The 225,706-nt window shown below is 72.0% G+C and carries 217 protein-coding genes and 1 pseudogene (2 of these 218 cut by a window edge); 100 read left to right on the top strand and 118 right to left on the bottom strand.

Annotation, left to right across the window (positions count from 1 at the left end; genetic code table 11):
* From Aiant_RS37970 to Aiant_RS46735, 5 genes are all read right to left on the bottom strand, one after another.
* A protein-coding gene (locus Aiant_RS37970) for a hypothetical protein (protein WP_189331441.1) crosses the window boundary here: on the bottom strand, positions 1–16 show its beginning. 566 nt of this gene lie to the left of the window's left edge; the window shows 16 of its 582 coding nt (coding positions 1–16); the start codon lies at positions 14–16; its stop codon lies beyond the left edge, outside the window.
* Positions 13–867 (bottom strand): hypothetical protein, encoded by an 855-nt coding sequence (locus Aiant_RS37965; protein ID WP_189331442.1) that lies wholly within the window; start codon positions 865–867, stop codon positions 13–15. The genes Aiant_RS37970 and Aiant_RS37965 overlap by 4 nt, the downstream gene beginning before the upstream one ends.
* Complete coding sequence (locus tag Aiant_RS37960; RefSeq protein WP_189331443.1) at positions 864–1,238, bottom strand: hypothetical protein; 375 nt, start codon at positions 1,236–1,238, stop codon at positions 864–866. The genes Aiant_RS37965 and Aiant_RS37960 overlap by 4 nt, the downstream gene beginning before the upstream one ends.
* A complete protein-coding gene (locus Aiant_RS37955) occupies positions 1,235–1,867 on the bottom strand; it encodes a hypothetical protein (RefSeq protein ID WP_189331444.1) in 633 nt (210 codons plus the stop codon). Before Aiant_RS37955 ends, Aiant_RS37960 begins: the two co-directional genes overlap by 4 nt.
* Before the next feature lie 152 nt (positions 1,868–2,019).
* Positions 2,020–2,517 carry a DUF309 domain-containing protein gene (locus Aiant_RS46735; RefSeq protein ID WP_189331445.1) on the bottom strand — a complete coding sequence of 166 codons (498 nt, stop codon included), beginning with the start codon at positions 2,515–2,517 and terminating at the stop codon, positions 2,020–2,022.
* A gap of 131 nt (positions 2,518–2,648) precedes the next feature.
* On the opposite strand from Aiant_RS46735, the gene Aiant_RS37945 reads away from it, so the two are divergent.
* Together Aiant_RS37945 and Aiant_RS37940 are read left to right on the top strand one after the other, a co-directional pair.
* The gene (locus Aiant_RS37945) at positions 2,649–3,173 is read left to right on the top strand and encodes a flavin reductase family protein (protein ID WP_212846654.1); all 525 of its coding nucleotides are present in this window, start codon (positions 2,649–2,651) and stop codon (positions 3,171–3,173) included.
* Between the two features lie 10 nt (positions 3,174–3,183).
* Positions 3,184–4,380, top strand: coding sequence for a low temperature requirement protein A (locus Aiant_RS37940; protein ID WP_189331446.1), 1,197 nt, complete (start codon positions 3,184–3,186; stop codon positions 4,378–4,380).
* A gap of 136 nt (positions 4,381–4,516) precedes the next feature.
* On the opposite strand, the gene Aiant_RS37935 is transcribed toward Aiant_RS37940, so the two are convergent.
* Complete coding sequence (locus tag Aiant_RS37935) at positions 4,517–4,774, bottom strand: DUF3040 domain-containing protein (RefSeq protein WP_189331447.1); 258 nt, start codon at positions 4,772–4,774, stop codon at positions 4,517–4,519.
* Between the two features lie 115 nt (positions 4,775–4,889).
* On the opposite strand from Aiant_RS37935, the gene ctaD reads away from it, so the two are divergent.
* Positions 4,890–6,659, top strand: coding sequence for an aa3-type cytochrome oxidase subunit I (ctaD, locus tag Aiant_RS37930; RefSeq protein WP_189331448.1), 1,770 nt, complete (start codon positions 4,890–4,892; stop codon positions 6,657–6,659).
* 62 nt (positions 6,660–6,721) lie between these two features.
* Here ctaD and Aiant_RS37925 read toward each other — a convergent pair whose 3' ends face one another.
* A complete protein-coding gene (locus Aiant_RS37925) occupies positions 6,722–7,855 on the bottom strand; it encodes a pyridoxal phosphate-dependent aminotransferase (RefSeq protein WP_229830220.1) in 1,134 nt (377 codons plus the stop codon).
* A 675-nt stretch (positions 7,856–8,530) separates the two neighbouring features.
* Here Aiant_RS37925 and Aiant_RS37920 point away from each other — a divergent pair.
* The 4 genes from Aiant_RS37920 (at position 8,531) to Aiant_RS37905 (ending at position 12,818) form a co-directional block, all read left to right on the top strand.
* Entirely contained in the window at positions 8,531–9,064 is a 534-nt protein-coding gene (locus tag Aiant_RS37920) for a GNAT family N-acetyltransferase (protein WP_189331450.1), read from the top strand.
* Between the two features lie 232 nt (positions 9,065–9,296).
* Positions 9,297–10,415, top strand: a complete 1,119-nt coding sequence (locus Aiant_RS37915) for an NAD(P)/FAD-dependent oxidoreductase (RefSeq protein WP_189331451.1) — start codon at positions 9,297–9,299, stop codon at positions 10,413–10,415.
* Positions 10,416–10,539: 124 nt separating this feature from the next.
* Positions 10,540–11,469, top strand: a complete 930-nt coding sequence (locus Aiant_RS37910; protein WP_189331452.1) for an MBL fold metallo-hydrolase — start codon at positions 10,540–10,542, stop codon at positions 11,467–11,469.
* 77 nt (positions 11,470–11,546) lie between these two features.
* Positions 11,547–12,818, top strand: a complete 1,272-nt coding sequence (locus tag Aiant_RS37905; protein ID WP_189331453.1) for a M50 family metallopeptidase — start codon at positions 11,547–11,549, stop codon at positions 12,816–12,818.
* Between the two features lie 127 nt (positions 12,819–12,945).
* Here the strand turns inward: Aiant_RS37905 and Aiant_RS37900 are convergent, their stop codons facing one another.
* A complete protein-coding gene (locus Aiant_RS37900) occupies positions 12,946–13,671 on the bottom strand; it encodes an SDR family oxidoreductase (RefSeq protein WP_189331454.1) in 726 nt (241 codons plus the stop codon).
* A gap of 90 nt (positions 13,672–13,761) precedes the next feature.
* Between Aiant_RS37900 and Aiant_RS37895 the strand changes: the two genes are divergently transcribed.
* Positions 13,762–14,601: a LysR family transcriptional regulator gene (locus Aiant_RS37895; RefSeq protein ID WP_189331455.1), complete on the top strand. Its 840-nt coding sequence runs from the start codon at positions 13,762–13,764 to the stop codon at positions 14,599–14,601.
* A gap of 30 nt (positions 14,602–14,631) precedes the next feature.
* Here Aiant_RS37895 and Aiant_RS37890 read toward each other — a convergent pair whose 3' ends face one another.
* Together Aiant_RS37890 and Aiant_RS37885 are read right to left on the bottom strand one after the other, a co-directional pair.
* Positions 14,632–16,047 carry a glycosyltransferase family 39 protein gene (locus tag Aiant_RS37890; RefSeq protein WP_189331456.1) on the bottom strand — a complete coding sequence of 472 codons (1,416 nt, stop codon included), beginning with the start codon at positions 16,045–16,047 and terminating at the stop codon, positions 14,632–14,634.
* Positions 16,048–16,145: 98 nt separating this feature from the next.
* Positions 16,146–18,419: a putative bifunctional diguanylate cyclase/phosphodiesterase gene (locus Aiant_RS37885; protein WP_189331457.1), complete on the bottom strand. Its 2,274-nt coding sequence runs from the start codon at positions 18,417–18,419 to the stop codon at positions 16,146–16,148.
* A 170-nt stretch (positions 18,420–18,589) separates the two neighbouring features.
* Here Aiant_RS37885 and Aiant_RS37880 point away from each other — a divergent pair, with 170 nt between their 5' ends.
* Positions 18,590–19,069, top strand: coding sequence for an STAS domain-containing protein (locus Aiant_RS37880; protein ID WP_189331458.1), 480 nt, complete (start codon positions 18,590–18,592; stop codon positions 19,067–19,069).
* Here Aiant_RS37880 and Aiant_RS37875 read toward each other — a convergent pair.
* Positions 19,043–20,032, bottom strand: a complete 990-nt coding sequence (locus tag Aiant_RS37875) for a DNA topoisomerase IB (protein WP_189331459.1) — start codon at positions 20,030–20,032, stop codon at positions 19,043–19,045. The two genes, Aiant_RS37880 and Aiant_RS37875, sit on opposite strands and share 27 nt — an antisense overlap.
* 38 nt (positions 20,033–20,070) lie before the next feature.
* Positions 20,071–22,311 (bottom strand): catalase, encoded by a 2,241-nt coding sequence (locus tag Aiant_RS37870; RefSeq protein WP_189331460.1) that lies wholly within the window; start codon positions 22,309–22,311, stop codon positions 20,071–20,073.
* Positions 22,312–22,429: 118 nt separating this feature from the next.
* On the opposite strand from Aiant_RS37870, the gene Aiant_RS37865 reads away from it, so the two are divergent.
* On the top strand, positions 22,430–22,813 hold the full coding sequence (locus Aiant_RS37865; protein WP_189331461.1) for a hypothetical protein: 384 nt from the start codon (positions 22,430–22,432) through the stop codon (positions 22,811–22,813).
* A 47-nt stretch (positions 22,814–22,860) separates the two neighbouring features.
* Here Aiant_RS37865 and Aiant_RS37860 read toward each other — a convergent pair whose 3' ends face one another.
* Positions 22,861–23,631: a SigB/SigF/SigG family RNA polymerase sigma factor gene (locus Aiant_RS37860; RefSeq protein WP_189331462.1), complete on the bottom strand. Its 771-nt coding sequence runs from the start codon at positions 23,629–23,631 to the stop codon at positions 22,861–22,863.
* 290 nt (positions 23,632–23,921) lie between these two features.
* Here Aiant_RS37860 and Aiant_RS37855 point away from each other — a divergent pair, with 290 nt between their 5' ends.
* Positions 23,922–25,079 carry an RtcB family protein gene (locus Aiant_RS37855; protein ID WP_189331463.1) on the top strand — a complete coding sequence of 386 codons (1,158 nt, stop codon included), beginning with the start codon at positions 23,922–23,924 and terminating at the stop codon, positions 25,077–25,079.
* A gap of 1 nt (position 25,080) precedes the next feature.
* Here the strand turns inward: Aiant_RS37855 and Aiant_RS37850 are convergent, their stop codons facing one another.
* Together Aiant_RS37850 and Aiant_RS37845 are read right to left on the bottom strand one after the other, a co-directional pair.
* Positions 25,081–26,232: an ATP-binding protein gene (locus tag Aiant_RS37850; RefSeq protein ID WP_212846653.1), complete on the bottom strand. Its 1,152-nt coding sequence runs from the start codon at positions 26,230–26,232 to the stop codon at positions 25,081–25,083.
* Positions 26,233–26,260: 28 nt separating this feature from the next.
* On the bottom strand, positions 26,261–26,944 hold the full coding sequence (locus tag Aiant_RS37845; protein WP_212846649.1) for a GAF and ANTAR domain-containing protein: 684 nt from the start codon (positions 26,942–26,944) through the stop codon (positions 26,261–26,263).
* Positions 26,945–27,427: 483 nt separating this feature from the next.
* Here Aiant_RS37845 and Aiant_RS37840 point away from each other — a divergent pair, with 483 nt between their 5' ends.
* A complete protein-coding gene (locus tag Aiant_RS37840) occupies positions 27,428–28,495 on the top strand; it encodes a hypothetical protein (protein ID WP_229830222.1) in 1,068 nt (355 codons plus the stop codon).
* 872 nt (positions 28,496–29,367) lie between these two features.
* On the opposite strand, the gene Aiant_RS37835 is transcribed toward Aiant_RS37840, so the two are convergent.
* Both Aiant_RS37835 and Aiant_RS37830 read right to left on the bottom strand, forming a co-directional pair.
* Positions 29,368–30,099: a TIGR03943 family putative permease subunit gene (locus Aiant_RS37835; protein ID WP_425322730.1), complete on the bottom strand. Its 732-nt coding sequence runs from the start codon at positions 30,097–30,099 to the stop codon at positions 29,368–29,370.
* Positions 30,100–30,104: 5 nt separating this feature from the next.
* Positions 30,105–31,088 carry a permease gene (locus Aiant_RS37830; protein ID WP_189331466.1) on the bottom strand — a complete coding sequence of 328 codons (984 nt, stop codon included), beginning with the start codon at positions 31,086–31,088 and terminating at the stop codon, positions 30,105–30,107.
* Between the two features lie 94 nt (positions 31,089–31,182).
* Between Aiant_RS37830 and Aiant_RS37825 the strand changes: the two genes are divergently transcribed.
* Positions 31,183–31,644: an NUDIX domain-containing protein gene (locus tag Aiant_RS37825; RefSeq protein ID WP_189331467.1), complete on the top strand. Its 462-nt coding sequence runs from the start codon at positions 31,183–31,185 to the stop codon at positions 31,642–31,644.
* A 27-nt stretch (positions 31,645–31,671) separates the two neighbouring features.
* Here Aiant_RS37825 and Aiant_RS37820 read toward each other — a convergent pair whose 3' ends face one another.
* A complete protein-coding gene (locus tag Aiant_RS37820) occupies positions 31,672–32,553 on the bottom strand; it encodes an amidohydrolase family protein (RefSeq protein WP_212846647.1) in 882 nt (293 codons plus the stop codon).
* A 99-nt stretch (positions 32,554–32,652) separates the two neighbouring features.
* On the opposite strand from Aiant_RS37820, the gene Aiant_RS37815 reads away from it, so the two are divergent.
* Together Aiant_RS37815 and glxA are read left to right on the top strand one after the other, a co-directional pair.
* Entirely contained in the window at positions 32,653–33,441 is a 789-nt protein-coding gene (locus Aiant_RS37815) for an IclR family transcriptional regulator (protein WP_189331836.1), read from the top strand.
* Positions 33,442–33,564: 123 nt separating this feature from the next.
* Entirely contained in the window at positions 33,565–35,463 is a 1,899-nt protein-coding gene (gene glxA, locus Aiant_RS37810) for a radical copper oxidase GlxA (protein WP_229830224.1), read from the top strand.
* 12 nt (positions 35,464–35,475) lie between these two features.
* Here glxA and Aiant_RS37805 read toward each other — a convergent pair whose 3' ends face one another.
* Complete coding sequence (locus Aiant_RS37805) at positions 35,476–36,507, bottom strand: glycoside hydrolase family 6 protein (protein ID WP_229830226.1); 1,032 nt, start codon at positions 36,505–36,507, stop codon at positions 35,476–35,478.
* 243 nt (positions 36,508–36,750) lie between these two features.
* Between Aiant_RS37805 and Aiant_RS37800 the strand changes: the two genes are divergently transcribed.
* The gene (locus Aiant_RS37800) at positions 36,751–38,727 is read left to right on the top strand and encodes a glycosyltransferase family 2 protein (protein ID WP_189331470.1); all 1,977 of its coding nucleotides are present in this window, start codon (positions 36,751–36,753) and stop codon (positions 38,725–38,727) included.
* On the opposite strand, the gene Aiant_RS37795 is transcribed toward Aiant_RS37800, so the two are convergent.
* Positions 38,712–39,308 carry a TetR/AcrR family transcriptional regulator gene (locus Aiant_RS37795; RefSeq protein ID WP_189331471.1) on the bottom strand — a complete coding sequence of 199 codons (597 nt, stop codon included), beginning with the start codon at positions 39,306–39,308 and terminating at the stop codon, positions 38,712–38,714. The genes Aiant_RS37800 and Aiant_RS37795 overlap by 16 nt on opposite strands.
* A 138-nt stretch (positions 39,309–39,446) precedes the next feature.
* On the opposite strand from Aiant_RS37795, the gene Aiant_RS37790 reads away from it, so the two are divergent.
* On the top strand, positions 39,447–43,007 hold the full coding sequence (locus tag Aiant_RS37790; RefSeq protein WP_189331472.1) for an alpha-L-rhamnosidase: 3,561 nt from the start codon (positions 39,447–39,449) through the stop codon (positions 43,005–43,007).
* A 141-nt stretch (positions 43,008–43,148) separates the two neighbouring features.
* Here Aiant_RS37790 and Aiant_RS37785 read toward each other — a convergent pair whose 3' ends face one another.
* Positions 43,149–43,463 carry a winged helix-turn-helix transcriptional regulator gene (locus Aiant_RS37785; protein WP_212847305.1) on the bottom strand — a complete coding sequence of 105 codons (315 nt, stop codon included), beginning with the start codon at positions 43,461–43,463 and terminating at the stop codon, positions 43,149–43,151.
* Positions 43,464–43,577: 114 nt separating this feature from the next.
* Here Aiant_RS37785 and Aiant_RS37780 point away from each other — a divergent pair, with 114 nt between their 5' ends.
* Positions 43,578–43,973 carry a YybH family protein gene (locus tag Aiant_RS37780; protein WP_189331474.1) on the top strand — a complete coding sequence of 132 codons (396 nt, stop codon included), beginning with the start codon at positions 43,578–43,580 and terminating at the stop codon, positions 43,971–43,973.
* Positions 43,974–44,047: 74 nt separating this feature from the next.
* Here the strand turns inward: Aiant_RS37780 and Aiant_RS37775 are convergent, their stop codons facing one another.
* The 3 genes from Aiant_RS37775 to Aiant_RS37765 are packed head-to-tail and all read right to left on the bottom strand — an operon-like array spanning position 44,048 to position 46,226.
* Positions 44,048–44,491 (bottom strand): hypothetical protein, encoded by a 444-nt coding sequence (locus Aiant_RS37775; RefSeq protein WP_189331475.1) that lies wholly within the window; start codon positions 44,489–44,491, stop codon positions 44,048–44,050.
* Positions 44,488–45,060, bottom strand: a complete 573-nt coding sequence (locus Aiant_RS37770; protein ID WP_189331476.1) for an RNA polymerase sigma factor — start codon at positions 45,058–45,060, stop codon at positions 44,488–44,490. Before Aiant_RS37770 ends, Aiant_RS37775 begins: the two co-directional genes overlap by 4 nt.
* On the bottom strand, positions 45,060–46,226 hold the full coding sequence (locus Aiant_RS37765; RefSeq protein WP_189331477.1) for a S8 family peptidase: 1,167 nt from the start codon (positions 46,224–46,226) through the stop codon (positions 45,060–45,062). Before Aiant_RS37765 ends, Aiant_RS37770 begins: the two co-directional genes overlap by 1 nt.
* A 397-nt stretch (positions 46,227–46,623) precedes the next feature.
* Here Aiant_RS37765 and Aiant_RS37760 point away from each other — a divergent pair, with 397 nt between their 5' ends.
* The 3 genes from Aiant_RS37760 to Aiant_RS37750 all read left to right on the top strand — a co-directional run bounded on the left by Aiant_RS37760 (position 46,624) and on the right by Aiant_RS37750 (position 53,640).
* Entirely contained in the window at positions 46,624–49,005 is a 2,382-nt protein-coding gene (locus Aiant_RS37760) for a CHAT domain-containing protein (protein ID WP_229830308.1), read from the top strand.
* Between the two features lie 214 nt (positions 49,006–49,219).
* Complete coding sequence (locus Aiant_RS37755; protein WP_189331478.1) at positions 49,220–52,549, top strand: galactose-binding domain-containing protein; 3,330 nt, start codon at positions 49,220–49,222, stop codon at positions 52,547–52,549.
* A 113-nt stretch (positions 52,550–52,662) separates the two neighbouring features.
* Positions 52,663–53,640, top strand: a complete 978-nt coding sequence (locus Aiant_RS37750; protein WP_189331479.1) for a hypothetical protein — start codon at positions 52,663–52,665, stop codon at positions 53,638–53,640.
* Here Aiant_RS37750 and Aiant_RS37745 read toward each other — a convergent pair.
* On the bottom strand, positions 53,621–53,974 hold the full coding sequence (locus tag Aiant_RS37745; RefSeq protein ID WP_189331480.1) for a MerR family transcriptional regulator: 354 nt from the start codon (positions 53,972–53,974) through the stop codon (positions 53,621–53,623). The genes Aiant_RS37750 and Aiant_RS37745 overlap by 20 nt on opposite strands.
* Before the next feature lie 58 nt (positions 53,975–54,032).
* On the opposite strand from Aiant_RS37745, the gene Aiant_RS37740 reads away from it, so the two are divergent.
* On the top strand, positions 54,033–54,917 hold the full coding sequence (locus tag Aiant_RS37740) for an NAD(P)-dependent oxidoreductase (protein ID WP_189331481.1): 885 nt from the start codon (positions 54,033–54,035) through the stop codon (positions 54,915–54,917).
* A gap of 49 nt (positions 54,918–54,966) precedes the next feature.
* On the opposite strand, the gene Aiant_RS37735 is transcribed toward Aiant_RS37740, so the two are convergent.
* On the bottom strand, positions 54,967–55,896 hold the full coding sequence (locus tag Aiant_RS37735) for a TIGR03619 family F420-dependent LLM class oxidoreductase (RefSeq protein WP_189331482.1): 930 nt from the start codon (positions 55,894–55,896) through the stop codon (positions 54,967–54,969).
* A gap of 63 nt (positions 55,897–55,959) precedes the next feature.
* Between Aiant_RS37735 and Aiant_RS37730 the strand changes: the two genes are divergently transcribed.
* The 5 genes from Aiant_RS37730 (at position 55,960) to Aiant_RS37710 (ending at position 60,642) form a co-directional block, all read left to right on the top strand.
* Positions 55,960–56,352 (top strand): VOC family protein, encoded by a 393-nt coding sequence (locus Aiant_RS37730; RefSeq protein WP_189331483.1) that lies wholly within the window; start codon positions 55,960–55,962, stop codon positions 56,350–56,352.
* Positions 56,353–56,574: 222 nt separating this feature from the next.
* On the top strand, positions 56,575–58,158 hold the full coding sequence (locus Aiant_RS37725) for an ABC-F family ATP-binding cassette domain-containing protein (RefSeq protein ID WP_189331484.1): 1,584 nt from the start codon (positions 56,575–56,577) through the stop codon (positions 58,156–58,158).
* Between the two features lie 9 nt (positions 58,159–58,167).
* Entirely contained in the window at positions 58,168–59,229 is a 1,062-nt protein-coding gene (locus Aiant_RS37720; protein WP_189331485.1) for an alanine racemase, read from the top strand.
* Between the two features lie 36 nt (positions 59,230–59,265).
* Positions 59,266–59,601 (top strand): helix-turn-helix domain-containing protein, encoded by a 336-nt coding sequence (locus Aiant_RS37715; RefSeq protein WP_212846643.1) that lies wholly within the window; start codon positions 59,266–59,268, stop codon positions 59,599–59,601.
* A 54-nt stretch (positions 59,602–59,655) separates the two neighbouring features.
* Positions 59,656–60,642, top strand: a complete 987-nt coding sequence (locus Aiant_RS37710; protein WP_189331486.1) for a zinc-dependent alcohol dehydrogenase family protein — start codon at positions 59,656–59,658, stop codon at positions 60,640–60,642.
* Between the two features lie 7 nt (positions 60,643–60,649).
* Here Aiant_RS37710 and Aiant_RS37705 read toward each other — a convergent pair whose 3' ends face one another.
* The 3 genes from Aiant_RS37705 to Aiant_RS37695 form a co-directional block, all read right to left on the bottom strand.
* A complete protein-coding gene (locus Aiant_RS37705) occupies positions 60,650–61,033 on the bottom strand; it encodes a DUF6841 family protein (RefSeq protein ID WP_189331487.1) in 384 nt (127 codons plus the stop codon).
* Between the two features lie 33 nt (positions 61,034–61,066).
* The gene (locus tag Aiant_RS37700) at positions 61,067–61,678 is read right to left on the bottom strand and encodes a VOC family protein (RefSeq protein ID WP_189331488.1); all 612 of its coding nucleotides are present in this window, start codon (positions 61,676–61,678) and stop codon (positions 61,067–61,069) included.
* 150 nt (positions 61,679–61,828) lie between these two features.
* On the bottom strand, positions 61,829–62,620 hold the full coding sequence (locus Aiant_RS37695) for a metallophosphoesterase family protein (protein WP_189331489.1): 792 nt from the start codon (positions 62,618–62,620) through the stop codon (positions 61,829–61,831).
* Between the two features lie 86 nt (positions 62,621–62,706).
* Between Aiant_RS37695 and Aiant_RS37690 the strand changes: the two genes are divergently transcribed.
* Positions 62,707–64,167: a cellulase family glycosylhydrolase gene (locus Aiant_RS37690; RefSeq protein WP_229830228.1), complete on the top strand. Its 1,461-nt coding sequence runs from the start codon at positions 62,707–62,709 to the stop codon at positions 64,165–64,167.
* Here Aiant_RS37690 and Aiant_RS37685 read toward each other — a convergent pair.
* Positions 64,154–64,750 carry a TetR/AcrR family transcriptional regulator gene (locus tag Aiant_RS37685; RefSeq protein ID WP_189331490.1) on the bottom strand — a complete coding sequence of 199 codons (597 nt, stop codon included), beginning with the start codon at positions 64,748–64,750 and terminating at the stop codon, positions 64,154–64,156. The genes Aiant_RS37690 and Aiant_RS37685 overlap by 14 nt on opposite strands.
* Positions 64,751–64,800: 50 nt before the next feature.
* Here Aiant_RS37685 and Aiant_RS37680 point away from each other — a divergent pair, with 50 nt between their 5' ends.
* Entirely contained in the window at positions 64,801–65,346 is a 546-nt protein-coding gene (locus Aiant_RS37680; protein ID WP_189331840.1) for a GNAT family N-acetyltransferase, read from the top strand.
* Between the two features lie 9 nt (positions 65,347–65,355).
* Entirely contained in the window at positions 65,356–65,856 is a 501-nt protein-coding gene (locus Aiant_RS37675) for a metallophosphoesterase family protein (protein WP_189331491.1), read from the top strand.
* Between the two features lie 9 nt (positions 65,857–65,865).
* Here Aiant_RS37675 and Aiant_RS37670 read toward each other — a convergent pair whose 3' ends face one another.
* The 5 genes from Aiant_RS37670 to Aiant_RS37650 all read right to left on the bottom strand — a co-directional run bounded on the left by Aiant_RS37670 (position 65,866) and on the right by Aiant_RS37650 (position 69,899).
* Complete coding sequence (locus Aiant_RS37670; RefSeq protein ID WP_212846639.1) at positions 65,866–67,467, bottom strand: flavin monoamine oxidase family protein; 1,602 nt, start codon at positions 67,465–67,467, stop codon at positions 65,866–65,868.
* A 203-nt stretch (positions 67,468–67,670) separates the two neighbouring features.
* On the bottom strand, positions 67,671–68,492 hold the full coding sequence (locus Aiant_RS37665; protein ID WP_189331492.1) for a hypothetical protein: 822 nt from the start codon (positions 68,490–68,492) through the stop codon (positions 67,671–67,673).
* 123 nt (positions 68,493–68,615) lie between these two features.
* Positions 68,616–69,212, bottom strand: a complete 597-nt coding sequence (locus tag Aiant_RS37660) for a transglutaminase-like domain-containing protein (protein ID WP_189331493.1) — start codon at positions 69,210–69,212, stop codon at positions 68,616–68,618.
* A complete protein-coding gene (locus Aiant_RS37655; protein ID WP_189331494.1) occupies positions 69,209–69,427 on the bottom strand; it encodes a hypothetical protein in 219 nt (72 codons plus the stop codon). The genes Aiant_RS37660 and Aiant_RS37655 overlap by 4 nt, the downstream gene beginning before the upstream one ends.
* A 4-nt stretch (positions 69,428–69,431) precedes the next feature.
* Positions 69,432–69,899 carry a Dyp-type peroxidase gene (locus tag Aiant_RS37650; RefSeq protein WP_189331495.1) on the bottom strand — a complete coding sequence of 156 codons (468 nt, stop codon included), beginning with the start codon at positions 69,897–69,899 and terminating at the stop codon, positions 69,432–69,434.
* 138 nt (positions 69,900–70,037) lie between these two features.
* Between Aiant_RS37650 and Aiant_RS37645 the strand changes: the two genes are divergently transcribed.
* From Aiant_RS37645 to Aiant_RS37635, 3 genes are all read left to right on the top strand, one after another.
* Positions 70,038–72,779 (top strand): M14 family zinc carboxypeptidase, encoded by a 2,742-nt coding sequence (locus Aiant_RS37645; RefSeq protein WP_189331496.1) that lies wholly within the window; start codon positions 70,038–70,040, stop codon positions 72,777–72,779.
* A 148-nt stretch (positions 72,780–72,927) separates the two neighbouring features.
* Positions 72,928–75,576 carry a P-loop NTPase fold protein gene (locus Aiant_RS37640; RefSeq protein WP_189331497.1) on the top strand — a complete coding sequence of 883 codons (2,649 nt, stop codon included), beginning with the start codon at positions 72,928–72,930 and terminating at the stop codon, positions 75,574–75,576.
* 54 nt (positions 75,577–75,630) lie between these two features.
* Positions 75,631–76,524: a class I SAM-dependent methyltransferase gene (locus tag Aiant_RS37635; RefSeq protein WP_189331498.1), complete on the top strand. Its 894-nt coding sequence runs from the start codon at positions 75,631–75,633 to the stop codon at positions 76,522–76,524.
* Between the two features lie 196 nt (positions 76,525–76,720).
* Here Aiant_RS37635 and Aiant_RS37630 read toward each other — a convergent pair whose 3' ends face one another.
* Together Aiant_RS37630 and Aiant_RS37625 are read right to left on the bottom strand one after the other, a co-directional pair.
* On the bottom strand, positions 76,721–78,127 hold the full coding sequence (locus Aiant_RS37630; protein ID WP_189331499.1) for an FAD-dependent oxidoreductase: 1,407 nt from the start codon (positions 78,125–78,127) through the stop codon (positions 76,721–76,723).
* A gap of 58 nt (positions 78,128–78,185) precedes the next feature.
* A complete protein-coding gene (locus Aiant_RS37625) occupies positions 78,186–78,659 on the bottom strand; it encodes a TspO/MBR family protein (RefSeq protein ID WP_189331500.1) in 474 nt (157 codons plus the stop codon).
* A gap of 90 nt (positions 78,660–78,749) precedes the next feature.
* Here Aiant_RS37625 and Aiant_RS37620 point away from each other — a divergent pair, with 90 nt between their 5' ends.
* Complete coding sequence (locus tag Aiant_RS37620; RefSeq protein WP_189331501.1) at positions 78,750–79,289, top strand: type 1 glutamine amidotransferase domain-containing protein; 540 nt, start codon at positions 78,750–78,752, stop codon at positions 79,287–79,289.
* A gap of 57 nt (positions 79,290–79,346) precedes the next feature.
* Here the strand turns inward: Aiant_RS37620 and Aiant_RS37615 are convergent, their stop codons facing one another.
* The gene (locus Aiant_RS37615; RefSeq protein ID WP_189331502.1) at positions 79,347–81,041 is read right to left on the bottom strand and encodes a methyl-accepting chemotaxis protein; all 1,695 of its coding nucleotides are present in this window, start codon (positions 81,039–81,041) and stop codon (positions 79,347–79,349) included.
* Positions 81,042–81,122: 81 nt separating this feature from the next.
* Between Aiant_RS37615 and Aiant_RS37610 the strand changes: the two genes are divergently transcribed.
* Complete coding sequence (locus Aiant_RS37610) at positions 81,123–81,911, top strand: (2Fe-2S)-binding protein (protein WP_229830231.1); 789 nt, start codon at positions 81,123–81,125, stop codon at positions 81,909–81,911.
* A gap of 57 nt (positions 81,912–81,968) precedes the next feature.
* On the opposite strand, the gene Aiant_RS37605 is transcribed toward Aiant_RS37610, so the two are convergent.
* The 3 genes from Aiant_RS37605 to Aiant_RS37595 all read right to left on the bottom strand — a co-directional run bounded on the left by Aiant_RS37605 (position 81,969) and on the right by Aiant_RS37595 (position 83,495).
* The gene (locus Aiant_RS37605) at positions 81,969–82,286 is read right to left on the bottom strand and encodes a putative quinol monooxygenase (RefSeq protein WP_189331504.1); all 318 of its coding nucleotides are present in this window, start codon (positions 82,284–82,286) and stop codon (positions 81,969–81,971) included.
* 3 nt (positions 82,287–82,289) lie between these two features.
* Positions 82,290–83,102 carry a helix-turn-helix domain-containing protein gene (locus Aiant_RS37600; RefSeq protein WP_189331505.1) on the bottom strand — a complete coding sequence of 271 codons (813 nt, stop codon included), beginning with the start codon at positions 83,100–83,102 and terminating at the stop codon, positions 82,290–82,292.
* Between the two features lie 63 nt (positions 83,103–83,165).
* Positions 83,166–83,495 (bottom strand): hypothetical protein, encoded by a 330-nt coding sequence (locus Aiant_RS37595; RefSeq protein WP_189331843.1) that lies wholly within the window; start codon positions 83,493–83,495, stop codon positions 83,166–83,168.
* A 51-nt stretch (positions 83,496–83,546) separates the two neighbouring features.
* Here Aiant_RS37595 and Aiant_RS37590 point away from each other — a divergent pair, with 51 nt between their 5' ends.
* Both Aiant_RS37590 and Aiant_RS37585 read left to right on the top strand, forming a co-directional pair.
* A complete protein-coding gene (locus tag Aiant_RS37590) occupies positions 83,547–84,671 on the top strand; it encodes a sensor histidine kinase (RefSeq protein WP_189331506.1) in 1,125 nt (374 codons plus the stop codon).
* On the top strand, positions 84,668–85,333 hold the full coding sequence (locus Aiant_RS37585; RefSeq protein ID WP_189331507.1) for a response regulator: 666 nt from the start codon (positions 84,668–84,670) through the stop codon (positions 85,331–85,333). Before Aiant_RS37590 ends, Aiant_RS37585 begins: the two co-directional genes overlap by 4 nt.
* Here the strand turns inward: Aiant_RS37585 and Aiant_RS37580 are convergent.
* Positions 85,312–86,745, bottom strand: a complete 1,434-nt coding sequence (locus Aiant_RS37580; RefSeq protein ID WP_212846637.1) for a multicopper oxidase family protein — start codon at positions 86,743–86,745, stop codon at positions 85,312–85,314. The genes Aiant_RS37585 and Aiant_RS37580 overlap by 22 nt on opposite strands.
* Before the next feature lie 183 nt (positions 86,746–86,928).
* Here Aiant_RS37580 and Aiant_RS37575 point away from each other — a divergent pair, with 183 nt between their 5' ends.
* Both Aiant_RS37575 and Aiant_RS37570 read left to right on the top strand, forming a co-directional pair.
* Positions 86,929–88,068: an oxygenase MpaB family protein gene (locus Aiant_RS37575; RefSeq protein WP_189331508.1), complete on the top strand. Its 1,140-nt coding sequence runs from the start codon at positions 86,929–86,931 to the stop codon at positions 88,066–88,068.
* A gap of 47 nt (positions 88,069–88,115) precedes the next feature.
* Entirely contained in the window at positions 88,116–88,697 is a 582-nt protein-coding gene (locus Aiant_RS37570; RefSeq protein ID WP_189331509.1) for a hypothetical protein, read from the top strand.
* A gap of 2 nt (positions 88,698–88,699) precedes the next feature.
* On the opposite strand, the gene Aiant_RS37565 is transcribed toward Aiant_RS37570, so the two are convergent.
* A complete protein-coding gene (locus tag Aiant_RS37565; protein WP_189331510.1) occupies positions 88,700–90,127 on the bottom strand; it encodes a hypothetical protein in 1,428 nt (475 codons plus the stop codon).
* 71 nt (positions 90,128–90,198) lie between these two features.
* Here Aiant_RS37565 and Aiant_RS37560 point away from each other — a divergent pair, with 71 nt between their 5' ends.
* Positions 90,199–90,858, top strand: a complete 660-nt coding sequence (locus Aiant_RS37560; RefSeq protein ID WP_189331511.1) for a hypothetical protein — start codon at positions 90,199–90,201, stop codon at positions 90,856–90,858.
* Between the two features lie 9 nt (positions 90,859–90,867).
* Here Aiant_RS37560 and Aiant_RS37555 read toward each other — a convergent pair whose 3' ends face one another.
* Complete coding sequence (locus Aiant_RS37555; protein WP_189331512.1) at positions 90,868–91,716, bottom strand: Vgb family protein; 849 nt, start codon at positions 91,714–91,716, stop codon at positions 90,868–90,870.
* 22 nt (positions 91,717–91,738) lie between these two features.
* Positions 91,739–92,629, bottom strand: a complete 891-nt coding sequence (locus tag Aiant_RS37550; protein ID WP_189331513.1) for a TPM domain-containing protein — start codon at positions 92,627–92,629, stop codon at positions 91,739–91,741.
* Between the two features lie 73 nt (positions 92,630–92,702).
* Here Aiant_RS37550 and Aiant_RS37545 point away from each other — a divergent pair, with 73 nt between their 5' ends.
* Together Aiant_RS37545 and fxsT are read left to right on the top strand one after the other, a co-directional pair.
* Positions 92,703–94,229 (top strand): GGDEF domain-containing protein, encoded by a 1,527-nt coding sequence (locus tag Aiant_RS37545; RefSeq protein WP_189331514.1) that lies wholly within the window; start codon positions 92,703–92,705, stop codon positions 94,227–94,229.
* A gap of 140 nt (positions 94,230–94,369) precedes the next feature.
* Complete coding sequence (fxsT, locus tag Aiant_RS37540) at positions 94,370–96,958, top strand: FxSxx-COOH system tetratricopeptide repeat protein (protein ID WP_189331515.1); 2,589 nt, start codon at positions 94,370–94,372, stop codon at positions 96,956–96,958.
* 10 nt (positions 96,959–96,968) lie between these two features.
* Here fxsT and Aiant_RS37535 read toward each other — a convergent pair whose 3' ends face one another.
* The 5 genes from Aiant_RS37535 to Aiant_RS37515 all read right to left on the bottom strand — a co-directional run bounded on the left by Aiant_RS37535 (position 96,969) and on the right by Aiant_RS37515 (position 102,784).
* The gene (locus Aiant_RS37535; protein WP_189331516.1) at positions 96,969–97,559 is read right to left on the bottom strand and encodes a DivIVA domain-containing protein; all 591 of its coding nucleotides are present in this window, start codon (positions 97,557–97,559) and stop codon (positions 96,969–96,971) included.
* A gap of 130 nt (positions 97,560–97,689) precedes the next feature.
* Positions 97,690–99,462 (bottom strand): ATP-binding protein, encoded by a 1,773-nt coding sequence (locus Aiant_RS46165; protein WP_229830233.1) that lies wholly within the window; start codon positions 99,460–99,462, stop codon positions 97,690–97,692.
* Positions 99,463–99,473: 11 nt separating this feature from the next.
* Complete coding sequence (locus Aiant_RS37525; RefSeq protein ID WP_189331517.1) at positions 99,474–100,676, bottom strand: DUF1800 domain-containing protein; 1,203 nt, start codon at positions 100,674–100,676, stop codon at positions 99,474–99,476.
* A gap of 57 nt (positions 100,677–100,733) precedes the next feature.
* Positions 100,734–102,086 (bottom strand): NAD(P)/FAD-dependent oxidoreductase, encoded by a 1,353-nt coding sequence (locus tag Aiant_RS37520; protein WP_189331518.1) that lies wholly within the window; start codon positions 102,084–102,086, stop codon positions 100,734–100,736.
* A 152-nt stretch (positions 102,087–102,238) separates the two neighbouring features.
* Entirely contained in the window at positions 102,239–102,784 is a 546-nt protein-coding gene (locus Aiant_RS37515) for a P-loop nucleotide/nucleoside kinase family protein (protein ID WP_189331519.1), read from the bottom strand.
* Positions 102,785–102,831: 47 nt separating this feature from the next.
* Between Aiant_RS37515 and Aiant_RS37510 the strand changes: the two genes are divergently transcribed.
* A complete protein-coding gene (locus tag Aiant_RS37510; protein ID WP_189331520.1) occupies positions 102,832–102,990 on the top strand; it encodes a hypothetical protein in 159 nt (52 codons plus the stop codon).
* Here the strand turns inward: Aiant_RS37510 and Aiant_RS37505 are convergent.
* Positions 102,970–103,347, bottom strand: coding sequence for a DUF6010 family protein (locus tag Aiant_RS37505; protein ID WP_189331521.1), 378 nt, complete (start codon positions 103,345–103,347; stop codon positions 102,970–102,972). The genes Aiant_RS37510 and Aiant_RS37505 overlap by 21 nt on opposite strands.
* Before the next feature lie 108 nt (positions 103,348–103,455).
* Here Aiant_RS37505 and Aiant_RS37500 point away from each other — a divergent pair, with 108 nt between their 5' ends.
* From Aiant_RS37500 to Aiant_RS37485, 4 genes are all read left to right on the top strand, one after another.
* Positions 103,456–103,950: a 2Fe-2S iron-sulfur cluster-binding protein gene (locus tag Aiant_RS37500; RefSeq protein WP_189331522.1), complete on the top strand. Its 495-nt coding sequence runs from the start codon at positions 103,456–103,458 to the stop codon at positions 103,948–103,950.
* Positions 103,947–104,921 (top strand): FAD binding domain-containing protein, encoded by a 975-nt coding sequence (locus Aiant_RS37495; RefSeq protein WP_189331523.1) that lies wholly within the window; start codon positions 103,947–103,949, stop codon positions 104,919–104,921. Before Aiant_RS37500 ends, Aiant_RS37495 begins: the two co-directional genes overlap by 4 nt.
* 5 nt (positions 104,922–104,926) lie before the next feature.
* Positions 104,927–106,936: a xanthine dehydrogenase family protein molybdopterin-binding subunit gene (locus Aiant_RS37490; RefSeq protein ID WP_229830235.1), complete on the top strand. Its 2,010-nt coding sequence runs from the start codon at positions 104,927–104,929 to the stop codon at positions 106,934–106,936.
* A gap of 63 nt (positions 106,937–106,999) precedes the next feature.
* On the top strand, positions 107,000–107,671 hold the full coding sequence (locus tag Aiant_RS37485; protein WP_189331525.1) for a SprT family zinc-dependent metalloprotease: 672 nt from the start codon (positions 107,000–107,002) through the stop codon (positions 107,669–107,671).
* A gap of 194 nt (positions 107,672–107,865) precedes the next feature.
* Here Aiant_RS37485 and Aiant_RS37480 read toward each other — a convergent pair whose 3' ends face one another.
* Genes Aiant_RS37480 through mmsA form a run of 3 tightly spaced genes read right to left on the bottom strand, consistent with a single transcriptional unit; the run spans position 107,866 to position 111,827 of the window.
* Positions 107,866–108,948, bottom strand: coding sequence for a substrate-binding domain-containing protein (locus Aiant_RS37480; protein WP_229830237.1), 1,083 nt, complete (start codon positions 108,946–108,948; stop codon positions 107,866–107,868).
* Positions 108,949–108,993: 45 nt separating this feature from the next.
* Complete coding sequence (gene mmsB / locus Aiant_RS37475; protein WP_189331527.1) at positions 108,994–110,283, bottom strand: multiple monosaccharide ABC transporter permease; 1,290 nt, start codon at positions 110,281–110,283, stop codon at positions 108,994–108,996.
* Positions 110,280–111,827 (bottom strand): multiple monosaccharide ABC transporter ATP-binding protein, encoded by a 1,548-nt coding sequence (mmsA, locus tag Aiant_RS37470; RefSeq protein ID WP_189331528.1) that lies wholly within the window; start codon positions 111,825–111,827, stop codon positions 110,280–110,282. The genes mmsB and mmsA overlap by 4 nt, the downstream gene beginning before the upstream one ends.
* Positions 111,828–111,974: 147 nt before the next feature.
* Between mmsA and Aiant_RS37465 the strand changes: the two genes are divergently transcribed.
* Positions 111,975–113,150, top strand: a complete 1,176-nt coding sequence (locus tag Aiant_RS37465) for an ROK family transcriptional regulator (RefSeq protein WP_189331529.1) — start codon at positions 111,975–111,977, stop codon at positions 113,148–113,150.
* An 817-nt stretch (positions 113,151–113,967) separates the two neighbouring features.
* Here the strand turns inward: Aiant_RS37465 and Aiant_RS37460 are convergent.
* Complete coding sequence (locus Aiant_RS37460; protein WP_189331530.1) at positions 113,968–114,585, bottom strand: TetR/AcrR family transcriptional regulator; 618 nt, start codon at positions 114,583–114,585, stop codon at positions 113,968–113,970.
* 86 nt (positions 114,586–114,671) lie between these two features.
* Between Aiant_RS37460 and Aiant_RS47155 the strand changes: the two are divergent.
* Positions 114,672–115,157 (top strand): annotated as a pseudogene (locus Aiant_RS47155) (SDR family NAD(P)-dependent oxidoreductase); the annotation flags it as partial.
* A 1,160-nt stretch (positions 115,158–116,317) separates the two neighbouring features.
* Complete coding sequence (locus Aiant_RS37450; protein WP_189331532.1) at positions 116,318–117,934, top strand: sensor histidine kinase; 1,617 nt, start codon at positions 116,318–116,320, stop codon at positions 117,932–117,934.
* On the opposite strand, the gene Aiant_RS37445 is transcribed toward Aiant_RS37450, so the two are convergent.
* A complete protein-coding gene (locus tag Aiant_RS37445) occupies positions 117,886–118,254 on the bottom strand; it encodes a response regulator (RefSeq protein WP_189331533.1) in 369 nt (122 codons plus the stop codon). The genes Aiant_RS37450 and Aiant_RS37445 overlap by 49 nt on opposite strands.
* A gap of 230 nt (positions 118,255–118,484) precedes the next feature.
* Here Aiant_RS37445 and Aiant_RS37440 point away from each other — a divergent pair, with 230 nt between their 5' ends.
* Positions 118,485–118,883: a hypothetical protein gene (locus tag Aiant_RS37440; RefSeq protein ID WP_189331534.1), complete on the top strand. Its 399-nt coding sequence runs from the start codon at positions 118,485–118,487 to the stop codon at positions 118,881–118,883.
* A 142-nt stretch (positions 118,884–119,025) separates the two neighbouring features.
* Positions 119,026–120,633 (top strand): methyl-accepting chemotaxis protein, encoded by a 1,608-nt coding sequence (locus tag Aiant_RS37435; RefSeq protein WP_189331535.1) that lies wholly within the window; start codon positions 119,026–119,028, stop codon positions 120,631–120,633.
* Here the strand turns inward: Aiant_RS37435 and Aiant_RS37430 are convergent.
* Positions 120,623–121,663, bottom strand: a complete 1,041-nt coding sequence (locus Aiant_RS37430; RefSeq protein ID WP_189331536.1) for an LLM class flavin-dependent oxidoreductase — start codon at positions 121,661–121,663, stop codon at positions 120,623–120,625. The genes Aiant_RS37435 and Aiant_RS37430 overlap by 11 nt on opposite strands.
* Before the next feature lie 72 nt (positions 121,664–121,735).
* Here Aiant_RS37430 and Aiant_RS37425 point away from each other — a divergent pair, with 72 nt between their 5' ends.
* The 3 genes from Aiant_RS37425 to Aiant_RS37415 are packed head-to-tail and all read left to right on the top strand — an operon-like array spanning position 121,736 to position 123,688.
* The gene (locus tag Aiant_RS37425) at positions 121,736–122,542 is read left to right on the top strand and encodes an NADPH-dependent oxidoreductase (protein ID WP_229830239.1); all 807 of its coding nucleotides are present in this window, start codon (positions 121,736–121,738) and stop codon (positions 122,540–122,542) included.
* A gap of 25 nt (positions 122,543–122,567) precedes the next feature.
* Positions 122,568–123,200 (top strand): DUF2461 domain-containing protein, encoded by a 633-nt coding sequence (locus Aiant_RS37420; protein WP_189331537.1) that lies wholly within the window; start codon positions 122,568–122,570, stop codon positions 123,198–123,200.
* Positions 123,201–123,238: 38 nt separating this feature from the next.
* Complete coding sequence (locus Aiant_RS37415; RefSeq protein WP_212846635.1) at positions 123,239–123,688, top strand: VOC family protein; 450 nt, start codon at positions 123,239–123,241, stop codon at positions 123,686–123,688.
* Between the two features lie 49 nt (positions 123,689–123,737).
* Here the strand turns inward: Aiant_RS37415 and Aiant_RS37410 are convergent, their stop codons facing one another.
* Positions 123,738–124,076 (bottom strand): ArsR/SmtB family transcription factor, encoded by a 339-nt coding sequence (locus Aiant_RS37410; RefSeq protein ID WP_189331538.1) that lies wholly within the window; start codon positions 124,074–124,076, stop codon positions 123,738–123,740.
* The gene (locus Aiant_RS37405) at positions 124,073–124,522 is read right to left on the bottom strand and encodes an SRPBCC family protein (protein WP_189331847.1); all 450 of its coding nucleotides are present in this window, start codon (positions 124,520–124,522) and stop codon (positions 124,073–124,075) included. Before Aiant_RS37405 ends, Aiant_RS37410 begins: the two co-directional genes overlap by 4 nt.
* A 246-nt stretch (positions 124,523–124,768) precedes the next feature.
* On the opposite strand from Aiant_RS37405, the gene Aiant_RS37400 reads away from it, so the two are divergent.
* The 6 genes from Aiant_RS37400 (at position 124,769) to Aiant_RS37375 (ending at position 131,572) form a co-directional block, all read left to right on the top strand.
* Positions 124,769–125,569 (top strand): GntR family transcriptional regulator, encoded by an 801-nt coding sequence (locus tag Aiant_RS37400; protein WP_189331539.1) that lies wholly within the window; start codon positions 124,769–124,771, stop codon positions 125,567–125,569.
* A gap of 217 nt (positions 125,570–125,786) precedes the next feature.
* Positions 125,787–126,011, top strand: coding sequence for a 4Fe-4S dicluster domain-containing protein (locus Aiant_RS37395; protein ID WP_189331540.1), 225 nt, complete (start codon positions 125,787–125,789; stop codon positions 126,009–126,011).
* Positions 126,008–127,345, top strand: coding sequence for an ABC transporter substrate-binding protein (locus tag Aiant_RS37390; protein ID WP_189331541.1), 1,338 nt, complete (start codon positions 126,008–126,010; stop codon positions 127,343–127,345). Before Aiant_RS37395 ends, Aiant_RS37390 begins: the two co-directional genes overlap by 4 nt.
* A complete protein-coding gene (locus Aiant_RS37385; RefSeq protein ID WP_189331542.1) occupies positions 127,342–128,169 on the top strand; it encodes an ABC transporter permease in 828 nt (275 codons plus the stop codon). Before Aiant_RS37390 ends, Aiant_RS37385 begins: the two co-directional genes overlap by 4 nt.
* Positions 128,166–128,912: an ABC transporter ATP-binding protein gene (locus Aiant_RS37380; RefSeq protein ID WP_189331543.1), complete on the top strand. Its 747-nt coding sequence runs from the start codon at positions 128,166–128,168 to the stop codon at positions 128,910–128,912. Before Aiant_RS37385 ends, Aiant_RS37380 begins: the two co-directional genes overlap by 4 nt.
* The gene (locus tag Aiant_RS37375; RefSeq protein ID WP_189331544.1) at positions 128,909–131,572 is read left to right on the top strand and encodes a fumarate reductase/succinate dehydrogenase flavoprotein subunit; all 2,664 of its coding nucleotides are present in this window, start codon (positions 128,909–128,911) and stop codon (positions 131,570–131,572) included. The genes Aiant_RS37380 and Aiant_RS37375 overlap by 4 nt, the downstream gene beginning before the upstream one ends.
* Positions 131,573–132,508: 936 nt before the next feature.
* On the opposite strand, the gene Aiant_RS37370 is transcribed toward Aiant_RS37375, so the two are convergent.
* The gene (locus Aiant_RS37370) at positions 132,509–133,492 is read right to left on the bottom strand and encodes an ArsR/SmtB family transcription factor (RefSeq protein WP_189331545.1); all 984 of its coding nucleotides are present in this window, start codon (positions 133,490–133,492) and stop codon (positions 132,509–132,511) included.
* 66 nt (positions 133,493–133,558) lie between these two features.
* Here Aiant_RS37370 and Aiant_RS37365 point away from each other — a divergent pair, with 66 nt between their 5' ends.
* Positions 133,559–134,761, top strand: coding sequence for an MFS transporter (locus Aiant_RS37365; RefSeq protein ID WP_189331546.1), 1,203 nt, complete (start codon positions 133,559–133,561; stop codon positions 134,759–134,761).
* Here Aiant_RS37365 and Aiant_RS37360 read toward each other — a convergent pair.
* Complete coding sequence (locus Aiant_RS37360) at positions 134,742–135,056, bottom strand: antibiotic biosynthesis monooxygenase family protein (protein ID WP_189331547.1); 315 nt, start codon at positions 135,054–135,056, stop codon at positions 134,742–134,744. The genes Aiant_RS37365 and Aiant_RS37360 overlap by 20 nt on opposite strands.
* Positions 135,053–137,572, bottom strand: a complete 2,520-nt coding sequence (locus Aiant_RS46160; RefSeq protein WP_229830241.1) for an SNIPE associated domain-containing protein — start codon at positions 137,570–137,572, stop codon at positions 135,053–135,055. Before Aiant_RS46160 ends, Aiant_RS37360 begins: the two co-directional genes overlap by 4 nt.
* Before the next feature lie 160 nt (positions 137,573–137,732).
* Between Aiant_RS46160 and Aiant_RS37350 the strand changes: the two genes are divergently transcribed.
* A complete protein-coding gene (locus tag Aiant_RS37350; RefSeq protein WP_189331548.1) occupies positions 137,733–139,178 on the top strand; it encodes a phosphotransferase in 1,446 nt (481 codons plus the stop codon).
* Here Aiant_RS37350 and Aiant_RS46155 read toward each other — a convergent pair.
* Positions 139,135–140,022, bottom strand: coding sequence for a hypothetical protein (locus Aiant_RS46155; RefSeq protein ID WP_229830243.1), 888 nt, complete (start codon positions 140,020–140,022; stop codon positions 139,135–139,137). The genes Aiant_RS37350 and Aiant_RS46155 overlap by 44 nt on opposite strands.
* Positions 140,023–140,570: 548 nt before the next feature.
* Between Aiant_RS46155 and Aiant_RS37340 the strand changes: the two genes are divergently transcribed.
* Together Aiant_RS37340 and Aiant_RS37335 are read left to right on the top strand one after the other, a co-directional pair.
* On the top strand, positions 140,571–141,734 hold the full coding sequence (locus Aiant_RS37340; protein WP_189331549.1) for a coiled-coil domain-containing protein: 1,164 nt from the start codon (positions 140,571–140,573) through the stop codon (positions 141,732–141,734).
* Between the two features lie 274 nt (positions 141,735–142,008).
* Positions 142,009–142,347 carry an RNA polymerase-binding protein RbpA gene (locus tag Aiant_RS37335; protein ID WP_014689763.1) on the top strand — a complete coding sequence of 113 codons (339 nt, stop codon included), beginning with the start codon at positions 142,009–142,011 and terminating at the stop codon, positions 142,345–142,347.
* 87 nt (positions 142,348–142,434) lie between these two features.
* Here the strand turns inward: Aiant_RS37335 and Aiant_RS37330 are convergent, their stop codons facing one another.
* The 9 genes from Aiant_RS37330 to kdd all read right to left on the bottom strand — a co-directional run bounded on the left by Aiant_RS37330 (position 142,435) and on the right by kdd (position 152,386).
* On the bottom strand, positions 142,435–142,956 hold the full coding sequence (locus tag Aiant_RS37330; protein ID WP_189331550.1) for an FxsA family protein: 522 nt from the start codon (positions 142,954–142,956) through the stop codon (positions 142,435–142,437).
* Between the two features lie 70 nt (positions 142,957–143,026).
* Entirely contained in the window at positions 143,027–143,818 is a 792-nt protein-coding gene (locus Aiant_RS37325) for a polyprenol monophosphomannose synthase (RefSeq protein ID WP_189331551.1), read from the bottom strand.
* Complete coding sequence (lnt, locus tag Aiant_RS37320) at positions 143,815–145,434, bottom strand: apolipoprotein N-acyltransferase (protein ID WP_189331850.1); 1,620 nt, start codon at positions 145,432–145,434, stop codon at positions 143,815–143,817. The genes Aiant_RS37325 and lnt overlap by 4 nt, the downstream gene beginning before the upstream one ends.
* 504 nt (positions 145,435–145,938) lie before the next feature.
* On the bottom strand, positions 145,939–147,183 hold the full coding sequence (locus Aiant_RS37315) for a glutamate mutase L (RefSeq protein WP_189331552.1): 1,245 nt from the start codon (positions 147,181–147,183) through the stop codon (positions 145,939–145,941).
* Positions 147,180–147,545 (bottom strand): 3-aminobutyryl-CoA ammonia lyase, encoded by a 366-nt coding sequence (kal, locus tag Aiant_RS37310; protein ID WP_189331553.1) that lies wholly within the window; start codon positions 147,543–147,545, stop codon positions 147,180–147,182. Before kal ends, Aiant_RS37315 begins: the two co-directional genes overlap by 4 nt.
* Positions 147,542–148,276 carry a lysine 5,6-aminomutase subunit beta gene (gene kamE / locus Aiant_RS37305; RefSeq protein ID WP_189331554.1) on the bottom strand — a complete coding sequence of 245 codons (735 nt, stop codon included), beginning with the start codon at positions 148,274–148,276 and terminating at the stop codon, positions 147,542–147,544. The genes kal and kamE overlap by 4 nt, the downstream gene beginning before the upstream one ends.
* Entirely contained in the window at positions 148,273–149,820 is a 1,548-nt protein-coding gene (kamD, locus tag Aiant_RS37300) for a lysine 5,6-aminomutase subunit alpha (protein ID WP_189331555.1), read from the bottom strand. The genes kamE and kamD overlap by 4 nt, the downstream gene beginning before the upstream one ends.
* A gap of 12 nt (positions 149,821–149,832) precedes the next feature.
* Positions 149,833–151,368: an amidohydrolase gene (locus tag Aiant_RS37295; protein WP_189331556.1), complete on the bottom strand. Its 1,536-nt coding sequence runs from the start codon at positions 151,366–151,368 to the stop codon at positions 149,833–149,835.
* A gap of 4 nt (positions 151,369–151,372) precedes the next feature.
* Entirely contained in the window at positions 151,373–152,386 is a 1,014-nt protein-coding gene (gene kdd / locus Aiant_RS37290) for an L-erythro-3,5-diaminohexanoate dehydrogenase (RefSeq protein WP_189331557.1), read from the bottom strand.
* 139 nt (positions 152,387–152,525) lie between these two features.
* Here kdd and Aiant_RS37285 point away from each other — a divergent pair, with 139 nt between their 5' ends.
* On the top strand, positions 152,526–153,881 hold the full coding sequence (locus tag Aiant_RS37285) for a KamA family radical SAM protein (protein ID WP_189331558.1): 1,356 nt from the start codon (positions 152,526–152,528) through the stop codon (positions 153,879–153,881).
* 49 nt (positions 153,882–153,930) lie between these two features.
* On the opposite strand, the gene Aiant_RS37280 is transcribed toward Aiant_RS37285, so the two are convergent.
* Positions 153,931–154,122: a CsbD family protein gene (locus Aiant_RS37280; RefSeq protein WP_189331559.1), complete on the bottom strand. Its 192-nt coding sequence runs from the start codon at positions 154,120–154,122 to the stop codon at positions 153,931–153,933.
* Between the two features lie 136 nt (positions 154,123–154,258).
* Here Aiant_RS37280 and Aiant_RS37275 point away from each other — a divergent pair, with 136 nt between their 5' ends.
* Complete coding sequence (locus tag Aiant_RS37275) at positions 154,259–155,029, top strand: class I SAM-dependent methyltransferase (protein ID WP_229830245.1); 771 nt, start codon at positions 154,259–154,261, stop codon at positions 155,027–155,029.
* Here Aiant_RS37275 and Aiant_RS37270 read toward each other — a convergent pair.
* The gene (locus Aiant_RS37270) at positions 155,026–155,310 is read right to left on the bottom strand and encodes a putative quinol monooxygenase (RefSeq protein ID WP_189331560.1); all 285 of its coding nucleotides are present in this window, start codon (positions 155,308–155,310) and stop codon (positions 155,026–155,028) included. The two genes, Aiant_RS37275 and Aiant_RS37270, sit on opposite strands and share 4 nt — an antisense overlap.
* A 27-nt stretch (positions 155,311–155,337) precedes the next feature.
* Between Aiant_RS37270 and Aiant_RS37265 the strand changes: the two genes are divergently transcribed.
* Positions 155,338–156,198, top strand: a complete 861-nt coding sequence (locus Aiant_RS37265; protein WP_229830247.1) for an arylamine N-acetyltransferase family protein — start codon at positions 155,338–155,340, stop codon at positions 156,196–156,198.
* Between the two features lie 283 nt (positions 156,199–156,481).
* Positions 156,482–156,952, top strand: coding sequence for a hemerythrin domain-containing protein (locus tag Aiant_RS37260; protein WP_189331561.1), 471 nt, complete (start codon positions 156,482–156,484; stop codon positions 156,950–156,952).
* A gap of 3 nt (positions 156,953–156,955) precedes the next feature.
* Here Aiant_RS37260 and Aiant_RS46730 read toward each other — a convergent pair whose 3' ends face one another.
* The 3 genes from Aiant_RS46730 to Aiant_RS37245 form a co-directional block, all read right to left on the bottom strand.
* Complete coding sequence (locus tag Aiant_RS46730; protein WP_189331562.1) at positions 156,956–158,020, bottom strand: hypothetical protein; 1,065 nt, start codon at positions 158,018–158,020, stop codon at positions 156,956–156,958.
* A 74-nt stretch (positions 158,021–158,094) separates the two neighbouring features.
* The gene (locus tag Aiant_RS37250) at positions 158,095–158,505 is read right to left on the bottom strand and encodes a hypothetical protein (RefSeq protein ID WP_229830250.1); all 411 of its coding nucleotides are present in this window, start codon (positions 158,503–158,505) and stop codon (positions 158,095–158,097) included.
* 473 nt (positions 158,506–158,978) lie between these two features.
* The gene (locus Aiant_RS37245) at positions 158,979–159,905 is read right to left on the bottom strand and encodes a quinone oxidoreductase family protein (RefSeq protein ID WP_229830253.1); all 927 of its coding nucleotides are present in this window, start codon (positions 159,903–159,905) and stop codon (positions 158,979–158,981) included.
* A 122-nt stretch (positions 159,906–160,027) separates the two neighbouring features.
* On the opposite strand from Aiant_RS37245, the gene Aiant_RS46725 reads away from it, so the two are divergent.
* Entirely contained in the window at positions 160,028–160,729 is a 702-nt protein-coding gene (locus tag Aiant_RS46725) for a TetR/AcrR family transcriptional regulator (RefSeq protein ID WP_189331564.1), read from the top strand.
* Here Aiant_RS46725 and Aiant_RS37235 read toward each other — a convergent pair.
* The 7 genes from Aiant_RS37235 to Aiant_RS37205 all read right to left on the bottom strand — a co-directional run bounded on the left by Aiant_RS37235 (position 160,712) and on the right by Aiant_RS37205 (position 166,224).
* Entirely contained in the window at positions 160,712–161,083 is a 372-nt protein-coding gene (locus Aiant_RS37235; RefSeq protein ID WP_212846633.1) for an aminoglycoside phosphotransferase family protein, read from the bottom strand. The genes Aiant_RS46725 and Aiant_RS37235 overlap by 18 nt on opposite strands.
* A 524-nt stretch (positions 161,084–161,607) precedes the next feature.
* A complete protein-coding gene (locus tag Aiant_RS37230; RefSeq protein WP_189331565.1) occupies positions 161,608–162,393 on the bottom strand; it encodes an alpha/beta hydrolase in 786 nt (261 codons plus the stop codon).
* Between the two features lie 69 nt (positions 162,394–162,462).
* Complete coding sequence (locus Aiant_RS37225; RefSeq protein WP_189331566.1) at positions 162,463–163,029, bottom strand: maleylpyruvate isomerase N-terminal domain-containing protein; 567 nt, start codon at positions 163,027–163,029, stop codon at positions 162,463–162,465.
* Positions 163,030–163,088: 59 nt separating this feature from the next.
* Positions 163,089–163,550 carry an Lrp/AsnC family transcriptional regulator gene (locus Aiant_RS37220; protein ID WP_189331567.1) on the bottom strand — a complete coding sequence of 154 codons (462 nt, stop codon included), beginning with the start codon at positions 163,548–163,550 and terminating at the stop codon, positions 163,089–163,091.
* Between the two features lie 35 nt (positions 163,551–163,585).
* Complete coding sequence (locus Aiant_RS37215; protein ID WP_189331568.1) at positions 163,586–164,725, bottom strand: acyl-CoA dehydrogenase family protein; 1,140 nt, start codon at positions 164,723–164,725, stop codon at positions 163,586–163,588.
* 99 nt (positions 164,726–164,824) lie between these two features.
* Positions 164,825–165,469 (bottom strand): response regulator, encoded by a 645-nt coding sequence (locus Aiant_RS37210; RefSeq protein ID WP_189331569.1) that lies wholly within the window; start codon positions 165,467–165,469, stop codon positions 164,825–164,827.
* A gap of 38 nt (positions 165,470–165,507) precedes the next feature.
* A complete protein-coding gene (locus Aiant_RS37205) occupies positions 165,508–166,224 on the bottom strand; it encodes a sensor histidine kinase (protein ID WP_189331854.1) in 717 nt (238 codons plus the stop codon).
* A 240-nt stretch (positions 166,225–166,464) separates the two neighbouring features.
* Here Aiant_RS37205 and Aiant_RS37200 point away from each other — a divergent pair, with 240 nt between their 5' ends.
* From Aiant_RS37200 to Aiant_RS37185, 4 genes are all read left to right on the top strand, one after another.
* Complete coding sequence (locus tag Aiant_RS37200) at positions 166,465–167,154, top strand: ABC transporter ATP-binding protein (protein ID WP_189331570.1); 690 nt, start codon at positions 166,465–166,467, stop codon at positions 167,152–167,154.
* 73 nt (positions 167,155–167,227) lie between these two features.
* Positions 167,228–169,552, top strand: coding sequence for an FtsX-like permease family protein (locus Aiant_RS37195; protein WP_189331571.1), 2,325 nt, complete (start codon positions 167,228–167,230; stop codon positions 169,550–169,552).
* A gap of 72 nt (positions 169,553–169,624) precedes the next feature.
* The gene (locus tag Aiant_RS37190; protein ID WP_189331572.1) at positions 169,625–170,653 is read left to right on the top strand and encodes an aldo/keto reductase family protein; all 1,029 of its coding nucleotides are present in this window, start codon (positions 169,625–169,627) and stop codon (positions 170,651–170,653) included.
* 41 nt (positions 170,654–170,694) lie between these two features.
* Positions 170,695–171,603: a 5'-3' exonuclease gene (locus Aiant_RS37185; protein ID WP_189331573.1), complete on the top strand. Its 909-nt coding sequence runs from the start codon at positions 170,695–170,697 to the stop codon at positions 171,601–171,603.
* Positions 171,604–171,814: 211 nt separating this feature from the next.
* Here the strand turns inward: Aiant_RS37185 and Aiant_RS37180 are convergent, their stop codons facing one another.
* Positions 171,815–172,273, bottom strand: a complete 459-nt coding sequence (locus Aiant_RS37180; RefSeq protein WP_212846631.1) for a hypothetical protein — start codon at positions 172,271–172,273, stop codon at positions 171,815–171,817.
* Positions 172,274–172,293: 20 nt separating this feature from the next.
* Here Aiant_RS37180 and Aiant_RS37175 point away from each other — a divergent pair, with 20 nt between their 5' ends.
* From Aiant_RS37175 to Aiant_RS37165, 3 genes are all read left to right on the top strand, one after another.
* Entirely contained in the window at positions 172,294–172,569 is a 276-nt protein-coding gene (locus Aiant_RS37175; protein ID WP_189331574.1) for a hypothetical protein, read from the top strand.
* On the top strand, positions 172,566–172,763 hold the full coding sequence (locus Aiant_RS37170) for a hypothetical protein (protein ID WP_189331575.1): 198 nt from the start codon (positions 172,566–172,568) through the stop codon (positions 172,761–172,763). Before Aiant_RS37175 ends, Aiant_RS37170 begins: the two co-directional genes overlap by 4 nt.
* Positions 172,764–172,889: 126 nt before the next feature.
* The gene (locus Aiant_RS37165; protein ID WP_189331576.1) at positions 172,890–173,729 is read left to right on the top strand and encodes a DUF2382 domain-containing protein; all 840 of its coding nucleotides are present in this window, start codon (positions 172,890–172,892) and stop codon (positions 173,727–173,729) included.
* Positions 173,730–173,956: 227 nt separating this feature from the next.
* Here Aiant_RS37165 and Aiant_RS37160 read toward each other — a convergent pair whose 3' ends face one another.
* The 5 genes from Aiant_RS37160 to Aiant_RS37140 all read right to left on the bottom strand — a co-directional run bounded on the left by Aiant_RS37160 (position 173,957) and on the right by Aiant_RS37140 (position 177,852).
* Entirely contained in the window at positions 173,957–174,268 is a 312-nt protein-coding gene (locus Aiant_RS37160; RefSeq protein WP_229830256.1) for a DUF6401 family natural product biosynthesis protein, read from the bottom strand.
* Between the two features lie 109 nt (positions 174,269–174,377).
* Positions 174,378–174,734 (bottom strand): PRC-barrel domain-containing protein, encoded by a 357-nt coding sequence (locus Aiant_RS37155; protein WP_189331577.1) that lies wholly within the window; start codon positions 174,732–174,734, stop codon positions 174,378–174,380.
* 35 nt (positions 174,735–174,769) lie between these two features.
* A complete protein-coding gene (locus Aiant_RS37150) occupies positions 174,770–175,756 on the bottom strand; it encodes a TolB-like translocation protein (RefSeq protein ID WP_189331578.1) in 987 nt (328 codons plus the stop codon).
* Positions 175,757–175,760: 4 nt separating this feature from the next.
* Positions 175,761–176,990, bottom strand: a complete 1,230-nt coding sequence (locus Aiant_RS37145) for an MFS transporter (RefSeq protein WP_425322645.1) — start codon at positions 176,988–176,990, stop codon at positions 175,761–175,763.
* 19 nt (positions 176,991–177,009) lie between these two features.
* Positions 177,010–177,852 carry an alkaline phosphatase family protein gene (locus Aiant_RS37140; protein ID WP_189331580.1) on the bottom strand — a complete coding sequence of 281 codons (843 nt, stop codon included), beginning with the start codon at positions 177,850–177,852 and terminating at the stop codon, positions 177,010–177,012.
* Positions 177,853–178,026: 174 nt separating this feature from the next.
* On the opposite strand from Aiant_RS37140, the gene Aiant_RS37135 reads away from it, so the two are divergent.
* The 3 genes from Aiant_RS37135 (at position 178,027) to Aiant_RS37125 (ending at position 182,241) form a co-directional block, all read left to right on the top strand.
* On the top strand, positions 178,027–181,080 hold the full coding sequence (locus Aiant_RS37135) for a putative bifunctional diguanylate cyclase/phosphodiesterase (protein WP_189331581.1): 3,054 nt from the start codon (positions 178,027–178,029) through the stop codon (positions 181,078–181,080).
* A 149-nt stretch (positions 181,081–181,229) separates the two neighbouring features.
* A complete protein-coding gene (locus Aiant_RS37130; RefSeq protein ID WP_189331582.1) occupies positions 181,230–181,892 on the top strand; it encodes a GNAT family N-acetyltransferase in 663 nt (220 codons plus the stop codon).
* Positions 181,893–182,037: 145 nt separating this feature from the next.
* Positions 182,038–182,241 carry a hypothetical protein gene (locus tag Aiant_RS37125; RefSeq protein ID WP_189331583.1) on the top strand — a complete coding sequence of 68 codons (204 nt, stop codon included), beginning with the start codon at positions 182,038–182,040 and terminating at the stop codon, positions 182,239–182,241.
* On the opposite strand, the gene Aiant_RS37120 is transcribed toward Aiant_RS37125, so the two are convergent.
* On the bottom strand, positions 182,238–183,419 hold the full coding sequence (locus Aiant_RS37120; RefSeq protein WP_189331584.1) for an acyl-CoA dehydrogenase family protein: 1,182 nt from the start codon (positions 183,417–183,419) through the stop codon (positions 182,238–182,240). The genes Aiant_RS37125 and Aiant_RS37120 overlap by 4 nt on opposite strands.
* Before the next feature lie 84 nt (positions 183,420–183,503).
* Here Aiant_RS37120 and Aiant_RS37115 point away from each other — a divergent pair, with 84 nt between their 5' ends.
* From Aiant_RS37115 to Aiant_RS37105, 3 genes are all read left to right on the top strand, one after another.
* Positions 183,504–184,982, top strand: a complete 1,479-nt coding sequence (locus tag Aiant_RS37115) for a GGDEF domain-containing protein (protein ID WP_189331585.1) — start codon at positions 183,504–183,506, stop codon at positions 184,980–184,982.
* A 106-nt stretch (positions 184,983–185,088) separates the two neighbouring features.
* Positions 185,089–185,328, top strand: a complete 240-nt coding sequence (locus Aiant_RS37110) for a DUF4242 domain-containing protein (protein ID WP_229830258.1) — start codon at positions 185,089–185,091, stop codon at positions 185,326–185,328.
* 24 nt (positions 185,329–185,352) lie between these two features.
* Positions 185,353–187,197 carry an AfsR/SARP family transcriptional regulator gene (locus tag Aiant_RS37105; RefSeq protein ID WP_189331587.1) on the top strand — a complete coding sequence of 615 codons (1,845 nt, stop codon included), beginning with the start codon at positions 185,353–185,355 and terminating at the stop codon, positions 187,195–187,197.
* Here Aiant_RS37105 and Aiant_RS37100 read toward each other — a convergent pair.
* The 3 genes from Aiant_RS37100 to Aiant_RS37090 are packed head-to-tail and all read right to left on the bottom strand — an operon-like array spanning position 187,140 to position 188,785.
* Entirely contained in the window at positions 187,140–187,655 is a 516-nt protein-coding gene (locus Aiant_RS37100; RefSeq protein WP_229830260.1) for an NUDIX domain-containing protein, read from the bottom strand. The two genes, Aiant_RS37105 and Aiant_RS37100, sit on opposite strands and share 58 nt — an antisense overlap.
* A gap of 22 nt (positions 187,656–187,677) precedes the next feature.
* Positions 187,678–188,226, bottom strand: a complete 549-nt coding sequence (locus Aiant_RS37095; RefSeq protein ID WP_189331589.1) for a TetR/AcrR family transcriptional regulator — start codon at positions 188,224–188,226, stop codon at positions 187,678–187,680.
* A complete protein-coding gene (locus Aiant_RS37090) occupies positions 188,219–188,785 on the bottom strand; it encodes a sugar O-acetyltransferase (protein WP_189331590.1) in 567 nt (188 codons plus the stop codon). Before Aiant_RS37090 ends, Aiant_RS37095 begins: the two co-directional genes overlap by 8 nt.
* A 218-nt stretch (positions 188,786–189,003) precedes the next feature.
* On the opposite strand from Aiant_RS37090, the gene Aiant_RS37085 reads away from it, so the two are divergent.
* A complete protein-coding gene (locus Aiant_RS37085; RefSeq protein WP_189331591.1) occupies positions 189,004–190,677 on the top strand; it encodes a discoidin domain-containing protein in 1,674 nt (557 codons plus the stop codon).
* Positions 190,678–190,719: 42 nt separating this feature from the next.
* On the opposite strand, the gene Aiant_RS37080 is transcribed toward Aiant_RS37085, so the two are convergent.
* The 4 genes from Aiant_RS37080 to Aiant_RS37065 form a co-directional block, all read right to left on the bottom strand.
* On the bottom strand, positions 190,720–191,217 hold the full coding sequence (locus tag Aiant_RS37080; protein WP_189331592.1) for a pyridoxamine 5'-phosphate oxidase family protein: 498 nt from the start codon (positions 191,215–191,217) through the stop codon (positions 190,720–190,722).
* Positions 191,218–191,302: 85 nt separating this feature from the next.
* A complete protein-coding gene (locus tag Aiant_RS37075; protein WP_189331593.1) occupies positions 191,303–192,130 on the bottom strand; it encodes a CPBP family intramembrane glutamic endopeptidase in 828 nt (275 codons plus the stop codon).
* Between the two features lie 64 nt (positions 192,131–192,194).
* Entirely contained in the window at positions 192,195–192,926 is a 732-nt protein-coding gene (locus Aiant_RS37070; protein ID WP_189331594.1) for a hypothetical protein, read from the bottom strand.
* A 238-nt stretch (positions 192,927–193,164) separates the two neighbouring features.
* Entirely contained in the window at positions 193,165–193,797 is a 633-nt protein-coding gene (locus tag Aiant_RS37065) for an HNH endonuclease family protein (protein ID WP_189331595.1), read from the bottom strand.
* Positions 193,798–193,998: 201 nt separating this feature from the next.
* Between Aiant_RS37065 and Aiant_RS37060 the strand changes: the two genes are divergently transcribed.
* Together Aiant_RS37060 and Aiant_RS37055 are read left to right on the top strand one after the other, a co-directional pair.
* Entirely contained in the window at positions 193,999–195,543 is a 1,545-nt protein-coding gene (locus tag Aiant_RS37060; protein ID WP_189331596.1) for an alkaline phosphatase D family protein, read from the top strand.
* A complete protein-coding gene (locus tag Aiant_RS37055) occupies positions 195,540–196,289 on the top strand; it encodes a discoidin domain-containing protein (RefSeq protein ID WP_189331597.1) in 750 nt (249 codons plus the stop codon). The genes Aiant_RS37060 and Aiant_RS37055 overlap by 4 nt, the downstream gene beginning before the upstream one ends.
* On the opposite strand, the gene cutA is transcribed toward Aiant_RS37055, so the two are convergent.
* Entirely contained in the window at positions 196,279–196,605 is a 327-nt protein-coding gene (gene cutA / locus Aiant_RS37050; RefSeq protein ID WP_189331598.1) for a divalent-cation tolerance protein CutA, read from the bottom strand. The genes Aiant_RS37055 and cutA overlap by 11 nt on opposite strands.
* A gap of 23 nt (positions 196,606–196,628) precedes the next feature.
* Here cutA and Aiant_RS37045 point away from each other — a divergent pair, with 23 nt between their 5' ends.
* A complete protein-coding gene (locus Aiant_RS37045) occupies positions 196,629–196,988 on the top strand; it encodes an MmcQ/YjbR family DNA-binding protein (protein ID WP_189331599.1) in 360 nt (119 codons plus the stop codon).
* Position 196,989: 1 nt separating this feature from the next.
* On the opposite strand, the gene bluB is transcribed toward Aiant_RS37045, so the two are convergent.
* On the bottom strand, positions 196,990–197,604 hold the full coding sequence (bluB, locus tag Aiant_RS37040) for a 5,6-dimethylbenzimidazole synthase (RefSeq protein ID WP_189331600.1): 615 nt from the start codon (positions 197,602–197,604) through the stop codon (positions 196,990–196,992).
* 59 nt (positions 197,605–197,663) lie between these two features.
* Here bluB and Aiant_RS37035 point away from each other — a divergent pair, with 59 nt between their 5' ends.
* Entirely contained in the window at positions 197,664–198,158 is a 495-nt protein-coding gene (locus Aiant_RS37035; protein ID WP_229830262.1) for a hypothetical protein, read from the top strand.
* 182 nt (positions 198,159–198,340) lie between these two features.
* On the opposite strand, the gene Aiant_RS37030 is transcribed toward Aiant_RS37035, so the two are convergent.
* The 4 genes from Aiant_RS37030 to Aiant_RS37015 are packed head-to-tail and all read right to left on the bottom strand — an operon-like array spanning position 198,341 to position 200,802.
* Entirely contained in the window at positions 198,341–199,225 is an 885-nt protein-coding gene (locus Aiant_RS37030; protein WP_189331857.1) for an RNA polymerase sigma-70 factor, read from the bottom strand.
* Positions 199,226–199,245: 20 nt separating this feature from the next.
* A complete protein-coding gene (locus tag Aiant_RS37025; RefSeq protein WP_189331601.1) occupies positions 199,246–199,632 on the bottom strand; it encodes a DoxX family protein in 387 nt (128 codons plus the stop codon).
* A 49-nt stretch (positions 199,633–199,681) separates the two neighbouring features.
* Entirely contained in the window at positions 199,682–200,062 is a 381-nt protein-coding gene (locus Aiant_RS37020; protein ID WP_189331602.1) for a GntR family transcriptional regulator, read from the bottom strand.
* Positions 200,059–200,802, bottom strand: coding sequence for a hypothetical protein (locus Aiant_RS37015; RefSeq protein WP_189331603.1), 744 nt, complete (start codon positions 200,800–200,802; stop codon positions 200,059–200,061). Before Aiant_RS37015 ends, Aiant_RS37020 begins: the two co-directional genes overlap by 4 nt.
* A gap of 111 nt (positions 200,803–200,913) precedes the next feature.
* Here Aiant_RS37015 and Aiant_RS37010 point away from each other — a divergent pair, with 111 nt between their 5' ends.
* Positions 200,914–202,410 carry a HEAT repeat domain-containing protein gene (locus tag Aiant_RS37010; RefSeq protein ID WP_189331604.1) on the top strand — a complete coding sequence of 499 codons (1,497 nt, stop codon included), beginning with the start codon at positions 200,914–200,916 and terminating at the stop codon, positions 202,408–202,410.
* Between the two features lie 15 nt (positions 202,411–202,425).
* Here the strand turns inward: Aiant_RS37010 and Aiant_RS37005 are convergent, their stop codons facing one another.
* The 6 genes from Aiant_RS37005 to Aiant_RS36980 form a co-directional block, all read right to left on the bottom strand.
* Complete coding sequence (locus Aiant_RS37005; RefSeq protein ID WP_189331605.1) at positions 202,426–203,139, bottom strand: HAD family hydrolase; 714 nt, start codon at positions 203,137–203,139, stop codon at positions 202,426–202,428.
* Between the two features lie 382 nt (positions 203,140–203,521).
* Positions 203,522–203,950 carry a DUF1810 domain-containing protein gene (locus tag Aiant_RS37000; RefSeq protein WP_189331606.1) on the bottom strand — a complete coding sequence of 143 codons (429 nt, stop codon included), beginning with the start codon at positions 203,948–203,950 and terminating at the stop codon, positions 203,522–203,524.
* A 10-nt stretch (positions 203,951–203,960) separates the two neighbouring features.
* The gene (locus Aiant_RS36995) at positions 203,961–205,004 is read right to left on the bottom strand and encodes a glycoside hydrolase family 32 protein (RefSeq protein WP_189331607.1); all 1,044 of its coding nucleotides are present in this window, start codon (positions 205,002–205,004) and stop codon (positions 203,961–203,963) included.
* Positions 205,005–205,097: 93 nt separating this feature from the next.
* Positions 205,098–205,739, bottom strand: coding sequence for a DUF397 domain-containing protein (locus Aiant_RS47150; RefSeq protein WP_425322644.1), 642 nt, complete (start codon positions 205,737–205,739; stop codon positions 205,098–205,100).
* Positions 205,709–206,074: an LLM class flavin-dependent oxidoreductase gene (locus tag Aiant_RS36985; protein ID WP_212846629.1), complete on the bottom strand. Its 366-nt coding sequence runs from the start codon at positions 206,072–206,074 to the stop codon at positions 205,709–205,711. Before Aiant_RS36985 ends, Aiant_RS47150 begins: the two co-directional genes overlap by 31 nt.
* A 124-nt stretch (positions 206,075–206,198) precedes the next feature.
* The gene (locus Aiant_RS36980; RefSeq protein WP_189331859.1) at positions 206,199–207,014 is read right to left on the bottom strand and encodes a DUF72 domain-containing protein; all 816 of its coding nucleotides are present in this window, start codon (positions 207,012–207,014) and stop codon (positions 206,199–206,201) included.
* An 88-nt stretch (positions 207,015–207,102) separates the two neighbouring features.
* On the opposite strand from Aiant_RS36980, the gene Aiant_RS36975 reads away from it, so the two are divergent.
* From Aiant_RS36975 to Aiant_RS36965, 3 genes are all read left to right on the top strand, one after another.
* Positions 207,103–207,480 (top strand): MerR family transcriptional regulator, encoded by a 378-nt coding sequence (locus Aiant_RS36975; RefSeq protein WP_189331608.1) that lies wholly within the window; start codon positions 207,103–207,105, stop codon positions 207,478–207,480.
* Complete coding sequence (locus Aiant_RS36970) at positions 207,477–208,124, top strand: aggregation-promoting factor C-terminal-like domain-containing protein (protein ID WP_189331609.1); 648 nt, start codon at positions 207,477–207,479, stop codon at positions 208,122–208,124. The genes Aiant_RS36975 and Aiant_RS36970 overlap by 4 nt, the downstream gene beginning before the upstream one ends.
* A 106-nt stretch (positions 208,125–208,230) precedes the next feature.
* Positions 208,231–209,793 carry a GGDEF domain-containing protein gene (locus tag Aiant_RS36965; protein WP_189331610.1) on the top strand — a complete coding sequence of 521 codons (1,563 nt, stop codon included), beginning with the start codon at positions 208,231–208,233 and terminating at the stop codon, positions 209,791–209,793.
* A gap of 70 nt (positions 209,794–209,863) precedes the next feature.
* Here Aiant_RS36965 and glgX read toward each other — a convergent pair whose 3' ends face one another.
* Positions 209,864–211,972, bottom strand: a complete 2,109-nt coding sequence (gene glgX, locus Aiant_RS36960) for a glycogen debranching protein GlgX (protein WP_189331611.1) — start codon at positions 211,970–211,972, stop codon at positions 209,864–209,866.
* Positions 211,973–212,140: 168 nt separating this feature from the next.
* Here glgX and Aiant_RS36955 point away from each other — a divergent pair, with 168 nt between their 5' ends.
* Positions 212,141–212,782 (top strand): acetyltransferase, encoded by a 642-nt coding sequence (locus tag Aiant_RS36955; protein WP_189331612.1) that lies wholly within the window; start codon positions 212,141–212,143, stop codon positions 212,780–212,782.
* 34 nt (positions 212,783–212,816) lie between these two features.
* A complete protein-coding gene (locus tag Aiant_RS36950) occupies positions 212,817–214,187 on the top strand; it encodes an MFS transporter (RefSeq protein WP_212846620.1) in 1,371 nt (456 codons plus the stop codon).
* A gap of 136 nt (positions 214,188–214,323) precedes the next feature.
* On the opposite strand, the gene Aiant_RS36945 is transcribed toward Aiant_RS36950, so the two are convergent.
* On the bottom strand, positions 214,324–215,442 hold the full coding sequence (locus Aiant_RS36945; protein WP_189331613.1) for an alpha/beta fold hydrolase: 1,119 nt from the start codon (positions 215,440–215,442) through the stop codon (positions 214,324–214,326).
* 188 nt (positions 215,443–215,630) lie between these two features.
* The gene (locus Aiant_RS36940; protein WP_189331614.1) at positions 215,631–216,899 is read right to left on the bottom strand and encodes an erythromycin esterase family protein; all 1,269 of its coding nucleotides are present in this window, start codon (positions 216,897–216,899) and stop codon (positions 215,631–215,633) included.
* Between the two features lie 67 nt (positions 216,900–216,966).
* Between Aiant_RS36940 and Aiant_RS36935 the strand changes: the two genes are divergently transcribed.
* Positions 216,967–217,419 carry a group II truncated hemoglobin gene (locus tag Aiant_RS36935; RefSeq protein ID WP_189331615.1) on the top strand — a complete coding sequence of 151 codons (453 nt, stop codon included), beginning with the start codon at positions 216,967–216,969 and terminating at the stop codon, positions 217,417–217,419.
* On the top strand, positions 217,416–217,724 hold the full coding sequence (locus Aiant_RS36930; RefSeq protein ID WP_189331616.1) for an NIPSNAP family protein: 309 nt from the start codon (positions 217,416–217,418) through the stop codon (positions 217,722–217,724). The genes Aiant_RS36935 and Aiant_RS36930 overlap by 4 nt, the downstream gene beginning before the upstream one ends.
* A gap of 7 nt (positions 217,725–217,731) precedes the next feature.
* Here the strand turns inward: Aiant_RS36930 and Aiant_RS36925 are convergent, their stop codons facing one another.
* Complete coding sequence (locus Aiant_RS36925) at positions 217,732–218,463, bottom strand: hypothetical protein (RefSeq protein WP_189331617.1); 732 nt, start codon at positions 218,461–218,463, stop codon at positions 217,732–217,734.
* A gap of 108 nt (positions 218,464–218,571) precedes the next feature.
* Entirely contained in the window at positions 218,572–218,985 is a 414-nt protein-coding gene (locus tag Aiant_RS36920) for an RDD family protein (protein WP_189331618.1), read from the bottom strand.
* A 235-nt stretch (positions 218,986–219,220) separates the two neighbouring features.
* Between Aiant_RS36920 and Aiant_RS36915 the strand changes: the two genes are divergently transcribed.
* Both Aiant_RS36915 and Aiant_RS36910 read left to right on the top strand, forming a co-directional pair.
* Positions 219,221–220,138, top strand: a complete 918-nt coding sequence (locus Aiant_RS36915) for an ATP-binding cassette domain-containing protein (RefSeq protein WP_189331619.1) — start codon at positions 219,221–219,223, stop codon at positions 220,136–220,138.
* On the top strand, positions 220,135–220,890 hold the full coding sequence (locus tag Aiant_RS36910) for an ABC transporter permease (protein ID WP_189331620.1): 756 nt from the start codon (positions 220,135–220,137) through the stop codon (positions 220,888–220,890). Before Aiant_RS36915 ends, Aiant_RS36910 begins: the two co-directional genes overlap by 4 nt.
* Here the strand turns inward: Aiant_RS36910 and Aiant_RS46720 are convergent.
* Both Aiant_RS46720 and Aiant_RS36900 read right to left on the bottom strand, forming a co-directional pair.
* Entirely contained in the window at positions 220,849–223,866 is a 3,018-nt protein-coding gene (locus Aiant_RS46720; RefSeq protein WP_189331621.1) for an ATP-binding protein, read from the bottom strand. The genes Aiant_RS36910 and Aiant_RS46720 overlap by 42 nt on opposite strands.
* Positions 223,867–223,897: 31 nt before the next feature.
* On the bottom strand, positions 223,898–224,293 hold the full coding sequence (locus tag Aiant_RS36900; RefSeq protein ID WP_212846618.1) for an NUDIX domain-containing protein: 396 nt from the start codon (positions 224,291–224,293) through the stop codon (positions 223,898–223,900).
* A 45-nt stretch (positions 224,294–224,338) separates the two neighbouring features.
* Between Aiant_RS36900 and Aiant_RS36895 the strand changes: the two genes are divergently transcribed.
* The gene (locus Aiant_RS36895) at positions 224,339–224,806 is read left to right on the top strand and encodes a GNAT family N-acetyltransferase (RefSeq protein WP_189331623.1); all 468 of its coding nucleotides are present in this window, start codon (positions 224,339–224,341) and stop codon (positions 224,804–224,806) included.
* Here Aiant_RS36895 and Aiant_RS36890 read toward each other — a convergent pair.
* Entirely contained in the window at positions 224,771–225,409 is a 639-nt protein-coding gene (locus Aiant_RS36890) for a TetR/AcrR family transcriptional regulator (protein ID WP_189331624.1), read from the bottom strand. The two genes, Aiant_RS36895 and Aiant_RS36890, sit on opposite strands and share 36 nt — an antisense overlap.
* 87 nt (positions 225,410–225,496) lie before the next feature.
* On the opposite strand from Aiant_RS36890, the gene Aiant_RS36885 reads away from it, so the two are divergent.
* A protein-coding gene (locus Aiant_RS36885) for an MFS transporter (RefSeq protein WP_212846616.1) crosses the window boundary here: on the top strand, positions 225,497–225,706 show its 5' portion. It continues 1,248 nt past the right edge of the window; the window shows 210 of its 1,458 coding nt (coding positions 1–210); the start codon lies at positions 225,497–225,499; its stop codon lies off the right edge, out of view.

The following is a 225,706-nucleotide window of genomic DNA, read 5'->3' as shown; positions in this document are numbered from 1 at the left end:
GGAGAATGCGTTTCATGATGATTTGACAGCCTCCGGCCAATGGCCCCCGCTGGGAAGGCCGGTGTGATCGCCATACTCCACGGCGAGCTCATTGATTCTTTGCAAGACGTCGGCGAGCCGATTCCCCAGGTTCGTCAGGTATCTGCCGAGTTCCTCGACGACCGTCCCGAAGAATTCGGACAGGTGCAACATCGCTTGCTGCGCTGCGGGAACATCGCCCGCCGCGGTCTCCGCGAGATCGGCCGCGGCAGTGGTCAGCGCGGCGAAGATCGCGTTGGCCTGCTCGGCGAGCCCGGTCACATATTCCGTGTTCGCCCTGGCCACGTCTGCCAGCCACAAGCTGGTCGCCTTGACCTTGGACACGACCGCGGTCAGCGCGTCGTTCTGGTCCTGGACCCGGGTCTTGAACGTCAGGTAGGCCGGCGTCCGCCACGAGTCGATCTTCCCGGACGCGGAGAGATCCGGTCCGATCTCGGACAGCGGCTCGTTCACCTTGGTCGCCCAGTCCAGGCCGACAGTGAAGAGCGCGAGCACCGGCGGCGAATGGGCAAACGCGTTCCGCAGCGCCCGGAGAATCTCCTCGACCCGGTCATGCGCCGTCGCCAGATGCCCCCGGAAGGCCGCAATGCCCTCCGAGCTCCCACCGGTGAACCATTCCAGAACCTTGTCCACCATCGGTTCTGACTCGAGGTATTGCTGGGTACGTGCCAGGAAGTCATCGGCCCCCACCACGAGTGCGTTCCACAGCAGATCAATGTCGGTGATTCCCTGCTCGACGGTGTTCATGGCGGTCTGGAACGCGGCCAGGGTCCTCGAGTCGAACGGGTGGTCGTCGATGCCGGTACTGCCCGGCGCCGGCTGCGTCATGCGGTCCGCCTCCAGGATGCGTTGGTGGCGATGTCGTCGAAGGTCTTAGCCGACGTGTTGTCCCCGTTCTCATATTCGTCGGCATTACTCGACAGGGCGACGGCCATCGCATCGAACTGGTCGGAGGCCTCCCCGAACAACCTGCTCAGCCAGCTGTGCATCGCCTCGTATCCGGCCTGGAGATCGGCCGCCGTGGCACGGCCGGAGACGTCAGTGACGGCGAAGGCGACGCTGTCCAGTGCGAGGAGCCGGGCCTGAGAGGCAACGACGGTCATCCGGTCGGCCAGGCCGAACCACTTCTTGGACTCCTCGCGGAGACCGTCGACTGCGACCTCGACCACATCCGGGTCGTACCAATCGAAGTCGGTCATGTCTCCTCCCGCCGCGGGAGGCGGATCCGCGCGGCGACCAGGGCGTCGCGGGCATCCGCGGCCAGTTCACTCCCGGACGCCGGATGCACTCGGTGGCTCGCCGACGCCGAGACGATCCGTGCACCGCGAAGGGTCACGACGAACAGTCCGCGTGGACCGGCCACCGCGCGTTCTCGGTTGCTGTCCCGATCGTCGATGAGACGACGCAGCGCCGCCATCTCGGCCGCGGCCTTTTCCGCCCGATACAGCAGTTGTTCTCCGGAAACCGGGGCGTAAGAGCGCGGGGACTCCGCTTCCCGCCGCGCTTCGGATCCGAAGATGTCGAACGGCACCCGGCGGCGCTGCAACAGCGCGCAGGCCAGCGCGGACTTCCTCTTGGCGAGGCTGAGCGCCTCCAGCACCGCGGCGCCGGACCGGGCCGGCCCGACCGCGTCCCACCAGCCGTCGAAGAACGCCACCCGGATCAACTCTCCGCCGAGGCCCACCACGCAGTACACCGTCCCGGAGGCATCCGCACCTTCGACGGACGACATTCCCGTGACCGGCTGTCCAGGGCGGATGTGAGCGACGGCGTCTTCCAAGTCGCGCCTGAAGCGTGCCACGTCGCGCTCTTGCGCTTCACTGATCACCGTGTACCGCCGATTCCCCGTCTCGTGCGGATGCCGAGACTCCATCGATCGCTCGGGATACCTGACACAGGTGGGTACGCCGCCGGCCTCCGGGCGGTTCACCGGCTCGGTCGAGGATGCCGACAGCGATGGGCGGTGAAGGCGGTCCCGGCTCAGGCCTCGGACACCAGGCGTGGGGCGAGGCGGTCGGGTGGGATCGGGGTGGTGGCGATCTGGGGGGTGAGGTCTCGGGCCCAGGTGGTCAGGGCGGCGACGGCGATGCCGTGGGGAGGGTTCTCGGCGTAGGGGGCGATGCGGTCGGCGGCTCGGGTCAGCAGGCGGACCGCGCCCACCTCGTTGCCCCGGCGTAGGTGGGTGATGCCGACCGCCAGCTGGGCCAGGCCCTTCCACAATTCGCGGTTGTCGTCGTCGCAGGCTTTCCAGGCGCCTTCGAGGACCTCGTGGGCGTGGAACGGGCGGCCGGCGTCGAGCAGGCGCTGGGCTTCGCGGAGTGCCTCGTCCGGGGGCAGCACCACATCCTCCGGGGTGGTCGGCACGCCGGTCAGGCCGTGGGGCAGCGGGCGGCCCAGGCCGTCGCGCGGGCGGGAGTTCTTCGCGCGGCCGGCGGCGTCCCGGTCGCGGACGATGCGTCCCGGGGACTCGGGTGACATACCAGTGGGCGTACCGGAATCCATGCTCACATAGTGCCTGAGCCGGCGGACGAGAAGGCGGGGCGAGGACCGACCGGAGTGATCAACAACGCTTTGACATGAAGTCGGCTTGAGGTTTTACCGTTCTGGCCGTGGAACTGGAGACGGTACGGGACTCGGGTGTCGGCGAGCGGATGAAGGGCGCGTTCCGCCGATACCCGACGGGCGTGGCGGTGATCGCCGCCGCCGGGCCGGACGGGCCGGTGGGGCTGACCGCGTCCAGCGTCGCGTCCGTCTCGGTCGATCCGCCGGCGTTGTCGTTCTCGGTCATGGGTACGGGCACCGCCCGGCTGCTGCTCGCCGCGCCGAGCTTCGTGGTGCACCTGCTCGGGACCCGGCACGCCGGGCTGGCCCGGGAGTTCTCGCACAGCGGCGGTGACCGGTTCACCGCGGACCAGGGCTGGAGCGTGCTGCCGACCGGCGAGCCGATCCTGGTCGACGCGGTCGCCGCGCTGCGCGGGACCGCCCTGCACCTGCTGCCGGTCGGCGGCTCGACGCTGGTCGTCGCCTCGGTGCTCGAGGTGTTCCACGGGCCGGAGGACCGGCCGCTGATCCACCATGCCCGGCGGTTCACCACCGCGGCACCCGCTAACGAGACGCGGGCCGAAACGCGATAGGTTCCGGTCCATGTCGGAATCGGCCGCGGAAGAGCGGCATGCCACCTGGCTGGAGCTCTTCTTCGATCTGGTGATCGTGGCGGCGGTGGCCCAGCTGGCGCACCTGCTGCACGAGCCGGACGCCCAGCGGCTGCTGATCTTCGGGATCCTCTACTACGCGATGTGGAGCGTCTGGACCGGCTTCACCCTGTACGCGAACGTGGCCGCCACCCGCATCCGGCTGGTCACCATGCTGGGCGCGATGTTCGGCATCGCGGTGATGGCCGCCTCGGTGACCCCGCTGGTGGAGGACGACCGGCCGCAGCGGTTCATCATCGCGTACGTCGCCTGCCGGATGCTCGCGATCGCCTCGTGGAAGAAGTCCAGCGAGGTGATGACCGAGTGGCCGGGCGTGCACCAGGCGGTCGGGCTGATCCCGTGGGTGGCGTCGCTCGGCTTCGAGGCGCCGGTCCGGTACTGGCTGTGGCTGGCCGGCATCCTGTTCGACCTCGGATACACGATTCTCGCCTCGCGGCACCCGGACCGGCTGCTCGCCGAGGAGCGTGAGGAACGCGATCGCCGGCAGCGCCGGTGGACGGCCCGGCTGTCCCGCCGTTTCGGGACCACGGTCACTCCCCCGGTGCTGCCCGAGCCGCACGCGGTCACCGCGGACCGGCCGCACCTGGGTGAGCGGCTCGGGCTCTTCGTCATCATCGTGCTCGGCGAGGCGGTCGCGCAGCTGGTGAACGAGGCCGCGGGCGTGACGCTCTGGTCGTACGAAACCTGGCTCTTGGTGTTGACCGGTTTTGGTCTTCTGGTGGCGCTGTGGTGGCTGACCCTGCAATACGGCTCGGCGGCCGCGCCGGTCTCCGGGGCCTGGATCCGGGCGCTGCGGGCGACCATGCCGGTGCACTATCTGACCACCGCGGCGATCGTGGCGATCGCGGCCGGGCTGGGTGGGCTGGCCGGTGAGGCCGAGCATGCGGACCCGGCGGTGCGCTGGGTGATGTGCGGCGGCGCGGCGGTGTACTTCCTGGTGGCCGGACCGCTCGGGATCAGCGGGGCGGCGCTGCGGTGGACGCTCGGGTGGGCGCTGCCGCCGGCCGCCGGCGCGGTGCTGCTCGGCGCCTTCGGCGCGCACCTGCCGGTCTGGGTGCTGGTCACCGGGCTGCTGCTGCTCGCGCTGTGGCAGGTCGGCTACCGCCGGATCCAGGCGCGTCTGCGCTGATCAGCGGCGGCCCCGAGCAGTTCGCCGGGCCCGGAGGTCGCGACAAGCGGCCGGCGTCCCGGAGGCGGATCGACGAGATCGCGGCGGGGTGGGCGTACCGTCAATCGCTCTGACCGGTCCGGAAGCGGACCGTGAGTCAGAAGCGGTGGCGGCAGAGCAGGACCACCATGATCACCGCGGCGGTCACGTTGATCGCGATCAGGACCGCCCGCGGGCCGAGGAAGAGCCCCAGGAAGGGCAGCGACAGGAACGCTCCCACGCAGAGCACCGACACGGTCGGAAACGGACACGCAGGCGGGCCGCCGGAGCGCATCCGCCGGGCGAACGCCGGATCGCCGGCGGACAGGTGCTGCTCGATGTCCGCGAGGACGCGACGATCTCTCTCCTCCAGCACCACTCTCCCCCTGCCGGATAAAAGAGGAATAGCTGATCTGGCACGAATTAACGCGCTAGAAGCCTATAACAGAGGGTGAGCATTAGTTCTCCGTATGTGCAGCCGAGGAGGCTGGATGACCACCGTCGCCGCGAGGCCGACCCCTGTCCGGCCACATCCGGTCCGCCGGCAGGTGAGAGGATCCGCGCTGGCCCGGATCCTGCGCACCACCGATGCCAAGCAGATCGGCATCAACTACATGGTCACCTCGATCATCTTCTACATGGTCGGCGGGATCATGGCCCTGCTGATGCGCGCCGAGCTGGCCCGGCCCGGGATGCAGATCCTCTCCCCGGAGCAGTTCAACCAGCTGTTCACCATGCACGGCACGGCCATGCTGCTGTTCTTCGCCACCCCGATCGTCTTCGCGTTCGCCAACTACGTGGTGCCGATCCAGATCGGCGCGCCGGACGTGGCGTTCCCGCGGCTGAACGCGTTCGCCTACTGGCTGTACCTGTTCGGCACGCTGATCGCGATGGGCGGGTTCGTGATGCCGGGCGGCGCCGCCGACTTCGGCTGGTTCGCCTACACCCCGCTGAGCGACTCGCTGCACTCGCCGGGCATCGGCGGCAACGCCTGGGTGGTCGGCCTGGCCATCAGCGGTCTCGGCTCGATCCTCGGCGCGGTCAACCTGATCACCACGATCCTGACCCTGCGCGCCCCGGGCATGACCATGTTCCGTATGCCGATCATGACGTGGAACATGCTGGTCACCAGCCTGCTGGTGATCCTGGTCTTCCCGTTCCTGGCGGCGTCGCTGTTCGCCCTGGCCGCGGACCGGGTGGTCGGCGCGCACGTGTTCGACGTGGATACCGGCGGGCCGATGCTCTGGCAGCACCTGTTCTGGTTCTTCGGCCATCCCGAGGTCTACATCATCGCGTTGCCGTTCTTCGGCATCATCACCGAGGTCATCCCGGTCTTCAGCCGCAAGCCGCTGTTCGGCTACAAGGGCCTGGTCGCGGCCACCATCGGGATCGCCGCCCTGTCGATGAGCGTCTGGGCCCACCACATGTACGCCACCGGCCAGGTGCTGCTGCCGTTCTTCAGCTTCCTCACCTTCATGATCGGCGTGCCGACCGGCATGAAGTTCTTCACCTGGATCGGCACCATGTGGCGCGGCCAGGTCAGTTTCGAGACCCCGATGCTGTGGGCGATCGGCTTCCTGGTCACCTTCCTGTTCGGCGGCCTGACCGGCGTTCTGCTGGCCTCCCCGCCGCTGGACTTCCACGTCTCCGACTCGTATTTCGTGGTGGCGCACTTCCACTACGTGCTGTTCGGCACGATCGTGTTCGCGGTGTTCTCCGGCATCTATTTCTGGTTCCCCAAGATGTTCGGCCGGATGCTCGACGAGCGCCTCGGGAAACTGCACTTCTGGCTCACGTTCATCGGCTTCCACATGACGTTCCTGGTGCAGCACTGGCTGGGTACGCGGGGCATGCCGCGGCGTTACGCGGACTATCTGCCGACCGACGGATTCACCGGCCTGAACACGCTGTCGTCGATCGGATCGTTCATTCTCGGCGCCGCGACGCTGCCGTTCCTCTACAACGTGTGGAAGTCGTACAAGGTCGGCACGGTCGTCACCGACCCCGATCCGTGGGGACACGGGAACTCGCTGGAATGGGCGACGACCACGCCGCCGCCGCTGCGGAACTTCGACACCATGCCGCGGATCCGCTCCGAACGGCCGGCCTTCGACCTGAAATTCCCGCACCTGGCGGCCGGTGAGCAATCACTGGCCGGGCCGCCCGAGGGCGGCGCCCGGCCACTGACCAGGGAGTCGGACGGCGGGGCGACCTATGCCGAGGACATCGCCTCCGACAAGGACCGCAAGAAGAAGCGCTGACGGTCGGCCCACGCACTCACGGTGCGTGGGCCGATTTTTTCGTACGCCCGGAGCGCGCCCGGTCAGGCGGATTCGTTGACCAGGGTGGTGATGCGGGTGATGCCCTCGACCAGGTCGGCGTCGCTGAGGGCGTACGAAAAGCGCAGATATCCCGGGGTGCCGAAGGCCTCCCCGGGGACGACGGCCACCTCGGCCTCGTCGAGGATGATCTCGGCCAGCTCGGCGGAACTGGCCGGGCGGCGCCCACGGATCGGGCGGTCCAGCAGATCCTGCACCGACGGGAAGACGTAGAAGGCGCCCTCCGGCTCGGGGCAGACCACGCCCGGGATCTCGTTGAGCATGCGGACGATGGTCCGGCGGCGGCGGTCGAAGGCGACGCGCATCTCGGCGACCGCGGACAGGTCGCCGGTGACCGCGGCGAGGGCGGCGGCCTGGGCCACGTTGCACACGTTCGACGTGAGGTGGGACTGAAGGTTGAGGGCCGCGTTGATCAGGTCGGCGGGGCCGGCCATCCAGCCGACCCGCCAGCCGGTCATGGCGAAGGTCTTCGAGACGCCGTTGAGGATCAGGGTGCGGTCGGCCAGCTCCGGAACGACGGCCGGCAGCGAGTGGAACTCGGCGTCGCCGTAGACCAGGTGCTGGTAGATCTCGTCGGTGACGACCATCAGATCGTTGGCGACGGCCCACTTGCCGATCTCCTCGAGGGCCGCTCGCGGGTAGACGGCGCCGGTCGGGTTGGACGGCGAGCACATCAGCAGCACCTTGGTGCGGGGCGTGCGGGCCGCCTCCAGCTGCGCGGCGGTGACCAGGAAGCCGGTGGACTCGTCGGTGGCGACCGGGACCGGCACGCCACCGGCCAGCAGCACGCCCTCCGGGTAGGTGGTCCAGAACGGGGCCGGGATCAGCACCTCGTCGCCCGGGTCGAGGAGGGTGGCGAAGGCCTGGTAGACGCCCTGCTTGGCGCCGTTGGTGACGGCCACCTGGGACGGCGCGACACCGTGCAGGCCGGCGATCGCCTCGCGGAGCTTGGGGAGGCCGCCGGCCGGGGTGTACTTGTGGGTCCACGGCTCGCGGCAGGCCCGCACGGCGGCCTCCACGATGTAGTCCGGGGTGGGGAAATCGGGCTCGCCGGCCCCGAATCCGATCACCGGGCGACCGGCGGCACGCAGCGCCTTCGCCTTCGCGTCGACGGCCATGGTGGCTGATTCGGCAATGCTGGAAATGCGTTCAGAAATGCGACCCATAACCAGGATCCTGCCAGGCGGAAGGGCACCTGGACAACCAAAATGATTTGCTGTTCAGCGCGGTTTTCACCGGCGTTTTTTCAGGGAGCGGGTGTTGATGGCGCCAGGTTGCCAGCGAGCCGCGGGCTCGACACGGTTCGGTTGCCGACTGCCGGGCGGCGGTCACCGGCGTGCGGATCGGGCACACCGTTCCCAGCGGGCGGGGTGTGCGGAGCCTGCCGTTCGGGCATCCCGATCCGGACCTGCCCCGCGATCAGCAGGCGCCGCGGTCCACCCGAACGTCATCGCGGAGCGGGCCGGCGGCATCGAGCGGAATCGGTCCGTCACGCCCTGGGCGACGTCTCTGGAGATTGCCAGGGCGCTGGCCATTCCCGCGGTTGTCGCGGTCATGGCAAATAGAGCGGGTACCAGATATTCCCCATGATTTCCGCCGCCGCCCTGGCGCTGAGAAAAATGTATTCAAAGCACTGTCGAGTCGCGCAGCACGCCGCCCTTCCTCGGGCACGGCGCGACGGCCGGTCAGGTACGTCATCGACGGCTGGGCGGCGCAACCCGCGAATTTCTGGCGAGCCGGCACGGCGTTGACCACCACGGCCACCGCATCCCTTTCTCGGTAGGTTGACCCACATGGATCAACAGAACGTCACGCTGAAACCCGCGAGCGAGGGCGAACTCTGGATCTTCGAGAGACAGTCGGTCGAGCCGGACGCCGGCGGTATCTTCAACTGGTCCGGCTTCCGCAATTTGGCCGGGACCAGGCGGCGCCTGACCGAGGACGGACTGATCAGCGCCGACGGCGGCTGCCTGATCGTGTGGGCCGAGGGCACCGCGACCGGCACCGTCTCCTGGCGCCGGGTCCACTACGGCACCCCCACCCCGAGCTGCTGGAACATCGGCGTGCAGATCCTGCCGGAACACCGCCGCAGAGGAATCGGGACCGAGGGTCAGGCACAGCTGACGCGCTACCTGTTCGACACGTCGCCGGTCCACAGGGTCGAGGCGCACACCGATGTGGAGAACGACCCGGAGCAGCGGGCCCTGAGCCGCATCGGTTTCGTGCGGGAGGGCCTGCTCCGGGCGGTGCAGTTCCGTGAGGGCCGCTGGCGCGACATGTACCTGTATGCGATGACCCGCGAGGACTACAGCGGCGTCCCGTGGTAGGGACAACCTTCATCGTCGGCGACGGCTTCGCGGTGTACCGGGGCCCGTCCGGCGACGCGGCGTCGAGGTTGCCGATGCTGCCCGCCACCACCCGAGTTCCTCGGTCGGCCGCGGTGAAAGCGGCCGGATCGACGCCGAGCGCGCTCAGTGCCCGCAGATCCGGGGCGAAGACCGCCGGCCGGAGTGACCCAGGTCACCGTCACACGCCGGACAGGGGCGGTGTCTGATGGGCATGACAGCACATGCGCGTACCGAAATCGTGGTCCTGGGCGGCGGCTACGCCGGTCTCGCTGCCGCCCTCCGCCTCGCACCGCAGCACCGGGTGACCCTGGTCGAGCCGCGTGAGCGGTTCGTCGAACGTGTCCGGCTGCACCAGGTCGCCGCCGGGCAGGCCGGAGCGGTCCACCCGTACGAGAAGATTCTGGCCGGTACCGGGATCCGGCATGTCACGGGCCGAGCGGCCCGGCTCGATACGGCCGGCGGCCGGGTCGAGGTCGAGACGAACGACGGGCAGCACCTCGACCTCGGATATGACCGCCTCGTCTACGCCCTGGGCAGCCGGACCAAGGTTCCCGCGCTCGTCCCCGCCACGGCCGGCACCGGCACGACACGGGTGTACAGCGCGGAGACCGCCGCCGACCTCGCCACCCGCATGGCCGGGCGCAGCGGCAAGCGGAACGGACGGCTTGCGGTCGTCGGTGGCGGGCTGACCGGCATCGAGATGGCCACCGAGCTCGGCGAGGCGCACCCGGACTGTGAGATCCGGCTGCTCACCGCCGGCAGCTTGGCCGCCACCCTTTCCGAGCCGGCCCGCAGGCATCTGCGGTCGACGCTCGATCGTCTGGGCGTCAGGGTCCAGGAGGACGCACCCGTGGAGGATCCGGACGAGGTCGACGCCGATGCCGTGCTCTGGTCAGCGGCCATGACGCCGACCACCGGACTGGCCGCCGAGGCCGGGCTGGCGCTCGATGAGCACGGCCGAGTCCGGGTCGACGCGGCGCTGCGGTCGGTCTCCCATCCAGAGATCGTGGTGGCCGGGGACGCCGGGGCCGGATGGCGGATGGCCTGTGCGACCGCCATGCCGACCGGGGCACACGCCGCCGGCACCATCCTGCAAGAGGCCCGCGGTGCCGCAGCCCCACCGTTCCGCCTGAAGTATGTGCTGGTCTGCATGAGCCTCGGCCGGTCCGACGGGCTCGTGCAGGTGCTGCACACCGACGATCGGCCGCGGGATCTGGTGCTGACCGGCCGCCCGGCGGCGTGGGTGAAGGAACGGATCGTGAGCAGCACGATCGGCCTGCTGAGCTATGCCGCCAGGCATCCCGCCGCACTGAGGACGCTGCTGTTCTGACGGCGGGCTGACCGGACCCCTTTGTTCATTGACAACTCAACAGTGACACCGCACGGCGTCGGAGCGGCAACTGTCCGTCGTGGCTCCGCGCTCGCGGTCGATGATCGGGCGATAGCCTCGCGCCATGAGCGAAGACGTGGCGAAGCAGGCGGAACTGGTCGAGGTACGGCCCGGCATTCACGCCTGGGTGCAGCCGGACGGATCGTGGTGGCTGAACAACGCGGGCGCGATCACCACGGCGGCGGGGCAGCTCGTGGTCGACACGTGCGCCACCGCCACCCGGGCGCGGCGGTTCCTGGACACGCTGGCCGATACCACCGGCCAGGCGCCGAAGCTGGCGGTCAACACACATCAGCACGGCGACCACACGTACGGAAACAGCCTACTTCCGAGCACGACCACGCTGATCGGCCAGGAGAAGATGCGCGAGGGCCTGCGGGTCGACCCGATCATCGACGGCTGCCCGCCGTTCTGGAGCCCGGTGCCGGACTGGGGTGACGTGGAGCGGCGCCTGCCGGATGTCACGATCACCGACGCGCTGACCGTGCACCTTGGTGACAAGCGGGTCGAGCTGCGGCACCCGGGTGGTCCGGCGCACACCACCGGCGACCTGATCGCCTGGGTGCCGGACGATCGGGTGCTGTTCTCCGGTGACCTGGTCTTCGCCGGGCTGACGCCACTGGTCTTCATGGGTTCGGTGCCGGGGGCGCTGGCCGCGGTCGACTGGCTGGCCGGGTTCGGGCCGGAGGTGCTGGTCCCGGGGCACGGTCCGATCCTGAGCGGTGCCGAGATCGAGCGGGTGCTGGAGGAGCACAGGCGGTACTACGGGCTGGTTCTGCGCGCCGGCGCGCATGGGGTCGAGCAGGGTCTGTCCCCGCTGGAAGCGGCCCGCACGGTGGACCTGGGCGAGTTCGCCGGGTGGGCGGACGCCGAGCGGATCGTGCTCAACCTGCACCGGTACTACGCCGACCACCAGGGCACGGAGCTGGATCTGATCGCCGCGTTCTCGGACGCGGTCGCCTACAACGGCGGGCCACTGCCCACCCGCGTCTGACCCGGTACTCGAATGCGGTGGGCCGTTTTGTCGGACGGAGGCACCTAGACTTCGGGCCGACAGAGGGAGGGTTCCGCATGATCTGGGGTCTCGGTGCCGTCATCTTCCTGCTCGGGTTGATGCTGTCGATCGCGCTGCACGAGGTCGGCCACTTCGTGCCGGCCCGCCGGTTCGGGGTGAAGGTGACCCAGTGGATGGTCGGCTTCGGACCGACCGCCTGGTCCCGGCGGCGAGGTGAGACCGAGTTCGGCATCAAGTGGATTCCGGTCGGCGGCTACATCCGGATGATCGGGATGCTGCCGCCGTCGCCCGGCACCCCGCCCGGCAAGGTGCGCCAGTGGTCCACCGGACCCCTCCGCTCGATGATCGACGGCGCCCGTGAGGCCGCCTGGGAGGAGGTCGGGCCGGGCGACCAGGGCCGGCTGTTCTACCAGCGGCCCTGGTGGCAACGGGTGATCATCATGGGAGGCGGGCCGGGGATGAACGTCGTGCTCGGCTTCGTCTTCCTCTCCGTCGCTCTGACCGGCATCGGCATCACCACCGCTCAGCCGGTCGTCCAGCAGGTGCAGGCGTGCGTCCTGCCGGCTGCTGCGGGGCGCAGCGCCTGCGATCCGACGGTCCAGGTCACTCCGGCGGCCGTGGCCGGGCTGCGGCCGGGCGATCGGATCGTCTCCTACGACGGTGCGCCGATCCGGTCCTGGACGGAGCTCACCGATCGGATCCGCACCGACGGAGGCCACCGGATCATGCTGACGGTCGAGCGGGACGGCGCGACCCTCAGCGTGCCGTTGACCTTGGCCAGCGTCGAGCGGGATGCGCAGAGCGTCGGGTTCCTGGGGGTCCAACCCACGTTCGCCCGGCAGCGGATGAGCCCCGCCGAGGTGGCCGGGCTGGCCGGCACCGTGAGCCGGGAGGTCGCGACGAGCGTCTTCCGACTACCGGAGCGGATGGCCGGGATCTGGCGGGCCGCGTTCAGCGACGCGCCTCGCTCGGTGGAGAGTCCGATCGGTGTGGTCGGTGCGACCCGGCTGGGCGGCGACGTGGCCGCGGCCGACCTGCCGGTCACCGACCGCGTGGTGATCATGCTGCAGCTGCTCGCCTCGTTCAACATCGCGATGGGCATCTTCAACCTGGTCCCGCTTCTCCCTCTTGACGGCGGCCACATCGCCGCGGCGCTGCTCGAGGGACTCAAGCGCGGCGTCGGCCGGCTCTTCGGACGCCGCCTGGACCGCCCGGTCGACGTCGCCAGGACCATCCCGTTGACCTCGGCCGCCGCCCTGGTCATGGTCGCGATGGCTGCCCTGCTGGCCTATGCCGACTTGGTGAACCCGATCCACTTCGGCAGCTGACCCGCCAACTGCCGAACACCATCCGGCGGGCGCGCGAGTCCACCGGCCGCGCCCGGCCGTCCGCAGAACGGCCGAGCACGGAACAGCCGGCCCCGGACCGGCCGGACACGCGCCGCCGAACGGCGGATTACCAGGGGATGGGGCCGTCGTCGTCGAAGAAGGCGCCGGTGGGGCCGTCGTCGGGAAGCGTCGCGAGCCGGATCGCCGTGGCGGCGCCCTGCTCCGGCGTGCGATACCCACGGAAGCCGTTCAGATCGGTGGCGCAGTAGCCCGGGCAGGCCATGTTGATCAGGATGTTCGTCTCCGCGAGTTCCTTCGCGTACTGGATCGTCACCGCGTTCAGGAACGTCTTCGACGGCGAGTATGCCGCGGAGATCGGCCCGACCTCCGATCCCGGGACGCTCTGCCGGGTCAGCGACCCGACCGTGCTGGACATGTTGACGATCCGCGGGGACGCGGACCGGCGCAGCAGCGGCAGCAGGGCGTTGGTGACCCGGATGACGCCGATGACGTTCGTCTCCACCACCGCCCGGATGGTCTCCGGGGCGACCAGGGTCGGCTCCTGCGGCCTGCCGCCGGTGATCCCCGCGTTGTTGACCAGCACGTCCAGGCGGCCGAACCGTTCCTCGATCAGCCCGGCGGCCGCGCTCACGCTGGCATCGTCGGTCACGTCGAGCGGCACGCCGAACGCGTCCACCCCGGCCGCCCGCAGTTTCGCCACGGCGGTTTCCCGGCGTTCCGGGTCGCGGGCGCCGACGCCCACGGTCGCACCGAGGGCACCGAGGCCCGCCGCGATCTCGTAGCCGATGCCCTTGTTCGCGCCGGTGACCAGCGCAATCGTTCGTTCGCTCATGTCACCGATCCTGTCCGCGTCCGGACCGGAGCTCCAACACCGATCAGGTCGCCCTCGATACCCGCAAGGTATCGGCGCTAGCCTTGCCGCATGGAGACGCGGGAGCTGCGGTATTTCGTCGCGGTCGCCGAGGAGGCGCACTTCGGCCGGGCCGCTCAGCGGCTGGGGATGGCGCAGCCACCGCTGTCCCGGGCGATCAGCCAGCTGGAGCGGCGGCTCGGCGTCGAGTTGCTGGAGCGCACCAGCCGTGGGGCGACACTCACCGAGGCCGGCGCGGTGCTGCTGCGCGAGGCGCGGGCGGTGCTCGACGCGGTCGAGGCGGCCGAGCGGCGCACCCGCCGGGCCGCGTCGGCGGGGCCGGGGCTGGTCCTGGTCGCCAAGGCAGGCGCGTCCAGTGAGCTGCTCGCCAAGCTGCTGGACGCCTATGCGAGCGAGCCGGACGCGGTCCCGGTCGACGTGGTGCTCTGCGGTGTCGCCGAGCAGGAGCGGCTCCTGCGTGACGGCCGGGCCGACGTTGCGCTGCTGCACCGCCCGTTCGACTCCACGGCCGGTTTCGACATCGAGGAGCTGGGCACCGAGGGTCAGGTGGCGATCCTGCCGAGCGGGCATCCGCTGACCGTCCGGGACCACGTGCGGATGGCCGACCTCGAAGACCTGCCGGGTCTGCCGCTCCCCCGCTGGCCGTGCCCGGACGGCACCTATCCGGACGGCCCCGGCCCCCAGATCCGCGACCAGACGCAGCTGCTCCAGCTCGTCTCGCTCGGCCGCGTCTGCGTCGTCGTCCCGGAGTCCGCTCGCGCCCAGTTGCACGACGGCCTGTCCGCCATCCCGGTCCTCGACGCCCCGCTGGTCACCACCGTCATCGCGTGGCCCCCGCACAGCCGATCCCGCGCCCTCGCCGCCATGGTCCGCACCGCAACGCGCCTCTGACCAGCCAGTTCCACCGATCCGGCGCGCGGTTCAGCTTCTGCGCTCCAGCAGGGTGATGGTGAGGAGCGGGTACTTCCAGGTCCCGACCGGCCGGTAACCCCGGCTGATCCGCTGGCGCTTCCCCGGCGCCATGTCCTTGAGCGGGTCGCCGGCGTCGTCGACCCGGATCACCCAGATGCGCGGCGGATCACCGAGGCAGGCCGCGGCTGGGCACTCCCGGGCCAGCAGACGGCCGCCGGTGCGCTGCGGCGCGACCGCGAGCACGTCCGGGGGCCGCGGCGCGGGCAGATACCGCTGATAGATGTCGCGCGCCGCCCACGGGATGCTCGGGTGCGTGTCCGGAAAGACCGCCACGTCCCCGTCCCGATAACGGGGCCCGATCACCTGCGCGATCCGCGTCGAGTCCTCGGCATGCCCGGCCGGCTCGCGCAACTCCAGCTGAACCGGGAAGGAGACCAGCAGGGTCACCGCCACCGCCGCGATCGCCTGCGCCTGACCGGCCCGCAACGCGCCGACGGCGGCCAGCACGGCCATCGGCGCCACCGCGATCAGCACGTAGCGCCCGACCCAGATCGGATGGACAGTTCCGGTCAGCAACAGCAGCACCGGCGGGACGAAAGCCGCCCCCGCAAGAGCCAGGAACGCGGGCTCCCGCCGGGTGCCGAGCACCGCGAGGACGATGACGATGCCGCCGACCGCCGCGGACGCGAACACGTTCTGCGGCAGCCCCTGCCAACTGTTGACGTCGGCCAGGGTGATCCAGGAGACCTGCGCGTTCTGCCTGGCTCCCGCCACTGCGAGGAGCAGTGCGGGTACACAGCCGACCGCTGCGGGCACCGCCCACCACCAGCGCAGCCGCCGGGCCGTCAGAGCGTGCCCGGCCACCATCAGCAGGCCGCCGAGTGGATGCGCGAGCCCGGCCGCCGCGACCGCCGCCGCATAGCCGACCGCACCGCCGACGGACGGCCGCTCGATGATCCGAAGAAGACACCAGAGGGCCAGGGCCGCGAAGAACATGACGATCGCGTACGGGCGGGCCTCCTGCGCGTAGCGGGACACCGCCGGCACCGCGGCGAACAGCAGCCCGCCGAGCAGCCCGGCCCGGTCCCCGCCCACCCGGCGCCCGATGACCGCCACCAGGATCGTGGTCCCGACGATCGCGAGTGCCGACGGCAGCCGCAGCGCGACGGTCCCGGTCCCAGCCACGGCCGTCCACACTTTCATCGCCGCGTAGTACGGCGTCACCACCGCGTCGACCGCCCCGGACAACTGCCACAACTGCGACCAGGACAGTCGCACCGCGCCCCAGGTGGCCAGTTCATCGGCCCAGAGCGCGGGCCCGGTCAGCCGCCAGCCCGCGAGGGCCGCCACGGCCAGGGCGACCGGACCGACCGGGCCGATCGACCCGAACGTCGTGATCTTGGTGGGGCGCGGTGGCGCGAGCACGGTGATGGGGACGCTCCCAGGGGTGACGCGAGATCCAGGGCGCGCAGATGTTACGGAGGTCAGGCAAACGGGCGGTGGACGTACCGAAAAATGTCGGGTCAAGCCGCGACGCCGCACCGGGATCGGGCCTCGATCTCGGCCGCCGGCAGCGGCCGGGCGTAGTGGTAGCCCTGCGCGTAGCGGTACCCGAGCCGGTACAGCTCGGCCGCCTGCTCCGCGGTCTCCACGCCCTCGGCCACCGCCCGCAGGTGCAGCCCGTCGCAGATGCCGATCAGCGCGGCCACCACGACCGCGTTCTGCCCGCCCTCGGTGATGTCGTCGACGAACGACTTGTCCACCTTGAGGATGTCGGCCGGGCAGGTGCGCAGCAGGCCGAGCGACGAGTGCCCGGTGCCGAAGTCGTCGAGCGCGATGTTGACCCCGAGCTCGGCGATAGCCCGCAACTCGGTCAGCGCCGTGCCGCCGTCGAACACCGCGGTCTCGGTCACCTCCACGGTCAGCACGTGCGGCGGCAGCCCGGTACGCCGCAGCACCGCCTCCACCTCCTCGGCGAACCCGGCCTCCCGCAACTGGCGAGCCGAGACGTTGACCGTGACGGTCCGCGGCGCGTCGTCCTGGAGCGTGGCGAGCCAGTCGGCCGCCTGCCGGCACGCCTCCTGGAGGATCCACGAGCCGAGCGGGACGATCAGCCCGGTGCGTTCGGCGGCCGGGATGAAGACGCCGGGGCCGACCGGGCCGCGTTCCGGATGGGTCCAGCGGACCAGCGCCTCGACGCCGTAGAGCTCACCGCCGGGCATCGCCACGATCGGCTGGTAGAGCAGGTAGAGCTGGTCGGTGTCGAGCGCGGTGCGCAGGTCGGCGGCGAGCCGGGACTGCTCGGCGGTGCGCTGGTCCATCTCGGCGGTGTAACTGACCTGCCGGCCCTTGCCCTGCCCCTTGGCTTCGTACATCGCCACGTCGGCGCGGCGCAGCAACTCGTCGGCGGTCTCCCCGGCGCGGGCCGGGGCGAGCCCGACGCTGGCCTCGACGACCAGCTCGTGGCCGGCGGCGTGCACCGGCCGGCGGAGCTGGGCGGCGATCGCGCCGAGCGTCGCGGCGTGGTCGCCGGAGCGCAGCAGCAGCGCGTACTCGTCGCCGCCGAGCCGGGCGAGCACGGCGTCCGGTGGCAGCTCGGCGCCGATCCGCTCGGCGACCGCGACCAGCAGCGCGTCGCCGACGGCGTGCCCGAGGTCGTCGTTGATCTCCTTGAAGTCGTCCAGGTCGATGAGCACCACGCTGACCGCGCGTGGGTCGTCGGCCAGCGCGCCGGTGATCTCGTGGACCAGCACGGTGCGGTTCGGCAGGCCGGTCAGCCCGTCGTGGGTGGCCTGGTGGGCCAGTTCCCGCTGCCGGGCGTCGAGGTCGTCGAGCAGCAGCGCGTTGTCCCGCAGCGCGACCGCCTGCCGCAGCGCCACCAGGACCGTCACGCTGACCGACCCGATCGCGATGACCACCAGGTCGGCGGAGTGGGTGACCGCGCTGAACAGCAGCAGGCCGCCGGTGGCCAGGACCGCCGCATAAGGCATGACGCTCAGCCGGCGGGTCACCGGGCGGGGCTGCGGCATGCCGGCCCGGGTGGCCCGCAACTGCCGGTCGGCGGCGAAGCACAGGCACAGGCAGGTGGACGGCAGCAGCACGTGCGCGGTGTTCAGGTAGGGCTTGTCGGCGAGCAGCGGCGCCAGCGACCCACCGCCGGCCCCGACCGCGCCGGTCAGCGCGAGCAGGTGCAACGCACGCCGGTCGATCGGCCCGGTGCCGGTGAAGGCCACCTTGACGAAGGCGAAGACACAGATGACGCCGGCCGCCAGCACGATCAGCACGGTGATCGCACCGCCCACGCTGTCGCTGATCCAGCTCTCCCAGCGGGGATAGATCAGGTGCCAGCAGAAGGTCAGCACGGTGACCAGCACGGTGGCGATGTCCAGGCCGAACCGGATCCACTCGATCCGGGCCCGGCGGGCACCCGGGATGCGCATCAGGCCGGCCAGGAAGGCGACCAGGCCGGCGATGTAGACCGCCGCGGTGGCACCGCTGATGTGCTGACCCTGCTGGTTGCCGCTGAAGTAGTCGTAGGCGTTGCCCCCGGCGGCCAGACCGATCAGGGTGATGCCGACCGAGGCATAGCGCCACATGCCGCGGCCGAGGCCGGCGGCACGCCAGGAGGTAACGGCCGCGACCGGCACCGCGACCAGCAGCGGCAGCCAGCCGACCACCGGCGGGGTGGGGTGGATCAGGCCGATGCAGAACCAGATCGCCGCCAAGCCGACCAGCCCGCCGGCGGCCGCGAGGGTGCGCGTCAACCGCCAGGGCGGGACGACCGGCGGATGTGTCACGAAGATCTCATCGGCTGACCGGGGCCCGGGATGAGAAAGTCCGACCGATCCCGCCGACTTCGTTCCCTGCACAGTTCACAGCCGGATGTTCGCTTCGGGTAATGGCCGGAGCGCGGTTGCCACGCTCAGGATGGTGGTGCCACGGGAAACTCGCACCGACGGAAGCGATCATGGTGAACGCCGACCCGCCCGCCGCCCGGATCCGCACCCACGGACCGTCTGCCCGTGGTGTCTTCTGCCTGATCGCCAGCGGCGAGTTCGACCGGGACAACGCCGACCTGATCCAGACCGCCGTGTGCGCGGCGCTGGCCGCCGGTCGTCACACCATCGTCGTCGACCTGGGCCGGGTGACCTTCCTCGACGCCACCACGGTCAATGTCCTGGTCCGCTGCCAGAGCCTCGCCGCCGCGCATCGCGGCAGCCTGTACGTGCGCAACGCACGCCCGGTGGTAGTCCGGGTCCTGGACGGCACCGGTACCCACGAGATGCTCACCGAGGCCGAGGCCGCGGCCTCCGGGCCGGCGGAGCTGGTGGCGACGTCCCGGTTCCTGGTCGACCGCGCGCACACGCTGCGCGCCGAGACCCGGCGGATCATCGCCACCATCCACGCCGATCGCCGGCGGTCAGGACGTGGCCGAGTCGCCGAGTAGGCGGCGGACCTCGCGCTCGTCGCCGCGGCGGGGCGCCTCGCCCTTCTCGTACCGCTCCAGCAGGCGCGGGTCGACGTACGACGCCCGGGCCACCGCCGGAGTGTTGCCGAGTTTGTCGGCGACCTCGCGCATGGCCCGCGCGACGACCTTGCGGCGCTTGGTCTTCGTGGGTTGCGGGCCCGCCTCGGCGAGTTCCGCGGCGGCCGTCACGGTGCCGTGCCAGGTGCGGAAGTCCTTCGCGGTCATCGGGGCGCCGCTGATCTCCCGCAGGTAGTCGTTGACCGCGTCGGCGCGGATCTCCTGCCAGGTCCGCGTGGACGGGTTCCAGTAGGCGAACAGCCGCTCCTGCCCACGCCGGCGACGCTTGAGCGCGTCGAGCACCTGGGCGACCTCCCCGTCCTCGACCACCCGCGAGTGCTCGACGCCCGACTTACCCGGGAATTTCAGCATCAGCTCGCCGCGGCGCCGGAGGACGTGATCGGGACGCAACGTCGACAGCCCGTAGGACGGGTCCTCCTCCCGGCTCGCCGAGGCGTCCCCGCCGACCCGGAACATGCCCAGGTCGAGCAGTCGGACGATGGCGGCGAGGACCCGATCCCGGGTCAGCCCGCGACCGGTCGTCAGGTCCTCGCACAACCGGTCGCGGATCTTCGGCAGGCGGCCGGCGACCTCCCGCACCCGATCGAACTTCGCCTCGTCGCGGGCCGTGCGCCAGTCCTCGTGGTAGCGGTACTGCTTGCGCCCGGCCGCGTCGAGCCCGGTCGCCTGGATGTGCCCGCGCGGGTCCGGGCAGATCCAGACGTCCTCCCAGGCCGGCGGGATGACCAGCTCCTTGATCCGGCGCAGCGTCTCCGGATCCGTCACCGCAACCCCGTCCGGGTCCAGGTAGCGAAACCCGCGCCCGGACCGCCGCCGGCTGAGACCAGGCTTCTTCAGTACGCTGCGCCGCAACCGTTTCGTCATCGCCGGGGTGATTCCCGCAACGGCCGTCGATAAACGGGTCAGCCGATCGTCGCCGGGAACCGGTCCCAGACCCGGTGCGTGGCCATCAACTGCTGCACGGCGGCCAGCACGCCGGTCGCCGTGTCGTGCGTGACCACGCCCGGTGTCCCGGCCAGGCCGACCCGGCTCAGGAACTCGGCGCCCGGGCCCCAGGCGCCGATCGCCTTGGCGTGCCGCCAGCACTCGTCGACCAGCAGGTTGACCCGCGGGTCGACGGCAGCGTTGCGCGGCGCCCCGGCCTTCTCGTCCCGGGCCGGGATCGCGTCCGGGGCGGGCACCGGCGCGGCGGCCAGCAGCAGCGCGTCGTACTCCACGGAGCGCGCGGTGCCGAAGGTCCGCTGAACGGTCAGCCCACCGACCTTGCCGCCGTGCGGCGCGATGATCAGCGGCACCATCCCGGCGTCGGCGATCGCCTCCCGGATCTCGGCCACCCCGTCCAGATCGGTGTCGTCGACCACGATGCCGATGACCCGGCCGTCGCTCGGCCACTGCTCCCCGACCTGGGACAGCGCCGGGCTGGGCGCGACCTCGGGCAGTTCGCCGGCCGGCTGCGGCGCCGGCATGCCGAGCCCGGTGGCCACCTGCTCGCAGAGCACCGGGTCGATGTTGGCCAGGCACTGCAACTGACGCTCGCGGATCTGCTGGTGGTAGACCTTGCCGAGCTCGAAGGTGTACGCCCGGACGATGTGCTCCTTCTCCACCGGCGACATGCTCTGCCAGAACAACCGCACCTGGCTGAAGTGGTCGCCGAAGCTCACCGGGTTCGCGCGGATCTTGGGAGCCTCGGCCACCCGGACCGGGACGTCGACGAATCCGTCGTCGCTGGTGAACGGGTTCCCGCCGTCCAGCGAGTTCGGCCGGTAGGGCGCCACTCCGGCATGGACGGCCTGCTGGTGGAAGCCGTCCCGGAGCATGTCGTTGACCGGCGCGTGCGGCCGGTTGATCGGAATCTGGTGGAAGTTCGGACCGGCGAGCCGGGTGAGCTGCGTGTCGACGTACGAAAAGAGCCGCCCCTGCAACAGCGGATCGTTGGTGACGTCGATGCCGGGCACCAGGTTTCCCAGGTGGAAAGCGACCTGTTCGACCTCGGCGAAGAAGTTGGTCGGGGTCCGGTTCAGCACCAGCTTGCCGACCCGCTGCACCGGGGCGAGTTCCTCCGGCACCAGTTTGGTGGGGTCGAGCAGGTCGATCCCGGCGAACGTCTCGTCCGGCGTGTCCGGGAAGACCTGCAATCCCAGCTCCCACTCGGGGTACGCGCCGGCCTCGATCGCGTCGTAGAGGTCACGCCGGTGGAAGTCCGGGTCGACCCCGCCGGTCAGCTGGGTCTCCTCCCAGACCTGCGAGTGCACGCCGAGCTTCGGCTTCCAGTGGAACTTCACCAGCACGGTCTCGTCGGCGTCGTTGACCAGCCGGAACGTGTGTACGCCGAAGCCCTCCATCATCCGGTACGAGCGCGGGATGCCCCGGTCCGACATGTTCCAGATGGTGTGGTGCTGTGCCTCGGTGTGCAGCGAGACGAAGTCCCAGAACGTGTCGTGCGCGCTCTGCGCCTGCGGGATCTCCCGGTCCGGGTGCGGTTTCGCGGCGTGGATGATGTCCGGGAACTTGATCGCGTCCTGCACGAAGAAGACCGGCATGTTGTTGCCGACCAGGTCGAACGTGCCCTCGTCGGTGTAGAACTTGGTGGCGAACCCGCGGGTGTCCCGGACCGTGTCGGCCGAGCCGCGCGAGCCGAGCACGGTGGAGAAGCGGACGAAGACCTCGGTCTCCTTGCCCTTCTCCTTGAGGAACCCGGCCCGGGTCAGGTTCGCCGCGGTGCCGTAACTGGTGAACACGCCGTGCGCGCCGGTGCCGCGCGCGTGCACCACCCGCTCCGGGATCCGCTCGTGGTCGAAGTGGGTGATCTTCTCGCGGAAGTGGTGGTCCTGGAGCAGGATCGGGCCGCGCGGGCCGGCCTTCAGCGAGTGGTCGGTGTCGCGCAGCCGGGCGCCCTGAGCCGTGGTCAGGTAAGGGCCCTGCTGACCGTGCGCGGTGGACGGCGTCCCGGTCTCGGCGCCGGTCGGGGTACGGGTGTCCGGCTGTCCCTGCTCCGGGCTCGGCGGCAGCGGCTCCACCGGAGTGGTCGGCTCCTCGACCGTCGGCGTTCCGCTGCCGGGCGCGCCGGGCACGTCCGGGTGCTTGTCACTGGTCACCGCCGTGACGGCATCCTTGATCACTTCAGCGGGCGTACGGGATTCCATCCGGACAAACCTCCAAATAAGGGAGTGCGGCCGTCATCGCATACCCGAGCACGCGGGAGCCAAACGAATCACGTAAAGTGCTCGCACTCCGGTCCCGTCACCCCTTTGCGAGCGCCCGATGGCCGTCCTGTCGATCACCATGCGCCGCCCGGCCGGCGGCTTCATCTACGACCTCACCCAGCCGAAACTGTTCATCGACGGCATCGACCACCAGCTGCCGAGCTGGGGTCAGTACGCCTTCGAGGTCCCCACCGGCCCGCACAAGGTCGAGGTCTACGTGCCGTATGTCTTCCCCCGCAAGGCCGGCAAGGCCGCTGTCGAGGTGGTGATCCCGGAGCAGGGCGTCGCCATGGAGTACATGGCCCCGTCGATCACCTTCGCCAAAGGCTCCCTCGGCCCGGCCGGCCAGCAGAAATCCGCCGGCTTCAGGGCCATCTGGGCCGTCAACGCGGTCGTCATCGCCTTCGTCGTCATCGTCCTGGCGGTCAGACTCTTCTCCTGAGGCAGCCCAGCCAGGCCGGTGACGTCCGGCGCCGTCTCCATATCATTCTATGCCGGATAATTCATGGATTGTCGCAATTTGACGATGGCCTGCGACAAGATCCGTGACACGTGCATCTGGGACACCCCGATCCGCTCGCCGATCTGGGCCTGGGTGAGGTTCCCATGGAAGCGCAGCGCGATGATGTGCTGCTCGCGCTCGGTCAGCCGGGCCAGCGCGGGACCGAGCATCAGGTGCAGCTCGGCCTGCTCGTAACCGGGGTCGACGCCGCCCAGCGAGTCACCCAGTTCACCGTCACCGTCAGTTCCGATCGGGGCGGACAGCGAGGCCGGCCGGTAGGCATAGGCACCCTCCAGCCCCTCGATCACGTCCTCCTCGCTGATCCCCAGGTGCCCGGCGATGTCCGCGACGGTCGGCACCCGGCCCAGCCTCTGCACCAGGTCAACACGCGCCCTGTTGATCGCCATGTTGAGTTCCTGGAGCCGGCGCGGCACCCGGATGTTCCACATGCGGTCACGGAAGTGGCGTTTCAGCTCGCCGAGCACCGTCGGGATGGCGTATCCGGCGAACTCGCCGCCGCGCTCCGGGTCGAAGCCGTCCACCGCCTTGAGCAGGCCGACCGTGGCGACCTGGGTGAGATCTTCGAGGTCTTCGCCGCGGTTGGCGTACCGCCGGGCCAGCCGCCGCGCCATCGGCAGCCACGCGCTGATCACCCGCTCCCGCACCGCCGGCCAGGAGGGGTCCTCCCGCGGCGTCGCCATCATCGCTTCCAGCGATGCATCGTCGAGGTCGGCGAACGGAACGGTGGACGAGCGCATGACGCTCCCTCCTCGGGCGAGGGGCGCCACATGCCGGTTCCGCTGGCACCGCAGACGCACCCGATGCCCTGTTGCACACCCGGATGTCTCGGCGCCCTGTTTGACCGATGCCCGAAACCCTAACCGCACGGCCTACGTCCCGCCAGCCGAAAGTATGAGGTCCCCCAGATAGCACCCATAAGCAGGACAACAGCCCAACCCCACAAACCCGATTTGCGTACGCGAATAAATCGGACGTCCCGAGAGCGGGGGTCGTGGCAGGATCGCCTGGATCGCGGGAGGAGCCACACGTGCAGAAGATCAACGAACGCCTCGTCAACTGGGCCAGCATCCTGGAGGACGAGACCCGCCAGCAGGCGGAGAAGGCCTCCCAGCTCCCCTTCATCCACCCGCACATCGCCCTGATGCCCGACGCTCACCTGGGCAAAGGCGCCACCGTCGGCTCGGTGATCCCGACACTCGGCGCGCTCATCCCGGCGGCGGTCGGCGTCGACATCGGCTGCGGCATGGCCGCCGTCCGCACCCAGTACCGTGTCGAGGACCTGCGCCCGGACCGCAGCAGCCTGCGGGTCGCCATCGAGCGGGCCATCCCGCTCTCGGCCGGCGGCTACAACACCAAGCTGACCGACTCGGCCCGCAAGCGGGTCGAGCAGCTGACCGCCCAGGCCGGCTTCGACCCGGCGCACTACGCGCGCAACTGGGAGCTCCAGCTCGGGTCGCTGGGCAGCGGCAACCACTTCATCGAGGTGTGCCGCGACGAGCACGGCTGGGTGTGGCTGTTCCTGCACTCCGGTTCCCGTGGCGTCGGCAACAAGATCGCGAGCCACCACATCCGGGTCGCCCAGGAGCTGATGACCCGGCGCGGTATCACCCTGCCCGACCGTGACCTGGCCTATCTGGAGGAGGGCACCGACGAGTTCGCCGCGTACCTCGCCGAGCTGCGCTGGGCGCAGAACTTCGCGCTGGCCAACCGCGACGAGATGATGGACCGGGTGATCGCGTGCTTCGCCAAGTTCGCCGGCGGGCCGGTCGAGCAGCGCGACCGGGTGCAGTGCCACCACAACTACACCGAGCAGGAGACCCACTTCGGCAAGCAGGTCTGGGTCTCCCGCAAGGGCGCCATCAACGCGGAGAAGGGCCGGCCAGGGCTGATCCCCGGCTCGATGGGCGACGCCTCCTACGTGGTGGCCGGCAAGGGTGACGCCACCTCGCTGAACTCGTCGCCGCACGGCGCCGGCCGGGCGTACTCCCGGTCGAAGGCGCGCAAGACCTTCACCCGGGAGCAGCTCCGGACCGCCATGAAGGGCATCGAGTTCCGCGACACCGACGCCTTCCTCGACGAGATCCCGCAGGCCTACAAGCCCATCGACGTGGTCATGCGGGACGCCGCCGACCTGGTCGAGATCCGGCACACCCTGCGCCAGCTGGTGAACGTCAAGGGCGACTGACCTATCGCCCGGGCGGCGGCCCGGACAGGTCGGAGGTGCCCATGGGGTATCGCATCAACAGCCGGGTGCCGGTGTCGCCGGTGTCGATGTCGACGTCCGCGCACACGCTCCTGATCAGCCAGAGACCGCGGGCCGTGGCGGCGTCCCCGCCGGGCCGCTCCGGGATCCCGCGGCGGTCCTCGGGGATGCCCGGCCCCTGGTCGCTGACCTCGGCGAACAGGTTCCCGGCATGCCGCCACAGCACGAACTGGCCGAGGCCGCCGCCGTGCACCACGGCGTTCACGACCGCCTCGTGCACGGCCAGGACGAACTTCGCGGCGTCCGCCTCCGGCAGGCCGTGCCGGACGACGGCGGTGTGCACCATGCTCCGCAGCGCGGCCAGGGTCTCCCCGTCGAACCGGCGGATGAGCAGCATCCGCACCTGCCCCCAGGCACCGCTCGCCGGGTCGTCGTAGTCGCCCGCGGTCACCGCCGCCGCGACGTCGCTGAGCCGCTGCCCCACCCGGGCGGCGAGCCGGCGCAGCTCGGCGAACGCGGTGGCCATGTCCAGGCCGAGATACTCGGCGAGCACGCCCTTGGCCTGTTCCAGGACCACCCTGCTGTTCATCGCGTGCTGCACCTGTTCGGCCAGGACCTGCCGGTACTCGACGTCGCGGTGTTGCAGCAGGCCGAGCGTGGTGATGTTCGCCAGGGCACGTGCGGTCTGCGCGTCGACCGGATCCAGCAGGCCGGGATCGGTGGAGAACAGGTTGAGTACCCCGATGTTTTCGTCTCTCAACCGCACCGGTACCGCGTGTGCGGCCCGGAATCCGGCCTGCCGGGCCCGGGCGGCGAACCGCGGCCAGCGCGGATCCGGGTTGGCGAGGTCCGGGTCGGCCACCCCGGCGCCCAGCCGGTAGCAGTCGACACACGGCCCCTCGGACATCTCCACCTCGAACAACTCGAGCAGGCGAGCCTGTTCCGAGGAGGACGCCATCAGCCGCAACGCGCCGCGCTGGTCACCGATCATGATGCCGGCCGCCTGCACGCTGAGCAGGTCGACGCAGCGAGTGGCCAGCACGTGCAGGAAGTCGACGATGTCGAACTCGGCCACCAGGGTGTCGGAGAGATCAACGAAGGCCTGCGCCCAGCCCTGCCCTCGCGACGTGCTCACTGCCGCCCCCTTCTCCCCGTCGTCCTGATCAGTGGAGATCGTCATCATTGTCCGTCTCGGTGAACCGCAGCCGCCGGGCGACCACGTCGGCCGCGACGTCGTCCAGGTTGCGCTCGGTCACGTAGGCCTGGGCCCGTAGCCGCAGGAACGCCGCCTGCACGGGCACCTGGAGCTGCGCGCTGATCATGCCGGTGGCCTGGTGCACCACGGCCCGGTGGGCGTGCGGGTCGGCGCCGGACCCCGGCCCGCCGGGCAGTTGCTCGGCCAGCAGCAGTTCGGTGGCGGCGTCGGCGAAGGCCAGCGCCTCGGCCAGGTCGTCACCGGCCAGCCGGCCCGGCCCCGGCCGGTACAGGTCGATCACCCCGAGACAGATCGCACCGACCTGGAGCGGCAGCGCGAACAGCGCCCGTGCGCCGGCACTGACCGCGGCCGGCGCGAACACCGGCCAGCGGTTGCTCCACAGCTGGTCGTCGAGATCCTCGACCAGAACCGGCCTCCGCCCGTCGAACGCCTCCCGGCACGGCCCCTCACCGAGCACCACCTGGAGATCCTCGACCTCCGCACTGACCGCGTCGCTGGCGTAGCGAATCTGCTGAGCCGGCAGCGTCGTCATCAGCGCCATGCCCGCGCCGCCCACCCCGGGCAGCCCGGCCACGCAGGCGTCGCACAGCCGCCCGACATCCGGACCGAACTCCGCCACGAGCTGCGCCACCCGCCCACGATGACCCTCACCGACCATGGTCATCGCCGGTCCGCGACAGACTTCCGCACGGGGCCCGCATCACACGGCCCCCGGTCCTGCGCCGAACGCACCAGGCATCGGAACCATCGGCATCCCCCCGGCAACGGGCTGAACAACGACTGCTCACCTCCACCCTAGGCGCGCACCCCAGCCACAGCCCCGCCGATTATGTCCCACCCCAGCCCCCGACAACACAATCAACCCCCTTTCAGTACGCCGACAGCACGCCCCCACCGCCCCAGCCCTCCGCAGCCCGGTGCCACCCAGCCTCCCGCCCCGCCGCGCCCCACAGCCTCGGCCGATCCCCGAGCCGACGTCCGCGCCGCCGCCCACCCCTCCGCCTTCGCTCAACGCGACCGAGCGCCGCCCAGGCCGCTGTCTCAAGACCGCTGCCACGCGCCCCTGGCCACCGCACGGCCGGGCGCCGGCCGGGGCACCGGCTAACATCGCGGGGTGCCGGAGCGTGGACGCCTACTTCGTACGCTGGTGGGTCTCGGGGTGGCGCTCGCCGCAGGCGGGGCGCTGCTGTTCGGCGCGCCCGCACGATCCGGCGAGCCGCAGCCTCTCGCCCTCGCCGCCACCTGGCCGCAGGCGGAGCGGGGCAGCGTGCCGTCGAAGTTGCCGGACGGCAGCGAGTACTCCCCCGGCCTGTTCCTGGACGCGAAGACGTCGGCCGGAACCGCGCAGAGCCAGGACGGACACACCCTGCGCCTGGTGCTCCGCCAGGCCGACGGCACGCTGCGTGAGCTGCGCAAGGTGCCGTCCGCGGACCGGGCGCCGTTCGCCGCGCTGACCGGTTCCGCGGACGCGCTGGTCTGGGTGGAGAGCATCGACGGCAAGCAGCAGTTGTGGACCGGCGGACTCCGGCACCCCGCCCGGATGCTCACCGCCGACGTGGGCGCCATGCAGTTCTACGACTCGCAGTACGACCTGGTCATCGCGGACGGCACCGTGCACTGGGTGGCGAGCGGTCCCGGCGACCAGACCGAGTTCCGGTCGGTCGCGCTGGCCGGCGGCCGGGTCACGATCACCCGCGAGGCCGGCACCTGGGCGCTCTCGGCCTGGCCGTGGGCGGTCGACGGCCAGACCTCGGCTCGCGGCGCCACCACCCTGCGCAACCTGGCAACCGGCCGGCGCATCGCGGTGCCGTCCGCGGACCGCACGGTCACCGCGTGCAGCCCGGCCTGGTGCCAGATGGTCTCGCTGAACACGGACGGATACGCCCGGATGGAACTGTCCCACCCGGACGGCTCGGCCCGGCGCAAGGTAGCCGAGGGAACCGTGGCCACCGCGATCACCGACGTGGCCGTGCTGGACCGCTTCGAGGTACTGGCCCGCATCGGCCCCCAGTCCGAACTGAGCGGCAACCAGGAACTACTGATCCACGACCTGAAAACCCGTCAAACCGTCCTGATCAGCCCCGACGCCGGAAACATCGCCTACCGCGCCGGCGTCCTCTGGTGGTCCACCGGCGACCAGTCCTCCTTCATCCGCAACTCCCTGGACCTGCGCACCATCTGACCAGCCCGCAGGCCATCCCGAGCTACCCGTTCCCAGCGAGCCACCCCATCAGCACAGCCACAACCTGACCGCCACCCGGCCGCAAAGCTCTACACCTGATCAGGCGATGCCTGGGCCAGGGCGCGGCTGTGAGGGGACGACTCCGCGTACGCGGGGAAGTCGCGGCCGTCGGCCCGCCGGACAGCGCCGAGACCGCAGACCTGCCGCCGTGTCGCGCCGGTCGGGCGGCGTGCGGAGTCACGGACACCACGGCCGCCGTGCGATCGGGCAGCACCCAGACCGCAAAGCGGCGTGCGGCATCAGCGATGCCACGACTGCCGCACCGTCGCGAAGCACCCACACCGCAGACCCACGGCCACGCCGCGCCCGCCGAACGGCGTGCAGCATCAGCAATGCCACGACTGCCGCACCGTCACGCAGCACCCACACCGCAGACCCACGGCCACGCCGCGCTCGCCGGACGGCGTGCGGCATCAGCGGAGCCACGGCTGCCGTGCCATCGGGCAGCGCCCAGACCGCAAAGGCCGCGGCCACGCTGCGCTCGCCGAGCGGCGTGCGGCATCAGCGATGCCACAGCTGCCGCGCCCTCGGACAGCACCACACCGCAGACCCACGGCCACGCTGCGCTCGCTGGACGGCGTGCGGCATCAGCGATGCCACAGCTGCCGCGCCCTCGGACAGCGCCACACCGCAGACCCGCGGCATGCTGCGCTGGTTGCGCGGCGGGCGGCGTCAGCGATGCCACGACTGCCGCGCCGTCGCGCAGCGCCCAGACCGCAAAGGCCACGGCCACGCTGCGCTCGCTGGGCGGCGTGCGGCGTCAGGGGCGCCGCGGTTGTTGTCGCGGCCGGCTCGGCCCGGGTGCCGCCTGGTCAGGCGTAGGGTTGTTTGGGCTCGTCGATTTCCCGCCAGGATTTCACGTCGAAGTAGGCGACCTGGGCCTGGTTCACCGGGTCGGTGCCGACCTGGCTGCTGTAGACGCCGACCACCTCGACCCAGGCGTCCGCGGGCGCGTCGATCGGCGCGCCGGCCAGCCCGATTTTGATCGGCCGGCCGTCAGCGGCGCAGCAGGTCAGCACCATCCGCGCCAGCATCGGCTTGCCGTCCGGGCCCGGCGTGATGAAGCCGGTCAACTGCACGTTGCGCCCGGCCAGGCTCTTGCCCGCGTCGAACACCGCCCGGGAGGCGTAGTCGAGCAGGCTCACCTCGACCGGATCGCCGGCCGGCAGCGGTGGATAGTCCGACGCGGCGGCCGGACCGACGCTGCCCGCCTGCCCCGCCGCGAACGACCCCAGCGCCGGCGGCGACACCAGCAGCAGCCCCAGCACCGGGAGCAGCAGCAGCCAGCCGACCCGCGGCTCATGATGCCCGTGCCCGTCATCGTCGTGACCGTGGCCGTGGCCGTCGTCGTGCGCGGGCTCCGGGGCGCCACGGCCGGCGCGGAGGTCGTACCAGATGGTCATGACGGCGGCCGCGACCAGCAGGATGCCCGCGAGCAGCAGGAAAGGCCGCAGGCCTTCCTTCACGTATCGGAGGAAGGTGTCGGTGATCGTCGCCTTGAGGATCGCGCCGCCGAACAGCAGCATGATCACCGCCTGGGTCATCCGGCTCACAGCAGCACCACCCCGAACAGGCTGCCGAGCAGGATCGCCGCGACGAAGGTGGCCGGAGCGAACCGCATCGCGAACCGGCGGCCGAAGACACCCGTCTGCATGGAGATCAGTTTCAGGTCCACCATCGGGCCGACCACCAGGAACACCAGCCGGGAGGTGAGCGAGAACTGGGACAGCGACGCGGCCACGAACGCGTCGGCCTCGGAGCAGATGGAGAGCAGCACGGCCAGGGTCGCGAGGGCGAGCACCGAGACGACCGGGTTGTCGGCGAGCGACTGGAGCCAGGCGCCCGGGATCACCACGTTGATGGTGGCCGCCGCAGCCGCGCCGAGCACCAGGAAACCGCCGGCGTGCATGACGTCGTGCCGGCAGGCCGCCCAGAACGCCCGCGCCTTGGAGGAGTCGTCCAGGTCGGGCCGGTGTGGCAGCCGGATCCACTCGGGCTTGCCGAGACGCAGCCACAGCCAGCCCATCGCGACCGCGACGACCAGGCTGGCCAGCCCGCGGGCGACCGCCATCTGCGGCTGCCCGGGGAAGGCGATCACGGTGGCGGTCAGCACGATCGGGTTGATCGCCGGCGCCGCCAGCAGGAACGCGAGCGCGGCCGCCGGGGTCACGCCGCGCCGGATCAGCGACCCGGCGATCGGCACGCTGCCGCACTCGCAGCCGGGCAGGATGACCCCGGCCATCCCGGCGGCCGGCACCGCGAGGGCCGGGTGGCTGGGCAGCGCCCGGGCCCAGAAGCTGCGCGGCACGAACACCGCGATGACCGCGGACAGCACCACCCCGAAGACCAGGAACGGGACCGCCTGCACCAGCACCGACACGAACACCGTCGCCCAGGTCTGCAGCCCCGCCCCGGACAGCAGCCCGGCCAGATGCCCGCGCAGCAGGACCAGGACGACGAGCAGCCCGGCGAGCACCTCAAGAGACCCGATCCCGGTGTCCTGCTCCGGTTTGGTCTTGGTCGACACGCTCACCAGCGGCTCCCCCTTCGTCTCGGGCCGCGTTGAAACTTAGCGCGCCACCGGGACAGTGAATTCACCGCGAACCAAAACTGGTACCCATGAGCGCATGTCCTTGACGCTGCGCCACTCCGTGCGCGGGATCCTGCTGACCGATGACGGTCGGGTCCTGCTCTGCCGCAACCGTGCACCGGGATCGATCGACGACGCGGTCTGGACGGTGCCGGGCGGCGGGATCGAGCCGGGCGAGACCCGCTTCCAGGCGCTCCGGCGCGAGTTGATCGAGGAGGTCGGTCTGGCGATCGAGGTGGAGCCGCCGCACGTCTGGCGGCGGGAGATGATCGGGCCCGGTCTCATCCCGGGCTTCGACGGTGCGATCCACGACTATTACGTGGTGCGGACCGCGGAGTTCGCGCCCAGCCCGGCGATGACCGCCGCGCAGCTGGCCGCCGAGCACATCGACGAGCTGCGCTGGTGGTCACCCGCCGAGATGGCGTCCTACCCGGGCCCGGACCGATTCGCACCGCACGACCTCGCCGACCGGCTGAGGACCCTGATCAGTCCTGGCTGACGATGCCGCCGCGCAGCGGCGAAGCGCTCATCGGTCGAACAACCTTCGGGCGTTCTTGCTGGTCAACTCGCGCCACGAGTCGTCGATCGTCCGGATCTGGGCGAGCGCGAGGGGCGCCGGGGTCCAGCAGTAGTCGCTGCCGTAGACCAGCTTCGAGGTGCCGAACGCGGCCTCGAACGCCGGTATCTGCCGCGGGAACGGCGTGCCGGCCATGTCGAACCAGATCTCGCTGAGCTGATCGATGACGGACGGCCCGTCGTCGCCGGCCAGGACCGAGTGGAACATCTGCATGCGGTCGGCGAGCAGCGGCAGCACCCCGCCGCCGTGGGTGAGCACCCACCGGATCGCCGGGTATCGCGCCAGCACACCACGAAACACCAGGTCCGTGGCGGTGCGTGCGGTGTCGAACAGGAACTCCAGCATGGGCCGGGGCAGGCCGAGGGAGATCTCGTCGGCGTGCGGCGGCGAGGTGGGGTGGACGAAGACGAGGGCGCCGCGCCGATCAAGTTCGGCCCAGAGCGGCTCGAAGCTCGGGTCGCCGAGGTAGGCGCCTCGGTGATTGGTCTCGACCACGACGCCGTCGGCTCCGAGCATGTCCAGCGCGTGCGCCGCCTCGGCGAGCGCGCCGTCCACGTCCGGCAGCGGCAGTGCGGCGAAGTGCCCGAACCGCGACGGGTACCGGCGGCACACGTCGGCGCCGGCCTCGTTGACCTCCCGGGCCAGCGCACGGGCGGCCAGGTCGACGCCGAAGTGCACACCCGGCGAGGAGATCGACAGGTACGACTTGCCGATCCCGCCGTCGGCCATCAGCTGGAGATGTGCCTCGGCGCTCCACTGCGGCCAGCCCGGCATCCCGTCCGGGTGCTCGATCCCGGTGGCACGGGCCGCGGCCACGTAGCTGTCGGTCACAAAATGGGCGTGTACATCAATAAATCCGGTCATTTTATGGCTCCTCTCGTCACATGCGACCGTAAGATCCGTGACCACTGCTCGGAACCGCCCGTGCCGATGAATGAAACACCGAAACGCGGCGGCCGCCCGCCCACCGGCGACCCGGTGATCGAACGCGCCTTTGCCCTGCTCACCACGTTCGACGCGGACCACCGGGCGCAGCCCCTCGCGGACCTGGCCCGGCGCTCCGGCATCCCCCGCTCCAGCGCGCTGCGCCTGGCCCGCACCCTGGTCGACGTGGGCGCGCTGGAACGCCTCGACGACGGCCGCTTCGTCGTCGGCCTGCACCTGCTGGAGATCGCCTCGCTCGCCCCGCGTGGGCACGGGCTGCGCGCCGTGGCGATGCCGTTCATGGAGGACCTGTTCCACGTGACCCGGCAGCACGTGCTGCTCGCGGTCCGCGAGGAGAACGAGGCACTGCTGGTCGAGCGGCTCTCCGCCCGCGACGCCGGCCCGGTGCGGTACCGGGTCGGTGGCCGGCTACCGCTCACCTCGACCGGGGTGAGCCTGGTGCTGCTCGCCCACGCGCCGGCCGACGTGCAGGACGCGGCCATCGACGGGTACCGGGCCGGTGACGGCGAGAACGACCTGCACACCCCGGCTGACCTGCGGCGGGCCCTGGCCGAGGTGCGCCGGGGCGGCTATGCGTACGGCCGGCAGCGAACCCCGCGGGCGATGAGCACGGTGGCCGCCCCGATCCGCGCGTCCGGCGAGGTGGTGGCCGCCCTGTCGGTGGTCGCGCCCAGCTCCGGCTTCGAGGCCGCGGCCTGTGGCATCGCGGTGCGGGCGGCGGCACGGGCCGTCTCCCGCCAGTTGTCCGAGGCGCACGGGCCGGTGACCGACTAGTTCGTCCACTTTCGAGGGATTGATGGAGCCCTGTCGCAACTCTAGCGTGCTACGGGTTGTCGACTTCGAGAGGTTTGCACCTTGACGCGCTCTGCAAGGAACCGTTTTGTCCGAAAAACCGTGGTGCCGCTCCTGGCCTTGACCGCCGTCGGCCTGGTCAACGTGCCACCGGTGTGGTCGGCGGTCAGCCGATGGCGGCATGAGCGACTGGTCAACAGCATGCCGTACAAGACGACACACGGCTTCTGGCAGACGATCGAGTTGCCGAAGGAGGTCCGGCTCAACGCGATTCACGCCGCGCTGCTGCCGTCCGGCCGGATCCTGCTGATCGCCGGGTCCGGCAACAAGATCGACCAGTTCAAGGCCGGCACCTTCAAGACGGTGGTGTTCGACCCGGCGACCGGCGCGGCCACGCTGGTGCCGACGCCGACCGACCTGTTCTGCAGCGGGCACACGTTCCTCCCCGACGGCAAGTTGCTCGTGGCCGGGGGCACGCTGCGCTACGAGGTGCTGGAGCCGGAGGTGACCCATGCCGGCGGCAGCATGACGGTCAAGAACGAGTCACCCGACGGGCCCCGGTCCTTCCCGAAGGGGACCGTGTTCGTGGCCGCCAACGGCCTGCGCTACACCGCCGGCGACGCGTTCACGGTTCCCTCGGCCACCAAGACGGTCCGCGGCAAGGGCAAGGTGACCGTCACCGCCGGCGCCACCACGGTGTGGGTCGACGCGGCGGGCGGCGGCGACCGGTACGCGACGAGCACCCGGGGCCAGTACCGCATCGAGGGCCTGCCCCCGGGCGCCGACCAGCGCAACCTGTACGGGCTGGCCGAGAAGATCACCATGGCCAAGCAGGACTACCAGGGCCGCAAGGAGACCTACGAGTTCGACCCGGTCACCGAGCGGTACCAGCGGGTCGCGGACATGCACGAGAAACGCTGGTACCCCACGCTGACCGGGCTGTCCGACGGGTCGGTGCTCGCGGTGTCCGGGCTGGACGGCGCCGGCCAGGTGGTCGACGGCTCGCAGAACGAGATCTACGATCCGGCCACCAAGAAGTGGACGGTCCGCAAGGATCTGAACCGCTACTTCCCGACCTATCCGACCCTGTTCCAGACCGCCGAGCCGGGGGTCCTCTTCTACACCGGCTCCAACTCCGGGTACGGGCCGGAGGACAAGGGCCGGGACCCGGGGCTGTGGGATCTGAGCGACAACAGCTTCCGCCCGGTGCCCGGCATCCGTGCCGCCGACCAGCTGGAGACCAGCATGTCGGCGTGGGCCGGGCCGGTGCAGAACCAGACCGTGATGGTGGTCGGCGGTGGCGGCGTCGGCGAGTCCCGCAAGTCCACCCGGCGGATCGACCTGGTCGACCTGACCGAGCGCGAGCCGCGGTTCCGGCCCGGGCCCGACCTGCCCGAGGGAACGCGGTACCCGAACCTGGTCACGCTTCCGGACGACACGACGCTGATCACCAACGGCGCCCGGGACTACCGTGGCCGCGGCGCCACCGACAACCACATCGCCCGGATCTACCACCCGGACACGAACACGCTGGCGGAGGCGGCCGACCCCGCGGTCGGCCGCAACTACCACAGCGCGGCGCTGCTGCTGCCCGACGGCCGGGTGCTGACCGTCGGCTCCGATCCGCTGTACGCCGACCGGAAGAACACCATCAGCGGCTCGTTCGAGCAGCGGCTCGAGGTCTACACGCCGCCGTACCTGTACCGCGGCGAGCGTCCGGCGATCACCGAGGGTCCGGCCGCGGTCGGTTACGGTCGGCAGGCCACGTTCGCCACCTCGGCGCCGGCGGACATCGCTTCGGTACGCCTGATCCGCCCCAGCGCCGCCACCCACATGCTCAACGTCGATCAGCGCTCCGTCGGCGTGAACTTCACCCGGCAGGCCCAGGGGATCACCGTCACGGTGCCGGCGGAGCGCACCCTGCTGCCGCCGGGGCCGTACATGCTCTTCGCGATCGACCGGTCCGGGGTGCCGTCGATCGCGCGCTGGGTGACGGTGTCCTGATCGGACCGCGGCTCACGCCGGGCGGGCGAGCTCCAGCGCGTACTCCGGCCACCACTGGCCGGCCGCGGGCTCGCCGGCCCGGCAGGCGCCGTCGGAGTCACCCGGATTCTTGATCCACAGGTACGCGTCGACCCGGGCCCGGCCGGTCTCCGTGGTCGGCGCGACGCCGAGCGCCCGGCCCGGCGGATTGCACCAGCGCGGCCCGCCCGCGATCTCCGAGCCGGGCACCGGACCGGCGCCGTTGCGGCTGGTGTCGATGACGAAGTGGGTGGCGCCGCCCAACTCGTCCGAGACTCGGTGCCCGAACGCGATGTTCTCGGCCGTCCCGACGAAGTTCGACACGTTCAACGCGAAGCCGTCGGCCCCGGCCACACCGGCTCGCCGCAGCGCCCGGGCCAGCCGGTCGGTGTCGGTGATCCAGCCCGGGTTGCCGGCGTCCAGGTACACCACCGCGGATCCGGTGTCCTTGAGTACGGCGATCGCGTCCCGCAGCAGCGCCGCCCGCTGAGCGGCGTCGTCCGCGCACCCGTCGACCAGGTGCGCGACGGCGTCGGGCTCCACGACGACCACCGCCGGACGGTGGTCGATCCCGGCCGCGAACTCCCTGATCCACGCCCGGTACTCGGCCGCGGACCCGGCGCCGCCGGCGCTGAAGTTGCCACAGTCGCGGTGCGGGATGTTGTAGGCCACCAGGACCGGCACCCGGCCGCTGGTCGCGGCACGGCCGACCACCTCGTCGACGCGGGCCCGCACCGGCGTGGGACCGCCGGTCATCCAGGTGGCGATCGGCCGGTCCGCGATCCGGGCGAGGGTCCGGGCGTCGGCGACGCGTCCCTGGGCCGTCCACTGGGCCACCTGCGCCGCGGCGTCGCTCGCCGGATCGACGTAAAGAGTGCGGCCGGCCAGCGGGTTGCCGTTCGCGCCGGGCGTCCGGACAGGAGCCACGCTCGCCGAGGGCGACCCCACCGGGGGCGCGCCGGGCGCTGCCGGCTCGTCGCGGCCGCACCCGGCCACGGCCAGCGCGACGGCGGTGGTGCCCGCCACGGTCGATCCCCACCAACGGCGTTTGGACGCCATCGCCACGGCGTTACCCCTTCAGGTCCGGACACGGAAGAAACAACAGCGTATCGGATACACCTCACCGGGTGACCCATAACGGACATACGTTTCAATACGGCAATTCAGGCCTGTGGGAACCGGATCCGGCTGCCTACGCTCTCGCAGCGCATGCCAACCCTCCCCTGCGTTCCGAGCGGTGGATGGCGCGCGTCCAGAAAGGATTACGGGGTGCCCGCAACCGCATCACCTCCCCACGGCTCGTGGGAACGGCTGGAGCACTTCAGCCGTCTGGCCGGCCCGCTGACCGTCCCGCCGGCCGACCGGCCCTACCGCGTGGAGTTCCGCAATCAGCGGAAGGTCGACGGCCGGTGGCGGCACGCCAAGGCGCTGCTGATCGCGGTGCTCAACGTGTGCTTCGAGATCTTCTTCTTCACCTGGCTGCTGCGCCCGGACCACATCGGCCCCACGTACGCCGGACCGGCCGCCGAGCTGGCCCGGACGGCCAACCTCGTGGTCATCGCCTCGATCGCCGTGGTGGAGATGCTGCGACTGGTCAACGTGATCTCGCTGTCGCTGGCCTCGATCGCCGCCCGTGACCCGATCCCGGTCATCCCCGATCCGGGTGTCCGCGTCGCCTTCCTGACCACCATCGTGCCCAGCAAGGAGCCGATCGCGGTGGTCGCCGAGACACTGCGGGCGGCGACCCGGATCCGGCACGACGGCGTCTTCGACATCTGGCTGCTCGACGAGGGCGACGATCCGGCCGTCAAGGCGGTCTGCGCCGAGCTCGGGGTGCGGCACTTCACCCGGCGCGGCATCGAGCGGTACAACCAGCCCACCGGCGCGTTCCGGGCCAAGACCAAGCACGGCAACTACAACGCCTGGATCGACGCGCACGGCGACGGGTACGACGTGCTGCTCTCGGTCGACCCGGACCACGTGCCGCTGGCCAACTTCGCGGAGCGGATCCTGGGCTACTTCCGGGACCCGGACGTGGCGTACGCGGTCGGCCCGCAGTGCTACAAGAACAGCGAGCAGTTCGTCACCCGGGCCGCCGAGTCACAGCAGTTCCCGTTCCACAGCGTCATCCAGCGGGCCGCCAACCTGTACGGCACCCCGATGCTGGTCGGCACGAACAACGCGATCCGGATCGAGGCGCTGCGCAGCATCGGCGGCCTCAGCGACTCGATCACCGAGGACATGGCCACCGGACTGGCCCTGCACACCAGCCGCAACCCGGAGACCGGGCGCCGCTGGAAGTCGGTGTACACCCCGGACGTGCTCTCCGCGGGCGAGGGGCCGACCAGCTGGAGCGACTACTTCAGCCAGCAGCGCCGCTGGTCGCGGGGGACCTTCGAGATCCTTTCCGGTACGTACTGGCGGCGTTTCGGGAAGCTGTCACCGGCCGCGATGATGCACTACACGCTGATCACCACGTTCTACCCGTCGATGGCGATCGGCTGGCTGCTGGGCATCCTCAACGCGATCCTGTTCCTCGGCCTCGGCGTCACCGGCATGACCATCGCGCCGCAGACCTGGCTGGCGCTGTACACCGACGCGACCGCGTTCTCACTGTGGCTCTACATCCACAACCGCCGTTACAACGTCAGCCCGTACGAGCCGCCGGACTCGTGGGGCCTGACCGGCATGCTCATGTCGATCATCGCGGCGCCGCTGTACGCCGGGCAGCTGTGCAGCACGATCACCCGGCGGCCGGCCCGATTCGTCGTCACGCCCAAGGGCGACAGCAGCAGCCAGGACGGCATCCGCACGTTTCGCAACCACCTCGGCTGGTGTGCCGTCCTGCTGATCGCGATCGCCGTCTCGGTCGCCCGGCACTACGCCGGCGGGGCCGCGCTGCTCTGGCCCTGCACCAGCCTGCTGGTCTGCGTGCTCCCGATCGCGCTGAGCTACGCCGCCCCGCGGCTGGCCCACCCGGAGGCCACCACCCCGGCACCGGCCGCGGCGGCGGCCGGGCTGCTTCCCCTGCCCCGGCACCCCGGCGACATCACCAGGGAGATCCCGAAAGCCCTCATCCAGCAACACCTCACCGCCGACAGCCCGGCTCCCCGCACCGGCTCCGTCCCGGCCGGCGCCGCCACCGGCAGCGCCGCACCGCGAGCCCATCCCGTGGCGGCCACCTCCGGCCCCGGGCGGACCGTGCCCGAGCAACGGATGCCGGCGGAACCTCAGCGGACCGGCTGAGCGGTCGCGGCCGCGAGCAGCGCGCGGGCCGTCGACCGTACGGTCGCGGTCGCCTGCTCGCGGTCCTGACCCGCGACGTCGATCAGCCAGACGAGCGTCTCGATGCCGGTCGCCGACCGGATGGCGACCGCCAGGTCGTGGACGTCGACGTGCGGATGCGTGTCGCGCAGCGGCCGCAACGCGTCCTCGACCCACGCGATCGCGCGACCCTGGCGCATCGCCGGCCGGTCCGCCGCCGGATCCAGCGAGAGGCGCAGCGCGGCGCGCAGCTGGGGCTCCCAGGTGAAGTTGTAGTCGCAGAACGCGGTGATGAAGACGTCCAGCCGCTGCGGGAGGGTGTCCGGCGCGCCGGCGCCGAGCAGCGTCTCCGGTGAGATCTGCGGATGGGCGGCGAGCAACAGGGCCCGCTGGTTGGCGAAGTATCGGTACGCGGTGGTCCGGGAGATGCCCGCCGCCTCGGCGGCCTCCTCGACCTGCGGGGTCTCCCCGGCGGCCAGCAGTTTCCGGGTCGCCTCGACCAGCGCGGTGCGGGTGCGGGCTTTCTGCCCGGTGCGGCCGGTCTCCTCGTACGGTGTCGCCATCGCCCGCCATGGTACGCGGATCTTGAGGCCCCTTCCGCCGACGGCCACCGCGCCTGCCCTCTTGTTTCGTGCGCGTTAACAGCCATAGGATCGATGAGTGTCATTATGAAACGTTTCACGCACACTCAGGGGGTCCGGATGAAGGGTTTACTCGCGGCCGCGACGGCCGCGCTCCTGCTGGCACCGACGCCCGCGGCGGCGGCCGCGGATCCACCGGTCGGCCTCACCGGCGCGCACTGGATCTGGTATCCCGAGGGAGATCCGGTCACCAGCGCACCGGTCGCCACCCGATACCTGCGCCGCACCTTCACCCTCGCGGCCGGTGACGTCGCCGGCGCCCAGCTCGTGGTGACCGGCGACGACACCGTGGACGTCTGGGCCAACGGCACCCGGCTGGCCGGCTCCCCACGGGTGGGCGACTCCTGGAGACAGGCGATCGACGTCGACCTGGCCGGCTCCCTGCACGCCGGGTCGAACACGATCGCGATCGCCGCGCGCAACAGTGGCGGACCGGCCGGCGTCCTCGGCCGTCTGCACGCCGGCACGGTGGACCTGATCACCGACGGCTCGTGGCGCGCCGCTGCGGGCGTACCGGAAACGTGGTCCGACCCGGCGTTCTCCGATGCCGCCTGGACCACGGCGAAGGATCTCGGCGCCTATGGCGCCGGGCCGTGGGGCAGCAATGTGGCCCTGCCCGATCCGGCCGCGGCGTCGCCGGTGAGCGTGACCGACCTGACGGTGAATCGGCAGGTGGATCCGGTCGGAGTGGACAGTGCGCAGTTCGGCTGGCGGCTCGCGGCGACTGCCCGCGGGCAGATGCAGGGGCGGTATCAGATCACGGTGGGCAGCACGCCGGGCGCGGCCGACGTGTGGGACAGCGGCACGGTCGCGGCGACCAGGCAGACCGACATCGGGTACGGCGGTCCGGCGCTCGCCGCGAACCGGACCTACCACTGGCGGGTCCGGGTCTGGGACGCGCAGGGGCGGCCGAGCGGGTGGAGTCCGAGCGCCCGGTTCGACACCGGCATCGCGATGACCGCGGCGTTCGTCGGGGCGCCGCCGGCCGGCGACCTGAGCGGGGCGAACTGGATCTGGTACCCGGAGGGCGACCCGGCGTCGAGCGCGCCGGCGGCGACCCGGTACTTCCGCAGGACGGTCAGCCTCGCGGCGAGCACCACGATGGTGGTGACCGGCGACGACACAGCCGACGTGTGGATCGACGGGACCCCGGTCTCGACCAGCCCGCGGGTCACCGACTCGTGGAAGACCGCCGCAACGGTGACCGTGGCGGCCGGCACGCACACGATCGCGATCGCCGCGGCCAACACGACGGTGAGTCCGGCCGGTCTGATCGCCAAGCTCGGCGCGACGGTGACGGACGGGTCGTGGAAGTCGTCCACGTCCGGGCCGGGCGGCTGGCAGCAGTCCGGTTTCGACGATTCCGGGTGGGCCGCGGCCAAGGTTCTCGCCGGTTACGGCAGCGGCCCGTGGGGCAGCCAGGTCCAGATTCCCGGCCCCTCCCCTTACCTGCGGAAAGGTTTCACCATCGGCAAGCCGGTAGCGCGGGCTCGCCTGTTCAGCACCGCGCTCGGGCTGCACGACACCTACCTGAACGGGGCGAAGGTCGGCACCGAACGACTCGCGCCGGGCTGGACCGACTACAACAAACGGCTGCAGTACCGGGGATTCGACGTCACCCCGGCCATCAGGCAGGGCGCCAACGCGCTGGGCGCGCAGATCGGCCGAGGCTGGTATTCCGGAAACATCGGATTCGCGGGGAGTCAGCGCTATGGCACCCAGCCGTGGTACGCCGCCCAGCTGATCATCGAGTTCACCGACGGAACCTCGACCACCGTGCAGACCGATGGCAGCTGGCGCACCACATCGAGCAATGTCCGCGCCGACGACCTCTACGCGGGCGAGACGCAGGACGCCCGTCAGGTCATCACCGGCTGGAACAATCCCGGCTTCGACGACAGCGCCTGGACACCGGTGACGGTGCGGACCGGCACCCACCCGGCCCTGGTCCCCCAGCTCGACCCGGGCGTCACCGTGCAGCAGGAGCTGCGCCCGGTCGCCGTCACCCAGCCCAGGCCCGGCGTGTTCATCGCCGACCTCGGGCAGAACTTCACCGGCTGGGACCGGCTGCGGGTCAGCGGCCCGGCCGGCACCACGGTCACCCTGCGGCACGGCGAGATCCTCAACGCCGACGGCACGCTCTACACCGCGAACCTGCGGGGCGCCCAGGCCACCGACCGCTTCACCCTGGCCGGCGCCGGAACTGAAACGTTCGAACCCCGATTCACCGTGCACGGCTACCGCTATGTGGAAATCACCGGATACCCCGGCACGCCCACCGCGGACAGCCTGACCGGTCTCGCGGCGTGGACGAACGGCGCCGCCACCGGCACGTTCACCAGCTCCGACGCGACGCTCAACAGGGTGCAGCAGGCCATCCTGTGGGGCGCACGCTCGAACCTTCTCTCCATCCCGACCGACTGCCCGCAGCGGGACGAGCGGCTCGGCTGGACCGGGGACATCGCCGCGTTCGGCGCGACGTCGACGTTCAACTTCGACACGTACGGGCTGCTGAACAAGTTCGCCACCGACCTGGTGGACGCGCAGCACGGCGACGGCGCGTTCACCGACGTGGCGCCGGACGTGCTGGGCGGGGCCGGTAAGGCGGGCTGGGGCGACGCGGGCGTGATCGTGCCGTACACGATCTGGCAGCGCTTCGGCGACCTCGGTCCGGCCGACCGGACGTTCGCGGCGATGGCCCGCTGGGTGGACTACCTTCGCGGCACGGCCGGCGCCGATCTGATCCGCAACCAGGACACCTACGGCGACTGGCTCAACGTCGGCGACGGCACCGGCAACGATCTGACCAGTACGGCGTATTTCGGCTGGTCGGCGCGGCTGGTGTCGCGGATGGCGGCGGCCACCGGGCGTACCGCGCAGGCCGCGTCCTACGGCACGCTGGCCGACCAGATCGCGACCGCGTTCACCAACCGGTTCGTCGGCGCCGACGGGACCGTCGGCACCGGCAGCCAGACCGGGTACGTCCTCGCCCTCGCCTTCGGGCTGGTCCCGGCGAACCGGGCGCAGGCGGTCGCCGACAAGCTGGCCGCCAAGGTGGCGTCCCGCGGCGGGCATCTCTCGGTCGGCTTCATGGGCGTGGAGAACCTGCTGCCGGTGCTCGCCGACCACGGGCACGCCGACGTCGCCTACCAGATCCTCCAGCAGCCGGACTACCCCGGCTGGGGTTACATGATCTCGCGCGGCGCCACCACGATCTGGGAGCGCTGGGACGGCATCCGCCCGGACGGCAGCCTCCAGGACCCGGGGATGAACTCGTTCAACCACTACGGACTCGGCTCGGTCGGCGACTGGATGTACCGCCAGGTCGGCGGGGTTGCCCCGGCCGCGCCCGGTTACGCCCAGGTGCTGCTCGCGCCCAGGCCGGGCGGCACGCTGACGTCCGCGTCGTCCGACCTGACCACGGCCTACGGCCGGGTCCGCAGCGCCTGGAGCCGGTCCGGGTCCGCGATCACCTTGCAGATCGTGGTCGCGCCCGGCACCACGGCTACGGTACGCGTTCCCGGCGCGACCGTGACCTCCGCTCCGCCCGAGGCGGTCCCGGTCGGCGGCACGTCCTACGTCGTCGGCGCCGGCACCTACACCTTCACCTCGACGCTCTGACGGCAGTCCCACCCGGCCGGTGGTCGCCACCACCGGCCGGGCTGTGAAACCGGCCTCAGCCTGTGAATCACACTCCGGCTTCAGCCTGTCTTGCGGCGGAGCAGCGGGGGCGACGCCGTATTCGTCATCCCGGACTCGTGCTCATGCCAGCGGCGCGTGAGCCTGGGAAGGGTTGTGCCGCAGACGGAGACCGGTGCGGTACAGCTCCACCAGCAGCGGGCGTAATTGTTGCCCGGCCGGGGTGAGCGAATAGGTGACGCGGCTCGGGAACCCAGTGACCGCCCGCCGCTCGACCAGGTTCTGAGAGCGGAGTCGCCGGATCCGTTCGTCCAGCACCTTGTCACTGAGCTGTGGGAGCGCGGCGCGGAGTTCGCTGAACGACAGTGGACCGTGCATCAGTTCGCGCAACACGAGGGTGGTCCAGCGTCCATTGATCGCGGCGAGAGCCATTTCCACCGGACATTCCGCGTCGGGGCGGTCGGTGCGGCCGGCATCGTCGGGGACCAGGTCGATATCCCATCGGTGGCTCACCGTTTGGTGAGCCACGGCGTTCTCCGCTTGGCTGTGATCATGGCTGGACATGAGTACATGATGACGCGGACCACGGAGGCGACCCGGCACCCTGCGGCCTTCGCTGCGGCGTTCGACAGCGGTGATGTAGCGGCGGTCGAGGCGATGTATGAGGACGACGCACTTCTGGTGCCGGAGCCGGGCAACGCGGTGAGCGGTGCAGACCGTGCCGCTGCCACCGAGCGGTTTCTGGCGCTGGGACTGCCGATCCAGGTACGGCCTAGACACGTCTACACCGCCGGTGACATCGCGCTGCTGATCGTCGACTGGACGATCGAGGGCACCGGGCCGGACGGCGTACCCGTGCACATCGACGGTACCGCCACCGACGTCGCTCGCCGCGGTGCGGACGGCACGTGGCGATATGTGATCGACAACCCGTTCGGCGTGGCGTGAACGGCATCGGACCACAGGCGGCCGGCCGGCGGAGCCGGAGGAACCCCGAGCCGCGCCACAGGTTGACTGCCAAGTCAGAGCACGATCCAGGGGGTCACGCCGATCGGGCCGGTCTCGTCGTGGAAGGCCAGCCGGGTCGGCCCGGTGCCCAGCCCGTCGAAGGCGAACCGGCCCCACGCGTCCGTGGTCGTCTCCCGCACGCCGCCGAGCTGCTCGGCCCGCACGTCCAGCCGGCGCACCGGGGCGACCTGCCCGAGCACGGTGACGTGCGGCCCGTCGACGGTGACCTCGATGTCGATGTCGACCTCGCCCATCCGGTAGGTCCGCAGCAGACTCCCGCCACCGCGGACCGCCGCGGTGGCCGGCGCGGTGCTGTCCACCAGCCGGGCGAGCTCGGCGTCCGGGTCACGCCAGTCGAACGCGGCCAGGGCCGCCTCGACCACCTGATCCGGGGGCGGGTCGGCGCCGTCGAGCATGGCGCCGAGACGGCGCAGCAGGGAGTCGTCGCTGTCGGTCATGAGGGGGCCGCCGTTTCGGTGAGGGCGCCGCGCAGCGCGGCGAGGCATCGGGCCCGGGTCGGGCCGAGACTGCCGACCGCCATGTTGAGCTGGTCGGCGGCTTCGGCGTACCCGCCGCTGGGCGGGTCGACGACGAGCAGCCGGAGCAGGGCCTGGCAGCGGGCCGAGATCTGCTCGAACGCGGTCCACAGCTCCCGGTCCCGATCGGCCAGCAGGATCTCGTGCCCGGGTGCCGGGCCCTCGTCGGCCAGGTTCACGAAGGTCTCGTCGACGGCCGGGCTCTCCCGGCGGCGCAGCAGGTTGATCGACTCGCGCCGGGCGGTGGCCGCCAGCCAGGCGCCCAGCCGCTCCGGCCGGCGGATCCGGCTGAGGTGCTCGACCAGCCGCAGCCAGGTCATCTGGCTGACGTCGGCGGCGTCGGCGGCGTCCAGCCGGAAGCCTCGGGCGATCGACCACACCAGGTTCGCGTACCGTTGCACGATCTGGCCCCAGGCCGCGCGGTCGCCGTCGGCGGCGGCCCGCAACCAGCCGGCGACCTCGTCCGGTGTCGGGGTGGCGGCTGCCGTCATCACAGCGCCGGGAGGTCGCCGAAGCGCCGGCCGGCGGCCGCGATCACGTCCCGCAGGGCATCGCGCGCCGAGCTGCCGCGGGCGATCCTCTCGGCGACGCCGGCCACCACGTACGGGGTGGCGAACGACGTGCCGCTCCAGCTCGCCCAGCCGGTCGGGAACTGCTGGTGCGCGATGTACGTGCTGATCACGTCGGCGCCCGGCGCGGCCGCCGTGAGCCAGCCACCGGAGTTGCTCCAGTCGCACAGGCCGGTGCCGTCGTGCGCGGCGATCGCGGCCACCCGGTCGGCGAACGACGCGCCGGTGCCGGCGAACGCGGCGGGCCAGAACGGGTCGGTGGCATTGCCGTCGTTGCCGGCCGCGGCGACGACCACCCGGTCACCGCTGCCCAGCAGCCGGCGCAGCGCGGCCCGCAGCCCGAGCGGCGGCGTGCCGTCGACGGTGTAGCCGCCCAGCGACAGGTTGACCACGCGGGCCGCCGGGTCGATCCGGTCCAGGCCCCGGATCAGGTTGTCCTCGGTGCAGATGCCGAACGTGTCGAGCACCCGGATCACGCTGATGTCGGCCGTGCGGGTGCGGGCGGCGACCACGCCGGCGATGAAGTTGGCGTGCCCGACGTCGCCGTCGAGGACGCCGTCGTTGTCGACGTCGGTGTCGGTCTCGACGTCGACGGTGCCGTGGGCGTACACCGCCGGCGGCAGGGGGCTGTCCTTCCACAGGCCGGTGTCGAGCACCGCGACCGGCACCCGGCGGGCCGCGGCGCCCACCGGCAGCAGCGCGGCCGGCGCGGCGGGCTGGGGCGGGCCGTACGGGCCGCCGTGCCCGAACACGTTGCCGGTGGCGACGAAGACGTGGTTCGGCGCGACCAGCGGCTCCGGCGCGTCCGTCTCGGCGCGCACGGCCGCGACGGTCGCGGGGATGTCGGCGTGCGGGGCGATGTAGCGCCGCAACCCGGGCATCAGCTCCTCGTCGCCGGACACGTCGACACCGCCGCCGGCCAGATGACGCTCGGCGGCCCGCCGGCCGTCGTCGAGCACCAGCAGCTCACCGGCGACGTGCCAGGCGGTCGCGCCGGACGCGGTCCGGGACGAGCGCAGTTGTGGCAGGCTCTCCAGCCGCTGCCTGCGGCGATTGCGGTACGCGGTGAGACGGGCATCCGAGGGCATGACAAGCTCCTTTCACGACGCGTAAACATCACAATGGACAAAGGGTCCCACCAGTCAGACGGTGCCGATCAGCCCCTGATACAGGGAAAGCTGAGTTTTTTGGCGCCGGTGAGAGGACCCTTTGGTGCTCGACGATCCGATCGACGAGCCGCTCAAGGCGGCCCGGTATGCCCTGGAGCAGGTCACCGCCGATCCGGAGCGCGCCGCCGGGCTGGCGCGGCGGGCCCGGGAGGCGGCCCGGCGCGGTGGCGATCCGGCCGCCGAGTCGACCGCGCTGCGGGCGCTGGGCCTGGCCGCCCGCGAGCACGGCGACGCCCGGGCGGCGCTGCGCCACCTGCGGCGGGCGGTGCGGGTGGGCGGGGACGCGAGCGGGCCGGCGTACGCGGCGCGGGCCCGGATGAGCCTGGCGCTGATGCTGATGGAGTCGGGCCGGCCGACCCAGGCGCTGACCGAGATCGAGCAGGCGGCGCCGCACCTCGACGGGCTGGACGGCACGCGGCTGCGCATGCAGCGGGCGCTGATCCTCGACCGGCTGGGACACCTGGACGTCGCGATGGGCGAGTACACCGCGTCCATCCAGCAGTTCGCCGCGGCCGGTGACCGGCTCTGGCTGGCCCGCGCCCTGACCAACCGCGGCAACCTGCACATCCACCGGCCGGCGATCGCGGCCGCGCGGGTGGACCTGCTCGCCGCGCACCGGCTGTACCGCGAGCTCGGCCAGGAACTCGCGGCCGCCCAGGTCGAGCACAACCTGGGGTACGCCGCGGCGTGCGCCGGCGACCTGCTGGCGGCGATCCACTGGTACGACCGGGCGGACGACTACTTCCGGGTGCACGGCCGCTCGCCGATGGCGCTGATCGGGCGCAGCGAGCTGTTCCTGCAGGCCCAGTTGCTGCCCGAGGCCCGGGCGGCGGCGAGCGCCGCGGTGGCCGAGGCGCAGCGCGGCACCATGCGGTTGCACGAGGCCCAGGCCCGGCTGATGTACGCACGGGCCGCGCTGGCCGGTGGCGACCCGGAGGCGGCGATGCGGGAGGCGACCGTCGCGCGGCAGTCGTTCGCCCGGCAGCGATTCGGGCCGTGGACGGCCATGGCCCAATACCTGCGGCTGCGGGCGGGCGACGCGGGCTCGCCGGCCGCCCGGCTGCGAGCGGTGCGCGCGGTCGCGGCGAGACTCGCCGAGGAGGGCCTGCCCGCGGCGGCGCTCGACGCGCGGCTGTTCGCCGCGAGCCTGGCGGCCGGGCGGGCGGACGCCGCCGAGGACCTGGAGGTGGTGCTGACGGCCGGGCGCCGGGGTCCGGCCTCGCTGCGGGCCCGGGCCTGGCACGCGGCCGCGCTGCTGCGCGACGCCGCGGGCGACACCGCCGGGGCGCGGCGGGCACTGTTGGCCGGGATCCGGGTGCTGGACGCGTACCAGGCGGCGCTGGGCGCCACCGAGCTGCGGTCGCTGGCCGGCAGCTACGCCGCCGACCTGGTCACCACCGGCGTCCGGCTGGCGTTGCGCGGCGGCCGGCCGGCCGTGGTGCTGTGGTGGTCGGAACGCCGCCGGGCTGTGGCGCTGCGGCTGCCGCCGACCCGGCCGCCGCGGGAGAACGACCTGGCCGCCGACCTCGACCAGCTCCGCGGGATCGCGTCGGCGGCGCACGTCCCGGTGGCCACCCGCGGCGGCGGGCAGTGGCGGGAGCAGCGGGCCATCGAGGAGCGCATCCGCCGGCGCAGCTGGCAGGCGGCCTCGGCGGACGCGCCGGGCGGCCCGCCGCAGCCGTTGCGCCCGGCACAGCTCACCGCCCGGCTCCAGGACCGGCTGGCCGGCCGTACGCTGATCGAGCTGGTCACCGTGGACGGCGCGCTGCACGCCGTCGCGGTGTCCGCCCGGGGCTGCCTGATCCGCCCGCTCGGGCCGGTCGCGGCCCCGGTCGAGGAGTCCGCCCTGCTGCGGTTCTCGCTGCGCCGGCTGCTGCTGCCGGGCGGCACGGCGGCCACCCGGCGGGCCGCCGCGGCCAGCGCCCGGCACGCGGCGCAACGGCTGGACGCGCTGGTGCTGGCCCCGGTGCTGAACGCGCTGGGCGTTCCCGAGCCGTCCGGCCTGGTGCTGGTGCCGGCCGGGGCGCTGCACGCCACCCCGTGGGCGCTGACCGCCTCCTGCTGGGGACGGCCGCTGGTGGTGGTGCCGTCCGCGACCGCCTGGCTGACCGCGGACGCGGCGCCGGCCTCCGGCGGGCACACCCTGCTGGCCGCCGGTCCCGGCCTGGCGCACGCCCCGGCCGAGGTACGCCGGCTGCGCGAGCTGCACCCGGCGGCCACCGTGCTGCTCGGCGAGCACGCGCGGGCCGAGGTGGTGCGGCGCGCGCTCGACGGGGCACGGCTGGCGCACCTCGCCGCGCACGGCGCGTTCCGTGCCGACAACGCGATGTTCTCGCACGTCACGCTCTCCGACGGCCCGTTCACCGTGTACGACATCGAACGCCTGGCCCGCCCGCCGCGCACGGTCGTGCTCTCCGCCTGCGACGTGGGCCTGTCCGCGGTGCATCCCGGCGAGGAGCTGATGGGGCTCACCTCGGCGCTGCTCGGCATCGGCACCGCCACGGTGCTGGCCAGCGTGCTGCCGGCCCGGGACTCGGCGGCGCTGGAACTGATGGTGGACCTGCACCGCCGGTTGGCCCGCGGGGTGCGGCCGGCCGCGGCGCTGGCCGCCGCCCAGGTCGCGGTGGCCGGCGCGGAGGGCGAGGCCGACGCCGGGCTCGCCACCGCGGCGGCGTTCGGCTGTTACGGCAGCGGCTGACCGTCCGGGCACCGGGGCCGGCGGGGCGACCCGCCGGCTTTTTTCGTACCCGGCATCGGAGCGGCTGTTCGGACATCGACAGGAGACGTTGACGAACCAGTGACATATCTGAAACATTAAATGCCCCGCTTCGCAAGAACTGAGCAGAACGACGAAATTTTGCTCTAACAGGCTGGAAAAGCGGGCCTCTCCCCCACCTCCCAGGACGGACTTCATGAAGCCCAGAACACTCAGCCGCAGGCTGGTCAGCGCGGCCCTGGCGGCCGGCCTGGCCGTCCTCGGCCTGTCCCCGGTGGCCGCGCGGGCCGCCGGCGGGACCAACCTCGCGCTCGGCAAGGCGGTCTCGGCCAGCGGGGCGCTCGGCGCGCAGCCCGCCTCGGCCGTCAACGACGGCAACGCGAACTCCTACTGGGAGAGCCCGAACAACGTCTTCCCGCAGTGGATCCAGGTCGACCTGGGCGGCACCGCCGCGATCGACCAGGTGGTGCTGAAACTGCCCCCGGCCACCGCGTGGGCCACCCGCACCGAGACGCTGAGCGTGCAGGGCAGCACCGACGGCTCGGCGTTCAGCACGCTCTCGGCGTCGGCCGGGCGCGTCTTCGACCCGGCCACCGGCAACACCGTCACGGTGACCTTCACCGCGGCGACCGTCCGGTACGTGCGGGTGCACATCACCGCCAACACCGGCTGGCCCGCGGGCCAGCTGTCGGAGCTGGAGATCTACGGCACGGCGGGCCCGACCACGCCGCCGACGGATCCGCCGGCCGGCTCCAACCTGGCCGCCGGCAAGCCGGCCGAGGCGTCCTCGGTCACCCAGAACTTCGTGGCGGCCAACGCCACCGACGGCAACACCGGCAGCTACTGGGAGTCGGCCGGCTTCCCGTCGACGCTGACCGTGAAGCTGGGCGCCGACGCGAACGTCACCGGCGTCGTGGTCAAGCTCAACCCGGACGGAGCGTGGGGCGCGCGGACGCAGAACCTCCAGGTGCTCGGACGGGCCCTCGGAGCCACCGGGTTCACCGAGCTGAAGGCGCGCGCGGACTACGGCTTCAACCCGTCGACGAACCAGAACACCGTGACGATCCCGGTCAGCGGCAAGGCGTCCGACGTCCAGCTGCAGTTCTTCGGCAACACCGGAGCGCCCGGCGGTCAGGTCGCCGAGTTCCAGGTGATCGGCGCCTGGGCACCCGCCCCGAACCTGGCCGTCACGTCGGCGACCTGGAGCCCGGCCACCCCGGACGAGACCTCCACCATCGCCCTGAGCGCGGTCGTCCGTAACTCGGGCGCTCTCGCCTCGACCGCGACCACGCTGGACTTCAAGCTCAACGGCGCCGTCGTGGCCACCGCGAACGTTCCGGCGCTGGCGGCCGGCGCCACCACCACGGTCACCGGCAGCGTCAGCCCCCGGGCCCAGGGCAGCTACACCGTCGCGGCGACCGTCGGCGGCGCCACCTTCACCGCGAGCTCACCGCTGGTCGTGGCTCAGGCGCCGGGCCCGGACCTCCAGGTCACCGCGATCAACCCGAACCCGGCGAACCCGGCGGTCGGCGCGGCGGTCAGCTTCACCGTCGCCGTGCAGAACCGCGGCACCAGCACCGCGGCGGCCAGCACCACCAAGGTCACCGTCGGCGCCGTCACGCTCACCGGCGCCACCCCGGCCGTCGCGGCGGGCGCCACCACGACCGTGACCATCGGCGGCACCTGGACCGCGACCAGCGGCGGCGCGACCGCCGTCGCCACGGCGGACTCGGCCGGCGTGGTCACCGAGACCAACGAGAACAACAACACCCTGTCGAAGTCCATCGTGGTCGGTCGCGGCGCCGCCGTGCCCTACACCGAGTACGAGGCGGAGGCCGCCCGTTACCAGGGCACGCTGCTCCAGCCGGACGCGCTGCGCACCTTCGGGCACACCAACTTCGCCACCGAGTCCTCCGGCCGGCAGTCGGTACGCCTGACCAGCACCGGCCAGTTCGTCGAGTTCACCTCGACCAACCAGGCCAACTCGATCGTGGTCCGCAACTCGGTCCCGGACGCCGCGAGCGGCGGCGGCCAGGACTGGACGATCAGCCTCTACATCAACGACGTGTTCGCCCGGAAGCTGACCCTCAGCTCCCGCAACAGCTGGGTGTACGGCACCACCGACGACACCGAGTCGCTGTCCAACACCCCGCAGGCCGACGCACGGCGGCTGTTCGACGAGTCGAACGCGCTGCTCGGGCAGTCGTACCCGGCCGGCACCAAGTTCAAGTTGCAGCGCGACGCCGGTGACGCGGCGAGCTTCTACGTCATCGACCTGATCGACCTGGAGCAGGTCGCGGCGCCGCTGAGCCAGCCGGCCGGCTGCGTCTCGATCACCACCTACGGCGCGGTGCCGAACGACGGCATCGACGACACGGCCGCCATCCAGAAGGCGGTCACCGACGACGAGAACGGCGTGATCGGTTGCGTCTGGATCCCGGCCGGCCAGTGGCGGCAGGAGCAGAAGATCCTCTCGCCGGACCCGGCTCGGGGCCAGTGGAACCAGAAGGGCCTGCGCAACGTGGTGATCCGGGGCGCCGGTATGTGGCACACCCGGCTCTACTCGGACACCCAGCCGCAGAACGTGGTCGGCAACATCAACCATCCGCACGAGGGCAACGTCGGCTTCGACATCGACGACAACACCCAGATCTCCGACCTGGCGATCTTCGGCAACACGCAGAACCGGGCGAACCGCGGGCACGGCCTGAACGGCCGGTTCGGCAAGAACACGAAGATCAGCAACGTGTGGATCGAGCACGTCAACGTCGGCGCCTGGGTCGGCCGCGACTACTCGGACACGCCCGCCTACTGGAACCCGGGCGACGGCGTGGAGTTCACCGGGATGCGGATCCGCGACACGTACGCCGACGGGATCAACTTCTCCAACGGCACGCGCAACTCGCGGGTGTTCAACTCCTCGTTCCGTACCACCGGTGACGACGCCCTCGCCATCTGGGCCAACCCGTACGTCAAGGACCAGAGCGTCGACATCGACCACGACGACCACTTCGTGAACAACACCGTGCAGCTGCCCTGGCGGGCCAACGGCATCGCGATCTACGGCGGGTACGGCAACTCGGCGGAGAACAACCTGGTCTCCGACACCGCGAACTACCCGGGCATCATGCTGGCGACCGACCACAGCCCGCTGCCGTTCTCCGGCACCACGCTGATCGCCAACAACGGGCTGTACCGCACCGGCGGGGCGTTCTGGAACGAGGACCAGGAGTTCGGCGCGATCACCCTGTTCCCGTCCACGAAGGACATCACCGGCGTCACCATCCGGGACACCGACATCATCGACTCGACGTACGACGGCATCCAGTTCAAGAACGGTGGCGGCGCCATGCCGAACGTCGCCATCACCAACGTCCGCATCGACAGGTCGAACAACGGCGCCGGGATCCTGGCGATGAGCGGGGCCCGCGGCAACGCCACCCTGTCCGGCGTGACGATCACCAACTCGGCGGACGGCAACGTCGTCATCCAGCCGGGCTCCCAGTTCACCATCGCCGGAAGCTGACCCGACACCGACCGGGAGGCGGCCAGGGCACCTGTGCCCTGGCCGCTTTCGGTACGCCTGAGCACGAACTATTCGAGTTTCCCGGGCCGGCACTCGGATGGTTCGATGTCGGCGTGATCGAAGAGCACGGGGTCGAGGCGCAGGGACGACTGGTCCCCGCAGAGGACGGCGACGTCCTGGTATCGGTGTCGGTGGGCCCGGCCGGCGAGGCAGTCGCCCTCTGGACGGCCACGACCGACCACGGCGCGTTGACGTCGGTCACGACGTCACCCGGCTGGGCCACCTTTCCGGACGCCCGTGCCGCCCGCCCGGCCGGCGCCCGGGTCACCGTGCACACCCCGGACGGCACCCGGGTGGTGCGGATTCCCTCGATGCCGCTCGCGCACGCCACCGCCCAGCCCCTCCCGGACGGCCGGATTCTCGTGGTCGCCGCCCGCTGCCGGTGGCGTCCGGACGGCCCGGACCACAACGCGATCGTGTACGACCCGACCGGCGCACCGGTCAGCCGGCACGTCTTCGGCGACGGCATCGAGCATGTGTACACCACGCCGTCCGGCGGCGCGTGGGCCGGCTACTTCGACGAAGGCGTCTACGGCAACTACGGGTGGGCCGGCCCCGGCCCCTCGCCGGTGGGTGACTGCGGTCTGATCCGATTCGGTCCGGACGGGGCACTCGACTGGCGCTTCGACGAGCTGGACGATCTGCCGTTCATCGACGACTGCTACGCCCTCAACGTCACCGGCGAGACCGCCTGGGCGTGTTACTACTCCGGCTTCCCCCTCGTGCGCGTCCAGGACGGCCGGGCCACGGTGTGGCGCAACGACCTCGCTCACGGCGCCCGCGCGCTGCTCGTCGGCGACGGCAGGGTGGCGCTGGCCGGCGGCTACCGCGGCGACCGCGACCGCCTCGTCGTCGCCGAGCTGGGCGACGGCGTCCTGCACGAGACGGGCCGCTACCGCCTCACCCTCCCCGGCGGCGACCCGCTACCGGACGGCGCGCGCCTGGTCGGACGCGGCCCGGACCTGCACGTCTTCGCCGGCCCCGACTGGTATCGCCTGCGGATCGACGCGGTCAGCGGGGCCCGGACGTGATCAGGCGGTCCAGGACCGCGCGGGCGGCCAGGAGCTTGTCGATCGACGACGTGATCCGGGCGCGTTCCTCGGTGAGGCCATCGATCAGTTCCGGACAGGTGGGGGCGAGCGTCGTCACGTCGTCCGGGATGCAGGGCAGGATCTCGGCGATCACCGTGGTGGTCAGGCCGGCCGAGAGCAGCAGGCGGATGTGCTGGACGACGCGCACCGCCGCTTCGTCGTACTCGCGGTAACCACCGGCGGTGCGGCCCGGCCGGAGCAGGCCCTGCTCCTCGTAATAGCGCAAGGCCCGTGGGCTCACCCCGCCGCGACGCGCCAGTTCGCTGATCCGCACGGCGCGAGCCAAACACGACTTGACCTTCACGTCAACGTCAACGTCTAGCGTCGCGGCCATGTCCGTACCGAAAGAATCCGTGCCGAAAGAAACCGTCGCCGTCCTCGGTCTCGGCCCGATGGGCCGGGCCCTGGCCACCGCGCTCCTCCGCGCCCACCATCCGACCGTGATCTGGAACCGGACCGCGAGCCGCGGCGGCCCGCTCGTCGATCGCGGCGCGTCACCGGCGCCGCACCCGGCCGAGGCCGTCCGCCGGGCGTCGGTCGTCATCTGCTGCGTGCTCGACCACCGCGCTCTCGCGTCCGTCCTCGCCGAGGTGGACGACTGGTCCGGCACCGTGCTGGTGAACCTGACGAGTGGGCACGCCGGCGAGGCGCGGGACATGGCGGCCTGGGCCGCCGAGCGATCGCTGCCCTACCTCGACGGCGCCATCCTCACGCCCGCGCCCACGATCGGCACACCGGCCGCGTCCATTCTGTACAGCGGCCCGGAGTCGCTGTTCGAGCGGATCCGGCCGGTGTCGGCGTCGCTCGCCCCGAACACCAGGTTCGTCGGGACCGATCCGGGCGCGGCGGCCGGCTACGAGATCGCGCTGCTCGACCTGTTCGCCACGGCGGTCGGCGGGGTGGCACACGCCTTCGCCCTGGCAGCCGCCGAGAAGATCGAGCCGCGCGCCTTCGCGCCGCTGGCCCGGGGCATCGGCGGGCTGCTCACCGACCAGATCGACAGGTTCGCGGAGCAGCTCACCGAGGGCCGTTTCCCGGCGCCGATCTCGAACCTCGCCTCGATGTCGTCAACCATGGAGCACCTGATCGAGGCGACGGCCGCGAGCGGCCTCGACGACGGGCCGCTGCGCGCGTTGGCGACGATCGTCGGCCGGGCGATCGCCGCCGGGCACGGCGACCAGGGCTATGCCCGGCTCACCGGCGCCATGTCCGAGTAAAACCGATTTTCGGTACGCCCACAGCTCCGCCGACGGTGCCGGCGTGCCCTCAGACTCCCGCCGCGCGGGCCTCCTTGTGCAGCCTCCGCGCCACCGTGATCAGGCCGTCGAGGTCGTCGGCCACCGACGTGAGCGTCACGTAGGCATGATCGACGCCGGCCTCGGCGAGCGCGACCAGGTCCTCGGCGATCTGCGCCGCGTTGCCGGTGTACGGCCGGCGACCCGCGGACGGAACCTCGTCGAGATCGCGGACACCCAGCTGGAAGATGCAGCTGATCGACGCGGGATCCCGGCCCTCCTCGGCCGCCTGCGCCCGCAGCCCGGCGAGGACCTCGCCGACCTGGCGCGGCGGGATCGCCGTCGGCAGCCAGCCGTCGGCCCGCCGCACGATCCGGGACAGCGCGGTCCGGTTGCCGCCGGCCAGGAAGATCGGGACCCGGCGGGCCGGTTTCGGGTTCACGTGGCTCGGGGCGACGCGGTACCGCTCGTTCGCGAAGGTGACCGGGTCGGGTCCCCAGGCCGCCGCCGCGACGTCCAGGAACTCGTCCAGCGCGGCGCCCCGCTCGGCGATCGGCCGCGGCGCGGTGGCCGCGAACTCGTCGATCGACCAGCCGCTGCCCAGCCCGGCGATCACCCGGCCGCCGGACGCCGCGTCCAGCGCGGCCAGGCTGCGGGCCAGCCGGAACGGCAGGTGCAGGCCCGGGACCAGCACCCCGGTGCCCAGCTCGGCCCGGCTGGTCACGGCGGCCGCCAGGGTCAGCGTGACCAGCGCGTCCGTGGTGTGCGAGTAACTGTCCGGCCAGGGCAGATCGGGGACCCCGTAGAGGCCGTGCGGCCCGCTGCTGTCCACCGGCGCGAGAATCCGCTCGTAGGCCCAGAGGCTGTCGTAACCGATCTCCTCGGCCGCCTTGGCGAACTCGGTGACGTCACGCGCCAGGTCGTACTTGTTGGTCTGGGGAAGGTTCACACCGAGCCGCATGCCGCGCAGCCTATCCGCCGGCGATCCACAGAGGAGCCCGATCTTCACGGTTAGGGTGTGCGGATGCACATCGACCTGGTCACCCTGATCGTCGACGAGTACGACCCGGCGATCGAGTTCTTCACCGGGCTGCTCGGCTTCACGCTCGTCGAGGACTCCCCGTCGACGACCACCGACGGGCGGCCCAAGCGCTGGGTGGTGGTCCGCCCGCCGGGTGCGCAGACCGGGCTGCTGCTCGCCCGCGCCGACGGTGAGCGCCAGCGGACCGCGGTGGGGGCGCAGACCGCCGGCCGGGTCGGCTTCTTCCTCCGGGTCGACGACTTCGAGACGGTCCACCAGCGGTTGCTCGACGCCGGCGTCACCTTCACCCGGCCCCCGCGAGCCGAACCCTACGGCCGGGTCGCCGTCTTCCTGGACATCGCCGGAAACCAGTGGGACCTGCTCGGCCCGGCGTGAGCCGAGCGCCGAGGTCCGCCCCCGGTCGCGGCGAGGCGTCACGGCGGCTGGCGAACCCGCTACCATCGTCAGCGACTCGCAGATCGGAGCAGCCATGTCCGTGGACGACGACATCTCAGGGTGAATCCCCCGCTGCGGCCACCGACGCGTTCATAAGAGCGCCGTCCGCGTGGCCCATGTCGTCGTTCCCGGACATTTCTCAGGCGCTCGCGAGGTTTCCGCATGTCTATCATTTGCACCAGTCTGTCCTTTTCCTGGCCGGATGACACCCCGGTCTTCGACGACCTGTCGATCAGCGTGCCCGAGGGCCGCACCGGCCTGGTCGCCGCGAACGGCGCCGGCAAGAGCACCCTGCTCCGCCTGATCGCCGGCGAGTTGCACCCGACCGGCGGCAGCGTTGCCGTCGACGGCGTGCTCGGTTACCTCCCCCAGCACCTGCCGTTCGTCGCCGGGCAGAGCGTCGCCGAGGTGCTCGGCGTCGACCGGATCCTGGCCGCGCTGCACGCCATCGAGTCCGGCGACGCGGCCGAGGAGCACTTCACCACGATCGGCACCGACTGGGACGTCGAGGAGCGCACCCGCGCCGAGCTGGACCGGCTCGGGCTCGGCGGGATCGACCTGGACCGGCCGCTGGGCACCCTCAGCGGCGGCCAGGCCGTCTCCCTGGGTCTCGCCGCCCAGCTGCTGAAACGCCCCGACGCGCTGCTGCTCGACGAGCCGACCAACAACCTGGACGGCCCGGCCCGCGAGCGGCTCACCGAGGTGCTCCGCTCCTGGTCCGGGTGCCTGCTGGTGGTCAGCCACGACCGCGCGCTGCTCGACGAGATGGACCGGATCGCCGCCCTCGACCACGGCACGATCCGCTGGTACGGCGGGAACTTCAGCGCCTATCACCAGGCGCGCGAGGCGGAGCAGGAGGCCGCCGAGCGGGAGGTCCGCAGCGCCGAGCAGGACCTCAGGCGGCAGAAACGCGAGATGCAGCAGGCCCGCGAGCGCGCGGCGAAACGAGCCTCGAACGCCGCCCGCAACCTGGGCGACGCCGGGCTGGCCCGGATCGTCGCCGGCGGGCTGAAACGCGACGCGCAGGTGTCCGCCGCCAAGTCGAACGAGACGCACGCGAACCGGGTCGGCGAGGCGCGCGCCCGCTACGACCAGGCGTCCCGGGCGGCGCGGCAGGACGACACGATCGTCCTGGAGCTGCCCGGGACCACGGTTCCGGCGGGACGCACGGTCTTCCGCGGATCCGGGATGCAGATCGCGTACGCCGGAACGCCCGTCTTCGCCGGTGCCGGCCTCGACCTGGACATCCGCGGGCCGGAACGGATCGCCCTGGTCGGGCCGAACGGCGCCGGCAAGTCCACGCTGCTGCGGATGATCGCCGGGGCGGACACCGCGCACCGGGTGGCGTACCTGTCCCAGCGTCTCGACCTGCTCGACCCGGACCGGACCGTCGCCGAGAACCTGGCGTCCTGGGCGCCCGCGCTGCCGGACACGGAGCGGATGAACCTGCTGGCCCGGTTCCTGTTCCGGGGCTCGCGGGCGCACCTGCCGGTCCGGGTGCTCAGCGGCGGCGAGCGGTTGCGGGCCACGCTGGCGTGCGTGCTGTTCGGCGAGCCGGCGCCGCAGCTGCTGCTGCTCGACGAGCCGACCAATAACCTCGACCTGGACAGCGTGGCCCAGCTGGAGGCGGCGCTGGCGGCCTATCAGGGGGCGTTCGTGGTGGTCAGCCACGACGAACGGTTCCTGGCCGGGATCGGGATCACCCGCCGGCTCCGCCTGGAGGCGGGCCGCCTGACGACGACGTAGGAGGCCGCTGTGCTCGCTGATCTGCCGACGCCGTGCGTGACCGTGGACGCCGGGGTGCTGGAGCGCAACCTGCGTGCGATGGCCGCCGGGGCCACCGGGCGCGGGCTCGCGCTGCGGCCGCACGCCAAGACGCACAAGTGCGTGGAGATCGCCCGCCGCCAGGTCGAGCTGGGCGCGGGCGGACTCACGGTGGCGACGATCAGCGAGGCGGAGGTGTTCGCGGACGGCGGGCTGGACGATCTGTTCATCGCGTACCCGATCTGGCCGTCGCCGCAGCGTGCCGCCCGCCTGCGAGCCCTGGCCGGGCGGGTGGCGCTGCGGGTCGGCATCGACTCCGCGGCGAGCGCGGAGGCCCTCGCCCGGGCGGTGCCCGGGCTCGAGGTGCTGGTCGAGGTGGACAGCGGGCATCACCGCAGCGGCGTCGGCCCACGGTCCGCGGGCGAGGTCGCGGTCGCCGCGGATCAGGCCGGTTTGCGGGTACGCGGGGTGTTCACGTTCCCGGGTCACGCCTACGGACCGGGGCGGCAGCGCCCGGCCGCCGAGGACGAGGCGACCGCCCTGGCCCTCGCCGCCGAGTCGGTGTCCGCCAAGGGACTGGACGCCGGGGTGCGCAGCGGTGGCTCCACGCCGACCGTCACGTTCAGCGGCGCGGATCCGCTCACCGAGCTGCGTCCCGGTGTCTACGTCTTCGGCGACGCCCAGCAGGTCGAGCTCGGCAGCTGCGGCTGGGGCGAGGTCGCCCTGACGGTGGCGTCCACCGTGGTCAGCCGCTCCGGCCCGCGGGTGATCCTGGACGCGGGCAGCAAGGTGCTCGGCGCCGACCGGCAGGCCTGGGCGACCGGCTTCGGCCGCCTGCTCGGCCACCCCGACGCCCGGATCACCGCGCTGTCCGAGCACCACGCCACGGTGACCTTCCCGGACGACGTCCCGGTCCCCCGGCTCGGCGACGTCCTCCGGGTGGTTCCGAATCACGTCTGCGCGACCGTCAACCTGGCCGACGAGCTGATCGTCGTGTCGGACGGTGAGCAGGTCGACCGGTGGGCGGTGGCGGCCCGGGGCGCCAACACGTGAGCCGGCCCGGGGCGCCCGGGTCGTAGAGTTGTCGTCGTGCCCCGACCTCGCGCCGCCGCCCGGACCATCGAGCATCCCGCCGTCGCCGAGGTCTCGCTCCAGCAGCTCCTGGAGGCTCTGGTCGATCCGGTGCGCCGCTCGATAGTCGCCCAGCTGGCCGCCGCCGGCGCCGGGATGGCCTGCGGCTCGTTCCGGACCTCGGTGTCCGACTCGACGCTGACCCACCACTTCGCCGTGCTGCGGGAGGCCGGCGTGATCCGGCAGTCCTACGCGGGCACCACGAAGCTGAACACGCTGCGCGCCGACGAGCTGGAGTCCCGCTTTCCCGGGCTGCTCACCTCGGTCGTGGCGGCCGAGGGCGACGGTACATAATCCGATCGCCGTCAAAGTTTGACCGCTATTGAACTTCGGGCTAGCGTCGGGCGCATGGCGAGAATCGTGCAGTTCGATCGGCTCGGCGGGCCCGAGGTGCTGGCTCTGCGGGACGTTGCTCCGGGCGTACCGAAAAGGGGCGAGGTGCGGATCCGGGTGCAGGCCATCGGTCTGAACCGGGCGGAGATCATGTTTCGCGAGGGCGACTACTTCCTGACGCCGCGGTTCCCGTCGACGCTGGGTTACGAGGCGGCCGGCCTGATCGACGCGGTCGGCCCGGACGTGACCGGCTTCGCGCCGGGCGATCCGGTCGCGGTCGTGCCCGCCTTCTCGCTCAACGACTACGGCACCTACGGTGACCAGGTGATCGTCCCGGCCTCGGCGGTGGTCACCCGGCCCGCGAGCGTCGATCCGGTCACCGCGGCGGCGGTCTGGATGGCCTACATCACCGCCTACGGGCCGCTGGCCGAGAGCGGCGAGGTGCGGCCCGGCGACCACGTGCTGATCACCGCGGCCGCCAGCAGCGTCGGGCAGGCGGCCCTGCAGATCGCCCGGCACGTCGGCGCGGTCCCGATCGCCACCACCCGCTCGGCGGCCAAGCGGCAGCGGCTGCTGGACGCCGGCGCGGCGCACGTGATCGTCACCGGCGCGGAGGATCTGCCGGCCCGGATCAAGGAGATCACCGGCGGGGCGGGCGTGCGGCTGGCCTTCGACCCGGTCGCCGGGCCGGGCGTGGAGACCATCGCGCAGGGCATCGCGCCCGGCGGCAGCCTGGTCGTTTACGGCGCGCTGGATCCGCGGCCCACCCCGCTGCCGAACGCGCGGTCCTACCCGGCACTGTCCACCCGCACCTACACGCTGCACGAGATCACCACGGATCCGGACCGGCTGCGGCGGGCGGTCGCCTTCGTCACCGCGGGGCTGACGTCCGGCTCGTTCACCCCGGTCGTGGACCGCACCTTCGACCTCACCGAGATCGCCGAGGCGCACCGTTACCTGGCCGCCTCGGACCACGTCGGCAAGATCGTCGTCACGGTCTGAGCACCCGTCAGTGGGCCGCCAGCACATGGATGCGGCGGCCTGCCGGACTGTCCGCGATCAGGTACGTCACCGTGGGATGGTCGATCTCGGTGCCGTCACCGCGCTGCCGGGAGAACGTGCCGTCGACGAGCGCGGACGTCGAGTTCAGCACCGTCACCCTTGAGGTCACCAGCTCGGTGCGGGCGTAGGACGCGTCCCACAGGGTCGCGACCTGCTGGTCCAGCAGCCCGGTGACCTCGTCGGCGGTCATCAGCGGGAACGCGCCGACCGCGGTGGTGACCAGGAGCGGGACGGCGTAGTAGTCGAGCAGCACGGCGACGTCCCGCTCGCGGCGGGCACAGGCCATGAAGGCCGCGAGGTACTCGTCGAACCATCCGGCCACATCGTCCACGGAACGAACCTACCGCGAGGTGCGGGTGACGGATCAGAGCAGACCGGCGGCCTTGGCCATGTGCTCGGCGTACCAGGCCGGCCAGTCCTCGTCGTACTTGCCGCCCAGCTCCTGCGCCTCGTGCTTGCCGTGCGCCGTGGCCGCGTCGCGCAGCGCCCGCTCCAGCTCGGCGACCGAGCCGTAGACGACGTGGCTGATCCGGCCCGGGCGGCGGGAGGTGACCTCCTGCATGAAGAACACGTTGCCGTCCGGGTCGGTGAACGACGCGAACGAGCCGTACGACTGCCGCTCCGGGTGCGGGCCGGGCACCCGGTCGATCGTGCCGGCGTGGTGGAACACGCCGCCCGCGTCGTGGAACGCCTCGCTGACCTCGGCACCGTGCGCGATCAGGTCGGCCCTGGCCGCCTCGATGTCGTCGACCACGAAGTGCACGACGCCCCGCGCCGAACCGGGCTCGGCCTCGGTCACCCCGCTGCCGATGATGATCGACGCGGCCGAGCCGGGCGGGGTGATGTGCACGACGCGGAACCCGTCGGGGCCGCGGAAGTCGACGTCCACCCGCCAGCCCAGCCTGCCGAAGAAGTCCTTGGACCGGTCCACGTCGGCCACCGGCAGGACCACGATCTCCACCTTGAAGTCCACCATCGTCGGTTCCTCCCCCTCTGGGCCGGACGGTCGTTCCGGCCTCACGGGGACCACTCTGCCGCGCCCGGCACCCCGGTCACCCCCGTGGAAGCCACTGGTCGACTCCCGGGGCGGCCCCTGGGGACGGCTCCGGGCGTACCGAAAACCGGTCTAAGCGGAAGCGGCAGCGGACCGTGCCTGACGGTGATAGGTCGGGGCGGTCTTGCGGCGGTAGAGGCCGTGGCGGATCTCCGAGACGTAACCGTCGAGTTCCGGCATGCCCATCCCGGTCGCGACGGCGATCTCGGCCTCGCTGTCGTAGGGCACCCGGACGAACTGGATGCCGAAGGGAGCCGGGTCCGGGCTGCCGAGGACGCCCTCGAGGATGGTGTAGACCGGGGTGGGATCGTCCATCGAGTTGCCGACGCTGCCGGTGTTGAACAGGGTGCGGCCGCCCGGACCGACCTCGTAGAACGGGTCGTGGGTGTCGCCGTAACCGACGACGGTGGGCTCCGGATGGGTGGCGCCGGTCGCCTCGGTGTTGGCGAACATGCCGGTGAACTGGGCCTCGTCGTGGTCGAAGCGGACCCGGTGGTGGACGCTGGTCGCCGACGCGTGGAAGAGCCGGACCTGCCGCCCGCTGAGCCGGAAGTCGTGGCAGAACGGCAGCGAGCGCAGCCACTCGCCCTGCCCCTCGCCGAGCTGGGCGAGCCACCATGCCAGGCCCTCGCTGTCCTCGGTGCGGGCCGGGTCGGGCAGGAAGTCGTCCCAGTTGCCGCGGATGTGCACCGTGCAGCGCCGGCGGCAGAGCTCGATCACCTCGCGGCCGCGCGGGCCCTTGCCGACGTAGTCGCCGAGGTTGTAGATCTGCTCGATGCCGCGGGCGTCGATGTCGGCGAGCACTGCCTCGAGCGCGGTCAGGTTGCCGTGGACGTCGGAGATCAGCGCGATGCGGTCGGGCACCCGCAAATCTTAAGGACACCGGACTAACCCCCGGCTGCAACCGGTCTGAACTCGCCGGTGATCGGGACGCGGCCGAAGCGGAGGTCGTGACCGGACGTCGTATCTCGAAAAGCCGTGCCGTGGCCCTGACCTGCCTGCTGGCCGCCGGCGTGCTGGCGCCCTCGGCGCCGGCCGCCGCCGATCCCGGAGCCGGCCTGGCCGACCGGCTCGCCGCGGTCCGCACCGCGCGGACCATCAACTACTACCCGTCGGACGCCGGCTGGTCGGCCATGTGGACCCGGTTCGACCCGGTACGCGTCGACGACGACCTGGCCCGGGCCGCCGAGCTGGGCGCGAACAACGTGCGCGTGGTGGTGTTCCCGCGGGTCTTCGGCTTCCCCGAGCCGGACCCGGACTACCTCGCCAAGCTGGACAAGTTCGTCAGCATCGCGGACTCGCACGGGATGACCGTGAAGCTCACCCTGTTCGACTGGTGGTCCGCGTACAAGAACGCGCGCGGCAGCGCCACCTGGGCGAACGCGGTGATCGGCCGGTACGCCGACGACCCGCGGGTGCTCACCGTGGAGCTGAAGAACGAGCTGGCGCCGGACGACGAGCCGGCGGTCCGCTGGGTGCGCCGGCTCATCCCGGCGGTCCGGGAGACCGCCCCGGACATGCCGCTCACCGTCTCGGTGAACAGCGGACCGGGCGGCCTGGCCCGGCTCAAGGAGGAACTGGCGGACACCCCGCTGGACTATTACGACTACCACTTCTACGGACCGTCCGAACAGGCGCTCGCCGAGATCGAAGAGGCCCGCGCCGCGGTCGCGCCGGACCCGGTGGTGATCGGCGAGACCGGGCTGAGCACGGCCGCGAGCAGCCCCGGCGAGCAGGCCGCTTATCTCGCCCGGGTGTTCCGGGCGGCCGCGACCGCCGGGGTGGAGTCGGTGGCACCGTGGACGCTCACCGACTTCGCCGACGGCGCGATCCCGAGCAACGCGGCGGTCTCGCTGATGCCGGCGCAGTACCGGTACGGCCTGTTCCGCACCGACGGCACCCCGAAACCGGCCGCCGCGGTGGTCCGGGCCGCCTGGTCCGGTATCGACACGGCCGCCGACGTGCTCGACCTCAGCTTCGAGGCGGACCCGGCCGACTCGCCGTGGCGCGACAACCTGCCCGGGTACGGCGTCGCCGAGCCCACCGACGAGATCGCGCACGACGGCGTCCGGTCGGTCCGGTTCTCCGGCACCGGCCGGGACCGGCGCGGCCTGCCGTCGCTGCGGATCTCCCCGATCACGCCGATCCAGAGCGGCCAGTTCTGGCGCGCGACGGCGTGGGCCCGCGGTGAGGACGCCACCGGGACCACCGAGATCGCGCTGAGCTGGTTCGACGCCGAGGGGCACTGGATCGGCCAGGACGTGTCGGACCGGCTGCCGGGCGGCACGACGGACTGGACCCGGTTGTCGGTGATCGGGGTCGCTCCCCCGGGCGCGGCCGGCCTCCAGCTGCACCTCAAGTCCGGCGACAACGCCGGCACCGTCTGGTACGACGACGTCACGCTGGACTGAGCGGCCGCAGCGTGGCCAGGTAGTCGTCCAGGAGCTCGACCTGCCGCTCGGGCGGGTACGCCGCCGGGTCGAACAGGGACTGCACCACCAGGCCGAGGACGAACGCCTGGGCGGCGGACGCGATCCGCTCCGGGTCGCCGGGCGGTAGCTCGCCGAGCTCCTGGGCGGCGGCGACCCGCTCGCGCAGCCGGTGCCGGCCGGCGGCGTACTTGCGGGCATAGTCGCTGCTCAGGTCCGGCTCGGAGAGGGCGGTGTCCCAGGAGGAGACCCAGATCCGGTTGCTGTCGGTGGCCTCGGGCGTCAGCGGCAGGATGTCCAGCAGGGCGTCCCGGAGCGCGGTCAGGCCCTCGCCCGTGTGGCGGCGGGGGCGCGACATGGTGCGCCGCTCCAGGATGTCCAGGGCATGGGCGACCAGGGCCTGCTTGGTCGGGAAGTAGTGGGTCAGCAGGCCGGTGGTCGCGCTCAGCTCGGCGGCGACGGCGCGCAGGGTGAGACCGGCGAACCCCCGGGTGGCCAGGACCCGCCAGACCGCCTCCGAGACGTCGCGGCGGCGGGCCTCGTGATCTCCCTTGGTGCGTGGCATGCTGTCACGGTACATTCTCACAACGCTTGTTATGTGAATGGGAGGTGCCCGTGTTTTCCCTGCCGTTGCGCTCCGGCGCCCACCTCGCGCCGCTGGAGGTCTGGCACGCCGAGGAGTTCGCCGCGCACCTGGACCGGGCCCGCGAGCACATCCGCCCGTGGGTCGGCGCGAGCTTCATCGGCGCGGACGTCAGCGCCACCCTGCGGCGCTACGCCGATCGGCAGGCCGCCGACGGGGCCCGGCTCTACGGCATCCGGCGGGACGGGGTGCTGGTCGGCGGCGTGATGTTCGTGGCGTTCGACGCGGCGGGCGGCTGGTGCGAGCTCGGCTGCTGGCTGGAGCCGTCCGCCGAGGGACACGGACTGATCACCGAGGCCTGCGGGGTGCTGCTGGACTGGGCCTTCACGGTGCGCGGGCTGCACCGCGCGGAGTGGCACTGCCGCGCCGACAACGAACGCAGCGCCGCGGTCGCCAAACGCCTCGGCATGACCCTGGAAGGGGTACGCCGCGAGGCCTGGCCGTTCCGCGGCGTCCGTTACGACAAGCAGGTCTGGTCCGTCCTCGCGCCGGAGTGGCGAGCACCCTCCCGGCCCTAGGCTGGACCGGTGCGACTGCTGCTGATCTCCGACACCCACGTCCCGAAACGGGCCCGGGACCTGCCACCACCGCTGTGGGCGGCCGTCGACGAGGCCGACGTGGTGGTGCACGCCGGGGACTGGGTCGACGTGACGCTGCTGGACGCGCTGGAGCGCCGAGCCGCGCGGCTGATCGGGTGTTACGGCAACAACGACGGCCCGGCGCTGCGTGCCCGGCTGCCCGAGGTGGCGCGCGCCTCACTCGGCGGCGTACGGCTCGCGGTGGTCCACGAGACCGGACCGTCCGGCGGCCGCGAGCGCCGCTGCGCCGAGCGGTTCCCGGACACCGACGTGCTGGTCTTCGGGCACTCGCACATCCCCTGGGACAGCGTCGCGCCGGGCGGGTTGCGACTGCTCAACCCGGGCTCCCCGACCGACCGCCGCCGGCAGCCGGACTGCACCTACCTGACCGCGACGGTTGCCGGCGGCGAGCTGACCGACGTCGTCCTGCATCGCCTCCCCCACCGGTGATCCCGCCGGCTACCTCGCCAGGGCGCGGGCGTGCAGCGTGGTGACCGCCTTGCGGGCGGCCAGGATGGCGCCGTGCTGCCAGGCGTCCATGTTGCTCAGCCAGTCCCCGGCGAACAGCACCCGGCCGGCCGGCTCGACCAGCGGCTTGAAGATCGGTGACTGCGGCGAGTTGCCGGCGAAGCTGTGCCAGGCGGCCTCCAGGTGCGGGACCTCGCGCCAGGCGATGGAGAACGACGAGTCCAGCTCGGTACGGTACTTCGCGCCGTAGATGCGTTCACCGAGCGCGACCGCGGTGGTCTCGCGGTCCTTCGGGGACATCGCGGAGTACCGGTCGGCGGTCGCGCCGTAGTGGTAGTAGCCGATCATGACCCCCCGGTCGCCGTGGTAGCCGTACGACGGGTGCCACACGTGCACCAGGTCCAGGTCGGTCTCGGTGATGCCGCCGTAGATCCGGTGGTCGGTCTCCCACCAGCGGGAGCGGTACTCCAGGCCGATCTTCCCGGCCGACGACGGACGGATCGCGGTGAGGGCGGCGACCACGTCGGCGCCGAGGTTGTGGGTGAGCCCGGTGAGCAGGTGCGGGGGCATGGCGGCGATCACGTAGTCGGCGGTCGTCAGGTGGGCGCAACCGGCGGCGTCGGTGTACGTGACACTGACGCCCGACGCGCTCTGGGTCAGCGACGTGGCACGGCAGCCGAGCTTGATCTTCTGCGGGCCGATCGCCCGGGTGAGCGCCCGCGGCAACCGGTCCATGCCGCCGACCGGCTGGAACATCAGCATCGCCTGGTCGAACTCGAACTCGAAGGAGAAGTGCCGGCCGACGCCGGAGGCGAACACCGCGGAGGCGGACGGCACGTCGCCGAGGATCTCGCCGGGCGCCCCGGACTCGCCCGGCCAGGCGGTGAAGCCGCGCCGGCTGGAGCCGGTGTACTCCAGGGTCTCGCCCAGGTCGCCGAAGTCGGTGAGGAACTCCATCAGGCGTTCCCTGTCCTCGGCGGTCAACTCGGCGTCCAGGGCGCCCTGGTCGGTGGCCTTGGCGAGCAACTCGCTGACATATCCGAAGGTGTCGGCCTTGGCGGTGCGGTAGCGCATCGGCTGCCCGGCCGGCATCGAGCTGTGGTAGATGTACGCGTCGGCGTTGCTGTTGGTGAACACTTCGATCGGCACGCCCAGTTCGCGGCAGTAGTCGAGGGTGACCATCCACTGGGCGATCCGAGCCGGGCCGGCGTTCATGTACTGGCCCTTGCTGAACCGGGCGCGCTGAGCGAACCCGTGCAGGTCGGTCAGTGTGTCGCCGCCGCGGACGGTGAAGTTGCGGCCGCCGGTGCGGTCGCGCGGCTCCAGGACGGTCACCCGGTAGCCGGCCTTGCCCAGCTCGTAGGCGCTGACCAGGCCGGCGATGCCGCCACCGAGGACGATCACCGTGCCGGGCCGGCGGCCGGTGAGGTGGAAGTCGGAGGCCTTCGGCGGATCGAACGGGGGTGGGGCGGCGGACGCCGGCGCCAGGCCCAGCGCACCCATGGTCGCGAACATCGTGCCGGCGCCGCCGGTGACCCCGACCGCGCGCAGGAAGCTGCGGCGGCTCAGCTGGGCGATGGACTGCTCGGGCATGTGGCGACCCTCCCTGAACCTCGACACTCGCGGATTCTGGAAAGATATCGTTACCTATCAATTCCATTCGCGTGGCGCGGTCGTTTCGTGCCCGTCGCGTCCGGCTCGGCGGAGGGGCCGCTCCATCACCCGGCCCGCAGAACCGGCCTCCTAGCCGAGGTCTGCCAACTCGCTGAGTTTCACCCAGTGATAACTCAGTTTGTTCAGGTGAATGATGAGCTGCTCCAGGCGCTCGTAAGCCAGAGTGGGAACAGGAATTCTGCCGCCTCGGTGGTGCTCCACTCAGGCACGGTCCAGAAATACTCCCCTTTTTCCCAGGACAGATGGTCGTTCGGGTCACCGAAGCTCTCCAGGAACTCGGCTGTCATCCGGTCCATCTCGTTAGCCAGGATCTCTGGAATCGCAACCCAGCCAGTCGCGCTGCCGTCGTGATAAACGTAAGGGATCGGAGTGGAGAGCTGCTCGATCCTGCCCCGGGCACCGGCCGGGACGATGATGAACGATATGTCTGACTGCTCGAACACCAAACCTCCCATTACTCGCCACTCCCTCTCCCATTCGAACTCATAGTGCCCAGGCGTCACACGATCAATGAACGGAGTCAACTTCCAGATCTCGTCCGCCGAGTCGATCCCACCCTTCATCGCCTGACCAATCATCCTGCTGATGGCTTCCCTAGAAGGTGCGTCCGGATCGAGATACCAGACCCTCGCGCCACCTTCGGTGCGGATGAAAGTTCGGGTGAAGGCCAGACCGTACCGGCCGTGTCGCTTCATGAGCCGATGCAACTGGTCCACGGGGATCTCACTGAGACAGATGGACTTCTGATTTCGCAGCCGACTCTCCAGATTTGCAGCCGATCCGAACGCCTTTCCTCCGGGACGAATCATCCCGTCTCGGAGGATGGAAAGGAGACTTTCCTCGCTCTCGGTGAAGTGAACCAGATAATCCGACATGTCTCGCCACTTCGGATCGAGTCCATAGCCGAGCAGATGCTCTGGCACTCCCTCGCCGCCCTGGGTCACCTGGTCTCCATTCTCACTCCGTCGAAAACTTCTCGGACGATCGCCCCGCTGGGCGGGGGATGTCCGCGCGTCGCACCACAATGGCGGACCGGCGGGAGGCGGATCGTCTGCGGCGGGTGGGTGTCAGGGCACCGAGGGGAGCCCGCTGCGGCACAGGTCCAGGGCGTCGTACGCGCCCCGCAGGGCCGTGACCACGCTGGGCGCGGGCCGGATGTGCACTTCGGGCAGATCCTGGTCGGCCGAGCCGGGCGCGATCGGATAGGCGATCTGCTCGCGGTCGAGGCGGAACTCGGCGTAGTGGCCGGGCTGGTTGCCGCGCGGGTCCTGGCGATGCCAGCCTCCGTCGAGATGAACAGCGACCAGGCCGTGCAGGAACGGCTCGCCGTCACCGCCCAGCCGCTGGTAGCAGAGCCCGGCCGGTACGCCACCGGCCCTGGTCACCGCCGCCAGGAGGTGCGCCTGGGCATAACAGAGCCCAACCCCGGCGCTGAGCACCTCGCTCGCGGTGAGCGTCACCCGCGGATCCTGCACGTCGACCGAGTGCTGGATCCGGTCCCGGACCCACTCGAACGCGGCCCGGGCGAACTCCCCGTCGTCCGGATGCGCCGCCCGCAACTCGGCTGCCAGCGCCCGGACCGCCGGATGGCCGGTCTGGACGATGTCGTCGCCGCCCAGGTAGGCGGCCGGATCCTCCGCGGTCAGGCGGATCGGCCCGCTCATCGGCGTGCCATCCGCCGGTAGAAGCCGGGTGGCACGGCGGTGTCCTCCTCCAGGGCGTCATCGGGGCGGTCCGCCCAGCGGAACCAGGCGCGGTCGCAGCGCGGGCACCAGGCCGGCGTGCGGCAGACCCGCTTCTGGTCCTCCGCGCGGAGACAGAGCAGGAACCCGAGCATGCGCAACTCGCCGTCGCAGCCGGGACATCTCTCGTCGGTCACCGCCCTATCCTCCCGCGGCCAGCGCCCGGATCGCGGACAGGGAGGGGGCGAACAGGTAGGCGCCGCCGCGCGGGATCACGTAGTCGGCCATCGTGGACACCTCGCCGCCGAGCAGACGGGCGCGGCGGGGTGCGCCCGGACGGGTACGCCCGATCAGCAGGTCGACACCGTTGTCCAAGCCCTGCCGGGGGCGTTCCGGCTGGTTCGCCCAGCGCTGGGCGAGCAGCTCGAACTGCTGTGTCAGGTCGGTCTGGTAGCAGAGGAACAGCAGACCGCGTTCCGCGCTGTTGCCCGGTGCGGCCGGGTCGCCGTGGTCGTACGCCGGGCCGTACGCGATCCCCCGCCGCAGGATGCCGAAGGTGAGCGTGGCCGCCGGGCCGCCCTTGCCGACCAGGGCCGACCACTTCGCCAGCCCGGCGGGGCCGAGGTCACGCACACCACCCGGGGTGTCCAGCAGCCGTTCCGTGTCCACCTCGCAACGATGGATCATCGGCCGCCGTCCGGGTGTCCATTGTCGGCACGCCGACAGCGGCGCATTGACCACCGCAAATGCAGCGCCATAGGCTGCTGATCGTTTCGAGTCATCTCCCGCCAAGCGAACGGGGACACGGTGCGACTTCTGAAACCCTCGGCCCTGGCAGTCCTCCTGGTGGCTGCCCTGACCCCGCAAGTCGCCGGCACCCCGGCGACCGCGGGCGCCCCTTGCAGCAGCGACCCTGCCGCCCACCTCGGTGACGTGCCCAGCCCGGAGCAGTTCCTCGGCTTCCCGCTCGGCATCGGCCAGCAGCGGGTGGTCACCAACACCGAGATCCGCGACTACCTGAGCGCCGTCGACAAATCGTCGAACCGGGTCACCTCCGGCACGATGGGCAGCAGCGTCCTCGGCCAGCCGCTGAACTACGCGGTGGTCTCCGGCAAGCGGGTCACCCAGCGCACCCTCGACGACATCCGCGACCTGCGCGACCCGCGGCGTACCGGCGCCACGCAGGCCCGCCGCACCGCAGCCGGCGAACCGGCGATCGTCTGGATCGCCGGGAACGTGCACGGCGGCGAGACCAGCGGCGCGGACGCCTCGCTCAAGACCCTCTACGAGCTGGCCGCCGGGCTGTCCTGCGCGGTCAAGGACCGCAACGACAACCTGATCACGGTGATCCTGCCGACCCAGAACCCGGACGGCCGGGACGCAGCGCGGCGGCAGAACGAGTACGGCTTCGACCTGAACCGGGACTGGTTCGCCCGCACCCAGCCGGAGACCGACAGCAAGATCGACCTGCTCCGGGAGTACCCGCCGCAGGTCTTCATCGACGCGCACGAGATGGGCGGCCGGCAGTACTTCTTCCCGCCGAACGCGGATCCGATCCACCACGAGATCGCGAGCGCGCCGGTCGACTGGATCAACCGGATCGGCGCGGCGAACAAGGCCGGCTTCGGCTACAACGGGGCCTGCACCGACACGGTCACCACCGAGTGCTACTTCAACTACGACACCTATGACCTGTTCTACATGGGGTACGGCGACACCGTTCCGGCGACCGGATTCGGGGCGGCCGGCATGACGTACGAAAAGGGCAGTGCCTCGGCCGTGCAGGACCGCGTGCAGCAGCAATTCAACACGCAGTGGGCGACGCTCGGCTGGGCCGCGGCCAACAAGCGCGAGGTGTTGACCAGCTACTACAAGATCTGGACGGACGCGCTTGCCGAGGGCCGGGCCGGCACCCTCGAACCCAACGAGGTGGTGCAGCCGGAGAACACGGTCCAGTTCCCGGTGCCGGACATCAAGATCAAGTCCTACTTCCTGCTGCCGGACCGCCAGCTCGGCGACGTCCGCCGCCTGGTCGAGCGGTTGCGCGGCATGGACGTCGAGATCTACAAGATCAAAAAGCCGCTTACGGTACGCGACGCGCACCTGTTCGGCGGCCGCACCGCGAAGAACGTCACCGTCCCGGCCGGCGCCTACTGGATCCCGATGGAGCAGCCCCAGAAACACTGGATCCAGGCCACCCTCGGCGAGGACCCGTACGTCCCGTTCCCGTATTTCTACGACGTCTCCTCGTGGAGCAACCCGCTGCTGATGGGCATCGACACCCTCTACACCGGCGACCGGGTCAGGCCCCGCGCCGACCTGGTCGAGCGGATCGAGGGCGGCACCGCAGGCCACGCGCCCCGCACCGGCTCCTACAGCTACCCGCTCGACTCCGCCTCCGCCGCGCACCTGACCTTCCGCCTGCTCGGCCAGGGCGCCGCCCCGCTCCGCGACGGCACCCTGGTCCGGGTGCCGGCCGCCGCCGTCTCCCGCGACGCCGACCGGCTCGCCCGATCCCTCGGCGTCACGCTGACGCCGAGCCGCAAACCCGCCACCGGCACCGCGCTCGTGCTGCCGGACGTCGGCCTGTTCCGCGGCGCCGGCATCTCCACCACCTCCGGCTCCTACGGCGAGGCCCGCTACCTGCTCGGCAGCCGGTGGGGTCTCGACCTCAAGCCGGTGACCAGCGCCGACATCAACGACAACACCCCGGCGTTCACCGGGCGCAGCGTGCTGCTGGTCCCGGACGGCAGCAACCCGACCGGCGGGCTCACCGCGGCCGGCCAGGCCAACCTGCGGGCCTGGATCGCCCAGGGACACACCTACCTGGGGCTGCGCAACGAGGGCACCCGGCTGGCCCGGGCCGCCGGCCTCACCTCGACCACCGAGAAGGCGAAGCCGGACGACTACCTGGTGATCGGCTCGCACCTGCGGGTCGACGTGGACCACAGCAGCCCGGTCGGGGCCGGCCGCCCGGCCGAGGACTTCGCGTTCAACAACGACGACCCGATCCTCACCCCGAGCAGCACCGGCGTGAACGTGCTGACGTACCCGAGCGGCGACACGTTCTGGTACAACGGCTACACCGTCGGGTCGGACCTGCTCAAGGGCACGGCCGTGGTGGTGGACGAGCCGACCGGCGCCGGGCGCGCGGTGCTGTTCGCCTTCAACCCGCTGTTCCGGGGATATGAGGAGAGCGGCCAGCAGTTGGTGGCCAACGCGCTGCTCGCCCCGGCCGGCACCCCGTCCGCGCTGCGCGCCGCGAGCCCGGCCCCGGCCCGGGCGGCGGCCGCCGGCCAGGCGGCACCGGCCAACCTGGGCGGCGAGTGGCGCCCTAGCCGGATCCAGGTCGCCGCCGGTGACCTGGCTCGCGCCCAGGCCGTGGTGCGGCGGTACACCAGCACCGCGACGGCCTCGGTGATCGGCGGCTCCGGATACCTCACCATCCCCAACCCGGACGGCCTCCAGCCGGACGAGCACCCGTTCCTGCGCGACCTGGTGACCGACCTGAAGGCGGCCGGCATCCCGCTCCGCGCGGTCGCCGGCTGACCGCGCCGCTCGGTGATGCCGGCCCCGGCCGGCATCACCGAGGGCACCGGCCCGGCCGCAGCCCTCGGCTGTCCCACAGGTGACAGAGCTCCGGCCGAGCCGGTGCCAAGCTGGGGCTCTCGCCTTTGCTCAGGGCCAGGAGTCCGCGATGGCCGTTCCACCGTCCACGTTCAGCCGGTTCTCCGCGTCCACGCAGCGGGCGCTGCGGTGGGCGGGCGCCGCCGCCGCGTGCCGGGAGAGCGGGCCGATCGGCCCGGACGGTCCGGCGATGAACCCGTTCGACCTGCTGGTCGGCCTGCTGCTGGCGCACCCGGACGCGGCGGGCGAGGCGTTCGTGGTGCTCGACCACTTCGGGCTGACGGCGCGTGACGTGCTGCCGCCGAACTATCCGGCTCTCGCTCCGGACCAGTTGCAGCACCAGGCCGCGAAGCTGGTCGGCCCGCCCCACCTGTCCCCGTCCGTCGAACTCGTCGTCGGCCGGCTGCCGGCCTCGTCCGCCGGGCCGGTTCCGCTGTACCTCCTGCTCGGCGCGCTGCTCGGCGCGGACACCGAGCTGACCACGCCGCTGAGGGTCGCCTTGGCCGCGGCCGGCGACAGCCTCGACGCGGTGCGCGACTCCTACGAGCGGTGGCTCCGGTCCGAGGCGGACAAGGCGCCCCGGGCCGGTGACTCGCTGCGCGACTGGTTGCGCCGCGCGAACCCGCGGCAGCCGGTGGACCTGCCGGCCTATGCCTCCGACCGGATCGACGCGGGTCACGACCTGATCGGGATCGCCGCCGAGGCGGACGCCTTCGCCTACCTGCTGGCCTCCCGGGACCTGACGCCACCGCTGGCGATCGGCCTGTTCGGCGACTGGGGCAGCGGCAAGAGCTTCCTGATGCAGGCGGTCAAGGATCGGATCAACCAGCTCGGCGACCTGGTCGGGGAGACCGGGCAGCAGGAGGCGCCGGTCTGGAAGCAGATCCGGCAGATCGAGTTCAACGCCTGGGAGTACGTGCAGGGCGACCTCTGGGCCGGCCTGCTGGAACACATCTTCGGCGAACTCGGCACCCCGGACATGCCGACCAACCTGGTGGACACCGCACGCCGGCCGCTGGAGGCCGAGCTGCGGGCCGAGCGGACCCGCGGCGACCGGTCCACCGAGCAGCTCGAAGCGAGCCGGGCCGAGGTCGAGACCGCGACGCTGGAGCTGGCCTACGCCGAGAACGAGGCCCGGGACGCCCGGGACGCCGCGCCCGCCCGGACCGAGGAACTGCTCGCCGACCAGGGCCGGCGGGCGCTGCGCGAGGCGTTCGGCGCGACCTGGGCGCAACGCCGGCTCGACGTCGTCGGCCACGACGGGGCGGCCCTGCTGGACGCGGTGGGCGAGGCCAAGACCCTGCTGCGCAAACCGATCGGGCCGTACTGGCAGAAGCGGTCGCGGATCGTGCTGCTCAGCCTCGGCGCGGCGCTCATCCCGCTGGTCGCGTGGCTGCTGACCGTCCTGGACGTGCCGCCGCTGGTCTCCCTGCTCGGTGGACTGGCAGCGGTCGTGCCGGTGGCGACCAGCGCCATCCGCGGCGCCACCGGCTGGGCGCAGCGGGTGATCACCGACCTGGAGGCGGCCGAGACGGCGGTCCGCGACGACGTCGCCCGGGAGGTCGCGGAGAAGGAGCAGACCGCCGAGCAGGCCGCCCGCAAGCTCGAGGACGCCGAGGAACGCCTGGCCGCCGCGCAGACCGCCCGGGACGCCGTGCTCCAGCGCGCCACCTCGCTGCTGCGGCGGATCGAGGAGCTGACCCCGGACCGGGTCTTCGTCGAGTTCGCCGACGAGCGCAGCTCCGACTACCGCCGGCGGCTGGGCCTGCTCTCCCGGGTCCGGCAGGACCTGCTGGAGATCCAGGAGCAGCTGCGGGCCAACAACAACGACCTGCTCGCCGGCAAGGGCAACACCGTCCTGCCCAACCGGATCGTGCTCTACGTCGACGACCTGGACCGCTGCCCGCCGGACAAGGTGGTCGAGGTGCTGGAGGCGGTGCACCTGCTGCTGGCGTTCGAGATGTTCGTCGTGGTGGTGGCGGTGGACACCCGGTGGCTGAGCGCGGCGCTGACCGATCAGCTCCCCGCCCTGACCGAGACCGGTCAGGACGACGACCGGCACCCGGCGCCCCGGCACTACCTGGAGAAGATCTTCCAACTGCCGTACTGGGTGCAGCCGCTCACCCCCGAGGCCCGGATGCAGCTGGTCCGCGGGCTGCTCGCGGCCAGCCTGCGCAGCCGCGCCGACGCGGGGCCGGACCCGTCCGGCGGCTCCGACCTGCACGTCGGGGAGCACGAGCGGGAGGTGCTGAAGCTGATGCTCGGGAAGCGCTCGTCCACCCTGCGGATCGAGACCAGCCAGCTCACCCTCACGCTGCCGGACCTGGAGTTCATCGAGTCGCTGGCGCCGCTCGCCGGGGACACCCCGCGCCAGGTCAAACGCTTCGTCAACACCTGCCAGCTGCTGCTGGCGATGCGCCCGCCGCTGAAGCCGGCCGAGGCGTTCCCGCCGGAGCGGCACGTCGTCTGCCTGCTCGCCGCGATCAACGCCGGCCCGTCCTCGGTGGCCGACCTCGTCTTCGCCCGGGCGGCGGCGCACTCGGCGACGACGCTGGGCGCCACCGCCGACGAGCCGGCGGGCAGGGCCGCGGCGGCCTGGGGACCGCTGCGCGACTGGCTCGGCCACCACCAGCCGTGGCGGGACCTGCCGATCGAGAAGCTGTCGGTCCGGCTGGAGATGGTCCGGCGGCTGCGCTTCGAGCAACCCGGCCGCATCTGATCGGCGACCATAAATGGCTGGCAGCGTCCGGCCCGGCTGCCTAGCGTCACCGCCATGGCTTACCAGCATCCGCTGCAATACCTGCTCGGCCTGGAGGGAGTCGCGCTGCTCCGGGTCTTCGGCGGGGACTTCGACCGGGAGTTCGCCGAGGCCCGGGTCGCGGAGATCCGCCGGCTGCTCGCCGAGCCCGCCCTCGGCGCGGCCGGGACCGACGCCCCGCCGGTGGACACGGTGGACGGGTACCGGGTCTGGTCACGGACCTACGACGAGCCGGGCAACGGGCTGTTCCCGCCGGAGGAGGCCTTCGTGCACGGCATCGTCGGCACCCTGCCGCCGGGGATCGCGGTGGACGTGGCCTGCGGCACCGGGCGGCACACCGCGTACCTGGCCTCGCTCGGGCACCGGGTGACCGGCGTCGACAGCTCGCCGGAGATGCTCGCGCTGGCCCGCGCCAAGGTGCCGCAGGCCGAGTTCCACCAGGCCGACCTCCACGATCTGCCGCTCCCCGGCGACCATGCCGACCTGGTCACCTGCGCGCTCGCGCTGGCGCACCTGCCGGATCTGAAGGCGCCGTTCGCCGAGTTCGCCCGGATCCTGCGGCCCGGCGGGCACCTGCTGGTGACCGACATTCATCATGAGCTGGCGGCGCTCAGCGCACCGGTCCGGGTCCGCTCCGGGGACGGCGAGCCGGGGCTCATCCGCACCTATCGGCACCGGCCGACCGACTACCTGCGCGCCGCGCTGCCGCTCGGCCTGCGGGTGCGGGCCGGCGAGGAGTCCCGCTGGGCGGACGGCGGCGACGAGCCCGGCCCGATGCCGGACACCATCGAGACCGGCGCCTGGGATCATTGGCCCTGGTCGCTGCTGGGCATCACGCCGGCCGCCACCGCGGCGGCGTTCGGCGGCACACCCACGGTCATGCTCTGGCACTTCCAGAAGGCCGATTGAGGCACGGTCCGCTTCGGCTCCGGTCCGCCAGTTTCGGGTACGTGTGAGTCCCGCTCGCCGGCAAGGCGGGCGGGACTCGTCGCCGGGCGGGGACGACGGCCACCCTTTCGGTACGGCGTGCCGGCTCACGGCGTACCGAAAGAGCGGCGAGCCGAACCGAAAGCGAGCCTGACGCGGGCCCGCGGTCCGGGGATGATCAGGCGCGGGCGCCGATCGCCACGGCCCGCAGCAGGAAGCCGGGGCTGGTCAGCGCGCTCGGGTGGGCGAGCATCGTGGTGACCTCGCCGAGCCGCAGGTTGACCGCGCGGTCGCGCATCGATGCCTTGAAGATCAGGCCGCTGATCCGCTGGATCAGCTTGTAGCCGCGCGGGTAGGGGCCGTCGACGTGCGGCAGCGCCAGGTCGGCCATCGTGGAGACCTGCCAGGCGGCGTCAACGACGACCTTGACGTCGGCGAAGTAGGAGAGCGCCGGCTGGTCGAGGGCCGGGTTGCCGCGCAGATACTCGGAGAGGCAGGAGGCGTGCAGCATGGCCGAGGTCATCCCCTGGCCGTAGACCGGGTTGAACGAGGCCACCGCGTCGCCGGCGGCGACCAGCCGGGACGGGAAGCGCCGCAGCAGGTGGAAGTCGCGGCGCCGGCTGTCCGCCTGGTGGTACGTGATCACCTCACCGGCCGCCTCGGACTGCGTCGCCACCTGGCCGAACTCGGCCGGGAAGTCCCGGACGCAGCGCTCCCGGTACTCGTCGGCGTCGCGGCCCGGCTTGTCGTCGGCATAACCGGAGACCAGCATCGTCCAACGGTCCCCCTCGATCGGGGTGAAGCCGCCGATCCGGGCGACCTTGCCCGGTCCCGGGTTGGCGATCGAGATGCACGTCCAGACCGGCGCGTCGGCCGGGCGCCGGAACAGCTTGGTGGCGTAGTTGAGCTTGATCCCCATCCGCTGCATCGGCGGGCGCGGGAAGCCGTCGGCCTCCAGCCAGTCGCTGAGCCGGCTGGACCGGCCGGTCGCGTCGACCACGAAGTCGGCGTCCTGCTCGGCGCCCTCGAAGCGGACGCCGGTCACCACGCCGTTCTCGATCCGCAGGCCCTCGGCCCGGCCCTGGACGGCGCGGACGTTGGGCAGGGCGAGCACGCGGTTGCGGATCAGCGCCTCCAGGAACGGGCGGCTGGAGATCAGCGCCTGGGCGGCCGGCCCGGTCGGCGGGTCCTCGCGCAGCTCACCGTCCATGTAGAACCGGTTGGTGCCGAGCGGCGGGTCGACCGCGCCGGCGTCCAGGGCCTGCCGGCCGAACCCGGGGAAGAACCGCTCCAGCTGCCGCTGCCCGGACGGCAGCAGCGCGTGCACCTGGCTGCCCTGCGGCACGCCGGGGCGCGGGCCGACCGCGCCGATCGGGTCGGCGGCGATCTCCGCGTCGGACCTGGTGATCGCGGCCAGGTCGTCGCGCTCGACGATGATCACCTCGTCGGCGTGATCGCTGAGCACCCGGGCGGCCATCAGGCCGGCGACGCTGCCGCCGAGCACGACGGCAGTACGGAAGATCACCGAGGTGCCGGTGGGCGGCTCGGACGTGGTGATCGCGGCGAAACGGCTGGCGGCAGACATGGATCTCCCCGTGGCAGTAAGGAATGATCACAATAACCGCCGAGATCGAAAAATGGAGCTACGTCGACGGGTTCCGGCGCACGATCGCGGTGTTCAGCGCCGTCGCGAACAGGCACCACGCCACGTACGGCGCGAGCGCCGCACCGGCCAGCCGGTCGATGCGCCCCGCTTGCCGCCAGAGGACCACGTTGGCCGCGTTCAGGGCGAGGATCTCGGCGAGCGCGAGCCTGGGCCGCTTCGCCCCGAAGAACAGCAGGGTCCAGGCCGCGTTGAGACCCAGATCAACACCATACGTCCAGCCGAACGCCCGCCGGCCGGCCGCGTCCGGGCTGCGATCGAGGGCCCTGGCCCCGGCCACCGCGATCAGCGCGTACAGCGGGGTCCACACCGCCGGGAACGCGGCCGGCGGCGGCTGCCAGGACGGCTTGCGCAGCGTGCGGTACCACGCGGACTTCGGGTCGGTGGCCAGCGATCCGGCCCCCGCCGCCGCGACCACCGCGGCGGTCGTCTTCACCCAGGTGGGAATGGTCATGCCCGATGCCTTACCCGCGCCGCCCGGGTTTACCCGGACCGCTGCCGGGCACGCATTCCCCTGTCCGACAACGCCGACAAGGGAGGCAGCATGCCTACGTCCATCACCGGTAAGCGGGTCGCGTTCCTGGCCACCGACGGCGTGGAGGAAGTGGAGTACACCGAGCCGCGCAAGGCGGTGGAGAACGCCGGCGGCACCGCCGAGCTGATCTCGATCAAGGACGGCCAGATCCAGGCCGTCAACCACCTGGACAAGGCCGGGACGTACCCGGTGGACCGGCTGGTCACGGACGCCCGGGTGACCGAGTACGACGCGCTGGTGCTGCCGGGCGGCGTCGCCAACCCGGACTTCCTGCGCGCCGACCCGGCCGCCGTCCGGTTCGTCGGTGACTTCGTCGCCACCGGCAAGCCGGTCGCCGCGATCTGCCACGGCCCGTGGACCCTGGTCGAGGCGGGCGTGGTCGGCGGGCGCACGCTGACCAGCTGGCCGAGCCTGCGCACCGACGTCACCAACGCCGGCGCCACCTGGGTCGACGAACCGGTCCACGTCGACGGCGCGCTGGTCACCAGCCGCAAGCCGGACGACCTGCCGGCCTTCTGCGACCAGCTCCTGGCCCAGGTCGCCGCCTGACGGCCGGTCTCCCGGCCACGCGCGGCCGGTCCCCCGGTCACGCGCGGCCGGGTCCGGTCAGGCCAGCTGGTCGAGGCGGTCGATCGCGGCGGCGACCTGCTCGGTCAGGGCGGTGAGCGTGGCCGCCTGCTCGGCGGTCATCTCCTGAGCCCGGGCCGTGGTGACGTCGATGTCGCCGATCGCCGCGCTCATCGCGGACATGATCTCGACGACCGCGCCGACGTGCTCGTTGAGCTCGTCCAGGGTCGTGGTGATCGTCTCGGTGGACTCGGCCGTGGTCGACGCGAGCGACTTGACCTCGTTGGCGACCACCGCGAAGCCCTTGCCCGCCTCGCCGGCCCGCGCGGCCTCGATGGTCGCGTTGAGGGCCAGCAGGTTGGTCTGCTTGGCGATGCCGCCGATGAACCGGGCCACCTCGTCCACCCGGCGCAGACTCTCGTGCAACGTGCCGACCGCCTCGGCGGCCGAGTCGTTGCCGGCCGTCAGCCGTCCCGCGGCGGTCCGGACGTCGGCCACCTGGCCCTCGATCCGGGCCGCGGCGGCGCTGACCGTGCCGGCCCGCTCCGACACCTCGGTCAGCTGGCCGCTGACCGCCGTCGACGTCCGGGTGACCAGTTCCTGCGCGGACTCCTGGGCCCGCCGCTGGGCGGCGGACTGCTCCTCGTGCGCCGCTTGCAGCTCCCGCTGCCGCTGCTCCTGCTCGGTGCGGATCAGCTCGTCGTTGGCGCTGATCGTGTCGAGCATGCCGTCGATCGCCCGGCCGAGCGCCGCGATGTCGTCGGTGCCCTGCGCGCCGATGCGCAGCTGGTGGTCGCCGGACGCGATGATCTGCTCGGTGGTCTCGCGCAGCGGGCGGACCCGGGTGCGCAGCGCCCGGCGGGTCGACCAGCGCAGCAGGGCGACCAGCAGCACGGTGGCGACCGCCATCAGGCCGAACAGCCGCTTCGCGGTGCTGCTCGCGGCCTGGTAGATCGGACGCGGCTGGACCGCCTCCAGGGTGAGCGTGCCCCCGCCGACGGTCGGCATGGTCGCGTCGAGGGCCATGCTGTCGGCGCCCAGCACCGCGGTCCGCACCTCGATCTTCCCGATCACGCTGTCCAGCGACGCCTGCGCCACCGCACCCGGGCGGGCCGCGGCGACGGTGGTGACGTTCAGGCCGATGTCCTTGCCGAGCCGGCCGAGGCGTTCCGGGGACAACTGCTTGAGCAGGATGAACCCGCCGGACGGGCGGCCCTCGCCGGTGCTCGGGAAGGCGCCGAGCCCGCAGTACAGGTAGGCCTGACCTGCGTCGAGCAGGCCGCACCGGGCGGTGCCGGGCTCGGCGTCCGGGTCGTACAGGCTCTTGAGCAGGGCGGGATCGCCCAGCTCGGCGGGCAGCGCGCCGAACGTGGCGTCGGCCGTGGTGAGGCCGCCGACGCGCAGCCTGCCGTCCGGGCCGATGCCGAGCACGCCGTCCAGGTCGTTGGCATCGTGCTGGGTGTCCGGCGGGAAGTCGAGGGTGAAGGCGTCCCGGTCGGCCTTCGCGATGTCGTGATACGTGTTGTCCCAGATGCTGTTCGTCACGCCGAACGCGGTCAGCAGCCGGGCCTGCCCGTCCAGCCCGATCCGGATCCGGTCGGCGTCCTGACCGACCTGCCGCGCCTCCAGGTCACCGAAGGCGCCGGTGGCCACCTGCCGCAGCAGCAGGAAGCCCAGGACGCACGCGGTCAACGCGCCGAGGATCGGCCACAGCCGTCGTACCTCCAGTCTCATGCTGGTTCCATCGGCGGTGCGCGGAAACGTCTGAGTGATCGTGGTGTGGCGTAGCGAACGTTTCCGGCGATAGTGGGTGCTGTGACAGAAGCGTTGACCGCGGCGGCGCGGCTCGGGCCCTACTTCGCGTGGACGCCGTGGGACGGCTCGGCCCGGTGGCGGCCGTTCCGCGAGTTGCTGGACCCGCGGGTGGTGGCGGAGCGGGTCGAGCTGGGCCGGGACACGCTGGCGCGGATGTCCGGGCTCGACCGGGGGGCGATCGGCGAGCGGGCGGTCGCCTCGATCACGTTCCTCGGGCTGGCGTCCCGGCTGCTGTCCCCGCTGCTCGGCGCCGCGACGATCGGCGGCGCGATTCCCCGGGCGGATCCCGGGCAGCTGTGGTGGCAGCCGGTGACGGGTGGCCCGCTGCCGATCGCCTACCGGGACCTGACCGCCGAGCCGTGCGCCGGCTGGGAGCCGCGCCGGATCGCCGAAGCCGGGCTGTTGGACCTGGTCGAGCCGCTGCTCACGGTCTTCCGGGAGCGCTACTCGCTGTCCCCGCAGGTGCTCTGGGGCAACGTGGCCTCCGCCCTCGGTGGCGCGGCCGGCATGATCGCGGACGCGCCGTCACCCGCGACCGGGATGATCGCCGACGGACAGCCGTCCCCCGCGGCCCGCAGCGCCGCGATCGTCGAGGCCGCGCTGGACCTGGCGCCGCTGCGACGCTCGGCGGACCTGGTCCGGCCGGATCCCCGCCGCGACCGCTGGTTCCTGGTCCGCCGCAACTGCTGCCTCTATTACCGCATCCCGGGCGGCGGCACCTGCGGCGACTGCGTCCTGACCCCGGAAGCCGAGCGGCACCGGACCTGGCGGGCCGTCCTGAGCCGCTGACGCGGCTTCACGATGACGGTGCCGCCCGGCCGGTCGAGCTCCCGCCGCTCGCGCATGTCATGAGGCCGGCTCCGCGATGCCCGGCCGGGCGAATCCGGCCAGCTCCGCACCCGACTCCACGCTCGGCTCGGTGACCAGCAGCGTCGCGGCACGGGTCAGGAAATCGGTGAGGTAGTCGGCTGCGAAGTGGGCATCGTGGGCGGCCTGGTCCGCGTAGCGCTCGACGACGATGAAGCGGTCGTCCGGCCGGCGGAGCACCGAGTATCCGATGGCGCCGGGCTCGGTGCGGGTGTGCCGTTCGAGCACCCGCAGGGCGGCCTCCACCTCGTCGGCATGCTCGGGCTTGGCGTGCAGGGTCGCGATGACAACGATCATGGCCTAAGCATCGGCGGCGCCGCTGGTGCTCGGATAGTAGAAATGGGACACGGGCCCGCCGAGCATCCTGGCCGGCGGCTGGCCGGTGAAGTGGTGGAACTCCTTGATGAAGTGGCTCTGGTCGAAGTAACCGGCCGCGAGCGCGACCGGCAGACAGCTCGCCCGCACCGGGTTGAGCAGCGCCCGGATCGACCGCTGGAATCGGGCCAGCCGCTGGAACTCCTTCGGCGGCACACCCACCGTGGCGAGGAAGCCACGCCGCAGGTGCCGCACGCTCAGCCCGAGGTCAGGTCCCAGCCGGTTCACCCGCACGCTCGCCGCGTCGTAGTACGTGCGACGCACCGCCACCTCGACAAGCCGATCCGCCCCGGACCGGCCCATCAGCGGCGTGAGCAGCGCCTCGACGGTCCTGGCCCGGACGTCGAGCGGGTCAGCCGGCCGAATCTCGCCGGCCAGCCGGCGGCCGGCCACGCCGAACACGTCGACAGCCGCCACCGCGTCGTCCATCACCGCCGCGACCGGAACCGACGTGAAGTGCGGCAGCGCGCCGGCGCGGAACCGGACGGCGGTGAACCGCACCGGGCCGGCGGCGCTCAGCCGCCACCGGGACCGGCGCATGCACAGCAGGTGCGCGGCCGGCAGCTCACGCGTGCCGGACGAGGTGCACGCCACCATCGGAGCGCCGTGCTGGACGACCAGCTCCGCGCCCGTGCCCGGCAGCAGGACCGGCAGCTCGTCCGGTGTCCCCTCCCACGACCAGACCCGGTCGACGTAGGGCGCGAGGACGGGGCTCGGCCGGATCCAGTCACTGCGCACCTCCGCAACGGTATCGCCCCCGGCTGCCGCAAGGTCAGCATCGAGGGTGGTGACCGGGGGCGGTCAGGGCGGGGTGATCCGGGAGAGTTCCAGCATCGCGGACATCTCGGCACGGCCGGGGCCGCCGGCGGCGACCCAGGCGGTGATGTCGTCCAGGACCAGGTCGTCGAGGACCAGGCCGAACCAGACCGGGCGGGCGCCGCGCCGCCGGGCCTCCGGGGCGGGCTGCACGACCAGCACGTTCGACTGGGAGCAGGCGTCGAGGCAGAGGCTGGTCCGCACCTGATGCGCCGGGGCCAGCGCGGCGCGCAGCCGTTCCAGCTGCCGGTCATGGTCGACGGCCGGATGTTTGCTCAGGCTGCCGCAGCAACAGTCCCGGCAGACCGTGACCATGCACCCGTCCCGCTCCTCGTCACGCACAGTTGATCACCCTACGGTGGAGGGATGCGGGGATGGCGGCCGGTTGCGGTGTCCGGGGCGGTGTTCGGGGTCAACGCGATCTTCCTGATCGCCGGGCCCTCCGGCGGATCGCTTGCCGCGTGGCCGTGGGGCTGGCTGTTGCAGCTGGTCAGCGCCGGGGCGCTGGCATGGAAGGACCGGCATCCGCGCACCGCGCTCGCGGTGACCGGGTCGGCCGCGCTGCTCTACTACCCGCTCGGCTTCCCGGACGCGCCGCTGGCCGCCGGGTTCGTGATCGCGCTGTACACCGTCGCGCGGGACGGGCGGCGCTGGCTCGCGATCGGTGACGTGCTGGTGCTGCTGGCCGGGTTTCCGCTGATGGCGCTGCTGGTGCACGGGCGGGACCGGGCGTTCGAGCTGGACACCGCGATCGGGCAGGCGGCGATCCTGGTGGCGACGGTGACGGCCGGGGAGATCAGCCGGGCGCGGCGGGAGCGGGCCGAGGCGCTCGCCCGGGACCGGGCCGCGCAGGAGCGGCTGCGGATCGCCCGGGAGCTGCACGACGTGATGGCGCACCAGATCTCGCTGATCAGCGTGCAGGCGGGGGCGGCGCTGCATCGGCGGGACCCGGAGACCGCGTTCGAGGCCCTGGAACACATCCGGGTGGCGAGCAAGGAGGCGCTGCGCGAGTTTCGTACCGTGCTGGGCATGCTGCGGACCGAAAGCGAAAGCATGCCGCGGACCGAGAGCGAAGGCATGCCGCGGACCGAAAGCGAACGCATGCCGCCGGCCGGAAGCGCTTCGGATGCCTCGCTGGCCCGCCTGCCCGACCTGCTGGCCGGGGTCCGCGCGACCGGCGTCTCGGTGCGGCTGACCGGCGAGCCGCCCGCCGGCCTGCCCGCGGAGGTCGACGCCGCCGCGTTCCGGATCGTGCAGGAGTCGCTGAGCAACGTGCTCCGGCACGCCGGCGCCACCGCCGTCGAGATCGTCATCGACGACACGAAGGAGCGGCTCACGCTGCGGATCGACGACGACGGCGCCGGTTCGCCGGGCGCTCCGGGCAACGGCATCACCGGCATGCGGGAGCGGGCGGCCGCGCTGGGCGGGCAGGTCGAGGCGGGCTGTGGTGCGGATGGCGGATTCAGCGTACGAGTGGAGCTGCCGAAATGATCCGTGTCCTGCTGGCCGACGACCAGCGCCTGGTCCGGGCCGGATTCCGGTCGATCCTCGGCGGCGAGCCGGACATCCGGGTGGTCGCCGAGGCCGCCGACGGCGCGGAGGCGGTCCGCCTGGCCCGGCAGGAGCGCCCGGACGTGGTGTTCATGGACGTCCGGATGCCGGTGCTCGACGGCCTGGAGGCGACCCGCCGGATCGTCGCCGACCCGGCCCTGAGCGACGTCCGGATCGTCATCCTCACCACCTACGAGCTCGACGAGTACGTGTACGGCGCGATCCGCGGCGGCGCCAGCGGCTTCCTGCTCAAGGACGCCGAGCCGGCCGAGCTGATCACCTGTGTACGGGTGGTGGCCCGCGGCGACGCGCTGCTCGCCCCGTCGGTGACCCGCAAGCTGATCGCCGACGTGGCGTCCCGGGTCCGGCGGCCCGCGCCGGCCCCGGCGGACGCCGGCCTCACCACCCGCGAGGCGGAGATCGCCGACCTGGTCGCGGCCGGGCTGTCCAACGAGGAGATCGCCGCCCGGCTCACCATCTCGCACGCGACCGCGAAGACCCACGTGAGCCGGGTGCTGGGCAAACTCGGACTGCGTGACCGCGCGCAGCTGGTGATCTGGGCCTACGAGGCGGGCCGGGTTCAGCCGGGATGGCTCAGGTGAGGCGCGACTGACGTCCCCGGCGCGACGATCACGAACTGGCCCATCATGCCGCGGTCCTCGTGCCGCAGGATGTGGCAGTGGTACATGTACGGCCACCCCGGGTCGGTGTGCCGGCCGAACCGCACCGCGAGCCGCGCCGTCGCGTGCTTCGGCAGGAAGACGGTGTCCTTCGGCCCGGCCTGGTACGCGGGCGGCGGCGCCCCGTTCACGTCGAGGATCCGGAACGCCACCTCGTGGATGTGGAAGTTGTGCGCGAACGTGGTGTTGTCGATCTCCCAGATCTCCAGCGCGCCGGCCGGCACCACCTCGTCGATCCGGTTCATGTCCATGTCCCGGTCGTTGATCTCGGAGCCGCTGAGCGTGAACCTGCGCACCCGGCTCCCGGCCGGCGGCGCCGTCGTGGCCGTGCCGCCGAGCGTCGCCGGCACCGCCGCCGACCTGGTCAGCTCCGGCCCGGCGACGATCTTGAGGAGGGTGAAGTCGTCCTCCTCGATGTCGTTGGCGGTCTGCCGGGGCTCGCCCACGCTGTTCATGATCACGGTCTCGCCGGCCCGGAACGCGACCACGATCTCGCACCGCTCGCCCGGGCTGATCTTCACGCGGTCCACCGGGACCGGCTTCTCCAGGAGCCCGCTGTCGGTCGCCACCGCCTGGAACGTCCGGCCGTCGGCGAAGCCGACGCGATAGACGCGGGCGTTCGAGGCGTTCAGGAGGCGGAAGCGCACCAGCGAGGAGCCGACTTCGAGGTACGGATCGAACGTCCCGTTGACCAGAACGGTGTCGCCGATCAGCCCGTAGGTGCCGCCCAGCACGTTCGTGTCGAACTGCCCGTCGCCCTCGAACGTCCGGTCCTGGATGATCAGCGGCACGTCGTCGACGCCGTACCGGCTGGGCAGTTCCGGACCGGCCGGGTCGTCGATCAGGAACAGCCCGGCCACCCCGCGGTAGACGTGCAGGGCGGTGCGCTCGTGCGGGTGCGGGTGGTACCAGGAGGTCATCGCGCCCTGCTCGATCGTCCACTCCGGGATCCAGGTGGCGCCCGGCTCGATCATCTGGTGCGGGCCGCCGTCCATCCGGGCCGGCAGCCGCATGCCGTGCCAGTGCAGGGTGCTGGCCTCCGGGAGGAGGTTGGTCACCGCGACCCGGACGTGCTCGCCACGCCGGGCGCGGATGGTCGGGCCGAGGTAGGCGCCGTTCACGCCCCAGGTGTCGGTGGTCTTGCCGGGCAGGAACGCCGAGTGCCCGTCGGCGCGCAGCGTCAGGTCGAACTCGCGGGCGCCGTCCCTGCCGGGCCTCGGCTCGGCGAGCGGCGGGATGCGCAGGCGGTTGGCGAACGAGGCGGCCGGGGCCGACTCGGTGCAGCCGCCGAGGGCGGACAGGGCGGCCAGGGTGAGCAGGGTTCGTCTCTTCACGCCAACCAGGCTGCGGTGCCCGGGCACGGCTCGGATCGGTGCTTTCCCCGGAGATCCGGTCCCGGGTTTCAGCAGGTCAGCGGGGTGCTGCCGGACGTGGTCTACGCCGGGGGACGCAGTCGCGGCGGCCGTCTGCAACCTCGGTCGCACGGCGGGATCGGGGTTCTGCCCTATGGTCGGGGGATGGTGCCGGGCAGGTTCGGGGCGGATCGGGTGTGGGGCGAGCGGGCGGCTCGGCCGCTGCGGCTGCTCGCCGGGAGCGGGGCGCGGGCCACCGCCTCCGAGATCGCCGCGCTGCGGGCGGGACTGAACCGGCGGGACGAACCGGCGGCGGCTCTCGTCCGGGCGGTCCGGGACTCGGCCCGGTTGAGCGTGCGGGATCTGCTTCGGCTGGTCGCGGCGGGGCCGGCTGAGGGCGTACCGGAAGCGGTGGCGACCTTTGTCGAAGCGGTCCGGAAGCGGCCCGCCTGGGTCGACGACGACCTGCTGGCGCGGGGTGCCGAAGCCTGCCGGGCTTTCGGCATGGACGCCGGGCTGGTGCTCGCCTACGGTTCGCTGCTCGGCGGTTATCGGACCGGCGCGGCATTGGAGCCGCTGGTCCGCACCGGCCGGCTGACCGGCGGCGAGACCCTGCGGCGCATCAAGGAGACGTCGCACTGGTGGCGCGCGGTGACCGAGCCCGGCGGATTGGCGCCGGGCGGCGCCGGATTCCTTGCCACCTTGCAGGTACGCGTGATGCACGCCCTGGTCAACGCCCGGTTGGAAGCGGACCCGACCTGGGATCACGCGTTCCGCGGACTGCCGATCAATCAATACGACCAGGCGAGCACCCTCGGTGTCTTCTCCACGAGTTTCCTGCTGCACCTGCGGCTGCTCGGCGTGCGCGTCGCGAAGGCGGACGCGGCCGCGGTGATGCATCTCTGGTGCTATGTCGGGTGGCTGCTCGGTGTCGACGAGGACTGGCTGCCGTTCACCGAGAAGCAGGGGCGCCGGCAGCTCTACCATTTCCTCTCCTTCGACCCGCCGCCCGACCGGAACAGCGTCGGCCTGGCCCGGGCCCTGATCGCGATGTCGGACGAGTTCGCCCACGGCTGGCGGCGCGTCTACGAACGGGAGCGCGCGCTGTCGGTGAGCACCTGGCTGCTCGGCCGCGCGGCGATGCGGGACCTCGGTCTGCCCCGCCGTCCGCCGTGGTACGGATTGGCGCGCGTCACCGCGAATCTGCTGATCAGTCACGGTCTCGGGCGGCTCCCCGGCGGCCGGCGGCTGCTGCTGGCCCGGGGTGAGCGGCAGGCGCGGGCCCAGTTCGCGCGCTGGGGCTGAGGTCCGCGGGGCAGCGGGCAGACGTCCCCACGGGGCAGGATGACGGCATGACGGGGACGAACAACAAACGACAGCTCAGTGGACTGATCGTCGGATCGCTGGTGGCACTCAGTTTCGGCACGGTCTTCGTGATGGTCAACAGCGCGGAGCTGTCCTCCCCCTGGCAACTGGTGATCCGGGTGGTCGCGGTGCTGGTCGCGGCCGGGCTCCTGGTGCTGGTGTTCCGGACCGAGCGCGCGTCCACGCCGGCCCAGCAGAGCGACGTCGCCGGCTTCTCCGACCCCGCCTACCGGTACGCGGTGATCTTCGAGGTCGTCGCCCTGTTCGGCGGCCTCTTCGTGATCAACGGGGTGCTGAAGAAGCCGGACGTCGCGGTCGCCTGGGTGGCCGTCGTGGTCGGCCTGCACTTCTTCCCGCTCGGGCGCGCCTGGCGGATGCCGTTCTACTACTGGCTCGGCGGCGCGATGACCGTTCTCGGCCTGGCCGGTTTCCTGGCTCATGCGGCGGGCGCGTCGGCGGCCACGGTCGCGCTGATCTCCGGCGTCGGGTCGGGCTTCGCCCTGTACGCCGCCGTGCTGATGGGCATCCGCGACACCCGGTCCCGCCAGGTCGCCGCGGCGGCCCGCTGACCTCAGAAGTCCCGCCAGGCGTCGAACCACTCGTCGGCGTCGGCGTCGGGCACGCCCGCCCGGGCGGCCAGTGCGAAGAAGGCGTCAGCGGCCTCCTCCCGGCGCAGCGTGTCGATGATCCCGTAGCGGTCCTCGATCCGGTTCAGGGCGGTGACCAGGGTTTTCAGGATCTGCTCGGCGTCGGCCGGTGCGCGGTCGACAGCGCGGGAGGCGGTGGCGTAGGCCTTGCAGGCGGCCACCCCGGCTCGCTCGTCGTCGTCGGCCCAGTCGCGGAACGGGTTGTCCAGGTTGGCGCGCAGCCAGGTGTCGGACTTGGCGCCGCGGACGACGAGCCGGACCGGGGTGCCGCGGTAACGGGCCTTGAGGGCGTTCGCCACCGAGCGCGGGAGGCCGTCGATCTCCAGGTGGCGCAGCCCGGGCAGGTCGGGCAGGGTGTCGGCGGTGAGGCCGTAGGCGTCGATCAGGTGCAGCTCGCGGAGCCGGGTGCACGCGGCGAGCGCGGACGCCTCCGTGAGAACGCCGGGAGCGGCTGACCACCGTACCGTCAATCGGGTCAGACCCGGCAGCGCACGCAGGGCCGCGACCGACAGCGTGCCCGGCGCCTGGAGGATCAGCTCGGGCAGCGAGCGCAGACCGGCCGGAACGCCGGGCTTCGCGCCGCTGAGCCGCAGGCTCACCCACCGGCCGTCGTCCGGCACAGCGATCTCCACCGGCTCGGCGCCCTCCGCGAACTCGCAGCGCAGCCTCCCGCCCGGCAACCGCAGCGTCCGCAATCCCGGTCCGAAGGTGACCCCGGTCAGCGTGGTCCCGGCGAGATCGACCTCGGCGGGCGGCTCCCGCCAGTCGACGTCCTCGATCAGCGGCAGGTCCGCAAGGGCGACGGCGAGCCCTCGGTCCGGGCCGGACCAGATCAGCCGGGTGGTCTTGAGCTTGCCGATCCCGGCCCAGCGCACCTCGGCGGCTTCGGTCAGATCCAGCGGGTTCGTGCCGGCGGGCAGCAGCACCGGTCCGGCACCCAGGTCGACGTGGACGTCCCAGATGTTCGGCGTCTTCCGATACGCCTCCCGCACCGCGGGCGGCACCACGCTGTCCCAGCGGCGCTGCGCGACCAGCTGGATCGGGAAGTAGGACCAGCCGGCGTGGACGTTCGTCTCGGTCGGGCGGCCGGCGATCGGGCCGTTGCCCACCGGGATCAGCTCACCCGGGAGCGCGTCGTTCACCCGGATGACGCTGTCCCGGCCGCCCGCGTGAGCATGGTGGGTCAGCCGCAGCACCGGCGCGTCAGCGACGTCCGCGGCGGTGAAGAGGCCGGCGCTGTGCCAGTCGAGCAGGCACACCACCACACCGTCCGGATCCACCGCGGTGACCTGGAGCGCGCCGAATCCGTCGGGCAGCGGGACGGCGAAAAAGTCGCCAGAAATCAGATCCATCGACGCTTCCTTGAAGTGTTACGTGATCGATAAGGTACGGTGCTCGATCAAGGCGCCACGGGGAGGAACACATGGTCGACATCGGTTGGGTCCGGCGTAACGGTTGGGTGCAGCGGCTGGACGCGAACACCGGTGGGGCGATGGTGCTCGCCGTCGAGGCGACCGCGTTCCTGCTGATCGCGATCATGGGGACGCCGTTCCTGCTGTTCTTCGCGGCCGACGACGACGCCTCGGTGGGCTGGCTCTGGCCGTTCGGGGCGTTCTGCGCGGCCTCCGCGGTGCTCGGCACGGTGGCCGGGGCCGCCGCGTTCCTGATCGGTTCCCGGGGCAACCAGCGGGACCTGCAGATCGGTGGCGGGGCCGCGCTGGCCATCGCGGGCGGTGCGGGGCTGGCGGCCGCCGTGTCCGCCTCCGGGTCGCCGCTGCTGGCCCTGTTCAGCGCGCTGGTCGCGGTGACGAACCTGGGTGCGGCCCGCCTGCTGCTCACCGCGGAACCGACCGCGGAGCTCGCTGAGGCGCCGGCCGTGCTGCCCGAGGCGTTCCTGCTGGCCGCGCCGCTGGCCGAGGCGGAGATCCGGACCCGGGAGACGGTCGAGATCGAGGTCCGCCGGCCGGTCCAGGCCGTGCAACGGACCGCGACCCGGGCGCGGCGCCCGCGCGGGGCGGCGGCGCTGCACACCCTGAGCGGGGTCCAGCTCCCGCCCCGGGCGCGCCGCAACCGCCGCCGCTGACCCGCGCTGTCAGGCAGAGACGGCGACCAGCGAGCCGCTCTCCATGGCGACCCACACGGTCGCCCCGCTCAGCGCCAGGCCGTGCGGCTCCTTGCCGGGGAGCGGATGCCGGGTGACCGCTCCCCCGGGCGCGACACGGGCCACCTCGTTGGTACCCCACAGGGTGGCCCAGCAGCCCCCGGCCGGGTCGGGTGCGACGGCGTGCGGGCGGGACTGCGGGTCGCCGAGGGAGACGAGTTCGGTCGTACCGTCACTGCGGACCCGGCCCACCGCACCGCGGGCGATGTCGGCGAACCAGATCCCGTCGCCGCCGGCGGCGACGCCGACCGGCGCGGACCCGGCACCCAGCTCGACGACGTCGAACCGCTCGCCGTCATAGCGCCCCAGCGCCCCGGCCCCGTTGAACGCCACCCACACCACGCCGTCCGCGCTCGCCGTGATCATCGCCGCCCGGGCGTCCGGCACCGGCAGCTCGACCAGGCGGACCTCGCCGTCCGCGGTGACACAGCCGATCCGCTCGGCGCCGGGTGCGCTGAACCAGACCGCGCCGTCCGGCGCCACAGCCACCCCGTACGGCGCCGAGCCGGCCGGAAGCGCGAACACCGTCTCGTCCCCACCGGTCGTCAGCCGCCCGATCCGATCGTCGGTGCGGGTGTGCCAGACGGTCCCGTCGGCGGCCACCGCGGCCAGCATCGGCCGGACGCCCTCGGGCAGTGAATGACTCCGCACCACCGCGCCGTCCCGCAAGCAGAGCAGCGAGGCCGGGGCCAGCAGCGTCGTCCAGATCTCGCCGTCCGGCCCGGCCGCGACGGCGTAGGGCGTCCCGCCGTCCGGCAGCGTCACTTCATGATCTCGCATCGCCCCACGGTAACCACACCCGTCACCAGCTGCCCGAGGAGCCGCCCCCGCTGGAGGAGCCGCCCCCGAAGTCGGAGCCCGACGAGCCCGACGACCCGGTCCAACCGGAGCTGCCGGAGTCGTGCGACGTGGAGCTGTGGTGGTGCGACGTGAAGCCGTGGTGGTGGGTGCCGGACGACCCGCTCGTCCAGCCGCCGTGCCCGGACATGCGCCGCACCCAGGCGACCAGCACCACCCCGACACCGACGACCAGGAGGACGATCGGCCAGACGGTCCAGCCGCTGTCCTCCTCCGTCCCCTCGTTGGCAAGGTCGATGCCGCCGGTGCCGGAGTCGATGTAGGTGTCGGCATCGGTGTCGGTGTCGGTGTCCTCGAGGGTGGGCGCCTCGGTGGCCAGACCGGCCAGCGCCGCCCCGGCCGGGATCTTGTGGCCGATCTTGCGACGGATCGCGTCGAGGCCGGTCAGGATGCCGTCGGCGTACTCCTCGGCGGCCATCTTCGGCACGATCACGTCGTGCACGATCGTCCCGGCCGCCTTGTCCGGGAGCCGTTTCACCATGCCGTCGCCGGTCTCCAGCCGGGCCTGCCGGTCCCCGACGGCGACCACCAGCAGCACCCCGTTGTCCTTCGCCGCGTCGCCGACGCCCCACTCGTTGAACAGGTGGGTGCTGTACTCCTCGATGCTCACGCCATCGGTGCTGTCGATCACCGCGACGGCGATCTCGTCGGTGGTCGCCTTCTCATCGGCGCGCAGGATGGTGGTGACCTCGGAGCACAGCTCGTCGCCGAGCACACCCACCTCGTCGACGCAGCGGCCGACCGGATCGGGGTACACCGGGTCGGCCAGCGCGGCCGATGGCAGGGCCACGACCAGCGCGGACATCACGGCGACGACGGCGAAGCGGGTTCTCATGGGCTCCATACTGAGGCTCGCCGACAACTGCGTAAATCCTCAGATGTCTCGCTGATCGGGCGAACTGACCGTCGTGATTACCAGCCTCCGGCGGGCACCCCGTTCGGTGCTGGCCTCCATCGCGCTGGCGGTGTTCGCCATCGCCGTCCTCGTCGTGGCCCTGGCCGCCCCGGCCGACCCGGGCGTGCTGCTGTGGCTGGCCGCGCCGCCGGCCACGCTCATCCCGGTCGTGCTGGCCACCCGGATCGCCCGGACCACCGGCTTCCCGCGCGCGACCCGGATGTTCTGGGCCCACCTGGCCGTCTGCTCCGCGCTCGCCGGGATCGGCAGCGTGCTCAACGCGATCGACGCCCTCGGCGGCCCGGCGCCCACCCAGGCCATGTCGCCGGGGACCGTGGCGGCATACGCCGGCTGTGTGGTGGCGCTGATGTCCGGCATGTTCCGGCTGCCGATGGGCTCCTCGGGCGCCGGCGACCGGCTGCGGATCGGCCTGGACGCCGGCACCGTGCTGCTCGCCGCGGCCATCTTCCTCTGGCAGTTCCTGCCGACCGGCTCCCCCGTCCTGGTCGGCTTCACCACGGTGCTGATGCTGGTCACGGTCTTCGCGGTCGCCAAGGTGGCGCTGGCCGGGCACCGGTACATCGACCCGGTCGCCCTGCGGCTGTTCGCGCTCGGGCTGCTCGGCGGGGCGCTGATCGGCACGCTTCAGCAGTTCCTCGGCAGCCGCCCGGACCTCAACCTGGGCCCGGTCGGCGTCTCGATCATCATGATCTGCGCGACCGCGGCGGCCGAGGCCCAGCTGCGCAGCTGCCCGGTGGCGGCGGCCGGCCCGGCCCGGAACCGCCGGCCGTTCAGCGTGCTGCCCTACCTGGCGGTCGTCGCGGTGGACGGGTTGCTGGTGGTGACCTGCTGGCCGTACCCGGCGGGGCGGGCGGTGGTGCTGGCCGCCGTGCTGCTGACCGCGGTGGTGATGTGGCGGCAGATCACCGCGATGCGTGAGAACACCGAGCTGGTCGCCCGCCTCGACCACGCCGCGACGCACGACGCGCTGACCGGCCTGCCGAACCGGGCGCTGTTCACCGCCCGGATGGCGACCGCGCTCGCCGAGCGGTGGCCGGTCAGCGTCGCGCTGATCGACCTGGACGGCTTCAAGGCGGTCAACGACACGCTCGGCCACGGCGCCGGCGACGTGCTGCTCACCACCACCGCGAAGCGCCTGACCAGCTGCGTCCGGGCGGGTGACACGGTGGCCCGGCTGGGCGGTGACGAGTTCGTGGTGCTGATGCCCGGCCTCGACGCCCAGGAGGCGGTCGAGGTCGCCGGCCGGATGGTCGCGGCGCTCGCCGTACCGGTCCGGGCCGAGGGGCACGACCTGCCGGTCCGGGCCAGCATCGGCATCGCCGGCGGGGACGGCGCGGAGGTCGGTGAGGGGGAGCTGCTGCGCCGGGCCGACATCGCGATGTATGCCGCCAAGCACTCCGGGGGCAGCAACGTCCGGCACTACACGGCCACGATGCCGGAGACCCGGATCGCCGACCTGCGGACCGCGGGCACGGTCCGGCAGGCACAGCACGCGGTTCAGGCCCGCGAGTCCGCGTGAGGTCCGCTTCGGCAGACGCGGGCCGGTTTTCGGTACGGCTGGTGGGCGGCGCTCCGGGCGTACCGTAAACGGGTCGAACCGCACCGCAAGCGCAGGCTCCCCCTGACACCGCTCTGCCCGATGGGCGAATGGAGTGCGCCATGTCCGAGATGCTTCCTTCGCAGGGTTCCTCCGGCCACGAGCTCGTGCCGGTCACCACGGACAGTCCGCGGACGACACCGGCCCACGATCCCCGGCTGCCCGCCGTGGTCGGCGGCCTCCCCCTCCGCAATCCCGGCTTCACCGGCCGCCGCGAGCTCCTGGACGCGTTGCATCAGCGGCTGGGGGCGGGCACCACGGTGGTGCTGCCGGAGGCGCTGCACGGCGCCGGTGGGGTGGGCAAGTCCCAGCTCGTGATCGAGTACGTCTACCGGCACCAGCAGGACTTCGACCTGATCTGGTGGATCCCCGCCGAGCGGCCCGCCCAGATCCAGGCGGCGCTCGCCGAGCTGGCCGGGCGCCTCGATCTCGCGGTGCCCTCGACCGCGAACACCGCCGTGCCCGCGGTCCTGGACCACCTGAGCAAGGGCCGGCGATATGCCAACTGGCTCTTGATCTTCGACAACGCGGCGGATCCCGCCGAGGTCACTCGCTTCTTCCCGACAGGTGGACCGGGCAGCATCGTGGTGACCTCACGGAACCCGGACTGGCGCGCGCTCGCCCATACGCTGCCGGTCGACGTCTTCGAACGGCAGGAGAGCATCGAGCTGATCCGCCGCCGCGACCCGGAGCTGCCCGGCCCGGAGGCCGATCAGCTGGCCGCGGCCCTCGGCGACCTGCCGCTGGCGATCGAGGCGGCGGCCACCTGGCGCGCCGAGACGGACCTGACTCTGCCGGAGTACCTGGCGCAGCTCCGGGAGTGCCGGCAGCGGCTCGCCGAGGCGACCCCGGCCGACGACCTACGCGACTTCCCGGCCGAGGTCGCCGCGGCCTGGACCGTGACGCTCGACGGGCTGCACGACCGGGAACCGTCCGCGCTGCGGCTGCTCCAGGTCTGTGCCTTCTTGGCGCCCGAGCCGATCAGCCGGGTCCTGCTCGCCAAGCCGCGAGGTCTGCACATCGACCCTGAGTTCGACCAGCTGATGCGCAACAGTGCCCGGCGCGATCGGGCGATCAGGATCATCGGCAAGCTGGGGCTGGCCCGCATCGACCACCGGACCGGCTCGTTCCAGATGCACCGCCTGATGCAGCGGATGCTCGTCCACCGGATGGATCCGCAGACCCGGGACGGTATGCGGCACGCCGCCCACCTGCTGCTCGCCGGCAACGACCCGAGCCAGCCGGACGACGCCGACCACTGGTTCCGGTACGCCGAGCTCTATCCGCACGTCGTCGCGTCCGGCGCCGAGGAGTGCCTCGATGAGCTGGTCCGCGATCTGATCCGGAACGAGTCCGTCTACCTGTGGCGGTGGGGTGAGCACGCCGAGGCGCGCGCTCTCGCCCAGCGGGCCTACACCGCATGGACCGCCGCCGGCGACGAGGAGCACCCGGACAGCCTGCGGATGGCCCAGTGGCTGGGCGCCATGCACTTCGTGGTCGGCGATTACGCCGCGGCGCGGGAACTGAACGCCCGCACGCTGGAGTTCTGCCTCGGCGCGCTCGGCGGGGACGACGAACACACTCTCCTGGCGCTCGGCAGCGTGGCCGCCGACCACTGGGTGACCGGCGACTTCGGTGGTGCCCTCGAGCTGTCCCGGACCGTGTACGACAGGGCCGTGCGGAACTTCGGGCCGGACGTTCCGTTCACCCTGCGAGCGGCACGCCACCTGGCGGTGAGCTTGCGGCTGTCCGGCATGTCCGGCCGCGCGCTCCAGCTGGACCACCAGACGTACCACCATCTCGTGCAGATCTACGGAACCGACCACTCGGACAGCTTGCTCACCCGGGGCGGCATCAACCTGGACCGCCGGGAACTCGGCGACTACGTGACGGCGCACGCCGACCAGGAATCCGTGGTCGCCACCGCCCGCCGGCTGCTGCACTACGACGACCATCCCGACCTGCTGCGACAGAATCACCATCTGGCCTGCCTCCGGCGCAGGGCCGGCCTCCACCCGGAGGCCCTGGAACTGTCCGGCGACGTCTATCGGCGGTTCCGGAACAGGTACGGCACCCGGCACCCGGACACCGTCCTGGCGCTGCTCGCCGTCTCGATCGACCAGCGGGTCACCGGCGACCTGGCCGCGGCCCGGGAGAACGGCGTGCAGGCGGTGAACGGGCTCCAGGCGCTCTATGGCGACGACCACCCGCACACCGCCGGTGCCCGGTCCGACCTGGCCGTGACGCTGCGGTTGCTGGACCGCTCCGAGGAGGCCCGGGCGTTGAACGAGCAGGCGGTACGGGCACTGACCGACCGGCTCGGTGCCGGGCACCCGCTGGTCCTCACGGCGCGGATCAACCTGGCCGGCGACCACTTCGCACTCGGCGACGTCGAGCAGGCGCACGAGCTGGACAGGGCGAGTTTCGACCGGTGCCGGGAGGTGCTCGGCCCGACCCACCCGACCACGCTGGCCGGCGGGGTCAACCTGGCGGCCGACCTGCGCGGCCTGGGCCGGGACGCCGAGGCGGGCATTCTGTTCGAGGACACCATGGACAGGTTCCGCGAGTCCCTCGGCGCCGGCCATCCGGCCACCATCGCGGCCGCCGCCGGCGTGCGGGCCGACGGCGACATCGACCCGCTCCCGCTCTGACCGGCCTCGCTCAGCCGGTGAACTCCGCGAGCCGTTCGGTCATGTCTCCGGCGAGAGCAGCCCGCTGCCGCTCCACCTCGGCGCGCAACTCGTTGATCTCGTCCAGCGCGGCGGCCCGTTTCGCCTCCAGCCCGGCGACCACCTCGGCGTGCGCGTGCCGCGCGTCGGCCACGATGGTGGAGGCGCGCAGCTGGGCCTCGCTGATCAGCTGGTCGGCCTTGGTGGTGGCCTGGGTCAGCACGGTCTCGGCCTGCTGCCGGGCCTCGGCCACGTAATCGTCGGCGTTGCGCTGGGCGAGCTCCAGCATCCGGGTGTCGACCGGCCGGGGCTCGACCGGCCGGCGCCACCTCTCGAGCTCGGCCTCCAGCATCTTGACGTGTTCCTGGACGTCCAGGCATTCCAGCTCCAGCCGGCGGACCCGCTCGGCGAGGTCGTGCGGGGTGAGCTGCTCGCTGAGCGCCCGGTTCTCCTGCTCCAGTCGCCGGATCTCGCCCGCCACGTCCCCGAGGAACGCGTCGACCTCGCCCGGGTGGTAACCCTGCGTGCCGACGGGTGGCCGCCGGAACGTGACACTGCTGATCTCGGCCGGGCTGAGCGGCACAGTGATACCTGCCTTCCCGTCTGTGCACGTTCCCACAGCGCGGACAGGACGACAGTGATCAACATCGACCGGGCCCGCGTCGCCACGAAGTACACCCGCCGCCACCATCAATGTCAACATCGCGTGGCGGTCAGCTCCCCTGAGCGTGATGGCCTGCCGGCACGGTGGAGAGCGCCTCGCCCACTCCGGCGAGCAGTTCCACGGCGGTGAACGGCTTCTGCACGATCCGGATCTCCGGGTCGATGCCGTGCTCCCGGCGCACCTCGGCGTCGCTGTACCCGGACATGAACAGCACCCGCAGGTCGGGCCGGCGGGCCCGCAGGCGACCGGCGAGCGCCGGGCCGGAACGGCCGCGCAGCACCACGTCGGTGACCAGGAGCGCGACGTCGTGCAGGTCGAGGTCGGCCAGCGAGACGTCGCCGAGCGCGATGGCCCGGTACCCGTTGTCCTTCAGGATCCGGGTCACCAGGTCCCGGACGAAGTCGTCGTCCTCGACCACCATGATCAGCTCGCCGTGCCCGTGGGCGGGCTCCGGCACCGGGGCGTCGGGCCGGCGGACCGGCGCGGCGGCCGACGGCAGCAGGATGCGGAACGTGGTGCCGACCCCGGGCGCCGACTCGACCCCGATGTGCCCGTTCGCCTCCCCGACGATGCCGTAGACGGTGGACAGCCCCAGCCCGGTCCCCCGGTCGGCGGGCTTGGTGGTGAAGAACGGTTCGAAGAGCCGGTCCCGGACCTCGGCGGTCATCCCGGTGCCGGTGTCGCTCACGGTCAGCCGGGCGAACACGATGCCCTCGGTCTCCACGCAGTCCGTCTCGACCACCACCACGCCGCCGTCCGGCATCGCGTCCCGCGCGTTGATCACCAGGTTGAGCAGGATCTGGTCGAGCCGCCCGCGGTTCGCGCGCACCGGCATCGACCCGGCGGCGGGACGGCTGACCAGCCGGATGTTCTCGCCGATGGTCCGGCTGAGCAGCTCGTCGGCCTCGATGACCACCTGGTTCAGGTCGACGATCTCCACCTGGGTGGGCTCCCGCTTGGCGAACAGCAGCAGCTGCCCGGTCAGCGACTTGGCCCGGTCGGCGGCGTTGCGGATCCGGGACAGGTCGTCGGCGGCGCCGCCGGTGACCTCGTCGGCCAGGAAGTCGGCGTGCGGCGCGCCGCCGCCGGTCGCGGTGGCCGGGGCGTCGTCGTCCTCGGTCTCCTCCTCCGGCGTGCCCTCGGCGACGCGGTCCATCAGATCCTGGACCCGCACCAGGTCGGCGAAGCAGGCGGCCGCCCGGGCCGCCGCCGGCGACTCCCCCGGCGCCGCCGCGCCGAGCGCCGTCACCTGCGCCGCGGTGATCCCCCCGGGCAGCTTCAGCTCGCCGCCGGGCACGGTCGCGCCGGCGCTCGTCGCGCCGGCCAGCAGCGGTGGCAGCACCGGCTCGAACGACACGGCCAGCCGCGGGTCACCGCCGGCCGCGTCCAGCCAGCGGCCCACCCAGCCGGTGCTCTCCGGCCGGGCCGGCTGCCCGGTCTGCCAGATGTCCATCGACCGGAAGTGGCTGCGGTCCGGCTTGGGGTAGCCGACCCCGCGCACGATCGCCAGCCCGCCGTCCCGGTAGAGCCGGTGCAGCCCGGCCAGGCCCGGGTTGAGCGCGAAGTGGTCATCGAGGTGGAGCAGCTCCGCCGGCTCGTAGGACAGGTCGGCGCGGGCCGCGGCGTACGCCGGATCGCCGTACGGAATCAGGGTGTTCAATCCGTCGTTGCCGCCGTACAGCGTCACGAGGACCAGGGTCTTCGCGGCCGGGTCGCGGTCGCCCGCGGTGGCCAGCAGTTCCTTGAGCCCGACCGCGGTGGCCGCGGCGGCGCCGGTGACGCCGCTCGCGATCAGGAAGCGGCGGCGGGTGATCGTGTCCATCGGCTGACTCCTCAGTGCACCGTGTACTCGGGGCTGGCCAGGCCGAGCGCCAGCAACCGCCTCGGGTCCTTGACCGCCCGCAGCACCGCGTAGGTCCGGTCGGTCCAGGCATCCACCACCAGCAGGTGCGCCAGCGCCTCCGGGTCGGTCGCGCGCTCGACGGCCGCCGGCGCGGACGCGACCAGGCGCTGCGCGGCCCGCAGCCGGGCCACCGTCGCCGAGGTGGTCAGCCACGCCCGGTCGACCGGCCAGCCGCCCACCGACGGCGGCCGCAGCGGCACCTGCCCCAGGCCGCGCAGCATGCCGACGGCCTGCTCGGGCACCGGGACGCCGAGCTGCCGGACCGCGCCGAGCAGCCACTCGACCGGCTGCTTCACCAGCGTCCCGCGGGTCGCCGCGAACTCCGGATCCGTGCAGAGCGCGGTGAGCAGCGCGGTCGTGCTGCGCCCGGCACCGGCGATGCGCGCGGTCGCGGCCTCGGACGGCGCGGCGCCCGCGGCGTAGCGCAGCCACAGGCGGCGGGTCAGGAACGGCAGGTGTGCCGGATGCCGGACGAGCAGATCGGCGTACCGGTCGACGTCGCACTCCCCGGTCTGCCCGAGCAGCGTCACCGGCCGCGGGTCGTGGCGCTTCGCCGCGAGCCGGGCGGTCCCGGCCGTCCGGTCGACCTGCCACCCGGTGAGCACCCGGGCCGCGGCCTTCACGTCGTCCTCGGTGTACGCCCCGATCCCCAGCGTGAACAGCTCCATGACCTCGCGGGCCAGGTTCTCGTTCGGCGCCTTGCGGGTGTTCTTCTGCCCGTCCAGCCAGAGGATCAGGGCCGGGTCGCGCAGCATGGCCCGGACCAGCGCCCCGGTGTCCCCGTGCCCGTACCGCCGCAGTGTCGCCAGCTGCCCGATCATGAGCGGCGCCGACCGGACCTTCCGCACGCTGGTCGCCCAGTGCCCGTGCCAGAAGAACGTCAGCTTCTCGGCGGCGTTCCCGCCCGCCATCAGCTCCAGCCACCAGCGGGTCGCCGCGGTCGCCTGATCGCGGCGCTGCTCCTTGGCGTCCCCCGGGTCGCCCAGGTCCGGCCCGGGCACCGGACCGGCCGGCGTCAGCAGCCTGCGCAGCGTGGCGTCGTACCCGGCCCGCGCCGCGGCGTCCACCTCGGCCGCGGTCGGGCCGAACGTCAGCCTCCGGAGCAGGTGTGACACCTGGGTGCGCTCGGTCATGCCGGCGACGTTAGGCCGGTTGTGTAAGGAACGGGTAAGGGCCGCGTCCGGTGCCTGTCATCGATGTCCGGGCACCGGCTCCGGGTCGATCGCCGGGGCCGCCGGCTCCCCGCCGGTCACGAAGGCCTGCCGCGGATGCTGCACCGAGGCGAGCGACACGATGTCCCGCCCGAACAGCGCCGCCGCCACCCAGATCACCAGCACCCGGACCTTGCGCTCCCAGCTCGGCACCGCCAGCACGTGGTAGCCCCGGTGCATCAGCCAGGCCGGGAAGCCCTTGATCACGACGGACTTCCACTCGAAGATGCCGGTGCCCAGCCCGAGCGTCGCGACCGTGCCCAGGCTGTGGTGCACGTAGTCCCGGGTCCGGCGCCCGCGCAGGTCGGCGATGAGGTTGCGGGCCAGCAGCTTGCCCTGGCGGACGGCGTGCTGCGCGTTCGGCACGGTGGCCCGGCCGTCGCCGGCGGCGAGGTCGGGCACGGCCGCGTCGTCGCCGGCGCCCCAGGCGTCCGGGACCGGCGCGCCGGCGGTGCCGACCCGCAGGTCGGCCCGGACGACCAGCATGCCGCGGGCGTCGATCGGCAGGTCGGTGTGGTTGTGCACCATCGGGTTGGCCGCGTTGCCGGCGGTCCACACGATCAGGTCCGAGTCGAAGGTGACGCCGGTGGAGAGCACCACGTGCCCGTCCTCGGCCGAGCGCACCAGCGCGCCGAGGTGCACGTGCGCGCCCCGCTTCTCCAGCGACCGGACCACCCACCGGCCCGGCTCGTCGGAGACCTCGGGCAGGATCCGGTCGCGGGCCTCCACCAGGTGGAAGCTCAGCTCCGCCGGGTCCAGCTCGGGATACTTGCGGATCAGCGCCCGGGCCAGCGACAGCAGCTCGCCGAATCCCTCGACGCCGGAGAACCCGCCGCCGACGAAGGTCACCGTCAGCAGCCGCCGCCGGCGCGGACCGGGCGGCAGGGTGGCGGCCCGGTCGAACGCGGTGAGCAGCTGGTCCCGGATGGCGACCGCCTCCTCGACGTGCTTGAGGCCGATCGCGCGGTCGGCCACGCCGGGCACCGCCAGCTTCCGGGTCACCGCGCCGGCGGTCACCACGATCACGTCGTACCCGAGGGGATACTCGGGGCCCTCGGCCGGGCGGATCGTCACCGAGCGCGAGGCGTGGTCGATCCGGACGACCGTACCGGAAATGATCTTGGTCTTCCTGAGGTGCCGCCGCTGCGAGACCGCGGCGTGCCGCGCCTCCACCGACCCGGCCAGCACCTCGGGCAGGAACGGCTGATAGGTCATGTAGGGCCGCGGGTCCACCAGGACGACCCGCGCCTCACCGCGCCGGAGCTTCTTCTCCAGCTTCCACGCCGCGTAGAACCCGGCGTATCCACCCCCGACAACCAGAATCGTTCGCATACAGGTGGGACTGGACAGCCCCCGCCGGTGTGACAACCGGTCTCGCACGTCACATTTTCGAGATCCGCGCACACGCCCTGGTTGTCCGGGCGCGGCGCTGGGGTCGCACGCACCCGGACACTCGGTGAAACGGATCCCGTGTCCGAAAAGGTTCAACGCGATCCGGCAGCCTCCACGATCTGCTCGACGCCCGGCGTCCCGTCCGAGGTGTCGATCTCGACCACCGGGTACGGCCCGGCCGGCGGCTCGAAGACCGACTGTCGCATCGCACCCTGCTCGAACAGCGCGAGCAGCCGCCGATCCCCGTCCCGGACCACCGTCTCCCCCGGCCGTCCCACCGCCACCCGCTCCCGCAACCGTGCGCCGACGACCTCATCCCGGGCGACCACGTGCACCGCGAGCAACCGGGCCCCGGCGCCGAGCAGCCCGTCCACCAGCCCGCCGGACAGCACCGAGTTGTCCACCACGAAGCTCGTCCCGGCCGCCGCCAGCCCGGTCGCCGTCGTCACCAGCAGCGCCTCGGCCCGCTCGCGGATCGCCGCCGCGGGCACCCCGGACAGCCGCAGCCCGTCCGCGATCTCGTCCCGGCTCAGCAGCGGGACCCCGAGCCGGGTCGCCACCGCCCGGGCGGTCGTCGTCTTGCCCGCACCGGGCGACCCGCACACCGCGACCACTACCGGACTCTCGATGATCGACATCCGGGGATGGTCGCACGCCCGGTTCGCGGGTCTGGTTGGCTGGGGGGATGGCCACGTGCAATCTGTGTCATCGGGACTTCGCCGACGACGAGATCGACGATCACCGGCGGGCCGCTCACCCGGACATCGCGGCGGACGGCACCCGCAAGTCCGACGACAGCCGCATCGTCCCGGAGACCACCCGCTCAGCGCCGCCGCCGGAGTGACCGCCCGCCGGTGAAGCACCAGAGCGCGATCACCGGGTCGCAGATCGCGCAGCCGAGCGACGAGTCGTGCAGGACCGGGATGATCGGGTTCCCCTTCAGGTGGTGCAGCACGTCCCACCCGGTGTGCAGCAGCCAGCCCACCCCGATCCAGCGCCAGGACGTCAGCCCGCGATAGGCGACGTACGTCATCACCGCGCCGAACCCGAACTCCCAGGCACCCAGCCCGCCGCCGCTCCAGTAGACCGCGCCCGCCCCGGCGATGAGCACCGCGTTGAGCTGCTGCCGCGGCTGATCCGGGAGCAGGGACATGAGCAGGACGAAGACGATCCCGACGAGGATCGGGGCGACAACCGGCATGCCCCGAACCTAGGAAGCCCCGCCGGAAGCCGACAGTGGCTGGAATGCCCGATCCCGACGGGATCCGGCCATGCGGTTGAGCCGCCTCTGCGGGGGTAACGCCGGGTCATGCGTCTCACCGTCAACGGGGCCCAGCACCACCTCGTCGGGCTGGACCCGCGCACCACCCTGCTCGACGTGCTGCGCGAGCGGCTGCACCTGACCGGCACCAAGAAGGGCTGTGACCACGGACAGTGCGGGGCGTGCACGGTCCTGCTCGACGGGCGCCGGGTCAACAGCTGCCTGATCCTCGCGATCAGCCAGCAGGACGCCGAGGTCACCACGGTCGAGGGGCTCGGGCATCGCGGCGAGCCGCACCCGGTGCAGCGGGGGTTCCTGGAGCACGACGGGTTCCAGTGCGGTTTCTGCACGCCGGGACAGATCTGCTCGGCGGTCGGCGCGCTGGACGAGATCGCCCGGGGCTGGCCCAGCGCGGTGACCGGCGACGACGACGAGGATCTGCTCAGCGACGCGGAGATCCGGGAACGAATGAGCGGGAATCTGTGCCGCTGCGGCGCCTATCCGAACATGCTTCCGGCGATCCGGGAGGCGGCGGGGCGGTGAAGAACTTCGAGTACCGCACCGCCACCGGGCCCGCCGACGGTCTCGAGGAGGGCGCGGTCTTCCTGGCCGGCGGCACGAACCTGGTCGACCTGATGAAGCTCGGCGTGGCCACCCCGGACGTGCTCGTCGACGTCAACCGGTTGCCGCTGCACAGCGTTGACGAGCTGGCGGACGGCGGCGTGCGGATCGGCGCCGCCGTACGCAACAGTGATCTTGCGGCGGATCGCCGCATCCGGACCGCCTACCCGGTGCTCAGCCAGGCCCTGCTGGCCGGCGCCTCGGGACAGCTGCGCAACATGGCGACCACCGGCGGCAACCTGCTGCAACGCACCCGCTGCCGATATTTCATGGACGCCACCATGCCGTGCAACAAGCACCGGCCCGGCTCCGGCTGCCCGGCGCGCGACGGCGACCACCGCAACCTGGCCGTCCTGGGCGGCTCGCCGGCGTGCATCGCCACGCACCCGTCCGACATGGCGGTGGCGCTCGCGGCCCTGGACGCGGTGATCCAGGTGGATGGGCCGGCCGGGGCGCGGTCGATCCCGGTGACCGAGTTGTATCGGCTGCCCGAGGACGCGCCGGAGCGGGACACCACGCTGGCGCACGGCGAGCTGATCACCTCGGTGGACCTGCCGGCGCTGCCGGTCGCGGCCCGCTCGGCATACCGGAAAGCCCGCGACCGGGCGTCCTACGCCTTCGCCATCGGCTCGGTCGCGGCCGCGCTGCGGGTCGAGGACGGGCTGGTCAGCGACGTGCGGCTGGCGTTCGGGGCGGTGGCGCCGAAACCCTGGCGGGCGGTCACCGCGGAGGACGCGCTGCGCGGCCGGCCGGCGACGCCGGAGAACTTCCGCGCCGCGGCGACGGCCGAGCTGGAGGCGGCGCGACCGTTGCGGGACAACGCGTACAAGATCCCGCTGATCCGCAACCTGACCGTGGCGATCCTGACCTCCCTGAGGGGCGATGTCCGATGACGGCCATGGTGTCGCGCGCCGTCGGCGCGCCGATCGCGCGCCTGGAGGGCCCGGCCAAGGTCTCCGGCGCGGCTCGCTACGCCGCCGACTACCCACAAGATCATTTAGCGTACGGCTGGATCGTCCCGTCCCCGGTCCCCCGCGGCCGCCTCGACGCCGTCCTCACCGACCCGGCCGCCGCCGACGTGCTCGCCGTCCTCTGGCACGGCAACGCCCCGCAGCTGCAGAGCTCCGACGACCCGGAGCTGGCCGTGCTCCAGTCGGACCGGATCGCGTACCGTGGCCAGCCCCTCGCCCTGGTCGTCGCCACCACCTTGGAGGCCGCCCGGCGCGCCGCCCAGCTGATCCGGCTGGACATCACCGCCGAGGAGCACGACGTCGAGCTGCGCGCCGACCACCCTGATCACTACCGGCCGGAGAAGGTCAATCCGGACGTCCCGGCCGACACCGGCGAGGGCGACGTGGAGGCCGCGCTGGTCGCCGCGCCGGTGGCCGTCGACGTCACGTACACCGTCCCGGCACTGCACAACAACCCGATGGAGCCGCACGCCACGATCGCCCGCTGGGACGGCGACGAGCTGGTCCTGTACGACTCCAACCAGCACCCGTCCGGCATCGCCGAGGCGGTCGGGGCGGTCTTCGGGCTCACCGCCGAGCGGGTGCACGTGATCACCGAGCACGTCGGCGGCGGCTTCGGCTCGAAGGGCACCGCCCGCCCGAACGCCGTCCTCGCCGCGCTGGCCGCCTGGGTCACCGAACGCCCGGTCCAGGTCGTCCTCCCCCGCCAGGCGATGTTCAGCGTCGTCGGGCACCGCGCCCCGACCGTGCAGCGGCTCCGGATCGGCGCCGAGGCCGACGGCACGCTGACCGCGATCGACCATCAGACGTGGACGCAGACCAGCCGCCTCTTCGAGTTCGTCGAGTCGGCCGCGGTGGTGACCCGCGACATGTACCCGGTGCCGAACCTGCGCACCGCGCACCGCGTCGTCCCGCTCGACGTGCCCACCCCGCGCTGGATGCGCGCACCCGGCGAGGCGCCCGGCATGGTCGCGCTGGAGTGCGCGCTCGACGAGCTCGCCACCGAACTGGGCGCGGATCCGCTCGACCTCCGGCTCCGGGCCGCCGACCCCGGGCTGGCCGCGTGCTTGCGGGCCGGGGCGGAGCGTTTCGGCTGGTCCGGCCGTGATCACCGGCCCCGGCAGCGCCGCGAGGGCGACTGGTGGATCGGCACCGGCGTGGCCGGCGCGACCTACCCGGCCACCGCGATGCCGTCGACCGCGCGGGTCCGTGCCCTCGCCGACGACAACTTCGAGGTGGCGATCGGCGCGGCCGATCTGGGCACCGGCGCCCGTACCGTGCTCGCCCAGATCGCCGCCGACGAGCTCGGCGTACCGGTCGAGGCGATCCGGATCCGGATCGGCGACAGCACCCTGCCGGCCGCGTCGGTGGCCGGCGGCTCGTCTGGGAGCGCCTCGTGGGGCTGGGCCGTCACCGGCGCGTGCCGCCTCCTGAAGTCGGAACACCGGGACGAGGCCGTCTTCGACACCACCGACCTGGTCGAGCGGCAGAACCGGAAGGACCGGCACGCCCGCGGCGCGCACTTCGCCGAGGTCCGCGTCGACGCCGTCACCGGCGAGGTCCGCGTCTCGCGCCTGTTCGGCATGTACGACGCCGGCCGCATCCTGAACCCCCGCACCGCCCGCGGCCAGTTCCTCGGCGGCATGATCATGGGGATGGGTATGGCCCTGCACGAGGAGTCCGTCCTCGACCCCGCCGCCGGCACCTGGGTCAACCACGACCTGGCCGAATACCACGTCCCCACGCACGCCGACGTCGAGTGGATCGACGCCGCCTGGCTCGACCGGCCCGACGACGACCTCAACCCGATCGGCGCCCGGGGCATCGGCGAGATCGGCATCGTCGGCTCCCCCGCCGCCATCCTCAACGCCGTCTGGCACGCCACCGGCACCCGGATCCGCGACCTCCCCGCCCGCCCCGACAAACTCCTCGAATGACCCACCTGATCGCGCGGCGATACCATGACTCCGGCAGACGCGGGAGATGATGGAGCGGCACGGTTGGATCTGATCGAGGCTCGTGAGCTCGCCGCCGCCCTGATGGCGCGGCACGGGCTCACCAATTGGCGGCTGACCTTCGACGACGCCAAGACGCGGGCCGGCGTCTGCCGGTTGGAACGCCGCGAGATCGGCCTGTCCCGCCCGCTGATCAGGCTGTACTCACCCGAGCAGGTCACCGAGACGATCCTGCACGAGATCGCCCACGCGCTCGCCGGCGCCGGTCACGGCCACGACGCGACCTGGCGGCGGATCGCCGTCCGGATCGGCTGTTCCGGTCGCCGCTGCGTCCCGGAGGACGCCCCTCGGGTGGACGGCGCCTGGGAGGGCGTCTGCCGCTCCGGCCACCGCACCACCGCCCACCGCCGCCCGGTCCGGGTCCGCTCCTGCCGCCAGTGCTCCCGCGCGTTCGACCGCTCCGCCCTGTTCGCCTGGACCTACCGCGGGCATCCCGCCCCGCTGCACCCCGGCTACGTCGCCGAACTCGCCCGCCTGCGCACCGCCGCCACCCCCGCGCCGGGCCTCACCGTCGGCGCCCGGGTCCGCCTCAAGGGCGCCGGCAAATACGGCGGGCTGGTCGGCACCATCGTCAAACAGGGCCGCAGCCGCTACCAGATCCAGACCCGGAAAGGCCTGCTCAACGCCTCCTTCGCCATGGTCGAGCCGGCCTGCTGACCACAAAACCCCGGCCGCACTCACGGTCCGCTGCGCTTCCGCTCCGCCATTTCCGGTACGCCCCCGGCCCCGGCCGAGGATTCGCGCCGGCGGGACGAGGGCTCCGGGCGTACCGAAACAATGGCGGTCGCAAGCCGCGGCGGACCGTGCCGCAGGGTGCCCCCCGGTCCGGGGACACCCCGCGCGGGAAGCGCTTACTTGGTGAGCGGTGACAGCTTCGGGTCGTTGGCGTAGGCCTCGGCCGCGTTCGCCTTGGTCACGATGACCGGCGGCAGCAGGTACGCCGGGACGACCTTCACCCCGTTGTTGTACGACTTCGTGTCGTTGACCTGCGGAGTGCTCCCCGCCTGCAGCGTCTTGACCATGTTCACCGTCTCGGCGACCAGCTTGCGCGTGTCCTTGTTGATCGTCGAGTACTGCTCACCGGCCATGATGGACTTCACCGACTCGACCTCGGAGTCCTGACCGGTCACGATCGGGATCGGCTTGCCCGCCCCCTTGACCGAGGTGATGATCGCCCGGGCCAGCGTGTCGTTCGGTGACAGCACGCCGTCGAGCGTCTTGCCGCTGGTGTAGGTGGAGTTGAGCAGCGCGTCCATCCGGCTCTGCGCGTTCTCCGCCTTCCAGCCCTGGGTGGCGGTCTGCTTGATGTCCTTCTGGCCGGAGCCGACCACCACGGTGCCCTTGTCGATCTCCGGCTGGAGGATGGCCATCGCGCCGTTGAAGAACACGCCGGAGTTGTTGTCGTCGGGCGAGCCGGAGAACAGCTCGATGGTGTACGGGCCCTTCGGCTTCTTCGCCTTCATGCCGTCGAGCAGCGCCTGGCCCTGCAACTGGCCGACCTTGAAGTTGTCGAACGCGATGTAGTAGTCCACGTCCGGCGTCTGGGTGATCAGCCGGTCGTACGCGATGACCACGGCGCCGGCCTGCTTGGCGGCGGCCACCTGGGTGGTGAGCTGTGCCGCGTCGGTCGCGCCGATCACGATCACCTTGGCGCCGTTGTTGACCATCGCGGTGATCTGGTTCTGCTGGTCGGCGACGGTGGTGGACGCGCCGGCGTACTGGACGTCGGACTTGAAGCCGGCGTCCTTGAGGCCGTTGGTGAACAGGTCGCCGGCGAGCACCCAGTTCTCCGAGGTCTTCGAGGGCAGGGCCACCCCGATCAAGGAGTCGGCCGGGAAGCCCTTGGCGGCGGTGCCGGTGCCGCCGGTGCCGGTCCCGGACTTGTCGCGTTCGCTGGAGCAGGCGGTCAGCGCGAGCAGAGCGGTGGTGCTCACGGCCAGAGTTGTGATCAACAATTTGCGCACGGTGCGGTCACCCTTCTATATCCGGGCCTTCTCGCGATCGGGTGAGGCGGGCTCCTCGGGCGTGGCCGGGGAGCTGGAGCGGAACGGTCGCATCAGAGATCCGATGATCGAGAAGCGTCCCTGCTTCTTGTTGTAGACATCCAGAGCGACGGCGCCGAGCAGGAACAGACCCTTGATGATCTGGATCATGTCGGAGCCGGTGCCGGTGAGCTGGAGACCGTTGGTGAGCACGGCCATCACCAGGCCGCCGACGATGGCGCCGCCGATCGTGCCGAGACCGCCGGCGACCGCCGCACCCCCGATGAACACGGCGGCGATCGCGTCCAGCTCCCAGTTCAGGCCGTCCTGGGGGCCGGAGGCGGTGGACCGGGCCACAAAGATCATCCCGGCCAGCGAGGCCAGGATGCCCATGTTCATCATGACCAGGAAGTTGACCCGGCGAAGTTTCACGCCGGACAGCTCGGCGGCCCGGGAGTTGCCGCCGACCGCGTAGATGTGCCGGCCGCCCGAGGTGTTGCGGGTGTAGAAGGAGTACCCGAGCACCAGGACGACCAGGATGATGCCGGAGATCGGGAAGCTGGTGCCCACCCGGCCACCGGCGAACCGCAGCGTGGCAAAGATGATCACGCCGATCATCACCGCCATCCGGATCACCGAGATCCACAGTGGCGTCGGCTCGGCGCCCTCCATCTGCTTGCGGACCTTCCGGGCGTGCAGCTCCCGCCAGACCACCGCGACGCAGGCGGCCAGCCCGAGCAGCAGGGTCAGGTTGTTGTACCCGGTGTCCGGCCCCACCTCGGGCAGGTAACCGGCGCCGATCGTGCGGAACCCGGGCGGCACCGGGACCGTGTCGGCGTTGCCGATGTACTGGTTGCCGCCGCGGAACAGCAGCATGCCGGCGAGCGTGACGATGAACGCCGGGATGCCGATGTACGCGACGAAGAAGCCCTGCCAGGCCCCGATCGCCGCGCCGACCAGCAGGCCGAGCAGGATCCCGGCCGGCCAGGGCACGTCGTGCTGGGACATCGCCTTGGCCACCACGATGCCGGTGAACGCGGCCACCGAGCCGACCGACAGGTCGATGTGCCCGGCGACGATCACCATCAGCATGCCGATGGACAGGACCGAGATGTACGCGTACTGCTGGGTCAGCGCGATCAGGTTGCCGGAGGTCAGGAGGATCCCGTCGGTCCGGATCTGGAAGAACAGGATCACCCCGATCAGCGTGAAGATCATGCCGAACTGGCGGGCGTTCGAGGTGGTCCCCCCGAACAGGTTCTTCTGCAGCTCTTTCGTCCGACTCATGTGGTGGCCAGCTTCTTCGTGGAGGTCATCTGCTTCATCAGGAGTTCCGGGTCCGCGTCGGCCCGGGGGATCTCGCCGGTGATGGCGCCTTCGAACACCGTGTAGATGCGGTCGCAGAGCCCGATCAGCTCGGGCAGCTCGGAGGAGATCAGCACGACGCCGCGTCCCTCGGTGGCCAGGCGCTGGATGATGCCGTAGATCTCGTACTTGGCGCCGACGTCGATGCCGCGGGTCGGCTCGTCGAGGATCAGCAGGTCCGGGTCGGTGAACATCCACTTCGCCAGGACCACTTTCTGCTGGTTGCCGCCGGAGAGCTTGGTGACCCCCTCGTCGACGGTCGGTGTCTTGATCCGCAGGTTGCGCCGGTACGCCTCGGCCTCGTGGTACTCGGCCACCTCGTCGATCACGCCGTTGCGGGTGATCTTCGAGAGCTTGGCGGCGACGACCGAGGTCTTCACGTCGTCGAGCAGGTTCAGGCCGACGGCTTTACGGTCCTCGCTGACGTACGCCAACCCGTGCGCGATCGCCTCCGGGACGGTCCGCAGCTGGATCTCCTGCCCGTCCTTGAACACCTGCCCGCCCAGCCACACCCCGTACGAGCGGCCGAACAGGCTCATCGCCAGCTCGGTGCGCCCGGCGCCCATCAGCCCGGCGAACCCGACGATCTCCCCGCGCCGCACGGTGAAACTGGAGTTCTTGCAGACCAGCCGCTCGGCGGCGAGCGGGTGCCGGACCGTCCAGTCGCGCACCTCGAAGAACACCTCGCCGATGGCCGGCTCGTGCTCGGGGAACCGGCTGCCCAGATCGCGCCCGACCATGCCCCGCACGATCCGGTCCTCGTCCGCGCCGTCGCGCGCCACATCGATGGTCTCGATCGTCTTGCCGTCGCGCAGAATGGTGATCGAATCGGCGATCGCCTCGATCTCGTTCAGCTTGTGGGAAATCATGATCGACGTGATGCCGCGCTTCTTGAATCCGCGCAGAAGATCAAGGAGATGCCGGGAGTCGGTCTCGTTCAGCGCCGCGGTCGGCTCGTCCAGGATCAGCAGTTGCACGTCCTTGGCGAACGCCTTGGCGATCTCCACGAGTTGCTGTTTGCCGACCCCGATGTCCTTGACCAGGGTGTCCGGATCCTCGTTCAGCCCGACCTCGGCCATCAGCCGCAGCACCCGGCTGTTCGCGGCCTTCCAGTCGATCCGGCCGAAGCGGCGCGGCTCGTTGCCCAGGAAGATGTTCTCGGTGATCGACATGCCCGGTACCAGGGCCAGCTCCTGGTGGATGATCACGATCCCGGCGTGTTCGCTGGCCCGGATGTCGCCGAACCTGGTCTCCGCGCCGCGATAGACGATCGAGCCCTCGTACGACCCGTACGGGTGGACGCCGCTGAGCACCTTCATCAAGGTCGACTTGCCGGCGCCGTTCTCCCCGCAGATCGCGTGGATCTCGCCGTCCCGGACGGTCAGGTTCACATCGGACAGAGCCGTGACGCCGGGAAAGGTCTTGGTGATCGACCGCATCTCCAGCAATGGCGGAGCAGCGCTCATGCCGCCTCCCAACAGGCGTTACGCAAAGATCAAAGTCGATGTCGCCGGTGTTTCCAGACTGTAAATCTTATTTATTTACTAAGTCAACGGGCCGGTGGCATCATGGTCGGCATCAATCGCGTAACGCGTCACGGGAGGCGTTTCTCCGTGCGGCGAACAGGAACCAACCTGCCGAAGGTCGGCCAGTACAACCGGGCCGTGGTCCTCGATCAGATCCAGCTGACCGACGGCATCAGCCGGGTGGAGATCGCCGAGCTGACCGGGCTGACCCCACAGACGGTGTCCGGCATCGTCCGGCGCCTGATCGGCGAGGGCATCGTCCGCGAGGACGGCGCCACCGTCTCCAACGGCGGCAAGCCACGCACCAAGCTGCGGGTCAACGCCGCCGCCGGGCTCGCGGTCGGCGTCCACTTCGACCCGTCCGAACTGTCCTGCGTGGTCGCCGATCTCCTCGGCCGCCCGCTGGTCACCCGCCAGCAGCCGGTCCGGCCGGGCGCCACCCCCGGCGAGGTGGTCGCGGCGGTCGCCGGCCTGGTCGACGAGGTGCTCGGCTCCGCCGGCGTGGACCGCGACCGGGTGCTCGGCCTCGGCCTGGCCACCCCCGGCCCGATCGACCAGACCCTCGGCTCCCTGGTCGGGCCACCGCAGCTGCGCGGCTGGACCCGGGTGCCGATCAAGGACATGCTCGCCGCGGCCACCGGTCTGCCGGTCACCCTGGACAACGACGCCACGGCCGCCGCGATCGGCGAGTGCTGGGCCGGCGCCGGCCGCGGCGTGGCCGATTTTGCCTACTTCTTCTTCGGCGCCGGCGTGGGCGGCGGCCTGATCCTCGGCCACCAGGTCTACCGCGGCGGCTCGATGAACGCCGCCGAGTTCGGCCACCAGTCGGTGCAGCCCGGCGGCCCGCCCTGCTACTGCGGCAACCACGGCTGCCTGGAGAGCCTGATCAGCCCGAAGGCGATGGTCGCGGCGACCGGCCTGCCCGACTACGACGCGGTCCGGCTCGCCGCGCTGACCGGCGACCCGGTCGCCGTCACCGCGGTCGAGACCGCCGCCGGCCACCTGGCCACCGCAGTGGTGAACGTCGCCAACATCCTCGACATCGACCTCGTGGTCCTCGGCGGCCACGGCCTCCGCCACCTCGAAGACCGATTCCGCACAGCCGTCGCGGCCGCCCTCGACACCCGCCCCCTGGCCCGCGCCATCCGCACGGTCCGCGTCGAGATCTCCCCGCTCGGCGCCGACGCCGCCGTCGTCGGCGCCGCCGCCCTGGTCCTGCACACCACCTACGCCCCCCAGGTCTCCGAGCTGCTTTCCCTCTGAACCCTTTTCCGTACGCCCAAAGCACCGTCCCCGCCGCACCCCTCCGCCAGACCGCCCCACCCAATGCCGCAGCGCGCCCAAGACCCAAGCTGGCCCTGGCGGCCCTTCAACAGCCCGAGACAGGGCCGTGCAGACCAGCCGAACAACCTCAGCTGGTCCCGGCGGCCCTTCGCCAGCACGAAACAGCACCGTGGAGACCAGCCGGCCAACCTCGGCTGGTCCCGGCGGCCCCTTGCCGGCACGGTTCAGGGCCGTGGAGCCCAGCCGGACAACCTCGGGCTGGGCGTGGTGGCGACAGGGCTGGCGGGTCCAGCCAGACAACCTCGGCTGGCCCTGGTGGCCCCTCACGGGCGCGAGATAGGGCCGTGGAGACCAGCTCGACAACCTCGGCTGGCCCTGACGGCCCCTCGCCGACACGGAATAGGGCCGTGGAGACCAGCTCGACAGCCTCAGCTGGCCCTGACGGCCCCTCGCCGGCACGAGAAAGGGCCCTGGAGACCAGCTCGACAACCTCGGCTGGTCCCGGCGGCCCTTCGCCAGCACGGAACAGGGCCCTGGAGACCAGCCGGAATGTCGGGCTGGGCGTGGTGGTGACAGGGCTGTCGGGTCCAGCTCGACAACCTCGGCTGGCCCTGGCGGCCCTTCGCGGGCACGGAATAGGGCCGTGGAGACCAGCTCGACAACCCCGGCTGGCCCTGACAGCCCCTCACGGGCACGGAATAGGGCCGTGGAGACCAGCTCGACAACCTCGGCTGGTCGTGGTGGCCCCTCGCGGGCACGGGATAGGGCCGGGTGGACCAGCTGGGATTGCTAGCGGTCAGGGGGTGGCTATCAGGGCGGCGACCTCGGCCTCGGCGAGTGGGGGGACGTCGTTCGAGTGGGCCGCGGCGGCGCGCAGGCCGTCCAGCAGGAACGCCAGGTGGCGGCGCCAGGCGTCCGGGCGGACCGGGGCGGTCAGTTCGATGGTGCGGGTCAGCGACCAGATCACGAACGCCATGTCGGCCAGGACGAAGTCGGCACGGAGCGCGCCGGTCTCGCGCGCGCGGTCGACCAGGCGGGTCATCAGCTCGTAGCCGCGATCGGTGCCGGCGGCGGGCAGGCTGCGTGAGCAGTGGTCGTTGTAGCCGCGGTCGGCGGCGAGCAATCGGCAGATCTGCTCGACGAAGTGCACGAAACCGGCCCACGGATCGTCGATCGCCAGCGCGCTTTCGGCGAGCCGGAGCACGGTCTCCTCGCGGTCGGCGAAGACCGCCGTGACCAGGTCGGCACGGGCCGGGAACCGGTTGTAGAGCGTGCCGATGCTGACCCCGGCCCGCCGGGCGACCTCCTCGAGCGGCACGTCGAGGCCCCGCTCGGCGAACAACTCGCGAGCGGCCCCGACGAGCCGCTCCCGATTGCGCAGCGCGTCCCGCCGCAGCGCCGGTGTGCTGCTCATGCCCACGATCATAGCGAAGTTGATGCCATCCTCAACTTGAGCTAACTTGAGGGTGACCTCAACTTGTCGCGCACCAAGGAGGCACCATGCCGGACAACGTCATCGCCGTCCTCGGGGTCGGTCCCGGGCTCGGCCGGTCCATCGCCCACCGGTTCGGCGCCGAGGGCTACACGGTCGCCCTGGTCTCCCGCTCCGCCGATCGGCACGCGGGCTACCTCGCCGAGCTCGCCGCCGCCGGAGTCACCGCCCGGGCCTACCCCGCCGACCTCACCGACCCGGTCGCTACCGAACAGGTCATCGCCCGGATCCGGGCCGATCTCGGCGGCTTGGACGTCCTCTATTTCGGCCCGGCCGCGGCCGGTGCCGACAGCATCGTCCCGCTGCCCGCCGCCGACGCCGCGGCCGTCCGCAAGCCGCTCGACCTGGTACTCCTGCCGGCCGTCACGGCGGTCGCGGCGGCCCTGCCCACCGTCCGCGCGATCCTGCTCGCCGGCGGCCTCAGCGGCCTGCGCCCGATGCCCGTCCTCGGCACCCTCGCCCCCGCCTCCGCCGCCCTGCGCATGTATGCCCTGACCCTCCACGAATCCCTCAAGGACCAGGGCGTCTACGTCGGCGCTCTGACCATCGGCGGCCTGGTGGCCGGCGGCGACATCCACCGCGCCTTCGCCGCCCGGAAGCCCGGCGAAGGCGCCGAGGCAGCCGGCGCTGACACCAGAGACGGCCAGGCCGACGGCAAGGACCACCAGTCCAACCGCAAGGACCACCAGGCCGACACCAAGGACCACCGGGCCGACGGCAAAGACCACCAGGCCGACCGCAACGAGCACCAGGCCGACGGCAAGGACGGCCAAGTGGCCGGCGCAGGCAATCAGGCCGACGCCGTCGAGCTGCCCTCTCTCGACCCGGATGCCATCGCCGCCACCGCCTGGCAGATGACCATCGACCGCACCATCGCCGAGTCCGTCTTCGAGGCCCCTCTGCCGGCCGCCTTGACCAAGCCGAACCCTGACCGAAATACCCAGCCGTGACCGAAACGCGCCCAGACCGCTTACGCCGCCTCGACCCCAAATCGCACGGACCGGAAACGCAGCCACGACGTAAATACGCCCGAACCGCATACGCCGCCTCGACCCCAAGCCGCGCAGACCGGAAACGCAGCCATGACCGCAACACGCCCAGACCCCATACGCCGCCACGACCCCAAGCCGCACAGACCGGAAAACCAGCCATGACCGCAACACGCCCAGACCCCATACACCGCCACGACCCCAAGCCGCACAGACCGGAAAACCAGCCATGACCGCAACACGCCCAGACCCCACACACCGCCCCGACCCCAAGCCGCACAGACCAGAAACGCAGCCACGACCGAAACACGCCCAGACCCCACACACCGCCCCGACCCCAAGCCGCACAGACCAGAAACGCAGCCACGACCGAAACACGCCCAGACCCCATACACCGCCCCGACCCCAAGCCGCGCAGACCGGATACGCAGCCATGACTGAAACGCGCCCAGACCCGGATGCGCAGCTCTGACCGGAACACGCCACCGACGGAGCTGGCACCCGGTCCGAGCCAGGTCGCGGAGCCGCGCCGAGCAAGCCGCGAACTCGGGCCGGAGCACGCCCCCGACCGGGCGGCGGCTTCGCCCGGGCCAAGCCCCTGACCAGCCGCTACGACTGTGGCGGATCGCGCCACGCGGCGGCGGTGATCATGGTTACCTCAGAACATGGAGTCCCCGGGGCGCCGGATCTCGCACCTGAGCTCGGACGGCATCCCCGACGTCACCGCCGCCAGGTTCGCCGCGGTCGTCGCGAGCGCGGTACACGCCCCGGCCGCGCTGATCCTGCTGGCCGACGGTGACCAGTTGCGGATGGCCGGCTCGGCGGGGATCCCGGCGCACTGGCCACGGACCGGGACCGTCCCGGCGCGCTCGACGATCGCCGGATTGGTCGTCACCGAGGACCGCCCGGTGATCATCACGGACATCACCGGCGACGGGCGGGTGCCCGGCGGCGCGCCGGCCGTGGATCTCGGGGCGCGCGGGTACGCCGGGTTCCCGGTCCGCGACCCGGACGGTCGGATCGTCGGCGTGCTCGCGGTGGTCGACCTCCAGCCCCGGGCCTGGACCTGCGACGAACTGGCGGTGATCGACAACGCGGCGCAGGCGTGCGCCGCGTTCGTGGCCGTGCAGTTCGCCCGGGACCAGGCCGACCGCGAGCACCGTTTCCTGGACACGCTGTTGCAGAGCCTGCGGATCGGCGTCGCCGCCTGTGACGCCGACGGCCGCCTGATCTTCACGAACGAGGCCGTCCGCCGGTTGACCGGTTCCCCGGAGACGTCCCCGGACCCGGCGGACTGGACCCGGCACACCGTCCTGGTCGACGCGGACGGCGAGCCGGTCACGCCGGACCGGCTCCCGCTGATCCGGGCCCTGAACGGCGAGACGCTGCGCGACGTCGAGTTCCTCGCCGAGGCGCCGGACCAGAGCATCCGCACGATCAGCACCGACGCGCAACCGATCATGGGCGGCCAGGGCGACTGCCTCGGCGCGGTCGCCTGCCTGCGGGACGTCACCGACCAGCGGCGCGCCGAGGAGCTGACGGCGGCTCTGGAGCACACCAAGGACGAGTACCTCGCCCTGGTCGGACATGAGCTGCGCACCCCGCTGACCTCGATCGCCGCCTACATCGACCTGCTGCGCGACGCCGACCCGGCGACCGCGGCCGAGGAGCTGCCGGACGTCCTCGACGTGCTCGGGCGCAACGGCGCCACACTGCGGCACATCGTCGACGACCTGCTGGATCTGGCCGGCATCGACAACGGCCACACCGTTCTCGCCGACGAGCCGGTCGACCTGGCCGCCACGGTGACCGACGCGGTGCGGGCCGCCGGGCCGGACGCGGCCACCGCCGCCGTCGCCCTGCGGCTCGACCTCTGCCCGGACGCCCAGGTCACCGGCGATCCGAAGCGCCTGCGTCAGGTGGCCGACCACCTGCTCGCGAACGCCGTGAAGCACAGCCCGCCGCACAGCACGGTGACCGTGGCGCTGACCCGGCCGATCCCGGCGGTGGTCGAGCTGCTCGTCACCGACCACGGTCCGGGCCTCCCCGACGACGAGCAGGACCACGTGTTCAACCGGTTCTACCGCTCCCGGCAGGCACGGGACCAGCGTGTCCCGGGCAGCGGCCTGGGCCTGACGATCAGCCGGGCGATCGTCGAACGCCACCACGGCAGCATCCGGTTCGTGCCCGGGCCGACACCCGGCGCGCGGATCGCCGTGCGGCTGCCGTGTCGTCAGCCGGCCGACGGCACCAGCGCGCGCACCGACTCGACCAGTCCCTGAGGGGCGAACGGCTTGGTGATCACCGCGGTCGCCTGCGCCTGGGCCGGGCGCTCGTCCCCGGGCAGCAGGCTGCCACTCACCAAGATCACCGGCAGGTCCCTGGTCGCCGGGTCGGCGCGCAGCTCCCGGCACAGGTCGATGCCGGACATCACCGGCATGTCGATGTCGCTGACCACCGCGGCCGGCGACTGCTCCCGCACGGCCCGCAGCGCCTCGGCGCCGTCGGCCGCCTCGACCACCGTGTACCCCGCGCGCCGCAGGACACGCGCCATGATCATGCGGATGTCGTCATGATCGTCGGCGACCACGAGAAGTGTCATGTCATCGTCCCTGTGCGCGGTTGTCGGGACCGTGATTCCACGGGCGGCCGACTTCAAACCTGCGAGATCCGGCGAGCGCTCCACGCGTACCCTAAGCGGTTTTTGATCTTTGGATACGACCTGGAAAGAATGACGTTCGGGCGGCGCGCCGAAACTGCGGTTACGACCTTGAACGCCGCGGCCATAGAATTCGCCGTCCCGTCCGGAATGATCATTAATCGGAGAGCTGCATGGCTGCCGACATCGATGCCGCCACCACGATCGTGGCGCTGATGGCCACCGACGCGTGGCGGCAGGCCCGGTCCCTGCTCGCCGGAGTCTGGCGGCGGAACCGTCCGGACCAGGCCGGATGCCTGGAGGTGGAGTTGGACAGCGCGGAGCGGATCGTCGCCGTGGCCCGGCGCGGCGGGGCCGGCCCGACCGAGGGGGCCGTGCGCGGCGACTGGCGCCGGCGAATCGATGAATTCCTGACCGCGAATCCGGGAGCCCGCGACGACCTCCGGGAAACGCTGCGGCAGATGGCCGCACTTCCCCGGCAGGAATCGCGACGCGGCACCCTCGTGTATTCCCGGGGGCAGTATTTCGGCCGCCATTATCAGTCGGCCGGCGACCTGGTGATCAACGATTGAAAGGTAGGATTTTTACCGAGCTCCCGCCATCAGACCGTGACGCGCGCGCCGGACGACGCAAAGAGCAGGCCGGATTGCTCGAATCGCCTCAGGTCGCGCACTGCTCCGCCGACTGGCTGATCACCAGAGTGCGGGAGAAACCATGCGAATCGGTGATGTGAGCGTCGGGAAACGGCTCGGCGCGTCATATCTGGTCCTGACCAGCCTCATCGTCACCTCGGCCGGCGTCGGCTGGTGGGGCATGCGCCAGCAGGTCGGCGCGGAGAGCCAGCTGGCCGTGCTGGAGCGGCTGCGCGACGACATCCAGGACGCCAAGTTCAACGCCGCCGACGTGACCGGCTGGCAGGGACTGGTGGTGTCCGACGTGGGCGCCTACGGATACCCGAAGGCCTCGGACGGCTACAACCGCAAGGGCGAGATGAAGTCCAAGGACGCCATCTACGCCGGGCTCGCGGCCACACACACCGCGGACATGACCGACGCCGAGCGTGCCGAGTTCGCCAAGCTCAAGCCGGCCTGGGACGACTTCTTCCGCTGGGACACCAAGGTCATGCAGTGGCTGTCGTCGGACGACCGGGCGGGCCGGGTCAAGGCGATGGACAGCATCAACGGCGGGGAGGCCGGGGCGGCGTACGGAAAAGTCCTGGACATCACCGCGGCCATCGACGAATCGGTCAACGCCCGGGCCGACGTCCTCCACGGGGAGGTGCAGCGGGTCCGGGACACCGCGCTGCGGATGCTCGCCATCGCGCTGGGCCTGGCGCTGGTCCTCGCGGTGCTGATGGGCGTCTGGGTGACCCGCTCGGTCACCGGCCCGCTCGCCCGGGTGGTCGGCGCGCTGAAGCGGCTCGCCGAGCGGGACCTGACCGTGCGGGTCGAGCTGGACCGCAAGGACGAGCTGGGCCGCCTCGGCGACGCGGTGAACCGGACCGCCGAGTCGCTCAGCGAGACGATGGCGGCGATCGCCGGGCACGCCGGGACGGTCTCCACCGCCTCGACCGAGCTGTCCGAGGTCTCCGCGCGGATCGCCGCGGCCAGCGGCGAGATGGACGCCCAGGCCACCGCGGTGGCCGACTCGGCCGACCACGTCTCCGGCAACGTGCACACCCTGCAGGCCGGCAGCTCGGAGATGACCCAGGCGATCGACGAGATCGCCCGCAACGCCGGTGAGGCCGCGAAGGTCGCCGGTGAGGCGGTCGGCGTGGTGGACCGCACCAACCAGACCGTCGGCAAGCTCGGCGCGTCTTCCGCGGAGATCAGCAAGGTGATCGCGATGATCACCGCGATCGCCGAGCAGACCAACCTGCTCGCGCTCAACGCGACCATCGAGGCGGCCCGCGCCGGTGAGCTCGGCAAGGGCTTCGCGGTGGTGGCCGGCGAGGTGAAGGAGCTGTCGCAGGAGACCGCGAAGGCGACCGAGGAGATCAGCCGGCTGGTCGACGCGATCCAGGCCGACTCGTCGGACGCGGTCGGCGCGATCGGCCAGATCGGCGAGGTGGTGGCCCGGATCAGCGACTTCCAGACGCTGATCGCGGCCGCCGTCGAGGAGCAGACCGCCACGACCAGCGAGATGGGCCGCAACGTGGCCGAGGTCGCGGACAGCAGCACCGCGATCGCCACCAGCATCGCCGGGGTGGCGACCGCGGTCGGCACCACGACCGCGGTGGTCAACCAGGCTCAGCAGAACGCGGCGAGCCTGGCCCGGACCAGCAGTGAGCTGCGCGAACTGGTCGCCGGCTTCACGCTCTGAGCAACGGCAGCAACTGCTCGCCCTGCCTCCTGATCTCCGGGAGGTAGGGCGTGTCGGAGAGCACGAAGTGGCTGATCCCCAAGTCCTGGTACTTGCGCAGCGACTTGGCCACGTCCTGGGCCGAGCCGACCAGCCAGGTGGTGCCGGCGCCGCCGCCACCGTAGCGGCCCGGCGCGGTGTACAGGTTGTCGTCCAGGACCTCGCCGCGCTCGGCCAGGTCGAGCAGCCGCTGCTGCCCGACCGCGCCCTTGCGGATCGGGTCGGCCTGGTGGTTGCGGGCCATCTCGGCGACCTTCGCCTCGGCGTCGGCCCAGGCCTGCTCGGTCGTGTCCCGGACCAGCGTGGTCACTCGCAGGCCGAATTCCAGTGGCCGATGTTCGCGGCCCAGCTCACGGCTGAGCTGCCGGAGACGTTCGATCCTTTCCCGTACGCCGTCCAGCGGCTCGCCCCAGAACAGTTGCACGTCCGCCTCCGCCGCGGCCACCCGCTCGGCCGCCGGGGAGGCGCCGCCGAAGTAGAGCCGTGGTGGCTCGGCCGGCCGGGGCACCACGGTGGCGCCGGTGACCTGGAAGTGCTCGCCCTGATAGGTGACGTTCTCCTCGGCCCACAGGCGGCGCACGATGCGCAGGAACTCGCGGGTCCGGGCGTACCGATGCGCCTGGTCCCCCTCCGCGTCGCCGTAGGCGGCGAGATTGTCCTTCCCGGACACGATGTTGATCAGCACGCGGCCGCCGGTGAGGTGCTGGAGCGTGGCCGCCGCCGAGGCGAAGTGGGCCGGCCGCCAGTATCCGGGGCGGGCCGCGATCAGCGGCTGGAACGTGGTGGTGCGGGCGGCCAGCGTGGTGGCGACCGTGAAGGTGTCCGGGCGGCCCCAGCCGGTGCCGATCAGGGCGCCGCCCCAGCCGTGCTCCTCGCAGGCCCGGGCGTGGCTGGTCAGGGTCTCCAGGCTGTTGTGCCCGGCGACCACGTCGTCGCCACGGTGGCCCGGACGATCCTGGTTGGGGATGTACCAGAGGAATTCGGAACTCATCAGCGGCCTCCCGGTTATTTCCTATCGCTTCTATAGCTAATATATGGAAGCTGCCCGACGCAAGGAGTACCCGTGACCGACCTGCTCACCCCCGCCCGCTACGGCGACCCCGACGCGCGCCTCGCCGTGCTCACCGACACGCTGCGGCTCCAGCTGGCCCGGCGCTCGGTGCGCCGCTTCACCGGCCGCGACGTCACCGAGGACGAGCTGACCGCACTGGTCGCCGCCGCCCAGTCGGCGCCCACCTCGTCGAACCTCCAGGCCTGGAGCGTCGTCGCGGTCCGCGACCCGGACCGGCGCTCCCGGCTCGCCGCGCTCGCCGGGAACCAGGCGTTCATCGCGCAGGCCCCGCTGTTCCTGCTCTGGATCGCCGACCTGGACCGGGCCCGCCGCCTGGCCCGGCAGGCGGGCACCACGGTGGCCGCCGCGGACTACCTGGAGAGCACCGTCATCACCTTCGTGGACGCGGCGCTCGCGGCGCAGAACGCGGTGCTCGCCGCCGAGTCGCTGGGCCTGGGCTCGGTCTTCGTCGGCGCGGTCCGCAACCACCCGGAAGAGATCGCGGCCGAGCTGAAGCTGCCGCCGCACACCGTGGCGGCGTTCGGGCTGGCCGTCGGGACGCCCGACCCGGACGAGCGGGCCGGGGTCAAACCGCGCCTGCCGCAGGCCGCGGTGCTGCACCGGGAGGTGTACGACGCGGCCACGGCGGACGCGCACATTCCGGCGTACGACGCGCGGCTGGCCGCCTACAACGAGCGGTACGGGCTGGCCGGCGGATGGAGCGACCGGGTGCTGGCCCGGTTGCGGGGTCCGGAGTCGATGGGCGGCCGGCACCGCCTCCGGGAGATCCTGGAGCGCCTCGGCCTGCCCTCGCACTGACCGGCCATGTCCTACCGTTGGCCCCATGACGTTCCGCGGCTGGCCGGTGGAGGCGCTCGAGTTCTACGAGGGTCTCGCCGCTGACAACTCGAAGACGTACTGGACCCGGCACCTGGAGTTCTACGAGAGCCGGGTGCGCGGGCCGATGGCGGAGCTGCTCGCGGCGCTGGAACCGGAGTTCGGGCCGGGGAAGATCTTCCGGCCGTACCGGGACGTGCGGTTCAGCAAGGACAAGACGCCGTACAAGACGCACCTGGGCGCGTGGCTGAGCGCGGGCGGGTACATCCAGCTCTCCGCGGACGGGCTGGCCGCCGGGTCCGGGTATTACCAGCTGGACGCCGGGCAGCTGGAGCGCTATCGGCGGGCCGTGGTGGACGAGCAAACCGGCACGGAGCTGACCGAGGTCATCGCCGGGATCGAGAAGGCCGGGATCGGCGTGCACGGGCACGGCAGCCTGAAGACCACGCCCCGGGGCTTTCCGAAAGATCATCCGCGGATCGACCTGCTCCGCCACAAGGGCCTGACCACCTGGAAGGAGTGGGCACCGGCGGCGTGGCTGGGCACGGCCGCCGCGCAGAAGCGGATCGTCGAGTTCCTCCGGGAGAGCCTGCCGCTGCGCCACTGGCTCGACGACAACGTCGGCCGGTCCGCTGTTTAGGACAGACAGTGGCCGCAATCCGCGGCACGCTGACCGGTATGAGTCCTGAGATTGCTCGCGAAGTTCAGATCACCTTCGACTGCGCCGACCCGTTGCGGCTGGCCGGGTTCTGGGCGGAGGCGCTCGGCTATCAGATGCAGGCGCCACCGGGCGGGTTCGCGTCGTGGGAGCAGGCGCTGGCGGCGATGAACATCCCGGAGGAGCGCTGGAACGACGCGAACGCGGTGGTCGACCCCAAAGGCGCCGGGCCGCGGGTGTTCTTCCAGCGTGTTCCGGAGGGCAAGGCCGCCAAGAACCGGGTGCACCTCGACGTGCGGGCGGCGCCCGGGCTGTCCGGGGAAGAGCGGATGGCGGCGCTGGAGGTCGAGGCGACCCGGCTCGTCGGGCTCGGCGCGACGCGGGTGAGCCGCCGGGAGCCGGCGCCGCCGCTGGAGGCCGGGCACATCGTGATGACGGATCCGGAGGACAACGAGTTCTGCCTGGACTGACCGTGGCGCGGGACCGGCAGGTTGCCGCTCCCGGTCCCGCGCGCCGGTCTCAGGTTTCCCGGGCCTTCTGGATGGTCTCCGCGATGCGCTTGATGCGGCGCAGGCGGGCGTCCCAGGCGGCGCCGACCGAGGCCAGCTGGGCGACGGCCCGGGCCAGTTGTTCGTCGTCCACGCGATATCGCCTTTCCCTCCCGGCCGCGGCGCCCTGGACCAGGCCGACGCGGTCGAGGACGGCGAGGTGCTTGGCCACCGCCTGCCGGGTGACCGTCATCTGTTGACTGAGCGTGGTCGCGGTGCCGCCGCCCTCGGCGAGCAGCAGATCGAGCATCCGGCGGCGGGTCGGATCGCCGATCGCCGACCAGAGGTCGTCGTCGACCGCCGTGCTCATGGCCGCACCCGCAGCGTGGCGACGTAGGGCAGGATCCGCGGCAGGAAGTGGTCCCAGCCGCTGACGTGCTCCCGGTAGCACTGCTCCAGCACAGCCTGCGACCAGCCACGCTCGCGGAACCCGGTCTCGGTCATCCGCACCAGCGTCCCGCCCCCGGACGGCGTCAGCTCGAAGGTGACCAGCAGCGAGTTGCCCTCGTCCGCCACCTCCCCCGGCGCGTGCGTCCAGCGGAACGCGAACATCTTCGGCGGGATCGCGTCGACGACCGTGAACTGCTCGACGTGCTCACCGCCGAACGTGATCGTCCCGCTGGACCCGGGCGAGGCCTGATAGTCGGCGTCGTCCGGCCACCAGCCCTTGACGTGCTCCGGGCTGCTGACCACCTCGAAGACCACCTCGGGGGTGGCGTCGATGTAGATCTCCCGCTCGATCGTCCCCAGCTCCACGACAACCTCCTGCAACCTTTTGTTGCGGCTCACGGTAGACCCCGCCCGCCGAACACGCAACCTATGGTTGCATATTGCGCGCCCGGCGCCGACGGTTCCAGCATGCGGACGTCTTTCGCGGCGCAACTATCGCGGCGGGAGGTGTTTGCGCTGCTCAACGGCACGGTGACGGGCCACATAGGTGGCGGAGGTACGCACCTCTTCCACTTTTCCTATGAGGTTAATAGGTTTCACGGCGTGCAGGGGATGACACCGCAACCGCAGACGACGGCGCTGACCGAGGCGCGCCGCCGCCGGGCCGATCGGGCTCGGCAGGTCGCCGACGTGCTGCGCCATCAGGTGCTCGGCGGGGCGTTCGGGGGCGGGGCGCTGCCCGGCGAGTCGATGCTCTGCCGGGACTACGCCGCCTCCCGCAACACGGTGCGTGAGGCGCTCGGGCTGCTCGCCGCCGAGGGCCTGGTGGAGCGGCTGCCCGGGGTGGGCACGCTGGTCGTCTCCGCGAAGTACGGCCACGGGCTGAACCGGCTGGCCGGGCTCGCCGAGACGCTGCGCGAGCACGGCGAGATCACCAACGAGGTGCGCACGCTGACCGTGATCCGCCCGCCGGCCGTGGTGGCCCGGCGGCTACGGGTGCCGGACGGCGAGCAGGTCGTCTATCTGGAACGGGTGCGCAGCCTCAACGGGGTGCCGGTGTCGCTCGACCTCACCTACCTGCCGCAGGACATCGGGGTCCCGCTGCTCGGCGAGGATCTCGCGCACCGCGACGTCTTCGTGCTGATCGAGGAGCTGACCGGGCAGAGCCTCGGGCACGCGGACGTGAGTGTCGAGGCGGTCAACGCGGACCCGCACTGCGCCGCGCTGCTGGACGTGACCGATCGGGCCGCGCTGTTGATGGTCGAACGGGTCACGCACCTGGCCGACGGCCGGCCGGTCGACCTGGAGTGGATCCGTTTCCGCGGCGACCGTCTCACCCTCCAGACCCAGCTGCGCCGCACGACTCCGTCGGCGCTCACCTCGCCGCACGACCCGCGGAGCCGCGCCGGCTGACCCCAGGTCCACCATCGCGCCACCATCACGCATCCCGGCCGGGTTTGGCGGCCGGGGCCACCCGCGGACGTCGCCCTTGCGGGGCGGGCGTTCTGGCCGCGCCAGCGGCCTGCCCGGCCCGGAAGGGTCCCTGGCGGGAGCGACGATCGGTGATCAGCGCGGATCCGAGTCATCTGTCTCTTGAAGTTGATCTTGATTCTCGATAAATGGAGGAACGATGCTGGTCAACCAGCGGGTCGACGTCCCCGTGACGATCGACAAAAGTCTTTGCATCGACGAGTGCACGCTCTGCGTGGACATGTGCCCGCTGGACTCCCTGGCCATCGATCCGGAGACCAGCAAGGCATACATGCACGTCGACGAGTGCTGGTACTGCGGGCCGTGCGCGGCGCGCTGCCCCACCGGTGCGGTCACCGTCAACATGCCGGTGCTGATCCGATGAGGCGCCGGCTCGCGGTCGCCGCCGCCACGGTACTCACGCTCTCCGGCTGCACCGTCGCCGGCAACGCCGCGCAGGACGGCAAGGAGCAGCTCGTCGTCGGATACCAGTCGAAGACCATCAACACGGTCACGGCGGGAACCCTGCTGCGCGCCCAGGGCTACCTGGAGAAACGGCTCGGCGACAAGTACCAGGTGGTCTGGCAGGACTACGACACCGGTGCGCCGATCACCGCGCAGATGATGGCCGGAAAGATCGACATCGGGTCGATGGGCGACTACCCGCTGCTGATCAACGGCTCGCGCGGGCAGCAGTCCGAGCAGACCCGGACCAAGATGATCGCGGTCACCGGGTACAACCTGCACGGCGCCCTGAACACCGTGGTGGTCGCGCCCGGATCGCCGATCAAGAGCCTGGCGCAGCTGCGCGGCAAGACCGTCTCCACCAGCGCCGGCTCGGCCGCGCACGGCCTGCTCGTGCAGGCGCTGCGCAAGGCCGGCGTGGACCCGGAGAAGGACCTCAAGGTCGAGAACCAGCAGCCGCCGATCGGCGCCTCGGCACTCCAGTCGGGCAACGTGGCCGCGCTGTCGCAGTTCGTCGCCTGGCCCGGCCTGCTGGTCAAGCGGGGCGAGGCGGAGGTGCTCTACGACGGCGGCGAGCTGAACGTGCCGACGCTGCACGGCACCGTGGTCCGCCAGCAGTACGCCACCGACCACCCGGACGTGGTCAAGGCGTTCCTCCAGGCGCAGCAGGACGCCACCGACTTCCTGTGGAAGCAGCCGCTGAAGGCCGCGGAGATCGTCGCGGAGCAGACCGGGCTGCCGGCCGAGGTGGTCTATCTCTACAACGGCGCGAACGGCATCGCCACCTTCGAGCTGCCGCTGAAGCCGGAACTGAAGCAGGCCTTGCAGAACGACGTGCCGTTCCTGAAGTCGATCGGCGTGCTCCAGGGCATCGACCTGGACGCCTTCATCGACAGCTCCTACCTGCCGGCCACCACCGGCGGCAACGGCGCGGTCCTGTCCGGAACCGACCCGATCTGCAAGACGCCGGTCGGCGCCGGGGCCGGGGAGCTGTGGCTCACCGGCGAGGAGACGACGCAGCCGGCCGCCGACGCGACCTGCCTGCTGAAAGCCGTCAAGAATGCCGAGAAGTCCGGCAAGCAGGTCCGCGCCGCCTACGTCCCGGACACCGTCACCGGCACCCGCTGGTTCGCCGACAAGAGCATCTGGGTCCAGGACGGCACCCACTTCCTCCCGTTCATCACCCGGGCGGCGGCGGAGAAATACGGGAAAGGCACCGTGATCACCTACGCCCAGGCGGTGGCCGCGGCATGACCACTCTCGCCGCCATCAAGCCATTGATCCGGACGAGTCACCGAAGGCCGCGGCTGCGCTGGCTGCTCCGCGCCTGCTCACTGATCGGAGCCCTGCTCCTCTGGCAGTGGCTGACCAGCGCCGACATCACCTTCGGCCTGCGCTTCGACCGGCTGCCCACCCCGGTGGAGGTCGCCGACCAGCTGACCACCCTGCTCCACGACCCGGTGTACTACCAAGACATCGCCCAGAGCCTGGTCCGCATCCTGACCGGTTTCGCCCTGGCCGCCGTCCTCGGCATCGGCGCCGGCATCGCGGTGGCCCGCTCCTGGCTGCTGGCCGACCTGCTGCAACCGCTCTTCGAGGTGGTCCGGCCGATCCCGGCGATCGCCCTGGTCCCGGTCGCCATCCTGATCTTCCCGCAGAACGAGCAGGGCATCGTCTTCATCACCTGCACCGCCGCCTTCTTCCCGATCCTGGTCAGCACCCGGCACGCGGTCCGTGCCCTGCCGGAAGTCTGGGAGGACGCCGTCCGCACCATGGGCGGCGGCCGCTGGCGGGTGCTGTTCACCGTGGTCCTGCCGGGCGCGCTGCCCGGCGTCTTCGGCGGCCTGTCGGTCGGCATGGGCGTCTCGTGGATCTGCGTCATCTCCGCCGAGATGATCTCCGGCGACTTCGGGGTCGGCTACCGCACCTGGCACGCCTACACGATCGTCGACTACCCCGCCGTGCTGGTCGGCATGATCACGATCGGGGTGCTGGGCTGGGCCACGGCCGGCGCGGTCGAGCTGCTCGGCCGCCGCGTCACCCGCTGGCTGCCGAAACAACTGAAGGAGCAACGATGAGCGGGCTGGCACTGCGCGCGGACCGAGTGACTCTCGGCCACGGCTCCCGGCCTGTGGTGCGAGACCTTTCCTTCGAGGTACGCCCCGGCGAGGTCTTCGCCGTCCTCGGCGCCTCCGGCTGCGGCAAGTCCACCCTGCTGCGCAGCCTCGCCGGCCTGCTCCGGGTCCAGGACGGCACCCTGTACGCCGACCAGAAGCCGATCTTCGCCCCGTCCCCGGACCGGGCGCTGATGTTCCAGGACGACGCCCTGCTGCCGTGGCGCTCGGTACGCCGCAACGTCGAACTCCCCCTGGCGATCCGCACCCTGTCCCGCGCCGCCCGCCGGGAACGCGCCGAGCACTGGCTCGACCGGGTCGGCCTCGCCGACCAGGCCGACCGGCTGCCCTCCCAGCTCTCCGGCGGCATGCGCCAGCGCGTCCAGCTGGCCCGCACCCTGGCCGGTGAACCCCGCGCGGTGCTGATGGACGAGCCGTTCGGCGCCCTGGACGCGCAGACCCGCGGGGCGATGCAACGGCTGCTCGCCGACGTGCTGGACAGCACCGCGGCCACCGTCGTCTTCGTCACCCACGACGTCGACGAGGCGCTGTTCGTCGCCGACCGGGTCGCCGTGCTGACCCCGGCCGGCATCACCACGCTGGTCGACGTCCCCGAGCCACGGGACCCGGCCACCCGCGGCACTCCCCTGGTCCGGGAGGCCCGCGAGGAGCTCCTGGCCGCACTGTTCGAGAGGAACGCCGCGTGACCCGCGAACTGGAAACCGACGTGCTGGTGGTCGGCGGCGGGACGGCCGGCACGATGGCCGCGCTCTCCGCCGCCGAGCACGGCGCGCAGGTGCTGCTGCTGGAGAAGGCGCACGTCCGGCACTCCGGCGCGCTCGCCATGGGCATGGACGGCGTGAACAACGCGGTCATCCCGGGCAAGGCCACGCCGGAGGACTACGTCCGGGAGATCACCCGGGCCAACGACGGCATCGTCAACCAGCGCACCGTCCACCAGACCGCCACCCGCGGGCACGCCATGGTGCAGCGCCTGGAACGCTACGGCGTCAAGTTCGAGAAGGACGAGTACGGCGAGTACGCGGTCCGTCAGGTGCACCGCTCCGGCCGCTACGTGCTGCCGATGCCGGAGGGCCGCGACGTCAAGAAGGTGCTCTACCGGCAGCTGCGCCGCCGCGAGATGCGCGAGAAGATCCAGATCGAGAACCGGGTGATGCCGGTCCGGGTGCTGACCGCCGACGGGCGGGCGGTCGGGGCGGCCGGGTTCGACACGCGCAGCGGCGAGTTCGTCACCGTGCGGGCGAAAGCGGTCATCCTGGCGACCGGCGCGTGCGGGCGGCTGGGGCTGCCGGCGAGCGGTTATCTGTACGGCACCTACGAGAACCCGACGAACGCCGGGGACGGGTACGCGATGGCGTACCACGCGGGCGCCGAGCTGTCCGGGATCGAGTGCTTCCAGATCAACCCGCTGATCAAGGACTACAACGGGCCGGCTTGCGCGTACGTCGCCAACCCGTTCGGCGGCTACCAGGTCAACAACCGGGGTGAGCGGTTCGTCGACTGCGACTACTGGTCCGGGCAGATGATGGCCGAGGTGGCGCGGGAGCTGGACTCCGACCGGGGGCCGATCTACCTGAAGCTCAGCCACCTGCCGGACGAGACGATCTCCGCGATCGAGGGGATCCTGCACACCACCGAGCGGCCGTCGCGGGGGACGTTCCACGCCGGGCGCGGCCACGACTACCGCACCCACGACATCGAGATGCACATCTCCGAGATCGGGCTGTGCGGCGGGCACTCGGCGTCCGGCGTCTGGGTGGACGAGAACGGTCAGACCACGGTGCCCGGTCTCTACGCGGCCGGCGACCTGGCCTGCGTGCCGCACAACTACATGATCGGCGCGTTCGTCTTCGGTGATCTGGCGGGGACGCATGCCGCTTCCCGTTCGGTCGATCTCTCGGCGCTCCCGCACGATCAAATCGAGGCGGCAAAGGCGCTGATCTACCGCCCGCTGGACCACCCCGACGGTCCCCCGCAACAGCAGATCGAGTACAAGCTGCGCCGCTTCGTCAACGACTACGTCGCCCCGCCCAAGTCCGCCGCCAAACTGGAGATCGCCGTCGAGACGTTCCAGCGGATGGCCGGCGAGATCGACGGGATGGGCGGGCGCACCCCGCACGAGCTGATGCGCTGCGTCGAGGTCAGCTTCATCCGCGACTGCGCCGAGATGGCCGCGCGCGCGTCGCTGGTCCGCACCGAGAGCCGCTGGGGCCTGTACCACGAGCGTGCCGACCACCCGCAGCGCGACGACGCGGAGTGGCTCTACCACCTCAACCTGCGCCGCAACGACGACGGCGAGATGGAGTTCGTCAAGCGCCCGGTCGCCGCCTACCTGTTCCCGGTCGACGGTTTCGAGCCCCAGCCGGGCCCCGAGCAGACCCCGGTGGCCGAGGTCCGCTCCTTCGGCACCGCCCTCCACACCCCGATTTCGGTACGCCCGGAGCACGTCACCGCCGCACCCGCGGCCGACCGCATCGTCGCCGTCCTGGCCCTGGCCGACGACCAGTCGCCACTGGCCGGTTTCGAGCCCTACCTCGCCGACCCGGACCCGGGAGTCCGGCAGACCGCCGTCGCCACGCTCACCGAAGTCGCGCCGCCCGGCGTCGCGGACGCCCTGGTCACCGCCCTGGCCGACACCGACGCCGGGGTCCGCGCGGCCGCCGTGGCCGGGCTGCGCGAACTCGCCGACGTGCTGCCGGCCTCGGCGGAACTGGCCCAGCGGCTGCGGGCCGCGTACGCCGGCACCGACCCGGCCGTCCGCGAGGTGGTCGTCGAGCTGCTCCGGGTGATCGGGCTCGGCACCCCCGCCGACTTCCGGGCGGCGGCCGAGGACGTCGAGGTGGCCGTGCGCCTGCAAGCCGTCCGCGGCCTGGTCCGCCGCGACGACGTGACCGGCCTGGCCGCGGCCGCCCTCGACCCGGCCCGCGAAGTCCGGGTGGCCGCCGCACACGGCCTCGGCACGGTCGGCGACCCGCACGGCGCGGCCGCCCTGGAACGGCTCGCCGCCGACCCGGACCTCCTGGTCCAGGCGGCGGCCCTGGCCGCCGCCGCGCCGATCGGCTGCCCGCCGCCCCTGGCCGACCTGGCGATCGCCCGGCTCGACGATCCGGCCTGGCAGGTCCGCGAGGGCGCGGCCAAGGCACTCGCCGCCGCGCCCGCCGAACTGGCGGTCCCGGTGCTGCTGACCGCGGCCAAGGACACGAACCTCGACGTCCGCAAGGCCGCGATCCGCTCCCTGTCCACCTGGCCGGACCGCGACGACGTCCGCTCCGCCCTGACCGACGCGAGCACCGACGGCGACGCCGACGTCCGCGCCTGGGCCCGCCGCGCCCTCAGCACCGCCTGATCCACCGAGCGCGGCCGCTCCCCGCCGGACCGCGGCCGCGCCCAACCCCGTCCACGCAGAGCCCACCCTCCCTAAGGGGGGTGCCACCACCACCTGCCATTGTCGCGGAAAATCGCACCCCCCATCAGCCCCTGTGGACAACCAGCCGCGGGGTGCGTTTCTCCCCCGACCCCGGAACCAGGCCTGCTGGTGCTGACCGCCCTAACCAAGCCCGCGATAGGGCTCTGAGCGCCAGCCCGCAACCACGGGCTGGCACTGACGGCCCTAACCACCCCCGCAACAGGGCCCTGAACGCCAGCCCGCAACCACCAGCTGGCACTGACAGCCCTAACCACCCCCGCGATAGGGCTCTGAACGCCAGCCGGCAACCACGGGCTGGCGCTGACGGCCCTAACCACCCCCGCGATAGGGCTCTGAACGCCAGCCCGCAACCGCGAGCTGGCACTGACGGCCCTAACCACCCCCGGAATAGGGCTCTGAGCGCCAGCCGGCAACCACGGGCTGGCGCTGACGGCCCTAACCACGCCCGCGATAGGGCTCTGAACGCCAGCCGGCAACCACGAGCTGGCACTGACCGCCCTAACCACGCCCGCGATAGGGCCCTGGGCGCCAGCCCGGGTTGGGGGTTGCGTTGCGGGGCGGGACAACGGCTGCGTACGTGAGCGGGGTACATCGCGGTGGGGCGGTGTGAGCACACGATCGGCGTACCGGGAACTGGCACCGCCGCAGACCGCATCTGAATCGCGGACCGCACGCTGCCGGCGGAGCGGACCGCGAGCGGCGGCCGCGACGGTGACCGCCAGACCCGTGGCCCGGAACGCAGACCGTGACCAGCCACGGTCCCGTGAGCGCCGGCCGCGACGGTGACCACCAGCCTCGGGGCCGCCACCCGCCGTGGAGCACCTCAACGAGTCACGGGACACCCGCAACGCCGGCTCATCGGACCCCCGCGCTGCCACGAAGCACCTGATCACCCAATACCGTGCGGGCATAAAGGACGGACCGCCCGGACCGGGCGCGGCTCACCAGGCCCGCCCGGTGCAGGACCGCCAGGTGGTCACCGACCGCGCCGGTGGCCAGCCCGAAGACCGCCGCCAGCTGGGTGGTGCTGGCCGGCTCGGCGAGGGCGGCGAGCAGCCGGGCCCGGCTGCGGCCGAGCAGCGCGGCCAGGGCGTCCGGGACGGTGGGCGGGGCTGGCTCGAACAGGGCACCGACGCCGCGCGCCGGATAGATGACCGCTTTCGGCCACGGGTCGTCGCCGAAGACCGCCGTGCCGGGCCAGATCAGCACCGACGGGACGAGCAGCAGGCCGGCGCCGCCGAGCGCGCCGGCCGGGCCGGTGTGCGCGGACAACTCGATGCCGCTGTCGTGCCAGCGGACCCGTGGGCCGAGACCGGCCAGGGCCGCCGCCCAACCGGAGCGGCCCAGCTCGGCGGCGCGGTGCACGACGTCGCGCTCGCAGACCGCGCGCATCTGCGGCCACTCCGCGGCGAGCAGGGCCGACCAGGCGAGCTCCAGGAAACCGGCGAACCGGTCGAGCACGTCCCCGGCGTACAGGAAAGCTCTGGTCTCGGCCGTGACCCGGCGGCGGGCCAGATACCAGTCGATCTCCTCGCGGGCCGCGCCGAGCGGCCAGGACCGGATCGCGTCAAGATCCTGTTCGATGGTCTGGGCCATGCCGCGCGGCGGCGGTGCGTAGAAGTTGGCCCCGGACTTGGCGGTCTTCAGGGCCAGTGACGCGGCCAGGCCGGGCTGCTCGCGCAGCTGATCGAAAGCGGGCCGGAATCGGGACAGCCAGGACTCCGGCAGGCCCGGCGCGGGCAGCGCCAGGACCCGGATCAGCGATTGCAGCTCGAAGATCGGCGACACCGCGAACCGGGTCCGCAGCAGGTCCTCGGCATCCACCTCGAAGCGCAGCACCGGCTTGACGTTACGCCACCTGGCGAATCTGTCGCGCCCGCGAGCTGCCACCGACATCGTCGGGGCATGAGTGTTGCCGAGCGCGGAGCGACCTACCGCGAGGTCTTCGCCGAACCGCGGTTCCGGGTGCTGTTCCTGGCCCGCACCGCGGCGATCGCGGCCGAATCGCTGCGGATCTTCGCGCTGTCGGTGTTCGTCTTCGAGCGCACCGGGTCGGCGCTGTGGAGCGCGCTGGCGTTCGCGGCCGGGTTCCTGCCGCAGCTGGCCGGTGGACTGCTGCTCGGCGCGCTGACCGACCGGGTCCGGCCACGGCCGCTGATCGTCGCCGGCTATCTGTCCGGCGGGGCGGCGGCGCTGCTGATCGCGCTGGCCGACGTGCCGGTCGCGGTGCAGCTGGCGGTGATCGGGCTGGTCGCCTGCGGGACGCCGGTGTTCATGGGCGCGACCAGCCGGCTGGTCGCCGACGTGCTGACCGGGGACGCCTACGTGCTCGGACGCGCGGTGTTCAACGCCGCGTCCTCCGGGGCGCAGCTGCTCGGCCTGGCGTTCGGCGGCGTCGCGGTCGCCACGGCCGGGCCGCGGCAGGCGCTGCTCGTCGCGGCCGGTGGGCACGTGCTGGCGGCGCTGATCGTACGCGTCGGCCTTCCCGACCTGGAGAGCTCGCCCGGGGAGCGCGGCTCGGCGGTGCGGGCCAGCCTGCACGGCGCCCGCGCCCTGCTCGGCGACCCGCTGATCCGCCGCCTGCTGCTGGTCCAGTGGCTGCCGTCGGCGTGCGTGGCGGGCGCCGAGGCGCTGCTGGTCGCCTACGCCACCGCGCGCGACTTCCCGGCCGGGGCGGCGGGGGCACTGATGGCCGCGCTGCCGATCGGGATGCTGCTCGGCGACCTGGTCGTCGGCCGATGGGTGCGCCCGGCCCGCCGCGAGCGCCTCGCCGCGCCACTGGTGCTGCTGGCCGGTGGGCCGCTCGCGGTGCTGGCCGCGGGGCTTCCGCTGGGCGCGACCCTCACGGTTTTGATCATTTCCGGTACGGGACACGCCTTCCAGCTGGGCCTGCAACGCCCGCTGCTGGAGGCGACCCCGGAGCCCCGCCGCGGCCAGATGTTCGCCCTGCTCTCCACGGGCCTGATGACGTTGCAGGGCGTCTCGCCGGTGCTCCTCGGCACCGTGGCCCAGTTCACCACCCCGGCCCTGGCCATCGGCGTGGCCGGCGCCGCCACCACGCTCTGCGCCGTGCTGGTCCCCGGCCCCGTCAACCGGGCACGACCGTGATCGCCACCTCCTCGTGCACCACGGTCTCGTCCCAGCGGCTCAGCACCCGCCGCGCCGCCTCCTCGACGACCGCGCGCTCGTACCGCTCCCCCGCGAACGCCCGCACGTCGTCCATCCCGTCGAAGAACACGACCGACGTGAACCGGACCTCGTCCCCCTCCCACACCCGCAACAGCCGAGCCCCGCGAAACCCCGGCACCCGCCGCAGATGCCCGGCCACCTCCGCCGCGTAGTGCCGCTGGTAATCATCGGCTGTCGTGGCCGGCGCCCACCCCCGCCAGATCCGCGCGATCATCCGCGACGCGCCTGGGTGCGGCTCTGGCGGTACTCCAGAGCGGGTGGGGTCTCCTCGTACTGAAGCAGGCTGCCGGTCAGCTCCAGCAAGTGTCGTTTCGCCTCGGCCGGGGTCGCATAGAAGAACTCCCGCCGCTGATTGACCAGGTTGACCCGGCGATCAGCGAGCCGGGCGTGCATCTGCGCCTCGATGCCGGCCGCGTCGTCGGAGAAGAACAGCGCGTGCACGTCAAAACCGAACGGCACCGAGGCGTCACCGAGTTCCCGGACGCGGTCCATCGGGTCGAGGCGCCGGGTCATACCGACCTTGACCATGTTCTCGCCGAAGGCGCCGAGGTTGGAGATGACGTACACGTAGCCGGCCCGGACGTTCGCGGCCCGGTAGTCGACGTCCTGGATCGCGGCATCGATCTCGGCGAGCCGTTCCCGCAGCTGCGCCGCCCCCAGGTCATCACCGTTGGCCTGCACCGCCGCCAAGGCGTTCGCATAGTGCTGCCGTTCTTTGTCCAGCCGGGCACGCTCGCGCTCGATCTCCTGCTGAAGCTGCCGTTCCTCGCGCAGCCGCGCTTTCTCGTCCCGCTCCCGCGCCTTCTCCCCGGCGAGTTTCTCCTGGTGGTCAGCGGTCAGTCCGAGCTCCTGCACCCTCAGCCGGTGATACTGCTCGGAGATCCGGATGTCCATCGTCTTGCCGAGCCGGGCGATCGTGGCGGCCACCTTTCCGAGCCGTTCGACTGCCGCCTCCAGCTTGTAGGGCTTCAACGTCCGGACCAGGTTGTCGGCCTCGGCGTTGTAGGCGCGCAGCATCAACTTCGCATAATCGCGCAGCATGGTGCGGCCCTGCGCCGCCGAGCCGTTGACCGTCCACCCGGAGGCGGCGAGCACCGCGCCGCCGTCCGGTTTGGCCATCACCCTGATCTGTTCCTGGAGCCGGGCGAGGGCATCCTGGTAGGCGACCGCGTCGCTGAGCGGGTGCTGGTACCGGTAGATCCCGGCCTCCTGCAGCAACGCCTGCTCCTCGGTGACGACCACCTGCTGCCGCACTGCGTCCAGGCGCTGGTGCAGCTCGCCGACATCGCGGAGCAGTCTGTCGCGATGCTCGGCCAGGTCCCTGATCTCGAACAGGCCGAGCCGCGCCAGTTCGGCCCGCTCGGCAGTCAGCTTCTCGATCTCGGCGGCCAGTTCCCGCGCCTTACCCCGCGCACCGAAGAGCGGGATGTCCGCGTCCGGTCGCGGCTCCTCGATCCAGAGTTGCCACCCGGGCGGCGCCGGTCCCCAGGCGGGGTCCGGCGTCCAACCGGGCGACGGGCTCCATCCGGGCGGCGGGGCAGGCCAGTTCGGCGGCGGGTTGAAACGCGGCATCGCCGCTGGTTGCGCTTCGATCAACGGCGTTTCCGGTACGCCGTGACCGGGCGTCCCCGCGGCCGGGATCACCGGCACGGCGGGCGACCCGGTCGTGCGTGGTGCCGGGACAGCCGGGGCGGCAACAGGCGGCACGATCGGCACGGTCCGCTGGCCGACCTGCGCCGGCACCGTGGGCGCCGGCAGTACCGCGGTCTCAGCGGCCGGAGCCGGCACGGCAACCGGCGCGGCAACCGGCGCGGGCGGCGTGGCCACCGGCGCGGACGGCACGACCACCGGCGCGGGCGGCACGGCCGCAGATGCGGGCGGCACGGCGACAGGCGCGGACGGCATGATCACGGGCGCGGGCGGCACGGTCGCGGGTTGCCGCGGGTGCGGGGCGACCGCAGGTGGCGCGACGAGCCAGCTCTCCGGCAGCTCATGCGCCCGGGCCACGTACAGAACCACTTCGGTCTTGATCCGGTTCCCCTTGACGATCGCTCGCGCAGCGGCGACCAGCCCTCGCTCGTCGAGGTGCCGGACCGCGGCCAGCACCTCACCGCTCATCCGTGGCGTGAGCTGCCCGACGCGCGCACCGTCGATCCGTACCTCGACCACGGTGCGCGAGCTACGAGCCAGTTGTTCGGTGAGCTCGTGCAGCGTGGCATGCACCCAGCACTCGCCCTCCGGGCGCAGCCAGGACGCCAGCACCTCCAGGTGGTGCTCCTCACCGGTCACCTGGATCGCCCCGCCCGTGGGCAGCAGCCGGTGCGGCTGGGCCGGTGGCCGGTTCACCGGAACGAGCAGGTGCGGTTCTGCCAGCTCCAGGCGTACCGAACCGGCGAACTCGCCCGAACCCCACCGCGATCCCCAGACGCGCGCCGACACCTGCGGAGTCCACCCGCGCGCCACCAGTCCCATCAGGACAGGCGCGTACTCGGCCGCCGACTGCCGGGGCAGATAGCCGACCTGGGCGGACCCGATCCACACCGCGACGGCGTTGCGGTCGTGTTTGTTCAGCGGCTCCGGCATCAGCTGGGCGGTGACCGTGAGCTCGGTGCCGCCGGGTGGGAGCTTCGCGTCGAACAGGGCCCGCAGCGCCGCCGAGTAGTGCGACTCGCCGACGACTTCCGTGCCGGCCCAGCCCCGCTGGCCCCAAAGATCGAACGGTACGGACATGACCGTCACCGTACGATCACTCATTGATCATCACCACGCCCGCCGATCCCTCGATCCGGCGTGATTTCCACCAGTTCAGCCGTAGACAAGCGCAACCCCGTACGTGCACCGAGGACGCTACATTCAGGACATCGATGGCCGTCGACGATGCGGGGAGCGGATGGCGGATCAGCGCGTGGTGCGGGTTCAGCTCGCCTGGGCAGCGGATGGACGGGGCACCGGCTGGGCGGCGGTGCTCCGTTATCGGGAGCATGACCGTGACTTGCATGATGCCGGCCCGGCCGCGGCCACACCGGAGCAGTTGATCACCATCGCCGCGGTGGCAGCGCTGGAGGCGTTGACCCGCGGGTGCGTCGTGCGGGTGCACGCCGGAGACGTGCGGCCGGACCTGTCCGGGATGCCGCTGATCGCGCGGCATCAGATCACCTGGACCCCGGAGCCGTCGCCGGACGCGGAGCGCGCGGCGGCTCTCGCCCGGCGGAACCTGCCCGGCACCGGGGAACGCTGCCTGCACGACCTGCTTCGCGGGCAGTGTTTCGAGTGCCGGCCCCGCACTGACGGCTACCCGGCTCGGGTCGCGACCACCGACGGCGGGTCGGTCTTCCACGTGAACAGTGAGTGCCCGGCCCTGCTGGACGGCTGGCGCAAGGTCACCCGGCGGGGCGGCACCCCCGGACGATCTCGTCTGGCGGCCGGTCGCCGACGTGCTCGCGGAAGGACGGGGCGCCTGCTACGCCTGCACCGGACGCGGGTCACGGTGAGCGTGCCGGATCCGGAGGTCTGTGCGCGGTGGCGGCTGGTCGCCGGCCCGCTGCTGAGCGCCCGGTCGACGTACACCTGGGCGGCGACCCGCGACGGCCGTCCGTACATCCTGCAACGGCTCGATCCGGCCGGCCAGCCGGACTGGGGATACCCGCTGCGGGTCGCGGCGGCGCTCCGGGAGCGGGGCTGGCCCACCCCGGAGCCGGCCGAGGAGCCCTGGATCACGCCGGACGGCGTCTGGCTGCTGACTCACCGGCTGCCCGGACGGCCGCTGGTCGCCGGTGGCGCCGACAGCCCCGGTCAGCAGCGACGGCGCGGGCGGCTGCTGGCCGAGGTGCATGCCGCGCTCGCGACGGCCGGGATCACCGAGCAGCGGGGCGGGTTCCGGGAGCCCGTCGAGGTCCTTGCCGACCCGGAGCTGGAGCGCGTGCTGCGGGCGTACGAAAAGCTGCACCCGGACGACGGCGCCCTGCTGCTGGCCGGCCGTGAGGCGACCCTGGCGTGGTTCGCGGCGAACCCGGCCGATGCCGCACCGCGGGGCGTGCTGCACGGCGACTTCGCACCGTGGAACCTGCTCTTCGAGGACGGCAGGCTGACCGGCGTGCTGGACTTCGAGGCGAGCCACCGCAGCCTGCTGGTGGCCGATTTCGCCCTGTCCTGGCGTGGCTACCAGGATGCCGTGATCAGCGGATACCACGAGGTGCGGCCACTGTCCGAGCTGGAGCGGCGGCTGATCGTGCCCACCTATCACGCCTGGCTCTTCCTCGGCCTGGCCGGCGCCGACCCCACCACCGTCGACCTCAGCTGGAACGCCGCCCACCTGCGGCGGCGTTCAGCTCGGTGACCAGGGTGCGCAGCCAGGGCTGCGCGAGATCGGGTTCGCGCCCGACGGCCCGGGCCAGGGCCTGCCGTCCGGCACGGCTGCGACCGTACGCGACCAGTGCCACCGCCTCGGCCAGCGCCTGCCGGGTCAGGTCCTCCCGCCCCGGCCCGTCCGCCTCGGCGAGCCACCAGTCCGGCCCCAGCGACCGGGTCAGCTTCGTCTGCTCGTTCCCGAAATACGACCACACCGGCCTGCCGAGTGACACGCTCAGCACGGACCTCGCCGGGAGTTCCGCGGTCCACCGCTGGTGGCGCGCCCATCGCCAGGTCTTGGGGCTGGTCGGTGCCCGCACGGTCACGCCGACGAAGCGCAGCTTGCGCCGGATCGCCGGCCACGTCTCCCGCTCTCCCCGGATCCAGTCGGTGAGCAGCGTGTACACGTCGGTGAACGTCCCACCGTCGCTGACCACGTCGACGAAGGCCACCGGCCGGGAGCGGCGCGCCAGCGTGTACGGCGTCACGCCGGCGTCGGCGAGCATCCGTCGCGCCTCGTCGCGCTGGGCGGCCGTCAACGGCCGGCGCTCCCAGCGCCGCCTGGTCACCCGCCGGCCGGCCCGGGAGAACGACAGCGGCAGCCGATCCAGCCGCTGCTCCCCGATTCCGTGCAGAGCCCCGCCGAGCAGGTCGAACATCGAGTCCAGCGACCGCCCGACGAAGACCAGGTCCCCGCCGCCGCTGCGGGCCAGCACCTTGCCGGCGCAGGTGACCAGCTCGTCGAGGAACCACAGGCCGGGCGGCTCGGTGCCGTCGAGCAGCGACCCGAGCTCGTCGGGCCGGATCAGGTCCCACCGGAAGGGTTCGGGCACAGTCCCGGGACACTACCCGTGCCGCGCCCGCCGCGACCTGCAATAAACAGCGCGCCGGTCCCGGCCGGGATTCGCCCGACGATCCGGAACGACCGCGGGCTCCCGCTGGCCCTCGGGCCACGACCACCCACCGTCGCGCCCGGCGATCCGAAGCGGCCGCGACCCGCGGCGACCCACGGTCCGCCGAACGAACCACCATCCCGAGGCCACCCGGCGACCCGAAGCGGCCGCGACTCGCGGCGGCCCACAGGCCGCCGAACGAACCACGCCCATGCAGAGGCCACCCGGCGATCCGGCGCGGCCGCGACCTCGCGGCGGCCTCACGAGCCGTCGAACGAACCCGGACCACCCGCGGACCCGCACGACCCGCGTGGCGATCCGGAGCGGCCACGGCCTCGCGAGCCGACAGCCACGGGACTCCGAGTCGTACCGGAAAATGATGCGGACACCCCAAGGGCGACGTCGCGGCAGCGAGGATGGTTCCCCCGCGACGGCATCGGTGTGGTGACATCAGGAAGATCCTCCCGCCGCCTAGGGTGGGTGCTGCTATGACGACGCAGGACCAGGACGCCATCGACGCGACCGAGACTCGACCCTGTGCCCACTGCGGGCGGCCCGTGCCGCAGCGGGCCTCCGCCGGACGGCCGTTCCGTTACTGCCGGGACAACGACGGCGAGTGCCAGCGTGCCTCCCGCAACGTGCGGATGCGGCATCGCTCCTCGCCCGGGCTGGCCGGTTCGGTGGCGCGGGCCTGGGAGGTGGTGGACCGCCTCGACCAGATGGTCGGCACGCTGACCGAGGCGCTGCACTCGGAGATGTCGCCGGCCGGGGTCGAGCGGCAGGTCGCCGAGGTGCGGGCGGAGACTTCGCGGGCGGTGGCGGCCGCGCACGGCGAGCGGGACGACGCGCGGCGCGACGCCGAGCAGGCGGCGACCGCGACGGCGGCGGCTCAGCAGATCGCGGCGGCGGCGACCGCGGAGCGGGACGAGGCGCGGCAGCGGGCGACCGAGGCGGAGCGGGCCGCGGAGGAGGCCGGCAAGCGGGAGCAGGCCGCGGTCGAGGCGCGGGACGAGGCGGTGCGGGCCGCTACGGCCGCGGTGGCGCTGCGCGAGCGGGCCGAGGCGGAGCGGGACGCGGCGGCCGACGAGCTGTCCGTGACGCGGCGCGAGTTGCAGGAGACCAAGGGGCAGCGCGACGGCGCGGAACGCGAGCTGGCCGCGGCGTTGCGCGAGCACAACGAGTTCCGGCAGACGGCGGAGCAGGCGGCCGACCGCGCCGAGGAGTCGCTTGCGGCGGCCCGTGCGGAGGCCGGGAAGCTGCGCGAGGCGGCCGAGCGGGCGGACCACCGCGCGCGGGATGCCGAGACGGCCGCCGCCGAGGCCGCGGCGCGGGCGGAGCGCTCCGCCGCCGAGGTGGCCTCGGTGCGCGAGGAGCTCGCCGCGGTGGCGGCGGACCGGGACGCGCTGCGGCGTGCCGTGGCGGATCTCGATCGGGTCCGGAAGGACCTGGCGCGGGCCGGCGACGAGCGGGCTGACGTGGAGCGGCGGCTGGCGGCGGCGCGGGCCGACGCGGACGCCGCGCACCAGCGCGTGGCCCAGCTCACCGGGCAGGTGAGTGACCTCGCCTCGGCGCTGGCCACGCTCGGGTCGAGCCGGCCGGCTGCGGCACCGGCGCAGGCCACATCACCGGAGTTGCGGTCCGCTACCACGTGATCACCGTCAAGCGTGGAGCGATGGGCGGTGACCGTCCGAGTGACCGACATCGCACCACCCGCAGACGGGTCAAACGCTCGTAAACTGGACCAAGGTCCACTTCACGAGCGTTCAAATTACGGGGTATGGTCGCTGGCCGGTTACGCTCGTAGCGTTACAACGCCTTTACCGGGCGGGTAAAAGACCGATAGATACTCGGCGGGCGCAGGAATCCGGCGGCCGCCCCTTTCGTTACACCAACGAGAGCAGCACCACGAGCGAGGGGAAGCCGATCATGGGCGAACGCATGCTGCGCGGCAGCCGTCTTGGCGCAGTCAGCTACGAGTCCGACCGTAACACCGAGCTGGCGCCCCGACAGACCCGTGAGTACCTGTGCGTCAAGGGTCACCAGTTCGAGGTTCCGTTCGCCGTCGACGCCGAGGTGCCCACCACCTGGGAGTGCAAGTTCGACGGCAGCGTGGCCCGGCTGGTCGACGGCAGCGAGCCGGAGCAGAAGAAGGCGAAGCCGCCGCGCACCCACTGGGACATGCTGCTGGAGCGGCGTTCGATCGCCGAGCTGGAGGACATCCTCAACGAGCGGCTGCAGGAGGTGCGGACCCGCCGGGGCCGCTGACCGCAGCGAACGACACGACGAGAAGGGCCGTCCCGTCCGGGACGGCCCTTCTCGTGTGTCACAGCCGGGGCGCGGCCGGCGACCGGATCAGCGGACGATTTCGCCCTCGATGGCGGCGGCCGGCTGGCGCGGCGCCGGCGGGACGTCGTCGATGACGGAGGAGTCGACCACCGTCGGGTCGTCGACCCGGACGCGGACCCTGCGCGGGCCGAACAGGTCGCCGGCGGCCGCGCCACCGAGGCGCCGCTCGGCGAACCGCTCCACCGCGCGGCGGCCCAGGATCCGGCCCGGCGGCACCAGCAGCACCAGACCCACCACCCCGGTCACGAAGCCGGGCAGCGCCAGCAGCAGCGCGCCGCCGAGGCCGACCAGCGAATGGGCCACCTCGGGGCCGGGTGGGCGGCCGGAGGCCGCGGCCTGCTGGAAGGACCGCCAGCCGCGGATGCCCTCGCGGCGCAGCAGCGCGAACCCGCTCAGGGTGACCGCGGCCAGCAGCAGGAACGCCCAGCCGCCGCCGATCAGGTGGGCCACCGCGAGGAACGCCGCGACCTCGGCGAGCGCGAGCAGCGGGAAGGCGAAGGGGAGATAGGCCAGCCGGTTACGGCGCATCAGAGTCCTCCGGTGTCATGCGTACCTCTCCAGCATGACACCGGATCCTGCGACCTGGCTGAGTGCGCCGTCACGGCCAGGTCTGCTGCTCCTGCTTGGGCTTGCGGCCGAGCACGTTCAGCAGGCTCTCCTTGCGGGCCTGCGCGCCCCACAGGGTGACCCTGAGCAGCTGTTCCTTGAAGATGTTGCCGCTCATCTTGCTGACGCCGTGTTCGCGCTCGGTGAACGTGATCGGCACCTCGACGACCCGGAACCCGCCGCGGAACGCCCGCCAGGCCAGCTCGACCTGGAACGAGTATCCGGTCGAGGCGACGCTCGGCACGTCGATGGCGTCCAGCACGGTCATCCGGTATGCCCGGTAGCCACCGGTGGCGTCCTTGAACGGCATGCCCAGGGCCATCCGGATGTAGATGTTGCCCCCGCGCGAGAGCAGCAGCCGGTGCATCGGCCAGTTGTGCACGCTGCCGCCGGGGATGTACCGGGTGCCGAGCACCGCGTCCGCGCCGGCCAGCGCGTCGAGCAGCTGCGACAGCTCCTCGGGGGCGTGCGAGCCGTCCGCGTCCATCTCGACGACGGCGTCGTATCCCTTGTCCTTGGCCCAGGCGAAACCGGCTTTGTACGCCGCGCCGAGCCCCTCCTTGCCGGCCCGGTGCAGCACGAAGATGTGGTCGTCGGCGAGCGCCAGCTCGTCGGCGATGTCACCGGTGCCGTCCGGCGAGTTGTCGTCGGCGACGAGGATGTCGACCTCCGGCACCGCCTTGCGGACCCGCCCGGTGATCAGGCGGACGTTGTCCGCCTCGTTGTACGTGGGAATGATCACGAGGACCCGTCCCACTCCCGGGTAGCCTTCGGCCTCGCTCACCGTTCCTCCGTGCTGTCTTCGTCGTCAGTGCGGTCGGTCTTGCGCCGGCGACGCAGCGGAAGCGCGCCGGCCAGTGCGATCACGGCCAACCCGACCGCGATGGTTTCGGGCCAGATGCCCGAACGGGTCGCCAGCGTACGCGAACCGCTCACGGCCATCCTATGGGTTACCACTTTCGCGGTGTTGAACGCCGTGGCACCATGCACCCCACCCGCCGTATCGACGAAGGCCGATATGCCGACGGTGGAGACCATCAGCGAGTCGCGGCCGTGCTCGACCGCGCGCAGCCGGACCATGGCCAGCTGCTGGCGGGCCTCCCCCTCGTCGAAGGTGGCGTTGTTGGTCTGCACCGCCAGGATCTGGGCGCCCTGCCGCACGGTGTCGCGGACGATCCCGTCGTACGCCACCTCGAAGCAGATCACGTCGCCCAGGGTGAGCGGGCCGGTGTCGATCACCCCGGCGTGGTCCCCGGCCAGCATGTTCCTGACCAGGTCCACCTTGTCGCTGACCAGCCGGGCGACCGAGCGCAGCGGCATGTACTCGGCGAACGGGACCGGGTGCTGCTTGACGTAGGTCTGCGCCAGGTCCGGGCCGGTGACCGGCATCCAGAGCAGCCCGGCGTTCTTGATGTCGCCCGGCTTGTCGGTGCGCAGCACCGTGCCGACCAGGATCGGCACCCCGATGGTGCGGGCCGCGTCGGAGATCTCCTGGGCGGCGTCGGCGTTGCGCAGCGGGTCGATGTCGCTGGAGTTCTCCGGCCACACCACCAGATCGGGTTTCGGCTGCTTGCCGGCGGCCACGTCGGCGGCCAGCTGCCGGGTGGCGGTCACGTGGTTGTCCAGCACCGCCCGGCGCTGCGCGTTGAAGTCCAGGCCGAGCCGCGGCACGTTGCCCTGGACGATGGCGACGGTGTATGCCGGGCCGGACGGCGCCGACAACGGCACCGCGGCCGGCGCGCCGATCAGCACCCCGGCCGTGACGGCGAACCCGGCGGCCGGCAGCAGCGCGCTCCGGTCCCACCGGCGCCAGGCGAGCGCCACCAGGGCGCCACCGGCAGCCGCGACCGCGAAGGTGACCAGGGGCGCGCCACCCCAGGCGGCGAGCCGCAGCGCGGGCGCGTCACCCTGGCTGAAGGCCAGCCGGCCCCACGGGAACCCGCCGAACGGCGCCCGGTCGCGCACCGCCTCGTCGGCCACCCAGAGCAGGCCGGTCAGCAGCGGCCACAGCGCCCGCCACCGGTCGATCAGCGGGGACAGCCAGGCGGCGGCCAGACCGGCCAGGCCGAGCACCACCGCCTCGGCGGTGGACAGCAGCGCCCAGGGCAGCCAGCCGGCCGCGATCCGGGTCCACTCCAGCAGGGGGTAGAACAGCACGATGCCGGTGAGCAGGCCGAGCCCGAAACCGGCCCGCAGCCGCCGCCGGTGCACGGCCGCCGCCAGCAGCGCCACGCCGGCCGGGGCGAGCCACCACAGGTCGTAGGGCGGCAGGGCCAGCAGCAGTGCCAGACCGGCGGCCACCGCGAGGGCGGCCGCCACCGGCAGCCGCAGCGGTGTCGGCCCGGCCGGGCGCGGGGTGCCGGGATCCGGCTGCGCGAGGTCGGGCGGCGGCATCGTCATTTCCACGCCAGGCAGGCTACCTGCCGGTCCGCCGCGGGCCCGCCGGGCAGTCGGCCGCAAAACGATACCGAGCGGATGGGAATCGGCTGGGAGATGTTACGGAGGGGCGCGGCGTCCAGTGGCCGCGCCCCTCGGGGTGCTTCTGTCCGTTCCGGCCGGTGTGCCTGACGGGCCTCCCGCTGACCTTCGGACCGACGCGCCGCGGACTGGCTGCCCACGCCGTGCCGTTGTCTACTGGCCAGGATCGGCTCGACCCGGCTCCCGGATCGCGACCCGGTCCGCGCCGCCCGCGCACCTGCACCCCCTGGACCTGGCTGAACGCGCGACCCCTGCGAGGACTGCGGGCCAGTGAGTGAAGGAACGAAGCGGATCACAGTCGCATGCCGTGAAACAGGACCTGAAGACGGTACGTCCGGACGGGGGCGGTCTGTCAACCGGGTGGTCACCTCTCCGGCGTGTCGCGTTTATCGGCGTGTCCGAAAACGCACGCCGTCGATGGGCCGGTCACCGCCACAGCGTGTCGATCAGCCCGGCCGCCGCGTCCGGGTGATCGACGGCGAGCAACCCCGCCGCCGCCAGTACATATTCGCTGTCGACGATGGAGCGGGCCCGGTCCGGCAGGGCCCAGCCGCCGGCCGTGTCGGCCAGCACCGCGCCGAGCACGTGATCGCCGCCACCGTGCCGCAGCACCCCGCCGGAGCCCACGACGAGGCGTACGTCGCGCAGGTCGCGGCCACCCGTGCGGGGTAGGCCGGGACCGGGCGAGTGCCCACGGGCGTGCCGGCGCAGCGCGATCATCGCGGCGGTCGCGGCCAGTTCCCGGTCGGTCACCGGCTCCGGCAGCTTCTCCGCGATCGCGGCCTGCCGGGTGCCATCGGCGCCGACCGCCACGCCGAGATCGCCCTCCACCGTCCGTGACCGCCACAGGGTGCCGGCCACGTCGCGGCGGGGACCGGTTTCGGCCTCCGCATCCGGCACGAGTGCCGAGTAGACATCCGTCGTCGCGCCGCCCACGTCGACGACGAGCACACCGGCGCCGGAACGGTCGGCGAGCAGCTCCACGCCGGCCAGGACCGCGTCCGGGGTGGCCGCCCGGACCAGGGAGGCGAACCGCGGGCCCCGGGACAGGCGCTTGCCGCCGATCACGTGCCGCAGGAAGACGTCGCGGATGGCGGCGCGCGCGGGCAGCGGGTCGAGCACCCCGATGCGGGGCAGCACGTTGCCGGTCACGGTGACCGGGACGCCGCGGGCGGTCAGGGCGGCCGCGGCGTCCGGGCGTACGTCAGCATTGCCGGCCAGCACCACCGGCAACCGCAGGCGTTGCGCGGCCAGCCGCCGGGCGTTGTGCAGCAGCACCTCGCCGTCGCCGCCGTCGGTGCCGCCGACCAGCAGGATCACGTCCGGGCGGGCCGCGCGCAGCGCGGTCACCGCCGCACCGGTCAGCGGCCCGGCCGCGACGTGCACCACCTGCGCGCCGGCCGACAGGCCGACCCGGTGCCCGGCCTCCGCGGTGACCAGGCTCTCGTACCCGACCACGGCGAGCCGCAGCCCGCCGCCCGCCGACGAGCAGACATACAGCGGGGCACCCTGGCCGCCGACCGCCGCCACGGCGGCGTTCAGACCCTCCAGGACGTCCGTTCCGGACGTCGTCGGCACCTCGGTCCGCTCGATCAGTCGCGCGCCGCTGAGGTCGATCTTGGCTGCTTTGGTGTACGTCGACCCGACGTCGACGCAGACGACGTCCGTCACGCCGTGGCCGGCACCACGACCGTGCCCACCGCGGTCACCGCCACGATCGGCTCGGCGAGCAGCTCGGCCGCCGAACCCCCGGTCCCCCGGCACACCACCGCCGACGTGAACTCGATCCGCCGGCTGCGCGTGCCCATGTGCACCACCCGGGCGGTGATCTCCAGCACGTCCCCGGCCTGCACCGGCGCCTTGAACTGCACGTCGTCGTAGGAGGCGAACAGCCCCTCGTCGCCGTCCAGCCGGATGCACACCTCGGTGGCGACGTCACCGAACAGGCCGAGCGAGTACGCCCCGTCGACCAGGTTCCCGGCGTAGTGGGCGTGCGAGTAGGGGACGTAGCGGCGGTGCGTGACAGTGATCAATTCTTGCTCGCAATCAGTGCGTGAACCAGATAGGAGGCGACCTCCCGCGGCGTGGTACCGCGGCTGAAGATCCGGTCGACGCCGAGCTCGCCGGTCATCAGCTCGTCGAACCGGGGCCCGCCGACGATCAGCAGCGGCCGCTTGCCGGCCGGCAGCGCCTCGCGGAACGCGGCCGACATGGCCCGGGTGTTGTGCAGGTGCGCGTCGCGCTGGGTGACCACCTGGGAGACCAGCACCGCGTCGGCCTTCTTCGCCCGGGCGGTCTCCACCAGGTCGGGCACCGACACCTGCGCGCCCATGTTGGTCACCGACAGCTCGGAGTAGTACTCCAGGCCCTTCTCCCCGGCGATGCCCTTGAGGTTGAGGATGGCGTCGATGCCGACGGTGTGCGCGTCGGTGCCGATGCAGGCGCCGACCACGTTGAGCCGCCGCCGCAACCCCTTCTTGATCGCGGCGTTGACCTCCTTGGCGCTCAGCAGCGGGTAGTCGCGCTCGACGACCTGCACCTTGTCCGTGTCGACCAGGTGGGTGACCTTGCCGTAGACGACGAAGAAGGTGAACCCGTCGCCCATCTGCTTGGCGTGCACCAGCATCGCCGGGTCCATGCCCATCTTGCCGGCCAGCTGGAGCGCAGCGCCCTCGGCGCGTTTGTCGTGCGGGATCGGCAGGGTGAAGGAGAGCTGCACCATCCCGTCGCCGGTGGTGTCCCCGTAGGGGCGGACGATGCTCATTCCAGCTCCTCGGTGACCGGGTTGTAGTAATCGGCTTCCTGCTTGGCGACGCCGTCGAGGCCCTTGCCGCGGTCGGCGGGGCGCTTCATCAGGCCGAAGGTGCCGTCGGCGATGGCGTCCATCAGGGTGTCGTCGACGATGCGTTCCAGCAGGTCGATGGCCTCGCCCAGGACCTGGTTCGCGCGGCCCCGGATGAACGGGCCGGGGACGAAGTCCTCGTGGAGGTTTCCGGCTCCGTTGAGCACGTATTTCACGTTCTGCAGCGCGATATCCCGATCGGACAGCCAGGGCGTGACGACCGCCTCGGTCATCATGCCGACGAGCAGGATCCCCTGGCCGGTGAGCGCGCCGGCCAGGTTGAAGAAGCCGTCGAGGAGGTTGCCGCGGAAGACGTCGCCGGTCATGTGCTTGGTCGGCGGCATCCACTTGAGCGGCGCCTCCGGGAACAGCTCCCGGGCGAGCAGCGCGTGTGCCAGCTCCAGCCGGAACGAGTCCGGCAGATCCGGATTTATCTCGAAAGCGTGGCCCAGGCCGAGCTGCCAGTCCTCCAGGCCCGCCTCCTGGGCGAAGTACTCGTTGAGCAGCTGCGACACCGTGACGGTGTGCGCTGCTTCGACGGCATCCGCCGTCGTCAGATAGTTGTCCTCGCCGGTGTTGATGATGATCCCGGCCCGGGCGTGGACCTGGCGGGAGAAGCGCTGGTCGACGAAGGTCCGGATCGGGTTGATGTCGCGGAACAGGATGCCGTACATCGAGTCGTTCAGCATCATGTCGAGACGTTCCATGCCGGCGAGCGCCGCGATCTCCGGCATGCACAGACCGGACGCGTAGTTGGTCAGCCGGATGTATCGGCCGAGCTCTTTCGACGTCTCGTCGAGCGCCGCCCGCATCAGCCGGAAGTTCTCCTGCGTGGCGTAGGTGCCCGCGAACCCCTCCCGGGTCGCCCCCTCCGGCACGTAGTCCAGCAGCGACTGCCCCGTCGAGCGGATCACCGCGATGATGTCCGCCCCGGCCCGGGCCGCCGCCTGCGCCTGGGGAATGTCCTCGTAGATGTCGCCGGTGGCCACGATCAGGTAGATCCACGGCCGCTGTTGCGGATCGCCGTACCGTCGGATCAGCCGGTCCCGCTCGGCCCGCCGCCGATCGACGATCTTGATGCCGCCGGCGGCGGCCTTCTTGGCCCGCCGCCGGGCCGCGGCCAGGTCGGCCTTCTTCGTCGGTACGTCGAACCGCACCGCCCCGGCCGCCGCCTTCTGCGCCAGCACCGTGAGGTCCTCGACGCCCGTGCTGGCGGCGGCGTGGAACACCGGGACGGCAACCCCGTGCCCGAGCCCGACGTCGGCGCGCACGGCGTCGACCAGACGGTTCACCCAGGGGATGCCGTCCGAGTCGGCGCCGTGCACCCCGGCCAGGCGCAGCACCGCCCGCTCCACCGACACGGTGGTGTGCGACCGCGCGAGGTCGACGACGGGCTGCCCGGCCTTCACGGCGAGCGCCCGCGCCCGCGCGACGATCCGCGGGTCCAGATCCAGCTTCCCGGCCAACTGACAGTGCTCCTAGTTCTCGTAGATGGTTTCGCCGTGCAGCACCGTGCGCCGGCAGACCGGCCGCTCGGGCGTCACGCCGTCGATGTCCGGCAGCAGCGCCGGCAGTCCCTCGCTGACGCCGCCCGGGGTGTCCCAGGCGGCGAAGGTGGCCGAGGCGCCGGGCGCGAGCACGCCCACGCCGCTGACCCCGGCGCCGCGCCAGCCGCCCCGGCTCGCGGCAGCGAACGCCGCCCGCACCTTCATCCGGTAGACCGGGTTGCGCGGGGCGGCCGCGGCGACCACCGTCGCCCACGGGTCGAGCGCGGTCACCGGCGAGTCGGAGCCGAACGCGAGGGCGACCCCGGTGGCGTGCATGGCCCCGATGGGGTTGCTGGCCAGGGCGCGGTCGACGCCCAGGCGCTGGGCGTACATCCGGTCGGTCCCGCCCCAGAGGGCGTCGAAGACCGGTTGCACCGAGGCGATCACGCCGAACTCGACCATCCGGGCGATCATCGCCTTGTCGATCAGCTCGACGTGCTCGATCCGGTGATGTCCCTCCCGCAGGGTGTCCACGCCGACCTGCTTGGCGGCGAGCGCGAACCCGTCCAGGACGGTGTCGATGGCGGCGTCGCCGATCGCGTGGAAGCCGCCCTGGAACCCGATCCGGATGCAGTCGAGCAGGTGCTGCCCGACCTGCTCGGCGGTCAGGAACGCCTCGCCGCAGCCGTGGTCGCCGTCGAGGTAGGGCGCGCGCAGCGAGGCGGTCCGGGAGCCGAGGGCGCCGTCGGCGTACAGGTCGCCGGCCGCGCCGTGCGCGCCCAGCTCCCGGGCCTTCTCCGCGCCGCCCAGCTCGCCCCAGAAGCCGAACACCTGCGGCAGGCCCTGCCCGGACAGCGCCAGCACCGACTGGAAGTCGGCCTCGCTGGAGGTGCCCGGCCCGCCGCACTCGTGCACCGCGGCGATCCCCATCGCCGCGGCCCGGCTCAGCGCGGTCCGCTGCGCCAGGGTGCGCTGCTGCGGGGTCAGCGCGCCGAGCGCGACCGCCCGGACCGCGTGGTGCGCGTGCTCCCGCACCCACCCGGACGCGTCGTAGCCGTCCACGCCCTCGGCCGCCGGCAGCAGCGCCGAGCTGGCCAGGGCCGAGTGCACCGAGGCCTGCGACAGGTACACCTTGCGCCCGCCCGCGGCCCGGTCCAGCTCGGCCGCGGTCGGCGGGGTCTGCTCGGCCCAGGTCGACTCGTCCCAGCCGTGCCCGTGCACCACGCCGTCGGCCGGCCGGGTCGCCGCGAACGCCGCCACCGCGTCGAGCAGCTCACCCGCCGAGCGCACACCGGACAGGTCCAGGCCGTCGAAGGCCAGGCCGGTGTCGGTGGCGTGCAGGTGCGCGTCGACGAACGCCGGGGTGACCAGCGCGCCGTCCAGGTCGACGGTGCGGTCGGCGGCGGGCGCGTCGGCCGTGTCACCCAGCCACGCGATGGTGCCGCCGCGGACCAGCATCGCGGTGGCGCGCGGCTCGGCGGCGGAGTAGAAGCGACCGTTGGTGTAGCGGACCAGGGGAATAGTCATGCGGTCAGTCTCCCGCGATCCGCTTGGAGAACAACGCCCGCACCGCGGGGGTGGTGCGCAGCAGGTCGACGGCGAACTCGGCGTGCCCCGGCACGTACCCGTTGCCGACCAGCATGTTCACGTCGGCGGCCAGGCCCTCGGCGCCGAGCGCGGCCGCGGAGAAGCTGGTCGCCATCGAGAAGAAGATCACGGTGCCGCCGGGGGCGGTGGCCAGGATCGCGCCGTGCTCGCAGCCCGGCACGTCCACGCAGACCACCGTGACGTCGTTCTGCCCGGCGGCTCGGGCCACCGCGACGGCGTCGCGGGCGTCGGCGATCGCGATCTCATCCGCCAGTCCGGCGTCGCTCAGCGCGTCGCGCTCCGCTTCGGAGACGACAATGGCTTTCGTACGGGCACCCGCGCGTTTCGCCGCGGCCAGGGACAGGGAGCCGCTCTTGCCGGCACCGCCCAGGACGACGACGGTCGGGTCCTGATATTTACGGACGATGCGGTCGACCAGCGCGGGGGCGCCGCACACGTCGTAGACGGCCAGGGCCAGCTCCGGCGGCAGGTCGTCGGGGAGCACGCCGACGATCGAGCGGCCGAACAGGATCGCCGTGCCGTCGGCCGGGACCTGCTCGGACAACCCGTCCCAGCCCTGCAGGTCGTCGGTGATCCGCAGCGGCGTCAGGGTCAGGCTGACCAGCGTCGCCACCCGGTCGCCCACCTTGACCGGCAGCGGCGACTCCGGGCCGACCTCCTCGACGACGCCGATCAGCATGCCGCCCGAGCCGGTCACCGGGTTGTGCATCTTGCCGCGCGTCTCGACGATCTCCAGCACCTCGGTGCGGATCCGCTCGCCGTCTCCCGCATGTTTCTGCGCCAGCTGCCGATAGCTGGCGGCGTCGAGGTTGAGCCGCTGCACGCGGATGCGCACCTCGTCCGGGCCGATCTGCGGGGAGGCGTCCAGGCGCCAGGCGGCCTGGGGCAGCGCCCCGGCCGGCTCGAGCACCCGATTCAGACCCACGGATCCCGCCATCAACAGCTCCCTCACGTTAAACCCTCGCCCCCAAGTGCCGCTCTACCGTAAATCTTTCGTACCTTGGGTTTCTAGACCGAAGATTCTCCAGTACGTTGAGTTCTCGTCAAGTCGACCAAGATTTTCCAGGGAGGACGCGGTGACCGAGTTTTCCGCCGGACAGCCTTACGAGTACCAGCGGCGGGAGCTGGTGGAGCCGGATTGGACCCGCTTCCCCGGGTGGCGTGACGTCACCGCCGCGCAGTGGAACTCCGCGCAGTGGCAGCGGGTCAACTGTGTGAAGAACGTGAAGCAGCTGCGTGCCGTGCTCGGCGACCTGGTCGACGAGTCGTTCTACGCCGACCTCGAGGACGACCAGCAGCGGCTGGCCACCATGTCGATGCTGCTCCCGCCGCAGATGCTCAACACGATGGTGCCGCACCAGGTGCCGGACACGGTGTCGTTCTACGCCGACCCGATCCGCAACTACATGCTCCCGGTCGCCTCCGACCGGCACCTGGACTGGCCGTCACACCCGAACGCCAGCCGCGACTCGCTGCACGAGCACGACATGTGGGTGGCCGAGGGTCTCACCCACCGCTACCCGACGAAGGTTCTCGCGGAGCTGCTCTCCACCTGCCCGCAGTACTGCGGGCACTGCACCCGGATGGACCTGGTCGGCAACAGCACGCCGGTCGTACCGAAATTGAAGCTCGTGCAGAAGCCGGTGGACCGCTACGCCGCGCACCTGGACTACCTGAAGTCGCACCCCGGTGTGCGGGACGTGGTCGTGTCGGGCGGGGACGTGGCCAACGTGCCGTGGAAGCAGCTCGAGGCGTACCTCATGGGTCTGCTCTCGGTCCCGACCGTCCGCGACATCCGGCTGGCGACCAAGGCGCTGATGGGCCTGCCGCAGCACTGGTTGCAGGACGACGTGGTGGAGGGGATGCACCGGGTCGCGGTGACCGCCCAGCGGCGCGGGGTCAACCTGGCCGTGCACACCCACGTCAACCACGTGAACTCGCTGACCCCGGCGGTGGCCCGGGCCGCGCAGACGCTGCTCGAGATCGGCGTGCGCGACGTGCGCAACCAGGGCGTGCTGATGCGCGGGGTGAACGCGACCACCGCCGACCTGCTCGACCTGTGCTTCGCGCTACAGGGCGAGGCCGGGATCCTGCCGTACTACTTCTACATGTGCGACATGATCCCGAACGCGGAGCACTGGCGGGTGCCGGTCTGGCACGCCCAGCAGATGCAGCACGACCTGATGGGGTACCTGCCGGGCTACGCCACCCCGCGGATCGTGTGCGACGTGCCGTTCGTCGGCAAGCGGTGGGTGCACATGGTCAACGAGTACGACCGGGAGCACGGAATCTCGTACTGGACGAAGAACTACCGGACGTCGATCGAGAAGGACGACAGCGAGGCGTTGTCGAAGCTCTACGCCTACTACGACCCGATCGACACGCTGCCGCAGTCGGGCCAGGACTGGTGGCGCAAGCAGCAGGCGAGCTGACACGGCGACGGCCCCCTCCGCGGAGGGGGCCGTCGCTGTTCGTCGTGGTCTAGCTGAAGGCGTCGCGGACGTCGCGGCCCGCGTCCTTGACGTGCTCGCCGGCCTGCTTGGCGTGCGCGGCGGCCTCCTGGGCCTCGCCCTCGGCGTAGAGACGCTCGTTGTCGGTCGCCTCGCCGATGCCCTGCTTGGCCTTGCCGGTCAGCTCCTCGGCCTTGTTCTTGACCTTGTCGGTGAAGCTCATTGGTCAACCCTCCGTGGTCATCTCATGTCTGGGGTGCCTCGCACTCAGGGGTGCCCCGGGGCCTCGTTCCTGAAACGTCCCAGTGATCGCACCGGCCGTCCGGCGGACCCCGGCAACGCGAAATACGATCGCTTTCGTGGATCACGACGCTGCCCCCATCGCCGGCTCCTCCCCCAGCTCCGTCACCGGTTCCGTCGCCGCCGCCTCGTTCGGCTCGGCGGCCGGCGCCTACGAGCGGGGCCGGCCGCCCTACCCCGAGACAGCCCTCGACTTCCTGCTGCCCGCCGGCTCCCCGCGGGTCCTCGACCTCGGCGCCGGGACCGGCAAACTGACCCGGCAGATCCGGGCCCGCGACCTCGACGTGATCGCGGTCGACCCCTCCGAGGCGATGCTCGCCGAGCTGCGCCGCGCCGTCCCCGGTGTGCCCGCACACCTCGGCACCGCCGAGAACCTCCCGCTGCCGGACGCCAGCGTCGACGTGGTGCTGGTCGCCCAGGCCTGGCACTGGGTCGACCCGGCCCGCGCCCTGCCGGAGATCGCCCGGGTGCTGACCCCGGGCGGACGCCTCGGCCTGATCTGGAACGTGCGCGACGAAAGCACCGACTGGGTGCACCGGCTCGGCACCGTCATCGGCCGCGACGACCGGGCCCGGGACAGCACGATGGGACCGCCGTTCGGCCCGGTCACCACGACCCGGATCGGCTGGACGCACACCCTGCGCCCGGACGAGCTGCTCGACCTGGTCGCCTCCCGCAGCAACGTGATCCTGCTCCCGGTCGACGAACGGGCCGCCGTCCTCGCCCAGGTCCGCCAGCTCATCGCCACCCACCCGGCCCTGCTCGGGCGCGACTCGTATGCCCTTCCGTACGTCACCGAGTGCGCCTACGCCGAGCTGCCGACCGCCTAAGGCGCCTCCACCGCAGAAATCCGATATTTACGGACATCGGCTGACACAACTGCGGGCAGGTCGAGGGACGGGCCATCGGCGGCGCGGAACGTGAGCAGGGCCTCGTCAGAGGACCACCGCTCGTAGACCAGGATGCGATCCGGCTCGATCGGGTCGGCCGACTGGACGAAGTCGTGACAGCCCGGCGCGCGACGAGCCAGCCGGGCGACATCGGCGACCGCGAGCAGATAGCGGTCACGATCCTCCGCCGCGACCCGCAGCTCCCCAGCAACGATGATCACGTGCCCTCCCCTGGATAGAGTTCGATCGTGGACGTTCGCGCATATCTGGACCGGCTCGGACTCGGCGGCCTCGCCGGACAGGAACCCAGCGTGCCCGCCCTGCACGCGCTGCACACCGCACACGCCGAGCGGGTGCCCTACGAAGTTCTGGAGATCTGGCTCGACCGCCCCACCACGATCGACCCGCTCGACTCCGCCCGCCGGATCGTCGCCGGCCGCGGCGGATACTGCTTCCACCTCAACGGCGCCTTCGCCGCGCTGCTGCGCGCCCTCGGATATCAGGTCACCCGCCACGTCGGCGGCGTGCAGGGCACCGCGGACGACCCGGCCGGGGCGACCGCCAACCACCTCGTCCTCACCGTCACCGGCCTGCCCGCCCCGGAGTCCCCGGACGGCAATTGGCTCGTCGACCTGGGCATGGGCGACGGCCTGCACGCGCCGCTGCCGCTGGTCGCCGGCGAGTACGAGCAGGGCGGATTCCACTACCGCCTGCGCCCGTCCGAGGCCGAACCGGGCGGCTGGCGCTTCGACCACGATCCGCGCGGCTCGTTCCTGGGCATGGACTTCCGCGCCGAGCCGGCCACCATGTCCGCCTTCGGCGAGCAGCACCGGCACCTGTCCACCTCCCCGGAGTCCGGCTTCGTCCGCGTCGCCACCGCCGCCCGCCGCGACGCCACCGGCGTCGACATCGTCCGCACCCTGGTACTCACCCGAGTCGGCGACAACCCGGCCCGGATAGAGCTGACCAGCCGCAACGACTACTTCACCGCCATGGCCGACATCTTCGGCATCACCTTCGCCGACGTCTCCCCGGCGGCCCGCGACACCCTCTGGACCCGCCTCACCACCGCCCACGAGTCCTGGCTGTCCCGCCAATCCGCCGCCTAGCCCGGTCCCCTCCCGCACACCTCGCCGGCTGAGCTGCGGGGTGTTCCGAACGAAACCGGCCAACCCACTTCCCGCACCTCGCCAGCCAAGCAGCGGTGTTCCCGACGACACCAGCCCAACCGCCCTCCCGCACCTCGCCGGCCGAGCAGCGGGTGCTTCGGACGGCACGGGCCGCCAACCGGGTTGTCACGTCGCGGCGGCCGTGATCGGATGGGCGCAGCATCGCGTGTCGGCGGCGGACCGCGCCGGGCATGGAGGTGCGGAACCGAAGGGACTGCCCTCCGTGGCCTCCCCCACCAGCGACCGGATCACGGCGCTCGGCACTCAACTCGCCCAAGCACACCAGGAATTGCGCCGCCGCCTGGCCGCCCTCCGGGCCGGTCGCCTCCGGCCCGCCGACCTGCGCACCCACTGCCTGGCCTTCTGCACCGCCCTGACCACCCACCACCAGGGCGAGGACACCGGTCTTTTCACCGCGCTGCTCCGCGAACGCCCGGACCTCGCCCCCACCATCGACAAGCTGATCGAGGACCACGGCCTGATCACCGGCATCCTGATCCGCATCGCCGACCTGAGCGACGAGGCCGCCGGCACCACGGATCCCACCGCGATCCGGCGAGAACTCGACGGGTTGACCGCCATCATGGAGTCACACTTCCGCTACGAGGAACGCGCTCTCACCTCCGCCCTCGACGCCGGCGTCCCCGACACCGGCTGGTCCGACCCGGTCCTCCACCTGCGCCCGCCGGGGTGACCCTCAGGAGCCACCTCCCCCACCGCCGTCGAACGCCGGGCTCCGCGGACCGTACTCAAAAGCCTGCACGATGAGCCTGACCAGCTCGACCGTCGCCTCCCGATCCGCGGCCAGCACCTCGCCCACCGCCTGACCATCAGCGGCCACACCGTCAGCGCCACCACCGGCAACCATCCGGCCGTCGGTGCCGTTCTCGAACCCCACCGGCCCAGCCACCGCATCACCGGCATCTGGCCGGCCGTCGGTACCGATCTCGGCCGGCCCCGGCACAGCCACCGCCCCACCAGCAACCGGCCGGCCGTCCGTACCGATCCCGGACGGCCCCGGCACAGCCACCGCACCACCGGCAACCGGCCGGTCGTCGGTACCGATCCCGGACGGCCCCGACCCGGCCACCGCGAACCCGGCCGCCCACACGGGCGGCTCCTGAACACCGCCGCGCCACTCGTCCATCAACCCATAGGCCACCCGGTCGCCGAACGCGGCGGCCGGGTCGGCCCGGCATGCCTCGATGTGCGCCACCAACTCGTCGACCACCGCCCGGCCGGCCGGCGTCAGCACCCGCGGCGCCGCCCAGTCCCGCAACTGCAACACCGCCAGCGGCACCGCGAACAGCAGCCCGGCGAACACCGCCGGCGACACCCAGGTCGGCATGAAGGAAGCCCGCGCCAGAGCCAGCAGTCCACCGACGACGACACAAACCCCCAGCACCGCCACCAGCACCCGGGGAACCGACACCGCAGTCCGCCACAAGCCGGCCTCGGTAGCCCGCCGCCGCCCCGCCCGCCGCAACGGATTCACCGTCGCCGCGAACCGCGCCCGAGTCATGAACACCTCGGTCGGGCCACCCAGGAACAGCATCGCCAGCAGCCCGGTGGCCGCCTCCCCGTCCGCCGCGTCCGGGTCGGCGAGCGTGACCACCACTCCCGGCCCGCCCGGACGCACCCTGAGCACACCCTGCTCCACCAGGTCGACGAACAGGGCCGGCGCCGCCGCCGGACCGAACCACCGGAACCCGGGCAGGTCAGCGACCTCGAGCAGCCACACATCCACCAAGCGATCCCGCACAGCGCCCCCTCACCCACGGACGACAGCCATGCCCGAACCCTACGATCCGCCTGCGACAGTCGTTCGCCGCGAGATCAGCGACTCAGGTCACCGACCGCGTCGGCGTAATAGGTGTCGGACAGGTGCTCGGCAATCTCCCGGATCGTCCACGCCCCCGGCTCCGCCCGGTCCAGCCGTTCGCCATCGAGCGAGTCCAGCCGCACCACCCAGATCTGCGCCAGCCTGGTCAACCGGCTGCTCGCCTCGGCCAGATCCTCCTCGGTGAACGGCGCCAGATCCGCCGCCGTGGTGATCCCCGATGCATGCCAGTGATCCGGAATCGTCGGCACCCCGGCCAGCCGCGCCTCCACCTCGGCCAGGTGGTCGATCAAGTGGTCGGCGATCCGCCGCACGGCCTTGTGCGGCGTATACACCCGATCGTCGACCGCGATCGGCACCCCGTCCCACGCCGGCCAACTCTGCGCGAGGCGCAGAGCATGAGACACAGCCTGCTCAATCATGCGACCCGGTTCCAGCATCGCTCCATGTCCTTTCGGTACGCCCCCAGCCCGGTCACGCTAAGACCCGCACCATTCGGCCCCGGCCGAACCATTCACCACCCTGCTCCGGTCACCTCGCCCTCACCCATCACCACCAGCACCGAACCCACTCGCCAATCACCGCCGTGCCCGAGCACCTGGACAGCGCTCGCGCCGGGATGCGCAGATCACCGGAGCCACCGCATCCGCATCGAACGACGGGCAGGAACGCCCGGCACCACCGGCCGGATCCGCACCTGGTGGCTGACTCCCGACATCCCGAACCGTCCATCCACCTCGCCGCACGACGACCGCCGGCCCACCCGCAAACCCTCGCTCACGCCCGAGCACCCGATCGCCCCGCACACCGAACGCCTTGACCACCGGGCCCGCCGCCCGCGCGCACCACCGGATCCCCCCAATCGCCACGCGGGACCGGGTCAAGGCCGCAGCAACACCCGCCCGACATGCTCCCGCTCCTCCATCACCTTGTGCGCGCCCGCGGCCTCCTCCAACGGAAACTCCACATGCCCAACCGTCCGCAAACCACCGACCGCGAACAGCTCCGCCACCTCGTCCATCTCCGCCCGAGCCCGCTCAGGTGCCACCTCACGCCAAGCGGTCTGGTTGAACCCGCCAACCGTCCGCAACGCGAACAACGGACCAGCCGGGATGTCATCGACGGTGCCGGACGCCGCCCCATAGATCACCGCCCGCCCGAAAGGCGCCAGCAACTCCAGCCCCTGTCGCAACACCTGCCCGCCGACCGCGTCCAGCACCACGTCGACACCGCCCGGCACGACCTCCCGCACCCGCTCGGGCCAGTCCGCCAGCCCGTAGTCCACCGCGAGATCAGCACCGGCCGAACGAACGAAGTCGAGCTTGCCGCGTGACGCTGCCCCGATCACCAGGCCGGCACCCAACCGTTTCGCGAGCTGCACGACAAGGTGCCCGATCCCGCCCGCCGCGGAATGCACCAGCACCGTCTCCCCCGGCCGGAAGTCGGCCTGGCGCAGCACTCGCAACGCCACCGGCCCGGCCATCGGCACCATCACCGCGTCTCCGGCGCCCAGCCCGGGCGGGATCGCCGCCAGCCATGATGCCTCCGCAACGGCAAACTCCGCGTAAGCATCCTCGGCCAAGGCCGCCACACGCTGGCCCACCAGCGCAGGATCCACGCCGGAACCCACCTCGGCCACCACTCCCACCACGTCACCGGTGGGCCGGCCCGGCAACGGTCGCCGGAAAATCCCCTCGCCGCCTCGCCGGAATCGGACGTCGACGAAGTTGACCCCGATCGCCTCGGCCCGGATCAGCACCTGCCCCGAGCCGGGCACCGGCCGCTCCGCCTCCTCGACGATCAGCACCTCAGGCTCGCCATAAGCGTGGTACCGCACTCGCCGCACGCCACACCCCCGTTTAAACTGACCAGCAGTCCAGTTAGGGACGACGTTACTTGACCGCCGGTCCACTTGTCGAGGGGTGCGACATGCCACCATCCGAGCGCCTGCGCGCCGACGCCGCCCGCAACCGGACCGCGCTGCTCCGCGCCGTCGAGGAGCTGCTGACCCACCACCATCCCGCGCAGATCTCCATGGAGCAGGTCGCCATCGCCGCGGGGGTCGGCAAGGGCACCGTGTTCCACCGGTTCGGCAGCCGTGACGGGTTGATGCGGGCCCTGGTCCAGGAACGCGCCCACGATTTGAACGTGACTGTCGACCAGGGCCCGCCACCTCTCGGGCCCGGCGCCCCGCCCCGCACCCGGCTACTGGCCTTCCTCAGCGCCGTCGTCGACCTGGTCGCCCGCAACAAGGGTCTGCTCGCCGCCCTCGGCCCCGCCGCCGGACCCATCGATCAGGAGCCCCGCGAGGCGCATCCGGTGTATCGCCGGTGGCACGGCCACGTCGCCGAGCTCGCCGGGCAGGAGCGCCCGGACCTCGACGCCGACCTGCTCGCCCACGTGCTGCTGGCCCCCCTGCACAGCGAGCCCATCCTGGACCAATTGGCGAGGGAGGGCGGCGACCGCCTCACCAGCACCCTCCACCAACTGGTCACCGCCCTCCTGCCGGCGGAGGCGAGCCACCCGACGGAGACGGAAGCGAGCCACCCGACGGAGACGGAAGCGAGCCACCCGACGGAGACCAAGGCCAGCCACCCGACAGAGACGGAGGAATCAGGACACCGGGCTTGACCGATCCGGCAGCAAAGCGGCCAGCACCCGCGAGCACCGAACCGGATCAACCGTCAGTCCGCGCTCGACACCCCAGAGCCAGTAATCGACACACCGGGTGATCACCCAGGCGCGAGCCAGCGAGCCGTCCAGCCCACCGGCATCGACCATCGTCGACAGCAAACGGCGAATCTCAGCACCCGACGAGAGGTCGTCGGCACGGCTCCACATCAATTCCGGAACGGCATGTTCCGGCGCACCCCGCACCGGCCGCGGATCGATGGCCAACCATGGACGACGCCGCCCGGCGAGAATGTTGCCGTAATGCAGATCCGCGTGGACCAGCACCTGCTCGCCCCGTCCGGGCAGCTCCACGGCGTACCGTAAAGCCTGGGAAACCAGCGGGCCGCCGCACCTCTCCTGCCGCTCCGGCAGCGTCGCCGCGATCCCGGCCCCCGGCCCGCGGCAGACCCGCCGGCGCCGCGACCGCCAGGGTCCGGATCAGCCCACCGGCCACCTCCGCGGCCACCCAGATCGGCCGCGTGCGCAGGGTGCGCGCCGGGTCCAGGCGCTCCAGAAGTAGCGCGCCCGGCTCCGACGCCACCAGCTCCACCACGCCGCGCCCCGCCCAGGCCCGCAGCCCAGCCGCCTCGAGCTCGGTGGTCGGGTCCTGCGGGGCGCTCAGCTTCAGCACCAGCTCCCGGTCACGCTGGCTGACCAGGACCACCAGCGCCTGGGCGCCGTGCAGCGGCGGAGATTCGTCGAGCCGCAGGTCCCACAGCGCGGCGAGGCGCTCGACACGGTCCGGCAACGACGCGACCCAGGCCCGGCCCGCGTCGCCGTCGAGGCGGGCACGCCACTGCGCGAACGATGCCGGAACCGCGACCATGGCGCGCACGCTAGCCGACGGACAGCTGCGCCGCGACGAAGGCGAACGCCGCCGGAATGACCGTGCTCCAGTACGCGAAATTGTGTTTCCCCGGCCCGAAAGTCCCGGCATCCGGCGCCGCCGGCAACGCCCGCCGCAGCGCCCGCACATTCGAGATCAGTGGATCCGCCCGCCCGCACCACAAGCCGATCGACGTACCGGTCAACTGCTCCACGTCCCGGAACACCTCATCCCCCGGAACCACGGCCGGCGAGAAAGCCGCCACCGCCCGGACGAATCGCGGAAACGCCTCGGCGAGCAGCAACGACCCGTAACCGCCCATCGACCAGCCCCACGCGGCCAACCGGCTGGTGTCGAACCCCCGCGCCGCGCACCACACCGGCAGTTCCTCGTGCACCATCCGCTGCGGGTCGTCGCGCCCGCCCGGCTGCCATGCCAGCCGATCGCCGGTGGCCCCGGCCAGCACGAACGGCGCGGCACCCCGGTTCACCGCGTCGGTCAGGAACCGGCCCAGCCCCAGCCCGGCGAAGTCGGCCGGCCGCTTCGAACCGCCGTGCAGCACCAGGCAGACCGGCAGCCCCGCGCCGTCCCCGTGCCCGGCCGGCACCGCCGTGTAGAAGTCGACGGTCGAGCCGCGCGCCTTCGAATACCGCAGCTCACAGCGCTCCGGGCCGGGCGGCACGGACGGGACGCCGAGCGGCATGACGGCCGCCTGACCGGACTGGTAGGCCCACGCGCCAGCAGCGGACGCCGAGGCCACGACCGCGCCGGCGGCCAGCATGGTTCGTCGTCGCATTGGTTGGTCCGCCCTTCGCCGATGTCGTGAGGACAACGCGCACCCGGCGGACCCGACACGGGCCCGAGGTCAATCCACGGCGGCTCGCAGGGTCCAGGAGGTGCGGCGCGGAAGATCAGGAAGGGCGATCCGGCCGGTGCACCAGAGCAGCGCCCGCACCGGGTCGCCGGCCGGATGGTCCGGGAAGAGCCGGGCCAGGACCGCGGCGCAGGCGGCCGGCGGCGGACACCATCCGGTGCCCAGGCCCTGGGTGATGTCGTAGGTGTGCAGCACGATCTCGTTCACGCCGAGCGCGGCGAACCCGGAGGGATCGGTCGGCCCCCAGTGCCACGCGCGGGTCTCCGGCCCGGCGGCCCGCAGCTGGGTGATGAGCAGCGCGCCGGCCGCGTCGATGATGCGCAGGATCTCGTCCGGCGTCGCCGTCTCGCGGACGGTCAGATCGAGCGGCAGATAGCCGTGGTCAGCCCCGCCGGCCAGCTGAGCGGCGTAGGCAAGCAGGTCGTGGGCGATGTGCGCGGCGGTCTCCCGGCAGCTCCAGTCCAGGTCACCGGCACGAACCGTCCAGTCGCCGCCCGTCTGCGGGCCGAGCGCCCGCCGCAACTCGTCCAGCGCCGATGCGACGTCGCTCGCGTCCATCCGCCCAGCTTGCCACACCGTCTAAGTCATCCTAGGAGGCTAGGTCAAAAACCCGGGCCTCATTCAGCACTTGCGGGCGGCACCATGCGAGGAGGGCGATTTTCGTACGGCGTGGAGAGCACCACCGTCGTCCGGGTCGTGACATTCGCCGCCGTGCGGATGTCCTGGAGCAGCCGCTCCAGATCGGCCGGGCTCTTCACCCGCACCAGCAGCATGTAGAAGTCCTCCCCCGCCACCGAGTAGCAGGAGTCGATCTCCGCGAGGTGTGCCAGCCGCTCCGGCGCGTCGTCCGGCTGCGACGGGTCGAACGGCCGGATCGCCACGAACGCCGTCAGCGGCAGGTCGAGCGCCTCGTACGACACCTTGGCGGTGTAGCCCGAGATCACCCCGCGCTGCTCCAGTCGCCGCACCCGCTGGTGCACGGCGGAGACGCTGAGGCCCACCCGCTCGGCCAGGTCGGTGTACGACAGCCGGCCGTCCACGGTCAGGGCGGACACGATCGCCCGGTCGATCTCTTCCACGCCGGTAAGAGTAACGACCGGGCGACCGGCGAGCCTCAGCCGGTCAGCGACCGGGCGATCACCATCCGCTGGATCTGGTTGGTGCCCTCGACGATCTGGAGCACCTTCGCCTCGCGGAACCAGCGCTCGACCGGGTGGTCCGCGCTGTACCCGTAACCACCCAGCACCTGCACGGCGTCGGTGGTCACCCGCATGGCGACGTCGGTGGCGAACAGTTTCGCCTTGGCCGCCTCGATCGAGAACGGGCGCTGCGCGTCCTTCAGCCGGGCCGCCGCCAGCAGCAGGGCACGGGCCGCCGAAACCTGGGTGGCCATGTCGGCGAGCATGAAGCCGACCCCCTGGAACCGCCCGATCGGCTGACCGAACTGCTCACGCTCCCGCGCATAGGCCACCGCGTAGTCGGTCGCGGCCTGGGCGAGCCCGACCGCGCACGCCGCGATGCCCAGCCGCCCCGCGTCGAGCGCCTGCATGGCGATGGCGAAGCCCTCCCCCTCCTTGCCGACCAGGCGATCGTGCGGAATCCGCGCGTCCTCCAGCACGATCTGCGCCGGCGCCGACGAGTGCAGGCCCATCAGCCGCTCGCGCGCCTGCGGCAGCAGACCCGGCGTGTTCGCGTCGGCGAGCAGGCAGGAGATCCCCTTCGGGCCGGGGCCGCCGGTGCGCACGAAGATGTTGTAGAAATCCGCGTAGCCGCCGTGGGTGATCCACGCCTTGGTCCCGTTGACCAGCCAGTCCTCGCCGTCCGGGACGGCTCGCGTGGACAGGTTGGCCGCGTCGGAGCCGCCGTGCGGCTCGGACAGGCAGTAGGCGCCGAGCAGCTCGCCGCCGAGCATGTCGGGCAGCGCCTTGCGCTGGCGCTCGCTGCCGAAACCCGCCACCGGGAAGCACGACAGCGTGTGCACGCTGACGGCCTCGGCGATGCCGAGCCACGTTCCGGCCAGGATCTCCAGGACTTGGAGATAGATTTCGTACGGCTGGGCGGCACCGCCGTCGGCCTCGGCATAGGGCAGCCCGAGCAGGCCGGAACGCCCCAGCGTGCGCAGCACGTCCCGGGGGAACTCGCCACGCGCCTCGTAGTCGTCGACCTTGCCGGCCAGCTCTCGGGTGGCGAGCTCACGCGTCAGGTCGAGCAGGTCGTGTGCCTCAGGGGTGGGAAGCAGTCGATCCACTGTCACCAGGCCAGCTTAACGCTCGTTCACCCTCCGGGAACAGGCCGCCCACCCCCTCCGGCCGATCTGGCATGCGCGCGGACAGGCCGGGGCGCTCACGCCCCCTCAGTCGCCCGGTGTGATCAGCCCGGTCTCGTAGGCGACGACCACGGCCTGCGCGCGGTCGCGCAGCTCCAGCTTGGCGAAGATTCGTGCCACGTGCGTTTTCACCGTCGCCTCGCTGAGCGTCAGCTCCTCGGCCAGCTCCGTGTTCGACAGGCCGCGCCCGAGCAGCGTGAGCACCTCCATCTCGCGCGGCGTGAGCGGCGACAGGTCCCGGTGCACGACCGGCTGGGTGGTGGCGAACCGCTGCACCAACCGGCGGGTGATCGACGGCGCGAGCAGCGCGTCCCCGGTCCCGACCAGCCGGACCGCCGCGGCGAGATGGTCGGCGGTGACGTCCTTGAGCAGGAAGCCGCTGGCACCGATGGCGAGCGCCGCATACACATACCGATCCAGGTCGAAGGTGGTGAGCATGAGCACCCGGCAGTGCGGGCTGCGCGCCACGATCCGCCGCGTCGCCTCCAGCCCGTCCATGGCCGGCATCCGGATGTCCATCAGCACCACGTCCGGCCGCAGCCGCCGCTCCGCCTCGACCGCCTCGGCGCCGTCACCCGCCTCGCCCACCACGTCGATGCCGCGCGCGGTCAGGATCAGCCGGAACCCGGCCCGGATCAGCTCCTGGTCGTCGACGATGAGAACCCGGGGCACAGGTCCGCTGCCCGGTTCCGCGATTTCTGCGTACGCCGTCACGGCCCCTCCACCGGGATCCGGGCCCGCACCCGGAACCCGCCGCCGAGTCTGCGCCGGGCGTCGAGGTCCCCGCCGTACACCGAAACTCGCTGCCGCAAGCCGAGCAGACCGCGACCGGCGCCGGAGCCCTCGGTGCCGCCGCCTCGCGGCACGGCATCGCCGGTGAGCACGCTGGGCCCGGTGGTCAGCACCTCCACGCGCAGGGCGCGCTCGGCATAGCGGATGGTCACCTCGGCCTTGCCGCCGGTGCCGTGTTTCAACGCGTTGGTCAGCGCCTCCTGGACGATCCGATAGGCCGTGACGTCGATGCCGGACGGCAGCGGCCGCGGCTCGCCGGAGACCCGCACCTCGACCGGCAGCCCGGCGAACGCGATCCGGTCGACCAACTGCCCGAGCGCGGCCAGCGTGGGCTGCGGGGTGAGACCGGCGTCGGCGTCGGCGCCCGAGGCGTCCGGTGCGAGCAGGCCGAGCAGGTGCCGCAGCTCGGTCATGGTGGTCCGCCCGGCTTTCTCCACCTCGGTCAGCGCTGCCGCTGCGGTCTCCGGCAGCGTGCTCAGCACCTCACGCGCCGCCGCCGTCTGCACGATCATCACGCTGACGTTGTGGCTGACGATGTCGTGCAGCTCCCGGGCGATCCGGGCGCGCTCCTCGTCGACCGCGGCCCGTGCCGCCGTCTCCCGCTCGCGCTCCATCAGCCAGCCGCGCTCGCCCATCGCCCGGGCGTGCCGCCGCCGAGCCCGGACCAGCGCGGCCAGCAGCCCGGCGGCGACCGCGACGGCCACCGCCAATGCTCCGGCCAGCACCAGCGTTCCCACGGGTCACACCTTGGCAGACCCGCGGCGCGGGCACATCATCCCCTGCTCCGACGCCGCGTACATCCCTGGTACTACACCGCTGGGATGTCAGACCACGGTCCGATGCCGATCCCGGCCGGCCTCCGTAGCGTTCCGGCCATGACGAACGAGACGGTGGTGCGCCTCGACGGGGTGCGCAAGGAGTACGGGGAGACCGTCGCCCTCGACGGGGTGTCCCTGGAGATCCGCCCCGGCGAGGCGGTGGCGGTGATGGGCCCCTCCGGGTGCGGCAAGTCCACCCTGCTCAACATGATCGCCGGGCTGGACCGGCCGACCGCCGGCACGGTCCAGGTGCACGGCGAGCGGCTCGACACGATGAACGAGACCGGGCTGGCCCTGTTCCGCCGGCACCACCTCGGGATGATCTTCCAGTTCTTCAACCTGCTCGACGACCTGCCCGCGCTGGACAACGTGGCGCTGGCCGCCCAGCTGACCGGCAGCAAGTCCGGCCCGGCCCGCAAACGGGCCCTGGAGCTGCTCGACGAGCTGGGCATCGCCGACCGCCGCGACATCTATCCGGCCGCGCTCAGCGGCGGCGAGCGGCAGCGGGTCGCGGTGGCCCGCGCCCTGATGAACAGGCCGGCCCTGCTGCTCGCCGACGAGCCGACCGGCGCGCTCGACTCCAAGGCCGGTGAGCAGGTGATGGACCTGCTGCTGGATCTGAACCAGATCGGTCAGACGCTGCTGATCGTGACGCACGACGAGCGGCTGGCGCATCGCTGCGCGAGCCGGCTGATCGAGATGAGCGACGGGCGGATCGCCCGCGAGGCCGCGCTGGAGCGGACATGACCGGCCGGAGGACGTTCACCGCCAGGCACCGTCGTGAGGATCATGACACCGCGCGGCGAAGCGGAGCGGCAGCATGACGGCCGTGTGGCGGGCGGCCCGGGCCGCGGTGCGCCGCCGCAAGCTGCAGACGTTCCTGATCGCTCTGGTGGTCCTGCTCTGCAGCGCCACGACGGTGGTCTCGCTCGCCCTGCTGGACGCCACCTCGGCGCCGTTCGACCGGGCGTTCGCGACCCGGCACGGCGCGCACACGGTCGCCGCCTACGACCCGGCTACCGTGACCGAGGCGCAGCTGACTGCCGCCCGGTCCGGGGTGACCGCCGCGGCCGGCCCGTTCGGCCAGGTCGTGCTGGAGCCGACCGCCGGCAGGCAGCTGCTGCCACCCGGTCCGCTCACCGTGGTCGGCCGCGCCGACCCGGGCGGCGCCGTCGACCAGCTCGACCTCTGGCACGGGCGCTGGCCGTCCGCTCCCGGCGAGATCGTGCTGAACTTCCCGCCGGAGGACATCGCGATGGGTCCACTCGCCGACCTGATCTCGATCACCGCGAACGGGGTGACGCTCAAGGTGGTCGGATATGCCGACAGCATCTCCGATTCGGCGGACGGCTGGGTCACCCCGGACCAGGTGCGGGAGCTGCACCCGACCGGCTGGCAGATGCTGTACCGGTTCGCCGGAGACGTGTCGACGCGCGAGGCGGTGGCCGCCCGCCTGACCGGGGTGACCACGGGGCTACCCGGGGGCGCGCTGATCGCCGCCGAGCCCTATCTCGCGATCAAGGAGGACGCCGCACAGGACCTCAACGTCTATCTGCCGCTGCTCGGCATGTTCGGCGTGTTCGGCCTGTTGGTGACGGTGCTGATCGTGGCCAACGTGGTCTCCGGCGCGGTCGTCTCGGGTTACCGGCACATCGGCGTGCTGAAGTCGATCGGCTTCACCCCGCGCCAGGTCGTCGCGGTCTACCTGCTGATGGCCTCGGTCCCGGCAGTCGCCGGGGCGGTGCCGGGCACGGTGATCGGCGCGCTGGGCGGGCAGGGCCTGATCGGCCAGGCATTCCGCGGATTCGGCTTCGGGGACACCCAGATCCGCTGGTGGGTCTGGCTGGCCGCGCTGCTGGGCGTGCCGCTGATCGTGCTGATCTCGGCGCTGGTGCCGGCTCGCCGGGCGCACCGGCTCTCCGCCGCCGAGGCGATCAGTGCCGGCAGCGCCCAGCGGCGCGGGCGTGGCCTGCGGGCCCAGCGCGCGCTGAGCGGCTCCCGCCTGCCCCGGGCGGTGAGTCTCGGCCTGGGCCTGCCGTTCGCCCGGCCCGGTCGGACCGCGCTGACCATGGCAGCGCTGCTGCTCGGGGTGACCACGGTGACGTTCGCGACCGGCCTGGGCAGCACGCTCAACCGGGTGACCGCGATCGACAACCAGGTCAGCGGTGACATCGGGGTGCGCGGGCTGAACGCGGCCTTCGGTACTCCGACCACCCGCACCGACGCTCAGGTCGAGGAGTTGCTGCGAAGCCTGCCCGGCGCCGCCCGGGTCGGGGTGTTCGCCAACACCGATCTGAGCGTGCCCGGCAGCAGCGATCCGATCCCGGTCAACTTCGCCCGCGGCGACGTGGCCGAGCTGGGTTATCGCGCCCAGTTGCTCGAGGGCCACTGGATGTCGGCGCCCGACGAGGTGGTCGCCCCGTCGAAACTGCTGCTCCAGCGGGGGCTGCGGGTGGGCGACTCGATCACCGTCGAATCCGGCGGCCGGCGCACCACCTTCCGGATCGTCGGTGAGACGGTCCGCGGGCCGTCCGGTCCGCCGAGCCTGATCGCCGAGTGGGCGGCCCTGGCCACCACGATTCCGGCGCCGCACCTGGAGTCCAGCGACTTCCAATACCAGGTGCAGGTCACCCCGGGCACCGACCTGGACGGATACGTCAACGCGGTGAACGCGGCGGACAGCGGCCTCGACGCGTGGAACAACACCGGCACCGGCGACTTCGCGGTCATCGTGACCGGCTTCTCCACCGTGCTGGGTGTGCTGCTCGCCCTGGTCGCCTCCCTCGGCGTGCTGAACACGGTTGCCCTCAACGCCCTGGAACGCCGCCGTGACCTGGGCATGCTCAAGTCGATCGGGATGACCCCGCGGCAGGTGGTGGCCATGATGGTCACCTCGATGGCGGCGCTCGGCGCCATTGGCGGGCTGCTCGGCCTGCCCCTCGGGATCGCGATGCACCGGGTGGTGCTGACGCTGGTCTCCAGCGCGGCGCAGGCCCACCTGCCGATGTCGGTCGCGGCGGTCTGGAGCCCCGTCCTGGTCATCGTGCTGGTGCTGACCGGGGTGCTGATCGCGGTGGCGGGCGCGCTGTTCCCGGCCCGCGCCGCCGCCCGGCTCACCATCGCCCAGGTGCTGCACAGCGAGTGACGCAGCCGCACCGGCTGCCCGGGCGAACCGGGCAGCCGGTGCGGCCGTCGCGCCACCATAGGATCGTCAACCATGGATCATCGACGCCTGGGCCGCAGCGGCCTCATGATCAGTGAGATCACCTATGGCAACTGGCTGACGCACGGCGAACTCGTCGGACGTGACTCGGCGCTGGCCTGCATTCGCGCCGCGCTGGATGCTGGCATCTCGACGTTCGACACGGCTGACGTGTACGCCCTCGGTGCGGCCGAGGAGGTTCTCGGTGAGGCGTTGCGCCCGGTGCGCCGGTCCTCGGTGGAGATCGCGACGAAGGTGTGCCTGCCGACCGGCGACGGGCCGAACGACCGGGGCCTGTCCCGCAAGCACATCATGGAGTCGTGTCACGCCTCGCTGCGGCGGCTCGGCACCGACTACGTCGACCTCTACCAGGCTCACCGGTTCGACGAGCGGACTCCGCTGGACGAGACGCTGATCGCGTTCGACGATCTGGTCCGGCAGGGCAAGGTGCTCTACCTGGGCGTCTCCGAGTGGACCGCACCGCAGATCCGGGCCGCGCTCGACCTCGCCGAGGGCATCGGGCTGCGCAGCCGCATCGTCGCCAACCAGCCGCAGTACAACATGCTCTGGCGGGTGATCGAACCGGAGGTCCTGCCGCTCTGCCGCGACGAGGGCATCGGGCAGATCGTGTTCCAGCCGCTCGCCCAAGGTGTGCTGACCGGAAAATACCTGCCCGGGCAGCCCCCGCCGGAGGGCTCGCGTGCCGCGAGCGGCGGCCGCGCGCCGCGGTTCATCCGCAGGGTGCTCGGTGACGAGCTTCTCGAGCGTGTCCAGCGGCTGCGCCCGCTCGCCGAGGAGGCCAAGCTGTCCATGGCCCAGCTCGCGATCGCGTGGACCCTGAGCCAGGACGGGATCAGCTCGGCGATCATCGGGGCGACGCGCCCGGAGCAGGTCACCGAGAACGCTGCGGCGGCCGGCGTCCGTCTCTCCGGCGAGTTGCTCGCCGAGATCGACGGGGTCCTCGGCGACCTGGTGGATCGGGACCCCGGCAAGACCGCCCAGATGATGTCCGTCAAGGCTGCTTGGCATCGCGAGCAGGAGTAGCGGTCAGGAAAGTTGTCGTACCGGTGTGGCAGGGTTAGCGCGTGACTCGACCACTGCTGGCCGTCGACGCCCCGAGCCTGTATTTCCGCGCGTTCCACGGCATCCCGGAGAAAGCGGCGCAGACCGAGGCCGGGGAGCCGGTCAACGCGATCCGCGGCTTCCTCGACATGATCGCCCAGCTGGTCCGGACCCGGCGGCCGGATCGGCTGGTCTGCGCCCTCGACGCGGACTGGCGGCCGGCGTGGCGTGTCGAGCTCATCCCGTCGTACAAGAAGCATCGGGTCGCCCACGGCGACGTCGAGGAGGTGCCGGCCTCGCTGGAGCGCCAGGTCCCGGTGCTGCTCGAGGTCCTCGCGGCGATCGGCATCCCGGCCTTCGGCGTGCCGGGTTACGAGGCGGACGACGTGCTCGGCACCCTGGCCGCCACCCAGGCCGCCCCGGTCGAGGTGGTCTCCGGCGACCGCGACCTGTTCCAGCTGGTCGACGACGCCCGCGGCACCCGCTTGCTGTATTGCGGTCGTGGCGTCGCCAAGCTGGAGGACGCCGACGAGGCCCTGGTCCAGGCGAAATACGGGGTGCAGGCCCGCTATTACGCGGACTTCGCGGCGATGCGTGGCGACCCGAGCGACGGCCTGCCCGGCGTGGCCGGCGTCGGTGAGAAGACGGCGGCCCGCCTGATCGAGCGCTATGGCGGAATCGCCGAGATCCTGGCCGCCCTCGACGATCCGTCCTCCGGTTTCGCCCCCGGTGTCCGGACGAAACTCGACGTGTCGCGGGAGTACCTGGCGAAAGCGCTCCCGGTCTGCCGGGTTGCCCTGGACGTCAAGCTGCCCGACTTCGAGCCGGCCCTGCCCCGCGAGCCCCGCGACCCGGAGGCGTTGCTGGCGCTCGCCGAGCGGTGGAACCTGGCGGGCTCCGCCCGTCGGCTGGTCGACGCCCTGGCCGGCTGACCGGCCACCGCGCCGGTCAGCCCGGCGCCGGCGGAGCATCCGGCTGCGGGCGGATCATCCGGCGGGCCGACCCAGCAGGCAGCACCCGCTCAGCGCCGAGCGGGCCGATCCAGCACGCAGCAGCCCGCCCAGCATCCAGCAGCCCGACCCGCACACAGCAGCCCGCCCAGCATCCAGCGGGTCGACCAGCACGCACCAGCCAGCCCAGCATCTAGCAGGCCGATCGAGCACGTACCAGCTGGCCCAGCACCGGGCGGGCCAATCCAGCACGCAGCACCCGGCCCAGCACCGAGCAGGCCGACCCAGCAGGCAGCAGCCCGCCCAGCATCCAGCAGGCCGACCCAGCACACAGCCCGCCCAGCACCGAGCGGACCAATCCAGCACACAGCACCCGGCCCAGCACCGAGCAGGCCGACCCAGCAGGCAGCAGCCCGCCCAGCATCCAGCAGGCCGACCCAGCACACAGCCCGCCCAGCACCGAGCGGACCAATCCAGCACACAGCACCCGGCCCAGCACCGAGCAGGCCGACCCAGCAGGCAGCAGCCCGCCCAGCATCCAGCAGGCCGACCCAGCACACAGCCCGCCCAGCACCGAGCGGACCAATCCAGCACACAGCACCCGGCCCAGCACCGAGCGGGCCGACCCAGCAGGCGGCAGCCGCCCCGGCATCCGGCGGCGGGACCGCGAGCATGCTGGCTGTGCGAGCGCGCCGGGACCGGTGGACCGGTCCCGGCAACACCGCGGGCGCGCTGTCCCAGCGGTTCGGTTCGAAGCGAGAGCTGCTGCTGGCACTGGCCCGGCGCGAGTCCGAGGCGCTGCCGGGCCGGCTGGCCGGGGCGCCCGACGTCGAGGCGCTGATCGAGTTGTTCGCCGCGCTGGCCGGGGTGTCTCCGGTCCCGCCGAGTTCGCCAACCACCTGCGATTTCTGCTGCTCGACGTCACCGACCCGGACTTCCGCGAGGTGACCCGGGACTACGCCCGGGAGGGCGAGCGGGCGATCGCCGGCGTGCTGGAGGGCACCGATCCGGAGCTGCCCCGGGCGGTGCACGCCGCCTACAACGGCGCGCTGGTCACCTGGGGCATGACCGAGGACGGCTCCCCCGCCGGCGCGGTCCGCTCCCAGCTGCGCCGATCGCCGGCCGACCACCCCGGCGCATGAATGAGTTGACCGAATTTGTTAGATCCGCGTCTCACGGGGCACCAGTAACTCGGGTGCTCAAAACCCCACACAACATTGCAAAACGTGTGAAAGACGTAGAGAACCCCGAGTGATGGGAGACCCCCCGTGATCACGCAGGAGAACATCCACACACTGCAAGGCACCACCGTCTACGACCGGGACGGCGACAAGATCGGTTCGGCCGGCCAGGTGTGGACCGACGCGGCCGGCCTGCCCACCTGGATCAGCGTGCGCACCGGACTGTTCGGGCTGCACGAGTCGCTGATCCCGCTGCAGGACGCCGACCTCCAGGGCGACCGCCTGGTCGTGCCGTTCGAGAAGGCCAAGGTCAAGGAGGCGCCGAACGTGGACGCCGACCACGACGAGCCGCTCACCCAGGACGAGGTGGACCAGCTCTACGCCTACTACGGCCTGAGCCACCACGACAGCTACCGGTCCTACCAGGCCGGCGCGACCGCGGCCGGCGAGCACTTCACCGGCGCCGAGGGCGGCGACCGGCCCCGGCACACCGACTACGAGCTCGGCGCCGGTCAGGGCGACGGGCACTACCGGACCGGCGACGACGCGATGACCCGCTCCGAGGAGCGGCTGGACGTCGGCACCGAGCGGGAGGAGGCCGGCCGGGCCCGGCTGCGCAAGTACGTGGTCACCGAGCAGGAGCAGGTGAGCGTGCCGGTCACCCGCGAGGAGGTCCGCCTGGAGCGGGAGCCGGTCACCGGCGCCAACCGCGACGAGGCCTACCGTGGCCGGGACCTGACCGAGTCCGAGCACGAGGTGACGCTGCACGCGGAGCGCCCGGTGGTGAACACCGAGACCGTTCCGGTGGAGCGGGTGCACCTCGGCAAGGAGACGGTCACCGAGGAGCAGACCGTGGGCGGCGAGGTCCGCAAGGAGCGGATCGAGGCCGACCTGCCCGGCGAGGAGAGCCGCCGCCGGCTCGGCTGAGCGGCACGGCTACGACCGGCCCCGTCCGTCCAAGCGGGCGGGGCCGCCTGCTGCGCGGAAAGCAACCCGAGCCAGGGCCGCCTGCCGCACGGGAAGCAAACCGGGCCAGAACCGCCTGCCGCACGGAAGGCAACCCCGGCCAGAACCGCCTGCCGCCCGAGAAGCAAACCGAGCCAGAGCCGCCTGCCGCGAGGAAAGCAACCCGGGAAGCTTTCCGGACAGGCCGCTTACTGGGCGAGGCGGCACACGGCCAGCAGATGCACGGCCGGCCACGGCGCCTGCCGCCAGTCGATGACACCGCCGTCCGGCAGCGTCCACCCGCGCGCGGCCGCCGTGTCCGCGACCCCGTCCGCGTACGCCGCGAGGTTCACCGCATCCACCCGCCCGCCGAGCGCCTCCCGGATCCGCGCCGCGTGCCGGTCCAGCAACGCCAGCAGACCGGGCTGCGCCGCGGGCGCGCCGAGCCGGCGGCTCCACCGGTCGAGAGCCAGGCGAGCGCCCTCGGCGAGCACCACCTGGTCGCGTTGATCGAGCTCCATGGCGGCCAACCGTACAAAGCGCCAGAAGCAACGACAACGCCAGTAACGATGACGTAACCGACATCCGGCCGTTCGGCCACGAGCGCCAGCCGACCGGACGATCCCCGGTTCAGCGACGGGCGAGGCGACGCTCGCCGCCGGAGCCCGGCACGTACGGCAGACCGTAGTGCGCGAAGATCCGCGGCTCGTCCGTCGCCGCCAGCTCCCCGTCGAGGTCGATCGCGGGCGCGTCGCCGACCAGCTGCTTGGCGTACTGCACACGCAGCGCGTCGGGTTTCACGGTGGCGCCGGTCAGCGGCGCGAAGACGAGGCGGTGCCGGCCGATGAAGCCGACCCGCACGGTGATGAAGGACGGCTCGTCGGAGGCCGTGTCGACGTAGACCGCCTCCAGCTCGCCGATCTTGTCGCCGGCCGGGTCGATGACCTTGTGGCCGCGCCAGTCACGCAGGTTCTCCGCCGGGAACATGCCGCTACGGTTCCCGGCGGGGAAAGCGCCGAAACTCAGTTCCCGAGCGCGGCCGGCGATTCCGCGTCCGGGATCAGCAGCCGCGGCGTGCCGGTGCCGTCGGCCGGGACCGCCCAGACGTCGGACTGCCGGGTGCCGCGGCGGACGCCGTACATCACGGTGTCCGCGTCGTACCAGGCCGCCTGGTCGTCGACGCTACGGGTCTCGGCCAGCGGGGTGCGGCGCATCGAGGACAGATCAAGAACGGTCAGCCGCCAGCCCTTCGCCGGGCTCCCGTGGAGCGCCTCCTTGAAGGCGATCCGGGTCCGGTCCGGCGACAGCGACGGGCACTCCACGTTCTCCGCCAGGGTCCGCACCGACTGCGCGGCCACGTCCCCGGAGACCAGGTAGCGCTTGCCGGCCGTCGACATGGTCGCGTAGAAGTGCTGGTCGTCGACGAACGTCACGCCCCAGAAGTTGACGTCCGCGGCCCGGTACGGCTGCCCGTCCCGGATGATCGACAGCAGCTCCAGCGAGTCCACCGTCTCCCCGGTGGCCACGTTCAGCATCCCGGCCCGGGTGGAGAACCGGCCGCCGTTGTAGGAGTCCCCGGTCACGAACACGGTCCACGCCAGCACGTTCCCGCTCGGCGACACCCGCGCCCGGTTCGGCACCCCGACCAGCGGATACGTGTCCGTGACCCGCAGCCCGGCGTCCAGCACGGCCAGCTGGTAGGTGGCCAGCGGCCCGTCCGGCCGCAGGCAGATGCCACGCCCCGCCGCCGCGTAGACCCGATCGCAATCAAGACCGGACAATTTCCGTACGCCGGCCTCGCTGCCGCGGGCCACCGTCCCGACCCGCCCGTACTCGGCGGCCGCCGTGCTGCGGAACAGCACCCGGTCACCGGGCCCGGCGTCCACCGCCGACGCGGCCGCGGCCGGCGCGTTTGCACGGTGCCCGGCGACCACCACGTAGGCCACCGCGGCGCCCAGCAGCACCACCGTCAACGACGCTGCCAGCAGCACCCGCCGTCGCACCGACATCCCCTCACCCAACCGGATCACCGACCCGCCGGACCGAGCGGAGCAGCACCGCCGCCACCGTCAGGGTCAGTGCCGCGAGCACCGCCGTCGCCCGGATCGCCCCGATCCCGTCCCACCGCTGCCAGGCCAGCCCGAACAGCACCGACGACACCAGGTACGCCAGCGCCTGACCGGTCTGGATCAGTCCGAGCCCGGTGGTGCGCAGCTCGGCGGGGAGCAACGGACCGGCGAGCGCCATCAGCACGCCATCCGTCGCCGCGTAGTACCCGCCGTACAGAAAGAGAACGACGATCACCGTGACCGGGCCGCCGAACCCGGACCCGAGCGTCACATAGACGGCCAGGAGGGCGGCGTAGCCGCCGAGCACGACCGGGGCGCGCCCGATCCGGTCGGCGAGGTTGCCGAACGGCACCGCCAGGGTCAGATAGGTCAGGCTGGTCCCGACCGCGAGCAGCGGGAACCAGCCGGTGGCCAGGTTCTCCTGCCGCTGCAGGAGCAGGTAGACGAAGCCGTCGCCGATCGTGCTCAGCCCCAGCAGCACCGCGGCGGCCAGCAGCATCCGGATCGGCCGGCGGCGCAGCAGGGCGGCCGCCGCGGGCAGGCTCACCGTGGTGGCGGGCGGGCGCGGGCCCCGCTGATCGCGGACGAAGAGCACCAGGACCAGCACGCCGATCAGGGCGACGCAGCCGCTGACCACGAACACCGCGTCGTAGGCCTGCCCGGAGGCGGCCAGCACGGCGAGCGCCACCAGCGGTCCGGCGAAGGCGCCCGCGGTGTCCATCGCGCGATGCACGCCGAACGCGCGCCCCAGGCTCTCGGATGGCGTGGACAGGGTGATCAGCGCGTCGCGGGGTGCGGTGCGCAGACCCTTGCCGGCCCGGTCGGCGACGATCGCGGCGCTCAGCCAGGGCACCGAGGTGCCGGCCGCGAGCAGAGCGAACTTCATGAACGCGGAAAGTCCGTAGCCGATCCCGGCGACGGCCTTGCGGCGCCGCGCCCGGTCGGCGACGTAGCCGCCGACCAGGCGCAGCAGGGCGGTCGCCCCGGTGTAGAGGCCGTCGATCAGCCCATAGACGGCGGGACTGAGCCCCAGTCCGGCGATCAGGTACAGCGGCAGGATCGCCGAGACCATCTCGCTGGACACGTCGGTGATCAGGCTGACCGTGCCGAGGGCGAGGACCGTGCCGGCGACACGCCGGGTGCGGTCGGTCCGGCCGACGGCCGGTCGGTCCACCGAGGCCAGGTACATGTGATTACTGCCAGACGTCGGTGATCGGCGAGACGCCGGCGGCGCCGCCCAGGGCGGACAGGCCGTACGCGGTCTCGATGGTGCGCAGCACGGTGTAGTGCGTGATCTTCTCGGAGTACGAGCCGGCCTTGACGTTCGCGCCGACGAACGCGGTGTAGATGTGGTTGAGCGAGAGCGAGTTGTCCTCGTCGAACGTCACGATCAGCAGGCTGTTGTGGGTCTTGGCCCACTGGGCGTACCCGTCGAGGTTGTTCTTGAGCCAGGTGTTGCCGGTGCCGATCGAGCAGTCGTGCATGTCGTTGCACATGTCCGGGGTCACGAACGCCACGGTCGGCAGCTTGGTGTAGTCCGTCGGGAAGGTGCTGAACCGGACGTTGCTGGCGGCCGGCACCGTGCTGAAGTCGACCCAGCTGTTGTGCTTGCGCCGGTACGTGCCGCTGGAGCAGCCGGTGTAGCCGTCCGACGGCATCGCCTCGGAGTACCCCTTGAACGTCTTGCCGGCCGCGATCAGCTGGGCGCCGAGGTTGCCGGTGCTGAACGTCTTCGGGCAGTTGTCGTTGGTGACGCCCTGGGTGCCGCCGGAGAACAGGGCGATGTAGTTGGGCTGGCTGGGGTGGGTGATCGCGTACGACTGGGTGAACTTGGCACCCTGGGACGCGAGCGAGGTGAAGTAGGACGCCGAGGACGCGGTGATCTGGGAGGTCGCCTTGTTCTCGAACATCACCAGGACGATGTGGTCGAACGCCGGGACCGTGGTGGCGGCCTGGGCCTGGGGCGACGCGGCGGTGAGGCCGGTGCCGAGGAGAGCGAGGGACGCGAGTGCGATCCCGATACGCCGAAGGGACATGGCCGCATCCTTCCCAAGATCATCGACGGGTTTCGACACAGGACGTTGCCGAAAGGTTAAGGAAAGACATCCGTCTATGTTGCCAACCGGGTGTGACCCGCCGCCAGCCCCTCAGGTCGATGCCGTCCACTCCGATAACGGCAGAGTCGGTAACCCCCTCGGAACGGAGTGCGCATGACGACGCGAGCCGCTCGCGCGTCCTTCGGCGTCTGGATCCTGGCGCTGGTCGGCCTCTACTACGCGTTCCCGGACGCGCACCTGTACACCTGGGCGCTGCTCGGCTACTCGTCGGCCGCCGCGATCCTGGTGGGGGTCCGCCTCTATCGGCCCGTCCAGCGCCTTCCGTGGTATCTCATCAGCGCCGCGCTGGCCTTCTTCACCACCGGCGACAGCTGGTACAACCTGATCATCGCGGTCGGCGAGCAGCCCGGCTTCCCCGCTTTCAACGACGTCTTCTACCTGCTCGTCTATCCGCTGCTGACCGCCGCGTTCCTGATGTTCATCCGCGCCCGCCGGGGCCGCGGGGACAACCGGGCGGCGCTGCTCGACGCGCTCGTCCCGACCGTCGGCCTGGGCCTGCTGGCCTGGGTGTACTGGATCGCCCCGTTCACCCGCGCGGAGGACCTCTCGGTCCTGGAGAAGGTCGTCTCGGTCGGCTACCCGCTCGGCGACGTGCTGGCTCTGGCGATGATCCTGCGGATGTTCACCGCCACCGGCAAGCGCCCGGCCGCGCTCGGCGGCTTCGGCCTGGCCATGGTCGGCCTGCTCATCTCGGACATCTGCTACGGCCAGTCCCAGCTGCGCAGCGACTGGACGCTGGGCGGCCCGGTCGACCTGGGCTGGATCGTGTTCTACGCGACCATGGGCTACACCGCGCTGCGTCCGTCGATGCGGGAGCTCACCGAGCCGGCCAAGCGCGCCCGCGCGGAGATGGGCCGGCACCGGCTGGTCTGGCTGACCGCGGCGGCGCTGATCGCCCCGGCGGTGCTCTGCTTCGAGGACATCCAGGGCCGGCCGGCCGAGATCGTCCGCGGCGGCATCGTCGACGCGCCGATCATCGCGGCCGCCGCCGCCGTGATGTTCCTGCTGGTGCTGGCCCGGGTCGCGGACCTGGCGCTGGCCCAGCGGCAGAGCCTCGCCCGGGAGCGGGCGCTGCGCGAGGCCGGCTCGCTGCTGTTCGCGGCCAGCACCGAGCGGGACGTGATCGCGGCACTCCGGCAGGCCATCGGCCGCCTGATGCCGCCCGGCGAGGCGTACCACCTGGTGCTGCCGCCGCAGGTGCCGGGCACTGCCGAGGTGGCCGTGCACTGGCGGGCCGCCGAGGACCTGCCGGTCGGCATCGACGCGGGCGGGTTCCCGCTGGTCCTGTTCGCCACCCAGCCGGTGCCCGGCGGCAAGCGGCACGGTCAGCTGATTCTCGGCGCCGCCGAGGACGTGCTGCACATGGTGCGCCCGTCGCTGGAGACCCTCGGCGCCCAGATCGCCGTGGTGCTGGAACGGATCGCGCTGACCGCCGAGGTGAACCAGCGCGACAGCGAGGCGTACTTCCGTACGCTGATCCAGAGCGCCGCCGACGTCATCCTGATCATCGGCGAGGACGACACCGTCCGGTACGCCAGCCCGTCGGCCACCTCGATGTTCGGCGCGATCATCCCGGCCGGCACCCCGTTCGCCGCGCTGATCACCGAGGACGCCCAGGACGCGCTGCGGGACGTGCTGCGCCGGCTCCGCCGCGGGCACGGTGAGCTGAGTGGTGTCGAGCTGACCGCGCGGGGCGCCGGCCGCCGCCGGGTGCTGATCGACTGCGACATGCGCAACCACCAGGACGACCCGACCGTCAACGGCCTGGTGGTCACGCTGCGCGACGTCACCGAGCAGCGCCGCCTCGAGGACGACCTCACCCACCAGGCGTTCCACGACTCGCTGACCGGGCTGGCCAACCGGGTGCTGTTCCGCAACCGCCTGGAGCAGGCCTTCATGGTCGCCTCCCGGGACGGCGCCACGCTCGGCGTGCTCTTCGTCGACCTGGACGACTTCAAGGAGGTCAACGACACCCTCGGGCACGCCGTCGGCGACCAGCTGCTGGTCGCCGTGGCCCAGCGGATCTCGGCGATCATCGGGGCCGGCAGCACCGCGGCCCGGATGGGCGGCGACGAGTTCGCCATCCTGGTCGAGCAGAGCAACAGCGCCGAGGCGGCCGAGGACGTCGCGACCCGGATCGTCGCGGAGCTGGAGGCGCCCGTCGAGGTGACCGACGGCGAGGGCGGCCTGCACGCGGTCAGCGGCAAGGTCAGCATCGGCGTCGCCACCAACCGGGACGCGGAGAACGCCACCGAGCTACTGCGGCACGCCGACCTGGCGCTCTACCTGGCCAAGGGGATGGGCAAGGCCGGCTGGCAGCGGTACCAGAGCGACCTGGCGCACGCCATGGTGCAGCGCCTGGAGTTGCGTACCCAGCTGCACGAGGCGATCGAGGACGAGCAGTTCGTGCTGCAGTACCAGCCGATCGTCGAGCTCGTCGACCAGCGGGTCACCGGCGTCGAGGCGCTGGTCCGCTGGCAGCACCCGACCCGCGGGCTGCTCGGCCCGTTCCACTTCGTCGAGGCCGCCGAGGAGAACGGCACGATCATCGGGATCGGCGGCTGGGTGATGCGCGAGGCGCTGCGCCAGTTCGCCGCGTGGAAGGCCGCCGACCCGGACACCTCGCTGCGCTACATCAGCGTCAACGTGTCGCCGCGGCAGTTCCTCGCCCCGGACTTCGTCGAGCAGGTCCGCTCGGCGCTGGCCGCGGCCGGTGCCCGGCCGGAGTGGCTGCTGCTGGAGGTCACCGAGAGCCTGGTGCTCAAGGACGCCGCCAAGGTGGTCCAGGACCTGCGCGCGTTGCGCGCCCTGGGGGTCCGGGTCGCGATCGACGACTTCGGTACGGGCTACAGCTCCCTGAGCTACTTGCGGCAGATGCCGGTGGACGTGCTTAAGCTGGACAAATCGTTCATCGACGACATCTTGACCAGCCGCCAGCAGCACGCCCTGGTCGACGCGATCGTCACGCTCGCCGGGAATCTGGACCTCGCCGTCGTCGCCGAGGGCATCGAGGAGGCCGGGCAGCGGGTCGCCCTGGACACCATGGGCTGCCAGTACGGTCAGGGCTACCACTTCGCGAAGCCGCTGTGGCCGACGGAGATCCCGGCGCTGATCGAGGCGACCCGGCCGGCGGCGCTGCTCGCGTGACAGCTGAACCTGCCGACCGTGCAACGATCCACCTTAGGTGCCGGAAGTCCGATTATTCGTCCACTGTCAGTAACTGAACATTCACTGACCGGGTGAGCGTGTCGGATAACGACTGGCGCGACCAGCCCGGAGAGGGCAGGGTCACAGGGGTGCTGAACAACCCCGTGTGGGCCGCCCTCTCCGGGCCTCAGGCCGGTTATGCCGAGGCCGCCGGAGACGCCGCCCGATACCAGCCCGACATCTCCCCGTTCTGCGCCGTGAGCGACCCGGCCGACCCGGCAGCCTGGCGAGACCTCGCCACGCTGACCGACTACGCGTTGCTCACCGGCCCGGCCCTGGCCCCGCCGCCGGGCTGGGTGGAGGACGTCCGGCTGCAGGGCGTACAGATGGTCGGCACCGCGATGACCGCCGCCGACGACCCGGAAGCCGTCCCGCTCACCGAGCACGACGTCCCGGAGATGCTCGACCTGGTCGCCCGGGCCCAGCCCGGCCCGTTCCGCAAACGCACCATCGACCTCGGCCGCTACCTGGGCATCCGCTCCCGCGACGGCCGCCTGATCTCGATGGCCGGCGAACGCTTCCGGATGCCCGGCTGGACCGAGGTCTCCGCCGTCTGCACCGACCCGGAGTTCCGCGGCCAGGGCCTCGGCGCCCGCCTCACCCTGGCCGTCGCGGCCGGCATCCTCGCCCGGGGCGAGCTCCCGTTCCTGCACACCGTCCACGACAACGACACCGCGATCCGCCTTTACGAACGCCTCGGCTTCGAACACAGCACGGACGTGGTCTTCACCAGCTTCCGCTACACCGGTTAGCCGTCCGCTTCCGGTTCGCTGTCTGATTTTTTACGGTACGACTCGCAGCTCCGTGCCAGTCGGCTCGCGAGGCCCGGCCCCCGCACGACCGCTACGCGCGTCGTGCGGGCCCGGTCCTCCGCCCGGCCGTTTACGATCAACGACCATGAGCGAACGGACCCCCGGTCACCAGCGTGCCCGCTTCCGCTACCTGCTGGTGCTGCTGGTGCTCGGTTCGTTGATCGCGGCGGCCATCTCCGCCGACGCCAACCGCGGCGAGACGTGGACCCTCGGCACCGTGCTGGCCACCGGGTTGTTCTTCCTGTTCCTCGGCACGCTGCTGCTCGACCTGGTGATCAACCCGGGTTAGAGCTGGCCGTGGTTCGGCGGGAGGACGTCGGCCAGCTCGTACGCGGCGATGTGGTGGTACTTCCAGTCGAGCGGGTCGTGGACGCTGTGGGTGCGGGCGTTGCGCCAGTGGCGGTCCAGGTCGTACTTGGCAGCGGCCGAGCTGGTGCCGCAGAGCTGGAACAGCTCCGAGCCGGCCTCGACCGCGACCTCGCTGCCGAACGCCTTGGCGGCCGCGACCGCGAGCGAGCCCCGCGCGGCGGCGTCGGCGTCCGCCGGGGTCAGGGTCACCTCCTCGAGGGTACGGGCGGCCGACTCGAGCAGCGCCTCGGCCGCCCGCACCCGGCTGGCCAGCCGGCCGTAGCGGTGCCGCACGTGCGGGTCGTCGGCGGCGGCCGACGCGCCGGCCCGGACCGCCTCGGTCGACGGGCGCGCCTTGGTCCGCAGATACTCCCGGGCGTCGGCGAGCGCGGCGCCGGCGATACCCACCTCGATCGCCGCGTGGTACAGCTGCGCCCGGGCCCCGAGCTGCTGCGGCTGCTCGTAGGCGTGCGCGTAGTCCAGACGCAGCCCCGGCTCGACCGGCACGCCGGTGAAGGTGGCCGTCCCGCTGATCGTGGCGCGCTGCCCGATCACGTCCCAGTCGGTGTCGACCGCCACGCCGGCGGCGTCCCGGGCGACGAAGGCGAGCACCAGCCGGCCCTGCTCGTCCAGCGCGCTGACCGCGATCCAGGCGCTGGTGAGGGCGCCGGTGGTGTAGTACTTGACGCCGTCGAGGCGGCCACCGCTGATCCGCGTCCGCAGGTCCTGGGCGTGTTTACCGCCGCGCTCCGCCAGCGCGTTGCCGAAGCGGCGGCCGGCCAGCACCTCGCCGTACAACCGCTTGCGGGTCTCCGGGCTGCCGTGCACCGCGAGGATGTCGACCATCAGGAAGTGGGCCTGCGGGACCTGGGCGATCGACGGGTCGGCGGCCGCGATGATCCGGCCGACCTCGGCGAGGGTGCGCGGGCCCAGCCCGGGCCCGCCGTCGGCGACCGGGACGGTGACGGCGAGCAGGCCGGAGGAGTCGAGCGCGGCGAGCGCCTCGGACGGGATCACCGTCGCGCCGTCGCGGTCGCGCCCGATCGCGCCGGGGGCGAGCTCGGCGGCGAGCCGGTGGGCGGCGGCGACCGCCTCGTCATGCGTCTGTGGAACGGACATCCGACGATCCTACGATTCGACGGGTTCTCAAGTGGTCCGCGCGGTGACCGATCAGACCGCGGTCAGCGCACCGGAGGAGGACTCGTGCACACCTGGATCAGACGTGTGCCACCCGTGCACGCCGTGCTGGGGCTGCTCTTCGCCGGGTTCGTGCTGCTGCTGTCCGCCCGGGTGGACGTCGTCGAGGTGGCCCGGCTGGTCTTCGGGGTGATCGGCATGATCGCCGCGATCCGGGCGGCCCGGTCGGCGGCCCTGCTGCCCCGGCTCCGGCAGGCGTGGCGGGCGGTCGCCGTCAGCCTCGCCGTGCTGGTCGCCTCGCCGCTGCTGGTCGCCGGGCTGCGGGCGGCCGGGATCGGCGCCGCCGACGACGTCACGCACGTGGTGTTCGTGCTGGCCCTGCTGGTGGCGTTGCAGCGGTTCCCGCTCGCGCCGATGAACCGCCGGGACCGCTGGAAGACCGCGCTGGACGCCGGCACCGTCCTCACCGGCGGCATGGTGCTGCTCTGGTACGTCTCGTTCGGCCCGTACGTCGACGCGCACGGTGTCTCGCCCGCCGTCGTGGTCGCCGCCGGCGTCTACCCGATCACCGACCTGGCGCTGCTGTTCCTGGTCGCCCGTGCCCTGCTGCGCGGCGGCGACCCGTCCGCGCGGCGCCCGCTGCGGCTGCTCGCGGCCGGCACGCTGGTGCTGTTCGCCGGCGACGGCGTGCACGGCTATCTGCACGGCCGCGGCCAGTTCGAGATGCACTCGCCGTGGCAGTTCGTCTGCTGGATCACCACCGACGCGCTGCTGGCGGCGGCCGCGGCCGAGCAGTGCCGGGCCCTCGCGGCCGGGCCCCGGGAGGCGCGCGCCGACCGGGGCGGCAGCCGGTACCTGCCGTTCGCGGCGGTCGGCATGGCGCACGTGCTCATGCTCGCCGCCGCCGTGCAGGAGGAGACTTTGTACCCGTGGGGCGGCCTGGCCATCGGCGGGTCGGTGCTGAGCACGCTGGTGCTGTGCCGGCAGACGCTGGTGCAGCGGGAGAGCGACGAGCGGGCGCTGACCGACGGGCTCACCGGGCTGGCGAACCGGTCCCGGTTCCGGGCCATGTCGTACCGGAACCTGGCGCGGGCCGCCCGGACGGGCAAGCACTCGGCCGTCCTGGTGATCGACATGAACGGGTTCAAGCAGGTCAACGACACCCTCGGGCACAAGTCGGGTGACCTGGTGCTGGTCGAGTTCGCCGAGGTGCTCAAGCACTGCGTGCGGGCGCCGGGCCTGCCGTGCCGGATGGGCGGCGACGAGTTCTCGGTGCTGCTGACCGATCTGGACCGCCCGGAGCAGGCGTACGAGGTGGCCGGCCTGATCGCCGCGACGATGGGTCCCGTGGTGATCGACAACCGGCTGGTCGAGCTCGCCGCCAGCATCGGCGTGGCGGTCTCGGCACCCGGCGAGCTGACCCACGACGAGATCGTGCACCGCGCCGACCTGGCGATGTACCGGGCCAAGGCGCTCGGGCCGGAGACCCGCTGGGCGGTCTGGCAGGAGTCCCTGGAACCCCGGGCCACCGTCGCCGCGGCCTGACGCGATCCGTCAAACGGCGCGTCAAACGGCACGGCTGTCTGATGGAGCGCACGGGCCCGGGAGACGCCCGGACCGCTACTGTCAGGAGACGAGAGTGCCGCTGTTCATGGATGTCCACAATGTCGGCGACGGTGTGCTGGCCGGCGATGTCGCCGCCGCGCACGAGGCCGACCTGGCCGTGCAGGACGGCTTCGGGGTCAACTACCTGAAGTACTGGGTGGACGAGGCCGGTGGGAAGATCTTCTGCCTGGTCGAGGCGCCGGACGCGGAGGCGGCGACCACCGTGCACCGCAAGGCGCACGGGCTGGTGGCCGACGAGATCTACCCGATCAGCGCCCAGGGCTGAGCGAGCGAGAGGACCGAGCCGGCGATGGGTCTCACCGTGCACCTGCTCGGTCCGCCCCGGGTCGAGCGGCCGGGCGGGGGTGCGTACCAGATGCGCAGCCGCAAGAGCTGGGCGTTGCTGGCCTGCCTGATCCTCAGCGAACGCCCGCTGACCCGGGGGCGGCTCGCCGGCCTGCTCTACGCCGAGGCGCAGGACCCGCTGCGGGCCCTGCGCTGGGGACTTGCCGAGATCCGCCGCTGCCTGGGCGTCACGCTGGACGGCGATCCGGTGGTGCTGGGGTTGCCACCGGACGCCGTCGTCGACGTCACCGTCCTCACCCACGGCGCCTGGACGGACGCCGTCGGCCTGCCCGGCCTGGGCGCCGACCTGCTGGAGGGCATCACCCTCCGGGACGCCCCGGCGTTCGAGTCCTGGCTGCTCGCCGAGCGGCGGCGGTGCGCCGCGGCGGCCGAGGCGATCCTGCACGAGGCCGCGCTGGGCCGGCTGGCCGAGGATGATCTCGAGGCGGCGAGCCGGCTGGCGCTGCGGGCCGCCGCGATGAGCCCGCTGGACGAGAACCATCAGGCCCTGGTGATCCGGCTGTACCGGCTCGCCGGGGACGACCGGGCGGCCGAGCAGCAGTTCGCGGCGGTCACCGACCTGTTCCGCGAGGAGCTCGGGGTCGCTCCGGGGCGGGCGATCGAGCAGGCCATGGGTGAGGGCCGGCGGCAACGGGAGGTCGTCGCGGACGACGCGTCCCTCGAGGCGATCGTGGAGTCGGGCGCGGCGGCGGTGGCGGCCGGCGCGGTGGAGACCGGCGTCCGGTCGCTGCGCACCGCGATCGGGCTGGCCGACCGGTCCGGGAGTGGGCCGTCCCGGCTGGCCGCCCGGCTGCGGCTGGCCGAGGCGTTGATCCACTCGATGCGGGGGATGGACGAGGAGGGGCTGGCCGTTCTCTACGAGGCCGAGCGGCTCGGGCTCGCCGGCGGTGATCCGGCCGCCGTGGCACGGGCCCGCGCCGAGATCGGCTACGTCGACTTCCTGCGCGCCCGGTACGACCGCAGCCACCGCCGGCTGACCGACGCGCTCGCCGTCGCCGGCGACTCGGGGGCGATCGCCGCCCGGGCCACCACCTACCTCGGCGCGGTGGAGAGCGACCGGGCGGCGTACGCCCCGGCCGCCCGGCTGCTGGAACGGGCCGCCGAGCTCGCCCGCTCCTGCGCCGACCCGCGCACCGAGGCGTACGCGCTGTCCATGCTCGGCCGGGTGCACCTGCTCACCGGTGCGGTCGAGCCGGCCGCCGAGCACCTCGACGCGGCGATCCGGCTCGCCGAGCGGGACCACTGGCTGGCCTTCCTGCCCTGGCCGCAGGCGCTGCGCGGCGAGGTGCACCTGGCCGCGTCCGAGACCGCGGCCGCCGGTGCCATGCTCCAGCAGGCGTTCGCCCGCGCCTGCCAGCTCGGTGACCCCTGCTGGGAGGGGATCTCCGCCCGGTCGCTGGCGCTGACCGCCGAGGCGGCCGGGCGTACCGAGCAGGCCTTCGCGCTGCTCGCCGACGCCCGGCGGCGGTCGAACCGGATGGCCGACTCGTATGTCTGGCTCGACGCCTACATCCTCGACGCGCAGTGCGAACTCGGCCGGCGGCACGGTCATCCGAACGCCCCGCTCTGGGTCGGCGCGCTGCGGCGGCTGGCGTCGCGGACCGGGATGCGGGAGATGACCGTGCGGGCGATGTGGCACGGCGCGGCTCTCGGCCAGGCCGGGGATCACGACGCCGCGCGGCTGCTGGCCGGCGACATCGCGAACCCGGCGCTGCACGCGCTGCTGAGCCGTCAGGAACCGAGCCGGTACAGGGTGAGCGCCGCCAGCGACGGCGCGTCGACGATCTGACCGGACCGGATCATCTCGGTGATCTCCGCGTCGGTGACCGCCCGGTGGATCATGTCCTGTTCGCCGATCTCCCGGTCCGGCTCGCCCTCGGCCAGGTCGGTGGCGAGGTACACGTCGAAGGCCTGGGTGGAATATCCGTACGCCTCGTAGAGGTGCCCGAGGTGGGTCATCGTGCCGGCTCGCAGCCCGGTCTCCTCGGCCAGCTCCTGCCGCGCCAGGGCGAGCTGGTCGCCGCTCGCCCCACTCCCCCAGCTGCCCTGCGGGAACTCCCAGGCTCGCCGCCCGATCGGGTACCGGAACTGCTCGACCAGCCAGAACCCGTCCCGCCAGCGCGGCAGGACCAGGGCGAAGTCCGGTTTCTCCACCACGCCGTAGATGCCCGGGCTGCCGTCCGGCCGGCGGATCTCGTCCTCCCGCACGGTCATCCACGGATTCCGGTACACCACGCGACTGCTCATCCGTTCCACGGGCGACATTCAATCAGCGCAGGTAACGCTCGACGGCGTGGCGGATCTGGTCCGGGGTCATCGGGTCGGTGGACAGGACGCTGTGCAGCACCAGGCCCTCGATCAGGGCGTCCAGCTCGCGCGCCGTGGTCGGGTCGAAGTGCCGCTCCAGCGCGGTACGGCTGCGCTGCATCCAGCCCTGGGTGACCGCCCGCAGCGCCGGGTTGCGGGCCGCCGCGACGTACAGCTCCACCGCCATGACCAGGTCTTTCGGCGAGCCGATCAGGTCGTCGCGGATGAGCGCGATGACCGCCTCGATGGCGCTGTCCCGGTCGGTGGCGGCGCCGAGCCGCTCGTCGAAGACGTCGGCGGCGGCCGCGGCGTGCCGGGTGAACGCCTCGGCGAGCACCTCGTCCAGCGAGCTGAAGTGGTAGGTCATCGAGCCCAGCGGCACGTCGGCGACCCGGGCGATCTCGCGGTGCGTGGTCCCGGCGACGCCCCGCTCGGCGATCACCTCGAGGGCGGCGTCGATCAGCCGGTCGCGTCGCCCGGGGTCGTGCCGCCGGGTCCGTCTGTCAGTCATCCGGGTCGATGCTACGGATCACCCGGGCCGGATTGCCGACCGCCACCACGTTGGCCGGCAGGTCGCGGGTGACCACGGCACCGGCGCCGACCACCGTGTTCTCCCCGATGGTGACTCCCGGGAGGACGATCGCGCCGGAGCCGAGCCAGACGTTGTCGCCGATGCTGATCGGCTTGGCCGCCTCCCACTTGTCCCGGCGGGGGCCGGGTTCGATCGGGTGGGTCGGGGTGAGCAGCTGCACGTTGGTGCCGATCTGCACGTCGGCGCCGATGGTGATCGGGGCGACGTCCAGCGCGACCAGGCCGAAGTTGGCGAACGTGCGCGCGCCGATCCGCAGGTGCCGGCCGTAGTCGATCCGCAGCGGCGGCCGGATCTCCACGCCCTCGCCGACCTCGCCGAGCAGCTCGGTCAGCAGCCGGCGGCGCCGGTCGGACTCGCGGATCGGGGTCGCGTTGAACTCGTCCATCAGCTCGAAGGCACGCAGGGCGGCCTCGCCCAGCTCCGGGTCGTCGGCGAGGTAGAGCTCACCGGCGAGCATGCGCTCCCGCATCGAAGTCATGTGTACAAGCGTACACATAGGCGCCCCGAGGTTCCGGAACTCGCCGGCGATCCGTCGCGTGACCTGCGTTGATGCCGGAACCGCTGCCGGAACCGGTTCCGGGAGCCATTGACACCGGTCGGTGGCGGCGACACAGTGTCCGGCAAGAGAGCGATTTCACAGCCTGTTCCCCAGCCCGCAACGGCTTTGTCACACACCCCGTCCCCGAGGAGTCCCCGATGTCCCCTGCCCGAAAATGGGCCGTCGCCGCCGCCGCGACCGGCCTTCTCGCCGCACTGGCCGGCGTCCCGAGCGGCGCCCAGGCCGCCGAGACGCTGGTCTCGCAGAACAAGCCGTCCACCGCCTCGTCGTCGGAGTGGGCCGGGACCCCGGCGAGCTCCGGCAACGACGGCGACAACGGCACCCGGTGGTCCAGCGCCTTCGCCGCCAGCCAGTGGTTCCAGGTCGACCTGGGCGCGTCCACCTCGATCAGCCGGATCGCGATCAACTGGGAGAACGCCTACGCCAAGGCGTTCACCATCCAGTTCTCCGCGGACGGCAACGCCTGGACCCAGGCCTACGCGACCAGCACCGGCACCGGCGGCCAGCAGAGCATCCCCGTCTCCGGCACCGCCCGCTACGTCCGGATCAACCTGACGCAGCGCGCCCTGGAGCTTTACGGATACTCGTTCTGGGAGTTCCAGGTGTTCTCCGGCGGCGGCACCACCAACCCGACCAACAAGCTGCTTTCGTACGCCAAACCGGCGCGCGCCTCGTCCGAGCAGAACGACGTGAACTGCAACCCGTGCACCGCGGACAAGGCGTTCGACAACGACCCGGCCAGCCGCTGGGCGACCAGCTCCACCACCGGCTGGGTGGACCCGGGCTGGATCTACGTCGACCTGGGCGCCACGGCACAGGTCAGCCAGGTCGTGCTCCAGTGGGATCCGGCGTACGCGAAGTCCTACCAGATCCAGGTGTCGAACGACGCCACCACCTGGACGAGCATTTACTCCACCACCACCGGTGACGGCCTGAAGGACGTCATCAACGCCACCGGCACCGGCCGGTACGTGCGGATGTACGGCACCGCCCGCAGTGGCCCGTACGGGTACTCGCTCTGGGAGTTCAGCGTTTACGGCACCGGCGGCAACCCGGTCGACCCGCCCGCCAAGCCGGCCGACCCCACGTTCCCGGCCACCCGCCTGGTCTTCTCCGACGAGTTCAACGGCGCGAACGGCGTCAAGCCGGACACCGCGAAGTGGACGTACGACCCGGGCGTCCCGCAGAACGGCGAGGTCCAGTACTACACGCCGAACAGCGAGAACGCGTCGATGAACGGCGCCGGCCAGCTGGTCATCGAGGCTCGCAAGCAGGATTACCAGGGCCGGCAGTACACCTCGGCACGGATGAACACCAGCAACAAGTTCCACACCCAGTACGGCCGGGTCGAGGCGCGGATCAAGGTGCCGAAGGGCAACGGCCTGTGGCCGGCGTTCTGGATGATGGGCGCCGACTTCCTCCAGGGCCGCCCGTGGCCGTACAACGGCGAGATCGACATCATGGAGATCCTGGGCCGCAACACCAACGAGGTGTACTCGACGCTGCACGCGCCGGCGTACAACGGGGCGGGCGGTTACGGCCAGAAGCTCTCGACGGTGGACCTCTCCCAGGACTTCCACGTCTACGCGGTCGAGTGGGACAGCAAGGGGATGCGGTTCTTCCTCGACAACACGCTGATCCTCAACGCCAGCAAGGACACCGTGGAGAACACGCGTGGGCCGTGGATCTACGACCACCCGTTCTACCTCATCCTGAACCTCGCGGTCGGTGGCGACTTCCCGGGTCCGATCGACAGCACCACCCCGTTCCCCAGCCGGATGCTGGTCGACTACGTCCGCGTCTACCAGTGAGAGAGCCGCGGTGAGGCCGGCCCCCTGGCCTCACCGCGGGTTTCACGGCTTGAGTTTCGCCAAGTCGGGGGCGTAGACGGTCATGAAGTGCGGGTGCAGGCGGTAGTAGACGACCTCGGTGGTCCAGTCGAACGCGTCTGCCCCGTAGAACTGTCGCAGATAGTCCAGCAGGCCGGGCTCGGCGGTCAGGTCGATCGCCTCGGCCCGGCCGTGCACGAAGACGCCCAGGTCCTCACCGCGCAGGTGGGACACGCTGGCCTCGGGGCGGGACGCCAGATGACGGGCCTTCGCCGCGGTGCGGGCGGTGCCGAAGATCCACCGGCCGTGCAGGAAGTGCCCGTCGACCGCGCTGATCCGCGGCTCGCCGCGGGCCGTGACGGTCGCCAGCGACAGCGTGCACATGCCGGTGAGGACCCCGGCCAGTTGCTCCGCGGTCAGGGTCCGCTCGGCGACGATCGATTGCAGGTGCGCGGTCGAGCCCGCGAGCGAACTCTCCAGCAGCCGTTGCAGCTCGGCCAGCTCTTCCGGGGTTTCCAGCATGCGGCCGACCCTAGCGGCCCCCTCTGACAAAACGGGTCCGCTTCCCGGCCCGGTCAGATCCATTTCCGGTACGCCCCGCCGGCGTTCAGCTCAGACTCGTGGCCGCCAGCGCCGTGGCGATCAGCAGTCCCAGGCCGTTCGTCGCCCAGTGCAGGCCGGCCGCGGCGAGCAGGCTGCCGGAGCGGCGGCGCAGCTCGCAGAGCAGCAGGCCGGCCAGGGCGGTGAAGGCGACCGCGCCCAGGATCGCCAGGAAGCGGCCGGTCGCGCCGACGCCGAGCGTGGCGCCGACGGCCTGGTTCACCTGGGCCAGGCGCAGCGACGGCAGGATGTGCCAGAGGCCGAACAGGACCGACGAGGTGATGCTCGCCCAGGTGGCGCCGCGGTGGTGGTCGACCAGACCCATCAGCACGCCGCGGAAGGCGACCTCCTCGAGGAGCACGGTGCCGAGCGGGACGATCACGAACGCGGTGAGCAGGGCGGCACCCGGGTGCAGGTGGTAGCGCACGTCGTGGAACGCGACCCGGGTCGCCGGGACGGCCGCGCCGATCGCGTAGACCACGGCGACGACCAGGACCGCGCCGACGGCGTACTTCAAGCCGGGGAGCAGGGTGCGGCGGGACAGGCCCAGGGCGTGCCAGGACAGGCCGGCCCGGCGGGCGAGCAGGACCAGCATCAGCGCGACGAGCGGGCCGGCGATCAGGCCGGTGTGCGGCGGGCCGTACTTGTCCGCGACGTTGACCGCGGCGAGGATCGCGACGACCACGCCGAGCACGAGCGCGAGACGACGCCGGGACGGGTGGGCCGCGGCGTGCGCGACGCTGGACGGGTGGTCGGCCACGGCGCCTGCTGCGAGGAACGGGGAGCCGGAGGCGGGCGGGGAGACCTGGGGGAGGTCGGCGGTGAGGTCTGACATGGCGCGGGCGAGGCTACCTGGTGGGCGCCGCATGAACCAATTGTCACACCTGTCCCGGACGATCTCATTTCTTCGGTTTCGTGATGTCCACCGGCTCGCCGTGCCCGATCAACTGGATGGTCTGCACCAGCGATTCGCCCTGGGTACGCAGCGTGACGACGATCTCGGTGACGTGGCCCACGACGTCGGTCTTCGCGGTGAACGAGGCACCGTCGTCGCCGGACGTCAGCAGGCCCGGGGCGCCGAGCGGGAGGAAGCTGTCGTCGCCGGCCCGGCTCAGGTCGAGCGTTCCCTCGAAGGTGTACCTGCCGGTCCGGGTCACCCGGTCGACCGACCGGGTGAAGGCGGCCAGACCGGCCGGGTCTCCCGGGTCGACGGCGAGCAGGAACGTCTTCGGGTCGAACACCGCGAGATTCACCTGGTTCCAGGTCCGGTCCCGGCCGGTCCAGGTGTAGGCGACCCGGTCCAGCACGGTGATCTTGCCGATCTCGGCGCCGGCGCCGTCGCCGTCCCGGTACTCGCGAGTGAAGGCCTTGGCGGCCGGGTCGTGAGCGCCGGCGACGTGGATCCGGCTCACGTCGCGGTGCCGGGGGTCGGCGGGGTTCCGGTACTGAGCGTCGGCGGCGTAGCGGTAGGTGATCGTCTGGAGCTCGGTGAGGGCGGTCCGGAACTCGTCGGCGGCCGGGGCGGCGGCGGAGACTGGAACGCCGGCCGAGGCGGGGGCGCCTGCCGGTGATCCGCAGCCGGCCAGCGCGGTGACGGCCAGGAGGCAGAGGGCTTGGCGGCGCGCGATCACGATCTCTCCCCGGCGACATTCATGACGATGTGTGTGGCGAACACTATCCCGGCGTTCCCCGACCCGGGATTCAGCCCGGCGGTCGCCGGGCGGTCCGCCGGTGGAGCGGGCGTCGCGGGTAGCCACGGGGAGTCTGCGCAGGCGTACAAAATCGGGTTTTGCGACGACGGCCGCCGCAAGGGATGCGGCGGCCGCGATCAGAAGCGGTCAGACATCACGAGCGGTCAGATCAGAGGGATCAGCCGCACGAGTTGAGCATGGTCTGGAGGGCGGTCTTCTCGGAGGACTGCAGGGTGAGGCCCCAGTAGTACTTGACGGCTATCCACATGCGGGCATACGTGCAGCGGTAGCCGGCGACCGACGGCTGCCAGGTGCTCGGGTCCTGGTCGCTCTTGGCCTGGTTGACATTGTCGGTGACGGCGATCAGTTGCGGACGTGTGAGGTCGTTGGCGAAGCTCTGGCGCTTGCTCGTGGTCCAGGCGCTGGCGCCGGAGCGCCAGGCTTCGGCGAGCGGGACGACGTGGTCGATGTCCAGGTCGGCGGCGGCGGTCCAGGTGGCGCCGTCGTACGGGGAGTACCAGGAACCGCTGGCGGCGGCACAGGCGGAGCTGACCACGACGCTGGAGCCGTCGCGCTTGAGGACGGTCTCGCGGGTGTTGCAGGTGCCGCTGATGGTGATCCAGTGCGGGAAGAGGTCGCGGTCGTAGGTGCTCGCGTTGGCCTCGGCGGCGACGGTCAGCGCGGCGAGTTCGGTCTGGGCGGTCGCCTTGGACGGGATGTTCGGCGGGGTGGCCTGTGCCGGGGACGCCAGCAGGCCGGCGGCGATCGCGGCGGTGGCCGCGGTGGCGAGGACACGGGTGACGAGGCGCATCTGGTGCTCCCATCGGGGGATGGAACGGGGACACCGAAGATCTACGGGGCGTCGACGTCCATGGATGGGTTCGCCGGTGAATTCCGCGTTTCTCGCGCGCGAAGATCGTTTCGTACGTGTGTACCGGGCGGGAACATCCGCATTTTCGGCGTCATCCTCGTTAGCTTCATGTGTCCGGAAATTTTGTGAAATGGAGTGGGGATGCTGCTTCCTCGGCGCCGTCTCTTCGCGCTCGGCGGGGCGGCTCTGGTCGCCTCGGTCCCGGCGTCGGCGCGGGCCGGCGGGCCGGTGCGCAGCGGCTTTCCGTTCACCCTGGGTGTCGCCTCGGGGGATCCGCTGCTGACCGGGGTGCTGCTCTGGACCCGGCTGGCGCCGCGGCCGCTGGAACCGGCGGGCGGGCTGCCGCCGGTCCCCTGCCCGGTGTCCTGGCAGGTCGCCGAGGACAGCGGGTTCCGGACGGTGGTGCGCGCCGGGGAGACGGTGGCGCGGCCGGAGTACGGGCACTCGGTGCATCTCGACGTGCAGGGGCTGCGGCCGGGACGGGAGTACTTCTATCGGTTCCGCAGCGGCGGGCACCTCAGCCCGGTCGGCCGGACCCGGACCGCGCCGGCCAAGAACGCGTCGCCGGACGCGATGCGGTTCGCGATCGCGTCCTGCCAGGCCTACGGGGACGGCTACTACGAGGCGTGGCGGCATCTCGCCGGGGAGAACCTGGACCTGGTCTTCTTCCTCGGGGACTACATCTATGAGGGGGCGATCACCAGCGCCGGCGGGAGCCGGATGGACGCCACGCTGAAGCTACCGGACACCTTCGAGCTGGAGACCGACACGCTCGATCTGTACCGGATGCGGTACGCGCTCTATCGCACCGACCCGGACCTGCAAGCCGCGCACGCGGCCGGGCCGTGGGTGCTGACCTGGGACGACCACGAGGTGCAGGACAACTATGCGGGCGGGGTGCCGCGGTTCACCACGACGCCGGCGGCGGATTTCCTGGTGCGGCGGGCCAACGCGTACCGGGCGTACTGGGAGAACCAGCCGCTACGCCCGCCGCGGCAACCGGCCGGTCCGGACATGTCGCTGTACCGGCGGTTCCGGTTCGGGGACCTGGCGCACGCGTACGTGCTGGACACCCGGCAGTACCGGTCGGATCAGGCCTGCGGCGACAATCTGCGGGCCGGGTGTGCGGATCGGGACGATCCGCGGCGGACGCTGCTCGGGGCGCCGCAGCGGGACTGGCTGCTGGAGAAGATGGGGCGATCTCCGGCGCGGTGGAACCTGCTCGCGCAGCAGGTGATGATGGCGGAGCTGCGGTTCGGCGGGCCGGCCAACCGGTTGGACATGGACAAGTGGGACGGGTACACGGCGGATCGAGCACGGATCCTGTCGCTCGCCGGGACGATGCCGGGGACCGTGGTGCTGTCCGGGGACATTCACTACAACTATGCGGCCGACCTGCGGGTCCGGCCGGAGGCGCCGGTGGTGGCGGTGGAGTTGGTGGGCACTTCGATCACGAGTGGCGGGGACGGGAGTGACCGGACTCCGCAGCTGGACATGCAGATGAAGTTCAATCCGCACCTGCGGCTGGCCAACGCGCAGCGGGGATACGTGCGCTGTGAGCTGACCCGGGATCGGCTGCGGGCGGATTTCCGGGTGATGTCGCAGGTGACGAAGCGCGGAGGGTCGATTTCCACCCGGGCCTCGTTCGTCTCGGAGCGCGGGCGGCCCGGGCTGGTGCCGGCATGAGCTGGACGGCGGGACTGATGGTGCTGGGGCTGATCGGCGGGCTCGATCCGGTGGTTGCCGAGCCGCCGTCGCTGGCGATCATGACGGGCCAGTGCAACGGCCGGGATCTCGTGGTGCGCATGACCAACAGCGGGAAGACGCCGACCTATGCGGACACCGAGCTGAGCGCCGATCCCGCGGTGCACCTCCCCCGGCGGTTGATCTCCAGCTGGCTGCCGCCGGGATACACCCGGAGCGTTCCGGTCGCGGTCCGGGCGGCGGACGGGGCCAGGCCGGGGACCTACCACATCCGGATCAGCGGCACCGGCGGGAAGGTCACGGTCGTCCCGGTCACGATCAGCACGCCGCCCGCGGGGGCGGATCTGATGCGGTTGGCGGCCCGGGTGAGCGCCTCGTCGGCGCGGGCCGGAGGGCCGGTGTGTGCGGCGATCGACGGGAACGCCGGGACCATGTGGAACGACACGACCGGGAAACGGTGGCCGGACTGGTGGCAGGTCGACTGGGATCAGTCGCAGCGGATCAGCCAGGTGGAGGTGGTGACGACCGCGGAGGCGGGGCTGCGGGACTGGGACGTGCAGGTCGCCGTGCCGGCGGGGTGGGCGACGGTGCGGTCGGTGCGCGGGAACACCGCCGTCCGAAATATCGCGAAATTTACTCCGCGGCGTAGTAAGGCGGTGCGGATCGTCGCGCTTGCCGGCAACGGGGTGAACGATCAGTCCCGCCTCGCCGAGGTCATCATCCGGTAGCCGTCTCGTCGAGGACCCACTGGAGGTAGCGGGGATTTCCGCCCGCCACCGGCATCGCCAGCACGCACGGCACCTCGTAGGGATGCTCCCGCTCGGCCACCTCGACGATCGCGTCGACCAGCGACAACCGGGTGTGCAGCGCGACACGGGCCTCCGCCTCGTCCTCCACCGCGCCCTGCCAGCGATAGATCGACCGGATCGCCGTGATGGTGTGCCCGCAGGCGGCGAGACGCCGCTCCACCAGCCGCCGGGTGAACGCCGCCAGCCACTCCGCGTCGCTCGCGGTGATCACCACTTCGCAGACCGTCTCTGTCACAGGGTCACACTAGTGTTCGGGGCATGGCGGATGCGGAGGACGTACGGCGGCTCGCCCTGAGTCTGCCCGAGGTGGTCGAGATCGACAGTGACGGTTTCGACTTCCGGGTGGGCAACAAGGGGTTCGTCTGGTCGTATCCGGAGCGTCTGCCCGGCAAGCCGCGGGTGATCCGCACCGATGTCGCGGTGCTGTTCGTCGGCGACGAGGCGGAGAAACAGGCGTTGCTGCTCGGTGAGCCGGAGCTGTTCTTCACGGTCCCGGGTTACGACGGGCTCCCGCTGGTGATGCTGCGGCTGCCCGCGGTCACCGTCGAGCGCCTCACCGAGCTGGTCACCGACGCCTGGCGGATGCGCGCCCCCGCCGGCACCGACCCGGACGCCTGACTCACCAGCGGTCCTGGTGCAGGGCGGCGTCCAGCGGGCGGCGGGTCCGCCAGCCGTGCCGCTCCAGGTCGGGGACGTCCTGGAGCCGGGTGACCGGGCCGAGGCAGAGCCAGGCGACCGGCCGGATCCGCTCCGGGATGCCGAGCAGCTTCTGGAGGAACTCCTCGCGGTAGAACGAGACCCAGCCGACGCCGAGCTCCTCCGCGGTCGCCGCGAGCCACAGGTTCTGCACGGCCAGGCAGACCGAGTAGAGCCCGGCGTCCGCGATCGCGTGCCGCCCCAGCACGGCCGGCCCGCCCCGCTCCGGGTCGTAGGTGACCACGATCGACAGCGTCGACTCCAGGATCCCGTCGATCTTGATCCGCGCGAACCGCTCGGCCTCCTCCCCGGTCAGCGTCGCGGCGAAGACCTCACGCTCCTCGTGGACGTGCCGGTGAAAGTGCGCCCGCACCTCCCGATCCCGGATCACCACGAAATCCCACGGCTGCGAGAGGCCGACGCTCGGCGCGGCGTGCGCCGCGGTCAACACCCTTTCCAGTACGCCATCCGCAAGCGGCTCGCCGGTGAACTCGCCCCGCACGTCCCGGCGGCGATGAATGACGTCATAAACGGACACCCCCCGACTCTGTCAGATCGATCCCCCGGCCCCCGCCACCCCCCATTGATCATGGACGGATGACGCTGCTGATCCCCGACGCCCACACCTTCATCAACTTCCGCAACGGCACCTACCAATGGGTCGATGTCCAGCATTTCCGTCGGGCTCAGTCCCCCGCCGCCGGCCACGACCGCGAGTTGCTCGCCGCCCTGACCGGGCACAGCCTGTTCGGACACGATTACGGCGGCGGCGAGGCCGGTGACGATCCGGACCGACACGGGCCGTATTGGCGGGCCCGCATCACTCCCGACTCGTACGAGCAAGCCGCCCCCGAGGCGGCCGAGCAACTGCTCCGCTCCTGGGCCGAGCAGCACGCCCCCGTCTCCCGGGCGATCCGCTCCGACCTCGAAACGCATCTTCACGCCACGCTGCGAGCCGCGGAGACCCTCTACCGCCTGCGTGGTCTCGGCCGGGAGGCGTTCCACGACTGGGGCGGCGTCCACGTCGAGTTCCACGAGTTCGTGGCGCTCACCCCCACCCACCTGACCCTGATCGTCGCCGCGGACGACTGAGCCCCTCTTTCGCCGCCGCGTTCCTGGCCTATTCCGCCTACCTGATCCTCGGGGACAGTGACGAGGTCTGGGTCAGCAGCTACGTCTTCGTCGCGCCGGTGCTCGGCGTGGTGAACGCGGCGCGCTGTCACGCCGAGCGGAAGAAGGAGCGGCGCCGCAGGCAGTCCGTGTGGTGAGCCGGGTCAGTGGCGGCTGAGCCGGGTCTCGGCGCCGAGACGGGTGAGTTTCTCCGGGTTGCGGACGTAGTACAGGCCGACGATCAGGCCGCTCTCGACCCGGACCGCCATGATGCCGTCGAGGTGGCCGTCCAGGCGGACCAGCAGGGCCGGGCCGGCGTTGACCACGGTCGGTTCCAGGGTGAGCGCCTCGGTGATCTTGCCGATCCCGCCGAGCATGAAACGGGCCACCTTGCTCGCCCCGACGACCGGGCGGACCGCCGCCTGCTTGATCCCGCCGCCGTCGCTGACCAGCACGATCTCCGGCGCCAGCACGTCGAGCAGGTTCTGCAGGTCACCGGTGGCCAGCGCGCGCCGGAACGAGTCGAGCGCGGCCCGGGTCTCGGCCGCGGTGACCGCCGCCCGCGGCCGACGGGCGTTGACGTGCCGCCGGGCCCGGTGCGCGATCTGGCGGACGGCCGCCGGGGTCTTGCCGACCGCGGCGGCGATCTCGTCGTAGTCCAGGTCGAACGCCTCGCGCAGGACGAAGACCGCCCGCTCGGTCGGCGTCAGCGTCTCCAGGACCAGCATCAGCGCCATCGAGACGCTCTCCGCCAGCTCCACGTCCTCGGCCACGTCCGGCGCGGTGAGCATCGGCTCGGGCAGCCACGGTCCGACGTACGACTCCCGGCGGCGGCTCAGGGTGCGCAGCCGGTTCAGCGCCTGGCGGGTCGTCGTACGTACCAGATAAGCTCTTTGATCTTGAACCTGATCGACGTCCACCTGAACCCAGCGCAGCCACGTCTCCTGGAGCACGTCCTCGGCGTCGGCCGCCGAGCCGAGCATCTCGTAGGCGACGGTGAACAGCAGGTTCCGGTGCGTCACGAACGCCTCGGTCGCCGGGTCGCGCATCACGTCGAGCACCTTCCGGATCAGGCGGTGAACGACTCGGGACCCAACCGCCCCCAGGCGACGAACACCGCGAGAGCAAGATAGGTGACGTTCAGCAGCATCACCGCGCTGACGCCCTCGGTGCGGTAATGCGTGATCAGCGCGCCGATCATCAGCAGGATCCAGCAGCCCGCGGTGATCGGCACGAAGACCGGCGCGATGCCGGTCAAGGCGGGCAGGACCAGACCGATCGCCGCAAGAATTTCCAGTACGCCGAGAGCCTTCACGAATCCGGCGCTCGCGCTGCCCGTCCATTCTCCGCCGGGCGCCGCGGCCAGCTTCTCCCGCGGAACGATGGTCTTGGTGAGGCCGCCGACCAGGGCGACGAGGGCGAGCAGTCCGCCGGCGATCCACAGTGCGAGGTTCATGGCCACCAGACACCACGCGCGGCGAACGCGTGACACGGTGTGGCCCAGGTCACTCCCGGAGGGCGGCGGCCAGGGCTTCGGTCAGCTCCGCCTCACCGACACCCAGCCGGCGCCCGGCCAGCACGAAGTCCCGCGCCAGCTGGGCCACGGCGGCGGCGCGTGCCTCCGGCGACGGATCGGGGAGGGCGGCGACCCGGGTGCCGGCCGCCCGCTTCGTCACCACGAACCCGGCGGTCTCCAGTTCCTGGTAGGCGCGGGCCACCGTTCCGTTGGCCAGGCCCAGGTCCTGGGCCAGCTGGCGGACCGGCGGGAGCCGGTCGCCGGCGGCCAGCACGCCGAGCCGGATCAGGTCGGCGATCTGCTGCCGGACCTGCTCGAAGGGCGGGATGGCGGAGTGCGGGTCGACCCGGATGACGGGGGAACGGGTCATCGGGCGGACGTGCCTTCCCGAGCGCCTCCCGCGCCTTGCGGGCTTTCCGCGCCCTCCTGGCCTTCCTCGCCTTTCTTCGCCAGCTCGGGTGGCGTGGACGGGCGGACCAGGGTGCCGGCGAAGTGGGCGACCAGCACGAGTCCAGCCCCGGCGAGCAGGCTCAGCCCATAGCCCCACACCGGCGAACCCCCGCCGCCGCGCCAGTCGAGCTCATGGTCGGCGTACCAGAAGGCGAGCGCGGTGAAGACGATCGCGAAGACCGCCCCGCATCCGTGCACCACCCGCTGCACCAGGGCCTGCCGCCAGGCCTCGTCGTCCCCGCGCCGCGGGCTGCGCACGATCCGCCACACGAGCACCGCGGTCAGCGCCGCGAGCAGCCCCAGGGTCACGAACGTGCTGATCAGGGTCACCGGCTCGGCGGTCCCGAAGTAGTCCACCTCATGACCGGGCCGGGGCGGCGTCCGCAGCTCGGTGAAGCCGGCGACCCCGGCTCCGAGCAGGCCGATCAGCACCAGATCCGGCCAGGCGAGGTAGTCACCGATCCGCCGGACACGCAGGCTGGCGCCGCCCGGCTCGCGGGCCGGCCGGGGCGTGACCGCCTCCCCGGCGAGCATCCCGATGACGACCGCCAGGGCCAGGATCACCGGCGCGTAGTCGAACAGCCAGCTGCGGCTCACCGCGAACCCGAGCCCCGCGCCGACGGCCAGCCCGGCCGCGCGGCATCGCCCACTGAGGGTCATGCTCATCCTCCTTGTACCGGATCGTTGGTACAAGCTAGCGATCTCCCGCTCTTGTATCAAGTCCTCGGTACAAGGCCGGAAATTGTCGGACCCGGCTGGTACTCCTGTTCCGTGCGGATCGACGAACTCATCGAGCAACTCGCCGGCGAGCGGAACTCGGCCGGGGTCCTGGCGGCGCGGGCCGCGCTGGTCGCGCGCGGCGCCGAGGCTGTGGGGCCGGTGCTGGCCGTGCTCTGCGACGTCGGCTCGCCGGTCGACTGGAGCGACAGCGGGATGGTGCTGCGGGAGATCGGGTTGCCGGCGTTCGAGCCGGTCCGGGACGCGCTGGCGGCGGCCACCGAGCGGGAGATGGCGCGGCGGTGCGGGTGGACCTTTCACGGGTTGTCCGGGGTTGAGCCGGCGGTCTACCGGGAGGCGTTGCGGCATCCGAGTCCGGCGGTGCGGCGGTCGGCGGCCTATGTGTTCCAGGGTTTGCAGGAGCGGGCGGAGCCGTTTCTGCCGGAGCTGGCGGAGTTGCTGGGCGATCCGGACGAGGGGGTGCGGCAGCGGGCGGTTTGGGCGTTCCAGGCGATCGGGGCAGTCGGGGTGCCGTTGTTGCACGCGATCCGGCGCGGGTCTGCTCCGGCTCCGGGTGAGGGCGGACCACTGTCGCTAGGCAAGCCGGCGCCTACGCGGGCCGAGCAGGCGCCGGGCGGCCAGACACGGGCCGAGCAAGCGCGAGCTGACCGGGCGCAGGGCGAGCAGGCGCCGAGCGGGCCGACGCCGGGCGGGCGGGTGCGGGCTGGGCGGCGGCGGGCCGCCGCTTTGACCGCGCTGGCCGGGATCGGGGGCTGGGATCTGCTGGAGGCGGCCGACCAGGCCGCGGTGAGCCGGCTGATCGCGGTCAAGGCCGACGGTGAGGTGCCGGGGCCGATGCATCTCTGCGGCTCGTGGTTCGCGCTGCCGACCGGGGATCAGGGGGCGGTGCTCGACGCGTTCGGCCTGGTCGAGCCGGTGCCGGTGACGATGCGGCTGGGTGAGTCGGCGTGGAACCACGACCACCATGACTGGTCCGCCGACCGGGAGCACCGCACGTGCCGCCGGATGTATGTCACTCCCGTCCTGGACGGCTGGACCCTGGTCTTCGGCAGTCCGCACGTGGCCGGCGACAGCTTCCGGGAGGCGGTGTTCGCCCGGCTCGGGGCACTCAGTGAGAGGTTCGGCGCCGCCCATTGGTATGGAGCGAGTTGCGGCGACGGCTGGACGGCCTGGAGTCTCGCGGAGCGGGGTGAGGTGGTGCGGTATTACGACGCCTTCGAACCGGAGGATCAGATCGGGGACAGCCACCCGGCGGAGGAGGGCTTCCGGTTGCCGCACGAGGACGGGTTCCCGGTGGACGCCTTCGCCGGGGTCGACGTTCACGACCCGGTGGCGTTCCAAGCTCGATATGAGCAGGTGAAGCGGGATTTGGCGATTCCGGACGAGGCGCACGCCACGACCGTTGCCGCACGGATCTCGGTCGATCCCAGCGGGTTCGGGCCACAGACCACGGTGGGCGGACGGGCGGTGCTCGCCTCGACGTCCTGCAACGCCGGGCGGCCGAGCCCGTCCGGCGCCCTGAAGATCTGACGGCGGCGCGAGTGATCAGTGGGCGTCGGCGGTGGGTGACGGGAGGTGGGTGAGCAGGGCGGGCAGGTCGGACATGGTGGTGAAGATGTGGGTGGCGCCGGCCGCCAGCAGGACCCCGGGCTCGTGGTGGGCCAGGCTGTCCGGCGGGCAGTAGCCGAAAACGGTGGCGCCGGCCGCGACGCCGGCGCGGACGCCGGTGGGGGTGTCCTCGATGACCGCGGCGCGGGCCGGGTCGACGGCGAGGGCGGCGGCCGCGGCCAGGTAGACGTCCGGCGCGGGCTTGCTGCGGGGCATCTCCATGCCGCTGAAGATCTTGCCGGCGAAGACGCGGTCGAGGCCGACCTTGGTGAGCTGGAGCTCCACCTTGGCGCGGTCGGCGCCGCTCGCGCAGGCCAGGCGACCGGCGAACAGGCGGTCGATCTCGTGGGCGGCGGTCACCGCGCCGGGGATCTCGCGCAGGTCGGCGGCGAGGGCCGCGTTGCGGCGCCGGCGGAACTCGGCGATCCACTCGGGGGTGACCGCGAACCCGGTGTGCTCCTCGATCACCCCGACCTCGTCGGCCAGCGCCCGGCCGACGAACAGCCGGAAACAGTCCGCCTCGCTGATCAGCCAGCCGAGCTCGTGCAGCATGGCGCGCAGCACCGCGTTGGTGATCCGCTCGGAGTCGACCAGCACCCCGTCACAGTCGAAGAGCACGGCATCGAACGCGGGCGTGGCGGTGTCGAGCATGCCAGCGACCCTAGCCGAGCCGCCCGACGACCTCGATGAGCTGCATCACCGCCCACCCGAGGGAGCCGAGAGCAGCGTCGCCGGCCGGCCCCAGAAAGCCCGCGAGCGCCGTCGCCGACCGGTCCCGGCAAGTCCGCGAGCGCCGTCGCCGACCGGTCCCGGCAAGTCCGCGAGCGCCGTCGCCGACCGGTCCCGGCAAGTCCGCGAGCGCCGTCACCGATCAGTTCGCGGGCCGACGGGCAGCGCCGCCGGCCGGCCCCAGAAAGCCCACGAGCGGCGTCACCGATTGATTCGCGGGAGGCCGACGGACGGCGTCACCGGGCGATCCCAACAAGCCCGCAAGCGGCGTCAACGATCGATTCGCGGGAGGCCAGGGGCGGCGTCACCGGCCGGATTGCGGGAGGCCGAGGAGTTGCAGCGTTCGCGGGTCGGGGCCGTCGTAATAGCGGTCCAGGACCTGCCGGAAGACCGCGGGATCGTCGGCGGCCTCGGCGAACAGGGTCATCGACGAGCGCAGTTTGAGGTCGTCGGGGTAGCCGAAGATCTGCGCGGCGGTGCGGTCCTCGACGGCGAGCAGCGTCTCGGCGCACTCGACGAGGCGCGGGCCGAGCACCGGGTGGGCGAGGTAGGCGCGGGCCTCGGCGAGGTCCCGGATCGCATAGGCCTGTGCGGTCGGGCTCGAGCCCAGACCGGCCAGCTGGGGAAAGACGAACCACATCCAGTGTGAGCGCTTGCTGCCCGCGGCCAGCTCGGCGCGGGCCTGCTCATGGACGCCGTCCTGGGCGCGGACGAACCGTTCCAGGTCAATCATCCGTCCCAGTCTAGGTCGTCGACCAGCCCGGACCGGCGATGCGGGCGATGTGGGCGCCGGGATCCCCGGGCACCGAGCGGCGGGCCGCGCCGAGTCCGCTCACCCCCTCCACCGTCACCTCGACGATGTCCGCGTCGGCCAGCACCGTCGTCTCGCCGCCGGGTGGCATCCGCAGGATCAGGTCGCCGTGGTCGCGGAGTTCGCCGGCCACCGCGGTCAGGCCGGCCACGCCGTTGACCAGGTAGCGGTCCAGGTGGGGGTGTGGGGTGGCGAGCAGGTGCTCACCGCGTACCGAAAGGATCCAGGGAATGCTGAGCGTGCCCGCCCACAGGGACCCGTCGCTCTCCGGGCCGCCGACCCGGGCCAGGACGCACCGGCGGCCGGCCGCGTCGAGGAACGGCGCGGCCGGGCCGAGCCGGCCCCGGCCGAAGACGCCCCAGACGCGGGCGGTGAAGTCACGGCCGTCATAGACCCCGATCGCGTACGACGGATCGGCGCCCGCCACGAGCAGCACCCACTCGCCGTCCACCTCGAACAGCCGCGGGCAGCCCCACGCCGCGTCCGCGCGCGCCGCGAGCACCCCGTCGTAGTCCCAGGTCAGCAGGTCCGCCGAGCGGTAGTGCAGGATCGCGGAGCCCCCGTTCGGCGGGGTGGCCGCGACCAGCATGCGCCAGCCGTCGGCGGCCGCCCAGACGAACGGGTCCCGCAGTCCGGAAAAGCCCTCGGTCACCGGGCCGAGCACCGGTTGCGCCGGATCGGCCCGCCAGCCGCCGGGGTCCGGCGCGGCGGTCGCGCGCCAGACCCCCTCGCCGACCCGGGAGTGGAACAGCACCGGGCCGTCGACGACCGACCCGCAGCGCGGGAGACCGCGCTCGGCCGGGACCGCGGCGACCGGGCGCTCCCGCCAGATCACCAGGTCGTCGGAGACCGCCGAACCCCAGCCCATGGCCTCGTCGTCGGCGGTGCGGTGCTCGTAGAACAGGTGGTACCGCCCGTCGACCCGGAGCACTCCGAGCACCTCGCCGACCCGGCCGTCGCGCGGTGTGTAGTGCATCCGGGGCCGGAGCCCCACACCCGGTCCAACATCCATGCCTCTGCGTAACATCGCCGGGTCGCCGGCGCCAGAGCGCAGAGTGCCAATGCCGGGTCAGTTGTCGAATTCACCGTCTTTCGCGCCGCCGACGAACGCCGCCCACTCGGACGGGGTGAAGAACAGGATCGGTCCGTCGGGATTTTTCGAGTCACGAACCGCGCGGCCCCCGTCGGGCAGGTCGGCCACCTCCACGCAGTTGTCCGAGTAGCTCCGGGTGCTCCGGCGCCAGACCGCCGTGAGCCGGTCAAACTTCGCGGCATAGGTCTTCTCTGTCATCTCGCACCTCCGGGGATATTCTGAGCATTGCTCAGAACCGAGACTGTCCGAGATTTGTCTTACGTTCCGGAACGGCACGATCGATGCACGTGCTTCCGCCCGTGCGGCACGAGACGGAAAAGGTTCATCCGCCGCGCGCAGCTCCGGCAGCAGCTCAGCGGGCCGGTCCAGGGCGGCCGGCTCCCCGCCGCGCGGCATCAGGATCAGCTCGGTGAAGCCGGCCCGGGCGAACGCGGCGGCCGCCCGCAGCAGCGCGTCCGGCGTCGGCGGCACCGGGAACTGCACGGCCCGGCGCAGGCTCGACGGATTCCGGCCCACCTGGGCGCAGTGCCGGTCGAGCACGCCGGCGAGCCGGACCAGGTCGCCCGGCTCGGTGTCGAACGTGGCGGTCAGCCACACGTCGGCCCGCTCGGCGACCACCCGCAGGCGCGCCGCTCCCCGTTGCTGGCCAGCCAGAGCGGCATCGGGCGCTGCACCGGCTTCGGGTCGGAGACCGCGTCGAGCAGCCGGTAATACGTCCCGTCGAAGCCGGCCACCGGTTCGGTCCAGAGCCGCCGCAGCACCTGGGCGGCCTCGCCGAGCCGCTCGACACGCTCGCGGGCCGCGAGCACGGGCAGGCCGAGCATCTCGTCGGCGCCCGGGTCTCCCCCGGCGCCCAGCCCGAGGTCGAGCCGGCCGCCGCTGACGTGGTCGACGACGGCCGCCATCTTGGCGAGCAGCGCCGGGTGCCCCGACCCCGCCGACCGGCGGCGCAACCTGGTGCACCTGACCGCGGCCGGGCGGCGGGCGCTGGACGAGGGCGACCGGGCGTACGCGCGGGCCGAGGCGGTCTTTTCCGTCGACGCGGAGCGGTTGCGCGACCTGCTGCGGCGGGCGCTGTCAGAAGAGGGTCAGCGGCTCGTCGGGCACCGGGAGCGGGGCCGGGTCGGGCAGCGGCGGCAGCTCCGGGACCTGGGCGCGGACCTCGGCGTGGAATCGCCGCGCCAGCTCCGGGGCGTCGGCGTTGTCCGGGGTGTGCACGAAGACCGTCGGTGAGCGGCCCTCGCGCAGCCAGCCGGCGACCGTGGCCACCCACGGCTGCCAGCCGGCCACGGTCCGGGCGGGATCGTCGCGGCCCAGGTAACGCAGGATCGGGCGGTCGGTGAGGGCGGTGTCGCGGCGGGGCATGCGTGGCTTCTTCAGCCAGGCGTCGCGCTCGGCGTCGCTGGTCGGCGGGCTGTCGAAGAACGCGACGGTGTCGAACGGGACCCACTCGGCGCCGTGCTCGGCCAGGACCCGTTCCAGACCACGGGGGTCGGCGAAGAAATCCGGGTGGCGGACCTCCACGGCGTACCGGAAATGTGCCGGCAGGGAGCGCAGGAACCGGGAGAGGACAGCGGTGTCGGCGGGTCCGAAGGACCCGGGCAGCTGGATCCAGAGCGCCGCGGCGCGCGGGCCGAGCGGCTCGATCGCGTCCAGGAAGCTGCGCAGTTCCTCCTCGGCGCCCTGCATCCGCAGCTCGTGGGTGATCCGCTTGGGGATCTTCGGGATCAGGCGGAAGTCGGGGGCGGTCTGCTCGGCCCAGGTGGTCACGGTCTGCCGGGCCGGAGTCGCGTAGAACGTGGTGTTGCCCTCGACCGCGTTGCACCACCCCGCGTAGGCGCGCAGCTTCTCCCCGGGCGGCCGGGAGAACGGCCAGGATTTCAGGGACCACATCGCGCAGCCCACGTGCAGGGCCTGGACACCGGATCGCACGGGGCAACGGTATCCGGGTACGGTCACCCTTTCTCACGGGGAGGTCGGGATGCCGTACACGCCGGGTGAGGTCGCCGGGAAGATCGGCGTCAGCATCGACACACTGCGCTACTACGAGCGGATCGGGCTGCTGCACGGCATCGAACGGACCACCGGCGGGCAGCGGGTGTTCTCCGACGACGACCTGAGCCGGATCGGGCTGCTGCGCTGCCTGCGCGACTCGGGCATGCCGATCGCCCGGCTGCGGCGTTTCGCCGAGCTGCTGCACGACGGCCCGGACGCTGCCGAGCAGCGCGTCCAGCTGCTCGCCGAGCACGACCGGGAGATCGACGAGAAGGTCGCGCGGCTGCGCCGGGAACAGGCTCGCGTGCGCGACAAGATCGCCTGGTACCGTGCCGAGACCGCTCGGCTCAAGGAGGCTCAGTGACCCGGATCCCGATCCGCGTCGCATCGATCGCGCTGCTGCTCGCCGGCCTGGCCGGTGGGGTCTACCTGGGACAGCTGCGACCGGCCCCGAGCACCGAACTGGACGCCGCGCAGGTCGAGATCGCCGACATGCAGCTGCTCAAGGACCGGCAGAACGAGCATGCCGCGGCCCGCGCCCGGCAGACCGTCGCCGAGAACGCGGCCCAGCAGAAGGCGGCCGCGGTCGCCAGGGCCGCCGCCGCCGACGCGAAGGACCTGGAGCAGAGCGTCAAGAAGGCGAAAGCGGCCGCCGCGGCCGGTCCGGCGGCCTTCACCGGCGAGATCCCGAAGTCCTGCAACGAGTTCAGCGGCAGCCGGGCGATCGGGTGCGCGCTCACCTTGCAGGCCGGGTTCGGGCTGGACCAGTTCGCCTGCCTGAACAAGCTGTGGGCCAAGGAGAGCGGCTGGAACTACCGGGCGGAGAACCGCAGCTCCGGGGCGTACGGGATTCCGCAGTCGCTGCCCGGGAGCAAGATGGCCGCGTTCGGCGCCGACTGGAAGACCAATCCGGCCACGCAGATCAAGTGGGGCCTGGATTACATCAAGAAGCGCTACGACACCCCCTGCGGCGCCTGGGCTCACTCCGAGAAATACAACAACTACTAGATCTTTCGGTACGCCCATCGCGCGGGAAGCGTTCAACTTCGCCGGGTTCCGACCGATGTGCCCCAAGTGGCACCACCGCGGCAGCGGTGGTGAGAGGGGAGCGGTGATGCAGCGAAGCGGGACGCCCGGACGACGGCGCCTGCCCTGGAGCCTGATCGTGATCGCCGGCGCCTACCTGGTGCTCGCCGGAGCGTTCCTGGCGACCCGTGGCAGCGCCGTCTTCTTCGCGACCGTGATCCCGGTGGGGTTCCTGTCCGGCAACCTCATCGCTCTCGGTTTCGGTGTCCGCGCCTGGCGTCATCGGGGACTGTCGGGCCGATCGCGGCGGGCCTGGGCGCTGATCGCGGTGAGCTCGGCCGCCCTGATCCTGTCGATCGCCGGCTATGCCGCGACCGGCCAGGCCGGCAACACGGCCGTCGTCCCCTCCCTCGGCGACCTGGCGCACGCGTTCTTCCCGCCGGCGATGCTGGCCGGGCTGCTCACCTTCCCCACCACCGGCCGCAGCCGCCGGGAGGCGGCGAAGAACCTGCTGGACGTGCTGACCGTGGTGGGCTGCGGCTTCATGATCCTCTGGTTCCTGGTCATCGGGCCGACGGTCGCCGCCGGTGACCTGTCCGCTCTGCAACTGGCCACCGCGATGGGCTACCCGCTCGGTGATCTGGCGCTGCTGCTGGGCGCCGTCATCGTGCTGGTCCGGGGCACCACCGCCGACCGCAAGCCGGTGCTGTTCCTGATCGCCGCCCTCTCCTTCCTGATCGTCGGCGACGCCTACCTCGGTTACATCAAGAGCCACCCGCACGCCGGTGGCACACCGACATGGCAGCTGGGATGCTGGCTCACCGCCTGGTACCTGATGGCCTTCGCCGCCGCCCTGCAGTGCCACCAGGCGAGCCGGCAGCGTCATGCCGAGCGCCAGGAGGAGCCGCTGCGGCGAGTGAGCTCGCTGCCGTACGTCGCCACCGGGGTGGCCTACCTGGTGCTGTTCTGGGCGGCGTGGCTTGCCGGTCTCTACCCCTGGGCGGGTCTGGTGGCCGGCGCCGCGCTGGTCACCGGGGCGGTGGCCGCTCGGCAGCTGGTGGCGCTCCGGGAGAACCACCAGCTGGTCGTGACCGACAACCTCACCGGCCTGGCGAACCGCAGGCAGCTGCACGCCAGTCTGGCTCGTGCTCTCGAGCGCAGCCGCCGCCTGGGCACGCCGGTCGGGGTGCTGCAGATCGACATGAACGGCTTCAAGCAGATCAACGACACGCTCGGGCATGAGGCCGGTGACGCCATGCTGGTCGCGTTCGCCGGGATCCTGAAGGACAGCATTCTCGGGTCCGACACCGTGGCCAGGCTCGGCGGTGACGAGTTCGCGGTGGTGCTGAACAACTGCGGTGGCAGCGTCGGCGCGGTCACGGTGGCCCAGCGGATCATCGATGCGATGGCCGAGCCGGTCATGATCGCCGGCCAGCCGCGGAACCCCGGCGCCAGCATCGGCGTCGCCGTCATGGAGGCGGCGGCGCTGCCGGACGGCAACGCCGAGGCGATCCGGAAGCTGCTGCACGACGCGGACCTCGCGATGTACGCCGCGAAACTGCAGAAGCCGGAGAACGCCTGGCGCCTGCACGTCCCGGAGCCCGAGCCGTACCTGACGGCGTTCGCCGACCAGGCCGACGACCGAGGGTGACCCGTCCGGATGCCCGGCACCACCGCTCACGTGGTGCCGGGACGGCTCGGGGCGTACCTAAACCGGGTTTTCAGTAGCGGCAGCGGAGGACCACCAGCGCGTGGCGGACGACGTCGACCCGGCTGGCGGCCCGGGCGGTCTTGCGGCGGCGGGCCAGCAGCGGATCGGCGGTGTGGGCGACGATCTCCCAGGTCTTGCCGTACTCGCGGGGCGGCAGCGTGAACGCGACGTCCTCGTTCAGGGGGTTGAACAGGAGCAGGAACGAGTCGTCGGTGATCTCCTCGCCGAGCGCGTCGCGTTCCGGGATGCCGTGGCCGTTCAGGAAGACCGTCATGGTCATGCCGCTGCGGGTGTTCCAGTCGGCATCGGTCATCACCTCGCCGTCGCGACGCAGCCAGGCGATGTCCGGCAGCTTGTTCTCGTCGGCGAAGGAGCCGGTGAAGAAGCGGCGGCGGCGGAAGATCGGGTGCTCGGCGCGCAGCCTCAACAGCAGCCGGGTGAAGTGGGTGAGCACGTCCTCCTCGCGGGCGTCCTCCCAGTTCACCCAGCTCAGCTCGTTGTCCTGGCAGTAGACGTTGTTGTTGCCCTGCTGGGTGCGGCCCAGCTCGTCGCCGTGGGCGATCATCGGGACGCCCTGGCTGAGCAGCAGGGTGGCCAGGAAGTTCCGCTTCTGCCGCTCGCGCAGCACGATGACGTCCGGGTCGTCGGACGGCCCCTCGACGCCGCAGTTCCATGAGCGGTTGTAGCTCTCGCCGTCGCGGTTGCCCTCGCCGTTCGCGTCGTTGTGCTTGTCGTTGTACGACACCAGGTCGTGCAGGGTGAACCCGTCGTGCGCGGTGACGAAGTTGATCGACGCGATCGGGCGGCGGCCGTCGTCCTGGTACAGGTCGGAGCTGCCGGTGAAGCGGGAGGCGAACTCGCCGAGGCTGGACGGCTCGCCGCGCCAGAAGTCGCGGACCGAGTCGCGGTACTTCCCGTTCCACTCGGTCCAGTTCGGCGGGAAGCCACCGACCTGGTAACCGCCGTCGCCGACGTCCCACGGCTCGGCGATCAGTTTCACCTGGGAGACCACCGGGTCCTGGTTGACCAGGTCGAAGAACGCGGCGAGCCGGTCCACCTCGTGGAACTCCCGGGCCAGCGCGGCGGCCAGGTCGAACCGGAAGCCGTCGACGTGCATCTCGGTCACCCAGTACCGCAGCGAGTCCATGATCAGCCGCAGTGACTCGTGGTGCCGGACGTTCAGGCTGTTCCCGGTGCCGGTGGTGTCGTAGTAGTACTGCTTGTCGTTCTCCACCAGGCGGTAGAAGGCGGCGTTGTCGATGCCACGGAACGAGAGGGTGGGGCCGAGGTGGTTGCCCTCGGCGGTGTGGTTGTAGACCACGTCCAGGATGACCTCGATGCCGGCCTGGTGCAGCGCCTTGACCATCGACTTGAACTCCTGCACCTGCCCGCCGCCCCCGCCGAACGAGGAGTAGCCGTTGTGCGGGGCGAAGAAGCCGATGGTGTTGTAACCCCAGTAGTTCGTCAGGCCGCGCTCGATCAGGCCGCTGTCGTGCACGAACTGGTGCACCGGCATCAGCTCGACGGCGGTGATGCCGAGCCGCTGGAAATACTTGATCATCGCGGGGTGGGCCAGGCCGGAGTAGGTGCCCTGCACGTCCGCCGGGATGTCCGGGTGCCCGATCGTCATGCCCTTGACGTGCGCCTCGTAGATCACCGTCTCCCACATCGGGATCTTCAGCGGCCGGTCGTTGCCCCAGTCGAAGAACGGGTTGATCACCACGGAGCGCGGGGCGAACGGGGCCGAGTCGGTGTCGTTGTACGACTGCGGATCGCCGAAGTTGTACCCGAACAGGGCCTGGTCCCAGCGATAGTCCCCGTCGATCGCCTTCGCGTACGGGTCCAGCAGCAGCTTGCTCGGGTTGCAGCGCAGCCCCTGCCCGGGGTCGTGCGGGCCGTGCACCCGGAAGCCGTACCGCTGGCCGGGCGTGATCCGGGGAAGGTACCCGTGCCAGACCAGCGCCTCGCGTTCCGGCAGGTCGACCCGGGTCTCGATGCCCGCGTCGTCGAACAGGCACAGCTCCACCCGCTCGGCGACCTCGGAGTAGATGGCGAAGTTCGTCCCACCGCCGTCGTAGGTCGCACCCAGCGGGTACGGATTGCCTGGCCAGATCTTCATGCCGCCTGCCATGCCCACATGGTTACCACGGGAAAACCCGCCGCCGATGTGACCCGCCGCTCATCCGACGGGTGTCCGTAGTTCTGTCACCTGTGACAGTGCTGGTGGATATCGTGGGTTTTGTTCATATTCACGGGAGGCCGGGGTGGACCTGCTGGGCACGCCGCCATGAGCACGCCGGAACCGATCGTGATCGTGGGCTGCGGCGGCCACGGCCGGGAGATCTTCGGCATCATCGCCGCGGTCAACGACGTCGGCGACGTGCCGTGGAAGGTCATCGGGTTCGTCGACGACACGCCGTCGGAGGAGAACCTGCGGCTGGTCGGGCTGCTCGACTCGGCCTGGTTGGGGCCGAGCTCGACGCTGGCAGGGCTGGACGCCCGCTACGTGATCGGGATCGGTGATCCGCGGATCCGGGCCGCGGTCGCCGGACGGCTGGACGGAGTGGGCCGGCCGGCCGCCCCGCTGGTGCATCCGGCGGCGACCGTCGGGCCGGCGACCACGCTGGCCGAGGGCGTGGTGATGTTCGCCGGGGCGCGGGTGACCACGAACGTGACGCTGGGGCGGCACGTGCACCTGAACCAGAACGCGACGGTCGGGCACGACTCGGTCCTCGGCGACTGTGTGCAGGTGAACCCGTCGGCGGCGGTGTCCGGGAGCTGCCGGATCGGCAGCCGGGCGCTGATCGGCACCAACGCGTCGGTGTTGCAGGGCCGCAGCGTCGGCGAGGGCGCCCGGGTCGGCGCCAACGGGTGCGTGATCCGGGACGTGCGCCCCGAGCAGACCGTCAAGGGCGTCCCGGCCGTGTAGGGCGGCTCGCCGGGTGGCCGGGTAGAACTGACCCGTGCCCCGCCGCTACCTCGTCCTGGCGATCTGCTGCATGAGCCTGCTGATCATCAGCCTGGACGTCACCGTCATGAACATCGCGCTGCCCGCCATCCGCGACGACCTCGGCGCCCCGGTCTCCGGCCTCCAGTGGACCATCGACGGCTACACGCTGGTCCTGGCCAGCCTGCTCGTCCTGGCCGGGTCGGTCGCCGACCGGGTGGGCCGCCGCCGGGTGTTCCAGACCGGCCTGGCGATCTTCACCACGGCGTCCCTGCTGTGCAGCGTCGCGCCGAACCTGGAGGCGCTGGTCGCCTTCCGGGTCCTCCAGGCGATCGGCGGCTCGATGCTCAACCCGGTCGCCATGTCGATCATCACGAACACCTTCACCGAGCCGCGCGACCGTGCCCGCGCCATCGGCGTCTGGGGTGCGGTGACCGGTTTCGGCATGGCGATCGGCCCGCTGGTCGGCGGCTTCCTGGTGCACGGTTTCGGCTGGCAGTCGATCTTCTGGATCAACGTGCCGATCGGCGTCGCCGCGCTGATCCTCACCGCCCTGTTCGTCCCCGAGTCGCGGGCGCCGCACCCGCGCCGCCTCGACCCGGTCGGTCAGCTCCTGGTGTTCCTGCTGCTCGCCGCGGTGACCTTCGGGATCATCGAGGGTCCGGGCGCCGGCTGGTCGTCGCGGGAGATCCTCGCCTGCTTCGGGGTCGGCGGGCTCGCCCTGCTCGGCCTGCTCCGGTGGGAGCCGCGCCGCGCCGAGCCGCTGATCGACCTCGCGTTGTTCCGCAGTCCACCGTTCTCCGGTGCCGTTCTGATCGCGATCTGCGCCTTCTCCGGCCTGGGCGGCTTCCTGTTCCTGAACGCGCTGTACCTGCAGGAGACCCGCGGCCTCTCCGCCTGGGAGGCGGGCCTCTGGACGCTGCCGATGGCCGCGGCGACCGCGCTGGTCTCGCCCCTCGCCGGGCGGCTGGTCGGCACCCGCGGCACCCGCCTGCCGCTGCTGATCGCCGGGAGCGGGATGGCGCTCGGCGTGCTGCCGCTGACCTGGGCCGGGCCGGACACCGCCGCCTGGCCGCTGCTGCTCGGGTACCTGCTGTTCGGGATCGGCTTCGGCATGGTCAACACGCCGATCACCACCACCGCGGTCTCCGGCATGCCGCGCGAGCGGGCCGGGGTGGCCGCCGCCATCGCCTCGACCAGCCGGCAGGTCGGCAGCGCCCTCGGCGTCGCGGTGATCGGCGCGGTCCTGGTCTCCGGGAGCGGCCACGCCGGCGCGTGGATCCTGGTCGGGCTCGGCGTCGGCGTGCTGCTGCTCGGGCGCGCCAGCACCGGCGCCTGGGCCCGCGAGCACGCACACACCCCACCCACGACGGCACTGTCCCGCTGACCGTTTCCGATCAACCCCAAAACCTTCAGACCCGCTTTCGGTACGCCCGGAGCACCCGCCCGCGGATGATCTGCGGACGGGGCTCCCCGGCGTACCGTAAATCGCTTGTGAAATGGCAGTCAGAACAATGCTGATGTCACGCGAACCGAGCGGCGATCCAATCGGCCACCAGATCGGCGGACTCGATCACCGAGGTGTCGTGGGTGGCGCCCTCGATCGGCACGAAGGTGACCGGCTGGCTGTACGCCTGAAGCTGCGGGATCAGCTGGTCGGCGGTGACGAAATAGGGCACCGCCTCGTCCTCGGTGCCCTGCACCACCAGGATCGGGGCGCTCGGCGCGGTCTGCGCCGGGTTGTCGTACTGGACGAACTTCGCCAGCACCGCGTCCGGCACGGTGCCGCCGACCAGGAGCTGCGTCGCGGACAGGTTCTCGTACGCCGCCAGGATCTCGTTCAGGCAGCCGGAACTGAGCACGCCGACCTTGGCCTTGGCCGGAGGGGCCAGGATGGCCGACGGCTGCACGGCGGAGTCCACCGCGTTCAGGCCGTACAGGGCCATGACCAGGTAACCCTGCCCGGCGGTGCCGGGGATCAGCGGCACGATGGTGTCGGTGTTCGACACCGGCGCGATCGACGAGGTGCCCTTGAGCACCAGATTCCCGTCGTAGGACGGGGCGATCTGGCTGGCGAACAGCGCGCCCTGCCCGCCCTGCGAGTGCCCGTCGATCACGTACTGCGGGGTCAGCGCCGAGTCCAGGTTGCGGGCCGCCTTGACGCTGTCGATGATCGCCCGGCCCTCGCTGGCCCCGATCAGGTAGGGATGTGCCTGCGGGGTGCCGATGCCGGGATAGTCGGTCGCGGCCACCGTCCAGCCGCGGCTGAGCAGCTCGGCCACCGCGGTCCGGGCCTCCGGCCAGAAGACGGCCTGGTTGGTGGAGGGCGCGCACTGGTCGGCCAGGCCGGTGGTGCCGTGCGCCCAGGCGACCGTCCGGTTCTTCTTGCCGGTCCTGGGGGTGAGGATCAGGCCGGTCGCGGTGATCGCGCTGCCGGTGATCGAGGTGGAGAGGTATTGGATGCGTTTACCGGTCGCCAGTGCGGACAGCTCGGCCGGGAGGGTGGCGGTCGAGCTGGACAGCACGAGTCCGGGGGCGAGGGCCGTGGACTCCGTCGCGGCGACCGCCGGCTGGGCGGTCGCCGCGACGATCCCGGTCACGCTCAGCAGCACGGCCAGGAGTGGGCGGACGATTTTGTTCATGGACACCCCAGTTCCGAAGGAAGATCCGAATAGGATGATCGGATGAACGCACAGCGTAATGCGGATCACACTCGGAAGATGCCCATTCCCCGGCCATAGGTTCGTGACGATCATTCATTGGCGCACGTCACTAGGCTGATGAACAACCGGCACTGCAAAGATCGATTTAATCGCTTCTTCAAATGTGATTACACACCGCTCGGGTATGTCTCCGGCTCGTGCGCGTTCACCCGCAGCGTGTGCAGCGGGCGCAGGGCGCGCGACTCGTCGAACCACAGGAACGCGTCGTAACGGTCGCCGAGCACGGTCGGTACATAGTTCGCCCAGCGCTCCCGCTCCGGGCGGTAGACCACGCCGATCGCCCGGTGCGGCAGAACCGTGGTGAGCAGATCCGGGGCGTCGTCGCCGGCCGGGAAGACGAACAGGGCGTTCCGCGGGGCCGTCAGGTGCAGGATCTCCTCCAGGGAACCGGACCGGGCGGGCGGCACCGGCATCGACTCCATCGCGGCGCCCCACTGCGCGCCGGCCACCACGCTGCCGCGGAACGAGCCCATGCCGACCAGGAGGACCTCGTCCCAGCCGTACCGGTCCCGGGCCAGCTGCCCGAGGGTCAGCTCGCCGTTGTCGGCCTGGTCGGTGGCGCGGGCGTCGCCGACGTGCGTGTTGTGCGCCCAGACCACCGCCTTCGAGGTGGGGCCGTACCGAGTGAGCAGCCGGTCCAGGGTCTCGTCCATGTGCCGGTCCCGGCCGTTCCAGGCGTCCGGGCCGCCGCGCACCATGGTCCGGTAATAGTTCTCCGCGCCGGCCACCACGGCGGCGTTCTGCCACACCCCGAAATCCCGGTCGCGCAGCTCGGCGAGCATCTTGATGATCTTGTCCTCGCAGGAGGCGCCGACGAACTGGGTGGCCCAGCCGTACGCGTTCGGGTCCTCGTTGAACGGCTCGAAGCAGCGGTAGGCGTCCAGCGCGACCGGCACCAGGTCACGGTCGTTCTCGCGCAGCCAGGTGAGGATCTCGCGCATCGACTGCCAGAGCGAGTAGACGTCCAGGCCGTGGAAGCCGATCCGGTCGTCCGGCGGGCGGACCGCGTTGAACCCGTGCAGCCAGCGGGTGAAGTCCACGACCTCCTCGTTCGCCCACATCCAGGTGGGCCAGCGGTCGTACCGGACCAGCGCGGACCGGGGGTCGTCCGGCGCGCCGGGACCACCGCGGACGGCGGCGTCCACCCGCTCGCAGTCCGGCCAGTCGCCCTCGACCGCGACGAAGGAGAAGCCGCGCTCCTCGATCAGCCGCTGGGTGAGCGCCGACCGCCAGGCATAGAACTCGTGCGTGCCATGGGTGGCCTCACCGATCATGACGACCCGCGCGGAGTCCGCGCGGTCGAGCAGGATCTCCAGGTCGCCCGGGTCGCGCAGCTCCCGGGCGATCGACGCCACCTCGTCCCCGTACCGGATCATTTTCCGAGAGTTACCCTTGCTGCTTCGCCCCATACGTCAGACTTTGTCCGCCTGAGATGATGACCGGATGGAACGCCCAACGCTCTTCGAAGCCGCCGGCGGAGCGCCGGCGATGCTCGCCCTGGCCGCCGACTTCCACGCCCGCTGCCTGGCCGACCCGGTGCTGGAGCACCCGTTCTCGCACGTCGGCAACCCGGAGCACGTCCAGCGGCTCGCCGACTACTGGGGTGAGGTGCTCGGCGGGCCGCCGGTCTTCTCCGAGCGGTTCGGCGGTCACGCCGCGATGCTGCGGGTGCACGCCAACCAGTGCGACGAGGACCCGTTCTCGCAACGGTTCGCCGAGGTCTTCGACGAGGCGGTGGCGCACACCCTGCCCGACGACCCGGAACTGCACGCCGTCCTGCACGACTACATGCACTGCGCCACCCGCGAGGTCGCCGCCGTGTTCCCGGCCACGGCGACCGTCCCGGAGACCACCCGGATGCCGCACTGGTCGTGGTCGGGTTCAATGTCCGGGTGATCACCTGCGTCGTGCACTACACGATCGATCCCCGCCAGATCGAGGCCTTCGAGCGCTTCGCCCGCGAGTGGATCCGCCTGGTCGGCGCGCACGGCGGCGTCCACCACGGCTACTTCCTGCCCGCCGAGGGCGCCAGCGACAAGGCCGAGGCGCTGTTCAGCTTCCCCAGCCTCGCCGCCTACGAGCAGTACCGCAGCCGCTTCGGCACGGACCCGGAGTTCCTCGCCGCCGACCGCATCCGCGACGAGTCCGGCTGCGTCCTGCGTTACGAGCGCACCTTTATGCGCCCGCTGCTGCCCGACTGACCCGGACTTACTTCTTGAGCGACGCCTGGTCGACGACCTCGGCGGCCGCCGGGGCCTTGATCTCCGGGAAGGTCTGGTTGAACTCGCTGAAGGTCAGGCCCTCCGGCGCCGGCCGCTCCATCTTGATCGGGTACGGCTCGCCGCTGGTCGCGACGTACAGCACCGTTTTCGCGTCCGAGCCGTCGACCAGGCCGATCGCGGGCACGCCCTCGACCGGCTTCGCCTCGCCCTTGCTCAGCGCGCCGCCCGGCGTCAGCATCTCGTCGATGTCCGAGGCGCCGAAGAAGAACGAGCCCAGGCTGGCGTCGTTCGCGGTCGGCTTGATCCACTTGTCGCCGACGGCCTGCTTCATCAGCTTCGCGGTCGCGCCGGACGAGTCGATCATCGTCCAGAAGGCCTCGTTCGGCCGGATGTAGCGGGCGCCGCCGACCGAGAGCATCTCCAGCGTCGCGCCGCCCATGTCGATGGTGCCCGCGACGTCGGCGCCGGCCACCTTCAGGTCCAGCTTGGTGACCTCACCGCTGTCGCTCACCGCGCCCTTGACGTGGAAGGACTTCGCCGCCTTGAGCGCCGCCTTCGCCTTCTCCAGGATCGCGGCCGCCTCCAGGTCGGCGACGCCGTTGGCGGCGGCCGTGCCGGCCGGGGCCGCGGTGTCCGGCTTGTCGCCGTTGCCACACCCGGCGAGCAGGGCGGCGGTGATGGTGAGAGCGGCCAGGCCGGCGCGCGGAGCAAACCTCATGACGTCTGTCACTTCCCTATATCTGGCGGGCGTGCTTCCCGCGCGTATGGCGCGTGACGATAGCGGCTCGGACCCGCCCCTGCCGAATCACCGTGATCATTCCGACGCTCACCACTGCGGAAGACCCCATTTGTGTACGACGATGGCCCCGGCCAACCGGTCATGCAGCGTCCGCTGCCGGTCCCCGAAGACGAACAGCACGTCCACCACGGGGTAGATCCCGAACGTCACCGTGCCGAGCACGATCCAGAGCAGCCATTTCGCCAGCAGCTCCCGGACGACCATCCGTCCGAACCCGACCGGCCGCCCGGTCCGCACGTCGGCGACGGCGTGCCCGAGCAGCTGCCGCCCCGGTGTCTGCCCCCGCCCGAACACCAGCGCCGCCCAGACCAGCCACCCGATCCCCACCGTGCCCACGAACAGCACCACGTCGGCGATCTGCGCGATCAGCCGCCCGAACGGACTCACCAGCGGCGAGATCTGCACCCCGTCCGGATGCGCATAGCTCAGTTCCTGCTCCATTGCGACCGAGCTCCTCTCCCCCGTCCCCCAAAGGTGCGACGCGACGGTACTCGATCCTGGCCTCATCACGCGGACCCGGCGCCATGCCGTTCGCTCGATGAAGCACTGGCGTCCTTCGACGCTGTCACTCTCGACTATCGGCTGGACCCCGCGGTGAAGCTTGCTGAAGCCGCCGTGACGCCGCGGTGAAGCCGGGCCCGCGCACGCTCTCCCCGACGACAACGAGGAGGGCGGAATGACGGTCGAGGTCGAGGGGTTGCGGAAGTCGTTCGGGGAGCGGGTGGTGCTCGGCGGGATCGACTTCACGGTGCCGGACGGGACGACGTTCGCGCTGCTGGGGCCGAACGGGGCGGGCAAGACGACAGCGGTCCGGATCCTGTCCACGCTGATCCGGTTCGACGGCGGTCGGGTGACGGTCGGCGGGCACGATCTGCGGCGGGAACCCGAGGCGATCCGCCGGATGATCGGGGTGACCGGGCAGTTCTCCGCCGTCGACGACCTGCTGACCGGGGCGGAGAACCTGGAGCTGATGGCCGATCTGCACCACGTCGGCCGGGCGGCGCGGCGGGACCGCGTCGCCGCGCTGCTCGACCGGTTCGACCTGGTGGAGGCGGCGGGCAGGGCCGCGTCCACCTACTCCGGCGGGATGCGGCGGCGGCTGGACCTGGCGATGACTCTGATCGGGCGGCCGCGACTGATCTTCCTGGACGAGCCGACCACCGGACTGGACCCGCGCAGCCGCCGGATGATGTGGCAGACCGTGCGGGACCTGGTGGCCGACGGCGTCACCATCTTCCTGACCACGCAGTACCTGGAGGAGGCCGACCAGCTCGCCGGCCGGGTCGCGCTGCTCGACGGCGGGCGGATCGTCGCCGACGGCACGCCCGCCGAGCTGAAACGCCGGGTGCCGGGCGGCCACGTCCGGCTGCGCTTCGCGGACGCCGGGACGCTCGGCGCCGCCGCGGCGCTCTTCACCGACGGCGAGCGCGACGACGACGGGCTCTCCCTCCGGCTTCCCGCGGCGAAGCCCCGCGAGCTGCTGGATCGGCTGGACCGGGCGGGGATCGAGGCCGAGGAGCTGTCCGTGCACTCCCCCGACCTGGAAGACGTATTCCTGGCCCTGACCGGCCGGACGGCGGAGGTGGCGCCATGAACGACGCGATGACTATGGTGCGGCGCACCGTGCGGCACACCGCCCGCAACCCGAGCGCGATCATCATGACGGTCGGCATGCCGGTCGTCCTGCTGCTGCTCTTCGTCGGGGTCTTCGGCGGCGCGCTGAGCGCCGGCATGTCCGAGGACGCCTACATCGACTACCTGGTCGCCGGGGTCCTGCTGATGACCGTCGGCTACGGCTCGACGACCACGGCCCTCGCCGTGAACCGGGACATGACCCAGGGAATCATCAACCGGTTCCGCACCATGGCCATCTCCCGTGCCTCGGTGCTGACCGGGCACGTCATCGGCTCCACCGTACGCACCCTGCTCAGTGCTGCCCTGGTGGTGGCCGTGGCCGTCGCCCTGGGCTTCCGGCCGGCCGGCGACCCGGTCCGCTGGCTCGCCGCCGCCGGCGTGATCGCCCTGCTCACGGTGGCGATGACCTGGATCGGCGTCGCGGTCGGCCTGGCCGCGAAGACCGCCGAGGGCACCGCGCCGTTCACCCTGATCACCCAGCTGCTGCCGTTCCTGAGCAGCGCGTTCGTCCGGCCGGAGACGATGTCCGGTGCGGTCCGCTGGTTCGCCGCGCACGAGCCGTTCACGCCGATCATCGACAGCCTGCGCGGCCTGCTGCTCGGCACCGCGATCGGCGGCAACGGTCTGGTCGCGGTCACCTGGTGCCTGGTCCTGGCGGCGGGCGGCTATCTATGGGCTCGCCTGCTGTTCCGGCGAGACCCCGCCCAGTAACGAGGCCGCGATCAGGCGGAGCTCGGTGGCATCGAGGCCGGCATACTCCTGCACCGCAGCCGAGTATGCCGGCCGATCGGCCTCCCGCACCGCCGCCGCCACGGCGGGCACCGACTGAAACGTACCGGAAAATCCGAATCGTTCGGCGACCGCGAGCAGCCGCCCGCCCGCACGCGCGAACGCCGCCCGGGCCACCAGCATCACCCCGCAGATCCGGAAGACCGCCACCGGCGCCTCCGGCAGCAGCACCGCCAGCCGCTCCGTCACCACCGAGGCCAGGTCGGCCACCAGGTCCGACCGTCCGTACCGGCAGTGCGCGATCACCGCGACCGCGAGCACCTCACCGGCCCACAGCCCCTCGGACTGCCGCACTCCCGCCGCGGCCTGGCGCCACAACCGCAGCCCGCCGTCGACGTCCCCGCGCCCCAGCAGGATCTCCGCCCGGCTGCACAGGTCGAACATCATCGGCCCGGCCTCCTCGGCCAGCACACCCCGGCTCAGCTGGTCGAGCCCCTGCTCGGCCCGGTCGAACGCCCCTCGTTGCAGGTCGGCCAGCACGATCGCCCACCGCGCCCGCGCCGCGCTCGACCACGCCCCGAGCTCCTCCATGATCGACAAGGCGGTGTCGAGGTGCCGGAACGCCTCCTCCCCCGGCGCCGCCTGCAAGCACAGTTCCCCGATCCGCGCGTGCGCGAGCGCCCGCAGCCACGGGTCCGTCGCGCCGAGACGGTCGAGCATGCGCCGGGCCGCGAGCAGCGCGGCCTCCGGCTCGTTGGCGTGTTCGGCCTGGTAGCTGCGCGCGTACTGAGCCAGCCCGGCGACCAGCGGATCGTCGCTGTCGCCCAGCGCCCGCACGTCGGCCGCGCCGAGCACCGTCTGCGCGGCGCCGATCAGCGTCCCCGGCGCCGGCGGCGGGAGCCGGCGCAGCACCGCCAGGGCCCGCACCGGCCGTGGCCCGCGGGTGAGATAGCTGATCATCGCGCACCAGACCGCGGTGGTCCGGGTGGCCTCGACATAGGCGGCCTCGGGCCGATATCGCGCCAGCACCGCCGGCACCTCGCCGGCCAGCGACGCCAGCCGGGTGATGTTCGAGTCGGTCAGCCACAACGCCCCGAGCAACGCCCCGGCCGCCGCCACCGTCGCCCCGTCATTGCGCTCCAGCCCGAGCCGCAACGCCAGGACCAGGTTCTCCTGCTCGTCCCGCAGTTCGTCGACCGCGGACACCAGGCCCGCCGCGTAATCGGTCGCGTCCCGGACACCCCGCTCCCGTGCCCACGCCAGGAGCCGCTCGGTCGCCGCCTCGGTCTCCCCGGCCTCGCTCCGCCGCGCCGTGCTGAACTCCCGCACCGTCTCGACCATCCGGAACCGCGTCCCGCCCGGGCTGTCGATGACTTTGACCAGCGACTGGTCGACCAGCTGCGCCACCACCGCGTCGCCGGCGAGCCCCCGGGTGAACCCGCCCGGAAAGATCGACAGCAACCGCATGGCCGCCTGCCCGTCCGCGTCGAGCAGGTGCCAGCTCCAGTCGATCACCGCGTGCAGGGTCCGGTGCCGTTCGGGCAGGTCCCGCCCACCACCCTGGTGCAGGCTGAACCGCTCGGCGATCTCCGCCGGCGACATGATCCGGATCCGGGCCGCGGCCAGCTCCACCGCCAGCGGCAGCCCGTCCAGCCGCCGGCACAGCTCCCGGACCGCGTCCGCCGGCAGGTCGGCACCCGGCCGCGCCGCCCGCGCCCGCTGCGTGAACAGCTCCACACTGGTCGGCAGGTCCAACTCGGGCAGCGCGTAGACGACCTCCGACGACAGCCCGAGCGGCGCCCGGCTGGTGGTCAGCACGGTCACCGCGCCGGCCAGCCCGACCAGCGCCCGGACCAGTCCGGCCACCCCGTCGATCACCTGCTCGCAGTTGTCCAGGACGAGCAGGGCCGGCCCGGGTTCCAGCGCGCCGACGATTCCGGCGATCCCGGCCGCCGCGCCCAGCCCGAGCGCCGCCGCGACCGCCCCGAGCACGTCATCGTCCCGGGTCACCCCGGCGAGCTCGACCAGGTACACCAGGCGGTGGGTCGCCCGCCGCCCGACCGCCTGGGCCAGCCGGGTCTTGCCGATGCCGCCGGCGCCGACCACGGACACCACCCGATGCGTCCGCAGCAGTCCGCCCACCGCCGCCACGTCCGCGTCCCGGCCGAGCAGCGCGTTCGGTTCGTACCGAAGTCCCTGCCGGACCACCGGCGCGTCCGTCAGCAACAGCTCCCGGTGCGCGGCCCGCAGGGCTGGGCCCGGATCCGCGCCGAGCTCGTCCCGCAGGCCCCGCCGATAGGCGTCATACCTGGCCAGGGCCGCCGCCGGCCCCTGCTCCGCCGCCTCGCACCGCAGCAACTCGAGCAGCACTTCCTCGTCCCGCGGCCGCTCCGCGAGCACCTCGTCGAGCGCTCCGGCGGCGGGCCGCCCCAGCCGGGCCAGTGCCAGCGCCCGCGCCCTGGCCAGCTCCCGCCGCGTGGCCGCCCGAGCCGCCCGCAACTCCCCGAGCGGCCCGTCCGCCGCCTCACCCGCGTCGAGGCCGAAGCCGACGCCGACGCCGGAGCCGGAGGGAAAGCCGAACAACGCCAACCCGGCCTCGGCCTCGGCCAGCGCCGCCGCGTGGTCCCCGGCCCGGGTGAGCCGCTCACTCGCCGCCGCCCGCAGCACCACCGCCGACGAGTCCACCTGCTCCGGAGCGAGCGCCAGCCGATACCCGGCCGGCGTGCTCCGGATCGCCTCCGCCCCGAGCCGCGCCCGCGCCCGGGCCACCAGCGTCTGCAACGCCTTCACCGGATGGTCCGGCTGCTCCTCGGGCCACAACTCGGCGATCAGCCGGCCCGGCCCGCACCCGGCTGCCGGCTCCCCGGCCAGCAGCGCGAGCAGGTCACCGAGCCGGGATCCGCCGATCTCCACCCCACGGTGACGCACCCGCGTCAACAGCGTCAGCTCCACGTCCATCGACGCCGACGCTAGCGCTCAAACCTGCGGTTCACAGCAGTGCCAACGTAGCCTCCAACTGCGAATGCCGCGGCTCCGGCAACTCACCCGGCGCACACCAGATCAGCTCGTCGAACTTGTGCGGCTCCCCGATCCGCACCTGGGCCGGATCCACCCGCACCGAGAACACCACCGCCACCCAGTGCGACGGCGGATCCTCGCGCAGCACGTTGCGCACCCCGAGCTGCACGATCTCCAGTGGCGCGGCGACGTACTCCTCGACGACCTCCCGGGTCACCGCCGCCTCGAACGTCTCGCCGAACTCGAGCGCCCCGGCCCCGCAGTCCCAGGCACCGGGCTCGTCACGGGCCTGCGCCGAACGCCTGGCCAGCAGAATCTTGCCGTCCCCGTCGTGACAGACGAAGACACAGGACACCGACGGTTTCACACCGGACATCCTGTCAAACGCCCCGGCGCGGAGGATCATGGGCGCATGGATGAGATCGTGATCGGCCCGGCGGGACCGGCCGACGCCGGCGAGATCCTCACCCTCCAGCGAGCCGCCTACGTCGTCGAGGCCCAGCTCTACGACGATCCGCACCTGCCGGCCCTGGTGCAGACCCTGGACGAGCTGACCGCCGAGCTGACCGGCGACCTCGCGGTGAAGGCCACTCTCGGCGCGCGGATCGTCGGCGCGGCCCGCGGCCGGCTGGACGGCCCGGTGCTGCGCATCGGCCGCCTGGTCGTCGCCCCGGACCAGCAGGGCCGCGGCATCGGCACCCGGCTGCTCGCCGCGATCGAGGCCGCCGCCCACGGCGAGGCCGAGTGGTTCGCCCTGTTCACCGGCCACCTGAGCAGCGGCAACATCCGGCTGTACGAACGCTGCGGTTACGCCGAGACGCACCGCGAGCAGGTCCGCCCCGACCTAACCCTGGTCCACCTGATGAAAGAGCACCGCTAACCCGCCGTCGAGCAGGTCGAAGGCGAGCGCGGCCCGGGCCGCCGCCTCCGGGTACACCGCGTCGGCGGACTCGCCGGCCAGGATCCGGTCCCGGTTCTCCATCGTCAGCACCATGCGGGTGGCGGCGATCTGGGCGGCGGCGAGCCGGGCGGTGGGCGCGTCGACGAGCGTCGCCAGCTCGGCCGCGAGCAGCTGCTGGCCGCGCGCGGCTCCGGTGTAGAGCCGCGACAGCAGCGCCGGGGTGCCGGTGATCAGGCCCTGCACCCGGAGCACGTTGGGCTGGTCGCTGAGCCCGGTGGCGGCGTCCCGCTCGGCGAGCGCGGCCAGGAAATGCCGGCGCAGCGCCGCGATCGGCGACTCGCCGGGGGCACGCTCGCGAACCACCCGGGCCGGCTCGTCGAGGTGCTCCTCGGCCGGGCCCAGGACCAGGTCCTCCTTGCTGCCGAAGTAGTTGAAGACGGTGGTCTTGGAGACATTGGCCGCGGCCGCGATCTCGGCCATCGCCACGTTGTCGAAGCCGCGCTCGACGAACAGCTCGATGGCGGTCTCCCAGAGCACCCGGCGGGTCTCCAGCTTCTTGCGTTCCCGAAGGCCGACGTCCATGCCCGAACTTTACCAGAGTCAAATTTGGTCACAGACAAAACCTTGACCAAGACCAAAATTCTTCCGTACGGTCGCAGCATGACCTCGATGAGCAGAGTGGAGCGCGGGATCGGCATGATCCTGTGCCTGTTGACGATCGTCCTGGCGATCCTGGATCAGAACATCGTCTCCGCGGCGATCGTCCCGATCGTCCGGGACCTCGACCCGCTGCACGGCGTCGACCACGTGGCCTGGCTGGTCGCCGCGTTCACCCTGGCCGCCACGGTGGCGCTGCCCCTTTACGGGCGGCTGTGCGAC

The sequence above is a fragment of the Actinoplanes ianthinogenes genome (assembly GCF_018324205.1).
Taxonomy (GTDB): Bacteria; Actinomycetota; Actinomycetes; order Mycobacteriales; family Micromonosporaceae; genus Actinoplanes; species Actinoplanes ianthinogenes.
This window is presented reverse-complemented; position numbering and strand designations above follow the sequence as displayed.

Coding starts and splice junctions, on each gene's coding strand:
- Aiant_RS37965 (WP_189331442.1), bottom strand. CDS start 867: ATGACGCAGCCGGCGCCGGGCAGTACCGGCATCGACGACCACCCGTTC.
- Aiant_RS37960 (WP_189331443.1), bottom strand. CDS start 1,238: ATGACCGACTTCGATTGGTACGACCCGGATGTGGTCGAGGTCGCAGTC.
- Aiant_RS46735 (WP_189331445.1), bottom strand. CDS start 2,517: ATGTCACCCGAGTCCCCGGGACGCATCGTCCGCGACCGGGACGCCGCC.
- Aiant_RS37940 (WP_189331446.1), top strand. CDS start 3,184: ATGTCGGAATCGGCCGCGGAAGAGCGGCATGCCACCTGGCTGGAGCTC.
- ctaD (WP_189331448.1), top strand. CDS start 4,890: ATGACCACCGTCGCCGCGAGGCCGACCCCTGTCCGGCCACATCCGGTC.
- Aiant_RS37925 (WP_229830220.1), bottom strand. CDS start 7,855: ATGGCCGTCGACGCGAAGGCGAAGGCGCTGCGTGCCGCCGGTCGCCCG.
- Aiant_RS37920 (WP_189331450.1), top strand. CDS start 8,531: ATGGATCAACAGAACGTCACGCTGAAACCCGCGAGCGAGGGCGAACTC.
- Aiant_RS37915 (WP_189331451.1), top strand. CDS start 9,297: ATGACAGCACATGCGCGTACCGAAATCGTGGTCCTGGGCGGCGGCTAC.
- Aiant_RS37910 (WP_189331452.1), top strand. CDS start 10,540: ATGAGCGAAGACGTGGCGAAGCAGGCGGAACTGGTCGAGGTACGGCCC.
- Aiant_RS37905 (WP_189331453.1), top strand. CDS start 11,547: ATGATCTGGGGTCTCGGTGCCGTCATCTTCCTGCTCGGGTTGATGCTG.
- Aiant_RS37900 (WP_189331454.1), bottom strand. CDS start 13,671: ATGAGCGAACGAACGATTGCGCTGGTCACCGGCGCGAACAAGGGCATC.
- Aiant_RS37895 (WP_189331455.1), top strand. CDS start 13,762: ATGGAGACGCGGGAGCTGCGGTATTTCGTCGCGGTCGCCGAGGAGGCG.
- Aiant_RS37880 (WP_189331458.1), top strand. CDS start 18,590: ATGGTGAACGCCGACCCGCCCGCCGCCCGGATCCGCACCCACGGACCG.
- Aiant_RS37875 (WP_189331459.1), bottom strand. CDS start 20,032: ATGACGAAACGGTTGCGGCGCAGCGTACTGAAGAAGCCTGGTCTCAGC.
- Aiant_RS37870 (WP_189331460.1), bottom strand. CDS start 22,311: ATGGAATCCCGTACGCCCGCTGAAGTGATCAAGGATGCCGTCACGGCG.
- Aiant_RS37865 (WP_189331461.1), top strand. CDS start 22,430: ATGGCCGTCCTGTCGATCACCATGCGCCGCCCGGCCGGCGGCTTCATC.
- Aiant_RS37860 (WP_189331462.1), bottom strand. CDS start 23,631: ATGCGCTCGTCCACCGTTCCGTTCGCCGACCTCGACGATGCATCGCTG.
- Aiant_RS37835 (WP_425322730.1), bottom strand. CDS start 30,099: ATGACCCAGGCGGTGATCATGCTGCTGTTCGGCGGCGCGATCCTCAAG.
- Aiant_RS37825 (WP_189331467.1), top strand. CDS start 31,183: ATGTCCTTGACGCTGCGCCACTCCGTGCGCGGGATCCTGCTGACCGAT.
- Aiant_RS37815 (WP_189331836.1), top strand. CDS start 32,653: ATGAATGAAACACCGAAACGCGGCGGCCGCCCGCCCACCGGCGACCCG.
- Aiant_RS37795 (WP_189331471.1), bottom strand. CDS start 39,308: ATGGCGACACCGTACGAGGAGACCGGCCGCACCGGGCAGAAAGCCCGC.
- Aiant_RS37790 (WP_189331472.1), top strand. CDS start 39,447: ATGAAGGGTTTACTCGCGGCCGCGACGGCCGCGCTCCTGCTGGCACCG.
- Aiant_RS37780 (WP_189331474.1), top strand. CDS start 43,578: ATGGCTGGACATGAGTACATGATGACGCGGACCACGGAGGCGACCCGG.
- Aiant_RS37775 (WP_189331475.1), bottom strand. CDS start 44,491: ATGACCGACAGCGACGACTCCCTGCTGCGCCGTCTCGGCGCCATGCTC.
- Aiant_RS37770 (WP_189331476.1), bottom strand. CDS start 45,060: ATGACGGCAGCCGCCACCCCGACACCGGACGAGGTCGCCGGCTGGTTG.
- Aiant_RS37765 (WP_189331477.1), bottom strand. CDS start 46,226: ATGCCCTCGGATGCCCGTCTCACCGCGTACCGCAATCGCCGCAGGCAG.
- Aiant_RS37760 (WP_229830308.1), top strand. CDS start 46,624: ATGAGCCTGGCGCTGATGCTGATGGAGTCGGGCCGGCCGACCCAGGCG.
- Aiant_RS37755 (WP_189331478.1), top strand. CDS start 49,220: ATGAAGCCCAGAACACTCAGCCGCAGGCTGGTCAGCGCGGCCCTGGCG.
- Aiant_RS37740 (WP_189331481.1), top strand. CDS start 54,033: ATGTCCGTACCGAAAGAATCCGTGCCGAAAGAAACCGTCGCCGTCCTC.
- Aiant_RS37735 (WP_189331482.1), bottom strand. CDS start 55,896: ATGCGGCTCGGTGTGAACCTTCCCCAGACCAACAAGTACGACCTGGCG.
- Aiant_RS37730 (WP_189331483.1), top strand. CDS start 55,960: ATGCACATCGACCTGGTCACCCTGATCGTCGACGAGTACGACCCGGCG.
- Aiant_RS37725 (WP_189331484.1), top strand. CDS start 56,575: ATGTCTATCATTTGCACCAGTCTGTCCTTTTCCTGGCCGGATGACACC.
- Aiant_RS37710 (WP_189331486.1), top strand. CDS start 59,656: ATGGCGAGAATCGTGCAGTTCGATCGGCTCGGCGGGCCCGAGGTGCTG.
- Aiant_RS37700 (WP_189331488.1), bottom strand. CDS start 61,678: ATGGTGGACTTCAAGGTGGAGATCGTGGTCCTGCCGGTGGCCGACGTG.
- Aiant_RS37685 (WP_189331490.1), bottom strand. CDS start 64,750: ATGCCACGCACCAAGGGAGATCACGAGGCCCGCCGCCGCGACGTCTCG.
- Aiant_RS37670 (WP_212846639.1), bottom strand. CDS start 67,467: ATGCCCGAGCAGTCCATCGCCCAGCTGAGCCGCCGCAGCTTCCTGCGC.
- Aiant_RS37660 (WP_189331493.1), bottom strand. CDS start 69,212: ATGAGCGGGCCGATCCGCCTGACCGCGGAGGATCCGGCCGCCTACCTG.
- Aiant_RS37640 (WP_189331497.1), top strand. CDS start 72,928: ATGGCCGTTCCACCGTCCACGTTCAGCCGGTTCTCCGCGTCCACGCAG.
- Aiant_RS37635 (WP_189331498.1), top strand. CDS start 75,631: ATGGCTTACCAGCATCCGCTGCAATACCTGCTCGGCCTGGAGGGAGTC.
- Aiant_RS37630 (WP_189331499.1), bottom strand. CDS start 78,127: ATGTCTGCCGCCAGCCGTTTCGCCGCGATCACCACGTCCGAGCCGCCC.
- Aiant_RS37625 (WP_189331500.1), bottom strand. CDS start 78,659: ATGACCATTCCCACCTGGGTGAAGACGACCGCCGCGGTGGTCGCGGCG.
- Aiant_RS37620 (WP_189331501.1), top strand. CDS start 78,750: ATGCCTACGTCCATCACCGGTAAGCGGGTCGCGTTCCTGGCCACCGAC.
- Aiant_RS37615 (WP_189331502.1), bottom strand. CDS start 81,041: ATGAGACTGGAGGTACGACGGCTGTGGCCGATCCTCGGCGCGTTGACC.
- Aiant_RS37605 (WP_189331504.1), bottom strand. CDS start 82,286: ATGATCGTTGTCATCGCGACCCTGCACGCCAAGCCCGAGCATGCCGAC.
- Aiant_RS37595 (WP_189331843.1), bottom strand. CDS start 83,495: ATGGTCACGGTCTGCCGGGACTGTTGCTGCGGCAGCCTGAGCAAACAT.
- Aiant_RS37590 (WP_189331506.1), top strand. CDS start 83,547: ATGCGGGGATGGCGGCCGGTTGCGGTGTCCGGGGCGGTGTTCGGGGTC.
- Aiant_RS37585 (WP_189331507.1), top strand. CDS start 84,668: ATGATCCGTGTCCTGCTGGCCGACGACCAGCGCCTGGTCCGGGCCGGA.
- Aiant_RS37575 (WP_189331508.1), top strand. CDS start 86,929: ATGGTGCCGGGCAGGTTCGGGGCGGATCGGGTGTGGGGCGAGCGGGCG.
- Aiant_RS37570 (WP_189331509.1), top strand. CDS start 88,116: ATGACGGGGACGAACAACAAACGACAGCTCAGTGGACTGATCGTCGGA.
- Aiant_RS37565 (WP_189331510.1), bottom strand. CDS start 90,127: ATGGATCTGATTTCTGGCGACTTTTTCGCCGTCCCGCTGCCCGACGGA.
- Aiant_RS37560 (WP_189331511.1), top strand. CDS start 90,199: ATGGTCGACATCGGTTGGGTCCGGCGTAACGGTTGGGTGCAGCGGCTG.
- Aiant_RS37555 (WP_189331512.1), bottom strand. CDS start 91,716: ATGCGAGATCATGAAGTGACGCTGCCGGACGGCGGGACGCCCTACGCC.
- Aiant_RS37550 (WP_189331513.1), bottom strand. CDS start 92,629: ATGAGAACCCGCTTCGCCGTCGTCGCCGTGATGTCCGCGCTGGTCGTG.
- fxsT (WP_189331515.1), top strand. CDS start 94,370: ATGTCCGAGATGCTTCCTTCGCAGGGTTCCTCCGGCCACGAGCTCGTG.
- Aiant_RS46165 (WP_229830233.1), bottom strand. CDS start 99,462: ATGGACACGATCACCCGCCGCCGCTTCCTGATCGCGAGCGGCGTCACC.
- Aiant_RS37525 (WP_189331517.1), bottom strand. CDS start 100,676: ATGACCGAGCGCACCCAGGTGTCACACCTGCTCCGGAGGCTGACGTTC.
- Aiant_RS37520 (WP_189331518.1), bottom strand. CDS start 102,086: ATGCGAACGATTCTGGTTGTCGGGGGTGGATACGCCGGGTTCTACGCG.
- Aiant_RS37515 (WP_189331519.1), bottom strand. CDS start 102,784: ATGTCGATCATCGAGAGTCCGGTAGTGGTCGCGGTGTGCGGGTCGCCC.
- Aiant_RS37510 (WP_189331520.1), top strand. CDS start 102,832: ATGGCCACGTGCAATCTGTGTCATCGGGACTTCGCCGACGACGAGATC.
- Aiant_RS37505 (WP_189331521.1), bottom strand. CDS start 103,347: ATGCCGGTTGTCGCCCCGATCCTCGTCGGGATCGTCTTCGTCCTGCTC.
- Aiant_RS37500 (WP_189331522.1), top strand. CDS start 103,456: ATGCGTCTCACCGTCAACGGGGCCCAGCACCACCTCGTCGGGCTGGAC.
- Aiant_RS37490 (WP_229830235.1), top strand. CDS start 104,927: ATGGTGTCGCGCGCCGTCGGCGCGCCGATCGCGCGCCTGGAGGGCCCG.
- mmsB (WP_189331527.1), bottom strand. CDS start 110,283: ATGAGTCGGACGAAAGAGCTGCAGAAGAACCTGTTCGGGGGGACCACC.
- mmsA (WP_189331528.1), bottom strand. CDS start 111,827: ATGAGCGCTGCTCCGCCATTGCTGGAGATGCGGTCGATCACCAAGACC.
- Aiant_RS37460 (WP_189331530.1), bottom strand. CDS start 114,585: ATGAGCAGCACACCGGCGCTGCGGCGGGACGCGCTGCGCAATCGGGAG.
- Aiant_RS37450 (WP_189331532.1), top strand. CDS start 116,318: ATGGAGTCCCCGGGGCGCCGGATCTCGCACCTGAGCTCGGACGGCATC.
- Aiant_RS37445 (WP_189331533.1), bottom strand. CDS start 118,254: ATGACACTTCTCGTGGTCGCCGACGATCATGACGACATCCGCATGATC.
- Aiant_RS37440 (WP_189331534.1), top strand. CDS start 118,485: ATGGCTGCCGACATCGATGCCGCCACCACGATCGTGGCGCTGATGGCC.
- Aiant_RS37435 (WP_189331535.1), top strand. CDS start 119,026: ATGCGAATCGGTGATGTGAGCGTCGGGAAACGGCTCGGCGCGTCATAT.
- Aiant_RS37430 (WP_189331536.1), bottom strand. CDS start 121,663: ATGAGTTCCGAATTCCTCTGGTACATCCCCAACCAGGATCGTCCGGGC.
- Aiant_RS37420 (WP_189331537.1), top strand. CDS start 122,568: ATGACGTTCCGCGGCTGGCCGGTGGAGGCGCTCGAGTTCTACGAGGGT.
- Aiant_RS37415 (WP_212846635.1), top strand. CDS start 123,239: ATGAGTCCTGAGATTGCTCGCGAAGTTCAGATCACCTTCGACTGCGCC.
- Aiant_RS37410 (WP_189331538.1), bottom strand. CDS start 124,076: ATGAGCACGGCGGTCGACGACGACCTCTGGTCGGCGATCGGCGATCCG.
- Aiant_RS37400 (WP_189331539.1), top strand. CDS start 124,769: ATGACACCGCAACCGCAGACGACGGCGCTGACCGAGGCGCGCCGCCGC.
- Aiant_RS37395 (WP_189331540.1), top strand. CDS start 125,787: ATGCTGGTCAACCAGCGGGTCGACGTCCCCGTGACGATCGACAAAAGT.
- Aiant_RS37390 (WP_189331541.1), top strand. CDS start 126,008: ATGAGGCGCCGGCTCGCGGTCGCCGCCGCCACGGTACTCACGCTCTCC.
- Aiant_RS37385 (WP_189331542.1), top strand. CDS start 127,342: ATGACCACTCTCGCCGCCATCAAGCCATTGATCCGGACGAGTCACCGA.
- Aiant_RS37380 (WP_189331543.1), top strand. CDS start 128,166: ATGAGCGGGCTGGCACTGCGCGCGGACCGAGTGACTCTCGGCCACGGC.
- Aiant_RS37365 (WP_189331546.1), top strand. CDS start 133,559: ATGAGTGTTGCCGAGCGCGGAGCGACCTACCGCGAGGTCTTCGCCGAA.
- Aiant_RS37360 (WP_189331547.1), bottom strand. CDS start 135,056: ATGATCGCGCGGATCTGGCGGGGGTGGGCGCCGGCCACGACAGCCGAT.
- Aiant_RS46160 (WP_229830241.1), bottom strand. CDS start 137,572: ATGTCCGTACCGTTCGATCTTTGGGGCCAGCGGGGCTGGGCCGGCACG.
- Aiant_RS37350 (WP_189331548.1), top strand. CDS start 137,733: ATGGCGGATCAGCGCGTGGTGCGGGTTCAGCTCGCCTGGGCAGCGGAT.
- Aiant_RS37340 (WP_189331549.1), top strand. CDS start 140,571: ATGACGACGCAGGACCAGGACGCCATCGACGCGACCGAGACTCGACCC.
- Aiant_RS37335 (WP_014689763.1), top strand. CDS start 142,009: ATGGGCGAACGCATGCTGCGCGGCAGCCGTCTTGGCGCAGTCAGCTAC.
- Aiant_RS37330 (WP_189331550.1), bottom strand. CDS start 142,956: ATGCGCCGTAACCGGCTGGCCTATCTCCCCTTCGCCTTCCCGCTGCTC.
- lnt (WP_189331850.1), bottom strand. CDS start 145,434: ATGACGATGCCGCCGCCCGACCTCGCGCAGCCGGATCCCGGCACCCCG.
- kamE (WP_189331554.1), bottom strand. CDS start 148,276: ATGAGCATCGTCCGCCCCTACGGGGACACCACCGGCGACGGGATGGTG.
- Aiant_RS37295 (WP_189331556.1), bottom strand. CDS start 151,368: ATGACTATTCCCCTGGTCCGCTACACCAACGGTCGCTTCTACTCCGCC.
- kdd (WP_189331557.1), bottom strand. CDS start 152,386: ATGGCGGGATCCGTGGGTCTGAATCGGGTGCTCGAGCCGGCCGGGGCG.
- Aiant_RS37280 (WP_189331559.1), bottom strand. CDS start 154,122: ATGAGCTTCACCGACAAGGTCAAGAACAAGGCCGAGGAGCTGACCGGC.
- Aiant_RS46725 (WP_189331564.1), top strand. CDS start 160,028: ATGCCACCATCCGAGCGCCTGCGCGCCGACGCCGCCCGCAACCGGACC.
- Aiant_RS37230 (WP_189331565.1), bottom strand. CDS start 162,393: ATGCGACGACGAACCATGCTGGCCGCCGGCGCGGTCGTGGCCTCGGCG.
- Aiant_RS37225 (WP_189331566.1), bottom strand. CDS start 163,029: ATGGACGCGAGCGACGTCGCATCGGCGCTGGACGAGTTGCGGCGGGCG.
- Aiant_RS37205 (WP_189331854.1), bottom strand. CDS start 166,224: ATGGGCGAGCGCGGCTGGCTGATGGAGCGCGAGCGGGAGACGGCGGCA.
- Aiant_RS37200 (WP_189331570.1), top strand. CDS start 166,465: ATGACGAACGAGACGGTGGTGCGCCTCGACGGGGTGCGCAAGGAGTAC.
- Aiant_RS37195 (WP_189331571.1), top strand. CDS start 167,228: ATGACGGCCGTGTGGCGGGCGGCCCGGGCCGCGGTGCGCCGCCGCAAG.
- Aiant_RS37190 (WP_189331572.1), top strand. CDS start 169,625: ATGGATCATCGACGCCTGGGCCGCAGCGGCCTCATGATCAGTGAGATC.
- Aiant_RS37180 (WP_212846631.1), bottom strand. CDS start 172,273: ATGCCGGGGCGGCTGCCGCCTGCTGGGTCGGCCCGCTCGGTGCTGGGC.
- Aiant_RS37175 (WP_189331574.1), top strand. CDS start 172,294: ATGCTGGCTGTGCGAGCGCGCCGGGACCGGTGGACCGGTCCCGGCAAC.
- Aiant_RS37160 (WP_229830256.1), bottom strand. CDS start 174,268: ATGGAGCTCGATCAACGCGACCAGGTGGTGCTCGCCGAGGGCGCTCGC.
- Aiant_RS37155 (WP_189331577.1), bottom strand. CDS start 174,734: ATGTTCCCGGCGGAGAACCTGCGTGACTGGCGCGGCCACAAGGTCATC.
- Aiant_RS37150 (WP_189331578.1), bottom strand. CDS start 175,756: ATGTCGGTGCGACGGCGGGTGCTGCTGGCAGCGTCGTTGACGGTGGTG.
- Aiant_RS37140 (WP_189331580.1), bottom strand. CDS start 177,852: ATGTCCCTTCGGCGTATCGGGATCGCACTCGCGTCCCTCGCTCTCCTC.
- Aiant_RS37135 (WP_189331581.1), top strand. CDS start 178,027: ATGACGACGCGAGCCGCTCGCGCGTCCTTCGGCGTCTGGATCCTGGCG.
- Aiant_RS37125 (WP_189331583.1), top strand. CDS start 182,038: ATGAGCGAACGGACCCCCGGTCACCAGCGTGCCCGCTTCCGCTACCTG.
- Aiant_RS37120 (WP_189331584.1), bottom strand. CDS start 183,419: ATGTCCGTTCCACAGACGCATGACGAGGCGGTCGCCGCCGCCCACCGG.
- Aiant_RS37110 (WP_229830258.1), top strand. CDS start 185,089: ATGGATGTCCACAATGTCGGCGACGGTGTGCTGGCCGGCGATGTCGCC.
- Aiant_RS37105 (WP_189331587.1), top strand. CDS start 185,353: ATGGGTCTCACCGTGCACCTGCTCGGTCCGCCCCGGGTCGAGCGGCCG.
- Aiant_RS37100 (WP_229830260.1), bottom strand. CDS start 187,655: ATGAGCAGTCGCGTGGTGTACCGGAATCCGTGGATGACCGTGCGGGAG.
- Aiant_RS37095 (WP_189331589.1), bottom strand. CDS start 188,226: ATGACTGACAGACGGACCCGGCGGCACGACCCCGGGCGACGCGACCGG.
- Aiant_RS37090 (WP_189331590.1), bottom strand. CDS start 188,785: ATGACTTCGATGCGGGAGCGCATGCTCGCCGGTGAGCTCTACCTCGCC.
- Aiant_RS37085 (WP_189331591.1), top strand. CDS start 189,004: ATGTCCCCTGCCCGAAAATGGGCCGTCGCCGCCGCCGCGACCGGCCTT.
- Aiant_RS37080 (WP_189331592.1), bottom strand. CDS start 191,217: ATGCTGGAAACCCCGGAAGAGCTGGCCGAGCTGCAACGGCTGCTGGAG.
- Aiant_RS37075 (WP_189331593.1), bottom strand. CDS start 192,130: ATGTCAGACCTCACCGCCGACCTCCCCCAGGTCTCCCCGCCCGCCTCC.
- Aiant_RS37065 (WP_189331595.1), bottom strand. CDS start 193,797: ATGCGCCTCGTCACCCGTGTCCTCGCCACCGCGGCCACCGCCGCGATC.
- Aiant_RS37060 (WP_189331596.1), top strand. CDS start 193,999: ATGCTGCTTCCTCGGCGCCGTCTCTTCGCGCTCGGCGGGGCGGCTCTG.
- Aiant_RS37055 (WP_189331597.1), top strand. CDS start 195,540: ATGAGCTGGACGGCGGGACTGATGGTGCTGGGGCTGATCGGCGGGCTC.
- Aiant_RS37045 (WP_189331599.1), top strand. CDS start 196,629: ATGGCGGATGCGGAGGACGTACGGCGGCTCGCCCTGAGTCTGCCCGAG.
- Aiant_RS37035 (WP_229830262.1), top strand. CDS start 197,664: ATGACGCTGCTGATCCCCGACGCCCACACCTTCATCAACTTCCGCAAC.
- Aiant_RS37030 (WP_189331857.1), bottom strand. CDS start 199,225: ATGCGCGACCCGGCGACCGAGGCGTTCGTGACGCACCGGAACCTGCTG.
- Aiant_RS37025 (WP_189331601.1), bottom strand. CDS start 199,632: ATGAACCTCGCACTGTGGATCGCCGGCGGACTGCTCGCCCTCGTCGCC.
- Aiant_RS37020 (WP_189331602.1), bottom strand. CDS start 200,062: ATGACCCGTTCCCCCGTCATCCGGGTCGACCCGCACTCCGCCATCCCG.
- Aiant_RS37015 (WP_189331603.1), bottom strand. CDS start 200,802: ATGACCCTCAGTGGGCGATGCCGCGCGGCCGGGCTGGCCGTCGGCGCG.
- Aiant_RS37005 (WP_189331605.1), bottom strand. CDS start 203,139: ATGCTCGACACCGCCACGCCCGCGTTCGATGCCGTGCTCTTCGACTGT.
- Aiant_RS37000 (WP_189331606.1), bottom strand. CDS start 203,950: ATGATTGACCTGGAACGGTTCGTCCGCGCCCAGGACGGCGTCCATGAG.
- Aiant_RS36995 (WP_189331607.1), bottom strand. CDS start 205,004: ATGCACTACACACCGCGCGACGGCCGGGTCGGCGAGGTGCTCGGAGTG.
- Aiant_RS36980 (WP_189331859.1), bottom strand. CDS start 207,014: ATGTGGTCCCTGAAATCCTGGCCGTTCTCCCGGCCGCCCGGGGAGAAG.
- Aiant_RS36975 (WP_189331608.1), top strand. CDS start 207,103: ATGCCGTACACGCCGGGTGAGGTCGCCGGGAAGATCGGCGTCAGCATC.
- Aiant_RS36965 (WP_189331610.1), top strand. CDS start 208,231: ATGCAGCGAAGCGGGACGCCCGGACGACGGCGCCTGCCCTGGAGCCTG.
- glgX (WP_189331611.1), bottom strand. CDS start 211,972: ATGAAGATCTGGCCAGGCAATCCGTACCCGCTGGGTGCGACCTACGAC.
- Aiant_RS36955 (WP_189331612.1), top strand. CDS start 212,141: ATGAGCACGCCGGAACCGATCGTGATCGTGGGCTGCGGCGGCCACGGC.
- Aiant_RS36945 (WP_189331613.1), bottom strand. CDS start 215,442: ATGAACAAAATCGTCCGCCCACTCCTGGCCGTGCTGCTGAGCGTGACC.
- Aiant_RS36940 (WP_189331614.1), bottom strand. CDS start 216,899: ATGATCCGGTACGGGGACGAGGTGGCGTCGATCGCCCGGGAGCTGCGC.
- Aiant_RS36935 (WP_189331615.1), top strand. CDS start 216,967: ATGGAACGCCCAACGCTCTTCGAAGCCGCCGGCGGAGCGCCGGCGATG.
- Aiant_RS36925 (WP_189331617.1), bottom strand. CDS start 218,463: ATGAGGTTTGCTCCGCGCGCCGGCCTGGCCGCTCTCACCATCACCGCC.
- Aiant_RS36920 (WP_189331618.1), bottom strand. CDS start 218,985: ATGGAGCAGGAACTGAGCTATGCGCATCCGGACGGGGTGCAGATCTCG.
- Aiant_RS36915 (WP_189331619.1), top strand. CDS start 219,221: ATGACGGTCGAGGTCGAGGGGTTGCGGAAGTCGTTCGGGGAGCGGGTG.
- Aiant_RS36910 (WP_189331620.1), top strand. CDS start 220,135: ATGAACGACGCGATGACTATGGTGCGGCGCACCGTGCGGCACACCGCC.
- Aiant_RS46720 (WP_189331621.1), bottom strand. CDS start 223,866: ATGGACGTGGAGCTGACGCTGTTGACGCGGGTGCGTCACCGTGGGGTG.
- Aiant_RS36895 (WP_189331623.1), top strand. CDS start 224,339: ATGGATGAGATCGTGATCGGCCCGGCGGGACCGGCCGACGCCGGCGAG.
- Aiant_RS36890 (WP_189331624.1), bottom strand. CDS start 225,409: ATGGACGTCGGCCTTCGGGAACGCAAGAAGCTGGAGACCCGCCGGGTG.